General features: G+C 44.6%; 196 protein-coding genes, 12 tRNA genes and 3 rRNA genes (1 of these 211 only partly in view). 27 read left to right on the top strand and 184 right to left on the bottom strand.

Annotation, left to right across the window (positions count from 1 at the left end):
- The 3 genes from K401_RS0113850 to K401_RS0113840 all read right to left on the bottom strand — a co-directional run.
- Window positions 1-132, bottom strand: the 5' end (the start) of a protein-coding gene (locus K401_RS0113850; RefSeq protein ID WP_024293500.1) for a tripartite tricarboxylate transporter TctB family protein. 348 nt of this gene lie to the left of the window's left edge; the window shows 132 of its 480 coding nt (coding positions 1-132); it begins with the start codon at window positions 130-132; its stop codon lies beyond the left edge, outside the window.
- Window positions 133-209: 77 nt separating this feature from the next.
- Window positions 210-1328 carry a tripartite tricarboxylate transporter substrate binding protein gene (locus K401_RS0113845; protein ID WP_084492886.1) on the bottom strand — a complete coding sequence of 373 codons (1119 nt, stop codon included), beginning with the start codon at window positions 1326-1328 and terminating at the stop codon, window positions 210-212.
- Window positions 1329-1438: 110 nt separating this feature from the next.
- The gene (locus K401_RS0113840) at window positions 1439-2473 is read right to left on the bottom strand and encodes a LacI family DNA-binding transcriptional regulator (RefSeq protein ID WP_024293498.1); all 1035 of its coding nucleotides are present in this window, start codon (window positions 2471-2473) and stop codon (window positions 1439-1441) included.
- A gap of 307 nt (window positions 2474-2780) precedes the next feature.
- On the opposite strand from K401_RS0113840, the gene K401_RS0113835 reads away from it, so the two are divergent.
- Both K401_RS0113835 and K401_RS0113830 read left to right on the top strand, forming a co-directional pair.
- Window positions 2781-3854 carry a Gfo/Idh/MocA family protein gene (locus K401_RS0113835; RefSeq protein ID WP_024293497.1) on the top strand — a complete coding sequence of 358 codons (1074 nt, stop codon included), beginning with the start codon at window positions 2781-2783 and terminating at the stop codon, window positions 3852-3854.
- A gap of 390 nt (window positions 3855-4244) precedes the next feature.
- The gene (locus K401_RS0113830; protein ID WP_024293496.1) at window positions 4245-5663 is read left to right on the top strand and encodes a PspC-like choline-binding domain-containing protein; all 1419 of its coding nucleotides are present in this window, start codon (window positions 4245-4247) and stop codon (window positions 5661-5663) included.
- Window positions 5664-5725: 62 nt separating this feature from the next.
- Here the strand turns inward: K401_RS0113830 and K401_RS0113825 are convergent, their stop codons facing one another.
- The 7 genes from K401_RS0113825 to K401_RS0113795 form a co-directional block, all read right to left on the bottom strand.
- On the bottom strand, window positions 5726-7057 hold the full coding sequence (locus K401_RS0113825; protein ID WP_024293495.1) for an efflux RND transporter periplasmic adaptor subunit: 1332 nt from the start codon (window positions 7055-7057) through the stop codon (window positions 5726-5728).
- A gap of 4 nt (window positions 7058-7061) precedes the next feature.
- A complete protein-coding gene (locus K401_RS0113820) occupies window positions 7062-9407 on the bottom strand; it encodes an ABC transporter permease (protein WP_024293494.1) in 2346 nt (781 codons plus the stop codon).
- Window positions 9407-10111, bottom strand: coding sequence for an ABC transporter ATP-binding protein (locus K401_RS0113815; RefSeq protein ID WP_024293493.1), 705 nt, complete (start codon window positions 10109-10111; stop codon window positions 9407-9409). Before K401_RS0113815 ends, K401_RS0113820 begins: the two co-directional genes overlap by 1 nt.
- Before the next feature lie 241 nt (window positions 10112-10352).
- Window positions 10353-12626: a xanthine dehydrogenase family protein molybdopterin-binding subunit gene (locus tag K401_RS0113810; RefSeq protein ID WP_024293492.1), complete on the bottom strand. Its 2274-nt coding sequence runs from the start codon at window positions 12624-12626 to the stop codon at window positions 10353-10355.
- A 1-nt stretch (window position 12627) separates the two neighbouring features.
- A complete protein-coding gene (locus tag K401_RS0113805) occupies window positions 12628-13095 on the bottom strand; it encodes a (2Fe-2S)-binding protein (protein ID WP_024293491.1) in 468 nt (155 codons plus the stop codon).
- Complete coding sequence (locus tag K401_RS0113800; protein WP_024293490.1) at window positions 13096-13872, bottom strand: FAD binding domain-containing protein; 777 nt, start codon at window positions 13870-13872, stop codon at window positions 13096-13098. It abuts the gene before it with no gap.
- 192 nt (window positions 13873-14064) lie between these two features.
- Window positions 14065-15192 carry an SDR family oxidoreductase gene (locus K401_RS0113795; protein WP_242842309.1) on the bottom strand — a complete coding sequence of 376 codons (1128 nt, stop codon included), beginning with the start codon at window positions 15190-15192 and terminating at the stop codon, window positions 14065-14067.
- A 289-nt stretch (window positions 15193-15481) separates the two neighbouring features.
- Between K401_RS0113795 and K401_RS32435 the strand changes: the two genes are divergently transcribed.
- Window positions 15482-15652, top strand: coding sequence for a DUF1540 domain-containing protein (locus K401_RS32435; RefSeq protein ID WP_084492884.1), 171 nt, complete (start codon window positions 15482-15484; stop codon window positions 15650-15652).
- Window positions 15653-15743: 91 nt separating this feature from the next.
- Here the strand turns inward: K401_RS32435 and K401_RS0113785 are convergent, their stop codons facing one another.
- The 7 genes from K401_RS0113785 to K401_RS0113755 form a co-directional block, all read right to left on the bottom strand.
- Window positions 15744-16529 (bottom strand): OmpA/MotB family protein, encoded by a 786-nt coding sequence (locus tag K401_RS0113785; protein WP_024293488.1) that lies wholly within the window; start codon window positions 16527-16529, stop codon window positions 15744-15746.
- 10 nt (window positions 16530-16539) lie between these two features.
- The gene (motA, locus tag K401_RS0113780) at window positions 16540-17325 is read right to left on the bottom strand and encodes a flagellar motor stator protein MotA (RefSeq protein ID WP_024293487.1); all 786 of its coding nucleotides are present in this window, start codon (window positions 17323-17325) and stop codon (window positions 16540-16542) included.
- Window positions 17326-17561: 236 nt separating this feature from the next.
- The gene (gene glyA / locus K401_RS0113775) at window positions 17562-18809 is read right to left on the bottom strand and encodes a serine hydroxymethyltransferase (protein ID WP_024293486.1); all 1248 of its coding nucleotides are present in this window, start codon (window positions 18807-18809) and stop codon (window positions 17562-17564) included.
- A 168-nt stretch (window positions 18810-18977) separates the two neighbouring features.
- Window positions 18978-20696 (bottom strand): single-stranded-DNA-specific exonuclease RecJ, encoded by a 1719-nt coding sequence (gene recJ / locus K401_RS0113770; RefSeq protein ID WP_024293485.1) that lies wholly within the window; start codon window positions 20694-20696, stop codon window positions 18978-18980.
- Window positions 20656-21726 (bottom strand): MCP four helix bundle domain-containing protein, encoded by a 1071-nt coding sequence (locus K401_RS0113765; RefSeq protein WP_024293484.1) that lies wholly within the window; start codon window positions 21724-21726, stop codon window positions 20656-20658. The genes recJ and K401_RS0113765 overlap by 41 nt, the downstream gene beginning before the upstream one ends.
- Window positions 21698-22483: a M48 family metallopeptidase gene (locus K401_RS0113760; protein WP_330363154.1), complete on the bottom strand. Its 786-nt coding sequence runs from the start codon at window positions 22481-22483 to the stop codon at window positions 21698-21700. The genes K401_RS0113765 and K401_RS0113760 overlap by 29 nt, the downstream gene beginning before the upstream one ends.
- A gap of 163 nt (window positions 22484-22646) precedes the next feature.
- Window positions 22647-23270, bottom strand: coding sequence for a Crp/Fnr family transcriptional regulator (locus K401_RS0113755; RefSeq protein ID WP_024293482.1), 624 nt, complete (start codon window positions 23268-23270; stop codon window positions 22647-22649).
- A gap of 77 nt (window positions 23271-23347) precedes the next feature.
- On the opposite strand from K401_RS0113755, the gene K401_RS0113750 reads away from it, so the two are divergent.
- Window positions 23348-23986, top strand: coding sequence for a YczE/YyaS/YitT family protein (locus K401_RS0113750; RefSeq protein WP_024293481.1), 639 nt, complete (start codon window positions 23348-23350; stop codon window positions 23984-23986).
- A gap of 4 nt (window positions 23987-23990) precedes the next feature.
- Window positions 23991-24662 carry a YjjG family noncanonical pyrimidine nucleotidase gene (locus tag K401_RS0113745; protein WP_024293480.1) on the top strand — a complete coding sequence of 224 codons (672 nt, stop codon included), beginning with the start codon at window positions 23991-23993 and terminating at the stop codon, window positions 24660-24662.
- Window positions 24663-24718: 56 nt separating this feature from the next.
- On the opposite strand, the gene K401_RS0113740 is transcribed toward K401_RS0113745, so the two are convergent.
- The 17 genes from K401_RS0113740 to K401_RS0113660 form a co-directional block, all read right to left on the bottom strand.
- Window positions 24719-25495, bottom strand: a complete 777-nt coding sequence (locus K401_RS0113740; protein WP_024293479.1) for a response regulator transcription factor — start codon at window positions 25493-25495, stop codon at window positions 24719-24721.
- Window positions 25495-27189 (bottom strand): sensor histidine kinase, encoded by a 1695-nt coding sequence (locus tag K401_RS0113735; protein WP_024293478.1) that lies wholly within the window; start codon window positions 27187-27189, stop codon window positions 25495-25497. The genes K401_RS0113740 and K401_RS0113735 overlap by 1 nt, the downstream gene beginning before the upstream one ends.
- Window positions 27190-27203: 14 nt before the next feature.
- On the bottom strand, window positions 27204-28232 hold the full coding sequence (locus K401_RS0113730; RefSeq protein ID WP_024293477.1) for an extracellular solute-binding protein: 1029 nt from the start codon (window positions 28230-28232) through the stop codon (window positions 27204-27206).
- 50 nt (window positions 28233-28282) lie between these two features.
- Window positions 28283-29359, bottom strand: a complete 1077-nt coding sequence (locus K401_RS0113725) for an ABC transporter ATP-binding protein (RefSeq protein ID WP_024293476.1) — start codon at window positions 29357-29359, stop codon at window positions 28283-28285.
- A 97-nt stretch (window positions 29360-29456) separates the two neighbouring features.
- Window positions 29457-31169 (bottom strand): ABC transporter permease, encoded by a 1713-nt coding sequence (locus K401_RS0113720; RefSeq protein ID WP_024293475.1) that lies wholly within the window; start codon window positions 31167-31169, stop codon window positions 29457-29459.
- Window positions 31170-31304: 135 nt separating this feature from the next.
- On the bottom strand, window positions 31305-32495 hold the full coding sequence (locus K401_RS0113715) for an ABC transporter substrate-binding protein (RefSeq protein ID WP_024293474.1): 1191 nt from the start codon (window positions 32493-32495) through the stop codon (window positions 31305-31307).
- A 136-nt stretch (window positions 32496-32631) separates the two neighbouring features.
- Complete coding sequence (locus tag K401_RS0113710) at window positions 32632-33477, bottom strand: serine hydrolase (protein WP_024293473.1); 846 nt, start codon at window positions 33475-33477, stop codon at window positions 32632-32634.
- Between the two features lie 18 nt (window positions 33478-33495).
- The gene (locus K401_RS0113705) at window positions 33496-34431 is read right to left on the bottom strand and encodes a C40 family peptidase (RefSeq protein ID WP_051464036.1); all 936 of its coding nucleotides are present in this window, start codon (window positions 34429-34431) and stop codon (window positions 33496-33498) included.
- 448 nt (window positions 34432-34879) lie between these two features.
- Window positions 34880-36949, bottom strand: coding sequence for a methyl-accepting chemotaxis protein (locus tag K401_RS31870; RefSeq protein ID WP_024293471.1), 2070 nt, complete (start codon window positions 36947-36949; stop codon window positions 34880-34882).
- A 254-nt stretch (window positions 36950-37203) separates the two neighbouring features.
- Entirely contained in the window at window positions 37204-38136 is a 933-nt protein-coding gene (locus K401_RS0113695; protein WP_024293470.1) for an ATP-binding cassette domain-containing protein, read from the bottom strand.
- Entirely contained in the window at window positions 38136-39188 is a 1053-nt protein-coding gene (locus K401_RS0113690; RefSeq protein WP_024293469.1) for an ABC transporter ATP-binding protein, read from the bottom strand. The genes K401_RS0113695 and K401_RS0113690 overlap by 1 nt, the downstream gene beginning before the upstream one ends.
- A gap of 11 nt (window positions 39189-39199) precedes the next feature.
- A complete protein-coding gene (locus tag K401_RS0113685; RefSeq protein ID WP_024293468.1) occupies window positions 39200-40186 on the bottom strand; it encodes an ABC transporter permease in 987 nt (328 codons plus the stop codon).
- A complete protein-coding gene (locus K401_RS0113680) occupies window positions 40183-41124 on the bottom strand; it encodes an ABC transporter permease (RefSeq protein WP_024293467.1) in 942 nt (313 codons plus the stop codon). The genes K401_RS0113685 and K401_RS0113680 overlap by 4 nt, the downstream gene beginning before the upstream one ends.
- 162 nt (window positions 41125-41286) lie before the next feature.
- Window positions 41287-43218, bottom strand: coding sequence for a peptide ABC transporter substrate-binding protein (locus K401_RS0113675; protein WP_024293466.1), 1932 nt, complete (start codon window positions 43216-43218; stop codon window positions 41287-41289).
- Window positions 43219-43293: 75 nt separating this feature from the next.
- The gene (locus tag K401_RS0113670; protein WP_024293465.1) at window positions 43294-44379 is read right to left on the bottom strand and encodes a dipeptide epimerase; all 1086 of its coding nucleotides are present in this window, start codon (window positions 44377-44379) and stop codon (window positions 43294-43296) included.
- A gap of 18 nt (window positions 44380-44397) precedes the next feature.
- Window positions 44398-45177, bottom strand: coding sequence for a serine hydrolase (locus K401_RS0113665; RefSeq protein WP_024293464.1), 780 nt, complete (start codon window positions 45175-45177; stop codon window positions 44398-44400).
- 246 nt (window positions 45178-45423) lie between these two features.
- Window positions 45424-45497 (bottom strand) — tRNA-Arg (locus K401_RS0113660).
- Between the two features lie 215 nt (window positions 45498-45712).
- Between K401_RS0113660 and K401_RS0113650 the strand changes: the two genes are divergently transcribed.
- Both K401_RS0113650 and K401_RS32895 read left to right on the top strand, forming a co-directional pair.
- The gene (locus K401_RS0113650; RefSeq protein ID WP_024293463.1) at window positions 45713-45949 is read left to right on the top strand and encodes a hypothetical protein; all 237 of its coding nucleotides are present in this window, start codon (window positions 45713-45715) and stop codon (window positions 45947-45949) included.
- A 29-nt stretch (window positions 45950-45978) separates the two neighbouring features.
- Window positions 45979-46152, top strand: coding sequence for a hypothetical protein (locus K401_RS32895; RefSeq protein ID WP_156945280.1), 174 nt, complete (start codon window positions 45979-45981; stop codon window positions 46150-46152).
- A 138-nt stretch (window positions 46153-46290) separates the two neighbouring features.
- Here K401_RS32895 and K401_RS0113640 read toward each other — a convergent pair.
- The 15 genes from K401_RS0113640 to K401_RS0113565 all read right to left on the bottom strand — a co-directional run bounded on the left by K401_RS0113640 (window position 46291) and on the right by K401_RS0113565 (window position 53411).
- A tRNA-Arg gene (locus K401_RS0113640) sits at window positions 46291-46364 on the bottom strand.
- Window positions 46365-46393: 29 nt separating this feature from the next.
- Window positions 46394-46479 (bottom strand) — tRNA-Leu (locus K401_RS0113635).
- Between the two features lie 116 nt (window positions 46480-46595).
- Window positions 46596-46668: transfer RNA gene (locus tag K401_RS0113630), tRNA-Val, on the bottom strand.
- 70 nt (window positions 46669-46738) lie between these two features.
- Window positions 46739-46812, bottom strand: a tRNA-Asp gene (locus K401_RS0113625).
- Window positions 46813-46835: 23 nt separating this feature from the next.
- A tRNA-Ile gene (locus K401_RS0113620) sits at window positions 46836-46909 on the bottom strand.
- 38 nt (window positions 46910-46947) lie between these two features.
- Window positions 46948-47020 (bottom strand) — tRNA-Thr (locus K401_RS0113615).
- A gap of 6 nt (window positions 47021-47026) precedes the next feature.
- A tRNA-Glu gene (locus tag K401_RS0113610) sits at window positions 47027-47098 on the bottom strand.
- Window positions 47099-47102: 4 nt separating this feature from the next.
- Window positions 47103-47175, bottom strand: a tRNA-Asn gene (locus K401_RS0113605).
- An 83-nt stretch (window positions 47176-47258) separates the two neighbouring features.
- Window positions 47259-50151: ribosomal RNA gene (locus K401_RS0113600) — 23S ribosomal RNA — on the bottom strand.
- 375 nt (window positions 50152-50526) lie between these two features.
- Window positions 50527-50599: transfer RNA gene (locus K401_RS0113595), tRNA-Ala, on the bottom strand.
- Window positions 50600-50606: 7 nt separating this feature from the next.
- A 5S ribosomal RNA gene (gene rrf / locus K401_RS0113590) occupies window positions 50607-50724 on the bottom strand.
- A gap of 100 nt (window positions 50725-50824) precedes the next feature.
- A 16S ribosomal RNA gene (locus tag K401_RS0113585) occupies window positions 50825-52356 on the bottom strand.
- The 16S, 23S and 5S rRNA genes sit together here with 11 tRNA genes alongside, the layout of an rRNA operon.
- A gap of 380 nt (window positions 52357-52736) precedes the next feature.
- A tRNA-Ser gene (locus tag K401_RS0113575) sits at window positions 52737-52825 on the bottom strand.
- Between the two features lie 45 nt (window positions 52826-52870).
- Window positions 52871-52956 (bottom strand) — tRNA-Ser (locus tag K401_RS0113570).
- A 188-nt stretch (window positions 52957-53144) separates the two neighbouring features.
- Window positions 53145-53411, bottom strand: coding sequence for a hypothetical protein (locus K401_RS0113565; RefSeq protein ID WP_024293462.1), 267 nt, complete (start codon window positions 53409-53411; stop codon window positions 53145-53147).
- A 282-nt stretch (window positions 53412-53693) separates the two neighbouring features.
- Here K401_RS0113565 and K401_RS0113555 point away from each other — a divergent pair, with 282 nt between their 5' ends.
- Window positions 53694-54020, top strand: a complete 327-nt coding sequence (locus tag K401_RS0113555) for a helix-turn-helix domain-containing protein (protein WP_024293461.1) — start codon at window positions 53694-53696, stop codon at window positions 54018-54020.
- Between the two features lie 28 nt (window positions 54021-54048).
- Here the strand turns inward: K401_RS0113555 and ispD are convergent, their stop codons facing one another.
- The 9 genes from ispD to K401_RS0113510 form a co-directional block, all read right to left on the bottom strand.
- On the bottom strand, window positions 54049-54804 hold the full coding sequence (gene ispD / locus K401_RS0113550; RefSeq protein ID WP_034620225.1) for a 2-C-methyl-D-erythritol 4-phosphate cytidylyltransferase: 756 nt from the start codon (window positions 54802-54804) through the stop codon (window positions 54049-54051).
- Window positions 54805-54824: 20 nt separating this feature from the next.
- On the bottom strand, window positions 54825-55862 hold the full coding sequence (tsaD, locus tag K401_RS0113545) for a tRNA (adenosine(37)-N6)-threonylcarbamoyltransferase complex transferase subunit TsaD (protein WP_024293459.1): 1038 nt from the start codon (window positions 55860-55862) through the stop codon (window positions 54825-54827).
- A 10-nt stretch (window positions 55863-55872) separates the two neighbouring features.
- Entirely contained in the window at window positions 55873-56784 is a 912-nt protein-coding gene (locus tag K401_RS0113540) for a ribonuclease Z (RefSeq protein ID WP_024293458.1), read from the bottom strand.
- 216 nt (window positions 56785-57000) lie between these two features.
- Window positions 57001-57243 carry a hypothetical protein gene (locus K401_RS0113535; protein ID WP_024293457.1) on the bottom strand — a complete coding sequence of 81 codons (243 nt, stop codon included), beginning with the start codon at window positions 57241-57243 and terminating at the stop codon, window positions 57001-57003.
- Between the two features lie 143 nt (window positions 57244-57386).
- Window positions 57387-57821: a ribosomal protein S18-alanine N-acetyltransferase gene (rimI, locus tag K401_RS0113530; protein WP_024293456.1), complete on the bottom strand. Its 435-nt coding sequence runs from the start codon at window positions 57819-57821 to the stop codon at window positions 57387-57389.
- Between the two features lie 51 nt (window positions 57822-57872).
- Window positions 57873-58562, bottom strand: a complete 690-nt coding sequence (gene tsaB / locus K401_RS0113525) for a tRNA (adenosine(37)-N6)-threonylcarbamoyltransferase complex dimerization subunit type 1 TsaB (RefSeq protein WP_024293455.1) — start codon at window positions 58560-58562, stop codon at window positions 57873-57875.
- The gene (tsaE, locus tag K401_RS0113520) at window positions 58563-58988 is read right to left on the bottom strand and encodes a tRNA (adenosine(37)-N6)-threonylcarbamoyltransferase complex ATPase subunit type 1 TsaE (protein WP_024293454.1); all 426 of its coding nucleotides are present in this window, start codon (window positions 58986-58988) and stop codon (window positions 58563-58565) included.
- A 3-nt stretch (window positions 58989-58991) separates the two neighbouring features.
- Entirely contained in the window at window positions 58992-59498 is a 507-nt protein-coding gene (locus K401_RS0113515; protein ID WP_024293453.1) for a YcxB family protein, read from the bottom strand.
- A gap of 79 nt (window positions 59499-59577) precedes the next feature.
- Window positions 59578-61719, bottom strand: coding sequence for a Tex family protein (locus tag K401_RS0113510; RefSeq protein ID WP_024293452.1), 2142 nt, complete (start codon window positions 61717-61719; stop codon window positions 59578-59580).
- A 329-nt stretch (window positions 61720-62048) separates the two neighbouring features.
- Here K401_RS0113510 and K401_RS0113505 point away from each other — a divergent pair, with 329 nt between their 5' ends.
- A complete protein-coding gene (locus K401_RS0113505) occupies window positions 62049-62444 on the top strand; it encodes a hypothetical protein (protein WP_024293451.1) in 396 nt (131 codons plus the stop codon).
- A gap of 3 nt (window positions 62445-62447) precedes the next feature.
- Here the strand turns inward: K401_RS0113505 and K401_RS0113500 are convergent, their stop codons facing one another.
- From K401_RS0113500 to secA, 6 genes are all read right to left on the bottom strand, one after another.
- Window positions 62448-62795, bottom strand: coding sequence for a DUF2752 domain-containing protein (locus K401_RS0113500; RefSeq protein ID WP_027352452.1), 348 nt, complete (start codon window positions 62793-62795; stop codon window positions 62448-62450).
- A gap of 12 nt (window positions 62796-62807) precedes the next feature.
- A complete protein-coding gene (locus K401_RS0113495; protein ID WP_024293449.1) occupies window positions 62808-64016 on the bottom strand; it encodes an aspartate kinase in 1209 nt (402 codons plus the stop codon).
- 190 nt (window positions 64017-64206) lie between these two features.
- Window positions 64207-65433, bottom strand: coding sequence for a homoserine dehydrogenase (locus K401_RS0113490; protein WP_024293448.1), 1227 nt, complete (start codon window positions 65431-65433; stop codon window positions 64207-64209).
- Window positions 65434-65439: 6 nt separating this feature from the next.
- Complete coding sequence (locus K401_RS0113485) at window positions 65440-65883, bottom strand: ACT domain-containing protein (RefSeq protein WP_013271339.1); 444 nt, start codon at window positions 65881-65883, stop codon at window positions 65440-65442.
- 140 nt (window positions 65884-66023) lie between these two features.
- Window positions 66024-67158, bottom strand: a protein-coding gene (gene prfB / locus K401_RS0113480; RefSeq protein WP_156945279.1) for a peptide chain release factor 2 whose coding sequence is annotated in 2 segments (ribosomal slippage) — window positions 66024-67082 and window positions 67084-67158 — 1134 coding nt in all. Because the reading frame shifts where the segments join, the coding sequence is not laid out codon by codon here.
- 89 nt (window positions 67159-67247) lie between these two features.
- Window positions 67248-69818, bottom strand: coding sequence for a preprotein translocase subunit SecA (gene secA / locus K401_RS0113475; protein WP_024293446.1), 2571 nt, complete (start codon window positions 69816-69818; stop codon window positions 67248-67250).
- Window positions 69819-70432: 614 nt separating this feature from the next.
- Between secA and hpf the strand changes: the two genes are divergently transcribed.
- Window positions 70433-70960 (top strand): ribosome hibernation-promoting factor, HPF/YfiA family, encoded by a 528-nt coding sequence (gene hpf / locus K401_RS0113470; protein ID WP_024293445.1) that lies wholly within the window; start codon window positions 70433-70435, stop codon window positions 70958-70960.
- 50 nt (window positions 70961-71010) lie between these two features.
- Here the strand turns inward: hpf and trxB are convergent, their stop codons facing one another.
- The gene (gene trxB / locus K401_RS0113465; RefSeq protein ID WP_024293444.1) at window positions 71011-71928 is read right to left on the bottom strand and encodes a thioredoxin-disulfide reductase; all 918 of its coding nucleotides are present in this window, start codon (window positions 71926-71928) and stop codon (window positions 71011-71013) included.
- A gap of 197 nt (window positions 71929-72125) precedes the next feature.
- Here trxB and ymfI point away from each other — a divergent pair, with 197 nt between their 5' ends.
- Window positions 72126-72857, top strand: a complete 732-nt coding sequence (gene ymfI / locus K401_RS0113460) for an elongation factor P 5-aminopentanone reductase (protein ID WP_024293443.1) — start codon at window positions 72126-72128, stop codon at window positions 72855-72857.
- Window positions 72858-73043: 186 nt separating this feature from the next.
- Here ymfI and K401_RS0113455 read toward each other — a convergent pair whose 3' ends face one another.
- The 11 genes from K401_RS0113455 to scfA all read right to left on the bottom strand — a co-directional run bounded on the left by K401_RS0113455 (window position 73044) and on the right by scfA (window position 84070).
- Window positions 73044-73745: a D-lyxose/D-mannose family sugar isomerase gene (locus K401_RS0113455; protein WP_024293442.1), complete on the bottom strand. Its 702-nt coding sequence runs from the start codon at window positions 73743-73745 to the stop codon at window positions 73044-73046.
- Between the two features lie 50 nt (window positions 73746-73795).
- On the bottom strand, window positions 73796-74635 hold the full coding sequence (locus K401_RS0113450) for a MurR/RpiR family transcriptional regulator (RefSeq protein ID WP_330363152.1): 840 nt from the start codon (window positions 74633-74635) through the stop codon (window positions 73796-73798).
- A gap of 56 nt (window positions 74636-74691) precedes the next feature.
- Window positions 74692-76008 (bottom strand): ADP-dependent glucokinase/phosphofructokinase, encoded by a 1317-nt coding sequence (locus tag K401_RS0113445; RefSeq protein ID WP_024293440.1) that lies wholly within the window; start codon window positions 76006-76008, stop codon window positions 74692-74694.
- A gap of 111 nt (window positions 76009-76119) precedes the next feature.
- On the bottom strand, window positions 76120-76977 hold the full coding sequence (locus tag K401_RS0113440) for a ketose-bisphosphate aldolase (RefSeq protein ID WP_024293439.1): 858 nt from the start codon (window positions 76975-76977) through the stop codon (window positions 76120-76122).
- A gap of 55 nt (window positions 76978-77032) precedes the next feature.
- Window positions 77033-77869 (bottom strand): carbohydrate ABC transporter permease, encoded by an 837-nt coding sequence (locus tag K401_RS0113435; protein WP_024293438.1) that lies wholly within the window; start codon window positions 77867-77869, stop codon window positions 77033-77035.
- Window positions 77870-77871: 2 nt separating this feature from the next.
- Window positions 77872-78807 carry a carbohydrate ABC transporter permease gene (locus K401_RS0113430; RefSeq protein WP_330363151.1) on the bottom strand — a complete coding sequence of 312 codons (936 nt, stop codon included), beginning with the start codon at window positions 78805-78807 and terminating at the stop codon, window positions 77872-77874.
- Between the two features lie 53 nt (window positions 78808-78860).
- Complete coding sequence (locus K401_RS0113425) at window positions 78861-80207, bottom strand: ABC transporter substrate-binding protein (RefSeq protein WP_024293436.1); 1347 nt, start codon at window positions 80205-80207, stop codon at window positions 78861-78863.
- A 600-nt stretch (window positions 80208-80807) separates the two neighbouring features.
- Entirely contained in the window at window positions 80808-81104 is a 297-nt protein-coding gene (yajC, locus tag K401_RS0113415) for a preprotein translocase subunit YajC (RefSeq protein WP_084492882.1), read from the bottom strand.
- 49 nt (window positions 81105-81153) lie between these two features.
- Window positions 81154-82293, bottom strand: coding sequence for a tRNA guanosine(34) transglycosylase Tgt (tgt, locus tag K401_RS0113410; RefSeq protein ID WP_024293434.1), 1140 nt, complete (start codon window positions 82291-82293; stop codon window positions 81154-81156).
- Between the two features lie 54 nt (window positions 82294-82347).
- Entirely contained in the window at window positions 82348-83742 is a 1395-nt protein-coding gene (gene scfB / locus K401_RS0113405; protein ID WP_024293433.1) for a thioether cross-link-forming SCIFF peptide maturase, read from the bottom strand.
- A 181-nt stretch (window positions 83743-83923) separates the two neighbouring features.
- On the bottom strand, window positions 83924-84070 hold the full coding sequence (gene scfA / locus K401_RS31265; protein ID WP_034620226.1) for a six-cysteine ranthipeptide SCIFF: 147 nt from the start codon (window positions 84068-84070) through the stop codon (window positions 83924-83926).
- A gap of 181 nt (window positions 84071-84251) precedes the next feature.
- Between scfA and K401_RS0113395 the strand changes: the two genes are divergently transcribed.
- The gene (locus K401_RS0113395; RefSeq protein ID WP_024293432.1) at window positions 84252-84611 is read left to right on the top strand and encodes a TIGR04086 family membrane protein; all 360 of its coding nucleotides are present in this window, start codon (window positions 84252-84254) and stop codon (window positions 84609-84611) included.
- Window positions 84612-84726: 115 nt separating this feature from the next.
- Here the strand turns inward: K401_RS0113395 and K401_RS0113385 are convergent, their stop codons facing one another.
- The 19 genes from K401_RS0113385 to K401_RS0113300 all read right to left on the bottom strand — a co-directional run bounded on the left by K401_RS0113385 (window position 84727) and on the right by K401_RS0113300 (window position 106356).
- A complete protein-coding gene (locus tag K401_RS0113385) occupies window positions 84727-86010 on the bottom strand; it encodes an HlyC/CorC family transporter (RefSeq protein ID WP_334291462.1) in 1284 nt (427 codons plus the stop codon).
- Window positions 86011-86064: 54 nt separating this feature from the next.
- Window positions 86065-86532, bottom strand: coding sequence for a signal peptidase II (locus tag K401_RS0113380; RefSeq protein ID WP_024293430.1), 468 nt, complete (start codon window positions 86530-86532; stop codon window positions 86065-86067).
- A 75-nt stretch (window positions 86533-86607) separates the two neighbouring features.
- Window positions 86608-88011 (bottom strand): ATP-dependent Clp protease ATP-binding subunit ClpX, encoded by a 1404-nt coding sequence (clpX, locus tag K401_RS0113375; RefSeq protein WP_437123448.1) that lies wholly within the window; start codon window positions 88009-88011, stop codon window positions 86608-86610.
- Window positions 88012-88306: 295 nt separating this feature from the next.
- Window positions 88307-88732, bottom strand: coding sequence for a flavodoxin (locus tag K401_RS0113370; protein WP_024293428.1), 426 nt, complete (start codon window positions 88730-88732; stop codon window positions 88307-88309).
- Window positions 88733-88771: 39 nt separating this feature from the next.
- The gene (locus tag K401_RS0113365) at window positions 88772-89323 is read right to left on the bottom strand and encodes a DUF3793 family protein (protein ID WP_024293427.1); all 552 of its coding nucleotides are present in this window, start codon (window positions 89321-89323) and stop codon (window positions 88772-88774) included.
- Between the two features lie 11 nt (window positions 89324-89334).
- A complete protein-coding gene (locus tag K401_RS0113360) occupies window positions 89335-89616 on the bottom strand; it encodes a DUF2325 domain-containing protein (RefSeq protein WP_024293426.1) in 282 nt (93 codons plus the stop codon).
- Window positions 89617-89798: 182 nt separating this feature from the next.
- On the bottom strand, window positions 89799-90782 hold the full coding sequence (locus K401_RS0113350) for a helix-turn-helix domain-containing protein (protein WP_024293425.1): 984 nt from the start codon (window positions 90780-90782) through the stop codon (window positions 89799-89801).
- 367 nt (window positions 90783-91149) lie between these two features.
- Window positions 91150-92619, bottom strand: coding sequence for a S1C family serine protease (locus K401_RS0113345; protein ID WP_024293424.1), 1470 nt, complete (start codon window positions 92617-92619; stop codon window positions 91150-91152).
- A 181-nt stretch (window positions 92620-92800) separates the two neighbouring features.
- A complete protein-coding gene (locus K401_RS31865; protein ID WP_166435273.1) occupies window positions 92801-94486 on the bottom strand; it encodes an LCP family glycopolymer transferase in 1686 nt (561 codons plus the stop codon).
- Window positions 94483-94884 (bottom strand): hypothetical protein, encoded by a 402-nt coding sequence (locus K401_RS33205; RefSeq protein WP_166435272.1) that lies wholly within the window; start codon window positions 94882-94884, stop codon window positions 94483-94485. The genes K401_RS31865 and K401_RS33205 overlap by 4 nt, the downstream gene beginning before the upstream one ends.
- A 202-nt stretch (window positions 94885-95086) precedes the next feature.
- Window positions 95087-96505, bottom strand: coding sequence for an undecaprenyl-phosphate glucose phosphotransferase (locus K401_RS0113335; protein WP_024293422.1), 1419 nt, complete (start codon window positions 96503-96505; stop codon window positions 95087-95089).
- Window positions 96506-96603: 98 nt separating this feature from the next.
- The gene (locus K401_RS0113330) at window positions 96604-97593 is read right to left on the bottom strand and encodes a glycosyltransferase family 2 protein (RefSeq protein ID WP_024293421.1); all 990 of its coding nucleotides are present in this window, start codon (window positions 97591-97593) and stop codon (window positions 96604-96606) included.
- A gap of 1 nt (window position 97594) precedes the next feature.
- Window positions 97595-99787: a glycosyltransferase family 2 protein gene (locus K401_RS0113325; RefSeq protein WP_024293420.1), complete on the bottom strand. Its 2193-nt coding sequence runs from the start codon at window positions 99785-99787 to the stop codon at window positions 97595-97597.
- Complete coding sequence (locus K401_RS0113320; RefSeq protein ID WP_024293419.1) at window positions 99784-100791, bottom strand: glycosyltransferase family 2 protein; 1008 nt, start codon at window positions 100789-100791, stop codon at window positions 99784-99786. Before K401_RS0113320 ends, K401_RS0113325 begins: the two co-directional genes overlap by 4 nt.
- 4 nt (window positions 100792-100795) lie before the next feature.
- Window positions 100796-101863, bottom strand: coding sequence for a zinc-binding dehydrogenase (locus K401_RS0113315; RefSeq protein WP_024293418.1), 1068 nt, complete (start codon window positions 101861-101863; stop codon window positions 100796-100798).
- Window positions 101864-101872: 9 nt separating this feature from the next.
- Window positions 101873-103066: a class I SAM-dependent methyltransferase gene (locus tag K401_RS0113310; RefSeq protein WP_024293417.1), complete on the bottom strand. Its 1194-nt coding sequence runs from the start codon at window positions 103064-103066 to the stop codon at window positions 101873-101875.
- Between the two features lie 129 nt (window positions 103067-103195).
- On the bottom strand, window positions 103196-104134 hold the full coding sequence (locus K401_RS0113305) for an NAD-dependent epimerase/dehydratase family protein (RefSeq protein ID WP_024293416.1): 939 nt from the start codon (window positions 104132-104134) through the stop codon (window positions 103196-103198).
- A gap of 24 nt (window positions 104135-104158) precedes the next feature.
- Window positions 104159-104362: a DUF6783 domain-containing protein gene (locus tag K401_RS34060; protein WP_084493106.1), complete on the bottom strand. Its 204-nt coding sequence runs from the start codon at window positions 104360-104362 to the stop codon at window positions 104159-104161.
- 59 nt (window positions 104363-104421) lie between these two features.
- Window positions 104422-106356 (bottom strand): thiamine pyrophosphate-binding protein, encoded by a 1935-nt coding sequence (locus K401_RS0113300; protein ID WP_024293415.1) that lies wholly within the window; start codon window positions 106354-106356, stop codon window positions 104422-104424.
- A gap of 897 nt (window positions 106357-107253) precedes the next feature.
- On the opposite strand from K401_RS0113300, the gene K401_RS0113290 reads away from it, so the two are divergent.
- Both K401_RS0113290 and K401_RS0113285 read left to right on the top strand, forming a co-directional pair.
- Window positions 107254-108594, top strand: a complete 1341-nt coding sequence (locus K401_RS0113290; RefSeq protein ID WP_024293413.1) for a PspC-like choline-binding domain-containing protein — start codon at window positions 107254-107256, stop codon at window positions 108592-108594.
- A gap of 237 nt (window positions 108595-108831) precedes the next feature.
- Complete coding sequence (locus K401_RS0113285) at window positions 108832-109239, top strand: hypothetical protein (protein WP_024293412.1); 408 nt, start codon at window positions 108832-108834, stop codon at window positions 109237-109239.
- Window positions 109240-109285: 46 nt separating this feature from the next.
- Here K401_RS0113285 and K401_RS33200 read toward each other — a convergent pair whose 3' ends face one another.
- The 31 genes from K401_RS33200 to K401_RS0113120 all read right to left on the bottom strand — a co-directional run bounded on the left by K401_RS33200 (window position 109286) and on the right by K401_RS0113120 (window position 144739).
- Complete coding sequence (locus K401_RS33200; protein WP_166435271.1) at window positions 109286-109435, bottom strand: hypothetical protein; 150 nt, start codon at window positions 109433-109435, stop codon at window positions 109286-109288.
- A gap of 1344 nt (window positions 109436-110779) precedes the next feature.
- Window positions 110780-111352 (bottom strand): nitroreductase family protein, encoded by a 573-nt coding sequence (locus K401_RS0113270; RefSeq protein WP_024293410.1) that lies wholly within the window; start codon window positions 111350-111352, stop codon window positions 110780-110782.
- A 32-nt stretch (window positions 111353-111384) separates the two neighbouring features.
- Complete coding sequence (locus K401_RS0113265; protein ID WP_334291567.1) at window positions 111385-112242, bottom strand: pirin family protein; 858 nt, start codon at window positions 112240-112242, stop codon at window positions 111385-111387.
- Window positions 112217-112651: a MarR family winged helix-turn-helix transcriptional regulator gene (locus K401_RS0113260; protein WP_024293408.1), complete on the bottom strand. Its 435-nt coding sequence runs from the start codon at window positions 112649-112651 to the stop codon at window positions 112217-112219. Before K401_RS0113260 ends, K401_RS0113265 begins: the two co-directional genes overlap by 26 nt.
- Before the next feature lie 377 nt (window positions 112652-113028).
- The gene (locus tag K401_RS0113255) at window positions 113029-113286 is read right to left on the bottom strand and encodes a hypothetical protein (RefSeq protein WP_024293407.1); all 258 of its coding nucleotides are present in this window, start codon (window positions 113284-113286) and stop codon (window positions 113029-113031) included.
- Window positions 113287-113528: 242 nt separating this feature from the next.
- On the bottom strand, window positions 113529-114935 hold the full coding sequence (locus tag K401_RS0113250) for a GumC domain-containing protein (RefSeq protein ID WP_024293406.1): 1407 nt from the start codon (window positions 114933-114935) through the stop codon (window positions 113529-113531).
- Window positions 114936-114995: 60 nt separating this feature from the next.
- The gene (locus K401_RS0113245) at window positions 114996-116393 is read right to left on the bottom strand and encodes a sugar transferase (protein WP_278246390.1); all 1398 of its coding nucleotides are present in this window, start codon (window positions 116391-116393) and stop codon (window positions 114996-114998) included.
- Window positions 116394-117101: 708 nt separating this feature from the next.
- On the bottom strand, window positions 117102-118568 hold the full coding sequence (locus K401_RS0113235) for a lipopolysaccharide biosynthesis protein (RefSeq protein WP_024293403.1): 1467 nt from the start codon (window positions 118566-118568) through the stop codon (window positions 117102-117104).
- Entirely contained in the window at window positions 118550-119134 is a 585-nt protein-coding gene (locus K401_RS0113230) for an acyltransferase (RefSeq protein WP_024293402.1), read from the bottom strand. The genes K401_RS0113235 and K401_RS0113230 overlap by 19 nt, the downstream gene beginning before the upstream one ends.
- Before the next feature lie 3 nt (window positions 119135-119137).
- Window positions 119138-120070 (bottom strand): WaaS/CpsH family glycosyltransferase, encoded by a 933-nt coding sequence (locus K401_RS0113225; protein WP_024293401.1) that lies wholly within the window; start codon window positions 120068-120070, stop codon window positions 119138-119140.
- Window positions 120071-120095: 25 nt separating this feature from the next.
- The gene (locus K401_RS0113220) at window positions 120096-121286 is read right to left on the bottom strand and encodes a hypothetical protein (protein WP_024293400.1); all 1191 of its coding nucleotides are present in this window, start codon (window positions 121284-121286) and stop codon (window positions 120096-120098) included.
- Window positions 121283-121810, bottom strand: a complete 528-nt coding sequence (locus K401_RS0113215; RefSeq protein WP_051464034.1) for an acyltransferase — start codon at window positions 121808-121810, stop codon at window positions 121283-121285. Before K401_RS0113215 ends, K401_RS0113220 begins: the two co-directional genes overlap by 4 nt.
- An 80-nt stretch (window positions 121811-121890) precedes the next feature.
- Window positions 121891-122718 carry an NAD-dependent epimerase/dehydratase family protein gene (locus K401_RS0113210; protein ID WP_024293398.1) on the bottom strand — a complete coding sequence of 276 codons (828 nt, stop codon included), beginning with the start codon at window positions 122716-122718 and terminating at the stop codon, window positions 121891-121893.
- A gap of 29 nt (window positions 122719-122747) precedes the next feature.
- A complete protein-coding gene (locus K401_RS0113205; protein WP_024293397.1) occupies window positions 122748-123836 on the bottom strand; it encodes a glycosyltransferase in 1089 nt (362 codons plus the stop codon).
- Window positions 123837-123873: 37 nt separating this feature from the next.
- Window positions 123874-124950 carry a glycosyltransferase gene (locus K401_RS0113200; RefSeq protein WP_029700771.1) on the bottom strand — a complete coding sequence of 359 codons (1077 nt, stop codon included), beginning with the start codon at window positions 124948-124950 and terminating at the stop codon, window positions 123874-123876.
- 57 nt (window positions 124951-125007) lie between these two features.
- Window positions 125008-126243: a nucleotide sugar dehydrogenase gene (locus tag K401_RS0113195; RefSeq protein WP_024293396.1), complete on the bottom strand. Its 1236-nt coding sequence runs from the start codon at window positions 126241-126243 to the stop codon at window positions 125008-125010.
- A gap of 18 nt (window positions 126244-126261) precedes the next feature.
- Window positions 126262-127293 carry an NAD-dependent epimerase/dehydratase family protein gene (locus K401_RS0113190; RefSeq protein WP_207641472.1) on the bottom strand — a complete coding sequence of 344 codons (1032 nt, stop codon included), beginning with the start codon at window positions 127291-127293 and terminating at the stop codon, window positions 126262-126264.
- A 179-nt stretch (window positions 127294-127472) separates the two neighbouring features.
- On the bottom strand, window positions 127473-128654 hold the full coding sequence (locus K401_RS0113185) for a hypothetical protein (protein ID WP_024293394.1): 1182 nt from the start codon (window positions 128652-128654) through the stop codon (window positions 127473-127475).
- A gap of 18 nt (window positions 128655-128672) precedes the next feature.
- Complete coding sequence (locus K401_RS0113180) at window positions 128673-129977, bottom strand: hypothetical protein (RefSeq protein ID WP_024293393.1); 1305 nt, start codon at window positions 129975-129977, stop codon at window positions 128673-128675.
- A 26-nt stretch (window positions 129978-130003) separates the two neighbouring features.
- A complete protein-coding gene (locus tag K401_RS0113175) occupies window positions 130004-131482 on the bottom strand; it encodes a flippase (protein WP_024293392.1) in 1479 nt (492 codons plus the stop codon).
- A 3-nt stretch (window positions 131483-131485) separates the two neighbouring features.
- Entirely contained in the window at window positions 131486-132409 is a 924-nt protein-coding gene (locus tag K401_RS0113170; protein ID WP_024293391.1) for a glycosyltransferase, read from the bottom strand.
- A gap of 15 nt (window positions 132410-132424) precedes the next feature.
- On the bottom strand, window positions 132425-133333 hold the full coding sequence (locus K401_RS0113165; RefSeq protein ID WP_024293390.1) for a glycosyltransferase family 2 protein: 909 nt from the start codon (window positions 133331-133333) through the stop codon (window positions 132425-132427).
- A 10-nt stretch (window positions 133334-133343) separates the two neighbouring features.
- A complete protein-coding gene (locus tag K401_RS0113160) occupies window positions 133344-134525 on the bottom strand; it encodes a glycosyltransferase family 4 protein (protein WP_024293389.1) in 1182 nt (393 codons plus the stop codon).
- Window positions 134522-135664 carry a glycosyltransferase family protein gene (locus K401_RS0113155; RefSeq protein WP_024293388.1) on the bottom strand — a complete coding sequence of 381 codons (1143 nt, stop codon included), beginning with the start codon at window positions 135662-135664 and terminating at the stop codon, window positions 134522-134524. Before K401_RS0113155 ends, K401_RS0113160 begins: the two co-directional genes overlap by 4 nt.
- A 20-nt stretch (window positions 135665-135684) precedes the next feature.
- Window positions 135685-137091: a sugar transferase gene (locus K401_RS0113150; protein WP_024293387.1), complete on the bottom strand. Its 1407-nt coding sequence runs from the start codon at window positions 137089-137091 to the stop codon at window positions 135685-135687.
- Between the two features lie 9 nt (window positions 137092-137100).
- Complete coding sequence (locus tag K401_RS0113145; protein WP_024293386.1) at window positions 137101-138687, bottom strand: O-antigen ligase family protein; 1587 nt, start codon at window positions 138685-138687, stop codon at window positions 137101-137103.
- 1032 nt (window positions 138688-139719) lie between these two features.
- Window positions 139720-140043, bottom strand: a complete 324-nt coding sequence (locus K401_RS32425) for an IS66 family transposase (protein ID WP_278246389.1) — start codon at window positions 140041-140043, stop codon at window positions 139720-139722.
- A 601-nt stretch (window positions 140044-140644) separates the two neighbouring features.
- Window positions 140645-140836: a hypothetical protein gene (locus K401_RS31855; RefSeq protein WP_024293384.1), complete on the bottom strand. Its 192-nt coding sequence runs from the start codon at window positions 140834-140836 to the stop codon at window positions 140645-140647.
- 280 nt (window positions 140837-141116) lie between these two features.
- Window positions 141117-141374 (bottom strand): IS66 family insertion sequence element accessory protein TnpB, encoded by a 258-nt coding sequence (tnpB, locus tag K401_RS34215; RefSeq protein ID WP_084492878.1) that lies wholly within the window; start codon window positions 141372-141374, stop codon window positions 141117-141119.
- Window positions 141367-141693, bottom strand: coding sequence for a hypothetical protein (locus tag K401_RS31240; RefSeq protein ID WP_024293383.1), 327 nt, complete (start codon window positions 141691-141693; stop codon window positions 141367-141369). Before K401_RS31240 ends, tnpB begins: the two co-directional genes overlap by 8 nt.
- A 1384-nt stretch (window positions 141694-143077) precedes the next feature.
- Window positions 143078-144739, bottom strand: coding sequence for a PspC-like choline-binding domain-containing protein (locus tag K401_RS0113120; protein ID WP_024293382.1), 1662 nt, complete (start codon window positions 144737-144739; stop codon window positions 143078-143080).
- Between the two features lie 751 nt (window positions 144740-145490).
- Between K401_RS0113120 and K401_RS0113110 the strand changes: the two genes are divergently transcribed.
- From K401_RS0113110 to K401_RS0113100, 3 genes are all read left to right on the top strand, one after another.
- On the top strand, window positions 145491-147317 hold the full coding sequence (locus tag K401_RS0113110; RefSeq protein ID WP_024293381.1) for a phosphotransferase: 1827 nt from the start codon (window positions 145491-145493) through the stop codon (window positions 147315-147317).
- Window positions 147318-147831: 514 nt separating this feature from the next.
- Window positions 147832-148932: a PspC-like choline-binding domain-containing protein gene (locus K401_RS0113105; protein WP_024293380.1), complete on the top strand. Its 1101-nt coding sequence runs from the start codon at window positions 147832-147834 to the stop codon at window positions 148930-148932.
- Between the two features lie 226 nt (window positions 148933-149158).
- Window positions 149159-150952 carry a GH25 family lysozyme gene (locus K401_RS0113100; RefSeq protein WP_024293379.1) on the top strand — a complete coding sequence of 598 codons (1794 nt, stop codon included), beginning with the start codon at window positions 149159-149161 and terminating at the stop codon, window positions 150950-150952.
- Between the two features lie 437 nt (window positions 150953-151389).
- Here K401_RS0113100 and K401_RS0113095 read toward each other — a convergent pair whose 3' ends face one another.
- The 17 genes from K401_RS0113095 to chvE all read right to left on the bottom strand — a co-directional run bounded on the left by K401_RS0113095 (window position 151390) and on the right by chvE (window position 173597).
- Window positions 151390-152328 carry a glycosyltransferase family 2 protein gene (locus K401_RS0113095; RefSeq protein ID WP_024293378.1) on the bottom strand — a complete coding sequence of 313 codons (939 nt, stop codon included), beginning with the start codon at window positions 152326-152328 and terminating at the stop codon, window positions 151390-151392.
- Between the two features lie 112 nt (window positions 152329-152440).
- Window positions 152441-154711 (bottom strand): glycosyltransferase family 39 protein, encoded by a 2271-nt coding sequence (locus K401_RS0113090; RefSeq protein ID WP_024293377.1) that lies wholly within the window; start codon window positions 154709-154711, stop codon window positions 152441-152443.
- 100 nt (window positions 154712-154811) lie between these two features.
- Window positions 154812-156203 (bottom strand): hypothetical protein, encoded by a 1392-nt coding sequence (locus K401_RS0113085; protein WP_024293376.1) that lies wholly within the window; start codon window positions 156201-156203, stop codon window positions 154812-154814.
- 17 nt (window positions 156204-156220) lie between these two features.
- Window positions 156221-158044 carry a putative glycosyltransferase family protein gene (locus tag K401_RS0113080; protein WP_024293375.1) on the bottom strand — a complete coding sequence of 608 codons (1824 nt, stop codon included), beginning with the start codon at window positions 158042-158044 and terminating at the stop codon, window positions 156221-156223.
- Window positions 158045-158113: 69 nt separating this feature from the next.
- Complete coding sequence (locus tag K401_RS0113075; RefSeq protein WP_024293374.1) at window positions 158114-158749, bottom strand: D-sedoheptulose-7-phosphate isomerase; 636 nt, start codon at window positions 158747-158749, stop codon at window positions 158114-158116.
- Window positions 158737-159333 carry a D-glycero-alpha-D-manno-heptose-1,7-bisphosphate 7-phosphatase gene (locus K401_RS0113070; RefSeq protein WP_024293373.1) on the bottom strand — a complete coding sequence of 199 codons (597 nt, stop codon included), beginning with the start codon at window positions 159331-159333 and terminating at the stop codon, window positions 158737-158739. The genes K401_RS0113075 and K401_RS0113070 overlap by 13 nt, the downstream gene beginning before the upstream one ends.
- A 36-nt stretch (window positions 159334-159369) precedes the next feature.
- Window positions 159370-160440, bottom strand: coding sequence for a GHMP family kinase ATP-binding protein (locus K401_RS0113065; RefSeq protein ID WP_024293372.1), 1071 nt, complete (start codon window positions 160438-160440; stop codon window positions 159370-159372).
- Window positions 160434-161189 carry a nucleotidyltransferase family protein gene (locus K401_RS0113060; protein WP_024293371.1) on the bottom strand — a complete coding sequence of 252 codons (756 nt, stop codon included), beginning with the start codon at window positions 161187-161189 and terminating at the stop codon, window positions 160434-160436. Before K401_RS0113060 ends, K401_RS0113065 begins: the two co-directional genes overlap by 7 nt.
- A gap of 227 nt (window positions 161190-161416) precedes the next feature.
- The gene (locus K401_RS0113055) at window positions 161417-162508 is read right to left on the bottom strand and encodes an acyltransferase family protein (protein WP_024293370.1); all 1092 of its coding nucleotides are present in this window, start codon (window positions 162506-162508) and stop codon (window positions 161417-161419) included.
- Window positions 162509-162663: 155 nt separating this feature from the next.
- Window positions 162664-165777, bottom strand: coding sequence for a glycosyltransferase (locus tag K401_RS0113050; protein WP_024293369.1), 3114 nt, complete (start codon window positions 165775-165777; stop codon window positions 162664-162666).
- Window positions 165764-166543: a class I SAM-dependent methyltransferase gene (locus K401_RS0113045; RefSeq protein WP_024293368.1), complete on the bottom strand. Its 780-nt coding sequence runs from the start codon at window positions 166541-166543 to the stop codon at window positions 165764-165766. The genes K401_RS0113050 and K401_RS0113045 overlap by 14 nt, the downstream gene beginning before the upstream one ends.
- Window positions 166544-166556: 13 nt before the next feature.
- Window positions 166557-167903 carry an ABC transporter ATP-binding protein gene (locus tag K401_RS0113040; protein WP_024293367.1) on the bottom strand — a complete coding sequence of 449 codons (1347 nt, stop codon included), beginning with the start codon at window positions 167901-167903 and terminating at the stop codon, window positions 166557-166559.
- 33 nt (window positions 167904-167936) lie between these two features.
- Window positions 167937-168749, bottom strand: coding sequence for an ABC transporter permease (locus tag K401_RS0113035; protein ID WP_024293366.1), 813 nt, complete (start codon window positions 168747-168749; stop codon window positions 167937-167939).
- Window positions 168750-168764: 15 nt separating this feature from the next.
- Window positions 168765-169319, bottom strand: a complete 555-nt coding sequence (gene rfbC / locus K401_RS0113030; RefSeq protein ID WP_024293365.1) for a dTDP-4-dehydrorhamnose 3,5-epimerase — start codon at window positions 169317-169319, stop codon at window positions 168765-168767.
- A 244-nt stretch (window positions 169320-169563) separates the two neighbouring features.
- Window positions 169564-170739 (bottom strand): multiple monosaccharide ABC transporter permease, encoded by a 1176-nt coding sequence (gene mmsB / locus K401_RS0113025; protein WP_024293364.1) that lies wholly within the window; start codon window positions 170737-170739, stop codon window positions 169564-169566.
- A gap of 39 nt (window positions 170740-170778) precedes the next feature.
- Window positions 170779-172353, bottom strand: coding sequence for a multiple monosaccharide ABC transporter ATP-binding protein (gene mmsA, locus K401_RS0113020; RefSeq protein ID WP_024293363.1), 1575 nt, complete (start codon window positions 172351-172353; stop codon window positions 170779-170781).
- Window positions 172354-172433: 80 nt separating this feature from the next.
- Window positions 172434-173597 carry a multiple monosaccharide ABC transporter substrate-binding protein gene (gene chvE, locus K401_RS0113015; RefSeq protein ID WP_024293362.1) on the bottom strand — a complete coding sequence of 388 codons (1164 nt, stop codon included), beginning with the start codon at window positions 173595-173597 and terminating at the stop codon, window positions 172434-172436.
- 327 nt (window positions 173598-173924) lie between these two features.
- On the opposite strand from chvE, the gene K401_RS0113005 reads away from it, so the two are divergent.
- A complete protein-coding gene (locus K401_RS0113005) occupies window positions 173925-174812 on the top strand; it encodes a LysR family transcriptional regulator (protein WP_024293361.1) in 888 nt (295 codons plus the stop codon).
- Between the two features lie 80 nt (window positions 174813-174892).
- Here K401_RS0113005 and K401_RS34055 read toward each other — a convergent pair whose 3' ends face one another.
- The 7 genes from K401_RS34055 to K401_RS0112970 form a co-directional block, all read right to left on the bottom strand.
- Window positions 174893-174997, bottom strand: coding sequence for a MetS family NSS transporter small subunit (locus K401_RS34055; protein WP_156882246.1), 105 nt, complete (start codon window positions 174995-174997; stop codon window positions 174893-174895).
- A 38-nt stretch (window positions 174998-175035) separates the two neighbouring features.
- Window positions 175036-176538 (bottom strand): sodium-dependent transporter, encoded by a 1503-nt coding sequence (locus tag K401_RS0112995; RefSeq protein WP_024293360.1) that lies wholly within the window; start codon window positions 176536-176538, stop codon window positions 175036-175038.
- Between the two features lie 30 nt (window positions 176539-176568).
- Window positions 176569-177960: a tryptophanase gene (locus K401_RS0112990; protein WP_024293359.1), complete on the bottom strand. Its 1392-nt coding sequence runs from the start codon at window positions 177958-177960 to the stop codon at window positions 176569-176571.
- Between the two features lie 222 nt (window positions 177961-178182).
- Complete coding sequence (locus K401_RS0112985; protein ID WP_438830323.1) at window positions 178183-179199, bottom strand: substrate-binding domain-containing protein; 1017 nt, start codon at window positions 179197-179199, stop codon at window positions 178183-178185.
- Window positions 179200-179241: 42 nt separating this feature from the next.
- A complete protein-coding gene (locus K401_RS0112980) occupies window positions 179242-180828 on the bottom strand; it encodes a helix-turn-helix domain-containing protein (RefSeq protein ID WP_024293357.1) in 1587 nt (528 codons plus the stop codon).
- Window positions 180806-182317 carry a sensor histidine kinase gene (locus tag K401_RS0112975; RefSeq protein ID WP_024293356.1) on the bottom strand — a complete coding sequence of 504 codons (1512 nt, stop codon included), beginning with the start codon at window positions 182315-182317 and terminating at the stop codon, window positions 180806-180808. Before K401_RS0112975 ends, K401_RS0112980 begins: the two co-directional genes overlap by 23 nt.
- Window positions 182318-182331: 14 nt before the next feature.
- Window positions 182332-183351, bottom strand: a complete 1020-nt coding sequence (locus K401_RS0112970) for a sugar ABC transporter substrate-binding protein (RefSeq protein ID WP_024293355.1) — start codon at window positions 183349-183351, stop codon at window positions 182332-182334.
- Window positions 183352-183568: 217 nt separating this feature from the next.
- Here K401_RS0112970 and K401_RS0112965 point away from each other — a divergent pair, with 217 nt between their 5' ends.
- Complete coding sequence (locus tag K401_RS0112965; protein WP_024293354.1) at window positions 183569-184543, top strand: serine hydrolase domain-containing protein; 975 nt, start codon at window positions 183569-183571, stop codon at window positions 184541-184543.
- Window positions 184544-184663: 120 nt separating this feature from the next.
- Here the strand turns inward: K401_RS0112965 and K401_RS0112960 are convergent, their stop codons facing one another.
- The 6 genes from K401_RS0112960 to K401_RS0112935 form a co-directional block, all read right to left on the bottom strand.
- Complete coding sequence (locus K401_RS0112960) at window positions 184664-185620, bottom strand: glycosyltransferase family A protein (protein WP_024293353.1); 957 nt, start codon at window positions 185618-185620, stop codon at window positions 184664-184666.
- A 26-nt stretch (window positions 185621-185646) separates the two neighbouring features.
- Window positions 185647-187254 (bottom strand): DUF2142 domain-containing protein, encoded by a 1608-nt coding sequence (locus tag K401_RS0112955; RefSeq protein ID WP_024293352.1) that lies wholly within the window; start codon window positions 187252-187254, stop codon window positions 185647-185649.
- On the bottom strand, window positions 187232-187603 hold the full coding sequence (locus tag K401_RS0112950; protein ID WP_024293351.1) for a DUF2304 domain-containing protein: 372 nt from the start codon (window positions 187601-187603) through the stop codon (window positions 187232-187234). The genes K401_RS0112955 and K401_RS0112950 overlap by 23 nt, the downstream gene beginning before the upstream one ends.
- A gap of 17 nt (window positions 187604-187620) precedes the next feature.
- The gene (locus K401_RS0112945) at window positions 187621-188316 is read right to left on the bottom strand and encodes a glycosyltransferase family 2 protein (protein ID WP_024293350.1); all 696 of its coding nucleotides are present in this window, start codon (window positions 188314-188316) and stop codon (window positions 187621-187623) included.
- Window positions 188316-189596, bottom strand: a complete 1281-nt coding sequence (locus tag K401_RS31235) for a lipopolysaccharide biosynthesis protein (RefSeq protein ID WP_024293349.1) — start codon at window positions 189594-189596, stop codon at window positions 188316-188318. Before K401_RS31235 ends, K401_RS0112945 begins: the two co-directional genes overlap by 1 nt.
- A 181-nt stretch (window positions 189597-189777) precedes the next feature.
- Window positions 189778-191220 carry a lipopolysaccharide biosynthesis protein gene (locus tag K401_RS0112935; protein ID WP_024293348.1) on the bottom strand — a complete coding sequence of 481 codons (1443 nt, stop codon included), beginning with the start codon at window positions 191218-191220 and terminating at the stop codon, window positions 189778-189780.
- A gap of 155 nt (window positions 191221-191375) precedes the next feature.
- Here K401_RS0112935 and K401_RS0112930 point away from each other — a divergent pair, with 155 nt between their 5' ends.
- Window positions 191376-192827, top strand: coding sequence for a L,D-transpeptidase (locus tag K401_RS0112930; RefSeq protein ID WP_024293347.1), 1452 nt, complete (start codon window positions 191376-191378; stop codon window positions 192825-192827).
- A gap of 76 nt (window positions 192828-192903) precedes the next feature.
- On the opposite strand, the gene K401_RS0112925 is transcribed toward K401_RS0112930, so the two are convergent.
- The 17 genes from K401_RS0112925 to glf all read right to left on the bottom strand — a co-directional run bounded on the left by K401_RS0112925 (window position 192904) and on the right by glf (window position 209819).
- Window positions 192904-193890: a glycosyltransferase family 2 protein gene (locus tag K401_RS0112925; RefSeq protein WP_024293346.1), complete on the bottom strand. Its 987-nt coding sequence runs from the start codon at window positions 193888-193890 to the stop codon at window positions 192904-192906.
- Window positions 193887-194873: an ATP-grasp domain-containing protein gene (locus tag K401_RS0112920; RefSeq protein WP_024293345.1), complete on the bottom strand. Its 987-nt coding sequence runs from the start codon at window positions 194871-194873 to the stop codon at window positions 193887-193889. Before K401_RS0112920 ends, K401_RS0112925 begins: the two co-directional genes overlap by 4 nt.
- Before the next feature lie 103 nt (window positions 194874-194976).
- Window positions 194977-196596: a glycosyltransferase family protein gene (locus K401_RS0112915; protein WP_024293344.1), complete on the bottom strand. Its 1620-nt coding sequence runs from the start codon at window positions 196594-196596 to the stop codon at window positions 194977-194979.
- A gap of 13 nt (window positions 196597-196609) precedes the next feature.
- Entirely contained in the window at window positions 196610-197584 is a 975-nt protein-coding gene (locus tag K401_RS0112910) for a 1-aminocyclopropane-1-carboxylate deaminase/D-cysteine desulfhydrase (RefSeq protein WP_024293343.1), read from the bottom strand.
- A 21-nt stretch (window positions 197585-197605) separates the two neighbouring features.
- Window positions 197606-198712 (bottom strand): DegT/DnrJ/EryC1/StrS family aminotransferase, encoded by a 1107-nt coding sequence (locus tag K401_RS0112905; protein ID WP_024293342.1) that lies wholly within the window; start codon window positions 198710-198712, stop codon window positions 197606-197608.
- A 103-nt stretch (window positions 198713-198815) separates the two neighbouring features.
- Window positions 198816-199736: a glycosyltransferase family 2 protein gene (locus tag K401_RS0112900; protein WP_024293341.1), complete on the bottom strand. Its 921-nt coding sequence runs from the start codon at window positions 199734-199736 to the stop codon at window positions 198816-198818.
- A gap of 42 nt (window positions 199737-199778) precedes the next feature.
- Window positions 199779-200726: a glycosyltransferase family 2 protein gene (locus K401_RS0112895; protein WP_024293340.1), complete on the bottom strand. Its 948-nt coding sequence runs from the start codon at window positions 200724-200726 to the stop codon at window positions 199779-199781.
- A gap of 12 nt (window positions 200727-200738) precedes the next feature.
- Window positions 200739-201767: a glycosyltransferase family 8 protein gene (locus tag K401_RS0112890; RefSeq protein WP_242842307.1), complete on the bottom strand. Its 1029-nt coding sequence runs from the start codon at window positions 201765-201767 to the stop codon at window positions 200739-200741.
- Window positions 201768-201796: 29 nt separating this feature from the next.
- Window positions 201797-203719 carry a BglG family transcription antiterminator gene (locus K401_RS0112885; RefSeq protein ID WP_024293338.1) on the bottom strand — a complete coding sequence of 641 codons (1923 nt, stop codon included), beginning with the start codon at window positions 203717-203719 and terminating at the stop codon, window positions 201797-201799.
- A gap of 147 nt (window positions 203720-203866) precedes the next feature.
- Window positions 203867-204589, bottom strand: coding sequence for a phosphoenolpyruvate-utilizing N-terminal domain-containing protein (locus K401_RS0112880; protein WP_024293337.1), 723 nt, complete (start codon window positions 204587-204589; stop codon window positions 203867-203869).
- A gap of 20 nt (window positions 204590-204609) precedes the next feature.
- The gene (locus K401_RS0112875; protein ID WP_024293336.1) at window positions 204610-204867 is read right to left on the bottom strand and encodes an HPr family phosphocarrier protein; all 258 of its coding nucleotides are present in this window, start codon (window positions 204865-204867) and stop codon (window positions 204610-204612) included.
- Window positions 204868-204895: 28 nt separating this feature from the next.
- Window positions 204896-205987, bottom strand: a complete 1092-nt coding sequence (locus K401_RS0112870; protein WP_024293335.1) for a DUF871 domain-containing protein — start codon at window positions 205985-205987, stop codon at window positions 204896-204898.
- Window positions 205988-205999: 12 nt separating this feature from the next.
- Complete coding sequence (locus tag K401_RS0112865; protein WP_330362262.1) at window positions 206000-206524, bottom strand: GrdB-related putative oxidoreductase; 525 nt, start codon at window positions 206522-206524, stop codon at window positions 206000-206002.
- Between the two features lie 9 nt (window positions 206525-206533).
- Window positions 206534-207892 (bottom strand): PTS sugar transporter subunit IIC, encoded by a 1359-nt coding sequence (locus K401_RS0112860; protein ID WP_034620232.1) that lies wholly within the window; start codon window positions 207890-207892, stop codon window positions 206534-206536.
- Between the two features lie 41 nt (window positions 207893-207933).
- Window positions 207934-208257 carry a PTS sugar transporter subunit IIB gene (locus K401_RS0112855; RefSeq protein WP_024293332.1) on the bottom strand — a complete coding sequence of 108 codons (324 nt, stop codon included), beginning with the start codon at window positions 208255-208257 and terminating at the stop codon, window positions 207934-207936.
- On the bottom strand, window positions 208254-208586 hold the full coding sequence (locus tag K401_RS0112850) for a PTS sugar transporter subunit IIA (RefSeq protein ID WP_024293331.1): 333 nt from the start codon (window positions 208584-208586) through the stop codon (window positions 208254-208256). The genes K401_RS0112855 and K401_RS0112850 overlap by 4 nt, the downstream gene beginning before the upstream one ends.
- A gap of 132 nt (window positions 208587-208718) precedes the next feature.
- Window positions 208719-209819 (bottom strand): UDP-galactopyranose mutase, encoded by a 1101-nt coding sequence (gene glf / locus K401_RS0112845; RefSeq protein ID WP_024293330.1) that lies wholly within the window; start codon window positions 209817-209819, stop codon window positions 208719-208721.
- A 192-nt stretch (window positions 209820-210011) separates the two neighbouring features.
- On the opposite strand from glf, the gene K401_RS0112840 reads away from it, so the two are divergent.
- From K401_RS0112840 to K401_RS0112825, 4 genes are all read left to right on the top strand, one after another.
- Entirely contained in the window at window positions 210012-210764 is a 753-nt protein-coding gene (locus K401_RS0112840; RefSeq protein WP_024293329.1) for a LytR/AlgR family response regulator transcription factor, read from the top strand.
- A 2-nt stretch (window positions 210765-210766) separates the two neighbouring features.
- Window positions 210767-212077 carry an ATP-binding protein gene (locus tag K401_RS0112835; RefSeq protein ID WP_024293328.1) on the top strand — a complete coding sequence of 437 codons (1311 nt, stop codon included), beginning with the start codon at window positions 210767-210769 and terminating at the stop codon, window positions 212075-212077.
- A 150-nt stretch (window positions 212078-212227) separates the two neighbouring features.
- Window positions 212228-212380 (top strand): cyclic lactone autoinducer peptide, encoded by a 153-nt coding sequence (locus tag K401_RS31230; protein WP_242837819.1) that lies wholly within the window; start codon window positions 212228-212230, stop codon window positions 212378-212380.
- Window positions 212381-212408: 28 nt separating this feature from the next.
- On the top strand, window positions 212409-212969 hold the full coding sequence (locus K401_RS0112825) for an accessory gene regulator ArgB-like protein (protein WP_024293327.1): 561 nt from the start codon (window positions 212409-212411) through the stop codon (window positions 212967-212969).
- Window positions 212970-213340: 371 nt separating this feature from the next.
- Here the strand turns inward: K401_RS0112825 and K401_RS0112820 are convergent, their stop codons facing one another.
- The 5 genes from K401_RS0112820 to K401_RS0112800 all read right to left on the bottom strand — a co-directional run bounded on the left by K401_RS0112820 (window position 213341) and on the right by K401_RS0112800 (window position 219115).
- Window positions 213341-214375 carry an ABC transporter permease gene (locus K401_RS0112820; RefSeq protein WP_024293326.1) on the bottom strand — a complete coding sequence of 345 codons (1035 nt, stop codon included), beginning with the start codon at window positions 214373-214375 and terminating at the stop codon, window positions 213341-213343.
- A gap of 4 nt (window positions 214376-214379) precedes the next feature.
- Window positions 214380-215879, bottom strand: a complete 1500-nt coding sequence (locus tag K401_RS0112815; RefSeq protein WP_024293325.1) for a sugar ABC transporter ATP-binding protein — start codon at window positions 215877-215879, stop codon at window positions 214380-214382.
- Window positions 215880-215956: 77 nt separating this feature from the next.
- A complete protein-coding gene (locus tag K401_RS0112810) occupies window positions 215957-217093 on the bottom strand; it encodes a substrate-binding domain-containing protein (RefSeq protein ID WP_024293324.1) in 1137 nt (378 codons plus the stop codon).
- A 59-nt stretch (window positions 217094-217152) separates the two neighbouring features.
- Complete coding sequence (locus K401_RS0112805; RefSeq protein WP_024293323.1) at window positions 217153-218067, bottom strand: sugar phosphate isomerase/epimerase family protein; 915 nt, start codon at window positions 218065-218067, stop codon at window positions 217153-217155.
- A gap of 1 nt (window position 218068) precedes the next feature.
- Window positions 218069-219115: a Gfo/Idh/MocA family protein gene (locus tag K401_RS0112800; RefSeq protein ID WP_024293322.1), complete on the bottom strand. Its 1047-nt coding sequence runs from the start codon at window positions 219113-219115 to the stop codon at window positions 218069-218071.
- Window positions 219116-219397: 282 nt separating this feature from the next.
- On the opposite strand from K401_RS0112800, the gene K401_RS0112790 reads away from it, so the two are divergent.
- Window positions 219398-220405: a LacI family DNA-binding transcriptional regulator gene (locus K401_RS0112790; protein WP_024293321.1), complete on the top strand. Its 1008-nt coding sequence runs from the start codon at window positions 219398-219400 to the stop codon at window positions 220403-220405.
- Window positions 220406-220469: 64 nt separating this feature from the next.
- On the opposite strand, the gene leuA is transcribed toward K401_RS0112790, so the two are convergent.
- From leuA to srtB, 5 genes are all read right to left on the bottom strand, one after another.
- The gene (gene leuA, locus K401_RS0112785) at window positions 220470-222137 is read right to left on the bottom strand and encodes a 2-isopropylmalate synthase (RefSeq protein ID WP_024293320.1); all 1668 of its coding nucleotides are present in this window, start codon (window positions 222135-222137) and stop codon (window positions 220470-220472) included.
- Between the two features lie 322 nt (window positions 222138-222459).
- On the bottom strand, window positions 222460-223617 hold the full coding sequence (locus K401_RS0112780; protein ID WP_024293319.1) for a toxic anion resistance protein: 1158 nt from the start codon (window positions 223615-223617) through the stop codon (window positions 222460-222462).
- Window positions 223610-224902, bottom strand: coding sequence for a 5-bromo-4-chloroindolyl phosphate hydrolysis family protein (locus K401_RS0112775; RefSeq protein ID WP_024293318.1), 1293 nt, complete (start codon window positions 224900-224902; stop codon window positions 223610-223612). Before K401_RS0112775 ends, K401_RS0112780 begins: the two co-directional genes overlap by 8 nt.
- Before the next feature lie 159 nt (window positions 224903-225061).
- On the bottom strand, window positions 225062-226417 hold the full coding sequence (glmM, locus tag K401_RS0112770) for a phosphoglucosamine mutase (RefSeq protein WP_024293317.1): 1356 nt from the start codon (window positions 226415-226417) through the stop codon (window positions 225062-225064).
- Window positions 226418-226685: 268 nt separating this feature from the next.
- On the bottom strand, window positions 226686-227441 hold the full coding sequence (srtB, locus tag K401_RS0112765) for a class B sortase (protein ID WP_024293316.1): 756 nt from the start codon (window positions 227439-227441) through the stop codon (window positions 226686-226688).
- A gap of 144 nt (window positions 227442-227585) precedes the next feature.
- Between srtB and K401_RS0112760 the strand changes: the two genes are divergently transcribed.
- Window positions 227586-228785 carry an AfsR/SARP family transcriptional regulator gene (locus K401_RS0112760; protein ID WP_084492873.1) on the top strand — a complete coding sequence of 400 codons (1200 nt, stop codon included), beginning with the start codon at window positions 227586-227588 and terminating at the stop codon, window positions 228783-228785.
- A gap of 52 nt (window positions 228786-228837) precedes the next feature.
- Complete coding sequence (locus tag K401_RS0112755) at window positions 228838-229311, top strand: methylglyoxal synthase (protein ID WP_024293314.1); 474 nt, start codon at window positions 228838-228840, stop codon at window positions 229309-229311.
- Between the two features lie 78 nt (window positions 229312-229389).
- Here K401_RS0112755 and K401_RS0112750 read toward each other — a convergent pair whose 3' ends face one another.
- Complete coding sequence (locus K401_RS0112750; protein WP_024293313.1) at window positions 229390-229920, bottom strand: HD domain-containing protein; 531 nt, start codon at window positions 229918-229920, stop codon at window positions 229390-229392.
- Window positions 229921-230686 lie beyond the last annotated feature (766 nt).

Raw genomic sequence — 230686 nt, 5'->3', positions numbered from 1 at the left:
GAAAAATGCTGGCGAATAATACATTTTCTCGCCTGCATCCAGATACATACGAATACTGTCTATGATGACATAAATCGATAATAGTCCTGTCACCACCGCACTAAAAAAATCAATATATTTTTTATCTCCCATCTATTTACCCTATCCTTCCGTAAAAAGGGCCGGTGAATCATGATTACTTTCACCGGCTCAGTCCAGCCGTCTGATGCTTATGGTCTTGGAATACCTACCGTATCTGGAGAAATTTTAGCACTGCCGATGTCATATAAAGTCCAGCATACAATGGACGCCAGTTTATCAAGATATTCAGAAGTATCAACCACATCATATCCAAATACGATCATCCCCTTATCATCTGCCAGCTTCTTAAATGATTCAGACTCAACAGCATTCTTATAAGCACTATCCAGTGCTTCGATCACATCTTCTGGTGTTTCCTCTGGTACCATGATGCCAAAAGACTCTCCAAGCGGAAGAATTTCCTCCATTTCCGGTGCCACAGACTTAATGGACGGAATGGTGATTTTTCCGGAAGGACCATCAATCACCAGATCCTCATCGCTCAAACAAGCCAGGCCAATCAGGTCTCCGGAACGGATCATATCAATCATTTCCATAGAAAGCTGTGCCGTAAAATCTACTTCTCCAGACAATGCAGCGATAATTGCCGGGTTACCGCCTTCATAAGGTATGTGAGTGAACTCAGCACCGACTCCCTGTGCAAATACGGATGCTCCGATATGTCCGCCAGTTCCCACGCCAGCGCTGCTGGCAGTGATTTTACCTGGGTTTTCCTTCATAGCCGCAATGAGATCTTCAATGGTCTTATAAGGAGAATCTTTTTTAACGGCAATTACGTTGGGAGAAAATGCAGCATCCCATACTACCCATTTCTTATAGCTTGTGTCCACCAGTCCCATAACCTGAGAATTGGTAAATGCCATCATACCATGACCCAAGACCTTATATCCATCCTTAGGCGAATCATAGACATCCTGCATTCCAACCGAGCCGCTGGCGCCAGGCATGTTGGTTACTGTCATACGTTTACCAAGGTCGCCGCTCATTTCCTCCACCAGAGCACGAACAGTCAGATCGGTACCGCCACCTGGATTCCACGGGACAATAACCGTGATATCTTTTGTCGGATAGTCACTTTTGGATTTGGCTTGTTCGGTTTCACCGGTCTCCTGGTCAGCCGCTGTTGACTGGTTCTCGGCCAGTGCCGCAGTTGTTGCTTTTCCCCCGCCGCTGCAACCGGTAAGACCAGCTGCAAAAGTCAGTGCCACTCCCAGTAAAATCAAAGTTCTTTTGTTCTTTCTCATCATACTTCCTCCTGATTTATATAATATGGTTTTATTTGTTAAGTAAACGTTTACATGTTAGGTAAACGTTTACTTAATGCCGATACTATACGGGAGTTTTTCTCCCGTTAATACTAATTCAGCTGACTTACAGTTCCTCCTTCATACAAATCCGATTCCACAATTTGTCTGATATATTCTCCTGGCATAGTCTTTCCCTCCAGTTGATCAAGTAGGATTCTTGCAGCCACCTCACCCATCCTGGTTCCAGCCTGGGCAATCCTTGTAATCTCTTCCATCCGCGCCCATGCCGGATTTCCTACCATGGCAACAGAAATTTCTTCCGGTATCTTCACCTTCTGCTTTCGAAGATAAGTAATTCCATCTTCCGCAAGTAAATACTGACCATATATAACAGCAGTGACCTGGCTGTTTTCCAATAGCTCTTTGGTCAGTCTCATTCCGGTTCCTTCTTTCAGATCGCCCTTCTTTACCAATGTCTGGTCAAAGGAAACTCCAGCCTGTCTCAGCGCTTCTTTATATCCGCTCACCCGTTCGTAAACGTTTGTAATGGCCGTATCCCAATAAATCATGCCAATATGTCGGTGTCCCTTTTGTATCAAATGCTCCGTAATCCGGAAACCGACTTCAAAGTTATCGCTGCTTACATAATGATATTGCTCCGTTTTTGCCAACGGACGCTCTATTGCTACAAAAGGAAGGTTATTATCCATCAAGATGGACATATTTTTTCCCCCTTCCACAGTAGGAATCACCAGATATCCATCTGCCCGGATTGTCAGCATACGTTCTAAAACTTCTTTTTCATGCTTTGGATCATCAAAGGTATTGCAGGTTGACAATACATAACCATACTGATTCGCAATTTTCTCTATTGCAATAAACATACTCATAAAAAATGGATTCTCATACTGGGGTGTCAGTACCGCCAGGATTCCCCTTTGCTTTCCTTTCAAGCTGCTGGCCAGCCCGCTCTTAACATAATTCAAATCCGCCGCCGCGTTTAAGACCCGTTCTCTCAGTTCATCACTGATGTACCGGTCTTTCGAATCATTGAGCACATATGAAACGGTGGCAATGGAGGTTCCCGCCATTTCTGCAACATCCCGTATAGTAACATAACGGGAATTAGTCTTTTTTCTATTCATGCTTCTCTTCTTTCACTATGTAGATATCTGCTTATTATTATAAGTAAACGTTTACTTATCGAATAAAATCCAAAGCAATTAGATTGTAAATTAAATTGTATTATTTGTCAATATATTATTTGTATTTTTTTATTATCTATATGGTTTTAACAAATTTCCTTTTTTTATTTTGTATAAAATTCTATACTTGTATTTATTTTATATTTTCATCTATAACTTTTGTTTATATTTCCCTATATTTCCCTTGTTTCCCCCTCAATCTAAACTTATAATAGAAATCAAAGTAAAAAACAGGAGGAATTTTCTAATGCAAAAAAGTGATGGCATGAACTATGCCCCTCAAGGAAAAACAAAACCCGTTGTTAAACCAGGTGAATTTATGTTTGCGGTTACCGCCTTAAAACATGGACATATCTATGGAATGACCAACGGTCTTGTAGAGGCTGGAGCGACTCTGAAATATGTGTATGACGACGACCCCAAGCTCTTAGAAGATTATTGCCGTACATATCCCCAGGCTATTCGGGCAGAGAGCCTGGATCAGATCCTTACGGACCCGGACATCCAGTTGGTAGCCGCTGCTGCAATTCCCTGCGACCGGGCTTCTTTAGGTTTTAAGGTAATGGAGGCCGGCAAGGATTATTTTACCGACAAATCTCCTTTTACCACACTGGAGCAGATTGATTTAGCCAGAAGCAAGGTAAAATCCACGGGTCAGAAATACATGGTATATTTCAGCGAACGCCTTCATGTGGAAAGCGCCGTATATGCCGGCCAATTAATCAAAGACGGGGTCATAGGCGATATCCTGCAGGTTATGGGTATGGGCCCTCACCGCTTAAATGCACCGTCCCGTCCACAATGGTTTTTCCAGAAGGAGAAATACGGCGGAATTCTCTGCGACATCGGCAGTCATCAGATTGAACAATATCTGTATTTCAGCGGTTCCACCGATGCACAAGTAGTACGCAGCCAGGTGGCTAACCATAACCATCCGGAATATCCGGAATTTGAGGATTTTGGCGAAGTCATGTTAGTAGGCAGCAACGGTTCCAGCAACTACTTCCGGGTAGACTGGTTTACCCCTGACGGACTGGGCTCCTGGGGCGACGGAAGACTTTTTATACTGGGAACCAAAGGGTACATTGAACTTCGTAAATATATCAATGTGGGAGTTGACAACCGTTCCGATCATGTATTCTACGTTACCGGAGAAAAAGAACATTATGTAAATGTCAGCGGGAAAGTAGGCTACCCCTTCTTTGGCGAACTGATCCTGGACTGTATAAACCGGACAGAAATTGCCATGACACAGGAACATGCTTTTAAAGCCGCAGAATTGTGTATTAAGGCTCAGATGGCCGCAGAAAAAATAAGATAAGAAGTGGTGGGTGGGGACCCTCTCCTGCTCCTTCAGTTTTTTTCACTTTCTGGAAATTAGTAGTATCCAGTATTCTTTAATATCCCTCTTCTCTTCCGTCCTCTGCTGTTATCGCAGCAAATGTGGAAACCGGAATAGAAAGTACAATTTAAGCATACAAAAATAAATTAGCATATATGTAATTTCAAACCTAAAATGGTGGCAGCAGCTGGAACCTCTTCCAAAATACGGCAAGATTACGGTTTTCTTAACTTGTCCCTGGTTTCTTACGCATTCTTACGCCTTCTTTACATCCCTTGACCTTGGACTTACTCCATGGTTTAAAGTCATTCCATCAGCAGAAAAGCTGAGAAAGCAACAAAAAGGGGTTCTTATGAAAGGAGAACAAACATGAGAAAACAGAAACTTAAATGGCTGATTCCCTGCGCTGCAGCGCTTTTTACAATAGGTGCATCCATGACCTCCTTTGCAGCTCAGGGCTGGGCTCAGGAAAACGACACCTGGGTATACTTGGACTCCAACGGAGATATAACAACCGAATCCTGGCGCAAGTCCGGTGACAGCTGGTTCTATTTAAATGAAGACGGCGAAATGGCTACCAGCAGCTTAATCGAATCCGATGACAATTACTATTTTGTAAATTCATCAGGAGCCATGGTTACAAATGAATGGCGTGAAGTTCCTTCCGACCAGGATGAAGAGGATGAACCAGATACTTACTGGTACTACTTTGGCAGCAACGGAAAGGCCTATAAGGCTCCTACCTCCGGCAAAACCACCTTTAAATCCATAAAGACCGCCAACGGAGAATCTCATAACTATTCCTTTGATTCAGAAGGAAGAATGTTGTTTGGCTGGGTTAATGATGAATCCACACGCCAGACCGGTGACGATGCATGGAAGGACGGTATCTATTACTTAGGAGATTCCTCTGACGGCGCTCAGGCAAACGGCTGGAAATCCATCGAAGTAGAAGATTCAGAAAATGAGAAAGACAATTTCAACGGAGCCTACTGGTTCTATTTCGGCACCAACGGCAAGAAGATAAAGGATACAACAAAAACCATCAACGGTCAGAAATACCGCTTCAATGAAAACGGAGCCGCTGAATCAGAATGGTATGAAATTGCCTCTGCTTCCACTTCAAGTTCCGCTAACCAGTATTATAATCTCCCAGAACAGTGCTGGCTTGCAAAAGGCTGGTTCAAGACCGTTCCCGGAGAAGATATTGATGCAGAAGCTTATGATGACGGCACAGAATACTGGTTCTACGCTTCCAGCAACGGACAGCTTACAACCAGCCAGATCAAGAGCATCAATGGCTTAAGCTACGCCTTCAACGAAAAGGGCGAAATGCTTCAGGGGCTTTATAAACTGACCTTTGAATCAGGCAAAACCATCGAGTCTTACAGCGAGATCGAAACAGAAAGCGATTTCCCTGCTGCAGACGACGCAGCAGAGGTTTACTATTTCGGCACATCTCCAAAGGAAGGCGCCATGGCAACCGGCAAGACTACCATTGATATTGACGGCGAGAAATACACCTATAACTTCCGCAAGGCCGGAAGCAATAAGGGAGCCGGCTACAATTCCATCACCGATGACAGCATCTACGTACAGGGCAGACTGATCAAGGCTGACAAAGATGAAAAATATAAAGTAGTGGAATACAATGACAAAGAGTACTTAGTCGGTACAAGCGGAAAGCTTGCTAAGGGCAAGACAAACATTCAGGATGGCGACGGCAAATACTACAAGACCAACAGCGACGGAACCATCAAAGAATCAGGATACGAAAAGATAAAATAAAGTAAAAAACATAAGAAAAGGGAGGCAGCAGCGGATATTCCGCGCTGCCTCCTTTTTATCCTTTATGAACCTGCATACACCTTTGCCCCTTCATAGATTTCTTCTGAATCTACATGGTCAATGACCTTCTCTCCCTCTGTCAGCCCTTCTTTTATAACAGCCTGGGATGCAGTCCTGTATTCGATCTCAACGGGATGCTTCTCCGCCCTTCCATTTTTGATCACAAATACATACTTCTGATCATCCAGTTCAAAGACAGCACTTGAAGGGATCACCAGCTTATCGTCCCCCTGATACAGGGTAAAGCGGATGTTGGCGCCATAGCCTTCCTTTCCTTCCAGGTCCGGATTCTCATCCATGTCGACCTTCACATGCACCCTGTATTCATCCATTCCCAGGGCAGAGGTCCCTTTAGCAGCATAGTCATAGACCTGGCTTATGGTCCCTCCGTACATTTGATCCTGATTTCTAAGCTGCAGAATCACCGTCACTTTATCTCCCGGAGTAAGATAAGGTGCAATGCTGGTAAGCACGTCAGACTCTGCCTGGACCTTTCCCCTCCCGCTTATGGTAGCGGCAGTTTCCCCTGCCTGTATGTAGGACATATCCTTGACAGGAAGGGAGGTGACTATTCCATCCCTGTCCGCAGCTACCACACATTTTTTCAACCGGTCTTCCAGCTGTTCCATGGTAGTTTCCTGGGATTTGATCTGGGCCTTTAACTGCTCTTCCACACTTTCATAAAACCTTCCGTTAATGGTGGTTTCGTCAATTCCCCCTGCCTTTAAGCTCTCTAAAAACCGGCGGCTTTCCTCATAGCGGCTCTTCGCCTGCTCCCATGCCAGAGAAGCGTACTCATAGGAAGCCCGGTCCTTTTCCCACTCGATTTTAGAAATACTCCCTGCAGAATACAGGGACTGGGATGCGTCAAAAACGGTTTTTGCCGCCTGGTAATCCGCTTCTTTTGCCGATACCTCCGCTCTTATGGAATCCAAATATTCCTGAGGCGATGACGTCATCACCTGCCCGATCCGGCTCTGCTCCAGCTTGGCCTTATAGCCTGCCAGAGCGCTTTCACAAAGAGACTTTTCATGCAATAAATCCTTATCATCAACGGTAAACAGGATATCTCCTGCCTTCACCCCGTCATTTTCCCTGACCATAACCTCTTTTACAGGTCCTGCCACCTCTGAAACCAGGCGGTATTCCCCTCCTGCCGTAATGGTTCCTTCCTCAGTATACCGGTCCTCTACGGTTTCATAGGAGGCCGCTGCGGTTTCCACCGGGGCTCCTTTTAAGCTTTTCACTGCAGCCCTTCCTATGATCAGCACAAGGACAACTCCTGCAGCCAGAAAGCATATTTTCTTTTTCCTGCCATCCAATCGGATCTTCATAAGCCTACTCCCTTTCCTTTAATATATCCGTGAGCTTTATCCTTCTTACAAACCGCGTCTGGGCCAGCAAAGAAGCCCCTGCCATTGCAAGGCAGGTGAGAAACGCTATCCCATAACAGGATGGCCGTATAGCCAGATCAATGGTATAGGAATCGGATATGACCAGATGCTCCAAAAGGTATTTTACTCCAATGCTTCCAAATATTCCTAAAACAATTCCAAGAATGAAGTAAACCACCTGTTCAAACAGGAGGATCCTTCCGATCTCCCTATCCGTTCCTCCCATGATAATAAACGTTCCAAGCTCTGAGATCCGTTCCCTGATATTGATCATGGAAATATTATAAATGAGGATTCCTCCTGCCGCCACTGCCATAAGGGAAAACATCTGAACCATTGCCATCATGCTGCCCATAATGTCCCGGTAGCTGTCAATGATGCGGCTGGTATCCACCATCCAGGTCACCCGGCTGGTTTTTAAAAGCTCTTCCCGGACCTCGTTAAGCCTTCCCTTTTCCACCTTTAAAAGAACGGTTCCCGCCATTGGAACAGAACCAAAAAAGCGGTAAAAGCCTTTTGAAGACATATAGCAGCCGCCTCCCAGACTCTCCTGTATGACAGCCTTTACGGGAACCTTCACCCCTTCCGCAGTCAGGCCGGGAACAGTCACTTCCATTAGGTCCCCTTCCTCCAGGTGAAGCTTTTTTGCGATCCTGCTGTTTATGAGGATCCCATCCTCCGGCGGCTCATAAAACCGGCCGTAGAGATCCATGATCCTCCACATGTCAGACTCAGGGTTCAAGCCATAGACCATGGCAAACTCCGACAGATTTTCATGCTTTAATTCCACTGCCTTCTGGAGAACTGCCTCGCTTTTTCTCACTCCCCTTATCCCCTCCCCTGCCAATTCTCCCCTGATAGGAGATACAAAACGGTCCAGGGAAATCTGTATATCATAGGTCTGCACTTTGCTGAACTGATCGAAATACATCTGATCCGCTACCCCTTTAAAGGAGAAAAGCACAGAAGACATGGAAAAAGGGAATGCAATGGCCAAAATAATCAGAAAGCCTCGAAAAGGGTTCCTCACCACAGAGCGAAGTCCCATTTTCTCCATGGCTCCAAGCCTGGAGGATAAAAAGCCGGGAAGTTTCAAATTCCCTGCAGCAGCAGGAGCCTTTGCCCTCATGGCCTGGGCCGGAGTGATCTTTAAGATTCCCATGACCCCTAAATAAACCGCCAGGAGCCCGGTCCCCACGGCAATTCCCATGCCGCTGATCCTTGTATTCATGTAGCTGTGATAAACCGTGTCCGGCAAGTTAAAAAAGTCCACATACATAAGAAACATAAACCGGCCAAAGGGAACCGCCAGAATGCTTCCAACCAAAGCGCCTAAAACGCCGACCTCGGCCCCCTGGTAAAGGTAGGCCAAAATCAATTCACCGTCTCTCATCCCAAAGGATTTCATGGTGCCTATGAGGCTTTGATCCTTGTCTATCATCTTTTTTAACACCACATAAAGCATGAACACGGAAATGGACATAAACAGAAAGGGAAGCGCCGTTCCCATGGAATACAGCTCATTGATTTCGCCCTTTACCATATTATAGCTGGCCTGGTTTTCCCGGGAGGAAAGGGATATCAGGCCATACCCGGAAAGGCGGTCCATGAGCTGATAGCGCACATCTTCATAGGTATATCCTTTTGCCAGACGGAATCCCAGCTCATTCATGGAATCCTTTTTCCCGGTCAATTCCTCCATCCTGCTTTTTTCCACGCAGGCAATGTCATAGATCTCCCCATCGGGTACCATGGCACCTCCCGGAGGAATGGCATATATGTATTCCGGGCCGTAACAGGTTCCTGCCAATTCAAACTTTACGCTCTTTCCATTGATCATGAGGGTGAGAGGCGTCCCGTTTTCGTAACCATATATTCCGGCCATCCGGTTTCCCAGATAAATACTGTCCTTTCCTGTCCCCATCCCTTTTACCATCAGCTTATTTAAAGGATCAATAGGATCGTAAGACAGCAGATGCACGGTCACGATCTCTGTCTGGGAAGGGGCAAACAGCCTTGCATCAACAGCCATTTTTCCAGAAGCCTCTTCGATCCCTGGAATCTCCTTTAACCGTTCTAAGTCCACCTCCGATATTCCTGAAACTTCGGCGAACACGTCCGCTATGGCGCTGCTGTCATAATAACGCTGTACCTGGTCCCCTAAGTTTCTTAAGGTGTCCATCATGGCAACATAGACAAATATGCCGATGGCAATGATGAAAACGGCCCCCAGAAAGGAACCTGGATTCTGTCTGGCACACCGGACCACATTCTTGCGGAAGCTTTTCACTACCAGACCACCTCCTCAGGCTTTAAGGGCGTTTCATTGACACGGATCCTTTCCAGGCACCCATCCTTAAAATAAAACACCCGGTCTGCGATCCCTGCAATGTTCTCATTATGGGTGATCAGAACCACCGTCTTTTCATACTGTCTGTTAAAATCCGACAGCAGCTTTAAAATCTGGCTTCCAGTGCCGCTGTCCAAGGCACCCGTAGGTTCATCGCAAAGAAGGATATCAGGATTCTTGCACAAGGCCCTGGCAATGGCCACCCTTTGCTGCTGTCCTCCCGACAGCCTGCTTGGAAAATGACCTGCTCTGTCCAAAAGCCCCACCTGTTCAAGCAGTATCTCCGGGTCCAGAGGATCTTTGGAAAGCTCCGCTGCCAGCTGTACATTCTCTAAAGCAGTCAGTCCTGGCATCAGATTATAAAACTGAAAGATAAATCCGGCATGAGCCCGGCGATAAGCGGTAAGGCTCTTTAAATCTCCCCAGGAGAGTGGTGTGCCGTCATAATAGACGGTCCCGTTGGTAACTGTTTCAATTCCTCCCAATATATTTAAAAGGGTACTTTTCCCGGACCCGCTTGGCCCCAGGATCACAATAAATTCCCCCCGGAGAATCTCAAAAGATACATTCCTTAAGGCCTGCACCTTGACTTCACCCGCATCATAATCCTTGCAGACTTCTTCTGCCCGTATCAAAACTTCCATAAGTCCTTCCCTCCCTTCTTTTCCCCCATCATACACCCATGTTATTATCAATGCAATTCTCCGTCAATATCATCCGGCGATTATTTTTATCAACAATTATAATTATTTTAAAATATACAAAAATTTCATGAAAATCATACAAAAAAACAAAGAGGAAACGCCCGCCTCAAACCTGCGCAGCTTCCTCTTTGTCTCTTTTCCTCGTCCTCAGGCAGATATCCGAACCCTGTTCCGACGTTACTTAACCCTTCAGCCCCCAGTATACCTTTTCTGCCGTAACAGGCAGCTCCCTGATCCTCACCCCTACCGCATTAGCCACCGCATCCGCAATGGCGGGAGAAGGAGTATTGATCACGATCTCGCCGATGGATTTGGCACCAAAAGGCCCTGTAGGTTCATAGCTGCTTTCAAATTCCACCCGGATATTCCCCACATCCTGCCTTGTGGGAAGCTTGTACTGCATAAAGGAATTCTCCAGCATCTGTCCCTTGGAGGAATAAGTGACCTCCTCATACATGGCCATGCCAATTCCCTGGGCAATGCCGCCTTCGGTCTGGATCCTGGCCAGATTTGGATTAATGGTGGTCCCGCAGTCCACTACTGCCACATAATCCAGAAGCTCTACCTCTCCGGTCTCCTTATCAACTTCCACCTCAGCCATTCCCACCATAAAAGGAGGCGGCGACACAGGAGAACTGTGGCTGGCCCCGGCAGAGAGCATATCCTCATTAAAGCACATGACCTTATTTCCAATATCCTTTAAGGATATTTCCAGCTCTCCCTCCTGCTGGTACACCCTCTTTCCGTCAAAGTCCAGGGTATCCTCCGGGCAGCCAAGGTATTCTGCTCCCTTTTTTATAATTTTTCCCCGCATTTCGTGGCTGGCCTTTACCACGGCCATTCCGGTTAAATACATGGTGCTGGAAGCATAGGAACCGGAATCATAGGGGGAAACATCCGTATCTGTTCCATGGACCACGATCTCATCTAAATTACATTCCAGGCAATCCGCCGCTACCTGGGCGAGGGTGGTGTCACAGCCTGTTCCCATGTCGGAAGCACCGATCATAAGGGTATAAAAACCGTCATCATTGAGGCGCAGCTCCACAGAAGCCACATCAACGCCGGAAATGGCGGATCCCTGCATGGACATGGCAACGCCAACGCCCCGCACCTTTCCATTTCCCATGTCAACCCCTGGGTACTTTTCATCCCAGCGGATCATGTCCTTGGCTCTGGCCATACACCGGTCCAGGGCACAGCTTCTTAGAGTTTCACCATAATAGGCTGGCATGATATCCCCTTCCCTTACCATGTTCTGTTCCCTTAATTTTACGGAATCCATGCCCATTTTCTTTGCCAGCTCATTGACCGCCGATTCCACAGCAAAGATTCCCTGGGTTGCGCCATATCCCCGGTAAGCCCCGGAAGACATGCGGTTGGTGTAAACCACATCATATGCAAACCGGAATGCTTTGGCAGTCCCGTAAAGAGGTATGGTCTTATGGCCGGACAAGCCTACCGTAGTTGGGCCGTGTTCCCCAAAAGCTCCTGTATTTGACAGGGTATGCACATCAATGGCCTGAATGATCCCCGTCTTATCCGCTCCCACCCTCACATGGACTTCCATCTCATGTCGGGGAGACGCGGCGATCTGGGACTCATACCGGCTATAGATCATCTTGGCCGGCCTGCCGGTCTTCATGGTCACAATTGCCGGATACACCTCTGCCACCACTGTCTGCTTTGCTCCGAAGCCGCCGCCGATCCGGGGCTTGATCACACGGATCCGGGATTTTGGAACATCCAGGGCATGGGCAAGGATCCTTCTCACATGAAAGGTGATTTGCGTGGAAGACACCATATTTAAACGCCCGTAGGCATCCAGATAGCAGTAAGCCCGGAAGGTTTCCATCATGGCCTGCTGGTTTGCCTTCGTATGATAAACCTGCTCCACCACATAATCACACTGCTTTAAAACCTCATCCACATCTCCGTGCTCTTCCATTCCAGAGGCACACAAATTTCTCCTATTGTCCGCACCTACCGGACAAAGGCTCTTCCAGTCTTCCTCAGGATGAACCAGCACCCGGCTGTCCTTTGCCTGTTTAAAATCCAGCACAGGCTCCAGGATTTCATACTCCACCTTAAGAAGACGCAGGGCATGGTCCACCGCATCTTCCGTTTCACCGGCAACGATGGCCGCTGCGTCTCCCACAAAACGCATCCTCTGATCCAGGATCAGCCTGTCATAGGGGCTCGGCTCCGGGTAGGACTGGCCTGCCATGGTAAAACGCTTCTGAGGTACATCCTGATAGGTGAGAATGCAGGCGATTCCGGCCACCTTTTCCGCCCTTTCCTTGTGGATCTCCTTAATGAGCGCATGGGCATGAGGGCTTCTGAGCACCTTTACAAAAAGACAGTCCCCGGGAGCCAGGTCATCGGTATACACAGGCTTTCCTGTCACCAGGGCCATAGCATCCTTTTTTTGTACAGAAGTATTGACCGTACGCATTTTATAATTCATCCCTTTTCTCCCCTCTGCTCAAATAGTTCTTTACGGCCCGAAGCTGCCCCATATAACCGCTGCACCGGCATAAGTTTCCGGCCAGGTACTCTTTTATTCCCTCATCGTCAAGGGCTTTTTCTTCCTTTTCCATTGCAAGCACATTCATAATAAGTCCTGGGCTGCAAAATCCGCACTGCTCCGCTCCTTCCGCAGCCAGATAGGTCCCAAACTCCTTTGCTTCCTGTTCCGCACCTTCCAAAGTCACCACTTCACAGCCATTTGCCCTGGCAGCTAAAAAGGAACAGGAAAGTCTTGACTTTCCATTGACCATCACCGTACAAAGACCGCAATTTTCCGTTTCGCAGCCGCACTTTACGCTGTAGCAGCCCTTCCTTCTAAGAAGCTGGAATAAGGTGGTGTCATCTGTGATTTCCTCATAGGTCAGTTTTCCGTTCAGTGTGAATTCTATCTCCATTTATTCTTCCTCCTGGTCCAGCCCTTGGAAAAGCCTTCTGATATATATTTCAGCCAAATGCTTCCGGTACTCCCCGCTCCCTCTCATGTTTGTACCATAGGAAAAGCCCTCTGATGCCCGTTTTGCAAGCTCCTCCTTAGGACATTCCTGGCTTCCGTCAAGCACTACCAGCTCAGCTTTTCCAGGCCTGGCACCTACGGAAACATAAAGCTTCCCATCTTTTCTGGACGCGCAGCAGGCGATTACAGGAAAATCCGTCTTTGCCATACGCTGGGAAGCATAAGCCGCCTTTCTTCCATCCTTTTTAATATGGATACGGACCAGAATATCCCGGTCGCTTTTTTTCCTGCAGAACTCCTCTAAGGGGAGAATTCCTCCCTTGTACAGTTCCACATAAGTGTCAAGGGCCAGCAGGCAGGTGGTAATATCGGAAAATCCAAACCGGCCGAACACGCTTCCTCCCACAGTAGCCCCGTTGCGGAACTGAACACCCACAATAGAACGGGTGCATTCCTTGAAAACGCCGGAAAAGCACGTGTCCAGCCCTTCATGGGTCTCCAGCTGGCGCAGGGTGCACATGGCACCTATGGAAAACTCATCTTCCGTCTCCTCAATCCCATCAAGCCCAAGGCCCGATAAATCCACCAGCGTCATCTTCACCCGGCTCTGCACTTTCAGCCACATCATGCCTCCGCCTATGACACTGCTCTTCTTCTGATTCAGGGCAAAAGCCTCTTCCAGGCTTTCCGCTTTTACATAATTTTTAAATCGAATCATTGGAACTGTCCTCCTGACTCCCAAGCTTTCCTTCTTTATCTGCTAACCGGTTTCCCCTTATCTATCAGTAAGATGCCATTTTATTTATTAGCAATAATAATAAATATAACATCATATATTAGAAAACCGGAAAGAGTATATCATACTCCTTCCGGTTTTGACAATGGTTTTATAGGTTTTTTATTAAATTCGTCATAATCCGACAATGGATTCTCCGATCAAAGCCTGGACATATTCAGGGCTGGAGCAAAGACATCTTGAAAACCCTTCCGCGGTTTCAGAAAAGTCAATTCCAAGGGCCTTAAGCTTTCCTAAGTCCATGGTCAAATTCCTGGGATTATCCGGATCCCCTGCTTTCTCCGGGATCACAAGCTCTCCTCTGTTTTCGCTTTTGTCTAGCATCTGAAAGACCTTGCGTCCTATTTCATAGGTGGAAAGGGAGCTTTCACTGCCAAAATTATAGATTCCGCCGGGCAGGTCCATGGCCGGCTCCATGTTTTTTACTACCTCCTGTACCCAGGTAATGCCGCGGTAGTCGTAAACCGAAAGCCTTATTGGATGGTTTTGCACCATGGACCGCAGCAAGTTGGTCAAAAGATTGGAGCTGCTTTTAAGGCCCCTGACCGGAAAATCATACATCCAGGAAAGGCGGAGGCAGATTGCCTCAGGCAGAATCTCCAGGATCTCATCCTCTGCCTGTTTTTTCTGGGCCCCATAAACATTGATGAGAGGGACCTCATCACTTTCCTTATTCGGCCCCTTTTTCCTGCTTCCCCCGTAAATCTGGTCCGAACTCATAAAAAGCAGCCTGCTGCCATTGTCACGGCTCCCCATGGCCATGTTCACCGCTCCCTTCCGGTTTACCGCCTCAGAAAGCGCCGGCTGCTCCTCGCATACCCTGGTGTTGGATATAGCAGCGCAATGGATCACAACATCAGGATTTTTTTCTTTTATGTATTCCCTCACAGCCTTTTGGTCCGTAATGTCTAAGCTTCCGTGGCCGACCCGGATCACATCATAATTCCTTTCATAATATGCGGCCAGCCTCCCGCCTAGAAAACCTTCCACTCCTGTAACCATTACTTTTTTCTTCATCCGTTTCCCTCCCTTTTTAAACAGTATATCACATCCTTTCCCCAACTCCAATAATCTGTATAACCTCTTACAGGCAGTAAATCCCCATGCATAGTACAAGATTCCATATATATAGAAAGAATCCGGCTTTAAGAAAATATCCATGATCAGCTCGATCAGGCTCTCTGCAATTACGCCGCCCAATGCATTGCCAATGGCTTCAACAAATGCAACCTGTTCCGCCAAAAGCTTTGCCCAAGGGGAACAGCCACTTTTAACGGATATCTGCCGTCTAGTTGGTAAATAAGATTATACTGCTCTGAATTGTCCATATACCGTACCCCCGCAGTTGGTTAACAGCAGAATTTTGTGCTGTTTTGACAAAAGAAAAATATTACAAAATACTTTTTGGTCAACAAAAACTTTTAGCTTAACGAAAATGTAACGCCCTATTTTTTAAGAAAATATTGCCATAATAATTAAGCTGATTCCGTCCACAATAATAGATGTAATAAACAATCAAGGAGGGTTAACCATGTTAGTAGACGGAAAAAATGAATGTATCCAATGCTCCATCGATAACTGCGCTTACCATGCAAAAAGCGTAGATTATTGCACCCTGGAGAGAATCAAAGTAGGAACACATGAGAAGAATCCTACCAAGAAAGAGTGCACTGACTGCGAATCCTTTAAGAACGAGGCATAAGCCGCCAAACTCTAATTTCCTCCTAAAAAATACTGCGCAGCATAAAAGCCGCGCAGTATTTTTTATTATATTTAACATTGAAACACAGCCATTATTTCACAAGCTGTTCTTCCAGGTTATTGTATTTCGCACTTAAGACAATAATATCAATCCGTCTGTTTTGGGCTCTCCCTTCCGCTGTTGAATTGTCGGCCACAGGTTTAAATTCGCCATAACCCACAGCAATAAGCTTATCCGGTGAAAAATTGCATTTATTAATAAAAAGCTTTACAACACTGACAGCTCTTGCCGTGGATAATTCCCAGTTGGAGGGATAGGTACTGCGTCTGATGGGAACGTTGTCGGTATGGCCCTCAATACGTATGTAATTATCAATGGTATTTAAAAGTCCTGCCACCTCAACCAAAGTATCCTCACTTTGTTTTTTAATTTCCGCACTTCCTGAGTCAAAGAATATGGCATTATTCAGTCTGATGACAAGTCCCCGCATATCGATCATGGTTGATACCGATTGATCCATGCCATTGCCGTGGAGTTTTGTATCAAGTTCTGTCTTTAGGTTTTCCAGCTTTTTAAGTTCATACTCTCCCATAAAGCTCTCCAGCTCACTTTGGGTCTCAATATTTAACGGACCGCCTGACTGGGCGCCATCGCCGCTGGAGGCATCTTGCGCGGCTGATTTGGAAACATAATCTTTATTCATCATGGTTCCGGCAAATTGCTGGGAAATCTCCTGTGCTTTTGCAGCATCTATCTTACTGACAGCAAAAAGTACGATAAAAACTGCCAGCAGCAGGGTCATCAAATCTGAATATGGCAGCAGCCATGCCTCCCCGGCTTCTTCTTCCTGATGTACATGCTCTCTCTTTTTTGCCATATGTATCACCCTATTCCTTTTTATCCTGTTCCGTTATTTTTTTCTGCTTAGATTTCGGAAGAGCGGCAAGTAACTTTTCCCTTAGAATAAAGGGAGAATCGCCGTGCTGCATGGATAATACACCTTTTATGATAATTTCTTTCGCCATTATTTCCTGCTGGCTTTTCACTTTCAGCTTTTTGGCGAATGGATTCCATAGAACGTAGCCGGTAAAGATACCAAGAATCGTTGCGATAAACGCCGCAGCAATTGCCTCAGCCATCCGTTCCGTATCATTGATGGAGGACATGGCAGCGATCAAACCAAATACCGCGCCCAAAACACCCAGGGTAGGAGCGTATGTACCGGCTGATGAGAAAATACTTGCATTGATCTCATGCCGCTTTTCCATTGCAGCAATTTCAGTTTCTAAAATATCCTCGATCAGGTCTTCACCGGAACCATCCACAAGCAGACGGATGCCTTTTTTTAAAAAGGGGTCCTGAAGTTCTTCTGCTCTGGCTTCCAGGGATAAAAGCCCTTCTGAACGGGCTTGCTTTGACAATTCATACATTAATTCAATCATTTCGGCTTCAGAGGTTCCTTTTTGTTTTGTAAAAAGGATTTTAAACAGCGATCCGATGGATTTAATATTTTCTCCGGGAAATGAGTTTAAAATTGTAGCAATAGTCCCGACAATAATAACAAAAAATGCTGCCGGGTTTATGAGAACAGTAAACTCAATGTGTTTAAAAATCATAGCGCCGACAACGGCAGCAACACCAACTATAACGCCTAGGATGGTCGTTAATTCCATAGTTTCTCCTTTGTATATCTAAGTTATTAGTGATCCATGAGGCTGAACTCAGCAACTCCCATACACCCAGCCCGTTATAGTATAATATATTTGTTACCGCTCCAGTATTAAATAATTGTTAAAAATATGAAAAAGCTGCCAGGAAAGAATTTATATGGGATATGGCACATGATAACTCATTTCATGCACAGTATCTGATATAAATTCTCTCACGACAGCTTCTTTTTTATCTTTTCCTATTCATACAGGGGATATTTTTCACAGATCTTTGTAACTTCACTTCTAATGTAATCGGCTTTGCTTTCAAAATCCGTGGCAGCCAGCCAGATACACTCTGCGATCTTTTCCATGTCCTCTTCCTTTAACCCTCTGGATGTAACAGCCGGAGTTCCCACGCGGACACCGGAAGTCACAAACGGGCTTCTGGGATCATTTGGCACCGCATTTTTGTTTAAGGTGATATATACTTCATCACAGCGGTTCTGCAGTTCCTTTCCGGTTACCTCCAGCCCTCTTAAATCAATCAGCATCAGATGATTATCCGTACCGCCTGTCAGGATGTTGAATCCCTGTCTGATCAGGGCGGCAGCCAGAGCCTTTGCATTTTTCACCACCTGCTCCTGATAGGTCTTAAACTCAGGCTTTAATGCCTCGCCAAAGCAAACGGCCTTGCCGGCGATCACATGCTCCAAAGGACCTCCCTGTGTACCTGGGAAAATGGCCTTATTAAAGTTAAATTTGTCCGCTGCTTCCTGATTTGCCAGAATCATTCCGCCTCTGGGTCCGCGAAGAGTCTTGTGAGTGGTGGTTGTCACTACATCTGCATAAGGGATGGGGCTTGGATGGATTCCTGCCGCAACCAGGCCTGCAATGTGAGCCATATCCACCATAAGATAAGCCCCTGCCTTGTCGGCAGCCTCCCGGAATCTCTTGAAATCAATGGTCCTGCCATATGCACTGGCTCCTGCCACGATCAGTTTCGGCTTATGCAAAAGCGCAAGCCTTTCCATCTCATCATAATCAAGAATACCCTCATCATTGACGCCGTAAGGAACTATGTTAAAATACAAACCGGAAAAGTTAACGGGACTTCCATGGGTCAGATGACCGCCATGGTTTAAATTCATGCCCATAACCGTATCTCCTGGCTTAAGCATGGCAAGAAAGACCGCCATATTGGCCTGAGCCCCGGAATGAGGCTGAACGTTGGCATAATCACAGCCAAATATCTGCTTCGCACGCTCGATGGCAATGGTCTCAACGATGTCCACATCCTCGCAGCCGCCGTAATAACGCTTTCCCGGATATCCTTCCGCATACTTGTTGGTGAGCACAGTTCCCATTGCCATCATGACCGGCTCTGAAACTATGTTTTCCGATGCAATCAATTCCAGATTCCTTCTCTGCCGTGCGCATTCCTTTTCAATGGCTTCACCCACTTCTTTGTCATAGCCGGTGATAAACTTCATTACCTGATTTACCATGTGCATACCCTCACTTTTCCTTTTGAATATTACCAACTTCCATTTTGGTAGATTATAAGCCATTCTTCCTAACAATGTCAAGGCTTTCTCTTCTTCCTCTTTGGTCTTCAGCATTTGTCTATAACCGGTAAACTGGGGCCGATTCCATTTATCCTGCCCCTTTCCCTGTCATACACACCTTGAAATCTTATAATTTTTTATCACAATCTGCAGCGACTTATTTCCATTGTATTCATTTACGGAAGGATAATATATCACATCCAGGATCCGGCTGTTTCCCAGCTCTTCCATAAAGGAATCTCCGTCGCCAAACAGCAGGGCATCCACTGGCGTGCCCTGGTCCGTTGCAAGAGAAAACTTCACTGCATTCCTGTTTTTTCCCAAAACACGTACGCTTCGGATATGAAGTCCCTTCTGTGCGAACAAAGGCTTTTCATTGCCCTGGCCGAATGGCTCCAAAAGCTCCAGTTCCTGGATCAATGGCTCATTTATGTATTCCAGGGGCATAGGAACATCGATCCACACCTTTCGTATGAAATCCTCGGACGTAAGCCTTGCCTGTTCGTTTAAGCGTCTCCGGAATTCATCCACATGTTCCTTAAGAAGGGATAAGCCTGCTGCCATGGGATGGCCTCCGAACTTTAACAGCAGCTCCTTCACATTTACCAGAGCTTCAAACATGTGGTAGGTTTCAATGGAGCGGCCGGAGCCTTTGACGCTTTCCTCCCCATCTGTTAATACAAAGGCAGGCTTTTGAAAATGTTCCCGCAGCCGCCCGGCAATGATCCCTGCCAGCGATTCATGGCAGTCCGGCAAGTATACCACCAAAACCTTATCTTCGCTGTAAAGGGATTCCACCTGCTCCACCGCCTGGCTGGTCCCCTGCTTTGTCATGTCCTTTCGCCTGTCATTCAGTTCCTTTAATTCCAGTGCCATCTGATCTGCTTCCTCTTCATTTTGACAAAGAAGCAGGGATAAGGCCAGTTTTGCAGTCTGAAGGCGGCCTCCGGCATTTAAGCAGGGACCGATCACAAATCCGATCTGGTAGGCGGTTATATCATCCTTATCCAGATCATTCCTTTCAATGAGCTTTAACAGTCCCAGGCTCTTTGTCTGCCCCATCCGTTTCAGCCCTTCCTTTACAATGATCCGGTTCTCATCCTGAAGCTTCATCACATCACCTACGGTTGCAATGGCTGCAAATTCCACCATCTCAAGCCATTTCTCCATTGGCACGTGAAATTCCTCATAAAGAGCCTGAACCAGCTTATAAGCCACCATTCCTCCGCAGATATCAGGATATGGATAGGAGCAGTCCTCCTGCTTTGGGTTCACCACCGCATCTGCCGGAGGCAGGACTTCCCTGCCATCCTCCTTCATGATATCATGGTGGTCCGTAATGAGAACCGTAAGGCCCAGCTCCTTTGCAAGCCTGATCTGCGCCACTGCGGCGATCCCGTTGTCACAGGTGAGGATGGTATCTATGCCATCCTCTGCCGCAGCCCGGATAATGGATTCATTGATCCCATATCCATCCTTTAACCGGTCCGGGATCTCATAGTCCACCACAGCCCCTACCTGGCACAGGGCCTTGTATAAAAGGTAGGTGGAGCAGACGCCGTCAATGTCATAATCCCCTACGATCCTGACCGGCTTTTGCTGCCTTGTCTTTTCTCTTAGGATTGCCACGGTTTTATCCATATCCTTTAAAAGATGAGGACTGTATAAATCCTTTATTCCTCCGTTTAAATACTTTTCCACCGCCTCCCGGCCAATCACATCCCGGTTTCTTATCACTCTCGCAGTTACCGGCGAAATGTGGTGGCATTTTGCCATTTCATCAAAATCAGCCCTTTTTGTCTGTAGCATCCATTTCTCTTCTGCCATGTTTCGTTATCTCCCTGCAAACGGCTCTTCCGGACAGTTCATTCTTATCATTTTCTTCTGTGCCGGCCGATCCGCCTCTTTCCTTTCGTTTTTTCGCCGCATCCAGCCGGCTCATCAAGCTGGTAATAGAATAGAGAATAGGGGCAAAATCCCCGCGGTACGCATGCTCGCATGTGGATTTCACCTCAAAATTCTCGCTTCCGATCTCCCTGAATAAATATTTCTCATCATCAATGATGTATTTAAGCCGCTTAATCAACTGGTTGACGGAATCGGTCAGAATTCCGATCTCATCTTCGGAACGGTAGGAAAGGTACACCTCCAAGTCTCCATTGGCAACTCTCCTGGTACCTTCCACAAGGGCCTTGACAGGCTTGTCAATGGCAATAATTATATAGATCACCAAAAGGGAAATAACCCCGCCGATCAGGCAGATGGTTATGATCTTTATTTTTGCAAGCTGGTCATAGAGCCTGTCACCTTGAATGCTGGCCGCCTCAGCCCCCTCCCGGTTAAATTCCGCCACCTTTAAAAGTCCGTTGCTGGCATCGTCAAATAACTGTCCGGACTCTCCCATGATCATATCAAAGGCTTCCTGGGTGTGATTTTCACGGCTTTTCACAAGCAGATTATCACTGTACTCCAAATACTTCTTCCATTCTCCTTCCGCCTCTTCCATCAGCTTCCGGTCCGATTCATTGGCAATATAATTCTCATAATCTTGAAACCCCTGGGCAATCTCTTCCCGGATCTGGTCCATTTCCCCTTCCAGGCGGTCCATATCCTTGTTATCCACGGTGATGACATGGTTATATTCTTTAATACGGTAGTCTGATGTCCTGGTGTTAAGCTCCTCGGCAATGATGATGGCAGGGACCCAGGACTGTGAGATTTCCGTGCTGGCCTCATTGATCCTTCTTGCCGTTATCACGGATTCCGTTCCCATGAAAATCAATCCCATAATGCTGATCCCTCCTAAAAACAGGAGCTTTGTTTTAATATTAATATTTCTGATAGATTTCAGCTTCATAGCGCTTTAATTCTCTCCTCCTCAACCGGTAATCCGGTAATTCTCTCTCCACAACCTGCCAAAATGCAGGGGAATGATTCATATGAACACGGTGAGCAAGCTCATGGACCACCACATAATCTGCCAGCTCTTCCGGAAGAAGCACAAGCCTCCAGTTAAAGTTTAAATTTCCTTTGGCACTGCAGCTTCCCCACCGGGTCGCCTGATCCCGGATGGCGATCCTTCCATAGTCCACCTTCATAATTGCAGACCATCTGGCTGTCCTTTCCCCCAGATACTCTCTGGCTTCCTGCCTGTACCAAAGCTTCACAGCCTCTTTAACGGCTGTTTCCTGGTCCTCCCCTGAATATGGTCCCATGGGCCCGGAGACCACCAGGCTTTCCTTTGTATCCTGTATATAAAACGTCTTTCTTTTATAATCAGGCCGCACATGAAGAATCCTGCTGCTTCCGTGAAAAAGCACGAAGGCACCTTCCGCCCAATGAAAGGCCTCCCTTCGCTCCGACGCTTTCCGAACCTTTGCCACCTGCGCAAAAACCCATTCCCTGTTCTTCTGTACCAGCTCATGACCTGCCTTAAAGGGCAGGCGCCCTGGAAGCCTTACGAAAACCTCTCCTGTTTTCGTGACCTGCAGGGCCAGGGTACGCCTGTCCGATTTTATGATCCCGTAAGAGCACGTGGTTCCATCGTCAAAGGAGAGCATGCCCGTTTCCTTTCTGCTTTCATGATTGCCCGCTTCCATCGATCTGATTCCCAACCTTTTCTCTTCATCTTCTCTCTGTCATATACTTAAACCCGTAACCCCAATTATAGCGAATAAATACAAAAGAAACAATACATATCTTAACGGCCGGAAACATAAAATAAGAGAACCCGGCAGGTTCCCTTATGACTGTCTCTCTTACTAACCCTCTTCTTCCTCATGGGGAACCGTGGGATATCTCTTTCAATCTTTCATAATCCATGATCCGGTACCCCTTATCTTTTTTAAGGATCCCGTCATCACAAAGCTTCTTTATGACAAACAGTATATGGCGGTAGCTGATGTTCATATACTCGGAAACATCCGTGTGGGGTATGGTGTATTTCCCATTTTGCTGATACTCGAGAATAAAGGAAGCCAGCCTTTTTTCCAGGGAATAATTTAAGTATTCACTCATCCGGCAGCTCCTGATCATCAGCTTATTGGAAATATAGGAGGCAAAATAAAATGATATTTCCGCCTCTTTTTTGCAGACTTTCTTTAACTGATCCAGCTCAAATTCCAGGCAGACCACATCGTCCATCACCTTATTTTCCTTGATATAATCCTCGCTGCAGAATAAGGAAAGCTCTCCCAGCCAGTCGCCCTTCCCTGCAAAATCGAGAATCGACCGGCGTCCGTTCTCATGGTCAATATAGATTTTCACCATTCCGGAAAGGATCAGGTAGCAGCGAGTGATCTTGTCATCCACATGAAAAATATTCTTTCCCGCCGGATAATGCCGTTCCTCTCCGGCCGCGGCCAGACTGTCCGGTATTTCATACATATTGTATTTTTTCATTTTTTTTATTCTCCATATGATAATTCTCATAGTCGGCTGCCTGCTTTTTATGGTATCATATTCCCGAGGTGAAAACAATGAGCAGAAAAAAACGAAACGATTTAATCGGAACCATCCTATCCTTTGTATTCTTTGGCTTTGGAATATCCCTGCAGCTGAAGGCAGCCATCGGGCAAAGCGTCTTAAACGCACTGGCAGTGACATTATCCTATACCATCCAGATGAAGGTGGGCACCATACTCAATGGGATCAATTCCTTGTTCTTCATTTCCTATTTACTTTTAAGGCGTTCACGTTTAAACTATAAAGACACTATACAGATTATTGCCACCATTGCAAACGGCTATATCATCAACCTGTTTTTATATCACTTGCTTTCCATTTTTACCGTGGAAAGCTATATTTACCGGGTCATCCTTTATTTGACCGGACTTGTAATCGCTTCCATCAGCCTGGGAGCCATCCTGGCAATCGGAATCGTGAAATTCCCGCTGGAAAGCCTGTGTCTTGTGATCAGCGAATCATATAAAAAGAATTTTGCCGCTGTCCGCATGAGCTTTGATGTGATATTTTTGATCGTCACCCTATGCCTGACCCTGTTATCACGCGCCCCGCTGCAAATAAGGGAAGGAACTGTTATCAGCGTTTTTCTCTTATCCACCCTGCTTGGGATCTGCTATGAATTTTTCAAGAAACATTTAACTGTGGAGGACTAAACATATGTATCAGATTTTTTTACTGGATATTGACAATACCCTGCTGGATTTTGATGCCGCTGAAGAACAGAGCTTTAAAAAGGTGATCAAATCCTATGATTTGGAATATAAAGACGAAATGCTTCCCCAATATAAAAAGATGAACAGGCATTTATGGGATTTGCTGGAACAGGAAAAGATAGGCAGAGAAGAACTTCTCAATACCCGTTTTTCCCAATTCTTCCGCTTTTACGACTTAGAAATCAGCGGAGAGGAAGCAGAAGGGCGCTACCGAAGGCATCTTGGAAACAGCTCTGATTTAATTCCAGGCGCCACGGAAACCCTGACACGGTTAAAGCAGATGGGGAAACAACTGTATTCCGCATCAAACGGAGTTTACTCCACTCAGATACAAAGGCTTGAGCAGGCAGGCCTTCTCCATCTTTTCGACGGAATGTTCATATCGGAAAAAGCTGGGTATGAAAAGCCATCCCTTCATTTTTTCGAATATTGTTTTGAGAATATCCCACAGCTGGAGAAAGACAAGACCATTATGGTTGGAGACAGCATATCCTCTGATATTCAGGGTGCTGTAAACGCCGGCATTGATTCCTGTCTCTTCTGCCGTTCCGGCCGGCCCCTGCAGTCCGAAGCAACCCATACCATTCAAGATCTTTCAGAATTGATAAGCATTTAACTTACCTTTATTCAAAAAGCCCGGCAGCAAAAACTGCCGGACTTTCTGTCATTTTCTCAAATCCCCTTCATGAACTTTGTGGGGGATTTCAAAGTGTATTTTTTAAATACCGCACAAAAATGCTTGTAATCTGTAAACCCTGTTGCATCGGATACCTCACCGATCCGGTATTGCCCGGTATTTAACAGGTTAATGGCCTGGGAAATCCGGTATTTATTTAAAAAGTCCAGAAATGTCTGTCCGGTCACCTCTTTGAATTTCCGGCTTAAATAGCTGGCACTGACTCCAAGCTTATCTGATATGGATTCCACGCTCAGCTTGTCCCAATATCCTGATTTGATCTCTTCAATGGCCCTGGAAACATACTTGTTTTCTGAAGGGTCCAGCTGCATATAGTATTCCAGGTTCATGATCCCTGCCTCTGATTCCGCCTGCTCCATCACATATTCCACCTGACGGCTGTTTGCTATTTCCTCTCCCAGCCTTTTCATAAGGGCCGCAAGCTTCTCCTCATCCACGGGCTTTAGCAAATATTCGCTGACCCTGGCTGCAATGGCCCTTCTTGCATAGTCAAACTCCGCATAGCTGGTAAGAAGAACGCTTTTAAATTTCACGCTCTTGGAAGCCTCCTTTATCATCTCGATCCCGTCCATATAAGGCATGCAGATATCTGCAATGACCACATCCGGTTTCTGCTCCAGTATCTTTAAAAGCCCCTCCTGGCCATTGGCCGCCTCAGCCACCACAACACAGTCCATCCCCATCCAATCTGTGGTGTAAATCAGCCCTTTGCGGATAATATCCTCATCTTCCGCTATCATCACCCGTAACATTATGATTCCTCCCTTTGTGCGGGAAGGGTCACCACCAGCGTTGTGCCCAGCCCTTCCGCACTGCGTATCTCCACTCCGTATGGTCTTCCGTAAAGGATCCTGCACCGTCTGTGTATATTATAAAGCCCGGAATGCCTTCTGTTGTTTTCCTCCTGCTCCAAAAGAGCCTGGATCTCACTTAAAACCCCCGGAGTCATCCCGATCCCGTCATCCCGGCAGATCATGATCAGCCGGTCTTCATGAATATAGGCCTTAAGCTCCACCTTTAAATTTTCCTGGTTGCCGAACCCGTATTTTGCGGAATTTTCGATCATGGGCTGCAGCACCAGCCTGGGGATCCGGCAGGTCAGCGCCTCCGCTTCCACGTCAACCACATAGGAAAACCTCCGGTTAAACCGGTATTTTAAAATCATGAGATAATTCTCCAGGTGTTCTAAATCTTCTTCCAGAGTCACCTCCGTCCTGCTGCCGTCTAAGCTGTAGCGCAGAAGATTTGATAGGCTGAACACCATTTTCCCGGCTGTCTCCGGCTGGATCAGGCACATATACCGGATATTTTCCAGGGTATTAAACAGAAAATGAGGGTTAAACTGGGATTCCAGCTGCTTGTTCTGGGCCGCAGCCACCAGCTCCGTCATCCTCCGGTTATTTTCCATCTGCAGCTTTAAGCTGGCAATGGTTTCCCGGTAAGCATCGGCTATGATCTTGAATTCATTTTCACTTTCTATTTCAAGAGAGGTGTCTAAATTTCCCTCTCTTGCCATCTCCATGACATGAAGAAGGCGGTAAAAATCCCTGGTTTCCCGTTCTGTCACCTTTTTCGTGCTGATCAGCACCCATATGGTCATCAGCACAAGAGCCGTTATAATGAGGGCACTGCTAAGTCCCAGGGAGAACACGATATTCTGGATATCTGTCACCGAATAGACTAAAAACATGCTGTTATAAGACGGGTGGACGGATACGAGAAACATCTTCTTTTCATAGGTCAGATACTTTTCCGCCGTTTTAAGGACCTTTAAAACCTGGTTGCTGCTGCTCACCAGATTATAATTGCTGCTTAAATAAACCCAGCCAAACCGGTCCGCAATGATGGTCTGGCTGTCCGACCGGTCCAGCACCGGCTTAAACTGGCTGCTGTTAATGGTAAAAACCAGATATCCCGTCTTTTTATCCCCCTGCATCATTGCCATACCCATGGCAATATCCCGGTCAGAGCCCTTCCAGGCCTCCATCAAACGCACCCTGGTTTCCCCTGGTTCCTCATCCATTGCCCCGAACATTCCCCAGTGCACGCCTTCCCTGCCTGATAAATATTCCGGGACATCCGTTCTGGTGGATAAAAGCACTCTCTTTTCTCCGTCAAAAACATACAGCTCCGCCTTATATCCCAGCTGGTCAAACAGCCGGTAAAACTCCTCAAATACCAGCCTTTGCCCGGCGGCCCCTGAGCTGACATTAAAAAGCAAGTCAGAATCCGACAGAGCCTTAAGCTTCTCTTCGTATCCGGCAAGGACTTTCTCAAGTTCCTCCGCCACCAAAGCATTGTGTGACTCATTCCCGCTTTTTTTCCCGTAGAGAAGGACCGCAAGAAAAACCAGCGTACAGATCAGGGTAAAGCCCACCGCCGGAATGATGGCATATCCCAGGATCAGGCGGCGCAGCTCCTCTTTGAAATATCGTCCCTTTTTCATGCTCCCTCCCTATTCTAATCCAGGGTTCCTAAAAAGATTTCCGAAAAACGGTTCAGCCATTCCTTTTTGCTCTCCTTTACCACAGCTTCCTCGTCATAAATGATATGGATCGCCTGCTTATCCAGAAGATACTCCGGTTCATTCACATCCGTTCTTACAGAACGCCTTCCAAGGCTTTCAGAGATGACCGTCTGGGCATCCTTTCCCGTCACAAAATCCACAAACTGCTTTGCCTCGGTCAAGTGGCCGGACCCCTTGATGATGCATACCACATCAGGCTTTGATATAACACCTTCCTTCATATACACCACCTTGACCGGATATCCGGAGCCAATGTAATGGGCAGCCCCCTCTTCAAAAGAAAGACCCACCGTATACCGTCCCTCGGCCACCCCCTGATATACCTCTGAAGAGCTTTGAAGAAGCTTTCCGCCAAGGTTTCTGCAAAAGGCCTCCACATAATCCCAGCCTGCCTCCGGATCTCCGTCTCCCATAGCATAAAGCATGTTGATCAGATGCTCAAAGGCAGAGGATGAGGTGGAAGGGCCGCACATGGCGATCTTTCCGAAAAGCTCCGGCTTAAGAAGGTCCTCATATCCCTCAATGGAAATATCCCCGGCCAGATTGGTATTGACCATGAGAATGCTGGGAACATCCGTAAACCGTGTTAAGTTCCCTTCCTTGTTTCTGTAGTCTTCCTGGATCATGGGTTCATTTTTGCTGATATAAGGCTCAAACAACTCACTTTTTGCCATGGTAGTAGACAGGGAGCCTCCCCAGAAAATATCGCACTTAGGTTCCTTCCTGTCCTCCACCATCTTTAACAGTTCTCCTGTCCCTCCCGTGCATACCTCCACCTTAATCCCGGTCTGTTCTTCAAATTCCGATACAATGGGATTAATGAATTCCAGGGGATGAGGGCAGTATACTACCATTTCCCCATCCCCCTGAAACTCTGTGGGCACTGTCCCGGAGCCGCGGTCGCAGCCTGCCAGAAAACCAATGCACAGAAGGGCTGCGGCACATTTGATCCAGCTTTTCATAATCCCGGCTTCCTGCCCTTCAAACTTATTATTATCATTCTAACACAGTACTACAGGATGTAAACACCCTTTGGATCAAAATCCAGACAAGCCTTTTCTCCCACCTCATAAATCCTTCTGTTGACCGGATTATAGTCCGTGATCTGGATCTCCATATCACCTACCATCACCTGATAATACTGATAGGAACCCATAAAGGTAGACAAGGTGACCAGACCCTCTAAAAGCCCCTGCTCCGCCAGAATCGCCCCCTCCGGCCGGATCACCAAGGTTGCCTCATCCCCTGGATGGGCCTTGGCAAAGTTGTTTACCTGGAACTCCCTGCCCGCCACGGATATCATGGCCTTTTCGCCTTCTTCCGACAGGACCTTTGCCTTCAGGAAATTAGCTTCTCCAATAAAATCAGCCACAAATCTGGAGGCCGGATGATAATAGATCTCCCTGGGGCTTCCGATCTGCTCCACCTTGCCCTTGCTCATGATGATGATTTTATCGGATATACTCATGGCCTCAGACTGGTCGTGGGTCACATAAATGGCCGTAATGCCGACCTTTTGCTGGATCTTGCGGATCTCAGTCCTCATGGTCACCCTCAGCTTGGCATCTAAGTTGCTCAAAGGCTCGTCAAAGAGCAGGACTCCCGGCTCAATGACCAGGGCTCTGGCTAAGGCCACCCTCTGCTGCTGGCCGCCGGAGAGCTGATTCGTCATACGGGATTCCATCCCTTCCATTTCCACCAGCTTTAATATGTTCATGACCCGTTCCCTGATCTCTTCCTTTGGAACCTTCCGGATCTTCAGCCCATAGGCCACGTTGTCAAATACATTGTAATGAGGCAGAAGAGCATAGCTTTGGAACACCATGGCAGTATCTCTTTTATTGGGGGTCAAGTGGTTGATCGCCTCTTCTCCCAGATATATTTCTCCTTCATCAGGGCTTTCAAAACCTGCGATCATGCGGAGAGTGGTTGTTTTTCCGCAGCCGGATGGCCCCAAAAGGGTGACAAAGCTTCCCGGCTCAATGTCCAGGGTAGTATCCTTTACCGCATAAAACTCCTTGCCTGTCTTTGGATCCATATATATCTTTGATATGCGCTCCAGCCGAACGCCTTTTTTCTGTTTATCCATTTTATCTTCCTCCTGTTTCCTTTCTTCCGCCCACGTTCTATGGGCAGAGTCCGCCCCGCTCTATCGGGCGTAAAGGTATACCCGCAAGGTCTTCAGCTTATTCCTGGACTTCCTTCACAGCTCTGCTGACGCCAAAGAGCTTCATCAGAGCGTTCATGATGAGAACCGCGCCATAGGTAATGAGGATCAATACGGTGGCATAAGCACAGGCTACGCCGTAATTCCCCTTTTCCGCCTGCTCATTGATCTGGCAGGTGATCAGCAAGAATTCAGGCGTTACCAGCAGAATGATCGCAGAAATTGCGGTGATGCTGCGCACAAACGCCGTTACCAGACCGCTGAAAAAAGAATCCTTTATAAGAGGAAGGGTCACGGACATGAATACCTTGGCAGAATTGGCCCCCATGTCATAAGCGGATTCCTCTATGGATTTGTCGATCTGCCGCAGGGCGGATATCCCGCTTCTGGTTCCCGTAGGAAGGCTTCGGACGATGAATACGATGATCAGAATAAGCCCTGTCCCGTAAAGACCGCTCATGATTCCAGATCGGAACAGCCCGTTTGCATATCCCCGGATATAACCGATACCAAGAACTGTTCCGGGAACAGCCATGGCCAGCATGGAAACAAACTCAATAAATCCCTTCGCCTTAAACCGCTTCTTGACAACAAGATAGGAAATGACCATGGAAAGAAACGCAGTAAGGGGGGCGGCGATCAGGGACAGCACAAAGGAGTCCTTAAACGCCTTTAGTCCGCTTGTCTTAAACATGTATTGAAACCACTTAGGGCTTAAGCTGTAATCCCTTCCCCACAGAGTAAACATGGCGCCAAAAGGAACCATGATGTACATCAGCAGCACAAAGGCCGCAACCAGGCCGCAGAATATGGTCAGTGGAACGGTCACGCTCTTATCCTCTATGAGCATCCTCATGCGGGAAGCCTTTCCTGTCAAAGTAGCTGCCGTCTTCTTTTCCAGATAATATTTCTGGATCAGGAACAGCACCACTGTCAGGGACAGCAAAACCACTGACATGGCCGCTGCACCTGTGGAGTCATAAGCTCCCGTCACCTGTAAATAAATGGTGGTGGCCAGGGTATCATAGGACCCGCCTATGAGCATGGGATTTGCAAAATCCGCCACAGACTCGATAAAGGTCACCAGAAAGGCATTTCCAAGTCCGGGAAGGAGAAGCGGAAACGTAACACTGGAAAACACCTTCCATCTGGTCGCCCCCATATCCCTGGTGGCCTCTTCCAAAGAAGGATCGATGTTTTTCAAAAGTCCCTTTAACATTAAATAGCATACGGGAAAAAAGGTCAGAGTCTGAACAATGGCAATTCCTTTAAGCCCATAGACATTGGAATCATATATTTGAAGCAGGGAACGGCTGATTAAGCCGCTTCTGCCAAAAAGCATGATCATGGACAGAGATAATACAAAAGGCGGGGACACCACCGGAAGCATGGAAACAAGCCCGAAAAGCTTTTCTAAAATCCTGGTTTTCAGCTTCACATACACCTCAACATAAGCAAACAGAAGTCCGATTGCCGTAGAAGTGATTCCGGTGATAAATCCCAGAACAAGGGTATTTTTAAAAGCATTCTTAAACCGGTCCAGGTTCAGAACTCTTTTAAACACGTCAAGAGTGACGGAGCCCTCCGCATAAAAGCTGTCTACCAACAGCATAAGCAGAGGATATAGTATAAACAGTGCTAAAAAAACAAGCAGAACTGCGATCATGCTCACCAAAACCGGGTCTGAAAAAAACTTTTTGCGCTCCAGACGGGCGCTCTGCAAGCTGGCCATATAAAATCCTCCTTTCGTCATTCCAGGCAGGAGTCCTGTTCCCATCATGTAAAAAATGCTGCGTAATGGTCTATTACGCATTACGCAGCATGTTAATCCATACAGCCGGACGTTTACTTCCTGCCCTCTGTCTCCTTACTGTGTCAGGAAACGGCCGGCATCCGCCTTGTCAGCAGAGCTTCCCAGGGCTTCAAAGAAATCTTCCACATATTTTGCACTGTTTTCCTTTGCATCTTCAAAATCATAATCAATGGTATTGTTCATATCCAGACCAAACTGTTCAGCCTCTTTAGGCTGTGTGGCATTTTTTAAAACCAGGAACTGATAAGCTCCGTTTTCCTTGGCAAGGTCCACACACTCCGGTGACAGGGCATATTCGATCCACAGCTTTGCTGCATTGGGATGGGTGGCGCCGTTAAAGATGGCGGTGGCTCCTACCTCAAAGGATGTTCCATCCTCAGGAACAATCAGCTGAATGTTGTCATATCCCTGAAGGATCTGATAAATTCCGTCATGAAGGAAACCGATTCCAATGACACATTCTCCAGGTCCAACCATCTTGGACGGGCCGGAGCCTGATTTTGTATACTGGGCAATGTTCTTGTCCAGCTTTTTAAAGTATTCCATTGCTTCGTCATGGCCCTTCATCTGGATCATGGTATTGATCACCAGCTTTGCCGTGCCTGCAGTGTTGGGGTTAGACAGCATGATCAGTCCCTTATACTCCTCTTTCGTCAGATCATCCCAGGTCTTCGGAGCTTCCAGGCCAAGCCTCTCTAACTCTTCCGTATTCACCATAAAGCCCAGGATTCCCTTATAAATACCATACCAGCAATTAGTAGGATCCTTATACTGGTCTCCGATGAGGTTCTTGGCATTCACCGCATCATAAGGCGTTAACAGCCCTGCTGCAACCGCCTCATTATAGGGGTCTGTAGTTCCGCCGAACCATACGTCTGCAGAAGGCTTTCCGGCTTCCTCAGATACCTTGGTATAAACCTCTGAGGTAGAAAGTCTCTGGAACTTTGTCTTAATGCCATAAGTCTTTTCAAAGTACTGGCAAACTGCAGCCAGATGTTCCTCTTCACAGGAGCCGTATACGGTCAACTCCCCTTCAGCCTTTGCCGCCTCAATCAAAGCAGATAAGTCCTCGTCTCCCCCTGACTCCTTCTTCTCTTCTCCTGCGGCCGCAGTTGTCTCTGCAGCTGTTGTCTGCGCCTCCTTTGCAGTCTCTGCCTTTGTCTCTGCCGCCTCCTGCTTGGAGCCGCATGCAGTCAGACTGAGCGCTGCTGTAAGCGCCAGCAAAAATACCGTTCTTTTTTTCATAATAGATATCCCTCCGTTCTTTTTCTGTGATCTAATCATAGCAGAAAAACACCAGAGCAAATACCGAAAAACCAGTAATAATGTCGTGATTTTTGAACTTATCCATGCCTTTTTTAGTAAAAATACACACGTCCGTTTATCTTAAAAATCTCCCCTCCAGGGCCAGAAACTGATCCAGGATCATCCGGCTAACCCTTGCACCGAACACAGTGGCCGGATGGGCCGGATAATACATGGCATCAGAAAATTCCTTATGGAACATAACGATGGCATAAGGCCCGTAAGGAGTAAACACAAGACCTCCGTCATTCCTGCAGGCGTCCATGCTTCCGCTTTTAGAGGCTACGGTGATTAGGATATCATCTGTGTTGTCGCTGTCCATGTAAAAGGGAGGAAAGTCTTTGGTGATCATACTGTTATAATGCTGCTTCTTAAAGATTTCCAGCATCTTCTCATCCGCTGTCCGGCTGATAAGCTCCCCCTTTGCCAGGCGGGTAAAAATGCCGGCGTAATCCCTTGGCGTGCTGGTCCCCAGCCTGTCGTACCTTTCAAAATGAATGGGGTTGTAGAGCACCGTGTCCCTGCATCCCAGGGCTTTGATGCAACGGTTAATGGTATCCAGCCCCAGATAGTCAATAATCATATTGGTTGCAATATTATCGCTTACAATGATCATAAAAGTGGCTGCATCCTTTACCCGAAGCCTTGCTCCCGGCTCCAGAGCGGTAAGCACGCCGCTTCCCTCCACCACATGCTCCTCCTTGTATTCGATCATATCCTCAAGGCTTTTATTTCCCTTTTCCACCTCATCAAACAAACATGCCAGGATATAAGTCTTTATGGCGCTTGCTGTTTCAAATGCTTCATCTGGGTGAACGGCAATCACGTTTCCGTGGAAATCATCTAAATAGATTCCCATTTTCCCGTCATAGCTCATGACCTCCGCTTCGATTCTTTTCTCTAATGTAAGTCTGGAATCCATGTTATCCGACCCTTTCTCTTAATTGATTAATGAGGAATCCGCAAGGCAGGCCCTCCCGCCGAAGATACTCCCCGACGCATACCAGCTTTCCGCCAGATCCGCCCGGTAGTCCTCTGCCTTTGGATTTAAGCTGTTGATCACCACGCCGCCGCTGCCGATTCTTCCAGTGGAATGGATGTAGGCTCCATTCCCCATGTACATGGCAATATGTCCAGGAAAATACATAAGATCTCCGGCAAGCATCTCATCCTTTGGAATCTCATGAACCGGAAATCCCGGCTCTATCCTGGCATCCCGGTAGGTCAGTATCCCGTTTAACAGATAGCTCTCCGAGGTCAGCCCGGAGCAGTCAATACCTGCGGTGGACCTCCCTCCCCAGCGGTACTGGGTCCCCAGATACTGCTTTGCCGTCTCCACCACCGCCTTGCGGAAGGCCGCCTCATCCACAATTTCCTTCTGTGGAAGCTCCCCCGTCCACAATCCTGACTGGGAAAATTCCTTTGGCCGTAAATACTGGTTCCTCATATAACCCACACGTCCGTCCAAAAGCTCTACCCTAGCCCAGCCCTCCACTTCCGAATCAAAAGAAAGCACCTTTAAAAGAGAGCCTTTAAAAAGGCTTAAAAGCCGTACCCCCTGGACCTTGGGAAGGAAAACGATATCCGCGTAAACCCCGTCTGTGACCATAAGGTTTCCCTCTTCCCAGCCCTTCAGTTCATCAAGGCTCACCGTTTCAATCTCCTCTTTCCTGATAAAACCGGAATAATTGTAAAAGGTCCGCACCGGATAAAATCCCTCCACCTCTTCCCCGGTGATCGTAACCCCCATCCCATACAGCCCTTCATCTGAAATAGCCGACACCGTTTCTCCAAGGCTGTTCTCCTTTATTTCTTCCGGCCCTTCCCAAATGGCGGCAACCGGTATTTTTACAATCCCGTAAGATTCCATCATCATCCTATCATCTCCTCCTGTCCTTCCTGTTACAGTTCTTCCGGCACTTCATGAACCGCTGCGTTGCACACCGGACAATTCCCCATTTCCATGGGAATGTAGGCCGCATTTCACTCATAAAACGGACCGTCCATCTGCCTATAGCAGAAATGTCCAACAATATAACATGTCACAGCCGTAAAGAAACCGGTCACACCCTTTACTATATTGATATGTACCGCATTTTTCATTATTATATGGTCAGAAATGCGGAATGTCAATGATACCAGAAAATATGGGAGATCGAAAACTTTGCATCCCATAGGAAAAATAGAATCCCGTTTTCACAGAACGTAATTTCTGTAAAACAAAAAATACACCCCTCCCCGCAGCGCACAGCCTTAATTCCTTAAGCTGCCGCCTCAGGGAGGGATGTATCACAATTATCTCAAAACTCCATCAATGATCAGGATTATTGATAGTATTTCCGAGAGCCTCCATCCTCTTCCTTTAACCGGAACCGGTTCACAAGGTCTTCCAGCAGGCTGGACTGGCTGGAAAGCTCTTCGCTGGCGGCCGCAGACTCTTCCGCTGTAGCAGCATTGGTCTGTACTACTGAGGAGATTTGATCGATCCCCAGTGCGATCTGCTGCATTGCCTCTGACTGCTGCACGGAAGCGTTTGAAATACTTTCCAAATGACCGGCCACCTCTTCCACATGGCCTGCAATATTAGACAAGGATTCTGCAGTCTGTCCAACAAGACCGGTCCCCCGCGTGACGGAACGTATGGAGCCTTCAATCAGCCCGGCAGTATTATGAGTCGCATCTGCCGTTTTTTGAGCCAGATTCCGCACTTCATCAGCGACAACGGCAAACCCCTTGCCGGCGCTCCCGGCTCTGGCCGCCTCCACTGCCGCATTCAGCGCAAGTATGTTTGTCTGGAACGCAATGTCATCAATGATCTTTAAGATGCTGTTGATCTCATTTGTCTTAGAATTGATCTCCTCCATTGCGCGGATCATTTCCTGCATCTGCCTGTTTCCATCCAAAACACTGGAAACCGCCGCCTTGGAAAGCTCATTGGCTCTGTGAGCCATTTCCGCATTGGATCCGATATGATTGGTTATATCGTTTATGGTGGAGGACAGCTCTTCAACCGATGCTGCCTGCTCCGTGGCCCCCTGGCTCAAAGCCTGGGCCCCTGAAGCCACCTGACCGGAACCAGACGCAATCTGATCCGATGACATCTTAATCTGGGCCAATGTCTCCGTAAGAGTCCGGGAAATATTTAAAAGAGCCGTTTTTATGGTGCTGAACTCTCCTATATAATCCGATTCCAGTTCAAATGCCATATTTCCCTGGGCGATCTGGTTTAAGACGGAAGAAATCTCCTCAATATATTTTTTGTATTCCTTAAGGGTCACGCCGATCTTCCGAAACGCCTCCACCAGCTGGCCCACTTCTCCGTCAGCCTTGATCTGAATATCCACATGAAAGTTTCCTTCAGAAATCTCCTGTGCGGATTTGGTTACGGCTTTAATGGGTTTGGCAATGCTGTTGCTGATCAGGACTCCTGCAGCCAGTACGATTATAAATACAACAGCTAAAGTAAAATACATGATCCTTTCCATCTGATACACGGTTTTAAACAGAGCTGCCTCAGATACTATGGAAATATAATTCCAGCTGGTCTTATCAGAGCGGACGCTTTTTATAAAATACGGCCTGCCCCCTATGTCGATCTTCTGAAAGTCAGCATTTTCGCTGACTGCTTTAAGAAATTCTTCCCCATACGTCTCAGAAAGTTTTTTAAAGTTATTCTCCGTATTGCTGGGATCAGCCAGAATAGTACCGTCGCCGGTGACCAGCATATAATAGCCATTTGAATCCTTTGTAGCCATCTCAAACAGCTTTGTAAGAGCATTTAAACTCATGTCCATAGCCATAACACCTATGACGTTTCCCTGAGAGTCGGTAATCGCCTGGGACGCACCTACGATCACAATATCGTCCGTTGCAAAATAATAGGGTTCCCCCAGAACAGGAGCGCCGGGAGCCGCCTTTGCATTGGGATACCATGGGCGGATGCGCGGATCAAAGGCAGAGTCTAAATCCGAGTCCGGATACTGTATGTAACCGCCGCTTTCCGTGCCCATATAAATATACTGATAATCCGGATGGCTTTTTCCGAATTCCGAAAAGCTTTTGAATATTTCCCTCTCCACCGGTCCGTTTTGCCCCGGTGTCATTTTTATAGAGGAGGTGATATCGGTGTAGCTGGTAATGGTTTGGTCCGCTGTCTGAAGCAGTTCCCCTTCGGCAAAATAGCGGACATTATTAAGCATATCATTAAACACGGCATCCACATTATCGTTTACCAAAGACAGCTGCTTGTTTACGGAGGTTTTCTGCTCTGACAGGGATGTGCTTTTTAAGCTTCTTAAAAGCAGTAAACTAAAGCCCAGGAGCGGGACAATTGCAAAAAAGACCAGAAGAAAACTCAGCTTAAACCACAGTGTCTTAAAAGGATTTACCTTCATATAACTCCCCCTTCTTTTGTATATCTTGAATTCTCCTAATCATAGCAAATATCAACCTGAAAATCAATTGATTACACCGTGGTTCCCGGATAATATAATTTTATTTTCTCATGACCCTATATTAAAATTCATTATATTCTCTCCTAAAACAAAGAATCTTCTTTGCAGACTCTCCCGCCGGAGCGCCGTTGCTTTTACGCAAAGAAATCCGGAAGAAACTCCCAAATGAGACGTTCTTCCGGATACTGCCTTATTTAATCTCTGTACAATTTTTTATATTCTTCCGCTTCCTTCCGGTTTGCCAGCACAAAATGCTCCGGCCTTATCTCCTTCCAGGAAGGCTTTTCCCATGAATAATCGTGAAGCATAGGATCATAAACCAGAAGCTTCTTCTCCTTCTCATGCTTCGGATCAGGCATGGGAATTGCAGAAAGCAAAGCTCTGGTGTAGGGATGGAGGGGATGAGTGATCAATTCCTCAGTTTCCGCCATCTCCACGATCTCTCCTTTCCGGATTACCGCAATCCGGTCCGTAATGAAACGCATAACAGACAAATCATGGGCAATGAACAAATAAGTAATCTGGCGCTTTTTCTGCATATCCGCAAGAAGGTTCAAAACCTGGGCCCGGACTGACACATCCAGGGCTGAAATAGGCTCATCAGCGATAACAAACTCCGGATTCATAATGAGGGACCTTGCGATTCCGATTCTCTGCCTTTGACCTCCCGAAAATTCGTGAGGAAAACGGCTTGAGAACTCCGGCAGCAGACCGACATCCAAAAGAGCCTGATCCACCCGTTTTTTCCTCTCGCTCTCATCCAATCCCTTTTCTAAGTTCATCAGCCCCTCGCTGATGATGTAATCCACCTTGGCCCTTTCATTTAAAGAAGCCTGAGGGTCCTGAAAGATCATCTGTATTTCCCTGATCACCTGACGGTCCAGTTCAGCCGGGATTTTCCCGTTTATTTTATGGCCTTTGTAAAGAATCTCCCCGCCTGAGCTGGGAACAATCCTCATAATGGCCCGGCCAATGGTGGTCTTTCCTGAGCCTGACTCTCCCACCAGCCCAAAGGTTTCTCCCTTGTATATCTTAAAATTGACCTTTTTTACCGCTTCATACTTTTTTCTGCGCTCTCCAAAGGTCACATCCAAATCCTTTACATCTAATAATACTTCCCGTTCCATCAGATCAGACCTCCATTCCTGATTTTAGCCACCACTTCAGGCGGGTCCAGCTTAGGCGCCCTCGGGTCCAGCAGCCAGGTCTTGGCCTTATGGGTAGGCGATACTTCAAAATAAGGGGGCTGCTTTACAAAATCAATCTTAAGGGCTTTGGGATTTCTGGGCGCAAATGCATCTCCCTTTACCTCTGTATAGAGATTGGGCGGAGTGCCCGGAATGGAAAAGAGATCTGTTCCCTTTACTCCCACCTGAGGCAAAGAAGAAAGCAGAGCCCAGGTATAGGGATGCCTTGGATCATAAAAAATATCCTCGCATGTACCGATCTCCACAATATCACCGGCATACATAACAGCCACCCGGTCCGCAATATTAGCCACCACTCCCAGATCATGGGTGATCAAAATAACAGACAATTTATACTTATGGCGCAGTTCCTTAAGCAAATCCAAAATCTGAGCCTGAATGGTAACATCCAGAGCCGTAGTAGGCTCATCGCAAATGAGAATCTGAGGATTGCAGGCAATGGCGATGGCGATTACCACCCTCTGCCTCATTCCCCCCGAAAATTCATGAGGATACTGGGAAAAACGCCTTTCCGGGTCCTGAATTCCTACGTCCGTCAGATATTTAAGGGTACGCTTCTTAGCCTCCGCCCGATTCACCTTCTGGTGAATGAGCACGGCCTCCATAATCTGTACCCCAATGGTCTTTAAAGGATTCAAACTGGTCATAGGATCCTGCATGATCATGGCAATCTCATGCCCCCGGATATTAAGCCAGTCCCTTTCCCTCTTCACATTAGTGAGGGTTATTTCCTTCCCGTCATCAGACCCGTAATAAACGGCATTTCCTCCATCCACACGCCCGTTTTTCTCCAAAAGCCCCATAAAGGACTTGGTAAACACAGACTTTCCGCTTCCCGATTCCCCCACAATAGCCAGAATTTCTCCCTTATATAAATCCAGGGATATTCCGCGAATAGCGTGAAGGGTTTTCCCCCTCAGCTCAAACTTAATATCCAGGTCCTTTACTTCTAAAATCTTCTCTTGATTCATTCTGGTCCTCCTTAAACGTGGTTCTTGGGATCAGCAGCATCGGAGAAAGCGTTGCCGATGATATAAAAGGAAATGGTGACAAATGAAAGGATGATGGTAGGATAAACCAGCTGATACCGCAGAGCCGGGCTGGTGATCAATGCCCTTCCCTCATTGATCAGATTTCCAAGGCTGGGGATATTGACCGGAAGTCCCAGACCGATATAGGTAATAAACACCTCATTTCCAATGGCAGCAGGAATGGTAAGAGCCATTCTCAGCATAATAACCGACACCAGATATGGCAGCAGGTTCTTAATAATAATCCGGCTCACCGGAGTTCCCAGGCAACGGCTGGCAACATTATAATCCCTGTCCCTGATAATGAGAATCTGGTTCCGGATAAACCGGGCCATCTGAATCCAGCCGGTAAGACACATGGCAAACACCAGAGTCTTAATGCTGGGCTTTAAAATATAAGAAATCAGAATCAGGACAATCGTATTTGGAATATTGTCAATGATGTTGTAAACTTCTGTTAAAATAAAGTCTGCTTTCCTCACATAACCCCAGATCACGCCTACGGTGATGCCGATAACAGCCTCTGCAAGAGCCACTGACAAGCCGATCATCAGAGAGGTTCTTGTCCCCGCCCAGATTCTGGCCCACAAGTCCTGTCCGATGGAGTTGGTTCCCAAAATGAATTCCTCTCCCGGAGGCACATTTCGAAACTGCATTCCCGACGCATCATTGATGATTTTATTAGGATCGTACTGCCCCGGTAAATAGGGCTGGATAAAAGTAAACGCCAGAAGAAGCGCTAAAAGTATCAAAAGGATAAAGGCTCCCCGGTTTTTCAGAAAGGCATGAAGAGTGCTGTTCCAGTAAGAATAATTGCTGTACCCCGTCTTCTCCACTTCCATCTCATTGAATTCCTGAAAAGAGAATAACTCTGCCTCCTCCACGGTCTCCATAAATTCTGCTTCCTTTGAGTGGCGGTATGAAAACTGCTTCATCATCTGTCACCTTCCTTCTTTCCCAGACTGATTCTGGGGTCCAACAGCACCATAAGTAAATCTCCAAACAAAAGTCCCAGAACGCCTACACAGGCATAGAGCAGAACAATTCCCTGAACCATGGTATTATCATGCTTTTTAATTACAGTAACCAGCAGACCTCCCATTCCCGGAATGCTGTAAAGAGACTCAATATAAATAGAACCGATCACCGTATTTAAAAATGCCGTGGGAATATACTGAGCCAAAGGCACAAAGGCATTACGGAAAATATGCTTAAACATCACACTTCCCTCAGACATTCCCTTTGCCTTAGCTAATTTCACATAATCCTTATTGCTTTCATCCACCATATACCGTCTCAGCCACATGCCGTAAAAAGCGATGTTTCCAAGAGACATGGAAATTACCGGAAGCACCCAGTATTTAGGGTCATTGATCTGAAACAGCAGTCCCACATTAAGCAGCTTAGTTCCATAAAGCTGGATATACAAAAAATAAACCGCCGCCGGCACCGCCTGGATGCAGACAATAAAAAGGGTTCCGATCCGGTCAAACCACCGGTATTTATACCTGGCCATCAAAGCGCCCATAGGAAGTCCCGCCAGAAGAGACACCACCATGGACCAGGACCCCAATTTAATGGAAACAGGAATCTTATCAGCCAAAACCTGTGACACAGGAACATTGGCCCTGTAAATTCTGGACATGCCTAAATCTCCCCGAAGAATATCCTTGAAAAAGCGAAGAACTTGAACCGGAAGAGGGTCAGTCAGCCCCATTTCCTTTAAGCCAACCTGTATTTGCTTTTCTGTCATTTTATCGAAATTCTGGAAATACCCTTCAATGGGCATCAGACGAAGCAGACAAAAGACCACAGTCAGAATAATGACCAGTGTAAGAAGTGAACGGGCGATTCTTTTTCCTAAGTACTTTATCATCAGTTTTTCGGCTCCTTTTATATAATTTTCTTAATCAAGTATTGTTCTTCCTCATAGTAAAAATACTCTCTGAAAAAGACGTACTGCGCACATCTCTTTCAGACGGCATTTTTCCGCCGGACCGGGAAATTTTACGCCTGGTCCGGCGGTCATTTTTACAGTTTATTTTTCATTTGCTTCCTGGTTGGCTTTAAACTCATCCATGGAAATGTAATGATCATTGATGGTCTGTCCCTTATAGCGAAGGTTAGATACACCAAATGGTGCATACTGACCGTCAAATACATTCAGGGTGTCTGCAACATATCTGCTGACAGTAATACTGAAAGGAATAACAAGAGCATGGTTAATAAGACTTGCCTCTGCCTTGGCAAAAGCCTCATAACGGGAATTAATATCTGTCTTAAGGCTCTTAGCTTCCTCTACCAGAGTAAAATATTCCGAAGCTGCCTCTGCGGAAGGAGTTCCCTCTTCAATGGCCTTTGCAATATTTCCATACTTATATCCCAGATCATATCCTTCTTCCCCTTTTTTCTGGTAGAATGGGTCTGTCCAGGTTTCCGGGTCTGCATAATCAGCACCCCAGTTGCACTTCATAAATGCAAACTTGCCGTTGCGGCGTACTTCTGTTAAGAATCCGTCTGCAGGACCTGCCTCAACAATAATGTCAATGTAATCTGATCCGAGAAGTGCTTCCATCTGCTGTTCTACGATCTGGCACTCTTTATCCCAGTTAAGCTCAGAAGGATTATAAGGCATCAGAACCTTTACAGGGAATGTTGTTCCTTCTGCCTCCAGCTCTGTCTTTGCCAAATCCCGGTATTCCTTTGCCTTTGTCTCGTCAAAGGTCTGTCCCAGAGATGCCATATCACCTACTGTCGTAAAATCTTCACCATCTGCATTAAAGGTAAAGTTAGCCGGTGTAATGGAATTGATAGCAAAATCTTCAGGCGCATTGGCGTCTGTAATTGCAATTGGGTTTACCTTATTCAACGCTGCAAATAAGGACTTACGGAAGTTTTCATTATTTACAGCCTTTTTCCAGTTATCCGGCTCATACTGAGCGTCAAACTGAGGATTAAAGTTAAAACTGTAGAAGTAAGAATAGCTGGTTCTCGGTCTTTCCCGGCTGATTAAGTTCTTGGTATCCTCACCATTTAACCAGTCATCCAGAATATCTGCAGGAATCTCTGCATAATCCACTTCTCCCCGCTTTACCATCTCAGGCCCAATGGTATTATACTCTGCATTGTAGACTCTGTGGATCTCGTCTATGTATACCATATCCGCATCATAATTCAGAGGATTCTTTTTCATGATCTGTCTTTCCTGCGGAGAAAACTCTGCCAGATAATATGCACCATTATAATACATCTTATCAGCACCGGTTCCGAACTCCTTGCCAAGCTCCTCAAGCTGCGGGCCATAAGCAGGCATATATACCACATAGGCAAGAGAAGAAAGGAAGTATGGAACCTCTTCTTCCAAAGTATAGACCAGTGTATGTTCATCAACTGCCTTCACACCTACTTCAGAGAAATCAATAGGCTCCCACACATTGCCGTCCTCGTCAGCACCGCCATTGTAAACAAGACCGTTATAATACTTTTCCGCATTAGCAATAACACCGAAAAGGTTCTGTACATTTGCACTTTCATACTCAGGAGTCAGCTCATATTTCATAGCATCCACAAAATCCTGGGCAGTCACGCCAGCTGCCTCAGCACCTGTATGATCAACCCATTTAGCTTCCCTCAGAGTAAAGGTCCAGGTCAGAGCAGCTTCATCATGCTCCCATTCGGTAGCAAGCCCCGGCTTAATCTGTCCCTTGTTGTCATATTCAATCAGGGTGTCGATGGTATTTGCAGGCAGCCAGTGATCATTCTGTGATGAGGTAACCAGGTAATTCACTGTGGTAGCCTCAGATCCATACAGTCTGGTATAAACTGTAGGAGCTGCGCTTCCTCCACCTGCCTCAGTTTCCTTTCCTGCGCCCTGGGAACTGCCTCCCGTCTTTCCTCCGCATCCGCTTAAAGCCACGGAAGCAGTAAGAACAGCACATAGCATAGAAGCGATTAATCTTCTCTTCTTCATAAATACTCCTCCATTTTCCTAATATTCTAAACCCATGGGGATTAGTATCGCTCTTAAAACCGGCAAAAATTAAAATCAGTCAATAAACACGGGAACTCTGGTAATACCCATTCCAGCCTCTTCCCCCATAAGAATCCTGGGACCCTCAAAAACCGGACCTCCTGTATAGGGATCTTCCTTACACAGAGATGGACCATCCAAATCTGCCCTGGTAATAATTCCCTTTCCTGCCGCCAAATGGGCCGCAGCACTGACTGCAATCTTGCTCTCCAACATACATCCAATCATGCACTCCACGCCAAAGCTCTCCGCAATGGCACAGATCTTTAAGGCTTCATAAATGCCCCCTGTCTTCATAAGCTTAATATTAATCAGATCCGCTGCTCTTTCCCGGATAATCTGTATGGCATCCTCAGGAGAAAAAACGCTCTCATCTGCCAGGATGGGAGTATATACCTGACTGGTCACAAATTTCATTCCCTCAAAGTCATGGGCATTTACCGGCTGCTCCACCAGATCCATGTCAATTCCCATATCCTCCAGCGTTCTGATGATCCTGACCGCTTCCTTTGGGGACCAGCCTTGGTTGGCATCAATGCGCAGCTTGATATCCGGTCCCACCGCCTGGCGAATGGCCTTGATCCGCTCCACATCCTTCCGGCTCTCTTTCCCTACCTTAATTTTCAGGATGCGAAAACCTTGGGAAGTTGCCCTTAAGCTGTCACTGACCATTTCCTCAACATCATTGACGCTGATGGTTAAATCTGTTTCAATCTCCCTCTGTCCGCCTCCTAAAACCTTGTACAAAGGTTTCTTACAGGACTTTGCAAAAAGGTCGTAAACAGCCATATCCACAGCTGCCTTTGCAGAACTGTTCTTTAATATGCAGCCATGAAGCTTTCTCATGATCCAGTCCAGATTCTCGATCTCCATGCCAATAAGGGCCGGAGCCATAAATTCCTCGATAGCAGTGATGATAGAACCCTGAGTATCCCCTGTGATCACCGCAGTAGGAGGCGCCTCACCAAACCCTGTCTGACCGTCATCCGTTGTGATCCTCACCACAATATCATTTACGCTGTCAACCGTCCTAAGGGCTGTCTTAAACGGTGTCACAAGAGGAATGCTGACCCTTGCTGTCTCTATCTTTACAATCTTCATTTACTTTCCCTCTGTTTCCTAAATTCCTTTATTGGTCTCCTTGTACAAATCCAGAGATACCTCAGCCATGACCCTCTCAAAAGCCGGAGTATCCGTCTCATTTCCGCAGAAGCAGACCAAAAAAGGTTCCTTTCCATAAACAATTCCTACATCATGAGTAATGCCCGTATCTTCTCCTGTCTTGTGAGCGATCTCCGGACTTTCCGAAAGAGCCTGCAGATAAAAGGGAATCTTGCTGCAAAGCTGCTGATTCTTCAAAATGGATATCATTGTTTTACTGGACTGCCGGTCTATCAGTACCCCGTTATACATCATTTTTAAAAGCCTGCCTGTTTCATGGGCAGTTATGTAATTCTGGATCCCCCGGCCTGACCTTTCCATATCATACATTTTTCTCTGAAGAAGAGTCTGCCGGAACCCAAGTCCTCTGATTATTTCATTGATCTCCTCCATTCCAAGGATATCAATCAGAACATTTGTCGCCGTATTGTCGCTGAAAATGATCATTAAAGTGACCAGATCCATTCCCGTCACCAGAATTCCATCATGAAGATAGGTAAGGGCACCACAGGAAGGAACCCGGTCCTCCTTTTTCACGGAAAACATTTCATCCATGGAAAAAGTTCCCCTTTTTTCCTTTTCAAATGCGGCCGCCATGACAAACAGCTTGATAACGCTGGCCGCCATCATCGGCTCCTGTTGGTGATAGGAAAATCCATCTCCTGTCTCCAAATTCTCATATAAAAAACTGATTTTCCCAGGAAGCCTTTCCAGCTTCTCTATTATTTCATCCTTCATAAATATGAATAAACTCCCTGCCGGCCAAAGTTAACAGCCTTATATAAAAAAAGAGGCACTGCACCTATTGTCTACAGCTACCTCATCGCACCTGATTCTAACGCCCTAAAAGCCCTAACTTTAGTATAATAAATTCTGAGAAAAAATCAAGCTATAATTTTTACAAATACAATCTTCCCGTGAATTTTCCGAAACAGATATAAAAAAAGAACAGTTTTTTCTATTATAATAAAACTGTTCTTCTCATGCGCCGGACAAGATTCGAACTCGCGGCCTTCTGGTCCGTAGCCAGACGCTCTATCCAGCTGAGCTACCGGCGCATTTTTTAGTACATGGTTAATATACACCCATTTATTCAATTTGTAAAGTAGTGAATTCATTCGAAAAGGGATATGAGAAATATAATGGAAGTCTTAAAGAAAACTGTTTTCTATGTAAAAACAGCAAAATTGAAATCACAGCTGAATTATAATAATGTTACCCTTGGGCATAATATGAATAATATATATCAGGGGCAAAACAAGGAGGGGAATTTATGAGGAGCTATTTGTCTATTGGAATTTTTTTTGCAGGAATAATTTTAGCTGTATACATCGGATATTGGACCTTATTCATCAAACCTATTATGGTCTGTGTTTCGGCAGCAGACGCAGGGGTGCTGACCGCCGCGATGACGACGATGACAATCATTAAATGTGCCTTATCATGGTTGGTCGCGGGAGTGATCTTCGGATTGGGGTATATTGCTGCCATGATTGTAAGTCACAGGTAATCCGGGACGCTGTATTGGAGGTAGAAAAAATGTTGAACCAAGAAGTACAAGCATGGATAGATTTGGGGTTTTCACATGAAGAAGCAATTACTATGACAAATGTGATAAATGCCGGAAATGATGATGTTGAAATAACAGATGATGACTCAATTACTTCTTTTACCGATTCATCTAAGAAGAATATGTCGCAAAATGATATATGATGCCAATACACGGGGCATTATAATGCAAATGCGACCCTGATACAATCCTCTGAATCAATGCACAACAAAAACAAAAAAGGCACCCTTCACAGGATGTCTTAAACTATGAAAACCCTTATAAAATAAGGGTTTTCTGTACGTGCGTGAGAAGATTCGAACTCCCGACACCTTGGTCCGTAGCCAAGTGCTCTATCCAGCTGAGCTACACACACATATTCACTTGTTTGCCTTATCAGGCAAATGCCGGCGACCGGAATCGAACCGGTACGGGAGGTAAGTCCCGCAGGATTTTAAGTCCTGTGCGTCTGCCAGTTCCGCCACGCCGGCATTCTCATGATTTGCGCGGGCAACGAGCCAAGCCAACATGCTTGCATGTTCAGTTGACGGCTGCCGCGATAACGAGGGAAATTCGCAAAACGTATTTCGTCTCGTTCTCATGGAAATGGGACCTATAGGGCTCGAACCTATGACCCTCTGCTTGTAAGGCAGATGCTCTCCCAGCTGAGCTAAGATCCCATATGCAATGTAGTAAGTATTATACAACTTACCTGCTGGTTTGTAAAGCCTGTACTTTTTTTGTACAGAACGACCCGGATGGGATTCGAACCCACGACCTCCGCCGTGACAGGGCGGCGCTCTAACCAGCTGAGCCACCGGGCCAGATTAATTTAGTTCAGTGTTAGTGGACCTTCGGGGACTCGAACCCAGGACCGACCGGTTATGAGCCGGTTGCTCTAACCAACTGAGCTAAAGGTCCTAAACATTATAATCTGCAAATATATTAAATTGTCTAAAAGCCGATGATCGGACTCGAACCGATAACCTGCTGATTACAAATCAGCTGCTCTGCCAATTGAGCCACATCGGCATTAAATGACCCCAACGAGATTCGAACTCGTGTTACCGCCGTGAAAGGGCGATGTCTTAACCGCTTGACCATGGGGCCAAAGCTCCCCGAGTAGGACTTGAACCTACGACCCAACGGTTAACAGCCGTTTGCTCTACCGACTGAGCTATCGAGGATTACTGAGGCATATACCCTCAAAACCACACATTGTTACATATCTATCTTCATCCGTTCTTCTTTTCCTCTTACCTAAACCAACCTGGTTAAGCCCTCGACCTATTAGTGACAGTCAGCTGCACATGTTGCCATGCTTCCACCTCTGCCCTATCTACCTCGTCGTCTTCAAGGGGTCTTACTCTTGCGATGGGATATCTCATCTTGAGGGGGGCTTCACGCTTAGATGCCTTCAGCGTTTATCCCTTCCCGACTTGGCTACTCTGCCATGGTGTTGATCACCAACAGATACACCAGAGGTCAGTCCATCCCGGTCCTCTCGTACTAAGGACAGCTCCTCTCAAATATCCTACGCCCACGCCGGATAGGGACCGAACTGTCTCACGACGTTCTGAACCCAGCTCGCGTACCGCTTTAATGGGCGAACAGCCCAACCCTTGGGACCTACTACAGCCCCAGGATGCGATGAGCCGACATCGAGGTGCCAAACCACTCCGTCGATGTGAACTCTTGGGAGTGATAAGCCTGTTATCCCCAGGGTAGCTTTTATCCGTTGAGCGATGGCAATCCCACTTTATACCACCGGATCACTAAGTCCTAGTTTCCTACCTGCTCCACCCGTCGGTGTCGCAGTCAAGCTCCCTTATGCCTTTGCACTCTTCGAATGGTTTCCGTCCATTCTGAGGGAACCTTTGAGCGCCTCCGATACCCTTTCGGAGGCGACCGCCCCAGTCAAACTCCCCGCCTGACATTGTCCCCCAGCCAGGTCATGGCTGCAGGTTAGAAACCCAATACCGCAAGGGTGGTATCCCAACATCGGCTCCGATAAGACTGGCGTCCTATCTTCACTGCCTCCCACCTATCCTGTACATGCAGTACCGAATCCCAGTATCAAGCTGGAGTAAAGCTCCATGGGGTCTTTCCGTCCTGGCGCAGGTAACCAGCATCTTCACTGGTACTTCAATTTCACCGGGTGCATTGTCGAGACAGCGCTCAAATCATTACGCCTTTCGTGCGGGTCGGAACTTACCCGACAAGGAATTTCGCTACCTTAGGACCGTTATAGTTACGGCCGCCGTTTACTGGGGCTTAAATTCAGAGCTTCGCGTTGCCGCTAACCCCTCCTCGTAACCTTCCAGCACCGGGCAGGCGTCAGCCCATATACCTCACCTTTCGGTTTTGCATAGACCTGTGTTTTTGCTAAACAGTTGCTTGAGCCTATTCTCTGCGGCCTGGTTTCCCAGGCACCCCTTATCCCGAAGTTACGGGGTCATTTTGCCGAGTTCCTTAACAATGCTTCTCCCGCCGGCCTTAGGATTCTCTCCTCATCCACCTGTGTCGGTTTACGGTACGGGCACATATCACACAATAGCGGCTTTTCTTGACAGCCCCTACGAAGACTTCCCTACTTGTGTTCGGTACGCGTCACACCTTCCTGTTGCTGAGCGGATTTTCCATCTCAGCCAGTAAAATGCTTGCCCCGGTCTTTTCATTCCCGGGTTCTTCCTCGGTTCTGTGTCCCCACAGTTCTGATGATATGCGGTACAGGAATTTCAACCTGTTGTCCATCGACTACGTCTTTCGACCTCGCCTTAGGCCCCGACTTACCCAGAGCAGATCAGCTTTACTCTGGAAACCTTAGATATTCGGCCTGGAGGATTCTCACCTCCATCTCGCTACTCATTCCGGCATTCTCTCTTCTTAACACTCCACATCTCCTTACGGTAATGCTTCTGTGCGTTAAGAATGCTCCTCTACCAATGTGTATGAATACACATTCCACAGCTTCGGTGTCGTGTTTTAGCCCCGGACATTTTCGGCGCAGGACCTCTCGACTAGTGAGCTATTACGCACTCTTTGAATGTGTGGCTGCTTCTAAGCCAACATCCTAGTTGTCTCTGAAATCCCACATCCTTTTCCACTTAACACGCACTTTGGGACCTTAGCTGGTGGTCTGGGCTCTTTCCCTTTTGACTGCCCAACTTATCTCGTGCAGTCTGACTCCCGTACATCATCTGGCCGGCATTCGGAGTTTGATATTCTTTGGTAAGCTTTGACGCCCCCTAGGAAATTCAGTGCTCTACCTCCGGCAGACTAATACGAGGCTAGCCCTAAAGCTATTTCGAGGAGAACCAGCTATCTCCGGGTTCGATTGGAATTTCTCCCCTACCCACACCTCATCGCCACCCTTTTCAACGGATGTGCGTTCGGTCCTCCATTTCCTTTTACGGAAACTTCAACCTGGACATGGGTAGATCACCCGGTTTCGGGTCTACCTTTACTGACTCATTCGCCCTATTAAGACTTGGTTTCCCTTCGGCTCCGCACCTTAAGTGCTTAACCTTGCCAGTAACGGTAACTCGCCGGACCGTTCTACAAAAAGTACGCGGTTCCACTTAAAATGTGGTTCCACAGCTTGTAAACACAGGGTTTCAGGTTCTCTTTCACTCCCCTCCCGGGGTCCTTTTCACCTTTCCTTCACAGTACTATGCGCTATCGGTCACTAAGTAGTATTTAGCCTTGGGGGGTGGTCCCCCCGAATTCCCACAAGGTTTCTCGTGTCTCGTGGTACTTTGGATCCTGCTCGCTGACTATTGCTTTCCCATACAAGGCTTTCACTTTCTATGGCCGATCTTTCCAGGACCGTTCTGGTAACAAATCGTCTCACTTATTGCAGTCCGTAACCCCGGTATGCACGCATACCGGTTTAGGCTCTTTCCATTTCGCTCGCCGCTACTTTGGAAATCGAGTTTTCTTTCTTTTCCTCCGGGTACTTAGATGTTTCAGTTCCCCGGGTTCCCGACGTATGGCTATGGATTCACCATACGACAACTGAGGTTTGCTCAGCTGGGTTTCCCCATTCAGATATCTCCGGATCAAAGGATATTTGCTCCTCCCCGAAGCTTTTCGCAGCTTATCACGTCTTTCATCGGCTCTTAGTGCCAAGGCATCCACCCTGCGCTCTTATTAGCTTAACCAATTCGATGTTCACCTGCGGGTGCGGGTGACTCATCTAAGATACATAGCGTTGTATCTCTGGTCTTAGGTTTGTTATTTCACCGTACGTTACGGTTACTTTAACGAGTTTTGTTTGGTTACATCTTACGATGTAACACCTCGGATGTCTTGATTTTGTTTTTATACTTTGACATATAAAAACTAATCTAGATATATTTCAATATGTGGTTTTCAAGGTACATGCGCGATGCAATCAGAAGCGTGCACAATCATATGGAAAACTGTGTTGAACACTTGTGTTCATAAGCAGTTTTTTATGTGATTGTATAGGCGTGGAACGCCGTGACTGAGAAAAGCGTCAGCTTTTCGAAGTGCACCTTCGTAACTACATCAAATGGAGATGGAGAGATTCGAACTCTTGACCCCCTGCTTGCAAGGCAGGTGCTCTCCCAACTGAGCTACACCCCCATAAATAATCTGGCACCCACCTGCTCTCCCATGCCGTCTCCAGCATAGTACCATCGGCCGCTTAAGTCTTAACCATCGTGTTCGGGATGGGAACGGGTGTCTCCCCTAAGCGCATCGGCACCAGAAATTTTACGTCTTTCTTAGTGTTTCCTTATTATTCTTTTTTACTTCTTTTGAAAACCAAAGACTCAACAGTATATAAAACCCTTACTTCTTCTTCCTTAGAAAGGAGGTGATCCAGCCGCACCTTCCGATACGGCTACCTTGTTACGACTTCACCCCAGTTATCAGTCCCGCCTTCGGCAGCTCCCTCCTTGCGGTTGGGTCACTGACTTCGGGCGTTACCAACTCCCATGGTGTGACGGGCGGTGTGTACAAGACCCGGGAACGTATTCACCGCGGCATTCTGATCCGCGATTACTAGCGATTCCAGCTTCATGTAGTCGAGTTGCAGACTACAATCCGAACTGAGACGTTATTTTTGGGGTTTGCTCCAGATCACTCCTTTGCTTCCCTTTGTTTACGCCATTGTAGCACGTGTGTAGCCCAAATCATAAGGGGCATGATGATTTGACGTCATCCCCACCTTCCTCCAGGTTATCCCTGGCAGTCTCCCCAGAGTGCCCAACTTGACTTGCTGGCTACTAAGGATAAGGGTTGCGCTCGTTGCGGGACTTAACCCAACATCTCACGACACGAGCTGACGACAACCATGCACCACCTGTCTGGAATGCCCCGAAGGGAAGGCCCCGTTACGGACCGGTCATTCCGATGTCAAGACTTGGTAAGGTTCTTCGCGTTGCTTCGAATTAAACCACATGCTCCACCGCTTGTGCGGGTCCCCGTCAATTCCTTTGAGTTTCATTCTTGCGAACGTACTCCCCAGGTGGAATACTTATTGCGTTAGCGGCGGCACCGAAGAGCTTTGCTCCCCAACACCTAGTATTCATCGTTTACGGCGTGGACTACCAGGGTATCTAATCCTGTTTGCTCCCCACGCTTTCGAGCCTCAACGTCAGTTACAGTCCAGTAAGCCGCCTTCGCCACTGGTGTTCCTCCTAATATCTACGCATTTCACCGCTACACTAGGAATTCCACTTACCTCTCCTGCACTCTAGCAACACAGTTTCCAAAGCAGTCCCGGGGTTGAGCCCCGGGCTTTCACTCCAGACTTGCATCGCCGTCTACGCTCCCTTTACACCCAGTAAATCCGGATAACGCTTGCCCCCTACGTATTACCGCGGCTGCTGGCACGTAGTTAGCCGGGGCTTCTTAGTCAGGTACCGTCATTTTCTTCCCTGCTGATAGAGCTTTACATGCCGAAACACTTCTTCACTCACGCGGCGTCGCTGGATCAGGGTTTCCCCCATTGTCCAATATTCCCCACTGCTGCCTCCCGTAGGAGTTTGGGCCGTGTCTCAGTCCCAATGTGGCCGGTCACCCTCTCAGGTCGGCTACTGATCGTCGGCTTGGTGGGCCGTTACCTCACCAACTACCTAATCAGACGCGGGTCCATCTCATACCACCGGAGTTTTTCACACCGTACCATGCGGCACTGTGTGCTTATGCGGTATTAGCAGTCGTTTCCAACTGTTATCCCCCTGTATGAGGCAGGTTACCCACGCGTTACTCACCCGTCCGCCGCTCAGTCAGTTTAAAATTCATCCGAAAACTTCATTTAAACCGCTTCGCTCGACTTGCATGTGTTAAGCACGCCGCCAGCGTTCATCCTGAGCCAGGATCGAACTCTCAAATTTAAGCAGATAGTCTTTGAAAGCGGTCGGTGATTTGCACAAAAGCCCGTTGGAAGTTTACTTCCATAAGGGATTTGGGGGAAATCAACGAACATTTGCGAAGCAAATGGTAGCGAATGAAGCAAAGCTTCATGAGCGTACCGCTTAGACCTGCCATTCGGTTCAATCCGGGGTCAAAATCAACTAACTAGCTAATTTTTTTCCCGTTTTACTTGTTGTTTGGTTCGTATACAATTACTTGTATTCGTTCTGAATTTTCTCATTCAAAGCCATCAAACAATGGCTTGTTTTATTAGAATTTTCAGGGTTTTACATACTGTTCAATCTTCTGTTTTCAAAGTGCTGTTTGCATCTGCCGGAAACTTTCATTCCCCAGATGCTGACGCAGAAGGAGGGATTTGAACCCTCGCGCCGCTACTAACGGCCTACTCCCTTTCCAGGGGAGCCCCTTCAGCCGCTTGGGTACTTCTGCAATTAGCTGATTTTTCTATGTTATTAGCGGCTAAAAACCTGCCAACGGAGAGGGTGGGATTCGAACCCACGCGCCCTTGCGGACAAACGGTTTTCAAGACCGCCTCGTTATGACCACTTCGATACCTCTCCAAATGTGCTTTTATATTCTAATAGAAGTCCATGCTTTTGTCAAGCACTTTTTTCTATTTTTCCAAATCTCTTGGAGGCCGATACTGCTTGTTTTGCTGCACTTATCAGCTGCAACTTGGATAGTTTATCATTGTTTGTATATTCTGTCAACACATTTTTACATTTTTTTCAAATTATATTTTAAAGCCCTATAAATGCTTTAAAAGCCATTGTTTTGCTTCCTCAGCTGTTTTAAAATCTTCTTCTGTCCCAGTCATATAACAGGCCGCATCTTCCCATACTTTTACCGGATAATCCGATGCCGGTATTGCAGAAACAACAAAGCGGCAGCATCTTTTTGAAATACAGTTTCTTAAATCTGACAGGTACATGCAGCCCGACTCTGCTGCTATCCGGTCCAAAAGCCCAGCCTTGGCGTTTTTGTCCTTCCCTATCCTGTTTGCTTCAGTTTTCATCTACTGTACCTTCTTTCATCTTTCCCGCCCATGCTTTTGGGCAGAGTCCGCCCCGCTTTACCGGGCGTAAAGGTATACCCGCAGGATGCTTCCTCTGATGCAGCCTCGACAAGATCTGACAGCCACCCAGCCCGCATGGCGGACTTTTCTGTATAATCATACATTAAATACTTTATATAACTAATAATATTGTAATGAATGCAACATGTCAAGTGATGGATTGCATTATTTACTACATATATTTCATTTAATGCAATACTATGGAATCAGGAGGAGCTACCTATGTATATAGATTTCAATTTTTCAAAACGTCTTTCCGAGCTTAGAGCCCAAAAAGGCGTATCTGCACGCGATATGAGTCTGTCTCTTGGGCAGAATCCCACATATATCAATAAAATAGAAAATGGACTAGCTCTTCCGTCCATGATGGGATTCTTTTATATATGCGAGTATCTGGACATTGAACCAGCCGAATTTTTCTCCCATGGCATCAGCAGCCCGGCAAAAGTAAGAGAGCTGATGGAGGATGCCCAGCATTTAAACAGAGAGCAGCTTGAGCACCTTCATTTAATCGTAAAGGATCTTTTGAAATCAGGAGGAAAAAAATAAAAAGGAAGCTGCGCTTACAGCATTCCTTTTATTTTTCCCAATGATTTCTTTTTATCAGCACCCCGGCAATTTCCATGTCTTCCGGTGTTGTAATCTTTATGTTGGCATAATCGCCCCGAATTAATTTCACCTTTTCCTGTGTCATGGTTTCCACCACCATGGCATCATCCGTTACTACCTCTTGATATTCTTCCGATGACATAAGCTTTTCATAAGCTTGAAGCACCAGCCCATATTCAAAGGCCTGAGGAGTTTGAATCAGCCATAAACGGTTTCTGTCCGGTGTCACGGAAGCAAATTCATTTTCATCGGAAACTTTAATGGTATCCTTAACGGGCATTCCGACCGCACAGGCTCTGTACATTCTGGCTCCATTGGAAGCTGCCTCTATGACCTCTTCGGTGACGCAGGGTCTGGCTCCGTCATGGATCAGCACATAGTCACAGTTTTTAACTGCTTTAAGGCCCTGGTATACGGAATGATACCGTTCCTTTCCCCCCTCTGTAACCGCAGTCACCTTTCTGAAACCGTATTTCTCTATGATCTCCTCCCGGCAATACCCGGCTTCTCCGGGTCCGGTCACCAGGATGATTTCATCTATCGAACTGCTTTCAAAAGCATGAAGTGCGTAATACAGCAGAGGTTTCCCAAAGAGTTCCAAGTACTGCTTATGCACCTGGCTTCCCATGCGTGTTCCTTTTCCTGCCGCCAATATGACTGCTGCTGTTCTTCCCCTGCTTTCTATCCGATTGCTTTCTCTTTCCTGTCCATGCTTTTTAGACATAAAGGCATCCTCCCGGCATATTACCTCTCCCCCAGTTTCAAGTTGGGGACCGCGTTTAAATCCCAACCGGCTCTCGCTCCATTGATATACTCATAATAAGCTGCAGTGCCGATCATGGCCGCATTATCGGTGCAGTAAACGGGTGACGGATAGTATAGGGAAATTCCGGCTTTTTTACAGGCAAGGTTCATCCCTTCCCGCAGGGCAGAGTTAGAAGCCACGCCTCCGGCTATGGCAACCTTTTTAAATCCATATTCTTTTGCCGCATCTGCCGTATGACTCACCAGTACGTCTACAACCGCATTCTGGAAGGAGGCAGCCAAATCAGCCACATTGATTTCTTCTCCCATCATGTTGGCGTGGTTGATGTAGTTTAATACAGCTGACTTCAAACCGCTGAAGCTGAAGTCATAAATGCTTCCCTCCACCTTTGCACGGGGGAATTTAATGGCATGGGGATTTCCTTCCCTGGCTGCCAGATCAATTTTCGGACCTCCCGGATATCCAAGGCCAACCGCTCTTGCCACCTTGTCAAAGGCCTCTCCTGCCGCATCATCCCTGGTACGGCCCAGAATTTCAAATTCTCCGTAATCCTTTACAACCACAAGATGGGTATGGCCGCCGGATACGATCAGGCATAAAAACGGCGGCTCCAGGTCCGGATGCTCAATAAAGTTGGCTGATACATGTCCTTCTATATGATGCACTCCCACCAGCGGTTTACCTGCAGCATAAGCAATGGCCTTTGCCTCAGCAACGCCTACAAGGAGAGCTCCCACCAGGCCCGGACCGTAAGTGACGCCTATGGCGTCCATATCCTCCAGGCGCAGCCCTGCTTCTAAAAGAGCTGCTTCTATGACCTGATTCATTTTTTCAATATGCTTTCTGGATGCGATTTCCGGCACAACGCCTCCGTATAAAGTATGAAGGGCGATTTGGGAAGAGATCACATTGGAAAGGACCTCTCTTCCGTTTTTTACTACAGCTGCCGCCGTCTCATCACAGGAACTTTCAATTGCAAGTATATAGACATCTTCCTCTGTATGGTTCTTTTTCATTGCCTCTCCCTCACTCCTCATCAAATTCCAGCTCTAAGGTCCAGGCATCCTTTGCCGCTTTGGCGCGGGGAAAGATTTCCCGGACTTTCTCCATATATTCCTCTGGCCTGGTAAGGGAGGGGCTGTAATGGGTCAGCCACATCTGCCTGGGCTGGGCTTCCTTTGCCAGCCTGGCAGCTTCATAAAAGGTCATATGCTTATATTCTCTTGCTTTCGTTTCCTTTCCGTCCTCACCGTACATGCCCTCGCAGATAAAAAGATCCGCCTCCTTTGCATATTCCGCAATCACAGGAACCGGTCTTGTATCCGTACAATAGGTGACCTTAAGCCCCCGTCTTTCCGGCCCTAAGACCATGTCAGGAGTTAAAGACCTGTCTCCGTCTACAATGGTTTCTCCTTTTTGCAGGCGGCTCCAGAATTTCTGGGGTATTCCGGCGGCATTGGCCCGGTCCACATCAAACCGGCCCTTCCTGGGGATGGAAATGGAGTAACCATAACAAACCACGTTATGGTTCACCCGGTAAGCATCGATCACATAAGGCCCGATTTTTACCTGCTCCCTGTTTTCGGAAAGCTCGATAAATTTCAAATCAAAGGGCAGCTCCGGCGCAATGGTCCGCAGGGCTCCCACCACACGCTCCAGGCCCTTTGGCCCGATAAGTGTCAGGGGTTCTGTCCTTTCCGCATTTCCCATGGTCAGGAGAAGCCCCGGAAGACCGCTGATATGATCGGCGTGATAATGGGTAAAGCAAATGATGTCAATGGGCTTCGGGCTCCAGCCCTTTTCCTTTAGCGCTATCTGGGTTCCTTCTCCGCAATCGATGAGAAGATCACTGCCTTCACATCTGGCCATCATGGCTGTCAGCCATCGGTACGGCAACGGCATCATTCCTCCGGTTCCCAGCAAACATATATCCAACATAAAATTTCCTCTCTTCTGCCCATGCTTTCCGGGCATCGAGGTATACCAAAAGGATGTTTCCTCTCTTCTGCCCATGCTTTCCTGGCAGGGCCCGTCCCGCTTTATGGGGCGTCGAGGTCTATCCGAAGGGTGTTTCCTCGCTTTGGTTTCGATCAATGAATGACGGTCAAAAAACCGCCTCATAAAATCATATCACAAAGCAGAGGCAATTAGCAACTATAAATATTCCAGCTGTTCTTCTACCTCCACTGGAATCTTGAATTCCTGGATGATGGCATCGTAACAGTCCTCACACAGATCAAAATGATGGATCTCCCCATCTTTCTCGGAGAAAAAGTCCCAGGTATGATTGATATTGATTACCCCCTCCCTGGAAACACCTTCTGACACGATAATTTTTTTGCCACAGCAGTTGCACACAACTGTTTCAAGCTGACCACCGTTTTTGTACTTTCTCATCTTCCTCTCACCTTTCCTTTTTCGCACTTACCAGTTAAGCCCTGTTTCCGCTTTGCATAATCTGAAAATAGGAAAAAGGGCATCCTTACTGGATACCCCTACATTATAAACGGAGTTTCCCCCTATTTTTAGTGGTAAATGTTTCATATCCGGCGGTTCCACATGATGACTGCATTTTCCTCAGGATCACGGTAATAATTTTTCCGGATGGTCTCCTCTTTAAAACCATAGGATCTATAAAGGTTTCTGGCTTTTTTATTGCTTTCACGGACCTCTAAAGACAAGGATTTTGCTTCCTTTTCTCTGGAATATTCCACCAGCTGGTCCATAAGTTTCTTAGATAATCCCCTCCCCCTGTATTCAGGAAGAACGGCGATCCGAAGCAGTTCCCCTTCCCCGGCAATGATCCGGAAGACGCAGTACCCAAGCAGGTCCCCCCCCTCTTCCTGTACCAGCCAGGTATCAAGGCTGCTTTCCAAACCTTCCTTGATGGATTCCAAGGACCATGGATCGGAAAAACAGATCCGTTCTATTTCATAGACTCCAAACACATCCTCCGGCCGCATTTCATGAACCATGGGCTTCTCCTCCTTTCATGGAAGTTCAATTCACCTTATGGCTTAGAACGGCTATGCCTCCCGCTCCCGTTCTGCCTGGGGCTTTCTTAAATAAACAGGGGCGTGTTCTTCCGCCGTAAGGGTCTTCCCCTCCTCGTAATACTTACAACCCAAGGCCGCCACTGCCGCTGCCCGCTGCCGGTTTAAATGAGCCGGAGCAAACAGGAAGGGAACTGTCATCTTTTCTTGTATTTGTTTTTTGTATACAGGGACGCCGTCTCCTAAGAACATCACTTTCTGTCCGGCTGCATTTAATTCTTCCACCAGTTCTTCAATGTCCATGGCGCATTGTTCCTTTATTATGGAAAAACCGTTCCGGTTATCATAAATGCCGGTATATACCTGATTCCTTCTGGCATCCATAATGGGGCAGACCCTGTAGGCACTGCCGTATAGGTTATAGGCCATGGCATCTACGGTGGGCACGGAAATCAGAGGCTTCTTTAAAGCAAGGCCAAGTCCCTTTCCCGTGGCAGAACCGATCCGCAGGCCGGTAAAGGAACCCGGCCCCCCGGAAACTGCGATTCCATCAATGGTCTCTAAATCCAGTTCCACCATTTTTACAATTTCATCCAGCATGGGAAGAAGGGTCTGGGAATGGGTCCTCTTAAAATTCACTGTATATTCCGCAGTTGTTACCTCGTCCTCCACAATGGCAACGGAAGCCACTAAAGACGAGCTTTCAATTCCAAGTATCCTCATTTACATTCCCTCCACGGTTATTTTCCTGTAATCAAAGCCTTTTTCCATGTCCTTTTCTATGGTTACGGTTATTACATGGTCAGGAAGAAGCTCCTTAATCAGGTTGGACCATTCAATAAGGCTCACTCCTTCTCCATAAAGGCAATCCTCATAACCGATCTCATCCATCTCGCTGACATCACCGATGCGGTATACGTCAAAATGGTAAAAAGGCAGACGTCCCTCCTCATACTGATTGACAATGGTAAACGTAGGGCTGTTTACCGGCTCCTCAATCCCAAGTCCTGATGCGAACCCCTGGGTAAATACGGTTTTTCCCACTCCCAAATCCCCATTTAAGCAGTACACAGAGGAAGGCCTGGCTTCCTCTCCCATTTTTTTTCCCAGTTCATAGGTTTCTTCTGGCTTCCAGCTTTCTATTACCATCATTTATATCCTCTTTCGCCTTTCAGGAGGCAGTTTTTCTTTAATAAGACTACGGATCTCCGTCTTTTTCTCTCCCAAAACGGAATCAGGCAGCAGATAGGCATGGACTCTGTCCATATACAGGATCATCATATCTCCTGCACGGTCCACCTTTCCTATGTTCTCCCAGGCAATGGGAAGGCTTTCCTCTCCCTGGGAAACCAGAATTCCTTCCTCATCAAAGGTAAGGAGCATGGAATTCTGGATCCTGGGGTTCTTTGCCTGCCTGGCTGCCTTTAGATAAAGAATGCCCGGCTGCCAGACCGTAAACATCAGGGCGCAGACGATCAGCAGCACCCGGTACGGGGTAGAATTGGAACTCCATGTGGTGATAAGTAGGAAAACAGCAGCAGCGCTGAAAATAATATTAAAAAGCCCCTGCAGCCCCTGATAGGAATGATACATAGAAAACTTCCACAGATCCTTTGCAGTCAATTTTACTTCTATCTCAATCGGATGTTTCTCTTCCACTCTTTTCTCCTTCCTGTGCTTTGGCACAGCAATTCCTGACATAATCTTTTTAATGAAGGCAGGGGAATTCAGTTTCCATTTATAGCTTCATGGTCAGTGCGATCCTCTTTTTCTGTGCGTCCACACTTATGACCTTGACCTCAACAATGTCCCCCACACTGACAGCTTCTAAGGGATGTTTGATAAATTTATCCGACATCTGGGAAATGTGGACAAGGCCATCCTGATGTACGCCGATATCCACGAAAGCGCCGAAATCAATGACATTTCTCACGGTTCCCTTTAAAACCATGCCTGGTTTTAAATCCTTCATCTCCATGACATCGGTGCGGAGAATGGGTGCCGGCATCTGGTCCCTGGGGTCTCTTGCCGGTTTTTCCAGTTCCTTTACAATATCCCGCAGGGTAATCTCACCGATTTCCAGCTGAGCTGCCAGAGACTTATAATCCAGGATTTTTTTGCCGATTCCGCTTAAGCCTCCCCGGGCCAGTTCTTTCAGATCATAGTCCAGCTTTTCCAACAGCTTTTTTGCTGCCTCATAAGTCTCAGGATGTACGCTGGTTCCGTCCAAAGGATTCTTTCCTCCCTGGATCCTCATAAAGCCGGCACACTGTTCGTAGGCCTTTGGCCCCAGCTTCGGAACTTTACGAAGCTGGCTCCTGCTGGCAAATGCTCCGTTTTCTTCCCGGTAAACCACGATGTTCTTTGCAATGGGTTTTGAAATGCCGGATATATATTCCAGCAGGGAAGCGGAAGCCGTATTTAGGTCCACGCCCACTTTGTTCACGCAGTCTTCCACAACGCCCTGAAGGGCCTCGCTTAAATGCTTTTGATTCATGTCATGCTGGTACTGGCCAACTCCAATGGATTTCGGATCGATTTTAACCAGCTCTGCTAAGGGATCCTGCAGTCTTCTTGCAATGGAGGCTGCACTCCTCTGGCCAACGTCAAAATTAGGAAATTCCTCTGTGGCAAGCTTGCTGGCGGAATATACAGAAGCCCCTGCCTCGTTTACGATGATATACTGAACCGGTTCCGGTGTTTCCTTTAGCAAATCCACGATCACTGCCTCCGATTCCCTGGATGCGGTTCCATTCCCAACGGAAATCAGGGAAACGTGGTATTTTTTGATCAGCTTCTTTAAAACGGCCTTTGCTTCCTCCACCTTGTTCTGAGGAGCCGTGGGATAGATGACCACGGTATCAAGGACTTTTCCGGTCTCATCCACAACAGCCAGCTTGCAGCCGGTCCGAAATGCCGGATCCCAGCCCAGGACTACCCGCCCGGCAATGGGGGGCTGCATCAAAAGCTGTTCTAAGTTCTTACCGAACACCCGGATCGCTCCATCCTCTGCCTGCTCCGTCAAAGAGCTTCTCACCTCCCGCTCAATGGCAGGGGCGATCAGACGGTCATAGCTGTCCACGATCACCTCTTTTAAGACAGGAGTGGTGTATGGGTTGTCTCTTACAATTACCTGCTTTTCCAGAAAACGAAGAATCTGTTCCACGGGAGCGAGTATTTTTACCGTGAGAATCTTCTCTTTTTCTCCACGGTTTAATGCCAGTATCCTGTGGCCTGCGGATTTTTTAATGGTTTCCTCGTAGTTATAATACATTTCATATACGGATTCCGCTTCTTCATCCTTTGCCGTTCCCTGAAGACTTCCCTGGTTCATGGTAGCATTCCTGATGTAGGTGCGGTATTCCGCATTGTCGGAAATCCGTTCTGCCAGGATGTCCTTTGCTCCGCTTATAGCCTCTTCCGGGGAAGAAACGCCTTTTTCTTCGGAAAGGTACTGGTCCGCGGCCTCTGTTAAGGGAGTCTTAATCATCTGAAGCATGATCAGATCCGCAAGAGGCTCCAGCCCCTTTTCCTTTGCAATGGTGGCCCTTGTCCTTCTTTTAGGTTTATAGGGACGGTATAAATCCTCTACAGCAACCAGGGTCTGGGCTTCCAATATCTTTTTTTCCAGCTCAGGAGTCAGCTTCTCCTGCTCCCTGATGGAGGAAAGGACCTGCTCCTTCCGCTCTTCTAAATTCCGCAGATAGCGGAGCCGCTCATCTAAGTTTCGCAGAACCTCATCATTTAAGGAGCCCGTAACCTCCTTCCGGTATCTTGCGATAAACGGGATGGTGTTCCCTTCATCAATGAGCTTAACTGCTGCTTCCACCTGTCCGCGGGTAATGGAAAGTTCTTCTTGTAATGCCTTTATTATATCCATGGCGATCCCCTTGTTTTTCAAAATTTATATACTGGTGACACAAAAAGATATGTCTGCATACCCTTCAACCTTTCCATTCTGATGAATCAAGGGATCCGAGTGCATATCCGGCTGATGCCCGGTGAAGCAGGGCACGCTGTTCAAACGGGAGCTGAAAGACATTTTCTTCCAGTCTTCATTCAACTTACTATTATAATTCATCAACCGGTCTAATGCAAGACCTGTCTGGACACGGGGGACTTTTCATGCTACAATCATACAATAGTATAACTTATCGAAAGTGCTTTTGCTTCCGATAATATGGTATATGAAAACGAGGTAAATCACGAATGGAAGAAAATCATAACAGCAACAACGGTATGCTGCCCCAGATCCGTCCCACAGGTTCTTTTCTGGCCTTCTGGTCCGTTCTTCTGGGCGGTATTGGACTGGCCAGCGACTGCATCCCCTTATTCAGCATCTGGAGTCTGCCGGCCGGTCTTTTTCTCGGCCTGATGGGCATCGCATGCGCAGTGCTTTCCAGACAGGGAAAACCCTTTACCCAGCAGGCCCAGCTCGGTCTGATCCTGTCTGTTATTTCCACAGTCTGCGGACTTATGATGGCATTGTTCATTATTTTTGTATATGATACCATGGACACCAACACACCTTTGGGCCACTACTTCAGACAGGTTTTTGAAACTGCCTCCCAGGCCCTTACAGCCACCTCTCCTTCTGGAGAATAGGGACTACCTCAAAAGAGGAAGCAGGTCCACACCTTTAAAGACCAGCATATAATTCTTGAAAATCCAATTGGCCGCCACGATCGCGGCCCCTGCCAGGATAAATATCCTGTCTGCTTTTCTTATATCCACGGAAGACTTTTGCCTTTTAACGGCAGCCCTTAGGATCATTTCCAAAAACAGTACAAAAACAGCATAAAGGACCAACGGATGATACTGAAAACTCATCCGTAAGTCCCCCTTTAACAATGACCGGATGGCCCGGGTCCCGCCGCAGCCCGGGCAATAAAGTCCGGTCAGGGTTTGAAACAGGCAGGGAAGCCCCAGGCCAAATAATTTTTTTAACCAGTTCATTTTTTGCAGCCTCTAATCCGCCAGATCAAAGGCATCATGGACCGTCCTCATAGCACGGTTTACATCTGCTTCATCGATCAAAACTGTTATCCTGATCTCAGAGGTGGCGATCATCTTAATGTTTACGTTAGCGCTTGATAGGGCCTCGAACATCTTTGCAGCCACTCCCGGATTGCCTGTCATACCTGCACCGATGATGGAAATCTTGGCTACGCCTTCCTCGCTTGTCACATCCTGAGCGGTAATGGATTCCTTATTTTCCCTTAAAAGATCCATGGTTTCCTTTAAATCGGTCTTTGCTACCGTAAAGGAAATGTCTTTTCGCTCTTCCCGCCCAATGGACTGAATGATGATGTCCACGTTAATATTGTTCTTTGCCAGGAGATTAAAGATCTTAAAAGCAATTCCAGGCGTATTTTTGACCCCGATTACTGAAATACGGGCTACATTCTTATCTGCGGCCACGCCGCTAACCAGCATTCTTTCCAATTTTGTTTCCTCCTTGACAACTGTACCTTCTGCTCTGGTCAGGCTTGACAGAACAACCAACTGAACTCCATAGCGCTTTGCCATCTCCACAGACCGGTTATGAAGCACCTTTGCTCCCAGGGAAGCAAATTCCAGCATTTCATCATAAGAAACCTCCGGAAGCTTTCTGGCATTTGGAACAATGTGGGGGTCTGCTGTGTATACACCATCCACATCAGTATAGATCTCACATGAGTCCGCATGGAGGGCAGCGGCCAGGGCTACTGCAGTCGTATCGGAGCCCCCTCTGCCAAGTGTTGTTAAGTCATCGTATTTATTGATTCCCTGAAAGCCTGTGATGATCACGATCTTTCTGGCCTCCAGCTCATGCCGTATGCGTTCCGTATCGATCCTCTTTAATTTTGCCATCCCATAAGCAGAGGTGGTGTGCATGGCCACCTGGGACGCATTTAAAGAAACGGCCGGAACCCCCAAAGAATTCATTGCCATAGCCATAAGTGCCACGCTGACCTGTTCTCCTGTGGCTAAGAGCATATCCATTTCCCTCTTTGGAGGGTTTGGATTCATCTCATAGGCTTTTGCAATGAGACCATCCGTAGTCTTTCCCATAGCGGACAGGACCACTACTACCTGATTGCCTTTTTCATATTCCTCAATGCAGCGCTTTGCCACATTAAAAATTCTTTCCTTGTCTGCGACGGAGCTACCGCCAAATTTTTTCACTACTAACATTGATGCCTCCTGGCGAAAAGTCAAGCGGATATTCCCATCCGCTTTGCTGTATGCTCATAAACTGTTACACCTTGTAAAGCGGAGATTCCAGCTCCGCTTCACGCCTTATCAGCGGGGCATTCAGCCCCCCGCTGATACAAGCAAGCCACCATGCCCGCTGTTTCGTTCTCCACAAACCGGAAGCAGGGGATTACTTGTTTGCATTCAATTCTGCGCGGATGCGCTGCCTGATCCCTGACAGCTTTTTCGCTTTTTCTTCATATTCTTCTTCAGTCATGACTTCAGTAAGGACCGCAAATTCATCCATATGGTCCAGTTCCACCACTTCCACCTTTCCGAATACTTCCTCCACTTCTTTCATGCGCTTTTCAGCGATCCCCTTGATTCTTACAAAATAGCGGAAGGAGAAGCTGTCTATGGCTGAAATGGCAAGGCTTTCCCTGTCCCAGCCCATTTCCACATGACGGCCATTGTCTTTCAGGGCTTCAATAATATCCGCGGCCACAGCGCTGGCTGTGGGAAGCTTTCCTGCTCCGCTTCCGTAGAACATGGAAGTGCCTAACATATTTCCTTTTACAAGAATGCCGTTATATACGTCATTTACCGAATATAAGGGGTGATCCTTTCCGATCATGACCGGGGCTACAAATGCATGGGCAATCCCTTCCCGGATTCTGCTTGAACCAAACAGCTTCACAGAGGTTCCCATTGCATCGGCATAGCGGAAATCCACATCCGTTATTTTTGTAATCCCTTCTGTATAAATATGCTCGTAATTGACCTCGTGTCCCGTTGCCACGGCTGTCAGAATGGCAATCTTTCGACAGGTGTCGTGTCCTTCCACATCGGCTTCCGGGTTTCTTTCCGCATAACCAAGCTCCTGAGCCTTTCTTAAGGCCGCTTCAAAGGTCTCTCCCGCTTTGTCCATTTTTGTCAATATATAGTTTGTGGTTCCATTTAAAATTCCGGTGATCTCTTCAATCTCCTCCCCGGCAAGGGAGGTGTAAAGAGGGCGTATGATGGGAATGCCTCCGCCTACGCTGGCCTCGAAAAAGAAGTTCACGTTATGTTCTCTGGCAATCTCTAAAAGCTCGGTGCCGTATGCAGCCACCAGGGCCTTGTTGGAGGTTGCCACATGTTTTCCTGCCTCTAAGCTTGCCTTTACAAAGGGATAAGCGGGATTTAATCCTCCCATAGTCTCGATCACCATGGACACTTCAGAATCCTTCTCAATGACGGAAAAGTCATGAACAATTCTTTTTTCCATTGGATCCCCCGGGAATTCCCTTAAATCCAGAACATACTTCACTTCTACCTTGTCGCCGACCCTTTTGGCAATCATCTCCCTGTTTCTTTCCAAAACCTCTGCCACGCCTGATCCAATGGTACCATAGCCCATAATTGCAATATTTTTCATATCTCTCTACTCCCTGGCTAAAATTTTAACGTAGTGGACCCCATTTTTTTCTTCCATATCCTCCACCATTTTTGAAACATTGCCGGTTGTCTCAAGGACTTCCACGCTTAATGTCAAGGTGGCCACCCCATTGACCGGAATGCTCTGGTGTATGGTAAGGATATTGGCTCGGTACACAGCTACCACATGAAGCAGGTCGGACAGTAAGCCCGGTTCATCATCCATCTGCATCACAAGAGTAATGGTTTTTCCCTTTGTATTATCATAAAAAGGAAAGATATCATCCTTATACTTATAAAAAGAGCTGCGGCTGATCCCCACCCGGTCAGTCGCCTCCTGAACAGTGATGACGCGCTCCGATTCCAACAGCTTTTTTGCCTCAACTACTTTCAGCAATACTTCAGGTACAGCCTTCTGCTTTACCACAAAATATTTACTTTTTTCTTCCATAATAAAAATATCTTCCCTTCTGTGTCCGCAACCGAAATACATCTGTGCTCATAGGGAAGATATTATCATATTTATGCAGGGTATGCAACTATTTTTCTATTTATTTTCTTTGGTTCTTAAAAAAATACAGGGAAAGACTTCTATTCCTCACTGCTGTCTCCGGCCTTTGCTCCTGTGCTCAGCCAGCGTAAATAGGCGTACATGAACTGATCCAGGGAACCGTCCAGAACGCTTCCAACATTGCCTGTTTCCGCATTGGTCCTGTGATCCTTGACCATGGTATAAGGCTGAAGGACATAGGAACGGATCTGGTTCCCCCAGCCGATCTCCGTCATATCCCCACGGATACCGGAGAGTTTCTCCGCATTTTCCTGCTGCTTTAACAGATAAAGCTTTGCCTTTAACATCTGCATGGCTTTATCCTTGTTCTGGAACTGGGAACGCTCATTCTGACACTGGACCACAATTCCAGTAGGAAGGTGGGTGATGCGGATTGCTGAGGAGGTCTTGTTGATATGCTGCCCGCCTGCACCGCTGGAACGGTAGGTATCAATGCGAAGGTCCTCGTCGTTGATCTCCACATCAAGGTCCTCTTCAATATCCGGCATAACATCACAGGATACAAAGGAGGTCTGGCGTTTGCCTGCAGCATTAAACGGAGAGATGCGCACCAGACGGTGAACGCCTTTTTCCGACTTTAAATACCCATAGGCATTGGTCCCGTTGATCTGCACTGTGACGGACTTGATGCCCGCTTCTTCCCCGTCAAGGTAATCCAGGACCTCCAAAGAAAAGCCTTTCTTCTCTGCCCAGCGGCAGAACATGCGGTACAGCATGCCGCACCAGTCACAGGACTCGGTTCCGCCTGCGCCTGCGTTAAGCCTTAATATGGCGTTGTCACTGTCATACTCTCCGGACAAAAGGGTGTTGATGCGCATGGATTCCAGTTTTTCCTTGAATTCCCTTAACATCTCTTCCACTTCCGGAATCACGGAAGGATCATTCTCCTCATTACCCATTTCGATCATCACGCCGATGTCTTCAAACTTCGTCTCTAAATCCTTATAACTCTGGACCGTATCCTTTAAATTCTTTGCAAATTGTACGATCTTGGCCGACTTTTCAGGATCCTCCCAAAAGCCCGGCTCTTCCATGGACTTATCCAGCTCATCGATCCTCTTTAACTTATTATCTAAGTCAAAGTGAATCCCTCACTTCCACTAATGGTTTTTCAAAGGTTGATAATTCGTATTTGTACTGGTCTAACTCTACCACTGTGTCACCTGCTTTCTGTTTTTAATTTATAAATACAAAATTGGAGTCCGGCCCTTAAAAGGGATGCGAACTCCAATTTTATAAAAATACTATACTAATTTACGTCCGCAGCACTGCTTATATTTCTTACCAGAACCGCATGGACACGGATCATTGGGGTAAACCTTGGCCTCCACCTTTTTCACCGGCGCTTTTGCAGCACTGTCGTCCTTATTGGTTCCTGTCACCTTGGCAGCCGGTTCTCTTTCCACCTTCTGCTCCACGCGGATGTGGAACAGGATCCTTACGGTATCCTCCCTGATTGCCGCCGTCATTTCATCAAACATCTGATATCCGCTCATCTTGTATTCCACCAGCGGATCTCTCTGTCCGTAAGCCTGCAGGCCGATGCCCTGACGCAGCTGGTCCATGTCATCAATATGGGACATCCATTTATTATCAATCACCTTTAAGAGAATCACCCGCTCGATTTCACGGATCTGTTCTCCCTCCGGGAACTCAGCTTCCTTTGATTCATAAAGCTTAATGGCTTCTTCCTTCAGCATGTGCTTCAGCTCATTCTTCCTGATCTTCTTATCCTCAGGAAGAGTGACCGGATTTAAAGGAATGATGGGAAGGAGAAGGGTGTTAAGCTCGTTTAAATCCCAATCTTCCGGTGCCTGGTCCTCACTGATGGAAAGGTCCACCGCATTTTCTACGATGTCGGTCACCATCTTTAAGACAACATCCCGCATATTGTCTCCGTCCAGAACCTTTCTTCTCTCCGCATAAATCACTTCACGCTGTTCGTTCATGACCTCGTCGTATTTGAGAAGGTTCTCACGGATGCCGTAGTTGTTTGTCTCGATCTTCATCTGAGCCTTTTCAATGGCGTTTGAAAGCATCTTGTGCTCGATCTGCTCTCCTTCCGGTACACCAAGGGCATTGAACATACCTACCAGTCGTTCGGAACCAAACAGACGCATTAAGTCATCTTCAAGGGAAATATAAAATCTGGATTCACCCGGATCTCCCTGACGTCCGGAACGGCCGCGCAGCTGGTTATCAATACGGCGTGACTCATGACGCTCAGTACCGATGATCTTTAAACCGCCTGCTGCCTTTGACTCATCGTCAAGCTTAATATCCGTACCACGGCCGGCCATGTTGGTTGCAATGGTCACGGCCTTGTGCACACCTGCATCAGCCACGATCTCAGCTTCCAGCTCATGATATTTTGCATTCAGCACCTTATGGGGAATGCCCCGGCGCCGTAACATGTTGCTTAACATTTCAGAGGTCTCAATGGTAATGGTACCTACCAGGACAGGCTGTCCCTTCTCATAAGCCATTTCCACCTCATTACAAACGGCTTCAAATTTTTCTTTCTTTGTTTTATAAACCGCATCCTCCTGATCCAAACGGGCTACAGGACGGTTGGTTGGAATGGAAATGGCATCCATTCCGTAGGTGTTGCGGAATTCTTTTTCCTCTGTAAGAGCGGTACCGGTCATACCGGCCTTTTTGTTGTACTTATTAAAGAAGTTCTGGAAGGTGATGGTTGCAAGAGTTTTGCTCTCTCTGCGAACATTCACGTGTTCCTTTGCTTCGATGGCCTGATGGAGTCCGTCGGAATAACGTCTTCCGGGCATAATACGTCCCGTAAATTCATCAACGATCAGGACCTCGTCATCCTTTACCACATAATCCTTATCCCGGAACATGAGATAATTGGCGCGAAGGGCCAGAATGATGTTATGCTGGATCTCTAGGTTCTGGGGATCGGATAAGTTCTCAATATGGAAGAACTGCTCTACCTTTTCCACACCCTGTTCGGTCAGGTTCACGACCTTGTCCTTTTCATCCACAACGAAGTCGCCGGTTTCCGTGATCTCTTCTCCCATGATGGCTGCCATCTTGGAAAACTCGCCGGAGGCTTCTCCCCTCTCAAGCTGACGGGCCAGAATGTCGCAGACCTCATACAGCTTTGTGGATTTTCCGCTCTGTCCGGAAATAATAAGAGGCGTTCTAGCCTCATCAATCAATACCGAGTCCACCTCATCAATAATACAAAAGTCTAAATTTCTTAAAACCATCTGTTCCTTATAGATGGCCATGTTATCTCTCAGATAATCGAAACCAAGTTCATTGTTGGTCACATAGGTAATGTCACATTCATATGCGGTACGTCTTTCATCAGAATTCATGGAGTTAAGCACCACACCAACGGTCAAGCCCAGAAATTCATGGACTCTTCCCATCCACTCCGCATCTCGTTTTGCCAGGTAATCGTTGACTGTTACGATCTGCACTCCGTCACCAGCTAAAGCATTTAAGTAAGCAGGGCAGGTGGATACCAGAGTCTTACCTTCACCAGTCTTCATTTCAGCAATACGTCCCTGGTGAAGAACGATTCCTCCGATCAGCTGTACACGGAAATGTTCCATATTAAGAACTCTTCGTGCGGCCTCCCTTACCGTTGCAAAAGCTTCCGGTAAAATGTCGTCAAGAGTTTCGCCCGCAGCAAGCCTTTCTTTAAAAAGCTTTGTATTGTTTCTCAGTTCTTCATCCGTAAGTGCTACCATGGTTGGACGAAGAGATTCTATTTTATCCACAATGGGCTCTATTATTTTTAATTCTCTTTCACTATGAGTTCCAAATATTTTTTGAACGAGGTTCATGATTCATTCTCCTAATCTTTTAACGATCTACACGATACAATCTCGTATATTGTAGCACTAACTCCTCTTTAATTCAACGAATTCATAAAAAATTAACATTCTGGTAATAATCCGGCTCTATTATTCCCAGGTCTTTCCTTTTTTCCCCAGCAAACAACGGCAAAACTGGAAAAAATTATGTCGATCTGACAGATTGCACAAAAAACTTGTTCGATTCTCCGGTTTTCCACATTATCCACATCCCATTGTGTATTTTTCCCCCAGTTTTATCCCCACGATGAAATCCCATAATTAGGGAGAAAAACAGTTATACACCAAGTTATCCACATTATCCACATTTTTTCTCCACATATTCCCATATTTCCCATCCTACCATCAGACGTTCCGCTTTTTGTATATATGTCATAAACTTTCCTTTTTCGACGAAAAGTTCCCTTTTTCCCTTGACTTTTTTACAAGTGCATCTATAGTTTTTCAATAAACTTGGAAAAATATAAGTAGATACATTTTACAATAAATTATCGATTATTATCTTATAATTTTACAATGTAATTGAACTGTTCTAAATAATGTGCTATACTATAACCATCTCAAGAAAAAGGAGCTGATGACTTATGCGTTTTACAATTACAGGGAGAAATATTGAGGTTACACCGGGATTACGCGAGGCAGTCGAGGACAAGCTTGGAAAGCTGGACCGTTTCTTCGCTCCTGCGACAGAAGCAACAGTAAGACTCAGCGTGCAGAAAGAAATGCAGAAAATCGAAGTGACTATTCCAGTGAAAGGACATATAATCAGAGCTGAAGAATCCAGTACAGACATGTACGTTTCCATTGATCTCGTGGAAGAGATCCTGGAACGCCAGTTGAAAAAATATAAGAATAAATTGATCGACAAAAAGCTGAATGCTCCTTCCTTTTCCAAAGCCTTTTTAGAAGAAGAGACCCTGACCGACGATCATGTGGAAATCGTTAAGTCAAAGAAGTTCGCAGTAAAGCCCATGGATCCGGAAGAGGCTTGTATCCAGATGGAACTTCTTGGCCACAACTTCTACGTATTCTTAAATGCGGATACAGAAGAAGTCAATGTGGTTTATAAGAGAAAAGGCGGCTCCTACGGCCTTATTGAACCAGAATTCTAAAACATGAAAAAAAGCAGCCAGGACATTTGTCCGGCTGCTTTTTTGTTTGCTTAAATCCTGGTTAAATACCGCTCCACGCTGGTGATTGCATTTGCGCCGTCGGATACTGCTGTGGAAACCTGGCGAAGCTGCTTGGTACGCACATCTCCGGCTGCGAAAATTCCTGGAACATTGGTTTCACAGTCTTCCTCTGCCTTGATATAACCATGGTCCATTTCCACCAGGTTATTAAAGGCTTCGCTTTGAGGATTGATTCCCACCGCAATGAACACTCCGTCAACCGCAAGCTTTTTCATTTCCTCGGTTTTGGCATTCTTTATGGTCAGGGATTCCACCTGGTCTCCGCCTTCGATCTCCTCTACCACGGTATCCCAGATGATTTCCACATTTTTCTGATTAAACAGCTGGGTCTGCAGGGTCTTTGCTCCCCTCAGCTTATTCCTCCTATGAATTAAGTATACCTTTTTGCACATTCTGGCCAGGAAAATCGCATCCTCAATGGCAACATCACCGCCGCCTACCACGGCTGCCACCTTATTGCGGAAAAATGCGCCGTCACAGGTAGCACAGTAGGAAACTCCCATACCGGTAAGCTCCTCTTCTCCGATCACACTCAGCTTCCGGTGCTGTGCTCCCGTAGCAATGATGACCGTTTTTGTTGCGTAGGTCTTCTCTTCTCCTACCACGGTAAATTCTCCGTCGCCTGCTTCGATCCGAAGCACTTCATCTGTAGAAAATTCCGCTCCCAGCTTTTCTGCATGTTCCCGGAATTTCATGCCAAGATCATAGCCGTTGATTCCCGGCAGCCCCGGGTAATTATCCACTTCATAGGTATTAAGGACCTGCCCGCCGCTGGCGATCTCCTTTTCGATCACTACCATTTTAAGTTCAGCCCTTTTACCATAAACCGCGGCCGAAAGCCCTGCGGGCCCGGACCCGATGATCACGACATCATAAATCTCATTCATATTTATCTACCTGCTTTCTATATTCTATCTGATATTAAGTTTTCTTCCTTCATTATATCTCACCAGCCCTTAAGTATGCAATGCCTGGTTCGTAACAAAATCACAAAATTATAAACCCCCTCTGTCCGGCCACGTTGCATTCTGTCTGATGATTTGATAAAATAAGGGTATCATAAACTGACAGAAAGGGTGATTTTATGGCTAGAAAAACAGTACTCATAACCGGAGCTTCCCGGGGGATCGGAAAAGCCGTTGCAGTTAAGTTTGCAAAAAAAGGATATAACGTGGTCATCAACTGCCTCCACAGCGAGGACCGCCTTTTGCAGGTAAAAAAGGAGCTGGAAGCCTATCAGGTATCTTGTCTTTCCTGCATAGGGGACATGGGGGACACGGACCAGTGCCAGGCACTCTTTGAACAGGTGCGCAGGCAGTTCGGAACACTGGATGTCCTAGTCAACAACGCAGGCATTTCCTACATCGGCCTTTTACAGGATATGAGCACGGATGCCTGGGACCGGATTATCCGCACCAACTTAACCTCAGTATTCAACTGCTGCAAGCTGGCCATTCCCGGAATGGTGGAAAAAAAGCAAGGAAAGATCATTAATATCTCTTCTGTATGGGGAATATCCGGCGCCTCCTGTGAAGTCGCTTACTCAGCCACAAAAGGCGGCATCAACGCCTTTACAAAGGCCTTGGCCAAGGAACTGGCTCCAAGCAATATCCAGGTCAACGCCGTTGCCTGCGGTGCCATTGATACGGAAATGAACCAGTTTCTCGAAGAGGATGAATTAATCGCTCTCATCGATGAGATCCCTGCCGGACGTCTGGGAAAAGCGGAGGAAGTAGCCGACCTGGTTTACCACCTGGGCTATAAAAACTCCTATCTGACCGGGCAGGTCATCGGCCTTGACGGAGGCTGGATTTAAAAAACAACACCCCTTAATAAATCATATGTTGAAAACCCCATGGTGTATACTGACTCCGGAAGACAGGCCGGAGGGGGGATTCGGAGCGAAGTATTTTTGATTTATAGAAGGTGATTCATCAAGAAGTCCTTATCAGTATTCAGGCACTGATAAGGACTTCTAATATATTCATGATTCTCTTATGGATCATTTCTTCTTGCACAATTGCCCTGCTTCCGGATATTCATTGCAAAGCAGCCGGTACGGCGGCTCATCTTCTTCTATTTCCGGAAACCTTCCTACTGCAGCATCCGCAAACCGGTTGTCGTTGTCATCATCATTGCACATGGAGACCTCTCCCAGCAGTACGCTTCCGCCTCTATCCGGTACCGCAAAATCGTGGTACATGCAGGGAGTAATGGTTATGCTTTCTCCCGGAGATAATTTTACCTTTGTTCCGGCAGATACGATGCTTAACTTCCCATCCATGCGGACAGTCACATCCGTATCCAGAATCCTTCCATCTTCTGAACCGTTATACACAGTGATATATACATCATTCCCGCCTCTGTTAATTATATCTTCCATCTTACTCCAGTGAAAATGCATGGCAACTGTTTGCCCTTCATAGAGCATCAGCAGTTTCTCTGCATAGGTTTTTTTATATTGATCCATGTTTAAATTGCCATTGCGGATGGTGAGCAGGGAAAAACCGACCTGGCTGAATTTTCCCAGACCAAAGTCCGTAATATCCCAGCCCAGCTTATTATCCCTGATTTCATCATATTCATATCCCTTATCTGACCATTCCCTTGCAGTCCATTTTGCAAAAGGGGGAATTTCAAATTTATGCTCCCTGATAAGCTGTTCCATATCTTTTATTACCGTATTAATTTCTGACCGTTTCATCAGACCGCTCCTTTCCTGTGCAGCGCCAGACTCTCCCGGGTCAAAGCGGGTCAATACTTATATTCAGATAAAATGACCTCAGGCTTATCTGCGTCCGTTTCCTCAATTTTTTTCCAGTTTGTCAGCAATTCCAGCAATGCGTCGATTAATGCCGTTTCTTTTAAGTGAGCGTAATTTTTATAATAATCAAAGGATTCCTTTCTTCCATTTGAGATCAATACGTAATCAGCTAACTCCGATACCGGTGACTGCCTGTATCCGGTAATGGCCATTATCTTAAGGCCTTTTTCCCTGGCTAATTCCATACCTTGTATAATCTGTCTGGAACTTCCCGATTGGGAAATTGCTATAATAATATCATCTTTATCAGCAAGATTTACATGATTCAAAAAATATTCCGGCGAGATGCCATAGGTGCATTTCACTCCCAGTCTTCCTAATCTGAAACCCATATAAAGTGCCAGAGGCATTGTATTTCCTACTGCTAAAACATGAGCCTGCTTGCATTCCTTTATCAAATTCACACAGGACCGCATATCTTCTTCATCAATGCATTCTGCTATGGCTGTTAATGAATTCACATACTTTTGGAAAATTTTCATGACAGGATTGGGTGTGTTCTGCAGCTCTTCAATTTCTTCTCCCTCATCTCTTCCCACATCCTTTGCCAGCATCAGCCGGAACTGATAATATCCTTTATATCCCAGATGATGGCACATGCGCACAACCGTTGCATCACTCACGCCGCTGGCCTTTGCCAATTCAGAAACATTTGCATCCACCGCTTCCTGTGGATGTTCCAAAACAAAATCCGCTACTTTCTTCTCCGCTGAGAATATCTTTCCATAATTATCCTTGATCACTTCCAATACGGGTTTATCTAACATCATGTCCCTCCCTTCATACCTTATTATATTGCCGTAAATCCCGCCCTTTTTCAAGCTTTTTATTCAAAACACATCTGTACGCCGGCAACAAAGGAATCCCCTAATCCAATGGTATACTTTGGTTTGTCAATGTATTTCGACGGTACCAAAACCACCTCCCAGGAAAAATGCTCTTTTGCTGCCAATTCCCTGTTTCTCATTCCTTTTTCACTTAGCGGCAGCTTTATGACTTCACTGATCTGTTCTTTTGTTCCATACCACCCATTGACCGCCTTTGCAGTGGCCAGCATATTGCCCAGCATCAATCCTTTTTCAATATCCCCTCTTAATGCTTCGCCAAGATACATGGAATAATCCTTGGTATGTACAATGATTCCTTTTTTTACAGAAAACCGTTCTTTGATATAGGCTGCTCCCTTAATACAGGAATGTATATCATGGATTTCTATGGGAAAATCATACATGGTGAGGGTGTACTCTAATTCTTCTTCATTTAAACTCAAAATATCAACATATGGATAAAGCATCTCCAGGCACAGCTTCCGGATTTCCCTATTATGATAATGTGCATCTTCAAAATATACGATGCCAGCCTCATTGTTTGCCTTATATTTTTTGATATGTTCCTTTACATAAGCCAGCCTTTGTTCTAAGATATCTTTATCCTGAATGGCGTTAAAGCTGGAAAGGACATTGCTCTTAATATTTGCGGCATGAGTTTCTATGTAGGTGAAGTAGGAAGCCGAGAAAGGAAGCGTTTCATTGACCGTGATTTTGGTTATGATCAGTCTGTTTGAGGTTGGAATTGTGATCTTCTGGCTGCCAAGGCAAATCACATCTCCTTTTTTAAACTGAATGATATAATGTATTTCCTGCTCTGCCGTTTGTGTGATCTGATCTGTATGGATTAATTCTCCTTCGTTGGAAACCGTATAAATATATGGTGAATTTAAAATATCACATACCTCTTTGGAATCATCCGTCAAATGAATGATGGAAGGACATGTGACTGCTGCCAAAGCCATGGCCCCCTGGGTCGCGGTTCCGCCCATGCCTTTTTTTACTTCAAACGTATCCCTGATCATGCCGAAATCCGAGATATCAACTTCTCCGCCGATTCCATTGGTGCAGAAATACACAATGGTTTCCAAAAACCCCTTCATATCAGCGATCTCTTCAGCCGCCTTCATTCCGGCTAAATCCCCATTGGGAAGATATTTATTTAAAAGCTGATTGAATACTTCTATCTGAAAATCACACAATACATCCAGATTACTGGTGTAACCAAGTGCTGTGAAAGCATTATTTTCAATTCTGCTTCTGATCAGCGGTTCCATTTGTTCATACGTTTCAATATATTTTTCCTCTGTCTTCATTCTATCCGCCCGCCCTCTCATGCTATATATACCATTTCCCATAAAAAAGATCTGCCCCATAAAATAAAAACAATCGCTTTCCATTTTACAGGGCCATGATATGATCTTTGATTAGTAAAGTGCAGCCTTTCCGTCCGCCTTAAAAAGCCGGATCTTGTGATATGCCACTTCCTTCATGGCTTCTATGCAAGGCGGTTCAATCATATTTGGTTCCCGGAGGCTGCCGTCTTTTAAAACCTCTCTCATTTTAATATAATATGCCGCTTTAATATCGCTGGAAATATTGATTTTATTCACACCTAACGTTACTGATTCCCCGATCTCTTTATCCGGATTATTGGATCCTCCATGGAGTACCAGGGGAATGGATACTTTGGATTTGATCTCTTTTAATAAATCCAGCTTTAATTCCGGCTTCATTCCGGCAGGGTATAATCCGTGGCAGGTTCCGATTGCGATTGCCAGTGTGTCAACCCCTGTTTCCTCTACAAATTTAGCAGCATCATCCGGCTTTGTATAAATGATAACCTGATTTTCTGTTTCTGAGGAATCGGTGGTTCCGATTGTGCCCAGTTCACCCTCTACCGATACATCTGCCCCATGTGCCGCTTCACAAACCTTTTGGCAAACAGCAATATTTTCTTCAAAAGGCAGGCTGGAGCCGTCTATCATAACAGAGGTATATCCTGCCTGAATGGCAACCATGATCTGCTCAAAGGAGGCGCCATGATCCAGATGGATGCATACCGGTATCTTTGTTTTATAAGCCCTCTGCCTGATTGCCTGAATGACATCTGTTCCAATATGACTCAATTCATCCGGATGGATCGAAATAATAACCGGCGCATGTTCCTCTTCTGAGGCCTCCATAATTCCATTGAACATCGCATAGGAGCTGATGTTAAATGCAGGAACAGCAAAATTGTTTTCATTTGCAGCCGCTAGCAGTTCTTTCATGTTTAATAGCATAGTTTTTTCCTCCAACTTTTTTTATTAGATTTCCGTTTCCGGATAATCATACGTATTAATTTTTTACAGCTCCTGCTGTCATGCCGGCAATAAAGTACCGCTGGAAAAACAAAAAAAGAATCAATACAGGCAAGGAGCCCAATACGCTCATGGACATCATTTGATTCCACTCATACGCATGCTGTCCCATGAGTAAGCTGATGCCCACCGGTACCGTCCGCATTTCATTTGTTTTGGTCAATGCCAATGCAAACAAATATTCATTCCATGCCTGCATGAAGGTATACATTCCCACGGAAACCAGGCCGGGAACTGATACCGGAACCAGCACTGTCCAAAGAGCCACAAACCTGGAACCGCCGTCAATCATTACCGCTTCATCTAAATCCTTTGGCAGAGTATTCATGTATCCCGTAATCATCAGAATGGCATAGGGCAATGTAAACAGCATATACGTAAGGATCAGTGCTCCATATGTGTTATATAATTTCAAGCTGACAATCAGGCTTAAATATGGGATCAGAAGGGTGATGGGAGGTACTGCCTGCACGCTGACGATAAGGGTATTGATAACGCTTTTTCCCGGAAAATTAAAACGGCTGAAACTGTAAGATGCAAGTATCCCAATGATCAGGGTCAAAATTACCACAAGCATTGCAATGCAATAGCTGTTGATAAAAAATCTCACCTTTTCAGGATTGTGAAAAATTGAACTATATGCTTTCAAACTGAAATTCGCTGATATCCATGTGGGCGGCCATGCAAATATTTCCCCATTTGGCTTAAAGGAGCTGAGGAGCATCCATAATATGGGAAACCCCGAAAACAGTGCTCCGGCTGCCAGAAGGAGCATAATCAATAGTTTTATGTACCACTTTTTCTTTCCTACCATAATCAGTCCCTCTCTCTCTGATGCCGCACATAAAAAACTGCTATGACGGAACAAACAACCAGTAAGATCACTGCTGATGCAGAGGCCTGGGAATATTGATATTTACTGAATCCCCTTTTATAAATAAAAGTACTTATCATTTCTGTGGCATTGATCGGTCCCCCGCCTGTGGTCATCCAGATCAGGGCAAACTGCTGTATCGTCCACACAAAATCCAGCATTAACAAGCTGATAATAATGGGCCTTAACTGGGGAATGGTAATGCGGAAAAACTGCTGTACTGCATTTGCCCCGTCAATGGCGGATGCCTCATAAAGATCCGTGGGTATTCCCTGAAGTCCTGCCAGGATGCTGACCATATAAAATGGATATCCGGCCCATATATTGATCAGCGTTACAGAAAACAATGCGAAATTCCGGGAACCCAGCCATTCTATATGGGAAGATGTGAGATTGGTGATTTGCAGTAAGTAGTTAATAATCCCATTGGGATTCATCATCATTTTCCATAAGATGGCGATAACCGATGCCGTAAACATCCAGGGCAATACATAAATCACCCGGAAAAATGCTTTCAAATTAATTCCTATATACCTTGTATTAAGAAGTATGGCAAACAGCATTCCTAAAAACATATGCACAATTACACTGACACCCACAAAAAACAAGGTATTTTTCACTGCAACAAAAAATGATTTGTCTGACAGGATCATGCCATAGTTCTTTAGCCCAACAAATACAGGATCTTTTTTGACAATAACATTATCAAAAAAAGAGTACCGGACCACCATGCAGATGGGGATAATCAGCAATAAAAGCATCAGCACAATTGTTGGAAGGAGATAAAGGTAAGGTTCACGCTTCTTTTTCATTGCCTGTGACATCTTACCGCTGCTTTCCTTTTTCGTTGTTTCTCTTTCCTTAGCCAACTCACTCATTCCCTCCTTTTTAACATCAGGCTGCACTATTTATAATGCAGCCTGACCGGTCGTTATTGGAATGCTCCCTGCCAAATCTCCTGTGTTGCGGACAGCATATCAGCAGTTGATGCCGTATCGCCGTCAATGTATAACTGTAATTGCTCATCAAACTGTCTCATTAATTCTTCTGATGTGGGAAGCCCGGTAAATTCATTGATTGCGTAGCACTGCTGGTATAATTCATATGCTTTTACAAATAACTCATCAGCTTTGGAATAGTCTGGTTTGGCATTTACATTTCCAGGGAAGGCATTTGCATACACTGCAAGCCTGGCATTTACTTCAGGGCTCATCAAGTATTCCACAAACTTCATGGCTTCTGCTTTCTGTTCGCAGTTTTCTGCAATGCCAATACCCCAGTTGGCCACATCCATGCCGCTCTTTCCTGTGTAACCTTCTTTTACCGGAACAGGCATGAATTCAAACTTTAAATCAGGCGCTTCTTTTTTGATCGTTGTCAAATGGGCAAGTGAATCCGTCATAAATGCAACGCGGCCATTTGTAAACTCTTCCACCATATCTGCTTCTTTCATGGAATAAGCCCCCGGTGCAACCACACCTGCATCAAATAATCCTTTTACAAAATCTACGGTATCTGACATAAGCGGGTTATCTGTCAAAGCCGGTTTCCCATCCTTTAGCATGGTTCCGCCTGAAGCCCATAACCAGCTCATGAAATTGTTCTGAATTCCGCTGGGGGATTCTGTTGACAAGGGGATGGCCCAGCCCGCAACTCCTTTATTTGCTGCTGAAACTTTTTTACAGGCTTCCGTAAATTCCCCCCATGTCTTGGGGACTTCTGAAATGCCCGCTGACTCCAACAGCGTTTTATTGACATACATGGGATATGCAAAGTTGACTACCGGGATCATATATGTATTTCCGTCTACTTTAATCTGATCAGATAATTGTCCGTCATCATAACCATCTGCTGACATCAGCTCAGTCATATTTGTAATGGAACCCTGTTTTGCAAAATCATAAACCCACGATCCGTCAAGACCTACTACATCTGCCATGGTTCCTGCCGCCGCGCCGGCTGCAATCTGTGTCTTGGTATCTGCATAAGGATTGCTTAATAATTCGATCTTTACCCCTGACTGTTCTGTGAATCCGTCGCAGATCTCCTTAAGGACACCATCCGGTAATTCTACCCCCCACCATTGCTGAAATTCCAGTGTGACCTCTCCTCCGCCTGTTTCGCTTCCTGCTGACGTCCCTTGTGCAGTTGTCGTTTGCTGCGCCTTTTCTGTCTGTACAGATTCTGTTGTCTGGCCGCCGCATCCGATCAGACTAACCGTCATACCTGCTGCCAGCATGGCAGCCAGACTTTTTTCCATAAACATGCTCATTTTCATCTATGTAGCCCTCCAATACATGATTCGTATTCATTGCTGAATACGGTTTGTGTTTACATCTCGAATTGTAAATGAATTTTTATTTCATGTCAATATATTAATGTAATAATATTTCTTTTCGGAATTATTGCTAATTATTACTGTAAAATATGGTTTTACACTTATATTTTTTGTAATAATTATACATAATTACTTGTTAAATTTTTGCCAAATATGTTTTCAAGAAATTTCCTTTCACCACAGTCAAAAAATGTACCCTGCTAACTGATAGGGAAAGCCGGAGAGCTTTCGTATGATGAGCAGAAAGTACGCTTTGCAGACTCTCCTGCCGGAGGGTTTTTATCGTATAGGACGAACTTTCCTCGATAAAAAAAGCCGCCACTTCTGTGACGGTTTAAAAACAACGTAATATATTCTTAAATGATTGACAGCGTTTTTTCCCAGCATTCAAGGTACTGCAGTATACCGGATTCAATATCAGGCACCGCCAATGATTACCGGGACCGGATATTTACCGGCTGGCATGTCCCTGCTTTGCCGGATGGCCCCATTAAAAAAGTACCCGGAAAAAGTAAGCCTCTTTCCGGGTACCCTGATTTTTTAAGCCTGTGGTTTTTCCACCTGAACGATAGCAGTCTTCTGCATGGGAATCCTGCAGTTCTTATTGTTGCCGAACTCTACAATAACCGTATCATCGGTCATATCAATGATGACACCATAAAAACCGCTTGAGGTCAACACGCTGTCTCCGATTGCAATGTTTGCAAACATCTCCTGCTGTTTCTTTTTCTCCCTTTTCTGTGGTCTGATTGCGATAAAGTACATGAAGCCAAAGATCACTGCGATGTAGATCACCCAGAAACCAATGCCCATAGTACCGCCTGTTGCTGATAACATAACCATTTCCTCCTTATATAACGATCCGCCGCCTGCTTGTCCACCATTTTTAAGAAGTCTGGCCTGCCATCATGCGGCCCAGCTTCTCTTCCTTGTATGCCCCATAACAGTGGTTTTCGATTGCGTCGCGGATCTCTTCCATCATTGTATTATAAAAATACAAATTATGCAAGACACATAATCTCATGCCAAGCATTTCTTTTGCCTTTAAAAGATGCCTGATATAGGCTCTGCTGTAGGAACGGCAGGCCGGACACCCGCAGCCTTCTTCAATGGGCTTATGATCCAGTTGGTATTTGATATTGTATAAATTCATTTTTCCATGATTGGTGTACACATGACCATGACGGCCGTTTCTTGACGGATATACACAATCAAAGAAATCAACTCCTCTGTCCACGGATTCCAAAATGTTGGCAGGGGTTCCTACCCCCATCAGATAGGTGGGTTTATTTTCCGGAAGATAAGGAACTGTTTCATCTAAGATCCGGTACATCTCGTCATGGCTTTCTCCCACGGCCAGGCCGCCTAATGCATAGCCGTCCAAATCCATGGCAGATATGGTCTTGGCATGGGCGATCCGGATGTCTTCAAAGGTTCCGCCCTGATTGATGCCAAACAATAACTGATCCCTGTTTAAGGTATCAGGCAGGGAATTGAGCCTTGCCATCTCGGTCCGGCACCGTTCCAGCCATCTGGTAGTACGGTCCACGCTGTTTTGCATATATTCCCTGGTGGCCGGATGAGGCGGACATTCGTCAAAGGCCATGGCTATGGTAGAGGCCAGATTGGACTGGATCTGCATGCTCTCTTCCGGTCCCATGAATATCTTGTGTCCGTCAATATGGGACTGGAAGTAAACGCCTTCTTCTTTGATTTTCCTTAGGCCGGTGAGGGAAAACACCTGAAAGCCGCCGGAGTCTGTGAGAATGGGACGGTCCCAATTCATGAACCGGTGAAGTCCGCCAAATTCCCTGATTAATTTATCGCCGGTACGAACATGAAGGTGGTAAGTGTTTGACAGCTCTACCTGGGTTTTGATCTCACGAAGGTCATCCGTGGAAACAGCACCCTTAATGGCTCCCACCGTGCCCACATTCATGAACACCGGGGTCTGGATCGTTCCGTGAACAGTGGTTACTGCCCCCCGCTTCGCACGTCCATCCCTTGCAATGATCTTATAATTCATTTAAGCTTCCTTTTCCTTGATTTCTTTGAACGATCAGCAGTTACTTTTGTATTCTCATTCTTCCGCTAAAGCAGCCTTGATCATAATGGCGCATTCGATCCGCTTTTTCTGCATTTCGCAGCCGATTTCATAAACATCCGTCAACTTTCCATGAAAGTTATTGGAATTGGCCGCACAGCCTCCGCTGCAGTAAAACCTTGCAAAACAGTCCCGGCATTTATCCTTTGCATAAACATTGCAAAGCTTAAATTCATCCCGGATCTCTAAATTTGTCACGCCTGTATCCACATTTCCCAGAAGGAATTCCTCCTCACCCACAAACTGATGGCATGGATAAAAATCTCCCCAGGGAGTTACTGCCAGATACTCAGTTCCTGAACCGCAGCCGGACAAACGCTTTGCCACACAGGGCCCCTGATTTAAATCAATATTAAAATGGAAGAAATTAAATCCTTTGCCTTCCTTCTCCCTGTTAATGTATTCCACGGCAAGTTTATCATACTCCTCAAGGATCCGTGGAAGATCTTCCTCCCTGATGGCATAGTCCTCTTCCGCCTGAGCTACCACCGGCTCAATGGACATGCTTGAAAAACCAAGATCAGCAAATTCCAGGACATCCTTTGCAAAATCCATATTATTGCGGGTAAAGGTGCCCCTGATGTAATAATCCCTGGTTCCTCTCAGCTGTGCGAACTTCTGGAATTTGGGAACGATTAAGTCATAGCTGCCTTTTCCGTTGCGGAAGGGGCGCATATTGTCATTGACCTCTTTACGCCCGTCAAGGCTTAGGACCACGTTGCTCATTTCCCGGTTGCAGAATTCCATGATCTCATCGTTCAGCAAAACGCCGTTGGTGGTCATGGTAAAACGGAAGTTCTTATTATATTCTTTCTCTTTTTCCCGTCCGTATTCAACAAGCTGCTTTACTACTCCCCAGTTCATCAGCGGCTCTCCGCCGAAAAAGTCCACTTCTAAGTTTCTCCGGTTGCCGGAATTGGCAATGAGAAAGTCCAGGGCTTTTTTCCCAACTTCAAAGGACATCAGTGCCCTGCGGCCATGGTATTCTCCCTCTTCCGCAAAACAATATTTGCAGGCTAAGTTGCAGTCATGGGCAATATGTAAGCAAAGAGCCTTTACCACTGTACTACGTTTTTTAAAATCAACCACGTAATCGTGATATACATCCTTTGTAAACAGCTCTCCCCTGTCGATCAGATACTGGATCTCCTCCAGAGCTTCCCCCACTTCTGTTTCTCCGTATTTTCCAGCAAGGCTGCTTTGCAGTTCTTCCCCCACCTCTCTTGGCAGAGCCTGGGGCTTTTCCATCTCCGGCACCATGCCTGCTGCAATTTCTACGGCCTCATACATGACCGGATCCACAGAGTGAACGGAACCGCTGTTGACATCCATAATAATATGGAAGCCGTTGTTAATATATTGATGAATCACTTGTATTCTCCTTAATTGAAAAAATTTGTCCTATAATTGGTTTTAAGCAGACAAGCGAAGGAACCCCTACCGTCATCACGACCGTAGGGGCATCTGCTTATCTGCCTTATGGCTGTTCTATACAGTTATTTCCATCCACATTCTGCATTCATATGTAAACGCAGGACGACACAGCTGTTCACTAACGGTTGCGGTTCTCGCAGCTCTGGTTTCCTACTGTACAGGATGTCTTGCAGGCTGACTGGCAGGAAGTCTGGCACTCGCCGCAGCCGCCTTTCTTCATGGATTCTTTTAATGTACTGGAATTTAATGTTTTCACGTGTTTCATATACTTACACCTCCTGTATTCACCTAATTCTTTGAGATTATACCACATGTTTTAAGCGAGCGCAAGATGAATCGCCCCAGGGAGAACGTGCCGTATCAATTTTATTGTCAGGACATCCAAGAATATCCGCCATACCCCTAGAATATACTGAATCATAAGACAAGATATAAGGAGTAGTCAAATGGAAAAATCAAAGCTTCAGGTCACACTAAGAAACCTTCTTATCACCTACATACTGACCGGAATCCTGCTGGTGGTCCTGGCCTTAGCACTTTATAAATTCCGGCTGAAAGAAGGACAGATACGCCTGGGTGTCAATGCGGTTTATATTATCGCCTGTCTCTTTGGCGGAATCTTAATGGGCAAGAGCATACGGCACCGAAGATTTTTCTGGGGTCTTTTGCTGGGGCTTCTGTATTTCCTGGTGCTGTTAGCCGTATCCTTCTTCTTAAACAAAGGATTAAACGGTTCCATGAACCAGCTCCTCACCACCATGGCAATCTGCGCAGTCAGCGGAACCGCGGGGGGAATGCTCAGTTGACGGATGGGGGCCCTGGGAAAAACAGGAAGGAGAGAAAAAGCGGTCAGCTTTTCTCTCCTTTTTGCTTTTCTTCCCCTTTGGCAAGGACCCTTCAGACCGCCTGCCAGGGAAATATCTAGTGAGGCAAATACATCCGCACCTTATCGATCCTGTTTTTGTCCAGCTCGTCCACAACAAGGCGGATTCCGCTGCAGACAACCTCCTCTCCCTGTTCCGGGAGCCGGTCAAGCAGTCCGATGATCAGGCCTCCGATGGAATCATAATCCTCGGACTCCAGTTCAAGGTTCAGCCGGTCGTTTAAATCATCAAGCTTCATGGAGCCTTCTACCAGATATTCAAATGGCGCTACCTCCACCAGTTCATTCTCTTCATCCTCGTCATACTCATCCCTGATCTCTCCCACGATTTCTTCCAGTAAATCCTCCAGGGTTATCATTCCTGCCGTTGCCCCGTATTCATCCAGAACAATGACCACGTTATTACAGGTCTGGCGCATCTCCAACATAAGTTCTGCAGTCTTTTTATACTCGTATGTATAGAGAGGCTCCCTTAAAAAATCCCGGACGTGAAAGTCATCAGTCCTGTCCACAAGGAGTAAATCCTTCATATTAATGATCCCGATCACATTGTCACTGGTTTCCTCATATACCGGAATCCTGGTGTACATTTCCTGCCGGAAAATTTCGATCAGCTCATCATAAGCTGCATTTACATCCACCAGGGTCATGTCAATGCGGGGGATCATAATATCCCGCGCCACAGAATCCCCAAAATCAAATACATTGTTAATTATTTTTCTTTCTTCTGACTCAATCACGCCTTCCTCGTGGCTCACATCTACAATGGTCCGCAGTTCATCCTCTGTGATCGCATCCTGCTTTCGGTTGGGATTCACATGGATAAAGCGTAAAAAGCCTGAAGAAAGTATCTGAATGACATAAATGACCGGAGTCATGACAATCATAAAACCATAGATTATTTTCGCATATTTTAAAGATATTGTTTCGGAATATAAGGTAGAAATGGTTTTCGGGGATATTTCACCGAATACCAGAATGACCAAGGTAAGGATACCGGTTCCAATGCCGATGGCCTTACTGCCCCAAACGCTCATGACCAGAGTGGTGGACATGGAAGAAGCCGTTAAGTTTACCACATTGTTACCGACCAGAATCGCGCTGAGCATCTTACCCTGGTTCTCTAAAATCTTAATCAGCGTAGCAGCATTCTTATTGCCTGCTTCCGCTAAATTCCGGACTCTGATTTTGTTCACCGTAGTAAGGGCAGTCTCAGCTGATGAGAAAAATGCTGACAATCCAACTAAAAAAATTAACGTAAGCAACTGTATATAGTCACTCGAATCCAAAAAGATCAACTCCTGTTTTTTATATTTTATCATTGATTCTACAATACAAAAGCGGCTGTGTCAAGAAGACAGCCGCTTTTTTCTGCTTTACCGCTCTTTAAAAGCCTTTATTATTTCTATAATAAGCATAATTCCGGCTCCCAGGAAGATAAACATATCCCCCAGATTGAATACCACCTTTTTAAGCCTGCCGCACTGAATGCTGAAATAATCCACCACATAATGGCGGACAAATCTGTCATACAGATTGCTGACGGCGCCTCCCAAGGCAACAGACAGGGCTAATTTTTCCCAAACGCTGCCTTTTTTCTGAAGAAGACATGCCAGCATTCCGCCAATAAAGGACGCCACTGCCAGGGGAATCATCTGTACCAGGGGCTGGTGATCCTTAAAACAGCCGAAAGAAAAACCGGCATTATGATTTTTATGGAGCATAATCTTTCCGCCGCTTCCCTCCAGTTCCTTGGGAAAGCCGGTTTCTTCCTGATCCTCGATGGCACCTTTTATGAGAAGATCCAGGGAAGCCAGTAATACGATGATACCGATAAATACCATGACCCACACTCCTTCCGTCCTTATTATCTCCACTCTTTTGTATTTTTTATCCCTTGCCCAGCAATTCCCGGCTCATCAGCATCTCATCTGGATAAGAGGACCGCCGATTTTATCTAAGTAAGCTCTTGTTATGACTACGGATCCGATGTTGGGATCCTTGGGAACCTCATACATGATATCAAGCATAAAATTTTCTATGATGGCCCTTAAAGCTCTTGCTCCGGTCTTTTTCTTAAGGGCTTCTTCTGCGATCCATTCCAATGCCTCATCTTCAAATACCAGATTCACTTCATCAAGCTCCAAAAGCTTTTTATACTGCTTTAAAATGGCGTTTTTCGGCTCCTTTAAAACCCGGATCAGCAGCTCCTTATCTAAGGATTCCAGAGTCACTGTAATGGGCAGACGGCCTAAAAATTCGGGTATCATGCCGAATTTGCGCAAATCCTCATTGGTCACATGGGACAGGATATTAGGATCCTTCTCATACCTGTCCTTTAATTCTGCTGAAAAACCAATGGATGATTTCTCCTTAAGCCTCTCCTTTATAATATCCTCCAGGTCCGGGAACGCCCCTCCGCAAATGAAGAGGATGTTCTCGGTGCTGACTGCTGTCATTGGGGTGAGGGCATTTTTCTGGTTGGAGCCCACCGGTACCTCTACCCGGCTTCCCTCTAAAAGCTTTAAAAGCTCCTGCTGGACAGACTCTCCGCTTACGTCCCTGCTGCTGGTACTCTTCTTTTTCGCGATCTTATCGATCTCGTCAATAAAAATAATCCCCCGCTCCGCCTTTTCCACATCGTTGTCAGCCGCAGCCAGCAGCTTGGAAACAACGCTCTCTATGTCATCGCCTATGTATCCGGCCTCTGTAAGAGAGGTGGCATCGGCGATGGCCAGGGGTACATCAAGAAGTCTGGCAAGAGTCTTTACCAGGTAGGTCTTTCCGCTTCCCGTAGGACCGATCATTAAAATGTTGGATTTTTCAATCTGCACAGTTCCATCTTCATCCTTCTTCCCGGAATCCGTTAAATAAACTCTTTTGTAATGATTGTAAACTGCCACGGAAATTACCTTTTTGGCCTGTTCCTGGCCAATGACGTATTCATCAAGCTTCCGCCTGATGACATGAGGCGCCGGGATGTCTTTTAGTTTCAGTTCCTGCCCCGGCTCCTTTTCGGCTCTTTTTTTCACTCTCTGCTTATTGGGGATCTCAAGATCTTTTGGGTTTAAGCTGCCAAGATCATTGAAATTCAAATTCATATAAGGCATATTCTGAATCTTTGTTATATCAAATCCGCCCTGGGCTACGGAATCAAATGCCTTTTGCATACAATCATGGCACAGATTCATGCCTCCGGGCATAGAAACCATTGGCCCTGTCACATTCTCCGGCCTGCGGCAGACATAACAGATTTTTTCATACTCATCGTCATCTTTTTTCTTTTTGCCGGCATCAGAGCTGCCGACAACTGTATCTTCCATCTTTTCCTCCGGAAAATCCTTCTCGTTCAAGCTGTAATCTCCTTCTATCTGTAATTATGCACGGATACCAGATTATTATAAAGCATTTAATAGTCTCTTACAAGTGCGGACCGGCAGTTTAGACTTTTTTAATGAGTCCGGCTGACATCCGGCCTGACATCTTAAAACCATTATAACCAATTGGAACACGAAAATATAGCGCGGAATATTTATGGAAAAATATTCCGCGCTATTATGTCATTTTTAAATTTGCCGGGACTTAAAACAAACCGCCTGTCCTCCGGCAGCTGCCTTTCTATTCCGCCAGAGCCGCGCCGAGGGCTTTGCAGGCTGCTACAGCCTCATCATCAGGCGCTTCATTACAGATCACGCTGTCACAGGCAAGCTCCAAACCAGCGCCTTTGCAAGTCTCTTCCCATGTACGCATCCATTCGCCGTCACCCCAGCCATAGGAACCAAACAGCGCGATCTTTTTTCCGCCAAGCTTTGACTGACAGGCAGAAAACATAGGTTCAAATTCATCTTCCTCCAAAACTTCTCCTCCCATGGCAGGACAGCCAAAAGCTATCGCATCCAGGGAATCAATCATGGAAACGTCAAAATCAGAGGGTGTGAATATGGCTGCATCTCCGCCCTTTTCCTTTGCTCCCTCCAGGACAGCTGCTGCCATTGCCTCGGTATTTCCGGTTCCGCTCCAATAAACTACTGCAATTTTACTCATGCTACATAACCAACCTTTCCTGATAATCAATCTTTTATATCAAACGGCTACGGTGAGCCGTTCAACAGCGATTCCTTTTGACCATTGGGCAAAATAAACTTCCGTGCATTTTTTATAACGATGAAAGGTTTGTTTTGCCTTTTCCTCGTCACCGTAAACCTTCCAGCATCCAATGCATTTACAGTGACAGGCTTTGTTTTCGATGAAGCCTTGAACATCCTCCGGGGGATAGCCCAGGAACAAACCGATTTCGTGAGGAAACCCGGGGCAGGTGCGCAGCTTGTTTGCCAGCTGAACCACACAGCGCTCTGGATTTTCAAAAGAATATCCGTATTGCTTCAGCAGAGACGACGCATATCCATCTGCCAGATCCCGCCTTAAACAGCTTGGACGATAAAGATAGATCAAGGCCCTTTGTTTGAAATAACGCAGAGGCAGAACCCGGATCCCCTTTGGCGCAAGGGCACGGTTTAGCCTTCTTACTTCATTTCGTATTTCCTCCTTTGACCGGTAAGAGCAGGAAAACAGATTTCCGGTTTTTATCCCGGCCAATGTTGGAGCGCAGTGCCTGATCAGCATTTCGTCTGACATTTCTTTTCCTCCTATACTGCATGTTCTCTCAGTATGTTCTTTAACGCTGACATTGAGCTGGAATGGGAACGGGCAATTATGGTATCCAGTCCCTTTGTTTCGCTCAAAGCACAACGCACCATTTTATGTGACATGGTACTGGTAAAAAGCACCAGCAAATCCGGTCTTCCGATTTTATTTTTCAGCCCGCCTTTTATCTCTGTAAAGACTTTTGCGCAGCAGCTGTACTCCTGACATAGCTCTTTGTACTGACGTACCATGCATTCATTTCCTCCAACGATTACTACGCTCATGCGATTACCTCCATTCCTTTAGTTAGTTTTAGCTAACTATACGTTAAAATGTATGCGCCCCAAGGCGCTGTCAATGATTGTTTTTTTATTTTACACAAAAAGGATGGCCCCCTCCACTCCAAAAGGAACAAAGAAGGCTCCAAATGGACACATTGTCCAAAAAGGCGGTCCCTTTCCGTCATTTATGTATCCTCCTGAGGCTGTTCTTCCTCATTCCTTGTATTTCTGTATTCATTAGGCGTCATACCCATAACATTGCGGAACGCGCCGGCAAATTTGCTGCCGTTGTCATAGCCGCACATCCCTGCAATCTCCAGCACAGAACGTTCTGTCTGGCGCAGCATTAAAGCAGCTGCCTGCATTTTCTGCTCTCTGATGTAGGAATAAACGGAAACGCCGAAGACCCCTTTAAAGCTGTTCTTAAGAGCTGTCTGAGAAACATGGAAAATATCCGCCAGCTCAGAAATCGTCACCCGGCTGTCCATGTGTTCCGCCAGATACTCACACACGCTCTTTGTAAGGCCAACCTGGGTTTTTGTGAAGCAGCGCTTTTCAATCTGATCCTCACTTAAATCCATGCCGCTTAAAAACAGCAGAAGTTCCAGAATCTTGACTTTGAAATAGCCTTTTCTTATGCTGTCAGGTACGGCATACAGCTCTGAAAAAATGTGTTCCAGGCAGGGTTTTGACCGGGCGACAAAGCATTTACCGCCTCTGCAGAACTTTTCCATCAGGACACAGGGCCGCACATTCACATCATCCAGAAAGCATGACATACACGCAGGCGCTCTGTCAATGTCAATGACAATTGCGATCCCGTGATAGTGGTTCAAAGGGAAATAGGAGCCGTGACCGGCGGCACCTGTTTTACTGACTGCAAGATCGCCCTGGGTCAGGTAAAAAAACTCTTCCCGGTACCCGCACTCTATGCGCCCTTCCCGGCAGTGATTGATCTCCATTACATTTCCAAAAACTCCATAGTCAATGGAACACCTTCCTATATGTACATCGTTGTAAATCAGCTGGATTCCAGGGAACACCTGATAACTGGTCATCACCATAGCTCCGCTTCCATCAACAATGCGGTAAATAACGCAGTCGCTTGACCGGGAAACAATCTGTACCTCTTCGCCGTATATTTCTTTTTCCTGCTGTGTCGCGTTCATTATTTCACATTCTGAAAATGCTCCCATTGCTTAATTATTACCTTCCATTTTGTTTTCTGTCTACCATAAATACGGATTATGAAAAACTGCTAACTTTTTCAATGATATATTTCCTGTTCATGCCCGCAAGTACAAATGGCATCATGGTTCAGCCTTCCTCACATTCTGTGCTCTATGGGCAAAACAGAGCCAACTGATCAAAACATGGAGTTAGCTTACACTAACCCATATTACAATACCTGGATCATTTCTGTTTGTCAAGAGCTTTTTCAAAAAACAATCATCTTCCTATCTAGACCACAACTGCTGCTCCCCCTTTAAAAAAGGCCTCTCCAGGCTCGATGAGGAGCCTAAAGAGACCTTTTTCTTAACCCTGCTGCGGAACCTCAGACGGTCTTTTGCCAAGGGTAATATCTACATTTCTCTCCACATACTGCCCGTTTTCAAGAGACTGGACAGTAAGAGTCACGGTGGTTCCTCCTTCGTAATATTTAAGCATGTTGGTCAGGTCGTCATAAGTCTTAATGCCCTGGCCGTCAAACTTGGTAATGATATCCTTTTCCCGCAGTTCAGACTTGGAAGCTGCTCCGCCTTCTACGATCTTATAGATAAACACGCCCTGAGGCATACCAAGCTGCTGGCTTGTGGTCCCATCAATATTCTTGCACTGGATTCCTAAATATCCCTGGTTTTCATCGGCCACCTGGGTTCTGGTCTTTCTGGTCATCAGGGTGTCAATGATATCCTGGGCCTTGGAAATAGGAATGGCATAGCCCATACCTTCTACTTCTGTAGAAGAATATTTGGCTGAATTGATGCCGATCACCTCGCCCCGCATATTTAACAGAGCGCCGCCGCTGTTGCCGGGGTTAATAGCAGCATCAGTCTGGAGAAGATCGCGGCTTGTGCCATCCTCAGTCTGTACGGACCGGTCAAGAGCGCTGACATAACCAACGGTAACGGACTGTCCATAACCAAGAGCATTTCCTATGGCAACAACTCCCTGACCTACCTTCAGGCTATCGGAATTTCCAAGGGAAGCAATGGCAATCTTTGATAATGTGTCGGAAGATATGCCATTTAAAGGAACTGCAATCACTGCTAAGTCACTGTCCGCATCCGTTCCCTTAATGGAAGCATCTACGGCCTCTTCATCAATAAAGGTGACCTTTAATTCCTCCGCGCCCTGCACCACATGGTTATTGGTGACGATCAGCAGTTCATCATCGTTTTTTCCTACAATGATGCCGGAGCCGCTGCCTACCCCTTCCCTCTGCATAGGGCCGAACCAGGTCTGGCTTTCATAAATCACCTTGCTGGTAATGGCAACTACCGATGGCATGGCTTTGTCAACAATGGTGGAAACATCGTTGGCAGCGGTAATACTGGAGGTATTGGCAGCCTGGACTCCTGCCGGATCAGTAGTAGATGGAATGGTTTCCACCTGGCTGATTTCTACGGAATTTTTATTTCCGTAAGCTCCGGCCGCCCAGTTAATTCCCACCATGGTGCTTCCGGCAACCACACCAAAGACAAGAGCGCCTCCTACAATGCCGGCCGCCTTCTTTGCAAAGCTGCCTTTCTTCCTTGGCTTCCCTTCTTCCTGGTACACATTTTGTTCTGCTGCCCTGTGATACTGGTACTCCTGGTAATGAGGAATACTCTGCTGTGCGCTATAGGAACTGCGGTCCTGGATCTGATTGCCGCTTTCAGAATCCTGGGAGCTGGGTTTTTCCGGATCCGGATCCCTCATAATAAAATTTGTGGTAACTGCTTCTTCTTTATGCTCTTCAGGATTCACACGGCCTGTATCTTTGTTATCATATTCGTCATACATAAGATCTATCTCCTTTCATGTATACTTTTTATCTCTTTTGATAATCTGAGTTTATCAATGAAATGTGACCATTTTGTGATAAAATTATATTGAATATGTGAAAAGAAAAAAATCCCCGCATCAGCCGCCTTTTTTATCATCAGGGCCCTGTCTGCGGGGTATTTCTTTATCATTTATTCAATTAATTGCCGGTGGGCGGTGCAGAAACCACAGGAACCTCTGAAGCCGGATTGGTGGCTTCATTAGAAGGCTGGGAGGACGTCGTCTCTCCCGGACCGCCTGGCCCTGCCGAGGTGGTCTGAGGCGCCGTTGTCTCTTCTGCTGCCGTTGTCTGGCCGGTTCCGGGCCCATGAGAGTCTGTAGTTGTCTCCGGCGCACTGGTTGTCGGAGAAGGCTTTGTTTCTCCCGGCTTCGTTGCTCCGGTAGTTGATTCTGAAGGTCTTGTCTCTCCTGGTTTGGTTTCCTTTGTCTCTCCTGTACTGCCATCTGAGGAATCCGTAGGCTTTACAGGTTTTCCGTTTTCATCTGTAGCTCCAGTAGACCCGTCCTGGGAGGAGGATTCCTCTGCCCCGGTGGTCTTCTCAGGCTTTGTGGCTTCTGTGGTCTTCTTTGAATCATCTTCATCGTCCTTAGAAGAGTTGCCCTTGCCGGATCCCTGTTTATACATGCCGGAATCGGCGGCTATTTTAGCGCTTATTTTCTTGACCATATCTGATGGCTCATAGTTTTCCTTATCAAAAAGAAGACTGTGAAGCTCAGAAACATTTGATTCCAGAGTCTGAGGGATGACGCAGTCCCCTCTTTTTCCTACGGTCATATCACCGCGGGTAAAGGGAAAACCTCCTGTTTTGCCGATATGATATTTGCCTATATCCAACAGCAGCTCCGTAAAGTCGCTAAAGGTAAGGTTTGATCCGATCTGATCCACCTCCATCAATAAGATTCTGTTAAGCAGCCCTAAGTCTGCCTTTTTTGCCTTTTCAAAGGTTTTTTGAATCACAAGACGCTGACGTTCTGTTCTTGCATAGTCGGTATCCATTTTTCTCAGTCTGGCATAGGCTACAGCCTGCACCCCGTCCAGGTGATTCATTCCCGCAGATTTTAAATGGACTGACGGCACTCCTGTTTTCTCCACAGTTTCCGTGATAAAGGAGTTGATATAACGGAATTCCGCTTTGGTAATTTCAATGTCCACCCCGTCCAGCATATTGATCCCGTCAGCAACCGATTTCCAGTTAAAGGTAACGTATTCGCTGATATCCAGATCCAGATTCTTATTTAAGGCAGCCAAAGCCTGAGCTGCTCCTCCGGTGGCATAGGCAGAGTTTATTTTATTATAGGCATTTCCCTCTCCCGTATTTAAATATGTATCACGGAACACGGATACCAGCCTGATTTCTCCAGTATCTCTGTTAATATTGCAGACCATGATAACATCGGCATTGGTTCCCTTGTTTACATTGCCATCCCGGCTGTCAACGCCGAATATGGCAATGGTACGGTAACCTGTCATATGCTTCTTCTGTTCCGGAGACATGATCTCATTGCGCACCTGTTTCTCATTAAAATCATCCGGTCTTTGAATGGATCCCATGAGTCTGGCAACGTAAGCATAGGCGAAAATGCCTGCCAGAGTAAAGATTTCCAGGACCGCCATCACAATGATGCGGCGAATTTTTTTCTTCTTTTCAGCCTGGGCTGCAGACCGGCTGGCGGCCACACTCTTCTCCTGTCCCGGCACTCTCTGCTGCTGCTTGGCAACTCCGTCCCCTATGACAATCTGGCCTTTTGACGGGCCCTGGCCGTTTATGGAGATGGACCGGCTTACTGCTGCTTCCCTGGCACTCCCTGAAGCGGACCTGCTCACGGCTCCCTCCCGTACATTTCCTGATGCAGTACGGTTTCCTGCTGCTCCCTGGCCGCTTCCTGAATCAGTCCGGCCTCCGGCCATTCCCTGGCTATTTCCTGAAGCACCGCGGTTTCCTGCTGCTCCCTGACTGTTTCCTGACGCAGTGCGGCTACCCGCTGTTCCCTGGCTGTTTCCTGACGCAGTGCGGCTACCCGCTGTTCCCTGACTGTTTCCAGAGCCAGCACGGTTTCCCGCTGTTCCCTGACTTTTACTTGGACCGGCTCCCGATGAGGTTTGACCCTTAAAAGCTGTCTGGCCGGTTCCGGATGCAGTATTGGGTCGTTCGGCACTCCTGGCCCTTTCCCCGGTCCTGCTTTGCCTTCCGGCCGTATCACCAGCCTTTTTGGTGAAATCATTCCGGACTTCCGCCTGATTTGTTCTGCTGTATTTTCTTTCCTGATAATCCTCGTAATCATCATCCAGGTAGTAATCTTCGTCAGACGGATCTGGTTTTGAATCGAAACCGCGCTTTCCTTTTCTAATATCCTCGCGGCTTACTTCATCGTCAAATTCATTTCTCATTTATTTAACCTCATCCTAACTATGTCGTATCCAATATCAGTACGCATTTTTATTGATAAACCCTTTGAATATGGTAAGGAATAAGATCTTAAAATCAAATCCCAGGGTCCAGTTTTCGATGTAATACAAATCGTGCTCGATCCTTTTTGTAATGGAAGTATCGCCCCGGTATCCGTTCACCTGGGCCCAGCCGGTGATTCCGGGACGCACCTGGTGCTTGATCATATAACGGGGGATCTCCTCTTTAAATTTTTCAACAAAGAGAGGCCGTTCCGGCCTTGGCCCCACCAGACTCATATCTCCCCGAAGGACATTGAAAAACTGGGGCATTTCATCAATGCTCGTCTTCCGGATAAAACGTCCCACTGGTGTCACACGGGAATCGTGAGGAGTCGTCCATTTTATTTTTTCTTCGGATGGCGCCTGCACCACCATGGAACGGAATTTATACATATGAAACGACCTGTTGTGAAGGCCAACCCTCTCCTGCTTGTAAATAAGCGGCCCCGGAGCAGTGAGCTTAATGAGAACCGCTGTGACCAGCATGACAGGGGAAAATAAAATCAGAGCAACCGAGGCTCCAAAAATGTCCACCATCCGTTTTACCAGGGCATTCACAGTATCCGTAAGAGGCACCCGGCGGATGTTGACTACCGGCAGGCCCTGTAAGTCCTCAATAAAGGGCCTTGTTGGAATCATGTTATTATAATCCGGTATAAACTTGGTATGGACGCCTGATTTTTCACAGGAAGCTACGATTTCTTCCAAATTCGCATATTCGCTGATACTTAAGGTAATGGCGATTTCATCAAGAGAATTTAATGCAAGGATCTCATCTAAGTCATGAACCTTGCCAATGACATTGATCCCCCTGTATCCTGATCCCCATTCCTTTGTGTCATCAAGGATCCCCTTGACCTGATAGCCCCATTCAGGATTCACCCGGACCCTGTCTATAAAACCTTCTGCCGCACGGCTGTAACCGATCAGAAGGATGTGCTTCTGATTGTAGCCCTTGGAACGCATGGAGCGGAGCATGGAACGGAGCAGATTCCGCACAACGGTTTCCAGAACAATGTTGACGGCGCAGAAATAAAATACCATCCTGGTGGAAAACTCACGGAAATAGGGATTCTTCTTTGCCAGAAATAAGGCCAGGGAAAAAAGCAGAACTCCCAAAAGATTGGCCTTGCAGATATTGGCAAACTCATACCGCCTCTCCTGGACTCTTTTCGGCGCATACAAATGGAAGATGCCGTAAAGCAGTAAATAGGTGGGCAATATGATAAGAAGCGCCGCAAAATAGTACTGCGGTCCCAAAACCTGCTTATAAGGGCTGAACAACCGGTTTCCCAGCAAAAGAAGCAGCCATGCCAATACATAAGACGTAACAATGACCAGTCCATCCAGCACTACGTGAAACCCGTTTAATTTTTTCTGATTATCCTTAATCATAGCAGCAAAACCTTCCATTCGTGCATCGCACCATACTTCTCCACCATAATTCCCGTATATTATACATGATATGTCAATATGATGCCATTAAAATATTCTTAAAAAGACCTGAAAATTTTTAACTTTCTTCGTAAAAATTCCCATATATAGAGGAAGGTGCCAAAAATCAGCTCGCCTTCGATCCGAAAGTAATTTCCAAGGTGCTCCATCCGAAACCGCACCTTCTTAGTGTTTTTTGCCGTCCTTAAGCCCTCTTTCAGCCCCTCCACATAGTCGGAGGCAAAACCGATCTTCCGGAAAAACATGTATTTCACACAGATTCCCGCTAAGATAGGAAGCAGATTCACCAAAAGCTGCAAAACCGGCATATTCTTATAATTTAAATAAATAATGTTCCTGGCAGCCAGACGGACCTTAAAGGAATTATACTTGGATCCGCTGGTTCCGCTGCCCACATGATAGACCACAGCTGTTGGACAATAGAGGTTTATATATCCATGGATCTTTGCCCGGTATCCCACATCAGTATCTTCCAGATAAGCGAAATGAGCTTCGTCAAATCCGCCTATTTCCTCAAACGCTTTCCGCCTGTAAATGGCGGCTCCTGCGCAGGCCGAAAACACGCTGCGGACCTTTTGATAGCCCTTGCTGCTCTGTCCCACGCCCCTTTGATAGACCCAGCCCAATATGCTGTACATATCTCCGGCATCATCCATAAGCTCTTTATGGTAAAGCTGAATCATCTTGCTGCTGACGGAAAATATGTTCGGTGACCGGTCCATGGCATGTACCAGCTCCTTCACATAATCAGGCTCCGGCTCCGTATCATTGTTTAACAAAATGACATAAGGTGTTTTGGTATGGCGGATTCCCACGTTCACAGCCCCGGAAAAACCCGTATTTTCCTCCAGGAAAATGGAGGAGATGTTTTTCTCCTTCAGCCATTCCACGCTTCCGTCTGTGGAACCGTTATCCACCACAAGAAGCTCAAAGTTCTTATCACTCTGAGCTTCCAGGGCCTTAAAACAGGGTTCCATAAATTTTAATCCATTATAATTAGGAATAACAACCGTTACTTTTTTCTCCATCTCACACCTCAAGCTTATAGGGTTCCCCAATTTTTTCCTTCCGCAGGTCCCGCAGGGCAAAATTGGATTTGCGCAGGGTTAAGTTAGGGTTGTAATAAGGATCCCCATCCTTTAGGATATCCGGCCATTTCTGAGAAAACTTTTTGATCTCCTGGTTAAAACGTTCTACCTTCTCCGGCGTGTCCTCAAGCCCTCTTGATTTTGACTCATAATGATAAAACAAGGCATAAGGGGCATAAACCACCAGTTTCCTTAAGGCGCGAATCTTCATGCAGTAATCAATATCGTTAAAGGCAACAGCAAGGTCCTCGGAAAAACCTCCTGCTTTCTCAAACAGAGACCTTTTGCTCATCATACAGGCAGCCGTTACGGCGCTGTAATCACGGGCGCACATAGCCTGGTTAAAATAGCTGCTTTCCGCCTTGTGAAGTCCGATAAAGGTGTGCCCGGCAATGCCGCCGAAGCCCACCACCACACCGGCATGCTGAATGGTGTCATCGGAATAAAGAAGCCTGGCACCAGCAATGCCCACATCCTCCCTCTGGCAGAAGCCTAACATCTCATGGATGCTTTCCGGATTGATCATTTCCGTATCATTATTTAAAAACAAAAGATATTCACCCTTTGCATGGGTAACACCAAAGTTATTGATGGCAGAGTAATTAAACTCCCTCTCCCACTTAACCACATGGATAAAATCAAATTCCTTTTGGATCCTGTCATAATAAGCAAAGGTTTCCGGATCAATGCTGTTGTTCTCCACAACAATGAATTCCAGGTTCTGATAGGTGGACTTCTCTATGATGGAGCGCACACATAATTCCAGGTCAGCGCTGTGATCCTTGTTGGGGATAATGATGGATACCAATGGCTCTCCAGTAATTTTAAACCTGGTATGATAAATTCCGTAATCAATGCCCTTTTCCACAGACAGAGCCGGGGTGCCCACCCGGTCATAATGGGCCTTAATGGCCCTTGCTCCTGCCTCAAAGGCATATAATTTGCTCTCCGGATTGCTAGAGGTGGAATTCTGGTGGCAGCGCCAGTGATACAGGGCCTTGGGGATATGGTAAATCCTTCTGGCCTTTTCCGTGCAGCGGAAGATGAAATCATAATCCTGGGCGCCGTCATATTCCTCCCGAAAGCCTCCTACCTCCATGAGCAGCTCATGGTTTACCACAAATAAATGGCAGATATAATTGACGCTTGTTAAAAGATCAAGGTTAAAATCCGGCTTAAAATGGGGTTCAAATAATTCTCCTCCGTCAATGTCAAGCTTGTCCTCGTCTGTATAAACCACATCGATTTCCGGATCAGAATTGATCGCCCTTACACATTCAAACAAAGCGTCAGGTGCTAAGGTGTCGTCATGGTCAGCCAGAACGATAAAATCTCCTTTGGCCATTTCGATGGCCGCATTGGTATTTCCTGCGATCCCCTTATTCTCTCCCAGGATCACATACCGAATCCGTTCATCCTTTATGGCATAGCGCTTCAATACCCGTTCCACGCCCTCCCCCTTTGGGCTTCCGTCTGCAATGCACACCTCCCAGTTCCCATAGGTCTGGGCCAGCAGGGAGTCCAGCATGGCTGCCAGATAGCGCTCCGGAGTCTTATAAGCGGGTATTACCACAGACATTTTGGGCATATAATCAAAAAATGACTTTCTCTGGGCTTCCAGTTCCTCATCCGTGGTTTTCGTAAGGGCATACCATTCCGGATAATCATAATCGCTGTCAATTCCCTGAAGCTTATGTCTGGATTTTAGTACAAAAGCCTTAAAGCCGTTTTCCTTCCAGAAGTCCACAGCAGACCGAAAGGTCTGTACATTCATCATACTTTTCAGCTTTGCACTTTTTTTATGGGCGGAGCTGTTCTGTCTTTCAATGATTTCGGCGTTTAACTTCACTCTGGCAGTTTTCCCGTCACACCGGATCACCAGGGTCCTGTCCTCATTCTTTTCCCGGATATAGGGGATCCGGATATCAAACCCTAAATCCCTGTCCAGCGTTTTCTTAAAGTATATCTGGCACACATCATCTCTGCGTACTGGAACATACTTAAATTTCACAGGCTTTTCCTGTCCGTCCAAAACCTCAAACTCTGCTTCAGACTGAAGGCTCTTTCCAATGACCCAGCCGTTTAATACGATTGAATTTTCACGGATTCTTGCTACATCTATCTTATATTTCATTTCTGATCCCCATCCTCAATGGATGCCGCCATTAAAAGCATCCCTTCTTCTGAACTGTTTTCCGCTTTTTGGGAAAAATTGATTCTCTCTTCCTCAATGACCAGAGGCCGCTTCATGACACGGGCATTGATGGATAAAACGTATTCTCCCACAAGGCCTATAAAAAAGATCTGTACGGAGCCAAGAAAACACATGCCAATCAGGAGGGGCGCCATGCCGGCCGGGAAACGGTCCCAGTACACCAGCTTCATCACCAGATAAATAAGGGCTACCATCATGCTGGCAAAAGAACAGATACTTCCGAATATAGTGGCAAGGCGCAGCCCTACCTTAGTATAAGAAGTAACGCTTAACATGGCAGCATCATAGAGACGGTAAAAATTGTTGCTCGTCTTCCCTGCCCGTCTTTTGGGCTGTTCATAGGGGATTTCCCTGCGCTTAAAACCAAGCTCCGCCACAATCCCCCGAAGGAAGGGTGTCGGATCGTCCAGCTCCTTAAGAACCTTAATAAATTGTTCATCATATAAACCAAAACCGGTAAAATGCTCGATCTGCTCCACATCGGAAAGTTTTTTAATCGTTTTATAATAGCAGGTTCTCAAGGCATACATAAGCTTATTCTCTTTGCTGGATTTCTTGATCCCAATGACGATTTTATAACCCTTTTCCCATTCCTTTACATACCTTGGGATCATTTCCACCGGGTCCTGGAAATCCGCAGCCATGAGAATGGTACAGTCACCCATTGACTGGAGCATGCCGTAATAAGGGGAATTGAACTGTCCGAAATTCTTGGCGTTAAAAATCCCTTTTACCTTCTTATCCTGAGAACACATACTTCGGATGATCTCCCTGGTGCGGTCCTTTGAATCATTATCAATAAAAATCAGCTCATAGCTGTAATTTGGCAAATCACTTTTAAATATACGGTCAATCGCCTGGTACATGGAATTCACGTTCTCTTCTTCATTATAACAGGGGATGACGATGCTAATTGTTTTCATATGTTCACTTCCAATCTATCCGAACCATCACTTTAATTAAATCTTCCGGCTTTTCTTTCATAAGCTGTAAGGCGGTCTCCACCTGATCCAGGCCGTAAAGACGGTGAGTCACCAGCTTTTCCGGATTGATCCTTCCGTACTGGACCATTTTTAAGAGGCGTTCCATTCTCACTCTGCCGCCCTTTGCAAGCTCTGTGTGTATGGTCTTTCCTGCCATGCCCCGCCCTCCGGAAAACTTGGGAAAGGGCAGGTTTCCGGTACCGCCATAATAATTCACATTGGAAATGGTTCCGATCCCATACCTGGCCATATCTACCGCCTGGGCAAAGACTTCATCCCCGCCTCCGCAGATAATGACACTGTCAGCCCCTAAACCGGCTGTCCGTTCCATGACCTGATCCGTCACATTTCCATCCTTATAGCTTAAGACCTCTGTGGCCCCGAATTCCCTGGCAAGCTTTACACAAATGGGCCTGCTGCCAACTGCAAGAATCCTCGCAGCCCCCAGGTGGCGCGCTCCTTCCACCGCCATCAGCCCAATAGGGCCGATTCCCAGGACCACTACCGTATCTCCGATTTTTATATCCGCAGATTCCGCTCCGGTAAAACCGGTAGTAACCACATCCACGCACATAAGGGCCTGCTCCAGGGTGATCCCCTCAGGGATTTTCGCCAAAGTGGTATCAGCATCCGGAATCAGGAATTTCTCTGCAAAAACTCCCGGTGCCGTTCTTCCCAGCTGATGGCCGGAAAATGGAGCAGACGCGTGTTTAAAATTCCCCTCCTGAACACCTAAGGCTCTCCAGTCCGGGGTGATTGCAGGAACCACTACCACATCTCCTGCCGCAAAATCGCAGACCAGTTCCCCGGTTTCTAAGACCTCTGCCACACATTCATGTCCCAGGATCAGGTTGGGAGCCTTCCGGGACCCTCCGCCATATACCGTATGGACATCGGAGGAACAGGGGGTTACCGCCATTGGGCGGAGAATAGCCCCATAAGGAGTTACGGCCGGTTCCGGTGCATCATGCCAGCCGACCTTGCCAGGTTCGATCAAAACAAAAGCTTTCATAGGTTTTTCTTATATCCTTTCCAAATGATTGGATTTTAACGCCAGAATCTCCACATTCCGGCCAAATTTTTCCTGTATGATTCCCGCGATCTCATCCGTATAGCCTGGGGCCACGATCAAAATGGCATCTGCCGGGTCCGTATGATAATGATCCGGGGCTACGATGGGAAGGTGGGAGGCAGGGGCGTACTTTCCCTGCTTAAAGGGAGCGGAATCAATGATGTATCCGGCAAACCGGCCCACAGCCGTTGTAGAAGCCAGTGTAAACCCCTGATGGCTGGCTCCCCATATGGCCAGTTTTTTCCCACGGTCATTCAGATCTTCTGTCAGTTCTCCCATCTCCCTGCCAATGGTATCCAGACTTTCTTTCAGGCCTGATACGTCCACGGCTGACCGCTGGCTGTCAGATACCGGCTGACCGTCCGCCTTCTTTCTTTTTCTCACAATAACAGAAAGGGTATCCCGGTTCACCATTTCTTCCTCTAACACTTGAAAACCGGCCGTTTCCACCGTAAACCTAAGGGTATCAAAGGTATAATAGGCTAAATGGTCCCGGATCAATTCGTAATACCCGTCATGTTCCAGAATATATTCCAGGCTTGGTACCGTAATTAGGCCCACGCCCTCCTCTGATAAGTTGTCCGCAATGCATCGGAGCATTCCCACCGGATCCGGCTGGTGTTCCAGAAAATTAAAGGACAAAAACCCGTCATAGGGGCCGCTTGCGCTGCCGTCATCGGGTGCAAGGACTTCTCCCTTTTCTGCAAACTGTTTCCAGACCGCAAGGCCCCTTTCCCTGGCAAGCCGGACCAGGCTTTCCCTGTTTTCGATCCCATAAGCCTTTACAGGAAACTCTGATAACACAGAAAGGAATTCCCCCTGGCCGCATCCGACCTCGATCAGCTTCTTCCCTTCCAGATGGTATGCTTCAATAAAATGCCGGTACTGGCTTCTTCTTAAATTCACCATTGTGGTGGTAAATCCGCCGGACCGGATCACATCCTTGTAGTATGCCACAGGCTCACAGTCAAACTGAACCAGACCGCAGGTTTCGCACTGATGAAGAGAAAGGGAAATCCCATGCTCTTCCTTCATTTCTTCCTGCCCGGGGATATCCTGAGCCGAAGCGGGCATACCCCCAAGGGTCATCAAAGGTTTCCCCTCAAGAGGATTGCCGCACACAATACAAATCTTATCTCTCATACCACAAAAATTCCTCCATGTCAATATTTTTACATCCCAGGGGTTCAGGGGCATATGTCTGTATATCCGGTTGATCCCAGATGAAATAAGGGATACTGTTCATAAACAGAAGGTTGAAACAGGCTTTTTTCAGCCTTCAGTCTTATACGTCCGCCGGATCCCCTCCCGGAAACTCACAAGAGGCTGCCACCCTGTGGTCCTTTCCAGCTTTTTAATGTCAGGGATAAGATTTGCCGGTCCCTCTGCATTAGGTGCCCTTCTGCCGTAGCTGTAGCTACCGTGAAAGCCCAAAACCTCATACATGATCCGGATATATTCCCTTAAAGGACGGTTTTCCCCTTCCGGCCCAGCCACATTATAAATTCCGGAAACTGATTCTTTCTCCTGTTCCATTAAAAGTATCAGCGCCCGGATGCAATCATCAAGATATAAAAAATTCCATATTTGCGTACACTCCCCCAGGGAAATATACTCTCCTCTGCCAAATGCCTTAAGACAGCTTTCCACCAGGGACCATGGGTGATCCCCCGGCCCGTATACGCTGAATATCCTGGAATGAATGTATTCCATATCTGAAACGCCGTTTTTCCTCCAGTTCTCCGTCTGCTCCGCCGCTCTTTTAAAAAACTCCAGCTTGGCCCTGCCGTATTCGGATACTGGTCTGCACTCTGTTTCCTCTGTCATGGCCTCTTTATGAATTCCGTATTCCGCCTGGGAACCGCTGAATAGAAAGCGTTTGCAGCCAAGGCGTCTGGCTCCTTCCAAAGCCTTTAAGGAATCCTCCACGTTCTTTTGCTGCACTTCCGGCTTCATCCGGTTCTCACTTCCTGAGCCATCCCAGCCAAAATGATAAAATGCCTGGCATGGCTTAAGGATCACCTGATCAAGCTCATGAAGCTCCTCCAAATTCCTCTCAATCCGTATAAGGCCCTGGCGTTTTGCCCCAAGGCTTCCCATATTCTTTGAACCGGGCCGGACAACCGCATATACCTGGTTTTTCTCTTTTAAAAGCCGGTCAACCAATGCTCTTCCAAGAAAACTGGTGGCCCCTGTTACAACAACGTTCAACGTTTTTCCTCCCCTTGCTGTTTTTTATTTCTGCAGGATAGGGCATGTTTGAAAAGTGCTTGTTCCAAGCTTTACGTTCCGCTTTGTGGGAGATTTGCTCCAGATGAAGGCGACGCAGTAGGCTGCGCCAACTGAATCTGGGGTAAATATACCGCAAAGTGGGGCGTGCAGATTGGGGCAATGATTTTTCAAACACGCCCTAGGACCCAGGCGCAGGAATGCCTCCATTCCTGCGTCCAGCCAATGCTGCAAACGTTCACATGCTCCGCGGCATGCTGCAGGGTGTATCACTCCCTGATCCGGGAAATAATCATATTCCGGTCCATCTCCTCATCGGAAAGGAAGGGAGACAGATCCTCTAAAGGCGGCGAAATAAGAGTTCCGTCAGGAAGGCGCTTTGCAGAAGACTTGGGTTCAAAATTCTGATCCATGCTTACGAAAACCTCACAGATGACAGGCCCTTCTGTCGCCAGTGCCGTCTCAATGGCATTTTCCAGCTGGCTGTTATGATGGGCGCACACATAAGGGTATCCATAAGCGGCAGAAAGCTTTTCCATATCCGGAAAGCTTAAATCATGGCTGTCCACTCCGATTCCCACCAAAGGCTCTCCGAAGAAATTCTTCTGGGTCTGGCGAATGGAATGGTAACCTCCGTTATTGATCAGGAAAGTCTTCACCGGCATGCGATGATGTATAATGGTCTGAAGTTCCTGTAAGTTCATCTGGATGCTGCCGTCACCTGTTACCAGGATGATATCCTCTCCCGGCGCTGCCACGCAGGCTCCAATGGCCGCAGGCAGATCATAGCCCATGGAAGCCACCGCTGAATTGGACAGGAATCGCTGTCCCTTCTTAATCAAGTAGGCATGTCCTCCCACAACACAGGCAGAACCGTTTCCCACCACGGTGATCCTGTTTTCAGGAATGCGCTTGCTCAGCTCATTGATCAGAGCGTAAACATTTGCTCCTTCATCCTCTCCGCCGGTGTAATGCTTTGGGAGCACGACCGGATAGGTTTCCTTCCATCTCCTGCAGGTTTCATTCCAGGTCATGGAATCAAGGCCCTTTCCGCCGGAAAACAGGGGCTGGTCAGGGGTTGCCTTGTATTCTGAATCCAGAAGCTCCTCCAAGGCTGTCAGAAGGTCCTTTACATGAGCGTGGACCGGCATATCCGCGTGAACGGAGGGCTTTTTTAACTCCTCAGGGTCAATGTCATTGACGATCACATAGGCCTCTCTGGCCCATGTGGTATAATTGTACCCTACCTGGCGGATACTTAAGCGGCTTCCGAGGGAAAGGACCAGGTCGCTGTTTTGAATAGCAAAATTTCCTGCACGGTCTCCCATTCCGCCGCCCCGTCCTGTGTAAAGAGGATGGTCTTCCTCAATGCAGTCCTGGCTGTTCCAGCCGGTGACCACGGGTATTCCCAGCTTGTCCACTACCCTCAGGAACACTTCATGGGCCTGTCCGATATTGATCCCGTTTCCTGCATTGATTACCGGACGGGTGGAGGATTTTATTTTTTCTAAAATGGCTCTGGCAGTATCTGCGGATACCTTTTTCGGAAGGACCTGGCGCTTTTCTCCGCATCCGGCCTCATCCTCTTTTATCTTTGCTTCGCTTTTACCGGCCCAGCCGTCTCCGCCCTGCTCATAGTCTTCTGCTGAAAATCCAACCAGATCGTCCGTCTCAATATAGGCTCCCTGGACATTTAACGGAATGTCCAGCCAGGAGGGGCCTGGGCGGCCGGAATAGGCCAGGTAAATGGCTTTTTCCAGAGTGTAGCGGATCCTCATGGGATCAATCACCATCTCGCTGTATTTTGTCATACAGTCAACGGCCTTTATTATGTCAAACTCCTGGTCTCCCATGGCTCTGATCCCAACTCCTGACCACCTGGCAGTGGTGTCATAACGCACCTGACCGGATAAAATCAACATAGGAATGGAATCCAGAAAGCCTCCCAGAACTCCTGTAATAGCGTTGGTCCCGCCAGGACCTGTGGTCACGCAGACAGCTGCAATGTGCCCCTCTATTCTGGCATAAGCCTCTGCTGCAATGGCGCAGGCCTGCTCGTGATGGTTATATAAACAGTGCAGGCCTTCCTGATGCCCCAAAGCATCGTTTAAATGCATGGCTCCTCCGCCTGTAACGGTAAACACCTGTGTAATCCCGGAATCCACCAGCTTCTGGGAGATATAGTTGGATACTTTCATTCTCATGGATCGTCTCTCCTTTCCTCTTTCTTTCCATATTTACTGACATGGAGATATGCCTGTATGGTATTTTGAGGAATGTTTTTTTATTGTCCGCTGGGCAGCTTGCGAATCCTGCGGCTTCTGGTCCGCTGGGCAGATACGTATCATACGGCTTCTGGTCCGCTGGGCAGATACGCATCTTGCGGTTTCTGGTTCGTACTGCTGCTACGGGTCCTGCGGCTTCTGGTCCACACTGCTGCCTGCGGATCCTGCGGCTTCTGGTCCGTAGTGCTGCCTGCGGATCCTTCGGCTTCTGGTCCACACTGCTGCTACGGATCCTGCGGCTTCTGGTTCGCGATGCTGCTACGGATCCTGCGGTTTCTGGTCCACACTGCTGCCTGCGGATCCTGCGGCTTCTGGTCCGCACTGCTGCCTGCGGATCCTTCGGCTTCTGGTCCGTAGTGCTGCTACATATCCTGCAACTTCTGGTCCGCAGTGCAGCCTGCAAATCCTTCGGCTTCGCAGGCTCACAGGCATTCGCCTTATGAATCAGAACTCGAAAAAATTTTCTTACGTGCAAGCACGACGTAAATTTTTTTGAGTTCTGATTCGCACTGCTCATTGCTTTTGTGAAGATTATACCACACCCCCCCTTATTTTCCTATTAAAGTTTTCTTACTTTATAAATTCGAAAAGCTTCCATTTTTCGTCAGAAATTCCTTGTTACGGAAGATTTCTGCCGGGTTTATGGGGGAACCCCTGGGTTTTCTCTTGTTTTTTCTTGTTATGCTATCTCCTTCCATATCTGCCAGCAAACCACACTATTAAAGTACCTTCAAGGTACGTTATAATCGCAGAGTAATGCAACTATGGATTTTCGGCCACGATAAAACTTATTGCAAAAAAGGAGAGAACATATTTATGAAAAAGCATTTAAAATTGATGGCTGTATTATCCGCTGCCGGTGTATTAACCGTAGCAGCTCCAGAGCTGGGCTTAATCAGTACAGCAGCAACCGCTTACGCAAAAGTAATCGGCTGGGTTGAGGAAAACGGAAGCTGGAAATTTTATGACGATAATGATAGTTACGTAACCGATGCCTGGAAAAAGCGCGGCGAAGACTGGTTCTACTTAAACGAGGATGGCGAAGTCGCCACTAATGCACAGATCGATGAATATTATGTAGACGAAAGTGGAAAAAGAGTTTCTGACAAATGGATTTCCATGGAAAACGAAGAATTCTGGGACTCTGCTGATGCCCCTGAATTTTTATGGCATTACTATGGGAGAAACGGTAAGGAAATTATTTCCAAGTGGCAGAAAATCAACGATAATCAGTACTACTTCAATGACCAGGGTGAGATGATGACCGGAAAAGTCGATATTGAAGGAAGTACTTATTATTTGGGTGAAGTAGGTGACGGTGTCATGAAAACAGGCTGGATCGAGCTTGAGAATGATTCTGATGATCTTGACGAAACCCATTCCTGGTACTATTTTGATAAGACCGGCCGTATGATAGACAATCAGGTCGACAAAAAGATTGATGGTAACTACTATACCTTTGTAGACGGAATCATGCAGACCGGTTGGTACAAGCTTCCGGATACCGCAACTGCTTCCGAAGCAACCGTTGATATCCAGACCGCAGCCGGATACCAGTACTATGATCTGGAAAGCGGAGCACGGGTTGAGGGTTGGAAGCAAATCGAAGGTATTGAAGGACTCAGCGAAGAAGGCGAGATCTATACCTTCTATTTCAAGAATGGCGCTCCTTATTCCGCAACAACAGGTCTTGAATTATTTACCATTGATTCCAAAAAATATGCATTCAATACTAAGGGAGAAATGCAGACCGGACTGGAAGTCGTTAACTTAGAAAACGGCGGAATTGCCAACTTCTACTTTGGAACAGACGGCGCAATGGCTACCGGAAAGCAGACAATTTACAACGAGGATCTGGATGAAGATCAGGTATGGTTCTTCCAGACAGAAGGAACAAACAAAGGCCAGGGAGTTCACGGTGTCCGTGACAACGTCCTGTATGAATATGGCTTAAGAAAAGAAGCTGATGCCGATTTAAAGGTTGCTCCTATTTCCTTTGAAGGCAAGCAGTACCTTGTAAATGCCAGCGGTTCCCTCCAGAAAGCAACCTCCTCTTCCAAGTCAGCTACAAATCCAGAGCTTGGAGCAGGATATAAAGATTATAAGGATTCCAATGACAAAGTATGGATTGTCGATGTAAACGGCATTATCCAGTAAAATTACAACAAATAAAGTACAAAAGATTCATCCGTTCAAACAAAAAGAGGTCCTCACGTTCATGCGTGAGGACTTCTTTTATGCATTCTGCACCAATTATTCGATATTTTTTGTATAGCTTCTATAAACTTACATTTTTTTTATATATTTTGTACCTTTTTGCGTTATATTTTGAATTATTTTACGTTATATATTATAGAGGTGGGTTGTCTTTAATCTAAAAAAAGGAGGAGACCGATGAGAGAACTGTCCGTGTACTATTATCCTAAATGCGGTTACTATGGATACTATCAGCTTCAGCGGAACGCAGTTTGCCCCAAGTGCAGGGAGGATATGGTAACATTATCCATCAGTTATCAGGATTTTATGGATCTCTCCTGTGAAGCAAGGGACGAATTGCTCTCCGCCCACATTATTGCAGCATCTTCTCCCTATGTCCGGCGCCTACTGGCGCCACACAAGGTCAATAACAACAGGGAGATTATCGCCCGCATGGGGGATCGCATTACCGAATTAGAAATAGAAAATGAAAAGCTGAATAAAACTATTGAATGGATGCACCAGACAATCTGGGAGCTGATGCGCAAGACCAAAGGACTTGATCCCGGCAGCAACGAAAGTTCCAAAACCGGAATTGACCCCTGACAGGGATACTGCCGGGAGTGCCCCCGCACTTCCCGGCCATTCCTGGTCAGGCCACTCCATCAGCGCTTATGTAACGACCGATCAGTCTGTTTAGCGTCTGATTTAACCTTTTAATCACTTTATGGAGTTTTTCATTCTCTTCCATAAGCCTCTCATTCTCCATCTCTATAATCCTTAGCCTCTCAGCGTCTGTCATATAGAAAACCCTCCTTTTTTCTGCTTTTCTTGTAATCACTATAAGCCGTTTCTAACTGTTTGAAAAGCAAAACAAATCGCAATATTCGACATTATTTTGTCATTCGTTAATAATTTGGCCATATTTTTTTCTAAAAAGAGACTAAAATACTACATCTATTTATTTTATTGGAATAGGGTACAATATGTGCGATTGTATATTGTCGATAAAATTGAGAGGAAAATTAGCGTTTTTGGAAAATTTTTGAGAAGAAGTGGGAATAATATATCACATTTTTTATTGCTTAGGAGAGGAAGATTTGTGGGAAAGGTTGATGATTGGGGCTATATTAAGTAAGATATTGTGATTATTAGCGGAAATCCTTATGGGAATTATTTGCTTGATAAATGATTAAATTTTATGCTTATATTGCTATGTTGTGATCTCTGCATTGTAATCTCTATGTTCATATTACCAGGCTTATTGAGTAAATATTATCTATTATATATTATAAACTTTTGCTAGATCGTTGCAGTGGATATTGCAATTTTATGCTGTCAACGGATCCGTGAGTATCATTTGTATGTATTAATCAAATCTAATGATTTGAAATGGTTTATTATTTGTGTGATATTTTAACGAATACTAAGTTTAATAATAAATTACATTAAAAATATAATTCATCAATTAATTATTAAAAATTTTGATTAGAGTCTTGTTAGCAGATCAAGGATTCCCGGTGGCGTCATATAGTTAATTCCACATAACTCATTGCCATGTGATAAATATTTTACATATCCTGCGTATGTAAGAAGTATATCTATTCTAATCATATTCTTCCTTTGTTTTTGATATTGATTGCCATATTTACCGCCATGCCGCAGATAAAGTCATCTATTCAAACAGAAGTACAATCGAAAAAGGGTTATCCGTCTTTCCCCCACTGCAACTTCCTTCTAGGCCTTTTGGCGGAATATTTTTATTCTCTGGATATTTTTATTTCTTGATCTCTCAGCCGCTTTCTGTCCCTTGGACTTAGGGATTGCCGAATCAGTATGCAAGATATTCATTGTTATGGGTATCAGTATGGTAAATACGGCGGCAGGGATCATTATTAGTAAAGAATAAAGCGTCTTCTTTACAGGCTTCCGCGCCGGAGCGCGGCTGCTTTTGCAACCGTATTTCCTTAACGCAGGGTGCGCAGATTTCATCCCGGGTAAGCCCCAGGGTGAGGATCGAACCCGAGGGTATCCCCCCGGAGGGCTTTTATATCATAGGATGCACTTTCTTATGATATAAAAAGAACAAGCGTAAGGTCGGACCTTACGCTTGCTTTTTTCAAATCATAGATAGAGTTTGATTAATTTATCTTTCGATCCGGACTCGCCTGGAAATATCTTCCTTCTCTTTAGGATCCGGTTCTTCTCCAATACCACCGAAAGGCATTTGAGCAATCAGTAAATAGCTCTCTGGCAAATCAAACAATTCATGCACCTTTTGGTCAATAACCGGGTTATAATGCTGTAAGGAGGCACCGATCCCTAATTCCCTCAGCCCACTCCAAATGCTGATCTGGAGCATTGCACTGGATTGCACCGCCCATACCGGAAAGTTGTCCGCATATAGTGGAAATTGCTCCTGTAGCCCTTTTACCACCTCTTGATCGTAGAAATAAAGGATCGTTCCTGCTCCGGCTTTAAAGCTGTCGATTTTTTCTCTTGGAACCTGCCCGCCAAAAACATCGTAGATAGAGTCCCATAATAACTCCTGTTTCTCTTCCAAAACCACCACAATCCGGGAGCTTTTCATATTAAATGCATCAGGTACCAGTTCTGTTAACTTCTCAGTCTGCCGGATAACTTGACTAATCTCAACGGGGAGTTCCTTATTTATATTATAATAGCTTCTTCGCTTTTCTAAAGATTGAATAATACTCATTTTGATACCTCCTGGTTTTATTAAAAACACTTTTATTTATTATCATATGACATTTCTTTTTGTAAAAAGGTTCCTTGTTCTAAATCTGCAAAAGCCTTTTGCAATTCAGCTTTTGTGTTCATCACAATGGGTCCTCCCCAGGCTATAGCCTCTCCCAAAGGCTTGGAACTTACAAACAATATCTGGGCATTTTCTTCGGTGCTTTTTATCTCCACTCTGTTGCCGGAAGTAAGCTTTGCTGCTGTCTTCTCTTTCACCCGTTCACCTCCGATAAAAACCTCTCCTGACAGAGTAAAAATCATAACCGATCGGTCTGGCTCCGTATCTATAAAAACAGAAGCGTTGGGATCGAGATGGATATCGTAATAGTCCAGAGGAAGATATTTACTCATGTATCCTTTTTTGTCTTTGTATTGCCCGGCAAGAAGTCTCAATTTCCCATTCTCAAGGTCAATCTCTTCAATCTCTTCATTTTTGATGCTGTGATAGGCTGGGGAAGTCATTTTATCCTTTGAAGGCAAGTTCAGCCATAACTGCACTCCAAGCATTCGTTCCGATGACGGCAGCTTCTCTTCATGCAGGATTCCGGAACCTGCCGTCATCCACTGAACTTCTCCGTCTGAAATGGAATCTTCATTTCCCAGACTGTCCCTGTGGACCATCTGCCCGCGGTATACATAACTGATGGTTTCAATGCCTCTATGAGGGTGCATTGGAAATCCGGCTGTGTAGTCGTCAGGATTTATGCTGTCAAAGGAATCCAACATCAATATGGGGTCGTATTCCTCCGTTGTTTCATGTCCTAATACCCTGACTAGCTTCACTCCTGCACCATCCTGAGTTCTGAAACCTCTGATCTGTCTTTTAACCTTTCTCTCCACTGATCTCATCTCCAAACTTTTTTAATAAGTTAGCCAGCTGTTCCTTTTCTTCATCAGTCCAATAGGACATTAACTCAATGATTCTGGCTTCGTTTCTTGGGTAAACCTGGCCAATCAGCTCCTGTCCCTGCGCAGTAATATGCAGAATGCACCGTCTCTTATCCTTGGTATCTGTTTTTCTTATAAGATAACCTCTTTTTTCAAGATTATTTATAATTAATGGCATAGTACCGCCGGAGCTTAGTATTTTTTCCTGGACCTGGCCAACGGTCATATCACCTTTGTGATACAAAGCTTCCAATACAGCAAATTGGCCCAGGGTAAGTTGGTACTCTGAAAAAATTTTGGTTGACTGGCGGTCAATATAGTTTATGGCCCGATGGAGGCCAATTAGGATTTTTAATTCTGTTTTTGCCATTGCTCCTCCTATATTATCTCTATGTAGTTATATATTACTCTGTGTAGAGGTAAAATGCAAGAGGGTTTTTTTATTTATTTGAGGTTTTTGATAGAAATGCTATGTAAATCTGTGTATTGACTACCGACATTTTTCTGCTTTTGAAAAAGTCAGACTTCGTTGTTATTCAAGCTGCAAAATAGCCGCATTGCGTCTGACTAAGGCATCTGATCTTCAATTGGGCGCATATAAACAGAATACACAGTTTCGGCGTAGTAACACCGGTTTAGGAGGCCTCTGCTTAAAACTGTATGCGTTAACGTAATATGAGGCAATGTACCATTTATCCCCCAATTATCGGCTACCAGACTTTAGTATCCTGCTTTTGACCATAGTTTTCATATCTTCTTCATACCTTTTTCCGTCAAAATCTGGATTGCCTCGTTAACCCGAACTGTATCTTCTGAATCAATTGGGTACGATGGGCTTTTCCTTCCTGCAACCTTTCCTCCATAAACCATCTGAACCTTTATTACAGAATGGAACACCCCATCCCACTCTTCGTCTCCTAATGAAACCTTATACTGTGTTCCTATCGGGTGCGGCTTTGACGCATCCACAAGAATTGACTGTCTTGGATAAAAAACACGTGCCATATGGAACAACTCCCCCTCACTCAAAATGTTTTAACAGTTTATGATCTAATAACTGATTTTAGCTTTTCGTCTCAATCTATAAATTACTATAGTAACCTATAGATTTTGTGATATTTTCTGCCCGTTATTAACGGGCAGACCATTTTTACTACTTGAAAAATCGAAAAAACTTCATTGCCAATCAGAATCAGGCTAGTTGAATCCATTCAAATTTTAGGTTACAGTTTTTTACGCCTTTAACTTTAAGCGTCTACGCAACTTTTACTGGAATCCAGCATAATATATCCCACTATATTTTTTTTCAAATTTAAGACGGTTTCAACTTCCCTCTCTATCTCCTTATGCCTTGATTCTTTCCGGGTTTCTACCAGAATGATCTCATCGTATTCCGGAATTCTTTGTAATGTCAGTACATTTCTGGTCATATCTGCGCCAAACTCCAGTTTAAGCTCAGGAAGCCTCTTCTGAAGTTTTATCACTAAGCTTTCTAAAACTTCCTTTTCCACGGTTCCCGTAAGGAATATTGACTTGTCTTCAAGAATAAAATTATGAATATTTACAGCAATCATATCGCAGACTAATTCATCAGGTATATTCTCTTTTCCTTCCAAGCTATCCAACAATTCATCAATACGAGAAAAAGACTTTTTATCTCTTTTCTCCGTAAATCCACCTAAAAACTTCAAGCCAAAGCGATCCTTTAAATCGTTGTCCGTACTTAATTTACCGTTCATTACAAAGATAACGCTTATTCCAAAAGCGGTCAAAAATGCTCCCGCAATCCAACCCAGTATTCCGTATTTTACTCCTGCTTTTAATATTGAGATTTTAGATAACGCAACAGGTTTTGTCGGCTCTACTAACTCGTCCAGAGCCTCCTCAGCTTCTTTTAAGCTATTATTTGTATCTGTTAAATTTTTCACCTTCTGCTGTTGGTAATCCGTCAAAGACTGGTCTGTAACCACACCCACATCCTGGTTCATTAATGATATGCTATGCTGCCCTAATTTTTCCTGCACCTCAGACTGTTCAGATTCTATGCTATCTATAATTTCATTCAGTATCTCCTCAGCACCTATTTCATCCGGATAAGTAATGCTCACATTAAACATGTTGCTGTCGTAATCCACAGTAACCTTAATCAACTCTTTTAGATATATTAAATCAATTCCCTTTTGCTCAGCTAAACCTGCTAAAAATCCTCCCTGCTGAATCGCAGAGGCATATGCTTTAACGACTCCGTCCGCATAGTCCACTGTCAGCACCGTAAGTCCCATTTCCTGTGATGGCTCCAGCATTCTGACAAAAACATCCACCGATGCCGTCCCTTTATTATAAGGGTCTATCTTTAGAAGAATGGAATTTTCCTTATACTTCTCCTGATAGGTAATGCTTGCAGTAAGATTGGCAATGTCTCTCTCATATCCTTTTTTTGACTGTTCGTACTTGTCCAAATCATTTTTATACTGCTCTTTTAGGTCTGATACAAACTCCTCGTTTCCCTGATTCATCAGTTCTTTTCCGCCCTTATATCCTCCGAGCAGAATTGCAAGTGCGAACGCAGTCAGCATAATGGGCCGCCACTTTCTAAGAACAGTAAACAGCAAATCTTTTAAATTAATCTCCTGCTCATAAGCATTGTTATTCATCTGTCTTCTCCTTTAAGCTATAATTATTCCTTTTGCCATACAGTAGGAGTAAAGCAAACATTATCTGGATCCCTTTCCTGTCAAAACCACCCAGACTGTTAAAATCAAAATTTTGATATCCTTTAAAATGGACCAATTATCAATATATTGCATATCTAATTTTACAACTTCATCAAAATCCTTGATATCACTGCGTCCACTGATCTGCCATAATCCGGTAAGCCCCGGGGTCATGCTCAAACGGCATTTATGTTTTGCTTCATACCGTTCAAACTCGTCCACCGTCGGGGGCCTGGTGCCTACTAAGCTCATATCTCCCCGTAAAACATTCCAAAACTGAGGCAGCTCATCAATACTGGTATTTCGCAGGAACTTTCCGATTTTTGTTATTCTTGGGTCATCCTCCATTTTGAACATGAGGCCTTTTACTTCGTTTTTTTGCATTAGTTCTTTTTTTCTCTGCTCTGCATCCTGATACATGGAGCGGAATTTATAAAAAGTAAACTTTCTTCCGTTTTTTCCAACCCGTGTCTGGCCAAAGAAAACAGGCCCCGGGGAATTCAGCTTAATAGCCGGGGCCACGAAGATCGTTGCTATGGCAAGCAGCAGCATTCCAACCAGGCTTCCGGCTATGTCAAGCATCCTTTTAGCCACTACCTGCCTCGCCGAAAAAATATTTCTGGCAAAAGTTACTACTGCATACTTTCCAACACGGTTCAATACCTTTTTACCACTTGACGGGATATTAAAAATGTCAATATTAAGATCTACTATGACCCCCATGTTCTCAAGCTCTGATACCCACTCTTTCAAAGTTGTTTCATGTATAATATTGCTGTCATTTATGAAAACTTCATCTACATTATTATGGACTACGTAATCAAGAAGAGTGTCCTGATCCGCCACGACCGGCAAACCACAGACAGCTTCTCCAATCTCTGATCGATCAGTCAAAACAATTCCAATCACGATACGATTCCATTCATTATATCCGATCAGGTTTTCTACTATTGTTTCAATTTGTCCGGAGGTTGTCACAATTAACAGGCGGCTGCTGTATTTACTGGTTTTATAGATTTTAATCATAAACTGCTTAAATACCACTCTGAGGATACAAGTAAAAATGATATTTATTACAATAAAATATCCAAAAACCAAACGGGATAAGTCGCTGCTCCTGTGTATAAGGAATAAGATGACAACCCATAATATGGAAAATAAGGTTTGGTTACGGATTACTGCCACGAATTCTTCAAAAGTTCCTCTTCTAAAAAAATGGCGATTGTTATCTGTAAGAAAATTCATCATTCCGTACAACAGGCTTATAAGGGTAATTTGCCATAATTGATCGATATGATTATATCTTCCATATAGCATTCCATACCTCAAGCCAAATGCTATACCACTGCTGATCCAGATGACAAAAATATCTATGATAAGAATCAGGAAATTTTCCATTGCTTTTCTCTTTTGATACATATTCTATGCTCCTATATAATAACCCTGTTTTATTAATTATTAGATATATATGTAAATTTATCTAATAGCTCAAAGTAACTTAATTAGTTCATACAAATTAGTCATTTTTTTGATGCCTATAATATATATTAACATATACCTTATTTATAAACAATTACAATTTTCATAAGCTTTATTAATTCAAAAATAAATTCCTTTCGTATTTCCTGTATACCAAAATATTTTCTTAAAGCAATGTCTTTTTTCAGCTGGTAAATTTCCTAAATATGAAGATTCTGATTTGAGTTTTTCCAAATTTTCATCTGCTGGTTTTATGACCTTTGCAGGTGTACCAATAGCCACAGAATTGTCTGGATATCTTTTGTTACAATGCTCCTGCACCCAATACTACATCATTTCCTATAGTTAACTCCAGAAAGAATGAGTACGTCGTTTCCATCATTGCCGATTTTAATCGGTCTACTCACCTCTAAGTCGGGTATTGCTTTTGATAAATGCTCACTCCCCCAGACTACCTCACCATATATTTTCAAATTTCCTGTAATATTCACACCATTTTTTTTGCATATCCAACAGGATTACTATGACAGATAATTCTTTCGTAAAATGATTGATACAAGCGCCTCAGTCCAGTACAACACTTCATTTACAATCCTCCCGTACCTATATCCTCTCTGTCGTTTTTCATTAATTACCCTTCAATTTACTCAGTACCCGTACAATACTCTTTTTAGACGCAAATATTACTATAGCTAAAACAAGAATAACAAGATACCTTATCAATGTAGAACGATACAGTACATTAAAAGCAACACACAGCATAACAACAATTGTTGATATGAATGCAATCATTTTCATATCATACAACTTTTTATCATGTATGTGCACCATCACAATCCCCTGTGATATTGCCAGAACAACAAATGCGGCTAAGGTTGTATAAGACGCAGCTATATAACCATACATTGGAATAAAAACAGCATTTAAGCTTATATTAATAGCTGCTGCGACAACCGTTGAACACATAATTCCAACTGACTTTTTATGAAACAATACCACGTTTGAAAAAATATTATATACACAAGTCAGGAAGATTCCGGCAGATAATGGAGGTATGATATAAATAGCTTCATAATATTCTTCCGTAGTCAGTATCCTTACAAGTTCTGGTGCAACTGCCGTAAGTCCAATACAGACAATGGCATACAGAAATATCATAATATAAGTTAACTTAGTAATATCACGTGTATCTTCTTCACCGCCATGTTCAAGTTTTTCATATAAATACGGTACAAACGCACTATTTATGGAGTTCCAGACTATCAGTGACAAAGTACTGATAGAATAAATTGTTCCATAGATTCCTACATCACCTTTTCCGCAATAAAGTGAAATCATGGAACGATCTGACACATCAAGAATATTCTTTGCCAAGGTATGCACCATCAATGGTGCACTCAACTTGATTCCAAAATTCCAGAATTCTTTATTAAACATTACCTTTCCAGTTCGAAAAATCTTGAAATAGCAAAAAAGCGCAAATATTCCGGTAATGGTATATGTTGCAAAAATTCTGATATTACCCAAATCATATGGTTCATCTTGAAGGATCAATACCAGAACGACCGCAACGATCGACGCAGATAAATTGGAAGCCAACGTGACTAACGCCATTTTTTTCGTATTATATTCATACCTTTGTCTCAGCATCCACATATCCAGAGCAGGCGAAAAAAACAAATATATGAACATAAAAATCATCAGTGTGGTAGGTAACATAAACAGCTGGTTAAGGTAACTATGAAAGAGTACATAGATAACCAGACACATACTCGAAATAATAGACGTAAGTGTAAGAACTGATGACTGATAAGCTTCGCGTCTATCACTATATTCATTCATAGCAATATAAATGGATCCCGATACCAGAGATAACGAAGTAATTGGAGTAAGCACCGTCAACCATGATATCCATGTCGTTACCGTTCCCATCTCTTCAGTAGTCAGAAGCCTCGTAAAGACAGGAACCGTTATGATACCAATCCCCTTATTGACTAAACTGACAAGAATATATACAACGGAAGCTTTTAACACTTTTGAGCCACTATTATTTCCCATTAAAATACCTGCCAACTTTAATTTATTGAAATCCATTTTCCCAAATTCCTGTCATAACGTTTTACAATTTTTGCCGGATTTCCAACAGCCATACAATATTCCGGTATGTCTTTAACAGCAACACTACCCGCACCCAAAATTGAGTTTTTTCCAATCCGAACTCCTGGCAATACATATGCCCCTTGACCAATCCAGACACCATCCTCAATAGATACCCTGGAAAGTGTTAAAAGATTGTCCAGATAGGAACCCTCTGTATTCAAAATACCATGATTATAATCACAAATAAAAACATTTGACGCAACCAATACATCATTGCCGATAAAGACACTGTTGCAACTTTGAATGGTAAGGTTCCTGGTTGCGCTAAAATTGTTGCCAATGGTAATAGTTCCTTTAAGATTTTGCTTCAATTTCCCAAATGAATACTCATTCCAGCACAGCAAATAACTATTCTCACCAATCCTGCAATTATCTCCTAAAACAAGGTTAGCAGGTTCTTTATATTTAACAGATTTGTTGATGCCTGGATTCTTTTTCCTTATCCCATATATAATCCATAAATCATTCCACTTATCATGAACCTTTTTTATAAAACCCATTCCCTATCCTCTCTCATCAGAAAATGATTTAACCCAATCCACAAAATTATATTTACGGATTATTTCTTCGTTTATTTTTTCAAACGGAGTATTAATAAAGGAAGTCAGATTATCTAAACTGTCTACTCCAATCACAAAAATATTATTACTATTATAAAAATCATAGTTCATGATATCTTTATTATTTGTTATTAATTTCTTTTCAAAACATATAGTTTCCATTGTTCTAATCGTCAACCCGATTTGTCCGTCTTGAACAATATCCAATACCGCTTTTGAAGATAACATCAGATTTCTGTATACCCTATAATCTAAATATCCTTTTTTCAACTCAAACGGAACCGTTTCTGTATTATTATTATTATCCAAGACGTAAAAATAATTTTTTACGTCAGCAGCTTTTAATTGGTTATAGATTTCTGTTAACATGTTTACTCTATTTTTTAAATATCCCACAAATATTACATCGTATTCAAATTTTACTGCTTTTTCTTTAAATGCATTGAAATCATAAATCATCGGCGAAAATGTAAAACCATACTTTTCGCAATCGCTCTTATCAAAAGAGCAGACATGGGTAAAGGTTGATACTTTCTTCAGTTTCTTCACAATGCTTATGTCTTTAAAAGTTGGGTTCCATAAGTAAATATGTATATTCACATTAGAATTAAACTGTCTTATTATCTTTACAATGGATAAGGAAAAGGCCTGATCAAATATAATACATTCATCACATTCCTTAAGTCTTAATTTCCAGTTACCGAGAAAAAGCAAATATATCCTCCACAAACCAAATCTTTTTAACATTCTTTGAAAAGTGCGGATCACTTTATTTGTCTCTGCTACAAATGGTTCTTCTTCGATGTAAATATCATCATCATGTATATCACTAAAAAAATAATATTTTTTTTCCGGTACGATCACGAATTTCTTCATGCACGGCACTTCCTTTTCAACGGCATTATAAATACGATTGGTTAATAATGGCATTGGTATATTCCCTCTCTTTGCGCAAATACCCATAATAAGCCACAAAAAACAACATGATCATAAAGAAACGCATACACATTGTAAATTGATAGCCTATTTCAAATAGTAAAAAACACACAAATAAAAAAGTTCCCCTGCCCTTATCCTTAATATTCATTTTAATGAAACGGTATAACCCAAAATAGAATAATCCAACCAGCAAAATTCCGCCTCTAATAAAATGAATATATTGTCCGCCGTCTGTAAGCCACAAACCATTGATATCACAAATACCCATCGGGATTATGTTAGTGAATGTGTAATAAAGTGTGTCCGTTAAATTTCCGGTAGAACCATATCTGCCTAAAATCCCATTCTCTCTGGAACCTAATATCTGCATTAAAGTATTAATATTTACAGCGATCCCACAAAGTCCCACAACAATTAATGAAAGCGATAATATGACGTTCTTCTTTGTGGTTCTTCTTATCCATTTTACATAATAATACATTGCGATCAAACCTGCACACAATACGGCAGAAACGCTCTTGCACAGGATTATAATTAAAAATATTCCTGCCATAAGAACATAATTTAATATACTCATTTTTACCTGTGCTCGGTAATCTATTAACCACCAAAGCATAAAATATATATATGCAGCTATGGAGTGTGTTCCAAAAAAAGTAACAGTTTTATGACCACTCCACATAACCATATAAATATGTGGATAATGAACGATATAGTTTGTCTTCAACAGCCGTTCTATAAGACCATTTCCCAAGATAGTCAAAATACCAACGGCAATTAGCAAAGAACAAATCATCACAAATAGATAATCTAATATTTCACTTCTACTTAATTTATCAATTTTTATATTAATAAGCACACAAAAAGGAATATAATTAAGTAGATATCCATACGAGATTCTGGCTATGCTGCGATTAAGTTGGAAATACAGTATAGTCGATATGAATAATATTAATACAATACATGACGATATAAGTAGCTGCTTTCTATTTAAACGCCCTTCATAAAATAGAACTAATAATAAAACAACCAGATTTAAAAGATAACAATTACGTACCATCTCATCATTAAGTGTATTCCATTGATTTGATACAGGCATTAGCCAGACTATCATCATGATAATCGGCAGGAAAATACGACTTATCTTATTCATAATCTACTCTCATCACTATTCTTTCTGACATGAATCACTTCAATGACTTGTGCCCCTTCATCTTTTCTTACCAGGGAATTATCCGGGATCTTATCCTTAATGATACATCCCGCAGATATAGTACAATTATTACCAATTTCAGCACCTTTTAAAATGATGACATTGCTGCAAATCCAACAGTTATTGCCTATCACAACTTTTCCAATACTATATGGCTGCTCATTTATTTTCTCTTCAGCATAAAATATGTGATTATGATCATATATTTTTACTCCTTCACCAAAAAGGCAATCGTTCCCTATGGTGATTTCCCCATGCGCATTGATAGAGCAATAATTATTAAAGAAGGTTCTCCTGCCCACCCTGACAATCGCATCATCAGAAATATTAATTATCATACCTTTTCGAAACGAAACCTGTTTCTGAAGTTCCAAATACGGTCCATATTCCAATGCCCACCACGCCTTTTTTGACAAAGATACAATTTTAAAATTTAATCGTTTTATACAACTAAAGAACTTCATTATTTTCTTCCTCTCATAGCGGATGAAGCATTTACTCTCACCACTTTTAAAATTGTCTCAACTTAATGAATGTCCAAAAATCATTGATTTTTAAGTATTTCGTTGATTTTACTATTATCACCCCAGACGGCCTTAGAGTCATATGGACGATCAGGGAATTCTCCATACTTTAGCCGAATATTATATCCACTTTCTTTAATAAAGCGTTCTACTCTATCAGCTAATTTTTCCGGCTTTCCAGAACAAATATTAATAATTCCATTTACTTTATCCTGACCTGTCGCTGCCGCAACCTGGTTACAGAATTCAGTGTAATCAATAAAATCAAATTGGTTTTGACCCATTGTAAATGGAAACTCCGTTTTTCCTTCTTCATTTGCCGCTGTTACTTTAGAAAAAATAGAGCTTCCAAATTTCGAATTTCCTACTATATAATAACCGCGAAACCACTGCGCAGATACATTTTGCTGTTTAGCGAGCATAAAAGTCAGGCTGCGAAGTGCATTTTTACTGATTCCATATGGCGTCGTCGGATTGCATGGAGTGTCTGCCTTAATGCTTCCCTCAAAGAAACCTATTTCATGCATACTGCCCATTACAGCAACACGCTTTACACCTGTCTCCATCATGTTTTTCAAAAATTCATAATGCTTTGGCAACTCTTCAATATGTGTATTCGAATAATGAACAAATCCATCTCTCCAGGCCAAATGTAAAAGTACCTCTGGTCTACCAAAATACTCATACGGATTATTCAGTTCAAACAAATTACACTCTTTTCTCTCTGCACGTTCATCAATATTTTGAACTTTAAAGTCTGCCGCGACCACGCTATTATCACTGTCCAGAATACTTTTTACAATCCCCTGTCCAAGGTATCCGTTTGCCCCTGTTACCAATATCTTCATAAGATCTCCTCAACATCACAATTTTGTGCTTATTTTTTCAATGCGTTCATAAAATACTCATGGCTTTCCTTCGCAATGCTGCCCCATGAATATTTTTTGGCCAGCTCAACTGCATAAGTACCTTTCACTTGTAACAAGTCAAGATTTTTAGCAACGTTCTTAAGAACATTCGCTATATCTTCAACCGTATCTGACGCTCCCCAGCCAGCATTATATAATTCCACATCTTCTTTTAAATTACTTCCCTGCGTCACAACACATGGTAATCCATATGACAAGGCTTCCAAAACAGACATTGGCATACCTTCAAATCGCGAAGTATGGATAAAGAAATCCGAATCAAGTAATTTTTTTTTCTTTTCATCGTCAAAAACCGGACCATTTACGTGGACTAAATGTTCCACTTTATTTTCTTTCACAAGTTCAATAATATCCTGGCTGGATCCAGTTCGTTCATCTGGACCATACAATTCAAATATCAAATGGTGTTCTTCTAACACTTTTTTTTCTTTTTCTATCGCCTTAATAAGCAGATCAAGTCCTTTTTGCCATATGCTGTATCTTCCAATAAATGTGCCTGTATAGTCAGTTTTATTTCTAAAAGAAACTGTCTGCTCCGGGATATCTATCCCGTTTGGTATAATAAAATAATTACCTTTAAAATATTCAACACTATCCACTTGCTCCTGTGGTGTTAAAAATTGGACCGAAAGTGCTTTTTTTGCAAAATCCGAAAACATAATAATGCTTGCAAGCATCTTCTTAAGCTTCTTATTCTGAAGATATTTTCCAGTCATCTGACATCTCGGGATAATAATATAAGGAATTTTATTCTTTACCGCATCTCTTCCAACCTTACAGCATTCAATTTTAAAAAATTCCTCAAATACAATTAAATCCGGCTTATTAAATGGTTCAGGAAGACCTGACAGCCTAAAGCGTTTTAACGGAATATAATGGTATAAATTTTCGTCAAACCTATTGACCGTAGAAATTTCAGTTAAATTCACCCAATACACATTATCTATTTTCGCCTGTGCTTGAACTTGTTTTGGGACACTATATAAAGGTCCAGAATATTTCCCTCCCTCAAGTGCCGAAACATATAATATATTCATTTGACCAATCTCCTCATATTGATATTGTGAATATCTTTTAGCTTTTCTCGTATATTTTTCTATAGCCTTGCGCCATTACAGCAGTATTATATTTTTCTAATATGTCTTGATATGCCAATTTAATCATTTCTCCCTTATTACTGTCTAATGCCGATTTGATGCCTGCAACAAACTCATCCATGGAATTACACACAAATCCATTCTTTCCATTCTGTATCACATCCCTGTTTCCAATCACATTATTCACCACACAAATTTTTTTCATATACATTGCTTCAAGAAGACTCATCGGCAAGCCTTCCCATAATGAAGTAAGGAGAAACACATCAGCATTCATTGAAATCTTAAGAGCATCCTGCCTTATGACCCAACCAGTAATTTCAATGTTAGACGAAACTAACTGTTCTCTGAGTTCCCCATCACCAATCCATATGAATTTTATTTCTGGTAGAGCCTCCGCTATTTGATTAAATAACTTTGGATTTTTTTGATGGCAAATACGCCCCAATGTGAACACTGTAAAAGGGTGATTTTTGTCAATTATCATTCCTTCTGTTAATTGATTTAATTCTATGAGGTTTATGCCATTATTTACATAAGCCGCAGTCTTTGTAAGCTTCAAGGATTCCTGATGCTCACCCTCACTGCAACTAATAGTAGTACAACTTCTCTTCGCACACACCGCTTCCACAGTTTTAAAAATAACTCTTTTTCCAGATCTGTAGTTTTCCATTAAAAAACTATATCCATGCGGAGTGTAAAACAAAGGCACGTTTTTTCCATTAAAAGCAAATCTTCCTATTGCTCCGGCTTTACTGCTATGGAGGTGTATGATGTCTGGCCGCACTTCCCTTTCAATCTTCCTGATTTCAAAAAAAGCTTTAATATCCTTTATCGGATCAATAGCGCGGTCAAAATTTTTAACCTGAATTAAATTTATTCTATTATCAAAATAATCTCTATAACCTGCTGGAGTTTGCGGTCTTAGAGCATAAGCAATGTACATATCATAATAATTAACCAACTCATTTGCCAGATCTACAATATATGTAAACACGCCTCCACCCATGGCCTCGACTATATACAATATTTTCTTTTTTCCCTGATTTGCCACTTTGATTGTTCTCTCCTAACTCATATATCAAACATGTCAGCCTGACTACACGTTCCGTCAATCTCTTCTAAAAACATCACGTGTATAAACTTTTTCTTCCACATCATCCAGACAGCTGTCATATCTATTGGCAATAATTGCATAACTCATTCTCTTAAACTTCTCTAAATCATTAACTACCTTACTTCCGAAAAAAGTTTCGCCACTTTCGAGAGTTGGTTCGTAAATGATCACGGTGGCTCCCTTTGCCTTGATACGCTTCATAATCCCCTGAATAGAACTATGACGGAAGTTATCGGAATTACTCTTCATGGTTAGTCTGTACACACCAACTACCACTTCCTTTTCTTTCGCCCTACTCCAGACATCATTTGCTTCATATGTACCAGCGATTTCCAATACTCTATCTGCAATAAAATCTTTTCTTGTTCTATTGCTTTCCACTATTGCAGACATCATACTCTGAGGAACAGCCCCATAGTTCGCCAATAATTGTTTGGTATCCTTTGGCAGACAGTATCCACCATACCCAAAGGACGGATTGTTATAATGAGAGCCAATACGGGGATCTAAACACACGCCATTGATGATCTGCCGTGTATCTAAACCTTTCATTTCAGCATATGTATCCAGTTCATTGAAATAACTTATTCTCAATGCAAGGTAAGTATTGGCAAATAATTTAACTGCCTCCGCCTCCGTAAATCCCATGAACAGTGTGTCAATATTTTCCTTAATTGCACCTTCTTGTAATAATCCCGCAAAAATCTCCGCCTTATCTCTCATTGCCTCATCACAACCAACAATAATACGAGAAGGATATAAGTTATCATAAAGAGCCTTTGACTCCCTTAAAAATTCCGGACTAAACATGATCTTATCTGTTCCCATTTTTCTTCTTACACTTTCTGTATATCCAACTGGGATAGTCGACTTAATAACCATAGTTGCTTCCGGGTTATATTTCATAACTAACTTAATAACAGCTTCCACCACGCTTGTATCAAAGAAGTTCTTCTTACTGTCATAATTAGTCGGTGCCGCAATCACAACAAATTCAGCATTCTTATAAGCTGATTTCGAATCCAGAGTTGCCCTTAAATCCAATTGCTTCTGTTCCAGATATTTTTCAATATATTCATCCTGAACAGGACTCTTTCTATTGTTAATAAGCTCAACCCTCTCCGGAATTATATCCACAGCTGTCACATGGTGATGCTGTGCGAGCAAAGTCGCAATAGACAGTCCAACATATCCAGTACCAGCTACGGCAATGTTATATCTCTTTTCCATAATGTATTATCTCCTCAATTACATATAAAACTCTTTGTACCACTCAGCAAACTTACGCAGCCCGTCACGCAGTGATGTAGACGGTTTGAATCCAAAGTCTCGTTCCAGCGCGCTTGTATCCGCATACGTCACTGGTACATCTCCCGGCTGCATAGCTACCAGTTCCTTATGAGCCTCAAAGTCATAATCTTCTGGTAACACACCGGCTCTAATCAGTTCCTCCTGTAATATCATCACAAAATCCAACAGACTCTCTGGATGGTTACTTCCAATGTTGTAAATATTGTATGGAGGAAGTGGCAATCCATCTTCCCCAGCAACCTTATCCGGGGCTTTCTGCATTACCTTTATAACACCCTCTACAATATCATCTACATATGTAAAATCTCGCATGCAGTTCCCATAATTAAAAATTTGGATTGTCTGTCCAGCAAGTAATTTATCAGTGAATCCAAAATATGCCATATCCGGGCGTCCGGCCGGTCCATATACCGTAAAAAATCTAAGCCCTGTCGAAGGAATGTTATAAAGCTTTGAATATGCATGCGCCATTAATTCATTTGATTTTTTTGTTGCCGCATATAAACTGACCGGATTATCCACCTTATCCTCCGTAGAGTAAGGGACTTTTTTATTTGAGCCATAAACAGATGAACTTGAAGCATATACTAAATGCTCAACTGGATAATTTCTACATCCTTCTAAAATATTGTAAAAACCAACTAAATTAGATTCCATATAGGCATCTGGATTTGTTATAGAATACCTTACACCTGCCTGCGCAGCAAGATTTACAACAATCTGAGGTTTAAACTTTTCAAATATTGACGTAATAACGGATTTATCCGCAAGATTGCCTTTAACAAACATGAAACAGCTATGATCTAATAAGCTTTTTAGCCTTGCTTCCTTTAACCGCACATCATAATAATCGTTCATACTATCAAGCCCGATAATGTGAACACCTTCAACACTGGAGAGCAGTTTTTCAGCCAAATTGGAACCAATAAAACCTGCGACACCAGTTACCAATACCGTCTTATTTTTCAAATCAATTTTCTGCATATTAATTGCCTCTTTTTATACTTTAGAATATTTTCAACAAATATATTTATATTATACAGACTCATTTTTACAAATAACTCATAATTGTTAGATTTCACAAACTATTTATGCTCTTATAAAATTTTAACACGATCAAGATAAAATCGCAACTGCTTAAGATTATATTAAGAAAATTGAGTATTTCTTCTCATACCGCAAGCTAACAATACATATGCAAACGGATTATAAGCCACATCCAAAATATGATGTGCAATTACACAATTCAGCGAGATTATAACAACTGCAAAAAGAAAATATATATCGTCTTTATGTTTATAGCAGCAATATATATAAATTATTAATAATGCAATAGTAAATATTAAACCAAATCTAAGAAGTAGATGAATATAAGAATTATCAATAAAAAAATAATCAGCCGGTAATTGAGCAGTTCCACCCGCACCAATCATATCAACTGGCTGGCCCCATAACCGGATTGAATACATATCCAAACCGGTTTTCCCTAGCTGTATTCTGGATGATATTATCTTGTCAATAAAGACCAACACTTTATTTTCTTCTTGATAAGACACTGTAGCAACAAAGGAAACCAGAGTAAATAAAGGCATACTCACCAAACCAAATTCTTTCCAAAAACACTTCCATTTCGTTAACACCCCATTTTTATCATAGGGAAATCTATGCAGCCACTGATTAATGCCAAAAATAATCACAATTAAAAGCATGCTTATACAATCCAAACGTGTTCTACAAAAATAATAGACCACACCTGTTATGATTATAATACCCGCAAAATGATAAGTTTTCAACCGCTCTGCCTTCAAATAGCAGAACACCAGAATCATATAAAAAATATGTGAAGCAAAATCCGTTACATAAACACTTCCAAATGCAATACGTACTCCTCTGCCATCAGATTTATAGATAAGATTCTCAATCACCCCCAAGAGAGCTGCACATAATGCCAAAACCATTATTGAACCTGCAATAACCAGATAGACTTTTAAAATTTTTTCAAATGAAATATCTTTACAACCTGTTAGAAGCAAAACCCCAAAAAAAGGATTCAGATATCCACTATTTAAATATATCAGAATTGTGCATCCAAATCCAATTATCAAACCAATATACTCCCCGGCAGAGTATGTGTCATAAAAAAGTATTTTCAATCCAACAAAAAATATGGTCAGAAGTAAACACACCTGACTAAAACCTGTATTAAGAGGAAGCATGGTTGTTTCCCACATTCCCCGACTAAGATAAATAATGAATCCTGCAAAAAAAAGCCCTTCTTTTGAACAGATTGTATTGACATATTGTTTTAAACCTGTTATTTTATGCTTCATTATAAACTCCTGACCACCTTATTCTACAACTACATATCCCAGAATCTTTACTCCAAACTTTTCACACACCCCAATCTGTTCACTTATCTGCGAATAAGAAGTCTTACCCGCCTGTACAATCATAATACTATATTTCGCATTAATCATATTCCTTAATTCTCCAGCATCATCATTCACACATCCCCCAGTATCAACCGACAAATCTAGCTGACTAATCCTGTCTTTATAGTCTCCAACCACCTTTTTTGCCAATTCATCTTCGCTTAACGCATTAATGAATATTCCTGACATCTGATATTGCTCTGACCAAAGTTGTATATCTAAGGCGGTCCGGTCTAAGGATGGAAGATACCCCTTTGCAGAACTATAAGTGGCGATAACCGGCAGATTAGCACTAAGCAGGTCCTCCTTCGATTTCAAAGAATTGCCCAGAATATATTTAATTGAATAAAAGCACCATAAGATCAGTATTCCAAAAACTGCACCTGTCACTGCAAATTTCATTCCTTCTTTGAATGGATTAACCGGAGCTATTGCATTAATTTTTGTTTCATTTTTCTCAATGTATGAACTTTTACCATTTACCTGAGAAATTCTTTTATTCTCCAAATCAACCTTGTTGTTCAAAAAATTCTTCAAATTATTCGTATTACTATTTTGTGTATTCGCAACATTCACATCAGCCTTCGTAAAACTCGATGAGCTTATTTCTTGAATCGTAAATGCTCCCTGGGTCTTAGCTATTACAGGTGTCTGTTCATCAATAAGCTTTTCAATCGACTCCAAAAGCTTTTTAGCCTGATCTTCGTCTTGATGATAAACCGTAATATTCAAAATATTGCTTCCTGTTGAACACATTATTATTTCTTTCAAATATCTGGCATCTACATCACCGTACTCTTCTGATAAACCACTTAACAGGCCCCCTTCATTTATAAAATAAGTAAATGAGTTCAGGACATTGCCCGTACCACCAGTATTGGATATGGCAAATTGAGCAGAAGCTGCATAAATATTCTGGTAATCTAATTTCATATAGATCGAGTGATCTACATATTCCTGTAATTGGTCAATTTGCTTTTGAACCAGTTCCAGGCTTTGGTCCAGCTCCGATATGGTATTATCATAATCAGCAATTGTATTCTGATAATCCTGAACCTTCTTTTCCTGCTCTTCAGAAAGCTGCGCACCGTCTGCTCCCTTTTGATAGCCTACAGCTGCAAACACCAAAGCAGACAACAGCACAAAAGCAAGCAACAGCTTTTTTCTTTTCATGATTTCTCCATATATATTTCTGAGATAGATGGATTTGATTTGCTTCAAAATAAACCTCCTTCATTAGCTCCAGTTTAGCCGGGAAAATTTGATTTTCTATTTACAGCCTTCTGCATTATTCTTACAAAGCCTCTCTTCATTTCAAGAATCAGTGGTTCCTTAAAAGCGATCAGTACCAGTATATAACACCCAAAAAACAAAACAGAAGAAATAATTAATTTAAAAAAGTCAATGAATGGAAATGACTTGACCCACAAGGAAACGGCACTCCCTAAAGTAAGCGCAATTAAAACCGGTATATACTTCAGCTTTTTATACATCTCTGCCACAACCTTTTTTAGTGCCGTATATTGTACAATCCATACCACAACTTCCGCTGCCAGAGTACCTATTGCCGCGCCACATGAGGCCATTCGTGGAATTAGGATGAAATTAATTGCCAGATTGACGCATGCGCCCGCAATTTCTGAATAAAGTACAATTTTCTCCTTCCCCATTGGTATTAACATTTGTATCCCCATAATATTCGTTAGTCCAATTAACAATAATGTTGGCATAATAATCTGCATCGGTAATATAGAAGCTTCAAATTCCTTTCCTGACAGAAATAAAATCCCTTCTTTTGCAAAATATATAAAATAAGTCATGACAGGCATAGCAACAAGTATGACAAAATGTACAGCCTTTCTAGCTAAACGTATAAACTCTGCATTCATCCCTTGTTCCACGTAATAAGAAGCTCTGGGAAGCATAACCGCACCTAATGATGTAATAACACTGACTAAAATTGTTTTTATTTTTATTGCTGCATTATAGTATCCTACTTCAATATTACCATTCAAAAAGCCCAGCATAACTACGTCTAAATTTGTGTATATTGTCGCCGCACAAGACATGGCAAAGAAAATACACACCGGCTTTATGTGTTGTTTCATATGGTAGTGTCCTACCGGCTTCACTGTAACGTATTTATGTGCATGTATAAAATTTAAAACGTTAGACGCTGAGCCCGCAAATATTGAAATAGCAGCATAAATTTCATAATCACTTTGCTGATGGATTAACAAGAATGTAGCAACTAATGCAATAAACTTAAAGATAATTGACCTGACTGTTATATAAGCATACTGTTCCAGACCTTTATAGAGCCATTCTACACCTATGGCATTAAATATTATGGTTAAGCTGGTTATAATAAATAACGTCTTCTCTTCTCTGAACTGGGGAACCAGGTACAAAGAGCATGCAAATATAAAATACACCCAAAGGCTCATTATTAAATTTATGATAAACAATTCGTGTACGGTTCGAGACAATTCTTCCTTATTATTTCTCACTTTAGCACAAGCTCTTATACCATAAGTGGGGATACCCAGTTGAGAAAGCATTGAAAAATATGCGACAACTGATGCAACAAAGGATACTTTGCCATTTCCTTCGGGGAGCAGAATTCTGGATACATATGGAAACGTAATCAGCGGAAATATAATTGATGACACAGTAAGCAATGAATTCATTATAAAATTAAACTTTAATGATCTTTCCTTTTGCATTTATCATATTTCCTCATTCTTCCATCCAGGTTTATATACTGGATCAATGCCAAATTTCCCTTTTATAGCATCTGAAAAGGCCTTTTTCAATATTATAATTTCCACTACTCTTTTTTTCATTATCGAAAAGAAAACTATTTTTACCATTACTCTCAACGCAAAATACGCAAAGCACTGCCTCGGCATATGTCTCCGATACATATCAGTCATATTTCGGAAGCCATAATACGTTTTCCAGGTCACCCCGTGTTCACCTCTGCCAACATCATGATGAATCCGGATGTCAGGAACACATATAATTCTCCCCGCCTTACTTAATCGAAGGCTGTGCTCCGTATCATCCCACCAGATGAAATATTCCTTTAAGGTAACACCAACTTTCTTCATCTTATTACGGTTGATGATCGTTCCTACATATGAAAATGCATTTATTTCAAATTCTTCCTTTGCATACTCTTCTTCAGGTACCGGCTGCTCAAAAATGCGAAATCCTCTGCTGGTATAATTTTTCCTGTGATTTGTATCAATCGTTCCATTATTTATTACTTGCCCGCAAATCGCAGATATTTCATCCAAGTGCTCTTCTTTCTCTTCTAGATAGCCATGAGCATTTTCCAGCGCATTGATTTCCGGCATTGCATCGTCATCCGATACCCATACCCATTCCGCAGACATGGACAGGCTTTTCTTAAGTCCTTCATGAAATCCTCCGCTTCCGCCGATATTTTCTACCAGATTCAGCACTATTTTTTCAAAGCCTTCCTTTTTTCTTTGCCACGACTCCAAAAACGCTGCCGTCTGATCAGTGCTGGCATTATTGACAATCATCACATATAACGGGCTTTTCGTCTGTTTGGAAAACAGGTCCAGTGTTTCCATCAATTTTTCTATTCGATTATACGTTACAATAACAACGCCAATGTCCATAGTCACCTCATAAAATCATAGCTTTCTGTTTGTTTTATACATCTTCCCATTCAAAAAATCGTATATTCCCCATGCAATATACCTTATTTTCATGCCATATCTAATGCAATAATAACAGTACATCACGAGAGTGTGAATATAGGGAATTATTTTACTGCTGCCCTTATAGTATTTCTTAATAAAAAAATACTTATTTCTTACCATATAATATTGAGTGGTACCCGACATTTTCTCAGTTTTAGATGTACTGCTGCTCACCTTATGGTAAATAACAGCTTTCGGCACATAAAAAAGCCTTATCCCTTTCTGCTGCAGACGTTGACAGTAATCAGTATCCTCTTCATATAGAAAGTAACTTTCGTCAAGTAATCCTATATCACGTACCACTGGAGCCGGGATACACATGCAACAACCGCTTATGAACGAAACCTCCACCGGCTGATCCTGGATCGGCTTCCACAGGGTTCCCATTCCCGCCTGTGATACTTTAGCAGTCCTTAAATCGTAATATCCGCCTGCATACCACACTTTTTCTTTATCGTCTGCATAAAGAATGGTACTGGTCCGTACTGAGCCCTCAGGAATATCCGCCGCTTCCATCATTAAATCTTTCAGAAAATCTGGTTCCACCAGTGTATCATTGTTAAGAAGAAGGATATACTCAACTCCCAATTCCAAAGCCAGATGGATGCCAGCATTGTTTCCGGCAGAAAAGCCTCTGTTTTCAGTCAGCTCCAATAGTTCAAAATCATTTTTCTTTTTTTTATCACGCAATGAACTTAAGGAATAATCTGAGCTTCCATTATCAACTACAATAATTTTGTAATTGCTGTACGTCATTTCTTTCAGACTGGCGATACATTCTATAGTATCTGCGGCGCCATTATAGTTCACTAATACGATTCCAACGAATGCCTCTTTCATCGTTCACTCTTCATTCTTTCTCATATAAGCATTTTAAAATTTTTTCGCTTTTTACCCAGCTGAAATTCCTTTTTACATATTCCCGACTTAAACGGGATAGCTCCAGACATTTTTTCTCATCCTTAACCAGCTTCAACACTTTGTCAATATACTCTTCATCCGTCTCTGCCAGTGAAATTACCTCGCCGTCTTCATCGATGCCTTCCGCTCCTACCCTTCCCGTAACGACCGGAACTCCGAGAGCCAGACTCCTTAATACCTTTACCTTAATTCCTGCTCCTAAAGTTAATGGAAATACAGCCACCTGTGCTTTCCGCATATATTCATCCACATCTTCAACAAATCCTGTTATATGAATAAATTCATTTTGCTCTTTTTTTAATGCCTCTGACGGCTGATTACCTATAATATAAATATTTAATTCAGGGATTATTTTTTTTAGTATATACCCAATTCTTATGAGTCTTTGCGCCGCCAAATAATTTTCTTCCCTGCCCATCTGGCCCAAAAAGCAGATATTTGCATACTCCACATCCCTTTTTTTTTCTGATGGCTTTGAATGAACATCCTCGATTCCATAATAGGGATTAAGTACACGTATTTTTTCGATGCGGTATAAATCTTTTAACAGTCTGCAATCTTTTTCATTAAATGTAAGTACCTCATCCGCACTTCTGCAGTAGCGTCCCTCCCACAATCTTACTTTCTTGTATTCCCATTCATAGTACAGGCGCTTGAGGCCTCTGCTGCCCTCTTTTTTTCTCACATATGACTGGACCGTAATATCATGCGCTATTAAATGAACCTTTACCAGGGGAAATATCTTCTTTATCAGCCCTATATACTGACCCATGGATGAATATTCAGCATGAACCGCCTCAATATGATACCTTTTTATATAGTAAATCAGTTTTGCTGCAAATCGAAAAGAGGTTCTTGCTGCAAAATAAGCCGGTAAAAATGGCTCCAACATTACATGTAATGCCCGATTCCATTTATGAATGATAACATACCAGCAGTGTTCTCTTTTCTCTGAAGCAGCCAATATTTTATCGTAATTAGAAGCAACAAATGTCAGAATATATACGTTATGATTCTTTTCAAGGCTTTCAATTTCTTTCCCCATACATACCCCGCCGGCATGATTCGTCTCCAGAGAAGGGTAATAGGGCGAGATGTGCAGTATATTCATCCTGATCTCTCCTGTATTCTCTCAACTATTTCCAGGCACTTTTCCATGGAATTCATATAAGCATCTTTTGAAAAATTCTGCAGATAACACTGACGGACTGTCTCTTTAGATTCTTTTCCTATCACATTTTCCGCAATTTTCTGTGCGGCCGTATCTATATTTTCATAATTACAATTATACCCTATACCATTATCTTCAACCAGCTGCCAGGTATCACCCTTAATATTATTAATCAGACTCAATCCCGCATATAAGTAATCCACAGACTTCATTGTAATACCTACACAAACGGAATTCTTCATGATATTCAACCCGTAATCACAATCCGCCATTACTTTCATCTTTTCTGACTCTTCATATATAGGACCGTAAAAGGCCGTATCAATCCCAGATGAATCCAACGCATTCGTTAATTCTTCTCTGCTTTCTCCATCGCCAATGATACTGAGCTTAACTGTTTTGTGCTTTTGTATACACACCAGCAGCTTTACCATAAAATCAATATCAATAATATGATTAATTGATCCCAAATAGCAGATATGAACTTTTTCGTCATACTCTCTCGCATGCAAATCAACCATCTCTTCCGTTTCCCGTGGCCAGTATACATTTAATACAGGCATCTGAATAAGATGATCTTTCAATACTTCTTGATATAATGTACATTCTGTTATAATTAAATCTGCATATTTTAAATTGTCGTTTCTTAGTTTCATCCATATACTGAATGGCCATATCTTTTTTGCATAGTTAAAAGGAAGAGATTCAGGCCACAAATCAAGAATATCAATAATTAGCCCTTTATGATACTTTCTCTTAAGTAATGCCATATATTTTGCCAGCGAATTCGCCGGTACCAGCACATAAATAATATCAAAATCTATATGTTTTAAATAGGCATAAACTTTTTTTGAGAAATCGTAATGAGAATACAGCCTTTTCAAAGATAGATTTTGTTTATAAGGAATCGTATCTATAAATACGGTGTTATTAATCGGCAGACGACCTTTTCTTTTTTCTCTATGAATGAAATCCGATAAAATCAAACAAACCTGATACCCCTGGCTTGCAAAAAAATCCGAGACCATTTGCACACGAGGTTCGTAGCTGGAGGAATTGGTAATAATTGCAATCTTCATAGCTTCTCTTTTCTGACCATTTATTCCTGGCTTTCATTGCTTTTTGCTGAAATAACTGTATCATTCGTTTCACTGATAATCTTAGTAGCGGCCTCTGCCGAAAAGCCTTCCGTACTTTCCTTCATGAATAGAATCTTGATTGTCTTAAAGATGATTTCTATATCCTGTAAAAATGAATAGTTTTGAATGTACATCAAATCCAACTTGAGCTTATCGTATGCTGACGTATTATACTTGCCATACACCTGCGCAAATCCAGTCAGCCCACCCTTTACCTTCATTCGGTATCTAAACTCCGGTATCTCCTCTGTATAAAGTATTACATGCTCAATACGCTCCGGCCTGGGTCCTACAAGGCTCATATCGCCCTTGATGACATTAAAGAGCTGCGGCAGTTCATCAATGCGGTATTTACGGATAAATGCGCCTACAGGCGTAATCCTGGGGTCACTGTCCGTGGCCGGAATTGAGATCCCCTCTTTTTCTGCATCTACAATCATACTCCTGAATTTACAGATAGAAAAAACCTTTCCATCCTTTGTACAACGGTCCTGAAAGAATAGCACCGGACCTTTATCATATAATTTTATTGCCAAAGCAGTTATCAGCATTATAGGCGAAAGTAAGACAGCCGCAGAAACAGATAATATTAAATCCACTATTCTTTTGATAAAACGCTGTTCAAATGTCAGTCCGTCATTTCTCGCTAAAATTAACGGCGTATCAAAAAAATGCAGGCTTTCCGCGCTCCGGATTATAATATCAGATATCTTGGGCGTAGCGTATACCCTTATGGATTCTCCATAGCAAAACTTGAGAATAGAATTGCGGATATGAGATGGAATATCACATATGACAACGCCTTCATATTCTTTTATTTTCTTCCGAATCACTTTTTCTCCTACGGAAATATGCAAAGACTCACCGATGGCAAACCGGTCTGTCCTGTCATTTATTTTGTCCATAAATACGGATATCGGGCGCTCTCCGTATACCAACAACACTTTTCTGGGTGGATACAAGGTCCGGTATAACTTAATTGCAAGAAAGCTCCAGACTGCAATAACAAAAAAATCCGCGACCGTCATCCAAAATAATGGAATGATCGATTGAAAATGCTTTGTTAGTAATACTATGGGAATATACATAAGTCCATTGGTGCAGATCGAGGCCAGGGTCTGGGCATACACTGCTTCATATGTTTTCATATAACCAAGCTTTAACGCCCCATACATATTACTGAATACAAAAAGGGCAAAGGCATATACAGTTGCTATAAAATAATGCCCTAAGCGCACATATGGCCATTCCATCTTAGGATTATAAAAATTAACCCACACATAGGCAAATAACAGCATTTCTATCGCTATCAGAACCATGCCGGCAGCAAAACGAACCAACCTTTTGTACTGTTCATAATTACTCATCTTATTCCTCTAATCTTCTGACACAACATTTCTGCTTCCTGCTACCCCAACCGCTATTAATACGATAAATACTGGTGTCGTTATTGGTATACTAATGTTTACAACTGCTTGCACTGCATAGCAAATCATTGCAAACAGTATAGCCATCACATATGAATCTTTTATTGCATTTTTAACCATCTGAATTCCTGCACCGACTAAAATCAATACATAAGATGCCAGGCCGAAAGGTCCCATTGTAATAAAATATTGTAAATATTCATTATGAGCACTATCAAAATATTCGTTATACTTTGCTAACGATTCGGCATATCTCCCTGACGATAAAATCATAACCCCAAAGGTGTCCGGACCATAGCCAAATATCTTATGGATTAAAGGCTGCTTTCCATAACATTCAAGACCAATTTTCCATATATAACCTCTATGGGTACCCCACTCATCATTAAAAACCAAATAATCTCCCAGTGCCCCATAGCGTTCTCCGTGCCCTGCAATATTGGCGTCATATAAGACATACAGCCCACATAAAAATAATGCTGCCAGGAAAATGGCCCAGGAAACTTGCAGCTTTATTCCGTATTCACCATTACTCTTTCGGGTAAAATCATACAAATAAATGATGCAACAGATAATAGTAGCTGCAACCACAATATACTCTAATTTACTGTAACCAGAAAGTTTTTCTAAAATGCCGCTCATTTGCAGCACATGATTTGGCATTACTTTATTTACAAAGTCTACCACATAAATAACATATAAAAATGTAGTCAGAGTAAGAATGTATCTCTTCACGCCAATTCTATTTTTAAACAACCATATTGGTAAAAAAGCAAATAAGGCTCCAATAGCTAAGTAAGCATTATCACTAAGGCCCATAATAATTGCAAAAAACGAAATTATCATACAAGCAAAATACCAAATTGTCTTAGATAACGACTTCGCACTTACAAATAAAACTGTTGATATTCCCATGACCATAGCGACATATGCAGTATATGTATTTATATTACCAATTGTAGATGCAAACATATTATATTGATTACTAGCTATGTTTTTCTTAAATCCAAATATATCAAGCATAAAATAATCTGTAATACCAAACAAACATACAAGCATTGAAGCAAATAAAAACAGTTCAACTAACCATTTGCTATAACGAACTCCTTTGCTAATCATAAAATACACCAGACCATAGATTAACAAAAGAAACAGTCCTGAACATCTGCCCTCATTTCCCCATAACGACTCATATTTATAATCGGATTGCAAAGTTGAGATAGTAGCAATTATACAAAAAAAAATCATTCCTTTATCTGTCAAGTTAAAGCGACTAAAATAGGTAATCTTTATTAACTTCCTAATGTTACCATCACGAATTATCATACACGTAATTAATAGTAGTAAAATAACGGCCATTGAAATCACAGTTATATAAAAGAATTTGTATTTTACTACTAAAATATCAAAATAATAGTCATGATAATATAAAGGGAATATTGTTAATAACAAGACTGTAAATATAGCAATTGCATTACCAATCAATTTTATTTCACTATTTAAGGCCACACCATTATCGATATTATTTTCTGACATTACTCCATCTCCACTTTTTATTGTTTATAATTAGTATATCAACCTTCTAACAGTATATCATCTACTATAAGATAACGCAACTTCATGAATATGGAAAAAGGCAGTCTTATTCTTACACTTTCTTTAAACATCTTATAGCTTTCCTACTTTTTCTTTAATATTCTTTTATAGCTTCAATCATCAAACTATCTACTCCGGAACTAACCCAACTACTCTTAACCAGTCGTGTTTAGGTGTATACACCTAAATATTAATATCTCGTAAATCTTAAGATTGATATTTATACGTTTCGCAACAAATAGAGTATATAATGGTCTCGTCACAAAGCTAAACCATCTTTTTTACAGTTATATATCCGCCTAGTTTGAGGAACTTTACGATAAAAATCTTATTACAACTAAGGTATATATAAGGGTCATCTTCCCGTTATTAGTCTCACCCAACCTTCGGTATGGAACCTCATTATGCAGAATTACTTTACGACATCTGCAAACGGAACTCGAAAGCAAGTAACAAAAAGAGGACAAAATCTGGACTGGTAATATCAAGAATCTTAGTATTACAGAATTTGTGAAATGCTTCAGAGCATTCCAGTTCTGAAAGAAAAGAAATTCTCTACACCTACAAATACGATATCTATAGCAAGGAGGGTCGCATCATCGAGTTAAAAGCATTAAAGAAGGTTTCCATATGAATCCAAAATTTAAATGGCCCAGATACTCCATTTTGTATCATAAGAAAGACACGGGTGAGGCTGAAGCTTATTTGACACCCTAAATAGAACATGATATATTCAGCATTGTCTACCGGACCAAGGCCATTGTTCAGAAATACCTTCAGATATTTTTACTGGTTCAATCAATAAGTAAAACTTTTTCCTGTCTCTGATTTTGGCGACACTTGATTTTGATTGGCTCTTATCCACTCAAATAGACCTCAACCAGTGCTTTTGTTACTAAACTGACACTGACTGACCAGCTCCTCCGGGGACAGGCCTGCAAATGCCTCTTCCAGTTTAAAGATTGCTTCAATCTACTCCAGCGTCTGATAAGCAAACGTGTCCTTTGCTTTTTCTTTGCTTAGTGACTTGACGGTATCAGCAAAACGACGGCGGGTGCGAGACCAACAGCCTGCGATCTCTAAATTCTCCCGTTCGTTTTCCAGGGTGTGGTATACCTGATACCCATCTGTCACACAGGTCCCCTTATACCCTTTGAGGAATTCCCTCGGTTGACCGGCGTTTCGGGTCTTTTGATACTCGTACAGAACACTGGGCAGTGAGTCATATAGTTTCCCCGACCAATACACCCACATATAACTCTTGGAGCCAGCCTTTCTTCCACCTTTATTGACCAGGGCGGGGGCTCATCTGCCTGAATGACCGGGCAGCTGCATATTTCCCTATGAATACGGTCATAAAACAAAGACAGGTAACGTTCTGCACACTGAATGGTCCAGTTTGCCACAGCGTGCCCCCTTGGGTATGTTCTGCCGGGATAGATGGACCTCATTGCGGGCAAATTCCTGCATTAATTGGTACAGAGGAATGGCATTCACGTATTTCGAGTTCATGATGGCAGTTTCTAAAGACGGAGCCACGACGCTGTTCCGGAGAAGGTCATGAGGGCGTTTTTCCTTTACCATGGTCTCATTGTCCTTTCCGACATAAACTGCTACATGGTGTTCCAGTACTTTAAAAGTTTTTGGGTGAAAATCCAGACGCTTATAAACTTCATCCGACAGTCATTTCCAACCGTCTTTGCAGAAGATCTGCTCCAGCTGTTCTTCACTCAGCTCATGCAGAACCTCCACGGTCTCAATGCCTTTTGAATCTTTCTCTCGTTTTCCCTTCTGTTTACGGCGTTTATAGGTTCAGGGAGAAATTCCCTCTATCTCCGGTCCACAGTCGTCACCTGATCGGCAATGACCCCCGCCTCATTAAAACAATCGTTCATGCTTAACTGCCATCGATTTTCAGCCTATCACTGGAACGTCCGAAACGTTTCTGGTTCGCAAGGGAAAGCTGTTCAATCAGAAGCTCCACGTTCCGGTTCAGCTGGCCCATCTGCTCCTGCATGGATAAAAAGAGCTGCACAAGCACCTCTTTACTGCATTGATTCAGTTGTACTTCTGTAAATGTGTTGGCCATGTCCGTCCACTCCTGATTATGATGGCTTTATTATACTATACAAAGTAGAAAAAGCGAATCTAAGAATCAGAAGGTATCAAGGAAAGGAGAAAAGTCAAGGCATCCTCTTGTTGATAAACGGCTTTCTTAAAAGAAAGTACGTTTTTCGTCCCCAAACTTTTTCTCTGTTTTGCGCAAACTCATAAAGGTCTCTTTCGCTAAATCCCCTTGATCCTCTGCGCCGTTTAATAGACAGCCCCTACATCAGCCAGGTGTACTGTTCTGGAGTAATAGCAAGGACTTACTGCTCATTGCGGGGCCACTGGAAGCGGCCGGCCTCCAGCCTCTTATAAAGAAGTAAAAATCCATCCTGTTCCCATAAGAGTCCTTTGATCCGGTCAGTTCTGCGTCCGCAAAAAAGGAACAGAATGCCCGTCTGAAATGGATCGAGGAGGAACTGTTTTTTAACCTGGGCGGAAAGACCGTCAATTTCCCAGCGCAGATCCGTATAACCGCAAGCAAGGAATACCTTGTAACCTCCACCAGCATCATTAAGCATGTTGCACGAGCTGGATCAGTTTTTCCAGCAGCTCTACTGAAATCAAGTTCCTTACTTCGATGGAATAGTCACAAAGCACAGCACAGCATCCAGTCCATTTGAGTTTCCCGCAGATGATACGGTGGGAGGCTTGGCAATGACTGGGGCAGGCCTGGCGGACACGGCGTAGCCGATAATAGTAGTTGGCTTTTGTGATACCATGATCATGGCACCAGGCAGCTACAGATACATCTTTCAGGCGCATCTGGTATTCATGGATATCGGCATCCCATTGCTGAATGCGGTATACCTCAGTAATCATACTGGTTGTGGAATTCATTGGGATCCTCCTGACCAGTATTAAAAGGTCAGGACTCAACTTTTAATACCAAGTAATAATAATTGAGTTCATTATCTCAAAATGGTCAGGAAGGATAGTGTCAATTTTGAATAATATAGTTCTTTTATTAAACTTCAGATTCTTTCCTTCAATAAAAAACTCCAAATACTGAGAATAAAATATTCATCAGAATTTGAAGTTTATGATTACTTTCCTGCGATAACACATCTATAGACCTTGCACCCCCAAAACTTATTAAAAGCCAGAATATAGGTGTGACAATAGGAAGTTGATATTTACAATGGCCTGAATACTATACATATAATGCCATAATATATGGTGACTATCTTTGCAATAAAGACATCTCCTTACATTTTCAAATATAAAAACTAAATAAGATATCAAACCCGCAAGTCCAACCGTGATTAAAATATGATGATATTCATTATATGCACTTTCACATAATTGATTATAGAGATTATTTGCAGTTTTTTGATTTACTAAAATACCAAAGGTTTCAGGCCCTAATCCCACAATTAATGTGTTACAACTGAATAATTAAAAAGATGGAAATACCATTTCTGTGTTATATTCTAATTGCCAAACCAAAGCAGAAACAAAAGAAGGTATCTCCACATGGCTAGTATAACGCAAGATATGAGATTTCGTCCATCACTCCTTAACTATGCAAAAAAACATGGAGTCTCTAAGGATTCCATCAAGTACAAGACCAATCGACAGTATATCTCCCCCTGGAATCAGCGCTTTGACGCTCCATTGAGTCCCTCAGAGAGCACTCCAGGCAACCACTTCATCATCCCAACCAACATTCCCTTGAGGAAATCAAGTTGATTCTGGATATACGTAAGCACAATCCTCATGCTAGCCTAGTTGTTTTCTGGGTGAAACTTATGCAGTGGGGATATTCATGCTCAATTCCTGGCTTATATTGATTCCTCAAAAAACAGGGCAGTGGCTATTAAGCCTCCTAACCTGCCCGATTTAAATACATTCAGACCGACAATGGCTCGGAATTTACGACTCTCAGGAAGAAACCGACCCTGTTTCAGGTTCATATAGAACAGCATACCATAACTTATAAGCTGATCCCGTCATTTACACCCGGTATAATGGCAAGGTTGAATGAAGCCACCGCAAGGACAATGAGCGTCTCAATGCCACCCATACATTTTATAGCTTTCAAGATTTTGCTAAGAAACTAAAGCTATACAACAATAGGAGCTATACTGCATTCCTATACCCCAACTATTGGCAAAGAACCTATAACACATATTCAAGATTCAAAAAGGAGTTGCACACTGGCTGAACGAATTCAGCAGTGTGCAACTCCTTAAATTAATCACTAATTTGCAATAAGATACAATTAGTCTTCTACGAATACGTAATTAATCTTCTCACCAGTCTGGTTGTAGCAACGATCATTACCATCTTTAGCCTTAGATTTGCTCTTCTGTACGCTACCGCTGGTATTTACTAACTTGTAGCTGATCTTAGCAGCAGCTGCTGCATCATTATCAACTTCATAATATTCAGTCCAATCTTTTCCACTTGGAACTCCTGGTGTCGTTACATAGTCCTCATCAACGAAATCATCTGTTGTCAAGATTGAATATTTAGGTGTGGCCTCTGACTCATCAATCTTTATAACTGCATATTTATCATCTTTCGCTGCACTTAAAAGCATTCCTGATAAGTAATATTTGCTGTTATCAACACCAGTCTTACCAGCGCCCTTATAGCTACCAGATTTATTGAACAAGAAGTTGAAAGACTCGCCATCGATGGAAACAGTCTGCTTGTTGGTCTTCATAGAGCCATCATCGCCTGAACCAAAGTAATAGCAGTAATATTCTTCACTTAACAGTTTATTAGCACTTTCCTTAAAGTTATCTTCTGTATCAAACTTTGCATCGCTGCGGGTATCATCAGCTAAAAGTGATTCAATCTTAGTTGTGCTTCCATCTTCAAATTTGATAAATTTCAGACCATCTTTCATTCTACCATAGGTATCGAATGCATATTTCTTACCATTGATAGTCTTGATCTCAGAAGCCACTAACTTACCGTCTTTATCAGAATAGTACCAAGCATCTTCATCATCATCATACTTGCCTTCATACAGATTCTCATCCGGTACAACTTTGAACCAGCCCTTGGTTACTCTAGCACCATCTTCTGGTGTACCATAATATCTCCAGTTTCTGGTGTAATCAGCAGTACCCTGGCTAGCTGTTGCAGTTGTTGGTGTAGCATCATAAACTATCCATTCTGCATTCATACGGCCATATTCATCAAAGCTGTATTTTTTGCCGTTGATGGTCTTGCCCTTCTCGTCAGTCAGCTTCTTGCCATTACTCTTGAAGTAGAACCAACGTGTCTGATTCTCATCATCAAAAACATTGCTGCTGGACTGACCCGCTGAATCTGTCTCATAGTTATTATCTACGATATCAAGATAAACCCAGCCAACCGTCTGTGCACCGTCGTTCTCGTCTCCGCAATAGTAATCGCCTTCCTGCCAAGCTTCGTCGCCAGTCTTTCTCTCGCCATCTGTACCAATCCAACCGAATAACATCTTTCCTTCATCATTAAAGAGATATTTCTTTCCGTTGATAGTCTTGAAAGTAGCGTTGCTGCTGCTGCTGGAACTCTTATAAGCTTTACCGTTGGATCCAAAATAGTACCAGTTATTTACTGGTTCATCTTCGTCATCTCCATCGTAATCTTCGTTCTCAACAGAAACCCACTTATTGGTTGACATAGCACCGTTCTCATCTACATAGTAGTAGTTGTCGTTGTATTCAACGACAGCATCGGTAGCCATTTCGCCATCTTCGTTTAAGTAGAACCAGTTATCTCCTGATTTCTCCCACTTTTCTGTCTCTAAGTCGCCGTTCTTGTCATAGTACACCCATGTACCGTTTTCTTCCTGCCAGCCTGTTGCTGCGAAAGAGGACATGGAAGCGCCTAATGCAAGCAGTGCTGCTGTAGATAAAACAGCAACTAATTTGGTCTGCTTTCTCATAATTAATGCACTCTCCTTTTTTCTTTTTGAAATACTTTTTCGAAATTCCTAATTGCATTACGAGGTAATTATACTTCCTATAATGGAAATTATCAATACCTTTTTTACTTTTTTTGCATTTTTTGCAAAAAGAAAAAAATATTTACATTTCCTCCAGAAGCTATCAATTCCTCCATCACATGGAATAGTATAATACATTTTTTAGGAAAATGCTATAACATTTCTCTGTTCATTTTCTTACATAATCATTACGAAAATTATTTTTTGTAACAAAATTGTATTTTTATAAGTACAATCCTGTTTTTAAAGGCTTATTCTGAGATATTCCCTTTCATAAAATACTATTAAGAACGGAGTCCAGCCGTTAGATGCAAAGCTTTTTCCAGACAGTAACCGGCCACTTCCTTTTCTATATAACAGCCCCTATACCCAACAAAGTCAAACTATATATCAGATTAAACCATATCATCATAATACCTCATCAAAGACCTGTTCCCAGGTCACACCTACAGTCTATTAGCAAATTAAATTATCAAAATCTATCATCACACTCTCCTGTCACAATCCTCTTTCGAACCTTTCTATCACAGTCTTCTTTCACAATCACATAATAATCTTCCATCTATAATCCCCTATTGCAATTTACCATTCCAATGGTATAATGTTCATATATTTACAATAATCGCTACATTTGAACATTCTACATTAACACCCTTATACAAACTATAACCTATACGGAGGTCAATCAACTATGGATCGTAACGTCATCATCTGCCGTTCCATTCTGGAAAACCCGGCAGTTACGCAGAGAGATTTATCAAAAGAGCTTAGCGTTTCCCTTGGAACCGTTAATAACCTGATAAAAGAATGCATTGAGAAAAATTACATTGAGATTGGAAGCGGAAGCGACGCCTATGAGCTGCTGCCAGCAGGACAGGCCCTGCTAAATGAAAATAAAGTGGACGGCGCACTCATCATTGCTGCCGGTTTTGGCTCCCGCTTTGTTCCCTTAACCTTTGAAACTCCCAAAGGACTGCTGGAGGTATTCGGAGAACGCATGATTGAACGTCAGATCCGCCAGCTGCACGAAGCAGGAATCAGGAACATTACCATTGTAGTGGGCTATTTAAAAGAGAAATTCGAATACCTTATAGACAAATATCAGGTTAAGCTTCTATATAATCCTGAATATTCCCATAAAAACACCCTGACCACCATTTACCATGCCCGAGAGATCCTTCGGGGTAAAAATATGTATGTTCTCTCTTCTGATAACTGGATGCGCCATAACATGTATCATGCCTATGAAACCGGCGCCTGGTATTCCGCATCCTTTATGGAAGGTGAAACCTCAGAATGGTGCCTTGATTATAATAAGAAGGGACGCATTTTAAATGTATCCATCGGCGGGCAGGACAAATGGGTAATGTATGGCCCGGTCTTTTTCTCCAAATCCTTTTCAGAACAGTTCTTAACCGTGTTGGAAAATTATTACAATCTTCCTGGAACAGAGCAGTTTTACTGGGAAAATGTCTACATGGAAATGCTGTCAGGAGAAGCTGCCAAAAGACTTCCTCATATTCCGGAAACAAGACAGGACATTGACCTGTTTATCAACCGAAGACCGGCTGACGAGGTATATGAATTCGAAAACCTGGAAGAACTTCGCCGTTTCGATTTGAAATATCAGCGCCATTCCGATAATGAAGCCATGGAATTAGTATCAGCCGTATTTCAGGTGCCTGAGTCTGAAATCACAGAAATACGCTGCTTAAAGTCAGGCATGACAAACAAATCCTTTCTTTTTAAAATAAAGGACCGCCATTATATCTGCCGCATCCCTGGACCCGGAACAGAACTCCTTATTAACCGTCAGCAGGAGAAAGCCGTTTATGATGCCCTGAACGGACTGGATATCTCGGAAAAGGTCATTTACTTTAATGGAGAAACAGGATATAAAATTGCGGAATTTTATGAAGGTGCCCACAATGCGGATCCTTCCAACAGGGAAGAAATAAAACGCTGCATGGCAGTTGTCCGGAAGTTCCACAAATCCGGGCTTAAGGTAGACCACTCCTTTGACATTCGTGAGCGGATCGATTTCTATGAAAAGCTTTGTAAAGCCCATGGGGACATCCTGTTTGACGATTACGCCATTGTCCGTAAACAGATGACAGAGCTTTTAAACCAGCTGGACAGCCTGGGGCATGAGAAGGTCCTTTCCCATATTGATACGGTGGTGGACAACTTTTTAATGCTTCCAAACGGCAATATACGATTAATTGACTGGGAATATTCCGGGATGTGCGATCCCCTGGTGGATATCAGTATGTGTGCGATTTATTCCTATTATGACGAAGAACAGGCGGATGACCTCATAAAGATCTACCTGGAACGGGAGCCTTCTGATGAAGAGCGTTTCACCATTTACGCCTATATGGCCCTGGGCGGTTTCCTGTGGAGCCTTTGGGCGGTATACAAAGCAGCCTTAGGTGAGGAATTTGGCGAATACACCATAATCATGTACCGATATGCAAAAAACTACTATAAAAAGTGCTCTGAAATCTCCAAAATATGATATTTTTGGAAATTGTCCGCAAATCGTAATAAAATGTTTATGTATTCCTGTCGGTACTATGCTATAATGTACACGAATGCAATGAGCAGTGCGAAATAAGGCAGGGAAAGATTTTCGTTGTGCTTGCACATAAGAAAATCTTTTCATGGCTTATTTCATAGGGCGAATGCCCGTGAGCGAGTAAAACCTGCGGTTTTACTCGCTGCACTGCGGACTTATGAAATAAGGCAAGGGAAGATTTTGTTATTCCTACATATAATAGAATCCTTCCATGACCTATTTCACAGGGCAAATGCCCGTGAGCTCGTAAAACTGCAGGTTTTGCAAGCCACACTACGGATCCGCGAAATTAGACAAAGAAAGATTTTTCTTATTCCTAGACTTAAGATAATCCTTCTGCGACTTATATCACAAGGCGAATGCCCATGAGCTCGTAAACCTGCGGTTTTACTCGCTGCACTGCGGACCCAAGAAATAAGAAAAATAAAATGGCTAGAACAGGAGGATAGACGGTGTGCGATACAGAAAAAATTTAACAGCTCTGCTGATAGCAGGGCTTGTAGGAACCGCTGCTCTGATACCGGCTGGTACAGCCTGGGGGGCCACCGGCTGGGTTGCAGACGGTTCCCAGTGGAAATATGTTGATGAGGATGGTTCCATTCATAAAGGCTGGGTAAAGACATCCGACGGAACCTTTTATTTTCTTGACCTCTCCACAGGCTATATGGCTACCGGGTGGAAACAGATCAACGGAAACTGGTACTATTTTCATTCCAACGGTGCCATGGCTACCAAATGGATACAAGACGGCGGAAAATATTATTACCTCATGGATGACACAGGCGTCCTTGTAAAGGGCTGGTTAAAAATAGGCAATGACTACTACTACATGAAGGGCGACGGTTCCATGTCCATCGGATGGCGTGAAATGGACGGCGGCTGGTATTATTTTAAAGAAAACGGTAAATGTACCATTGGTTGGGGACAGATTGGAAACGACTGGTTTTATTTCGGCTCTGACGGCAAGATGGTCACCGGTTGGAAACAGATTGACAATGCCTACTATTATCTCAATGTGGATTCCAAATCCGTATTAGGCAAGATGATGACCGGCTGGCTCAGTGACGGAACCAACAAATATTACATGGATGCAAGCAGCGGAAAAATGGCCCATGGCTGGAAGCAAATTGACGGTTCCTGGTATTATTTTAACGATTCCGGGCATATGATGACCGGCTGGGTACAGCTTTCCGGCGTTTACTATTATCTTGATCCTTCTACAGGCAAGATGGCGGCCAACACCACCCTTACCATTGATGGCAAGAGCTATACCTTTGGTTCCAGCGGAGCTTATCAGGAAAACGCTTCCGGTTCACCTTCCGGAACTTCCGGAGGAAGCACTCCCGGAGGTACATCAACTGATACGACCACTGCTCCCGGCGGAACCACTTCAAACACATCGGACTCCAGCGGACCAGGAGGATCCTCTTCTGACGGCAACACCTTAAGCGGAGCACCGGGAAGCTCCTCAAACGATACTCCCGGCGGTTCAACCACTCCTTCAGGCAGCAACGGGTATCAGCTGTCGCCAGGGCTTACGTCAGGCCCCGGTTGATCTCATATGACTTAGTATCTGTGTGGGTATCTGCACCTCGGCGCGGATACCCCTTTATTTATGTGCGCAAAGAGTCAGGCCGGGAAACCATCTGGTCCTGCCGCAAAAACCAAGGAAAGTTTCAAAGCAGGCAAGCTTCACCTTATTTATAGGCCTGTATTTTTCCTTCCAAAAGCATAAAAGCGCACGGTAATTTATAGTACTCGAATGATAAGGAGGTATCACATTGAGACACAAAAAAATTGGCATACGTTTTGCCGCAGCAGCATTATGCGCCTTTATGGGAATGTCTGCTGGATTTGGTCCGGCCATGGATTCCTGGGCAGCGGGCTATGAAAAGGTCAACGGCTATTATCAGCTGGCAGACGGCACGGTGATTGAACAGGTAATTGCCAGAGGAATCGATGTTTCCAGATGGCAGGGAAATGTGAATTGGGCAGCTGTAGCGGCAGATGATGTCAGCTTTGTCATGCTGGGAACCAGATCCAAGGGTGTTGTAGATCCCAATTTCCACACCAACGTACAGGGTGCATCCGCGGCAGGTCTTAAAGTTGGCGCCTACATCTATTCTCTGGCTACTACTCCGGAGATGGCCAGAGCGGAAGCAGATTTTGTCCTCAGCCTGGTAAAGGATTATCCCATTTCCTTTCCTATCGCTTTTGATGCAGAGGACAGCGCCACCCTTGGCACCCTGCCTCCGGCACAGGTGAGCGAAGTGATCAACGCATTCTGCCAGCGTATCGCAGATGCCGGGTATTACCCCATCGTTTATGCCAATGATTACTGGTTATCAAATAAGATAGACTTATCCAATATGCATTATGACATATGGGTTGCCAGGTATGAGGCCAAGCATGTTTATGCCAACCCTATCATGTGGCAGGTCACCAGCACCGGTTCCATTGACGGCATTACCGGAAACGTTGACATTGACTTCCTCTATAAGGACTTAACTCCAAAGCTTCCAGGAAATATGTGGAGAACCATTGGAGGAAAAACATATTACTACCAGAATTATTCTATTCAGAAAAACGCATGGATCAACGATGGTTCCGGCTGGTTCTACTTAAACGAAGAAGGGCTGACCGCCAGCGGATGGTTTGATAAGGACGGATTACGTTATTATCTGGATGAAACCACGGGACGTATGAGCACCGGATGGAAGCTGCTTTCTGACAAATGGTATTTCTTTAATCAAAGCGGTTCCATGAATACCGGATGGCTTTCTGACAACGGAGCGCGTTATTATCTGGATTCCACTGGTGCAATGGCAACAGGCTGGCAGGAATTAAACGGTCAGTACTATTACCTGGATCCTTCTTCCGGACAAATGGCTGTGGGCTGGAAGGACTTAAACGGCAAACGGTATTTCTTACAGGAAAGCGGCGTAATGGCTACCGGCTGGCTGGATAACAATGGTTCCCGGTATTATTTAAATAACGATGGCTCTATGGCAACAGGCTGGCATACCGATGGCTCCACCAAGTATTATCTTGCAGAAAACGGTGCAGTATCTACGGGATGGCAATTGATTGATAACAGCTGGTATTTCTTTAACCAGGGCGGTACCATGACCACAGGCTGGGTCAATCCTGACGGAAACTGGTATTATATTGGGAATGACGGAAAGATGCAGTCCGGCTGGCTTGAGGATCGGGGAGCCAAGTACTATTTAAGCGCTTCTTCCGGTAAGATGACCATAGGCTGGAGACAGATTGATGGATCCTGGTATTACTTTGGCGCAAGCGGTGCCATGACAGCCGGCATGACTGAAGTCAACGGCCAGCAGTATTACTTAAATCCGGCTGATGGAAAGATGGCGGCCTCTAGTACATTTGTACTGGATGGTGTTTCCTATACCGCTGATGCCAACGGCGTATGCACGGTAACGCCTCAGGCAGCCTCTGAGCAGCCGGCAGGAGAAGGCACGGCGGAAAGTCAGCCTGCTCAAACAGAAACCGCACCTGCGGAATCCGCTGCCGACCAGACGAAGGAAATCGGACCTGGAATACATAATTAAATGGCAGATGAAACGCTGTAGATCGTGGATCTGCACTGTAATGTGATAGTCTATTCCATACACAAAGATAGCTCTGAAAGCAGAAAAATGCGCTTTGAAAAACGGCTTTTCAGCCTGATTCAAAGCGCATTTCTGATTCAAGATTATTTCTTTAAAGTCACTCATATATACTTTTCTTGTAAGTTCTCTTATACCAGGTCCCTTATGGAAAGGCTATATACAAACTCTTATTAAAAACTGCTTACAAAAAGTCCCCTGCAAAGTCTTCTATACTGAGTTCCTTATACAACATTCTCTTAATATAAAGTTCTTTTATACAAAACCCTCATATATAAAATTCCGTTCAAAGAATTTTTATCCAAAGCTTCATATACAAAATTTCATATATAAACCCTTATCAACCCCTCTGATACAATCTCTCTTTCCCTCCGCAACTATCACTGCTCAGAAAAGTTCTTCGTCTCCCCAACAATATAAATAGGCCTGTCCTTTAACTCTGCAAACAGGATCGCAATATAATTCCCGATGATCCCAACAATCAGAAACAGCACCGCGAACATAAAGCAGATCAGCACAATGGTAGTGGCATACCCGTTAGGAGTCCCAACTCTTGCCCAGCTCCATATGGTATAGATCATCATAACGATTCCCAGAAGGCCTGCTCCGCAACCGGCATAAATCCCAAGCTTTAAAGGCAGATTGGAAAAGCACATAATCGTATTTAAAGAAAATACCATAAGCTTTTTAATACTATATTTGCTCTCTCCCGCCACCCTGACTCCGGCCTCATATTCAATGGTAGTCTTATTAAAACCGATGTTCTGCACATATCCCCGCAGAAAGCGGACTTTTTCCCTGTAATTATCCTTAAGCACTTGAGAAGCCCGTTTGGATATGGCAAAGAAGTCAGAAGCATTTGGTTCAAACTTCACATCGGAAAGCGCATTGATCAAATGATAAAAGGAGGAGGAGGCAAAGTTCTTGAACCAGCCTGCGGATTCATTTTTTGTCCGGACCATGTTGATGACATCATAGCCGCTTTCAAATTTGCTGACGATCTCCGGCAAATACTCAGGAGGATGCTGTAAATCTGCATCCATGCAGACGATTCCATCTCCGCTGCTGTAATCAAGCCCGGCAATCATGGCCGCCTCGTGGCCAAAGTTTCTGGAAAAGCTGATTACCTTCACCTTTTTATCCAGTCCGGATAAACGGTCAAGGATCTTCATGGTGCCATCCTGGCTTCCGTCATTGACAAAAATCAGTTCATAGTCCCAGTCAAGTTTATTTAAAATTCTGGCCGTTTCCTCATAGAACTGGTTGAGAGCCAGTTCCTCATTGTAGCACGATACCACGACCGATAATGTTTTTCTCATGTTTGCCTCCTAATGAATCAAGGGGATATGCCGACATATCCAGTTGATTCCCAAGCTCAGGACTGAAAGAAGGTTTTCTTTCACCCTAGAGCTCTTCCTGTTATGTTACAGTTTATCCATGCTGTTGTTCTTCATTTGTTTCCTTTTTTATATAACATTGTTCAAATTCTGTCAATGCCTGGGCTGATTTTTCGCTGTAATCTCCGTTCACATCCACCATTGCCAAAAGGTTTCCATTATCATAGCATACCGGTATCAGCTTTCCACCTTCAATTAAGTCCCTGACCAGTGTATAGGAACGGTTTTCTTCTCCAGTATAGCCCGCCTGGACATAAACATAGTCTGTTTTTGCATAATCCATGAATTCCACGAAATAATCCATTTTCTTGACTAAAACCACATTTCCCCATACCCCTGTAATATCATCATAGGACTGAACATTGCAAGGGAATACCAGCACATCCGGATGGTCTCCAACAGCAATGAGCCTGGTTTCCGGATCAGCGGCAAGAATATCCCATATTGCACCGTTTCCCTTTGAAGCCATGTCCTGCCTGGCGGCTTCCCGATGGTCGTAATAGCCTTTATGGGATAGTGACACAGGTGTAAAACCAAGGCTCCAGTTCCAGCTGGTCATGGAGGTAACGAATACGGAAAATAATAGCACCCAGACTCCGACTCCCATGCCTCCCCGCCACAAGGTCTTTTCCCTGGCTTCTGACGCAGCTTTCAGGACAGCAACCGCAGTAAGTACGTAAAGCAGCATGAAATAGTTCCCATCTACCTGAGTCAGCATGGCAAAGCTGATAAGATTAACAATCAAAAACGGCACATAGATCACTTTCAAAAAGGCGGACAGCTGGCAATTCTTCCCTCTATCCACATTTTTACCGTAAAAACGGCTTGCAATCCACAATAAGAGAAGAAAATACAGCAGAAATCCACCCCAGGCCAGGACCACGTGGTCCATATCCTCTCCTACAGGACAAAAGAAAAATCCATTCAACCGGTTTGCCAGCCGGACTGCTTTTTCTCCAAGGGACATTCCTGCACCGTAATTGGGGATAGAATTGATCATAAACGGATATTTCATATGAAACCCTATCTTTGTGAGAAGGGAGGAGAAAACGGATGTAAGGGGAAGCCCTGTCAGCAGAAACGTTCTCGCCCAGATTCCTCCTAATGCCAGGATTGCACCCGCCATAACTGCCGCTGCTCCGCTGTTCTTCGCTTCTGCCCCAAAGCTGGGAAGTAAAAGCTTTCCCATCAGGTACAAAAATCCCATTCCAAAAACAGCGGTGGAAAAGATCAGGGCCGTTGGTTTTAAGGTAAGGCTGAGAAAAAAGGCCGCCATCCCATAACCCAGATAACGCCAGGACTTTTGCCCTGCTTTTATATATCTGAGAAGATAATACACCATGATTTCCTGGACGAGCAGGGTGATGATGTCACTTTTGGCCGTAACCGCCATATTCATAATACCTGGAACTCCCGACAAAAGGGCAGCTAAAAAGACCGCCTGTTCCCGTTTTAAATAAAAGCGGCCGATTTTATAGCCCAGAAAAAGGACTCCCAAAGACAGCCACAAATTGATCGAAGTCACAAAACTGTAGGATGGAAGCTGGGACAAAGGCAGGGTCAAAACCTCAAAACCTTTGGAATAGGTGTAGACGATCCCTATGGTTCCCAGATTTTCATAAATCCCATGGCCATTATCCAGGATATAGCGGGATCTGACTCCGTACCACAAGCTGTCATAATCCACGGCAATGTTAAGTCTCCCTGCCTGAAGGCACACCATGGTCAGAAGAAAAGCCAGAAGGAAAATTTCTTTTCCGCTAAAAGCCGGAGCATTTCCCTTTCTTCCGCCTCCCAGACAGGATCTTCCTAAAAGCAAAAGGACCCCGGCACTGATAAAAACAAACACGGTCAGATGACGGATGGAGCCAATGCCGATGGCAGACATAATGCAAAAGACAACTATGAGAGAGGATGCACCTGTGAGAAAATCAGAAGCCAATCCATCTTCCCTTGGAAGCTTACACAGGAACACACGGAGAAAACGGCCAAAGAACAAAATATAGGCCAGATAAAGGCCTGTGACCAGTACCGGAACAAAGGCCATATGGGCCCACAAAAAGACGGCCGTGATAAATACCGCCGCTATAAGCTTTTGACTGTTTTTGGGAAACAAAAAGCCTGATAAACAGAAGGCAGCAAACAGCGCCGCCGTCTCTGCCACCATGGTCTTGTATTCCCTCTGGTTCATGATCCACTGAAAAACTTCCTGGTCTAAGATCTGGTTCAAAGAATACAGGATCCCTGCCGCTGAAAGAAGCATAAACACCAGGACCCCATATCCATGCTTTTTTGATCTCCCCATAAAAACCCCCGACTGTCATTTTTTATATCCATGAATCAAACGGATTTACGTACTGTTTCTGCATATCCAGTTGATCCGCAAGGGTGGATTAAAGGCTGCTTTACTTTCCATCATCCTGTTTAAAATCATTCCGGAATATGCTGTATCCGTTTTCCTTTAAAATCGTAAGCGCGCTCCGGACCTTGGCCCCGCTGTCTGCCCTGCTGGGCCTGTATTCAAAACCTTCCCTCAGTTCATCGTCTGTAGCAGTTTCAAAGTTTAAAGCTAACTGCGCCTTTGTTTCAAAGCTTCCCCTTCGGTGAGGTGCCTTTTTTATCTCTACATAGGTGGTGTAGCAGTTTCCTGCCAGAAACAGTACACAGGCAGCACAGGCAACGATTCGAAGGGAGGTCTGGCCTTTCCTCTTCCTTTGCTTTGATAATAGGGCAAAGGTCAGCAGGATTCCAAGGATCCCGGACTGGAACTGGAGAGCATATCTGGAGCTTAACCCGTAATTTTCCTGGAGGAATATCCACCTGGACAAGACAATGAGCACGTGGTTTAAACCTCCTGACACGATGAGGATAAGAGGAAGGACCGTCTTTTCATACAAACGGTACCGAAGGTTCAGCCACAGAGCAAACAGATACAGCAGGATCACCAGAAAACCAAGAATCAAAAACGGAGTATTGGTTCGAAAGATTTTCTCAGCCTGTTCCCCTTCTATTACCATGGAGGAAAAAGATTTTATGAAAAAACGGACAAAAAAACCGGGCGTATCCCTTAACTGGACAAGCAGAGGCACCGTAGCCGGAGCCGCATGATCTTCCACCGCATAGGCATTGCTCCATAAATACAGGAGAAGGGGAATCAGAGCGCAAAGACCATATCCCCCCCAACCCCTTCCTGAATCCTCTTTTTTCAACAGGTACATGAGGCCGCAGGCTAAAATGACTGTCACCGAATAGATGGCACAGTAAGGGCCTGCCACCAGCAGGGTCGTGAAAAACGGAAGGAGAATCAGCCTTACCCTGTCATATTTTTTCTCCTGGCCGCTCCATACACGGTCCATAACCTCATAATGATAATAAAAGCAGGCAAAGGATAAGAAATGAGTCCAGCCGCTTCCATTGGTCAGCATTTCCCACTTGTTGAGACTGAAAAGCACTGCCATCAAAACCCCGAACCAGGCCAAAGAAACCTTCCTGCGGCTGCAGTAGCTTCCCAGGGCCAGGCCGGAAAGCCCCAGGGCCAAAACGCCCAGTACCCGGTCAAACATGATGTTATAGCCGAACATAGAGATGTTAAGGATCCTTCCCAGATAATTGACAGGGATCCTGGTCAGGATATCCGGCACAAAGAATTTGGCCGGATTCCATACGTCAGGCAGATAACTGTTTACAAGGCGGACGTAATCGGAATAAATTCCGTCACAGGTTGCCGTAAAAATATACCAGAGGCCAAAAACGGTTCCCAAAAGGGGGAACAGACCATACAAATGCTTTCCCTTCATGTATTTCACCTCTGCATTTAATTTGCCGTTACAGAAGCAACGATGGAAAGATGCTTCTCTCCTCTTTGCTCCGCTGCATTTTCATAGAAAAAGTTGCTTTCAAAATCTAACTCCGTGACCTGAAAGGAGGTTGCGTCAATTTCGGCCGTCACCGTGTTGGATTGAATAGGAATGGCATGTTTTTCTGTCCCGTTCACTGTCACCAGAACCTGCTCAAGGCCGGTGATAACGCCGGGATAATAGAATTTAAGACCAATCTTTCCTTCTTTCCCCGCCATGATCCGTATTTTGGCACTTTCATCCAGCCAGCCATCCTCATAACAGCCATAAACCGGCTCAAATTTTATGTTCCGCACAAAGTCGGTAACATCCTGAAACGCGTTATGGGCCGGATCTTCTCTCAGGATCAGCATGTTTGGAGTCACCAGTCCGATATCGTGAATGGAACTAATGAAAGAAACCTCGGTCCCTTCTGCCAGCCTGTCCTTGTCAAAGGTTTTAAAAAATGTCCTGGCGGTAAAATCGCTCATCTCATAGGAATTGCCGATGATATAGATTTTTTTTCCGAATATGTTTTCCTTGTATTTCCCGTAAGTTTCATCCGCAAGAGAATTATACCGAAGCTGAGAGGGCCAGTAGTAAAGGTTCTCGTATTTCCCACGGTAAAAGCTTTCAACCGGAACCATGAGAACACCGTAAAAAAGGAACAGACCGCAGTATAAAAGGGGCTTGGAGAGCTTTGTTTTGGCTTCCCCTTTCGGCACCACCACACCGCACATGTAAGCGGCAAACAGCCACGCTGCGGTCATGGAAACGTAGATCCACCGGGTCTCCACCCGGATGGTGACGCTGGAGGAGCCGATGCACAGTGCAATAAACAGAAGAAACAGGCAGATCACAGGAAGGCGTTTTTTTAGCTGCTCCCGTTCCCGTATGACGGTTACAAGGAAAACCACGGTCATCACAACAAGAAGGATATCCGCAAATATCACCAGGACATGAAGCCAGTAAGGCGATTTCCCCCAGCTTAAGCCGTTTAAATGGTCAGGACCCGCATTGATCCCGAATAGGTAGAACACCTGGCTAACGGCATACCGGAAGGTATCAGAAATGTGGAAGGTATCCGCCACATCCGTTCCCCCGGTCCCTGCCGGAGAAATGCTCCCAATGGTCAGGAAACGGATAGCCTGAACGGCCAGGAACGCCCCGGTAATGCTCAGCCAGGGCTTTTTCTGTTTTTCCTTTTTCATGAGAAACGCTGCATAAAACAGGGGTAAAAGCACCATGTAGCGTTCATGGATGAAGCAGATGGAAAAATACATTACGGTTGCAGCAGGCACAAACCATTTTCTTTCCTTTTCCTCGGATATATAACGGTAGAGACAATAGAAAATTCCCAGGGCAGTCCATAAAGCCATGCTTTCCATCAGGCCGTATACCTGACTGATCTGGTAATAAGACATCCGGGAAAGCAGGTATAAGATCCCGCAGAAAAATCCCATCAGCCACCTGCCTGACAAACGTCTCCCAAACCGGTAGACCGTGTAGGCGATACAGCCGTTTAAAAGGATATTAAAGGGTACAAACCAGCTGATATGGCTTCCCGAGACCATCAGTTCCAGCCAGGCTGCCAGATAGTAAACGAAACGGAACCGGGTGCTTCCCAGGGGGAATACGAATTCACGGAAGGACTGCTCTCCGTAGCAGGACCAAAGGTATAAATCATCCATATAAAGCCCTTTTATCTCAATTCCCCTGTTTATGAAAAATGCAAAGCCCAGCAAAAGTGCAGCTGCAATGATTTCATCCTTCCACCCGGCTATCCATTGTCTGTCTTTCATCTTTCGCCCCTTTCTTATTTCAATCCCCACACCTCTGCACGGGAGATGTGATCATAGTTACAGAACAGCTTAAAAGAACCGCTCCTCTAACATCAGGCAGAGGGCATGATAAATGGGAAGATGGAGCTCCTGTATTTTAAATGTCTCCATTTCCGGAGCAACGATGGTCACATCCGCTGACCTTTTTAAAAGTCCTCCGTCTTTTCCCGCAAGACCGATGGTCTTCATGCCAATTGCCTTTGCTGCTGTCACGGCATACATCACATTTTTCGCATTGCCGGAGGTGGATATGCCTAAAAGCACATCTCCCTTCCTTCCATATCCGTAAGTCTGCTGGGCGTAGATCAGTTCTCCGTCCACATCGTTTAGAAATGCCGTAGAAAGGCTTGGATGACCGGTCAGGGCTATGGCCGGAAGGCCTCCCTGAAGCTTTTCTCCCAATTCTTTTCCAAACTCTGGATCTGCCTCTAACAGCTTCCCTGCAAAATCCTCTGAAACGGGACGGCGTTTTACAAAGCCCTTCATCAATTCTCCTACGATATGCTCTGCATCTGCACAGCTTCCGCCATTTCCGGCAATCAGAAGCTTTCCGCCGTTTTCATAACATGTTTCCAGAATCTCATAAGCTTCCCTGATCTGAGGCTTTATGCCGGCCAGTACAGGATAACGTTCAATGAGTTCGTCTAAATAGTTCATTGGTTCCATGTTTCACACACTCCTTCTCTGTTGAGTATCCAGTCCACAGCTTCTTTCATGGTGGGTGCGTAAAAATCAAAAGAATTCTTTTTTTCTTCCTGAGTCAGGCCGCCGTATAATTCTTTTCCGTACCCGGTACCCACCAAAACCGTGCCCACTCCATACCTTTTTCCGGCTTCCGTATCCAGAAGCTTGTCCCCGATCATATAGGAATGGGACTTGTCCACCGGAAAGCTTGCCTCTGCCATCTCAAACATTCCTGTTTCCGGCTTACGGCAATGGCATTCCCGGCCGTATTCTCCGATCCCGTAAACCGGATGATGGGGGCAGTAATAAAAACGGTCTATAAAGGCTCCTTCCTTTGACAGAAGGCTGTTTAAGTACTCATGGAGGGATTTTACATCTTCTTCTTTGTAATAGCCCCTTGCCACTCCGGCCTGGTTGGTGACCACCACAAGCTTAAAGCCCTGCACTCTAAGCCGTCTTAGAGCCTTCGGCACTCCGGGAAGGATCACCAGATCTTCAGGCCGGTGTAAATATTCCACCTCTTCATTGATGGTACCGTCCCGGTCTAAAAATATGATTCTGTCCATGGTCTTTCCCTCCTTTTTGCTGCCCTTTTTCCATGCCTATAATGGAAAATGATATTCGCCTCCAGGTATGGCGACCTTAATTTCCTCATAATTCCACCGTTTTTCATCGTTGATCCAGGCCTGGGCGCCCCGCAGTTCAAAGTTCCAGTCCGTAAGCTGTCCCCCGGCCGCTTCCATGCGCGCCGCCACCTTATGGCGGACATTATAGGGGCAATATACCAGAAGGAATCCGCCGCCACCGGCTCCCAAAAGCTTTCCTCCCAGGGCTCCGGCCTTTAGTGCCTCCTCATAAAGCTCGTCAATGTGAGGGGTGGAGATCTTGCTGCTCATGCGCTTCTTGCTCTTCCAGCCATAGTCTAAAAGCTTTCCAAAGCTGTAAAGATTTCCTTTCAGCAGTTCATCCTTCATGGCATAGGCAAGGGCCTTTACCTCGCACATGGCATCAAAAGGATCTTTTTTTTCATAGTTCTTTACCTGATCTTTTATGATGTTGGCAGAGATATGGATGTTTCCTGTATAGCAAAGGAGCAGATTGTACTGCAGTTCATGTATGACCTCTTTTTTTATGCGGAGAGGATTGACTACCACGTTATTGCGGCCGTGGAACTCAATGAAATTAAAGCCTCCAAAAGTTGCGGCGTACTGGTCCTGGTATCCTCCGTCGATCTTTAAATCTTCCCTCTCCACTTTGTAGGCTAAGTCTGCCATGGCATAACTGTCCATCTCCACGCCTTTCCATTTGGCCATGGCCGTCAAAAGAGCTACCATAACGGTGGAGGAAGTTCCAAGGCCTGATCCCGGAGGGGCATCGCACTGTAAGTACACCTCACAGCCCTGTTTGATATCCATTGCCTTTAAGGCTGCTGTTACCAGATCCAGACGCCCGTCATATACATAATTTTCTTTGGTATTGTACTTCACCGTCATGTCAAAGTCCAGGGAATGGACGATGATCTGGTCATCATCCCTTGGCACGATGGAGCAGTATGCGTATTTATTAATGGTGCTGCCGATAATTGCCCCTCCCTGCTCCACGCAGAAGGGAGCCACATCGGTTCCTCCTCCTCCAAAGCTCACCCGCAGGGGAGCACGTCCTCTGATTACCATAAGCTCACCTCTCTTTTCCCCTCTCCGCCCGTGTTCTCCGGGCATAAACCTGTAAGGTGCTTCCTCACATCTTCTGCAAACCGGTAATAATCCTCAGGAATGCCGATATCAATGAAATATCCGTCGCTTACAAAGCCGCCCAGCTTTTTGCCCTCTGAAAGCCATTTGGGAATCATGTCCTGCTCCAGGGACACCTTTCCCTGGGGTATCTCATCAAGAAGTTCCCGCTTAAGATAATAAATGCCTCCGTTTATGGTACCCCGGCGCTTTTCGTCAGTCTTCTCATTAAAGGTCTTAAGCCAGCCGTCTTCCAGAACAGCCTGTCCGTAGCGGGACACATCAGGCACTTCCCGCAGCACCAGAGCCATGTCAAGGCCGCGCTCCTTGCCAAGGGATGTAAGTCTGCTGTAATCGATTCGGTAAAAGGTATCTGCATTCAATACGAGAAACTGGTCTTCTGTTACCTTAGCACCGGCATTTTTAATGGCACCGGCAGTTCCTAAAAGCTCTTCTTCATAGGCATATGAAACATGGATTCCCCATTTGGACCCATCCTTAAAATATTCTTCTACCATGGAACCTTTGTAGCCTACGGCAAAAATGATTGACTTGACTCCATTTCTGATCAGTTCCGCCACTACATATTCCATAAAAGGCTTGTCTCCGATCAGCGCCATTGGCTTTGGCCTGTCACTCACCACGGAACGAAGTCTGGTGCCAAGGCCTCCTGCCAGTAAAATTGCCTGCATATCTGTATCCTCCTGATATTTCTGCTAACGGTATTATATCATAAGTTTGCAGTGCAGCTCGTAAAACCTGCGGTTTTACTTGCTCACGGGCATTCGCCCTATGAAATAAGTCATGAAAAAGTTTTCTTATGTGCAAGCACAACGAAAGCTTTTCCCTGCCTTATTTCGCACTGCTCAGTGCTTTCCTGGATAGTATAACATATATCTCCCACAGTGATCCATAAAGATCATTTCTGTGGCTTCCCTGCCCAGGTCTGAAACACGCGTCCCAGGCCATGAATGGCTTTCCTGGATCCTATGGCGAAAAGCACCGGAAGAATTACTCCCAAAATGAGGTAGACCGCATGAAGCTCCGGATAGGAATGGGGGAAGCCTCCCTGATTTTCTGCAGGCTCCAGTATGATCTGGGCATAAATCCGGTCACAGAGCTTAAACACCAGGAAATGAAGAGCCATGATATCAAAGGAATATTTTCCAAGCAGGGCCGCAGTCTTCCCGGCCATAGGAATCTTTTGCAGGCATTTTGCCCCATAGCAGCAAAGATAAATGCCGGCTGCGGAAATGATATAGAAATTGATCCCTTCTGGTATCTGATTGGCGGACAGCTCCACACTTTCTTCGGTAAACATGAGGAAATAATAGAAAAGTCCTGCGCAAGCGGCCGCTCCATACCATGTCACATATTTTTCAACGGAAATCTTCCAGGTCCGCAGGGCATATCCGCCATAGTAGATGGGAATTACCAGGAAGGCGGTCTGAAGGTGGTAGTTTAAGAATATCTCCCGCCGGCTCAGTGCTGCGCCAAAGAGCCCTGCCCCGATGCATAGAACCGCAGCCGCCCATGCCCGTAGGGAAGCAGGCAGATAATTCCGGCAAAACCAGTGGATGGCTGAAAAGCCTGTTCCGGACGCCAGCATGAGAGGCACAAACCACATGGCTCCTGACGGGCCTTCCGGACAGCGAAGGAACAGGGTATTTCCCATTGCAATGAGCATTTCCCTTTTGCCGTAATAGGCATCAGACGGAAAAAGCAGGTACCAGGAAAGGAGGTTATGTAATAAAACGAACATGCTTCCATAGCAGAAATAAGGCACCCACATGTTCTTTAGCCGCCGTGAAAAAAATTCAAAGGGGGCATCCCCATAACGCTCTTCATTGTACAGATATCCTGAAACGAAAAAGAATATGGCCAGATGGTAATAATACACCGTACGGATGGCGATCCCCAGGTTCTGGGAATGGCCGAACACAATGGATACGATCCCGATCCCTTTTAAAATGTCCCAGAGCAGAAGCCGGTCTCTCTTTTTCTCTTCCATGCGATCCTCTTCCTTTCCTGTCGCCTTCTCCTTTGCCCTTTTATCCCGATTCAAATAAATCAAAGCGCACCTACTGCGAGGCGCGGGTCACGCTCTGGGTGACACCATACATTTACGCGCCTCTGCAATCCAATGGAGACGTTAAGCCTTTCCATCTAAAAATCTTCTCCCACCACGTTCCAGGCAGCCTCTATGCTGTGATACTTTCGGATGTAATTCTGAGTTTCCAGACACATCTGCCTGCACCGTTTTGTGTCCTGATACAGGGAAACCACTTCCTCTGCAAAGGCCTTCGGTTCATCTCTCACCACCATAACCTGGTCCGCTTCCGGGATTCCCTCTGCTCCAATGGAGGTTGTGACCACGGGAGCGCCGTTATATAAAGCTTCAATGACCTTTCCCTTGACCCCTGCGCCGTAACGCAGAGGCACCACTACCACCCGGCAGCTTAAATAAAGCCTTTCCAGTTCGTCCTCTGATACAAATCCCTTGACAATGATCCCGTTGCCCGGCTGTTCCAAAGCCTTGATCTCATCCGTTACTCTGGAACCTACGATATAGAAATTCATGGAAAGCTGTTCCCGGATCAGCGGGAATATTTCCTGTGCAAACCATAAAACTGCATCTGCGTTAGGCGGATGAGCAAATCCACCCACAAACAAAAGTCCTTCCCTTTTTTCAAAATCATCGGGAATGTGGTTTAAAAACTTTTCATAGACATAGGCCACAATGGCTTTCACATGGATGGATGGCTCGATCTCATGAATGGCCTCCCGCTCCACATAAGACGGATAATAGGATACCGCAGTCTTTTTCATAAGGCGAAGCTCCACAGACTTCCAGTACTCGGAAGCTTCCCTCTTCTTGGGATCTCCGGTCAGCTCATACTCCCTGCCTTCTCTTAAGAAATGCAGATCATGTCCATAATAAATCATCTTAATGTTTGTCTTATCTTTAATAAAATCCACATATTTTGCAGCGATATGGGGACGGTTTAAATAAGCAACCTTTATATCATTTCCATGTTCCTTCAGCCATTCCCAGATCTTTACCTGGTATTCCTTACCGTAGAGAATCTCGATCCCCAACTGCTGCAAAGCGGTGGAATAAGGCTCTTCATGAAGGAAATTATCTCCAAGGAACTTCACCACATAACCCTTTTCCAGGAACATCTTTAAATACTGGAAGGTGGTCTTGGAACCGGCATCCCTGTCATAGGTGGGAACATAATGGTCCACGACCAGTATGATGTCCTTACCCTGGCTTCTCTCCCTGGCCCGGAAAACGTCGGGATTTCCATCGTTTTCACTTTGCTGTTTCAGTTCTTCCGTCCATTTTTCCTTTAGCTTTAAGCCGTTTTCCACCTGATACCGCTTAAGTCCAGAGCCATTGACATCCGTTCCGTTGGAAATGCCCTCAAAATGAATGACCTTGGAAAAGGGCTGATAAACCACCCGCAGACCGGCCCTGCGCACCTCAAAGGCAAGGTCAGAATCCTCACAGTATGCAGGGGCATAACGGTCGTCAAATCCTCCGATCCGTTTCCACAGCTCATTGGAAAGAAGGATGGCGGCCCCGGATATATAGTCCACATCTTTTACATAGTTGTATTCCGGCTTTTCCGGATCGTCGAGACGTCCGTAATTCCAGCCGGATCCGTCGCGGAAAATGATGCCTCCGGCTTCCTGCAGTCTTCCGTCAGGGTAGACCAGCTTGGAGCCAACCATGCCGATGGCAGGATCAGATTCAATCAAATTCACCAGACTGCTTAGCCAGCCTTCTGTTACCTGGGTGTCATTGTTTAAGAACATGACATATTTTCCCCTGGCAGCCTTGGCGGCCTGATTGCAGTTTCTTAAGAATCCCTGGTTTGTTTCATTGCGGCATATGACCACATTTTCCGTAAATTTTGAAAGCTCAGCTGTTGCATCTGAAGAAACATCGTCCGCTATGATAACCTCATACACCACATCCTTTGTATGTTCCAGAATGGACACCAGACAGGCATAGGTATAATGGATCTGGTTGTATACGGGAATGATGATGGACACCATTGGATGGCCCTCTTTTATGAAACGAAGCTTTCCATGGACCCGGTAGGCCTCTCCGATCTTCATATCCCCTTCAATCAGGTTCCGCCCCTCTTCTGTTGTATAAAGGCGGAAGGATTTTAAGGGATGGAACACCGTATCCTTGGCGTAAATCAGCAGTTTCCGTTTTTGGGTCCCTTGAGGAAACTTATCGTTAAAGATTCTTCCCAGCTTTCTTCTGACACGGTAGGTCAATGCCTGATGTCTCTGGAGGGTGGCGATCATTTCACTCATATTGCTGCAATCTGCCCGCAGCGCCTGGATGATAGCTTCCTGGTTTCCCACATGATTGTCAGTCAGGCGTTTCTCCTCCTGCTGCCTGGTGATGAGCACATCCTTTTCCCGGATCTCCATATCCAACTGGGTAATGTGCTCCTTTGTCTCGTCGATCACCCTGGATACTTCATACATGTCTTCAGGCAGGGCATGGGTTTCATGCATGTAGTTGACCAGGTAGATCTGCTGGTTCTCTCCGTGAACATAGTCCTGGAAGCACCGTTCCATCTCCTCATAGGTGCCCAGGCGCTCTGCCTCCACGCCGAACTCCTCCATAAAGGCTTCCATGGAGCCATAAGACAAAATGCTTTTATACTGTTCATAAAAGTAATAAAGGACCCGGAACTTTATAAAGGTGACCGGGACCGGGAAGGAAAATACCCATTCATAGTCCAGGCAGTAAGGGCCATCCTCCGTGATCATGATGTTCTCAAACAGACAGTCAATGTTGGAGGTTTTAAACGCCCAGTCCTTTTTAAAGCGTTCATCAGCTTCAGTCAGCTTCCCAAAGACCTCTTCAAATTCAGGCGTAATTGTAAAGGGAATGATGCAGTTTTCCTTTGCCCCCATGATGAGGGAAATCCCATCTTCCATTTGTGGCACGGAAACCTTTCCATCCTGGATCTCTTTTCCCAGAAGCTCGGAAAGGGTCTGGCCTTTCAGGAAATCGAAACGGGCAGTCCTTCCATCGGAACTTATGGAAACCCCGGCAACCTTTAACCTTTGGTTTTGCTCTGTAAGGCTTTTATATTTTACCCCAAGGGACTTTATATGGGCAACGCCCTCAGGCTTTAAAGCCGTCTTTTCCACATAAGGACAGCCATCCTGCTCCACCAGGCTGGTACGTATCTGGAACGCTTCCCTGCGGGTCCTGTTGTATTTTACAAAATTAATTTTCTTCATGGCTGCTCCAAATGGTTAAAAATGAATTGGCAAATGTCTCAAACTGCTTTCCCTCACACACCTCGTCATACATCTTTCCTAAATCAAACCTTAAATACTTGGGATAATCGTAAGCCAGGATGGCATGGGTTAAATCTCCTTTGCCCGGCAGATATCCATCGGAATATAAGGTGATAGGCAGGCGGTAATCAGGCATTGGATAGTAAACTTCCACCTTTCCCTGTCTGGTCTCTTCTCCACGCAAAAGCTCTAAAAGTTCTTCCCTGGAAAGCCGGTCCTGATCAGGGACAGCACCTGCCTGATATTTAAGGCCAAGACGGTTGCATATGGAAAGGATCAGCTTTCCTTCCGGCTTTAAAAGGGATTTGGCCTTACTTATGTGTTTGTCATAGGGCTGTCTTAAGGAACCGACCATTACCACATAATCAAAGCCTTCCTCTTCAAAGGAGTCTAAATCCCCGGTTATATACCGGATGTTTTCCTGTGCCTCATTGCGCAAACGGTTGACCGATAAATTGTGACTGTCAGGGTCAAGGACGGTCACCTGCCTGACCCGCCTGCTGTATAAGCCGGTCAGGGCCCCGTAGTCAGACCCCACCTGAAGGAGAGAACCCGCCTCATCAAATTCATACCATTCCAACAGGTTCTCACGAATCTCGGATAACGCGTACAAGTAGTCCAGATTGGGGTTTTCCTGGAGCAGCTTTTTCGTATCTCCATGGTATTTAATAAACAGTTTTTTCAGTTCAGGGCTGATATCATTCATGGACGTTTCCTCCTCACTCTCCTGCCCGGTAAAGCTTTAAGCTTACTTCCGGTTCCATATCATAAATACCTACCGTATTTTTATTGGAAATGACCGTAATATTTGCGATGTCATACAGACGGTGATAAACCACATGTTCTCCGTTTTCAAATCCGGTGCAGCTCATGGAAAGGAGATACTCTCCTCCCTGAAGGGTCATTTTCTGGTTAAATTCCACCTCATATTCATCGCCATTTTCCACGGCCTGCACATCGGAGGCCTCGTACATGGTGTTGGTGCCGGTCAAATCGGCTCCCCGTTTATCCTTGATGGTATAGGTAAAGATGGGCGTCTCGATTTTCGTATGAAAATGAATCCGCTCCTTTATGGTAAAGCGTTCCCCTTTCAGCAGAAGGTTAGTCACATTCCCTCTTTCGTCCAGAAGTCCGAAATCCACGATCTCCGCCCGTTTATCGCCGTATTCCGTGCGGCTGGGGTTGATGGTGAGCTTTTCCTTCATAAACCCTTCCTGGCGGGAACTTTGGGACTGCATCTGAACTGAGGCCTGTTCTCCGGAAAAGTCATTTAATATGCCTTTTCTTATTTCTTCTAAATCTTCCCCAAGGTCATCCATTTGATTGGCCAGGATCTTTTTATAAAGATCCACCATCTTTCCAGGCTCTCCCTCGGCGATAAAATTTCCTTTATTTAAAACAACGACGCGGTCACAATATTTGATGATCGCTCCCATATCATGGGTAACCATCAAAATAGTGGTTCCGTTCTGACGGATTTCTTCCATACGGCGGTAGCATTTGGCCTGAAAAAATACGTCTCCCACGGACAATGCTTCGTCCACAATGAGAATCTCAGGCTCCACGTTGATAGCCAGGGCAAATGCCAGGCGGACAAACATACCGCTTGAATAAGTCTTCACGGGCTGATAGACAAAATCTCCGATGTCCGCAAAATCCAGGATGTCCCGAAGCTTTCCATCCATTTCTTTCTTGGAAAATCCCATCATGGTGCCGTTCATGTAGATGTTTTCGATTCCCGTATAATCCATGTTAAAACCGGCTCCCAGCTCCAAAAGTGCGGAAATCACCCCGTTGACCTCCAGGGTGCCTGAGGATGGTGTTAAGACTCCTGTAATGATTTTTAAAATGGTGGATTTCCCTGATCCGTTGGTTCCGATGATTCCTACGGTCTGTCCCTTTTCTACCTCAAAAGAAATGCCGTTTAAGGCGTAGAAATCACGGTGGTAATTTTTATGGGTCACGCTTAAAGCCTCTTTTAACCGGTCAACAGGCTTGTCGTATAATTTATAGATCTTTGTTACATTATTAACAGATATTGCTTTGTTGTTCCATTCTACGGACATTGAATCCTCCATGTTACATTAAATTATCCCTTCTCACAGCACATCGGAAAAGTGCGGGCGCAGCTTTTTAAATACTTTCAGTCCCAAAAGCATCAGGACAATGGTCACTGACCAGAAATAAAGTCCCAGGGTCGGCCGTTCTGTCAGCCAGTTTCCGGTCAGCATGCTGTCCCGGTACCCGGCCACAATATAATAGAAAGGATTCAGCTTAAGCAGAACCGGCAGCCAGGAGGGAATCGAGGAAAACATTTCCGGCGCCCACATGATGGGCACCATCCACATCCCAAACTGCAGGAAAATGCCTATGATCTGTGCCATATCCTTGAAAAACACGTGAATGGCGCTGGTAAAATACGCAATAGCCAGAGACAGCATGGAGCTTGCAAAGGAATAGTACAGGATCTGGATCCAGCTGGCCTTTGGAAAAAAGCCATAGCAGAAAAATACCACGATCATGATGATTGCAAAAATGCCATGTACCATCAGGCAGGAAATCATCTTGATGACCGGAAGGATCTCCACCCGGAACACCACCTTTTTCACCAGATAATTATATTCCTGAAGACAGCCAGTTCCCATGTTCAGCACCTCGCTGAAATAAAACCAGGGCACAATGCCCGGAATCAGCCAAAGCACGTAGGGGTATTCCGGAACAGGGGGCACGCTCTTAAAGCCCATCTGAAATACAAAAAAGTATACTAAAACCGTTGCCATGGGCTGTAAAAACATCCATGCGATCCCGAAATAGGAGCCTACAAACCGTTTTTTAAAATCTGCCTTTGACAGATCCAGGATGAGCTTCCTCTTTGCAATAATTTCTTTTATTAAGGAAACCAGATATTTCATGGTTTTCTCCTCTCGCTAAAATTTAAAGGTATCCCGGATTCCGCCCCACTTCTGATCCTTTTCAGAGATGATCAGCTCCATGCCTTCCTCTACCGGCCAGTCAATGCCGATCTCCGGATCGCTCCATAAAATTCCGCCCTCATCACCGGGATGATAAAAATCAGTGCATTTGTATGCGAATTCCGCTTCATCAGACAAAACTAAAAATCCATGGGCAAAGCCTTCCGGAATGTAAAACTGCTTTTTGTTCTCCGCAGACAACTCCACGCCAAACCATTTTCCATAGGTTTCGGAAGCGGAACGCAGATCCACTGCCACGTCAAATACCCTTCCTCTCACTACCCGCACCAGCTTTCCCTGTGGAAACTGCTTCTGGAAATGAAGGCCCCGCAGTACGCCCTTTACGGACATGGACTGGTTGTCCTGTACGAAAACCATGTCAAGCCCTGCCTCCTGAAAGTCTTTCTGGTTATAGGTTTCCATGAAATATCCTCTGGAATCGTGAAATACCGCAGGCTCAATGACAAAAAGTCCTTTGATTCCGCATGTTGTTACTTTTATCTTTCCCATAATTTATGCTCCTTTACCTATCAAAACATTCTTTTACTTGTAGCATTCTACCACAAGTTGGGCCAGATTTCTATATATAGGGGGATTTTTATTTAAATAAACCGTTCCTTTGCGGACAAATTATGAGAAAAGAAAATGCGGAAAATGTCTTTTATTGCAGATAAAAAATGCTGTCTCTCATACGAATGTATAAGAAAACAGCATTTTAGAATGTCACTTCCACGGAAAAATAATCCTTACCAACTTACTGCTTCACAATAAACGACTTTCTCTTACTCACCACATCAAATATAACTGCCGCCATAAGAACCGCTCCTTTTACCACCTTCTGCAGGTTCTGGTCAACACCCATGATGCTCATCCCTAAGTTCAGCACGCCCATAAGAGTCGCGCCTACAATAACTCCAGGCACAGTTCCTGTACCGCCGTATGCGGAAGCGCCTCCGATAAAGCAGGCACCGATGGCATCCATTTCGTAGCTGTTTCCTGCCGTAGGATTGGCAGAATTTAACCGGGCAACGGTCACCATACCTGCCACTGCTGCCAGGAGACCCATATTCAAATAAGCGAGAAAATACACTTTATTGGTGTCAATGCCGGACAGCCTGGTTGCCTTCTCATTTCCGCCCACAGCGTAAAAATACCGTCCTGTGGTTGTTTTGGAAGAAATATAACTGTAGATCCCAATGATCGCCGTCACCCAGATAAGGGCGTTTGGAATCCCTTTATATCTGGCCAGCTTATACATAAAGAACAAAACCACAAAGCTGATAAGAGCCATTTTGACAGCCAGGCCTCCAAGGGGATCCACCCGGTATCCTTTTTGAAGCTTTCTTCTCCTGTTTAAAAGCTCCAGAACCACAAAAACAAGACAGGCAATGATGCCCACCAGAAAACAGGTCAGGTTAAAGCCCTGAATACCAAAGATATCCGGGACATAGGTGTTAAACAGGTTTAAAAATGGTTCCGGAATAGGGGACAAGGTCATTCCCTGTAAAACCACATTGGATAACCCCCGGAACATGAGCATACCGGCCAAGGTTACGATAAAAGGAGGGATCCGCACGTATGCGATCCAGAAGCCCTGCCATGCGCCCACCAGTACGCCCATAATCAGCATTGCAAGCAAGGTCAGATAAGGGTTAATCCCCATGGTGATCATCATGCTTCCGCCTATGGCCCCTACAAAACAAACCACAGAGCCTACGGACAAGTCAATGTTGCCTCCTGTGAGGATGCAAAAAAGCATACCAGTGGCCAGGATAAATACATAGGCATTCTGGGCAATTAAATTGTTCACATTCTGGGGCAGAAGCATCTTTCCTCCGGTGTTGACCGTGAAAAGAATGACTACAACAGCCAGAACGATCACCATCGTATATTTTTTTAATCCCTCAGATAATTTCATCTTATTCTCCATCTTCTACACACCTTTCTTCTAGCTTTGCCCGTATTGCCTCTAATTTGCCCCCGCTTCAGGGCATAAAGGGATGCCCTCAGGGTGTTTATCTGACTTTAAGATACAGGCCATGATCTTTTCCTGAGTCGCCTCGGCCGCGCTGACCTCTCCCACCATTCGGCCTTCATTCATGATATAAATCCGGTCGGACATTCCAAGCACTTCCGGAAGCTCTGATGATATCATGATGATTGATTTGCCTTCCGAGGCCAGACGGTTGATGATGCAGTATATCTCGTATTTTGCGCCTACGTCGATCCCTCTGGTAGGTTCATCTAAAATCAGGATATCAGGTTCCGCGAACATCCATTTTGACAGAAGGACTTTCTGCTGGTTTCCGCCGCTTAAATTTCCCACGTTCTGTTCCACTGTGGGGCATTTGGTTTTCAGCTTATCCCGGTAATCCTCTGCCACCTCAAATTCTTTATCCTTATCAATAATGGTATGGCGGCTGACGGCCTGCATATTGGCAAGGGTCGTGTTGATCTTAATGGGAGTCCCCAGAATCAGGCCGTTGCCCTTCCGGTCCTCAGTGACATAAGCGAGCTTGTGACGGATCGCATCCCGGACAGAATTTAATGATGTCTCTTTTCCGTGAATGCGGATTGTTCCGGAAATATTGACCCCATAGCTTTTTCCGAAAATGCTCATGGCAAGTTCTGTTCTTCCGGCACCCATCAGACCGCAGATTCCTACCACCTCTCCTTTTCTCACATGAAAGGAGACATCGCTTACCACCTTCCGGTCAGAATACAAAGGATGACAGGCACTCCAGTGCTCTACCTCCATGGCCTTTTCACCGATTTCCACGTCACACCGCCTGGGAAAACGGTCCACCAGCTCCCGTCCCACCATGCCTTTGATGATCCGGTCTTCGGTAATGGCATCCTTTTTCCTGTCCAGAGTTTCTATGGTCGAGCCGTCGCGGATGACTGTGATCTTATCCGCCACATAGGCAATTTCATTCAGTTTATGAGAAATAATGATAGAAGTTAATCCCTCTGATTTAAATTTCAGCAAAAGCTCCAGAAGGGACTTGGAATCATCTTCATTCAATGATGCGGTAGGCTCATCCAGGATCAAAAGCCTGGCATTCTTTGCAAGAGCCTTTGCGATTTCCACCAGCTGCTGCTTGCCTACGCTGATATCCTTGATCAGTGTCTGGGAAGATTCCATAAGCCCAACGGTTTTTAAATACCGGTCCGCCTCCCCGTAAGTTTCATTCCAGTTGATTGCGTACCTTTTCCCCTTTTCATTTCCCAGATACATGTTTTCAGCAATCGTCATGTAGGGGACAAGGGCCAGCTCCTGATGAATGATGACGATTCCCTTTTGTTCACTGTCACTGATATGGTTAAATTTGCAGATTTCTCCGCCGTAAATAATATCTCCCTCATAGGTGCCATAGGGATAAATGCCGCTGAGCACGTTCATCAGAGTAGATTTACCGGCTCCATTTTCCCCAACCAGGGCATGGATTTCCCCTTCCTCTACCTGAAGGTTTACATTATCCAGAGCCTTGACGCCTGGAAATGTCTTGGTTATGTTCTTCATTTCCAAAAGTATTTTTGCCAAGAATATCCCTCCCTTGCCGTCATTTCTTAAGGACGGCCTCCACACCTGTAAGAAGCCGTCCTCATAAGAAAATCATTTAATTACTTTAACTGGTCCTCCGTGTAGTAACCGGAAGTAATCAACATATCCTTGTAGTTGTCAACCGTTACCACTACCGGATCGCATAAATAGGTGGGAATGATCCCGGTTCCGTTATCATAGGATTTCGTATCGTTGATCTCCGCTTCTCCGCCCTGCATAACAGAATCCACCATCTTTACTACCTGGGACGCAAGGGTACGGGTATCCTTAAAAATGCTCATGGCCTGTTTTCCCTGGAGCATGTTCTTTACATTGGCAATATCACAATCCTGTCCTGTGATGATGGGATATTTTCCGGTATAGGAAGAAGCAAGGGCGTTCTCCACTCCCAGGGCAGTGGAATCGTTGGAGCAGAGGACTGCGTCCAATACGGTTCCGTCAGAATAGTTGCCTGCAATAATGGTATCCATACGGTTCTGGGCTTTCTCAGAATCCCAGTTAGCAGTGGCTACCTGCTCAAAAGCAGTCTGACCGGATTTTACCACCAGCTTGCCGCTGTCAATATACTTTTTAAGGACATCCATTGCCCCGCCAAAGAAGAAATTGCAGTTGTTGTCAGCCGGGTCTCCGGTAAACAGCTCAATGTTCTTAGGCTCCGCAGCGGTCTCAAGGCCCAGAGCCTCTACCAGATATTCACCCTGCTTTTGTCCGACTTTATAGTTGTCAAAGGTTGCATAATAAGTAACAGCATCAGAGTTCATGATCAGACGGTCATAGGAAATGACCGGAATGCCCATGGCCTTGGCCTGGCTTAAGGGTTCTCCCAATGAGCTTCCGTCAATGGAAGCCACCACAAGGATCTGGCAGCCGTTGGAAATCATATTCTCTACCTGGGATACCTGAGTCTGGACATCATTGCTGGCATACTGTAAATCCACCTTATATCCGGCGGCTTCCAGTTCCTTTTTCATATTGGATCCATCCTGGTTCCACCGCTGTAAGTCCTTGGTGGGCATTGCAACTCCGACTAAGGTTCCGCTCCCCCCCGTTGCTTTGGTTTCCTCTGCCTTGGTCTCAGCCGCTTTTTCGGCTTCTGTGGTGGCTGCTGCAGTCGTCTGGGTCTCTTTGCTCTCAGGTGCAGAGCCTGTGGAGCTGGCACATCCGGAAAGCATTCCTGCCGTCAGGGCAAAAGCCATTGCAGCCGCTAAAAATTTTCGTTTCATGGTATCTCTTCCTCCTCCAATATTTGTTTTACTGACAAAGTCATCTTATCACGGATAGAACAGGACTTGTTTGTGAACAATTAGCACGTATTGATTCAAATAAAAAAGGCCCTGAATGCACAGGACTTTTTCGCAGCAAAAAAATGCTACTGCTGTGATTGTTGATGAGAATGAGGCTGCCAAAACATTTGATTTCAGCAGAGACGATTCCAAGACTTCCGGTTGCAATTTTTCAGGCATCTTGTTAGAATAATCTTGGTAATCGTTTCATTTATAATTGATCTCAGCCTGGCAAGTTATCTCTCATTGAAAAAATATGGTGGTTAAATGGAAATCAGAAAATTGGCTTATTTTGTTTCAGTTGTAAAACATAAGAATTTTACAAAGGCTGCCCAGGAACACCACATGGTGCAAACAGCCATGAGCCGCCAGATTGCGGCCATAGAAGAAGAAGTTGGAGTCGTCTTGCTTAAGCGCAACAACAGAACTGTTTTGCTTACACCTGCAGGAGAAGTTTTTTATCGCAAAGCTTTAAAGGTGATAGAACTGTACAGTGATATGATTTCTCAAACACAAAAGACGGCTAAACTGCATCCCAAAGTATTAGAAATTGGCTTTGGCCATTATGAACATATTTTAATAGCACAGGTAGTTTCTGAGTTTAAGGCCCTTTATCCGGATATTGATGTTTTGGTTGCAAAGTACAACTATAACGATCTTATAACATACCTGCAAGCCGGAAAATTAGATATCGTCTTTACTCTTCCTTTCAGTCCTGCTTTTGTTTCACAGGATGAGACCGTGGTAAAGCCGGTTTTTCCTTCTACTATGTATATCATTGTAAATAAAAAGCATCCTCTTGCTCAGTTTGATATCATATCAGCCGATTCACTGAATGAATATACATTAATTACCTTAAGCGAGGATTCAGGCCCCTGCTCTCTGGAGACCTTAAAACAATTTACAATGACGGCCGGCTTTAACATCAAAGACAGCATGAATGCCAACAGCCTGGAATCGCAGATATTAATGGTGGAATCAGGACTGGGTGTGGCATTCTTGCCAAGTATTTGTATCAAGCATTTGACACCGAATGTAAAGGCCATTAATTTAAAGGATTTTGACCCCGGTAATTTTGTTGCCATGTACCAGAAATCCAATGAAAATCCTTTTATAAAAATCTTTCTTCAATTAGCTTCTTTAAAAGACAATTAATGAATGGATAAAGAGAAAGGGATATTGCCTGACTAACTTAGGTTAGTTCTGCAATATCCCTTTTGATTTTACTGCCTTATTTATTCTTCCGTTTTTTTAGTGAGGGCTATGCCTACGCATAGAAACAGTCCACCCCATACAACAGAACAACCGACAAGCATCATAGCCAATGCAAATGGATTCATAGTAATTTCCCCCTTGTTGATGGAATCAGATCTTAAAGTCATTCAATATCAGTTTGCCATGGACGTTTAAAGAATACAATGGCAACACCGATCATAAGTACAACCGTTCCCCAGCCGAACACAATATTTGATATCAGTGTTACAGAATCCATACCAAACATCTTCATGATACCGGATACAAAATTTGTAATAACAGTAATTCCCAATAAGATGGGGGTAAAGTATTTTAATAAGTAATCCCACCATTTACCGATCTTAAAGTCAGAATATTCGTTTGCATCTTCTCTGAGTTTCTCTGTACCGTAAATGTAACTGACTGCAACTACTTCCACCAGGCCAAGAGTAGCGATCACATAGTTTGCCACGTAAGAATCCACCAGATCCAGAATATAGTTAAATCCGCAGTATGTGGCAAAGGTGGCACTTCCGATAAAACCGGCGATGGAAATGATGTTGGTCAATTTTTTACGCGAAATCTTAAATTTATCCAGGGCTGAAGTATTGAATGCCTCAAGCATAGAAATGCTGGAGGAGATTCCTGCAATAAATAAACAAAAGAAAAACAAAAATCCTAAAATACCCTGAACCACAATATTAGATGACATGGTTGAAATTGCTATAGGAAATGCAATAAAAGCAACTCCGGCCCCGGTTCCGAAGGAGTCGAAAGAAACGCCTTGTTTATTGACCAAAAAACCCAGGGTTGAAAATACGGTGATTCCTGCAATAATATCAAAAGAGCTGTTTGACAGTACGGTGATAAAAGAGTTGTTTACGATATCCTGTTTTTCTCCCAGATAAGAACCGTAAGCAATCATAACACCAACTGCAAGTGTGGTGGAGAAAAATACCTGTGCATATGCTGCAACCCATATGCTGGGATTTAAAATTTTAGAAAAGTCCGGTGTAAACAATGCATTCAATCCAATATATGACCCCTCCAGCCTCATGGAGTTAATCATAAAAATGATCATCAAAATCATAAGAAGAGGCGTGAATATCTTTGAGGCCTTTTCAATTCCTCCGGAAATCCCCTTCCGGACAATGGCCCAGTTGCAAAACCATACTACCACCACTGCGCCCAGCATATAAAGGCTGATTCCGCTTCCAAAGTCGAAAGCATTCTGGGCCTGCCCGGTAATAACACCTAACAGCGGGCCCGGGTTGCTCATCCAGTTTACGATACCAAAGGCATGACCGATACAGTAGATCATAAAGACCACGGATATGGATATGATGGTGCTGTAGAACATCATGACCACGATGGGCACCATAACCTGTACCCAGCCAATAATCTCTAATTTCTTCTTTAGTCTGGCAAATGCCTTTGTTGAACCGCCTCGTATTCTCCGGCCATAGGTGTATTCCATGATCATTAATGGAACGGCACATGTAATAATTGCTACAAAGTATGGAAGAAAAAATGCTCCACCACCATTTTTATAAGCTTGAAACGGAAACCTCCATAAATTACCTAATCCAACTGCAGCCCCAATTGCTGCAAATAAAAAACCTGTTCTGCTGTTCCATTGATCTCGCATAGTAAATACCCCCTAATGTCGGATATATTCTTAATATTCGATGGGTTCCAAAGATGCCTGGAAGTGGCGTAAAATCGGCGGCTCCCAGGTGATGCGGTATCCGCGTTTGATTTCAGATGCTCTTTCCTTGATTGCGATCAATGCATCAGCCATGATGTCAATATGGGCCTGTGTATAAACACGGCGGGGAATCGCAAAGCGTGTGAATTCAAACTCGGAATGAAGCTGTTCACCGGTATCCGGGTCGTTACCCAGCATAAAGGAACCGATGTCACAGGTACGGATTCCAGCCTCTTTGTAAAGCTCTATTGCAAGCACCTGCGCAGGGAATTCATTATATGGAATATGAGGGAAAAATGCTGCTGCATCCACAAAGACCCCATGACCGCCCACCGGTGACTGGTAAGCGATTCCTGCCTCGTCTAATTTACCTGCCAGGTATTCCATCTGACCAATGCGGTATCTTAAGAAGTTTTCGTCAATACCCTCATAAAGACCAATTGCCAGAGCTTCAAGATCCCGTCCGGAAAGTCCTCCATAAGTAAAAAATCCTTCGTATGAAATACAGTTGGCTTTTACTTTTAAAATTATTGGAGAATTGCCATCCTTTATTCCGATCAGACCGCCGATATTTACAATTGTATCCTTTTTGGCAGACATTGTAAACATGTCACCATAGCTGAAGATTTTGTTGACAATTTCTTTTATGGACATATTCTTGCATTCTTCTTCCCGCTGCTTTATGAAAAAAGCATTTTCAGCATATCTGGCGGCATCAATGTTAAGAGGAATATCATACTTTTTACAAATTTCTGATACCTCTCTCATGTTTGCCATGGATACGGGCTGACCGCCTGCCGAATTGTTGGTAATGGTCATTACAACAAGACCAACATTTTCAGCACCCAGTTCATTGATTAGTTTTTCTAATTTCACAACATCCATGTTGCCTTTAAACGGAGCTCTTATAGACGGATTTTTTGCTTCTTCCACCACGCAGTCAATGGCTCTTGCCCCTGCCAGCTCTACATGAGCTCTTGTTGTATCAAAGAACATATTGGAAATAGCAAATTTACCTTTGGAAAGGAAAATCGGAAAAAGCACCTTTTCGCCGGCACGGCCCTGGTGAACCGGTTGTATAAAATCATAACCAAATATATCTTTACCGGCATCAATTAATTTATAGTAGCTGGATGAACCGGCATATGCTTCATCGCCTTTCATGACTCCTGCCCATTGGCCGTCACTCATAGCATTGGTTCCGCTGTCGGTTAAAAGATCAATATAGACATCTTCTCCCCTCAGACTAAACAAATTATACTTAGCCTCCTTGATTTTTTCCAAACGTTCCTCTTGATTTAACATTTTAATTCGTTCTACCATTTTGATTCTGAACGGTTCTGGAATATACTTTACAGCCATCTTTGTTTCTCTCCTTTTGCTTTTTATGTGTATTTTTAATATGTTTTTATTTTAATACATTAAAAATCATTTGTAAAATGACTAAAAAAGGTGGCATCACAACAAATTTATTATGATATATATCCAAAAAGCGCATGACGGGTTACGATTTGATAAAAAAGAGTTAATCTCACAATATAAAAAAGCCCTGATTGCTCAGGACTTTTTCGCTGCAAAAACATGCTACTGCTGCTTTACATTTAAGTACACATCTTCTTTTCCATGGAATCCTCCCTGAATGATGACGGAATCCATATTCTCCCTGGTGACCGCCACCGGCCTCAGTTCCAGGCTTGGAACATCGTAGGTTCCATCGTTAATAGTAGTCTTAATTCCTTCCAACGGCTCCCCTTTTCCCAGCTTCAACGCGTATTCCGCGGCTATTCTGGCTTCTTCCTCCACAGATTTAAAGGCTGTCATATTCTGGGTCCCTTCCACGATCCTCTGACAGGCCATTAAATCCCCATCCTGGCCCACAAGACAGACTCTTCCTGCCAGCCTGTCTTCCGACAAAGCCCGGAAAACCTGGGTAGCCAGATCGTCGTTTCCACACATGATCCCCTTTACATCCGGGTATTGTTCCAAAGCTTCCTTGGCATAATCAAAGGCATGCTCCGCTAGCCAGCCTTCACAGTTGCTTTTATAGACCACCTCCAGGTTTTTTCCCTTTATTACCGATTCAAAGCCTTCCCGGACCATTGCCACATTATGATCCGTTTCAGGCCCCTGGATCATGAAAATCCTGCCTCCCTCAGGGATGTTTTCCACCAGGCTTTCTGCCATCAGCGTTCCCACCTCCCGGTTGTCAAAGGATATGTACATATCGCAGTCCGCATTCCTGACCAGCCGGTCATAGCTCATGGTTTTGATTCCCGCATCCTTTGCCTTTTTCATCACATCGGACAATGCTTCACAGTCTCCTGCCACCACCACAATCACATCCATCTGCTTTTTTATGAAGTATTTGATCTGCTCAATCTGTTCGTTCACATCCCCGTTGGCATTTTGTACATTGACTTCTGCTCCCAGCTCCTTAGCCGTGGATACAAAAACATCCCGGTCCCTGATCCACCGCTCGATCACAAAGGAATCAAAGCTCAGCCCAATCTGCAGGGGGCTCTCCCCGGCCTTTGTCAAAGCCTGGGTCTCTGTCTCTGCCTTAGCATTTGTGCATCCTGCCGTCAGAGCACAGCAGAGCATCACCACCAGTAACAATCTCCCTCGACCCATTTTCATAACACTTTACCTCTCCCTGTATTCGCTTGGCGTCATTCCCTCATACTTTTTAAATATCCGGCTGAAATAATTGGGATCACTGTAGCCGGACATGATGCATACCTCCTTGATGCTGTATCTGGAATCCTCCAGAAGACGCCTGGCATTTTTAATCCTGGTTCTGGTTACATATTCTATGAAATTCTCTCCCACCTCCTGTTTAAACAATTTACTGAAATAATAAGGACTTATGTCAACCATTCTGGAAACATCGTCAAGAGATATATCCTTGGCATAATTCTCATCAATATAGCCCTTGACCCTGGAAACTACATTTTCATATTCTCTTTCCCTGGAAGTGCTGATATTATCACACACCTCCCTGGTCTTATCTAAAAACCACCGTTTCAGAGCTTCTCCGTCGGCAGCCTCCTTTAACTCCTCTAAATAATTCTCCCGGTAGCGGAAGCCATAGCGGACATTGCCTGCCTCAAAGGCCCGCCTTTCAAGCCTCATGACCAGCTCCAATATCTTGATTTCAATGTTAGACCGCACATTTCCGTCGTGAGCCAGCATCCAGTCAAAGAATTCGCCGGCGCAGGACAATGCCCCTTCCCGGTCCGCCTTGATTCCTCTTTGAAGGTACTGGTTTTCCAGCTCTAAGGGATATTCCCCGTCATAATCAGACACTGCAGGAATATCCGTGATATGCACCACATGGCTGTCGCTTTCCCGCAGGGATCTTAATGCCTCTTTATAGGAGTCCCTGATTCCTTCCAGAGGCTTTACGGAGCCGATTCCGCCCCTGCACTTAATGTCAGTGGCGCTTTCCAGCTTATGGATCATGTTCCGGGTTCTTGTAATGATTTCCACCCGTTCCTCATACCGCATCTTTTCCTGTTCAAAGGAAAGAAACAGTGCCAGCCGGTTTCCCATAGCAGGTCCTATGACGCAGTCAAAATAATCCTTTACGATTTCCCTGACCATGGAATAAAGCTTGTTCACCCGGACGCTGACCCCAATGGCGTTGGTCATGGTTCCCCCTTCAATGCTGTCCCCGAATTCCAGAACGATCATGAATCCATAAGGCTTTTTTATGTCCAGCATTTCAATATATCCGCTTTTGGAAAGCTCCGAGTCCTCCTGAAGCACATTGTAAATGAACCCGCTTTCGATCATGGGGATCACGATCTCAAGCTTTTCCCTGATCCTTAAATCATCGCTAAGCTTCTGTCTGGCCTCCTCCACCTGGTGCATGGCCTTTACACACACATCCAGGATCTTCTTTTTATTGACCGGCTTCATGATGAACTCCATGACACCTAAGTTCACCGCCTCCTGGGCATAAGAAAATTTATCATAGGCTGTTATAATGATGAATACAACGGAAGGATTGAATTTGCGCACCTCCCTGATGGCCTGAATCCCGTTTAACCCCGGCATCTGGATGTCCACAAATGCAATATCCGGCCGGAAGGAACCAGCCTGCTCAATGACTGCCCTGCCTGTTTTAACGCAGGCAATCTCACAATCGCTGCCAAAATTAGACTTTATGATATGGCTGATGGACTCCAGCATGATTCCCTCGTCATCAGCTACCAGTATACGAAACATGTACCTCTCCCCCTCTTTTTGGAATCCTTAGGATCACAGTGGTTCCTTTATCTTTTCCATCACTGAATATGTGGAAAATATGGTCATCATTATAATAAAGCTCCAGCCGGGAGATCACGTTGTGGATGCCGATCCCCGTAGAACCCGCCGCCTCCGTGATCTGGACTCCGCCACGGATCCTGTCAAGCTCTTCCTCTTCCATCCCGATCCCATTGTCCCTGATGCAGATCTCTATTTCCTCTCCATGATCCTCTACGGTCAGATGGATCTCGCCCTTTCCTTCCATATTCCGGATTCCGTGGTTCACCGCATTTTCCACCAGAGGCTGCAAAATCATGCTAGGAATGGGAAAGTCCATGGTTTCCTCATGGATCAGGGAATGATACCGGATATCTCCTGCAAAACGCACATTGAGGATATAAACATAATTCTCTACCGCCTCCACCTCTTCACGGATGGTGGCATCCCTTGAACCTTTTTTTACATTATAGCGGAAGAAATCCGCCATTTTCTCCATAAACACGGAGGTTTTTTCCGCATCCTCCATCATGGCAAGCTGGACTCCCGCATTTAAGGAATTAAAGAGGAAATGAGGATTGATCTGGGACTGGAGATATTTTAGCTGGGCCTCCTTTAAATGGTTTTCCATCAAAAACTCCCGCTCCTTCATCTCCTGTTCCTTTTCTGCACTCTCTTTAATTTTATTCACATACTCGTCCAAACTGTCCACCATTTGGTTAAATGTCCCGGTCACGATTCCCAGCTCATCTCCTGTGCCCAAGGATGGCACCTTTACGTGGAAGTTTCCCTGTCCCACCAGCTTAGCCGTATGAGCCAGGTTGGTGAGCGGGGTAACAATATCCTTTGTCATCATCATCATAACTGTCAGGCTTATGACCATGACAATCATTAAAATTACGGAGCTTATGACCTCTAAATACTGCAGGGCAGCCTGGAGGGTCTGGTAGCTGGCGGAATTATTTTTAAACTGACGGCTGTTTAAGACCGAAATGTCATGGTTGATGAACTGATAAAGCTTTAGGGCGGATTCATAAGAGCTTTTGTATTTTTCCACATTCTGCCCCCGCTTAGCCTGGACGGTCTCATCCGTGACGGCCAGATAGCTGTCCGACATGTTGCGGATATTTTTCTCCAGTATCTGGATCTGATTATCGGTCACGGCAACATTAAGCCCTTCCAGCAGCTTCCTGTAATCCTGTTCTGCCCGGTAATAATCGGTCAGGGACTCTGAATCCTTGACCTGCAGATATTTGTACATGTAATTCTGCACATCGGTGAAAACGTCTGACAGCTCATTTAAGTTCACGTTGCTTATGTATACGGAATTCATACGCTCCACCATCTGGTTGATCTGGGCGTAAATAAATAAATTGCTGGCAAAAAGCGTAACCGCCGTCACTGCAATTTCCAAAAACAGCTTTCGGGCAATGGGCAGGTTCTCCCATAGGTGTTTCCATTTATTTTTCATAATTACTCCACTGATTACTTACTCATGAAATCCGGCGCATTTTCCTTTGTTACAAACTGTAAGTCCACGCTGTAAAAGGAATTGGTCCTTCCGTCATGTATGGACTCGGTAAGGGCCTGGACGCTGTATTTCCCCATCTGGCTGGTATCAATGCAAAGAGTCATGGCCATGGTCCCTTTTCTGACCGCCTCTAAGGCTGCCCTTGACTTATAATAGCCGATGACCTGGGTTTTTCCTACGCTGTTATAATCTATGACCGCCTGGTACACAGCCTCCGTATCCACCTCATCCATGCACACAATGATGTCCGGCGGCCCCTGGGGATTCTGGAATAAATTGCGCACAATTTCCTCTGCTTCAAATGCCCGTCCGGATGGGATCTTGCTTTCTTCCACCTTGATCCGTCCCCCGCTCTCCCTTGACGTGATCATCCGGTTGTTGATCTGGTTAAAGATCTGGGACTGGTTGCTGTCAATGGAATTGTCATGAAGGAGCACCATTACCCTGGCCTTCTGAGAGTCAGGAGGCAAAATCTTTAATATCTGATTCCCGTATTCCTGTCCCAGCTCATAGGAATTGATCCCAACGTAGCTTTTCCGGTCCGTGGAAGGCGCATCGTTTAGTATGGTTACCACAGGGATCCCTTTTGCTGCCGCTTCATTGATCCGTTCCTCCAGATTTTCTTCTCCCGTAAATTCCAGCAGGATCCCATCCACTTTTGCAGCTATGCTCATATCCATGAAATCCACGGCAGTATATTGGGACGACTGGTTCCTCCCCTTAAGCTCCACATAAGCGTCGTGTAAGGCTGCTTCCTGACGTACGCTTTGATACACGTCATTCCAGAACTGGGAATCTAAGTTGTTGATGATCATGACATAGTGATACCGGTAGTTCCTGGTATTTTCCGCATGCTCCACCCCGATCTTTTTTAACACATACCCATAAAAGGAGGAGGTCAAAAGTGTAAGGAACACGATACCGGACAATCCTCCAAGCACCAGCAGAAGCAGGCTTTTCTTTCTGTTATCCATGGTTTTCCCCTTTTTCAAATAGCACTGAATTCATTATACTAAATCATAGAGAAAAAATAAATGGAAAACAGTCTGGATTTTACTGGACCAGAAAGAAAGGCTGCTGCAGATATTTGTTATTTTTTTAACTTTTTTTAAAATAGGTCTTGCAAATCATTTTTAATTAACCTATCCTTTGTTTTAAGGATATCCTTTATAACTTAAAGGAGGAAATAATATGAATCAAGAAAAATTGAAAGAGCTTGAAAAGACGATAAGCAGTGACTATGTCAATATCACGGGCATTCTTGTACAAAAAAACGGCATAAAATTATATGAAAACTACTTTCACGGATATACCTCCGATAACGCCACTCATGTGTATTCAGTGACAAAGAGCGTTTTTTCCGTTTTGATTGGTATTGCCATTGATAAAGGCCATATCAAAAGTGCGGACCAGAAGGTGCTTGACTTTTTCCCGGATTACACTGTTAAAACAGACGAAAAAACAATACAATGCATTACACTGAAACATTTACTTACCATGACGGCCTCATATAAATATAAATCTGAGCCATACGAGGAGTTCTTCGCAAGCGACAACTGGATAAGGGCTGCCCTCGATTTATTGGGAGGCGAGGGACCATCGGGAGAATTTATGTATTCTCCCATCATTGGTACACATATCTTGTCGGGCATTCTCGTAAATGCGACGGGCCAGCCGGTTCTTGATTTCGCTTCGGAACATTTATTTTCGCCGCTGGGAATTCATGTTACGCACAATGTGGTGCTGCGTAACAAAGAAGAGCATATCGCCGTTATGAATGACAGAAACATCAGTGGCTGGGTTGTTGACCCCCAAGGGATAAACACGGCAAGCTGGGGCCTTTTCCTGACGCCTGGGGATATGGCAAAAATAGGCCAATTGTATCTAGATGGCGGAATATGGGAAAACAAACGGATCATATCAGAGGAATGGATAAAAGTAAGCACAATGACGCACATCAGGCTGGACCGGATGTCTTATGGTTACCTGTGGTGGATCATAGATGATTCAGGGCATATCTATGCAGCCTTGGGAGACGGAGGAAACGTGATTTATATCAATACAAAGAAAAAAACAGTTGTTTCTATTGCTTCTCTTTTTATGCCAGAGGCTAAGGACAGGATCGGGCTTATTAAAAAGTATATTGAGCCAATATTTGAGGATTGAGAATGGCAGATCCGCAGTTACCCCATGATAACCGAAATGCGAAGCATAAGACGTAATTACACCATAGCAAAATAACCATATAATATTTAATAGGCTCAAAGTATATTTTGAGCCTATCTTTTATCTTTCTTTTTTCCAATATTCCCTGTTCATGGTAACGCTTAAAACCAGCCCTTTTGGCAGGCTGCGATACCGCTTTCCCAAAAGGTATCCCATGTATTTAAAGCCGCTCTTTACGATCACTCCGGGAACAAGCCAGGGCTTTCCCTCCTTTATAAGCCATGCAGAAGTCTTTTTCACAAGACGGATCCCCTCGCCTTCCGAACGAATCCCCTCAAATACCTCCGGGTGGTCCGCCTGGGATACCGCCAGATCGAAATTCCTTTTAAACTGATCAATGCAGCCATAATTATGGGAATGGTACACCTTTGCATCGGCTGCATAGGCAACCGCCTGCCTCCGGCGCCTTACCGCATTTCCCGCATAAATCATGTCCTCATTAAAGATAGTTCTTTTGATAAATCCTCCTGCTTTAAAAAATTCAGTCCTGTCATAGGCGCAGCAGACGTTGGAAGCAAAAAAGGTCTTGATCCCCAGCTGCTTTAAGTCTTCACCGGTCTTTACCCGGCTTTCCTCCGGATAGTTAAAGGAACGGGTATACTGCTCTGCCAGGGCGCAGTCAGGGTTAGGAAGCTGTCTTCCATAGGCCATTACTACCTTTTCACCGCCTTCTCCCGTCTGGTCAAGGCTCTTTACCAATTCTTTGATTAAATCCTTATCAGCCGGAACTGCGTCATCGGTCATAAACACCATAATATCCGCCTGGGAATAACCGGCTCCCCGGTTCCTTGTCCCGCCATGGTCAAACTCTTCTTTTGTCACATGATGTACTTCTAAGTTGGGGACCCAGCTATATTCTTTTTCCTTCCAATAGGATTGTTCCGTGTTCATGATGATGATCTTCCGGATAGGATAGGACTGCTCTCCCAGGCGCTTTAAAAGACGGTTTAAGGTCTCATCCGGCTTATACACCGGAATAATCACATCAACGGTTTTCTCTTGCCTTTTTTCTTCCATTGTAATCTCCTCTGCCTTCCCGTAAGTTAATAGCGCAGACACGCCGTGGAACAGATGCGTATCAGGGCATAGATGCTTACAAAGCATTCCAGGTACCATGCACTTTTTCTTAAATCCAGGCTTGTGACCAGGTGTTTATCAAATAAGACCAGCAGCACAAGAGGCAGCAGGGGGATAAAATACCTTCCCTGGACTCCCGTTATATAGGTAAGCTCCCTTGGCGTCCAGCCTAACAGCATGGAAGCAAGAACCAGGCAGGCACTTAAAAACACCAGAAAAATCATCCAAAGCTTCTGTCCCCCGGTCATGGGAGCCTCCTCCCCCTCCCGCCTTATCACACTGACTATCAGCACATACCAAAGGATGGAAAGGCAGAAAGGCGGCACCGTAAGGTTCGGGTCTAAATTGCCCAGAAATCCTCCAAGCATAGTGGTCAGATAATAATCAAACTGGGTCACCAGAGTCTCATAATAGACCTGGAAGATGCAATAGGGGCTGTCCCACACATCCTGCAGCGTATACCCTGCCGCTTCGCTCCAGCCCACATAGCTTTCGGTGGAGGTCGCCCACGCGGAAAGAACCATGCGGTTTACCAGATACACCGCCAGAATGACAGCCCCTATGACGCTGATGACTGAGATCCAGTAATGCTTTTCAGACTTAAACTTGGAAGCGGGGATAAAAAGACAGATTCCCGCCACCGGAAGATAAACGATCTTTCCAGGCTCCAGAAGGATCAGCAAAAGGGCCAGTATAACCGTATCTTTTACGGTCACTTTCTCTTTTTCAAAGGCCAGAAAAAAGCACCATGCCAGAAACACCATGGACAGGCCGATAAACGCCGTATCATAGGAAAAGGACGCCGCAAGATGAAGCGTCATGGGAAGACATGACACTGCCATGAGAAGTTCTTTTTTAAAGGGCATGATCCGGACGGACAGGGCTGCCATAGCTGCAAAAGCCAGAAGATTAAACAGTCTGCCAAGATATACCAGTGGGATGTATCCCAGGCGGAGCAGCCTGGCAAGGCTTATCCCAATGGCCTGGGGAAGGTAAACCACCGGTGTGGTGTTCACCGGTATTTCATAACGGACCGTCATTCCCTGGCTGTTGTCTAGGGAAAATAATTCCGTAAGGACCAGATTGTAGGTAGTCCTCCCCACTTCGGTATAAAGCCCGGTCACGTCGTCTCCGCTACGAACCAGAACATTGGCCCCGCGGCCGATCCTCTCTTTCTCTTCCTCCGTCGCATGGGCAAGAAAGGCATCATCAGCCACTGCAGCTTTTCCCATAAGCTGGCTGGAAAGCCGGTAAGCGCTGACAAAATGGGCCGACTCATCAGGAGTGGAAAAAGGAGTCAGAACCAGCATGTAAAACAGACCCAAAACCACAACCGTTCCTGGAAATAAAAGGAAAGGCTGAGTCTTAAGTATCCACAAAGCTGCTCCCAGACACGCCAGAAATCCACAGCCAAACACAATTAACCACCAGTAAAAGCGGCGGACCGCTTCAAATTCCGGGGAAGGGATCCTCACAATAGTTTCCATATAGGTTTTAATGAAAAGAAAGGCGAGAAGGAGAATGGTTCCCCCCGTAAGCCATAATCCCTTTTTATTCAGAATGAGCTTCACCATATCCTTCCTCCTTCTCCCTGGCCTCTTCCCTGTCCAGAGCGAGCATCTGGATCAGCTCCGTCACTCTCCGCTCCAGCTGGGATATTTTGATGGACTGGAAAAAAACCTTTACCAGCAGGATGAAGATCATAAAAGTAAAGATAAAATTGGCAGTGGAATAAGTTCCCACCATCCGGGATATGAAATCAGCCAGCCGTGGAAATAAACTGAACACCACCAAAAGCAGGGCAAACATCACCCAGAAGATGGAATCCTCTATCTTCATCTTAGAATGGCGTATTCTTCTAAGCACATAAAATGTGAGCAATATGGAAACGCATATCAGCACGCTGCGAAGCAAAACCGTCATGTTACGTTCTCCCTTCTTTATCTCCTGTCCCTAATACGGAAGCTTTGCACCAGCAATATGGAAAACAGCATTTTCCCCATATACCGGGCCGCATTAATCGGGTTCAAATAGCTCTCTCCCAGAATCCGTTCGTCCATGACCACCGGAATTTCCGCCACCTTTGCGCCCTGCCTGATCAAATAGGAAATAGTATCAGGTTCCGGGCCGTAATTCAAGCCGTCGGCAAATTCCTTGATCATCTTCCTGCTGAACATGCGCATCCCTGAAGTGGGGTCACTGACCTTTACCCCTGTGGTGAACCAGATGGAGCCGCTTAATAGTCTGCTTCCAAACATCCGCATGGAATGGGGCTTTTTCTCCGTCACATACCTGGAACCGATCACAATGTCATAGCCTTCATCCATCTTCTCTCTCATGGGCTGAATGTATTCCGGCCGGTGCTGCCCGTCTCCGTCAAACTGAATGGCATACCGGTATCCCCGCCGGTGGGCGTATTTAAGCCCGGTCTGAAAGGCTCCGGCAAGTCCTAAATTCATAGGCAGGTCAATGATCTTCCAGCCATGCTTTCTGCAGATATCAGCTGTGTGATCGGTGGAACCGTCATTGATGATCACGTAATCAAACATGGGATAGTTCTCAATGACTTCCCCCACCACGCGCTCAATATTTAACGCTTCATTGTATGCAGGTATCACTACCAGTACCTTATCCATCATTTCTTTTGTTCCAGCCTCCCATTTTCCTCTGTACCGCCCGAAGAGCGTTCCTCTGTAATTAATATATGGACCGCCTGTCCCATAAAGCAAAGCATGAGAAGCAGCATTTCCAGCATGTAGGAGAAGGCCCCTCCGTTGATCCCGCCCTTTCCCACAAACCAGAAGGAGAGAAAGAAAGAAAGGATGCAAACCGGTACATATCCGAAAAAGATCCGCTTCTGCCTTTTCATGATCACAAGCACATAATAAAACAGATTCATAACCGCAAAGAATCCGCCTCCCAGCACAATGAACAGAAGTCCTGACCGATAGGGCTTAAGCTCCACATTGGAAATGGCACCCAGCACAGGCACTCCGATCGCCCAGGCTCCTGCAAGGGCAATTACCGTAAGAAAAGCTATGATACCGGAAAGCTTTTTTAAACCGGACTTAAATTCCTCAAAGTTTCTTTCCTCCCACTGGTAAGACATCCTTGTTAAAAAAGGACGGATTACAAAATTGGCCGCCAGGTTGATGACCGAGGTAGGCATAAAAATAGCCACAAAAACGGCATTGTCCGTGGAAGTCATCTGGGCATCCACAGCATATTTTGCCATGGCAAAAATGAGTCCGTCTAAAAAAACGGATAAAAACAGCAAAAATCCATCCTGCAAAAGCTTCCACTGTCTGCCGGGTGTCCTGGTAAACACAATTCCCGGAACCCGCTCTGCCGCCTTTTTATCGAACAGCAGGATCCCTGCTCCCTGGGACAGAACCGCAACCACACAGGAGAACAAAAGCTCCCTTGTAACAGCAAGGGTACCAAGAAAACAGCAAACAGACAGCAGAGTGCGGAAGGCCATGGCCTGTCCCGTAAGATAGAGCCGCCCATTTCTCTGGAATTCCGATTCATACACATCGGCAAACCCATCAAGGACCTTATACAGTACCATCAAAAATACCACCAGCGCCTTTTGGGCCGTGTAACCCGCCGAAGGAGACAGGATATTGAAGATAATATAGCACGTTCCGAAAAGAACCGCCGTAAGGCAGGTAACGAAACGGGCCAGACGGTATTCGGAAAAGGTATAGCTTTGGCTTGTATCCGTACTCTGTAACGGCCTCATGCCGAAATAGGCCACCAGAAACATCTGCTGCCCAAAGGTACTGAAAGCAAAGCCAAAGATCCCTCCCTGTTCCGTTCCTACCAGGTGATTGACAAGGGCCGTTAAGATCATGCTGGAACCTGCATAAACCAGGCTCCCGATCATATTCCAGGCCACATTTTTTCGTTCCATTTATTTTCCCCTGTTTTCCTCTTATTACCCGCGCTTTTTGGGCATCAAGGTATGCCCGTAGGGTATTTCCTCTTATTGCCCACGCTCTTTGGGCATCAAGGTATGCCCGTAGGGTATTTCCCCATAATATTCCTTTATTCTACAATATCCAGCCGGAAAAGTAAACTTAAAACCACCCCGCCTACTGCTTTATGATTCCTGAAATACGGCACAGGTACAAGAAGGCCTCAAGCCGGAACAGCCAGGAAAGCCCTGCATAGACAGCAACTCCCACAAGAATCTGGACAATAAGGGTTAAAAGAGTTCCTTCTATTACATACTGTATCCCATATGAACATAAACACATCACCGCTGATAAGAGAAGGGAGGGAAGCACATCCTTCCACTGTTCTAAAAAGCTGTAGTTTAAAAGCTTTTTATTGGGGTAGGCATTAATAAAGGTACAGATGAAATCAGTCACTGCTTTCAAGGCCACCATGGTGTAGATCCCAAAGGGGATGCTCACCAGAAGCGCAACCACGCTCACCGCCTTCTTTATTATTTCCAGTTTCAGGAATATCTCACTTTTTCCCAGGGCATTGATAGCCTGTAAATTGGCCACATGAAGGGGCCAGGTGGCATAGGCAACACACAGCATCCGGAGCATGGGAACGCAGGGAAGATACTGGTCCGTCAAAAGCAGCTTTACCATAGCCTCTGCCACGGCGATCAAACCGGCCATCATGGGAAATACCAGGTAGGAACTGGTGACGATGGACCTTCTCACCATGCGTTTCACCCTTTCCCTGTCTTCCTGGCAGGCCGAAAAAGCCGGAAGCATGACCGACTGGATAGCAGCTCCAAGATTATTGGCAATCAGGGCAGGAAACTGGTTTCCTCTGGAGTATTGCCCCATCATGGCGGAATTATATATTTTTCCGATCACAAGCCCGTAAACATTGTTAAATATTGTATCAATAAGTCCGGAGCAAAGTATTTTCCAGCCATAGGAAAACAATTCTCCTGCCTTTTTAACAGAAAACAGAAGCCTTGGCCTCCATTTCACTAAAAATGACAGCATGACCATTAAGAAAAAGCTGTAAAAAAACTGCTGCATGACAAGAGCCCACAGCCCCAGTTTATTGGCCGCCAGAAAGACTCCGATCACGCCGGAGCAAAGGGCCGCAAACAGGCTTGCAAGACAAAGCTTCCGAAACTCCATGTTCCTGGCAACCACGGCAGACTGTACGGAGGTAACGGCACCAAAAAACAAGGTCACGGAAAGGACCTTAAGCACCGGCCCAAAAACAGGCTGTCCGTAAAAGGAAGCGATGGCCGGAGCCGAGAAAAAGAGAATCACATATAAGACAAAAGCAATGGCAGCGCTGATATAAAATGCAGAAGAATAATCAGCCTCATCCACCTTTTGTTTCTGGATCAGGGAGGTATTAAAACCACTCTGGACAAACACATTTCCGATGGTAATGAATATCATGATGAGCATGACTTCTCCGGACTCTGCCGGCGTCAGCATCCTTGCAAGCAAAACCGATACAAGGAACTGAATCCCCTGTGTACCCCCGTTTTCCATCACTTTCCAGAACAGTCCGGAAAGGACCTTTTTTTTCATATTTTCCTGGTACATACTGGCTTTTCTCCTTGCTTTACCAATTGACATTTCCGCCTTATTGTACTATATTCCCCAATAATTGTAAATCGTCTATAGCATTTTGGAATTAATTGTGTTAGAGTATAAACGAATATACTTTCTATTTTAAAGAATTCAGGAGGTTTTTATTTATGCGTAAACTGACACGCAGACTGACGGTACTCTGCCTGACGGCTGCTCTTGTTTCAGGACAGGCTTCCCTTGCATGGGCAGAAGAAGCATATGGACCGGGATTTAAAAATGGTGTCCCTATCAGTCAGAGTGACGGCCAGTCTGAAACACAGAGCCAGACGAGCAACCAGACTCAGGGAAGCACAGCTACAGAAGAAGCGGAAACCGCTTTGGCAAATGCCGGCATAGACATTGGAAAAGAAGGGGAAGGCAGCGGGGAAGACGGTGTGGTGGACGAAGCAACCAGGGCCGCCCAGGAAGCGCTAAAAGCAAATTTCCCCCGACTTCAGACTACGGTTATGATCGGTGACAGCAACTGGTCACAGCCATTTGTAAATGATGCATGGATCACAAATGACGGACAGGGGTTCCACGGATTGTCCACCTTTCTTACTAACATTGTAGGAAACGTGCATTACCGGACCTATACCTCCAGCACCGGATGGTCTCCATGGGTTTTAAACGGGCAGCAGACTACCAACTATGCCAATGACATTAACATAGAAGCAGTGCAGATGCGGTTCTCCGGTTATGTAAATAACCAGTTTGATCTTTATTATACCGCACAGCTGGAAGACGGAACCACCATGGACTGGGCTAAAAACGGAACCACCACAGGGACCATGGGCACCGGACATTACATAACAGGGCTTAGAATGGCCTTTTACGCCAAGAACTCCCAATTCCCCTATGCAACGGAAAAACCTGTAATTTCCGCAGTTGCTGACGGTATGCGGCAGATTGACGGCGGGCTCCGGTACTTTAACGGAGACGGAACCTCCTTTACCGGATGGGCATGGGCAGGCAATGAACGTTACTATTTCCAGGATTCCTATCCTGTGACAGGTTGGCAGTATATTGACGGCTACAAATATTATTTCGATGAATCCGGAAAAATGCTCTCTGACTTAGAGCCGATCATTGGAGCAAAGGGGCCGTATCTTATCAGCATCAATAAGACAATGAACTGCATGACCATTTTTGTCAAAGACGGAGACAACGGCTTTATTATTCCGTTAAAATCCTTTTTGACCTCTACCGGACCGGACACTCCTCTTGGGACGTACCAGACTCCGGAAAAGCACCGCTGGAGAGATATGAACCACGGAATCTTTACCCAGTACGCAACCCGTATCTGGAAAGGCTTCCTGATCCACTCCATTCTATACAGCAGTCCTAACAACATGACGCTGGATCCGACGACTTATAATTATATGAGCATCGCCCAGTCCGCCGGATGCGTTCGTCTCCTCTCCGGTGATGCTAAGTGGGTATACGACCACTGTCCTATTGGAACCACGGTTACGATTTACGAATCACCGGTTCCGGGACCTTACGAGAGACCGGCTATTGAACAAATCATACCCGAAACCCAGACCTGGGATCCTACCGATCCTAATGTTGCACGGTAATTGGGTTCGTAAAACCTTACAGTTAAACCATGGGCAGGAACCGCTTGTAACGGATCCTGCCCATGGTTTTGTTTTCCTACACTTTTTTTCCAAGAAACAGCTTTCTTAACAGCCTGTAAGTTCCTGGGGCACGGTTCTCAGCCTGGATAAAGAACCTGGTTCTCGGTGTCAGCTCTTTGTAATACTTACGGTACTCCGGATTCATGATCTCTTTAAACTGTCTGGTATTGACCATGGTATGATAATAAGTCCGCTTTGCCGCGCTTTCTGCAGCTTCCCTTAAACGTCCTTCCGTGGCAGCGTCAAATTCCTCATACACCGTTTTCATCCGCTCCCAGTAAATCTTCTGCTTTCTGGCGTAATCCCCGCTTTTTCCCTCCGTAGTCCAGGAACCTGCCACCCCTACCCGGTAAGCGCTCATGGCCTCATCCATGTAATAACCGTAACCTTGTGCAGCTGCCATCATCTGCAGAGGTGTGTCTCCCACAGGACAATCCACATAATAATCCGGAAGCTCCTTTACCAGACGGGAAGGAAAGGCCATGGAAGACATGGCGTAACCGGAAGGCTTATCCACGATCTCCTCCGGCGTAATCACCCGGTTTCCCCGGTAAGGACGCATCTGACCTTCCGTCAAAGCCCTTCCCACCAGATGGATCTTTGCACTGTGTATGCAAAGGGTACAGTCCGGATGAGCCTCTAAGTAATCCACCTGCTTTTGCATCTTATCCGGGGAAGTCCAGTAATCATCTCCGTCACACATGAAAATATATTTGCCTCTTACCCGCGGAAAATTAAAGGCACCGCTGATATTGTCGATCCCCTGGGAATACTGGTTCTCCTTCTGTATGAGCGGTTTCACCTTATCCGGATATTTTTCTCCGTATTCTCTCAGAATATCTCCCGTCTCATCGGTGGATGCATCGTCATGGACCAGAATTTCATATTCAAAGTTTGTTTTCTGCATCAGAAAACTATCCAAGGCCTGCCTGATATATGCTCCATGATTAAAGGTCAGGCAGCTTATGCTGGCCATAATTTTCGAACGGTCAACGCCACTCATTCCTCTCCGCCCTTTCCTTCATTTACTTTTGTAATATATTCCTCATATTTTCTTGCAATATACATTCCTGTAATTCCCCTGAAAGGTTCTATGGCCTCTCCAGTAAAGCATCTTAAATGATTGATGACACAGTCATATCCCGCCATACAGGAAAACTCCACGCCTCCGGAAAAACGGGGATTGCATTCCAGCATGTGATACGATCCATCTTCCCCCTGTATGAATTCAAAATTCACACATCCATTGATATTAAGGGCATGGGCGATCTCCCTGCTCATTGCTTCAAGACGGGGATCCGAAAATACAAGAACCGAGGTTCCCGCTCCGTTAGGGGTCCGCAAAAGCTCCTTCCGGCAGACAGCCCAGCACTCTTCTGTTTCCGCCTGCCTCACCACATCCACGGTAATAATGCTTCCCTGGTAAAAAGGCTGTACGATCAGCCCTTCAGAATTTGCGCTTTCCAAAAATCCCTTCATCTCTTCAAGGGAACGAATATAGCGAAGCCCCTGACTGCTTCTTCCGTTAAAGGGTTTGACAACCGCCGGGTAGGTAAGTCCCTCCAAATCCGCTTCCCAAAGCTCCGAAGTGGGAATCGGATTTCCAAGGCCTTTTTCTGCAAGAAAATGATACAGCCTCCTTTTATCCCTGCATATAAGAAGGGTTTCCTCCGATGACAGGCACAAGGTCACCGAGGCCTTTGAAAGCTCTTCCCGGCGGCGGTTCCATACATCAGCCTCCACATCCGTAAGAACGATCAGCATCTCAACCCCTTCTTCTCTGCACACCTTTAAGATGGAGTCCACATACCTATTCTCATCAGTCGCAAGGGGAACCTGGTAAAAAGATGCCACACTTCCTGAATCCGCGATCCATTCTCCCGGATAAATATCACAGCCAACCACCCGGATACCGCCTTTTTTTAAATTCTTAATGACAATATCTGCCGAAAATGACCCGATCGCGGTCACCAGTGCTGTATTCATAATTTCCTCTTTCCTGCCCATGATATTTGGGCATAAAGGTATACCTGTAAGGTGTTTCCTCTTTCCTGCCCATGGTATTTGGGCATAAAGGTATAGGTATCTTCTAGTATTCCAGCAGATAGGTCACGGAAAGCTCCTGGGCAAACACACATTTCACCGAGATAAGCCCTGTTTTTTCACAAATTTCCCGCACCACTTCTTCTGCATCATAGCCGCTGCCCCAGAAAGCGTTGTTATCCACGGTAACAAGCATTCCCCGGCTCACATCCCTTCCTTCCAGGATCTGATCCGCATCTGCAAGGCCCTCCTTGCTTGTCACATAAAACTCCCTGTAACAGGAAAGTGTCCTTAAGTCCTGGGTCAGAGCCGCCATCCGGTAATTGGTCACGTACAGGCAGGAAAGATCTCCATATCGTTTTGCTTCCTCAAGCCTTACCGGCTCATCCCTGTATAAATACTGTACAAAGCCGTTACGGTAAGAGGACAGGGACAGGCACAAAAACAGGACCGAAAGCAGGGCCATCACCAATCTCATGGCAGGCTGAAAAGCTTTTGTCATTCGCCACAAAAGCCAGATCCCGGCAAGGACCAGCAATGGGTAAAGGCTGCAAATATAACGGGGAGACGGAACCACTGCCACGGAAGCGATGGTCAAAACAGCTGCAGGACAGGAAAGCAAAAAGAGCCAGCCTCCCATTCCTTTGGGCTTATCCATGACCGCCCCTTCCTTCCTCCTTCCCAGGAAAAAGGCGGCAGCCACAGCTCCTGCTGCCAATATCAGGATCACAGGAACAGCCTTGTAAATGCCGGAGAGAAAATCCGAATTGATTCCATAGGCATAAGATTTTAAATTTGTGATCAGGGTATCCAGATTGCCGATGTTCTTTTTCGTTTCCTGGGCCACTATTTCATCGTCCCTGGTGAGCTGGGTAATGCAGGCAGGAAAAAGGACAACCGCCGTACCCACAGCTCCAAAAAGGACGGCTGCATAGAGAAATGCCTCCTTAAAGGCCCTCTTCCAAAGCTTCCACAGGAAATAAACTGCGGAGAGGTAAAAGGCAAAAATCACAAAATAATATTGAGTAAGCAGCCCGCAGATTGTCACAAGGAAAATCAGAATCAGATCTCTCCAACTTTGTCCTTCCTCCTCCATCCTTTCGTGCAGATATCCGCTTAGTACAGTAAAAAGGGTCATTGCCATATACATGCGGATGTAGACGGTATAGCTGACGGCACCTGCAGAAAATCCCCAGATAACCACAGGAACAAGACCAAGCCAGGAACTTTTCATAAGCCTGTTTCCAAGGAGCCACAGGAAAATCCCGCTTAAAAGAAAGCACACCAGGTTGATCCCTATGCCAAACCACTTGGAATACATTCCCGGAAAAAAGGAACAGACCGTGTGGAGGAGGAGGTAAAACACAGGCGGATGCACATCCTGACTCTGATTATAAATGACAGAGCCGTATGCAAACCCCTCTCCCTTTTGTACGGTCATGTAATCATTTATGACCGTTTTGTCTGCCCACCGGTCAAAGATCTCATCCCCATAGGAAGTGATAAAGGGCTTATAATAGCCGTTAGACAGTCCGAAAGAATAAATTTCGTCAATAAAATATCCCTGCTTCTGGCTTCCGAACCAGATCATAACGCCTGACTGAAGTATAAGAATGAAAATCAAAGCCAGCAAAGCCCTTCTCTTTTCCTCTTTCCGCTGATTCATATCTTCCTCCTGCCTACAGTCCGGTTAAGGGGGAATTGGCAATCCGATCTGCTGCCTGCCCGCCAATCCGTGCTGCGTTCAGATAATCAAAATACAGAGGGGTCCCGCCTGTATGGATAAAAAGAACGTTCTCCGGTTCGTGAGACCTTGTTTTTAAATACTTTAACATGCCGGAAAAAGCTTTTCCTGTATAGGTCGGGTCCAAGGGGATGCCGAAGCGTTCCATCATCAAGCGGATCACGGATTCAATGTCCTTGTCATAAAGGCCATAGCCTCCGCACACGTACCCATCCTCAAAATGTACGTCTTCCGGGCCGGCCCCTGCAAACCGGGCCACCTCGCTTTTTCCCCGGCCTGACGGGCGGGCAACGGAAATTCCCGTGATATCTGCATGTCCTCCATACTGATTCTGCCCTGCAACAAGGCCTCCCTGTGTCATCCCGGTTCCGCTGGCTAAAAAGATCCGGTCAAAAACGATCCCCTGTTCTTCCTGATACTCCAGCAGTTCCCCATAGACTTTCCTGTAGGCTCTGGCAGCCGCTTCCTCATTTCCCATTCCATAGCGGTCTCCGAAGACATAATAAGGCCGGTATCCCATGGATTTCAGCTCTGCCATAAGCTCATCCACACCTTCTGCCACGTTATCTTTATGGCAGAAACGGATGTGAGCACCAAATTCCTCCACCATCCTGCTGTTAAAGGTCCCTTCTTCCACCACATCTTCCTTGGCAGTGAGTACGTAGCATGGAATCTCATATCTGCTGCATAAATTGGCCAGGGCACGGCACATATTGGAGCGGCTGCTCCCATAGGCCACCAGACAGTCACAGTCTTTTTCCTTCATATCCTGGTAAAATTCCCAGGCGATCCGCACCTTATTGCCGCCAAAGGAAAACCCTATGAGATCATCCCGCTTTATAAAAATCCTGTCGCCTGTATCTGGAAGCCTGATCTCCTGTACAGGAGTCTTAAGCATTACATCGTTCATTGACCCTTCCTTTCTCTCTTCCTATCTGGCCTCTAAAATAATGCCGCAGATACGGTCCACCTGATCCAGGGGAAGCCCTGCGTACAAAGGCAGAGTCAGAACGCTGTCCGCCGCCTTTTTTGCAACCGGGAGGGATATTCCTGAAAATTGCTCCCGATAGCATTCAAAGTCTGTGATCAGAGGATAAAAATATTTTCTGGCAAAGATATGATGAGAAGCCAGCAGCTCATATACCTCATTCCTTGTCAGAGAAAAGCCGTCAAATGCAACGGGAAAATACGCATAATTCTGGCGGATGCCTTCTTTCGGCTCCATCACCCGGATCCCGGGAATGCCTGTGAAATGCTTCCGGTACCGTTCTGTCACCATCCTGCGCTTTTCAATGTTGTCATTTACATGACGAAGATTGCAGATACCCATGGCCGCCTGGAATTCATTCATTTTCGCGTTGCCGCCAATGTACTCCACGGTCTCCTTGCCGGTGATGCCGAAGTTTTTCAAATAATTAAACAAAATTTCCAGAGACGGATCCTGGAAGGTCACAGCCCCGCCTTCAATGGTATTATACACCTTTGTGGCATGAAAGCTGAACATGGAAGCGTCTCCATAGGTCCCGATTCCCCTTCCGTTCACCTCCACGCCAAAAGCATGGGCGGCATCATAAATTACCTTCAAATTATGTTTTTTTGCGATTTTCTCAATTTTATCTATATCACATACATTTCCATAAACATGAACCGGCAAAATGGCAGCAGTCTTGTCCGTAATCAGTTCTTCGATCTTATCCGCATCAATGGTATAGTCCTCTTCCCGGATATCGCAGAATACCGGGGTTAAGTTATTTCTCACAATGGCATGGGTGGTGGAAGCAAAAGAAAACGGAGTGGTAATCACTTCGCCAGATAAATTCATGGCCTGAAGAGCCATCTCAAGAGCCATATGCCCGTTGACGAACAAAAGCAGCTTCTGTACCTTTAAGTACTCCTTTAACTGCTCCATCAATTTTTCATGGAATTCCCCCATATTCGTCATCCAGGCGGTTTCCCAGATCGGGCGTATCTCTTCTATAAACTCTTCATAGGAAGGCATGGACGCCCTCGTCACGAATATATCCTCTTCATTGTCCATGCTTTCTGGGCACAGCGCCCCCCGCTTTATCGGGTGTAGGGGCATGCCTGCAAGATGTTCCTTCTCTTCTGGTAACATAAGCCAAATATCCTCCATTTTCCGGTCAGATGGAAAACATCTGGCCCAGCGTCCTCATTGGGGTGCTTTTCATTAGTTTGTATTTCCAAATGATATAAACCTTTTCCGCCCGGTTTTTCCCGTAAAGTCCGATAAAATGCTCCAACGTCTCCCTGTTCTCCCGGGACATCTCATTTTCGTAGAGCTTTAAAAACTGCTGCGCCTGAACAAGCATTCTCCTGTAGTTTTCCCGGACAGTGTCCTGATTCCTGATCCGCTCCGCATACTGCTCCTTACCGCTTTTCGACCCCACCTGATTGTCCCCGTGCTGCCGGTAAAGGACCAGAGGCCGGTCAATATAGGATATCCTTCCAAAACAGCTTGCCAGAAGCCCTAACCACCAGTCATGCATGACGCACTCCTCCGGAATATCATTCAGCAGCCGCAGAAGCGCTTTATTCACCATAACCGTATTTCCGGTGATGTTGTTCTCCACCAGATAATGGCTGAACCGGTTGTCATGGACCGCAATTTTCTGGTATTCTGCCATGGATTTATGGAGTACCTTACCTTCCTTATCGGTAACTGACAGATCCCCATGGACCAGCAGCGGGACCTTTTTTCCCCATTCCGCTTCCAGCCTCTTCATTTCTCTTAAAGTAACTTCCGCCTTATCCGAAAGCCACACATCATCCTGGTCACAAAGCATAACATACTCATCGGTCGCTGATTTTAACAGGCGGAAGAAATTATTCTGAGCGCTGCCGGACCTTTCACCGTTCCTAAGGCTTTTCACCCTGCCCGGATACCTTTCCTCATATTCCTGGATAACGGCTGGAGTTCCATCGGCAGAAAGGTCATCGGAAATCATTACAGTCAGATCAGAAATCGTTTGGTTTAAAATGGAATCCAGCTGATCCCGTATATATTTTTCTCCGTTATAGGATGCCAAAAGCACCGACACCATATGATTTCCTCCTTTCCTCTTTTTGACCCACAAATACAAAACCTACCAGGACAATCCCAGAATTTTCGTTAAAAACCAGATTTCACCCATGAGTAAACCCAGAAAAGCCTTTACCAGGCATTCCTGAAACCGGTTAATTTCCAGATACTTTTTATAATAATGAAGCTTGCTCTTATGAAGAATCGCCTGTTTTCTTAAAATAGATTTCACACTTTTATCAATGGACACGGAATGAAGATGCACATAAGACTGATTCAAAAGAAGCACCGTCCCATACCCTTTTTTCTTCAGCTGAAATCCCAGAATCTTTTCTTCATAATATAGAAAAACTTCCTCATCATAAAGGCCGCATTCCATCAGGGCATGAATATCCGCCATAAAAAGAGAGCCAAGGACCGCATCCACGTAAACGTAATGCTCTTTCTCTTTTTCCTGACCGGCTTTTTTTGCATCCTGGTATTCCCCCGGGCTGTTCCCGCCCTGCGGCTTATTTAAATCCGCCTTTAATTCCGGCCGCTCATTAAGCCAGTGGGCGAAAAGCCGTCTGGTAATAAGCCCTGTATCCAGAAGGTCTCCCACCAGACCGTTGATCCGCCAGCTTGACAGGGCAATAGCTCCTGTCCCATCCCTGGTTACTGCCGCAGCAATTCCCAGCCTGCTTATTTTCAAAAAAGAGTCCTTCATGGCCCGGATGCATCCCTCAGAAACCTTAACATCAGGGTTTGCAATGAGCACATGGGTAGCATGAAGCGTTTCGGATGCATACCGGATTCCCAGATTATTGCCGTATCCATACCCCCCGTTCCTTTCGGATAGGATAAAATGGACCTTTCCGCCTGCAATTGCTTTAAGCTTTGAAGGGGAATCATCGGTGGAACAGTTGTCCACGACCACAACAGAATCCAGAATTTCGTAACTCACTATGGAATTTACCAGGCCTATGGTGGTTTCCGCGTCATTATAATTGAGAATGATACAGCTAATGTTCATATCCGCTCCTCATTAAGAACCCTTTCTGGAATTGATCACCTGCATCCCAAACCTGGCGCTCACAAAGTCCCTTACAGGGGGACATACAAGGGTGGCGTAATCCATCAGATGATAGGCAGCCATATAAAGGCGGCTTCCCTTTTCCTTAGGCGCCCCGGCCCATGGGGTGAGGGAGAGATAATGATCATAAGCCCTGCGGTAATGGTTTAAATTCCCCTCTTTCCAGGGCCTTTCATCCCCCATAAAATGCAGGATGGCGGGGTGCTTTTTTGCCTCTTTAAAGCTTTTTGACCTAAGCTTCCCATAAACAGGAGACAGTCTTACCAAATGGCTGTACCGGTAATAGCGGTAATTGGTGAAAAAGTTATACCTGGGAGATAAGGGCTTTATCCGCCCTTTCAACGCTCCGTTAATGGTATCCTGGTCTCCAGCAAACAGCTTTCCGCCCTTGGAACAATAAAAATCCAGAAGCAGCTTCTGGGCATTCTCTTTTCTCCAGCGCATCATATCAATGAGAAGGACTCCGGAATTATAATAAGGCTCCGATGGTAACAGACCGATCTCTTCCTTAATAGAAGGATAAATGGTAGGCTCCATCACCGCACCTAAAAGGAAGGTTTTCAAATCCGTTTCCCACAACCTTTTTAATGAGGAAAGCACCACAGTATCACAATCCAGATACAGCACCCGGTCTGTTTCCTCAGGGAGAACTTCTCCAATGAACAGCCGGGCCATAATGCTTAAATCAAAGCCTCCCGTATCCACTTCATAGGAAAAGCGCTCCTTTAAATTTCCAAGCTCTATGACCGCCAGCTCCCGCCTGAATTCATCCGTCACCTTCTTAAGCTGATCTTTTGTCTCCCCGGACAGGTTCATGGACAAAACGTATACATGGATGTCCTCCATGTCCCTGTTGTGATCCAGAAGGGAGTAAAGGGATACGGCCAGATGTCTGGCATAATTGTCATTTGAAGCATATACAACGTTCATAAAGTCCTCCGGTCTCATTCCATTTCCGTTGTATTGTACTATATCCTGCATAAAAAGTAAACCGCCTGGGGTTCATTGTATCATTCGTTTATCTTCTCCATAAATGCCTCATAGCTTTCAGATTTCATCAGACAGGATATTTTCTGATAATCATTTGCAGTACTTCCCAGCCATTCGAAAAAAGTACTCAGATTATGTCTCCCATTCTTACTAATCGCGGGCATCAGAACCAGCTTGACAGAATAATCTCCCCACTTAATTGGTTTTTCAAGTATCCCCACCGCGATTTTCGATTCCCGGCTCTGCAAAAAAATGGGATGGGGCACAGCGAAGGAATACACAAAAGATGTGGGAGACATCTGCTCTCTTTTTATAACTTCTTCCTGAAACGTTTCATCCACCACTCCGGCCTGTACCAGTTTCTGACTCAGAAAACCAATCACCTCCAGCGGAGTCTTGAAATCCAGGCCCGTAAAGAACAACCGTTTTTCTATGATACAGGCAACACCTCTGGTAAAATCTTCCTGATACTTCTTCTCATCCAGATAATTCAAAGCCTGAAATATCTTTCCTTCATCCTCTATCCTCACAAAAATAGAAATCTGTACAGTAAGGATATTTAAGTCATGCTGAAGTGGAAGAGTCGTCAGAATCAGATCTGGCTTTGCATTGAGTACCTTTTTCCTTTCAAAAAAATTGTGACAGTCTACAATGTAAATCCGTTCCCGGAATACTTTTTCAATCTTATCAACACACAAACTGGACAAAGCCTGGTTTATAGGATAAATCATCAGTACCCGGTATTTCTTCCTGATCTCCCTCTTCTCTAAAGAGGCACCGATATACTGTGCAAGATAACTGATATCATCTTCATCAATCTTTATCTTTTTCTTCTCCTGTATTACTTTACCGGCACAGATTGCCATTTCAAAGATTTTAGGATATTTCCCTTTGATCTCACCTGTATAAAAATCAGAAACATCTATTTTCTTTCGTTTTCTGACAATCATCTGCAATACAAGTGCTCCAAGTCTCACCTTCAGTTCTTCATCATCGCATAAATTCGTATTAAAATTTCTTTTTATCTCCTGTAAAATATCTTCAGCAAGCAAACTCAGGTCCGGATCCGGATTGCCGATCCTGTCCTGATCCTCCAGAATCATATCTTCCCTTTTTACCGCAATCAGCGATGCCAGATATATAATTTCTCCCTCGTATTTCCCAATAATAAACTGACGCTCCATTTCACGAAAGAAATCTTCCGCCATCCGGTATTCCAATGGAAACCTCTTTTTCATGTCTTTCCAGCCTTCTACCTCCTCTTTGCTGACGTATTTTCCACGAATCATCCTCTTCAGACTTGTTGCTACGCTTATGAGTAATTTGGGAATTTCTTCTTTTCTTATTCTATATTTATACTTTTCCCATAACATACTAAGCTTCTCCGATATTATGGAAACAGGAATTCCATCAAACTCCTTACTCAGGCTGTCAAGATTCAGAATATTATTTTTACGCTTGTCAATGATCAAATCCCTGTAAAATATTCTTTTCTCCTGTTCCGTTCCTTCCAGGCTGACACAATTTTTTTTACGCAGTATTTTTATGGATTCATATGTATCAGTCAGCTTTTTCAGTTCCCGCAACTCCTTTTCCAATGTATTCTGACTGATGCATAATTCCTCTGACAACTGAAAAAGGCTGATTTTATCCGAGCAGAAGAATAATTTTTTTATCACAAAAAGACACCGCTGTTCTGTAGTCTGGGGAATCCTTATTTCTTCACTTCCCTTATACTCTTCCAGTGCACGAAAGCAAAATCGGTATCCGAATTTAATATTTGACTCTATTACCGCCGTTTTTCTGCTGCTGTTGATCCGTTCAATATCATAACGTATGGTTCTGTCAGAAACATTAAGAATCGCTGATAATTCCTGTCCGGTTTTCCACTTTTTCTCACTTCTTAGCAAAGAAATGATCTTTTCCTGTCTGTCGTTCAACATAACCCCACTCCCCATCATGGCACCCTGTTTAAAACCAACCAAAGCCGTCTGCTTCCAAACACTTGAAAACAAACGACTTTTTTAACGACGTTGTTAAATATCTTTTCTGGTTTTTCTGTTCTCCTGTTCCAGCTGAAAGTATTCCCCCTATTTATATACTTCGAATTGTCCAGCCTCTTCATCCGGATCAATCACAAATGTGCCATGATCCCCATCCACACATGCCGGTTCCTGGTCCCTGATATCAGCCAGATCGAAATCCAGTCCTAAAACTGCTGGTATCTTCAGCATTCTGATCAGAATTGCAGTATGGGAATTCCGGCTTCCTCGTTTTGCTGCAAATGCCAGAACCATATCTCTATTTAATCTCATTGTCTGGCTTGGAGTCAAGTCTTCTGCGACAATAATAGACGGTTCCTCTAACTGCACATCATTTTCCCTGTTAGTCAGTACTTCTATAAGTTGTCTGGATATATCCACAATATCAATTGCCCGCTCCTTCATATAATCATCCGGCATCTGGCGGAACTCTTCTGAGGCAACTGCTTCAGCAGACCGGACTGCTTTTACTGCACTTTCTTTCTCCCCCTCTATGCATTGATAGATCTGTTCCAGGTACTCTCTGTCTTTCAGTATCATCCGGTGCATTGCAAAAATTTCCGCATTTTCTTCACCGGCTATTTGCAATACATTTTTATATAAAAGCTCCAGCCTCTGGTCCACCATGCAAACTGCATCCTCAATCCGCTTTCTCTCCTGTGCTGTATCAGTAATTTTATGTAGATCATCAGGAATATATATTCTTTGCAGCTTCTTGATCTTACCAACCGCAATCCCCCCTGATGTAGCATTACCATAATACTTTTTCATTCTATCACTCCCTGACCTCATTACAGACTTTCACAAAAAAATGTTTCAATTTCTTTCTCTGCAAATTCTTCGTCTGGTCCGTCTATCTCAACAGTAATTGTATCGCCTTTTTTTACACCCAACTGCATCAGGGCAAGAAGATGATCTGCTTGTGCAGACTTGTCTCCTTTTATGATGGCAGCCTCTATATTATATTTTTCAAGGATCTTCACCAGGTTACTGACAGGTCTTGCATGAAGCCCCAGCTGATCCTTTATAGTATAATTGAATTTTTTCATCGTTCCTCCCAACTCCGGTTTCTGTGTACTATTCCTTAATAAATCCAAATAAATATTCCGGTTCCAGCAAATCTAACAGCATTCTTTCTTCATCTTTTACTTTGCCAACGTAATTCCAATAAGGCTGTAAGGGTATTTCTTTTTTAATGATCTGCATCTCACCTCTGTAATGAGACAAACGGTCATTGACTATCACTATGTCACCTGGCTTTAGCACAGTCTTGGTACATTTTCTTTCCGGTATTCCCACATTCCTGAAATCCTTTCTTCCCATACTGCTGCGGATGAAAATATCGGAAGCATCAACCCGGTCGAAGTGGGAATAGGAGTATAAGATTCTCTCCTCTTCCGGCAGAATATCTTCTTCCGTTTCTATGCGTAACGTGATCCTGCTTGTATCAATCCGGGACAGTGCCCGTAATTCCTCTTCAGCCGCAAATGCATTTCCGATCAATATGTCATCGATTTTTCCGGTTGCCAGTAAATGTCTGGCCTGCAGGTCAATGGGCAGGCCTCTGTGAATTTCACAGGTTACCAGCCCTTCATAGACAGGCCAAGGGCCAAAGGTGCCCCGGTTATTACTGGATACAAACGCAGAAACGGGCATTCCTGAATTTTTATACTGATTGGTAAACTTCATGAACCGTTCCCAGCCCAGACCGGTATACTTCTGCGGATAAAAATTATGGCATGTGACCATATTATGTATATCAGCGCCGCGCTCCAGCATCAGATCCAGGCTTATGTTGGAGCTGGCATTGAACTCAATAGCGATTCCATAAGGGTTGTGCGTCAGGGCAATATCCTCACGGTCGCTGAAATGCCCATCCAGACGGATGATCTTTACCCCCATATCTGCAAATATCTTTAAATCATCAGGCTTTGCGTTCAAATAGGTAAATACTTCCGGGTTGGTATCCACACCAACCGTAAATCCCAATTCAGCTGCCTTCCTGATCCAGCTTCCGAAATGATCCACAATAGTCTGTGGAGGTTCTTCTACTGACAGAAGGCAGGTAAATATTCTTGTAAAACCGTATTTTGCCGCCAACTCTATGTAATCCATGTCCTTTTCAGGTGTAGAATGTTCCGGATAAACGGATATACCAAATCTATGCATGTGTATTCCTTTCTAATAAACATAATCTTTGTACTGGTCCTTTGGTACTGACTTCTCTGCTAATATTTTTGCCATACTGCACATGTTTTTCAGGCTTTTATTCAGTTCTGTTTCTCCCTTTTTGGGGCATTTCACAATATTCACCTTTTCTTTAAATGCAGCAATTACCTCTTCGTTCTCCTTTGCCATGGAAGCAAAAGCCGGCACTGATGTCCGGTCATTGATCCCGTAAGCCAATTCCGCACACATCTTTGCATAATCCTTATAATCAAATGCAGGTCCGCAAAGAACCACATCCGGTTTGATCATTTCGATCTTATTGCATATTTTGCGGCTGATCTCCTGGCCGTTTTCAAAATAGGTTCCTGTTCCGCAGAAAAAGCAGGCTATAACCTTCTCGTCATATTCCTTTAGAAATCGCTCCATCATGATACTTGGCCCTATGGGCACGTTTTTAGCTCCAAGTGGGATCATAGTATCTGTTTTTGTACCAAGTCCGGCTTGGATCTGATCATAAATCATAACTATCTTAATCATAACATACTCCTAATCATCAAAGGACAGTTCATCCAGTGATATTTCTTCTCCATCGGCTTTACTGCCTGATTCTTCCATGATATAATTCTTATCCATTGATTTTACAAAAGGCATATAAATCATTGCTCCTAATGCGATCAGTACTGTCTGGAGAAGAGCTCCCTGCCACCCGGAAGACAGAAATCCCGAAATGATAGGCGGTGTGGTCCATGGCATTACAACCCCGTTGCAGATCGGTACGATGCCCATGCTCATGCAGAAATAGGTGACGATAATATTGAACATGGGAACAATTACAAATGGAACCGCAATCACCGGGTTCAAAACCACTGGTAAACCAAAAATAATTGGTTCATTAATGCCAAATATGGCCGGTATAATGGACAGTTTTCCTAACTCCTTGATTCTTTTTGATTTGCAGAAAAAGAACATGATAATCAGCATGGATAGAGTGGAACCACCGCCTCCATAGGTTGCAAATAAATCCTGGAACTGAACATTGATAATGTGCGGAAGCTCCTGTCCGGCCTGCAAAGCACTTAGATTTTCCGCAGATAAAGCGTATAAAATGGGACGGAATACAGAATCTGTGATGTTTGTTCCGTGTATACCGAAAAGCCATAGAATGTGGGCAAAAAAGTAGACTCCCAGCATGGCCCCCAATGAATCCCCAACCTGTTGCAGCGGCATCTGAAGAATATTAAAAATAAAATCAAATGCATTGTTCCAGGGTGTAAATGAAAAAATAATATGAATAACCAAAAATGCTGCTGCTACAATCGCGGCAGGTAAAAGAGCTGCAAATGACTGTCCCACTGTTGGAGGCACTCCTTTTGGCATACGGATGACCCAGCCTTTTTTTTCGATCCGTTTATATATCTTTACCGAGAATATAGCACATAATATTCCCACAAAAATACCTTTTGACCCAACCCAGTTTAGGGGAATGCTTGCAACCTCATAGACTTTTTCCGATCCTTCCGGAATGAAAGAGGTGGTCAGAGGCATCAGCATAAACCAGCCCATCAGTGCAACTGCCGCACCGAATATTTTGTTTGTCTCCTCATACTTTGCATAATTATATCCGATACCCATAACAACAAAAACAGCCATCAAAGAGAATGTGGCGTCTGTTACTACCGATAAGACTGATGATATAGATTCTCCGCTGATATAGGTATTTTTCAGCAAATCGATCCATGGCTGAATCGGAAAGTTTGCAATCAGCATAAAGAATGAACCCACAACCAGCAGAGGCATACTGATCAAAAATCCATCTCTTATGGACAGCAGATATTTGTTCTTACTTATAACCTGGGCAACGGGCATTAACCTGGATTCTAATTTTTCCATTAATTTGTTATTCATATTTTCCCTCTCCTTATCTTGTTTTGATGATCCTTCCTGTTCTATGAAATTCCCCTTTTAATTAATTTAACTGCATATTTTAATACAGCTTCCCCATTCATCATTCCGTAATCCTTTGCATCAATTACGCCGACTGGTGTATTCCTTTTTTCATAAATATTTTTGGTGTCAGAATACAGAAATTTCACCTGCGGCCCCAGCAGGATACAGTCTGGATGCAGTTTTTCATAAATCTCTTCCATTTTTGCGATTGAAAAAGCCTTCACTTCTACCGGTATCTTGTGTTCATCCGCGACCTCCTGCATATTTCCTGCCAGCATACTGGTAGACATTCCCGCACTGCAAAACAGATAAATCCGCTTCATTTCCCCACCTCTTTTTCCAGTTCTGATAATTTTCCATAGACACTTTTAAATTCCATAAACAAGGTCTTATATAATTCTGCCGCCATCAGCTGATCCTCTGCGTGCATCACAAGAACCATAGAATTTATGGATTCCGCCGCATCCTTCAGCGCCAGCAATTCGGTATGCGCATCATGCCCCTGCACATAGCTTTTTTCTCCTTCTTTCACCAGCTCTGTTGCCCGGGAAATGTCCCCGTTCTTAATCTGGCTGATCGCTTCGATAAAGTCAGACTTTGCAACCCCCGCCGCTGAAATGATCTGAAAGCATTTTAATTCCAGTTCCTGCATCTTCCTTACCCTTTCTGTTTTAATGATAAAAGTATAACTTTTATATAGCCCTTATGCTTACCCATTGTTTTCCCCTCACTAGGAAAAAAAAGACTGCTGTTTTCCGGTTCAGCAGTCTTTCTTGCAAAATTTTTACATTAATTCAGTTTTTACCTTATCCATGGCTGACTCAATCACCTTGTCCATATCATAATATTTATACTCTCCCAGACGGCCGCCAAAAATTACACGCGGCTCTTTATCAGCCAGAGCAGCATACTTTTTATATAATATCTGGTTCCTTTCATCATTAACAGGATAATACGGTTCCATGCCTTCCAGCCACGTTTCCGAGTACTCCCGCGTGATCACAGTCTTTGGCTGGGTTCCAAACTCAAAATGCTTGTGTTCAATGATCCTGGTATAAGGTGTTTCCCTGTCTGTATAATTGACCACAGCCACTCCCTGGTAATTGTCCGTATCTACCACCTGGGTTTCAAAACGCAGGCTACGGTACTCCAGCTTTCCGAACTGATATCCATAATAAGCATCAATGGTTCCCGTATAAATCACCCGTTCTCCCAGCCCGTCATAATATTCTTTATTTTCCAGATAATCCACACCCATTTCCACGTCGCAGCCCTCAAACAGCTTTTCAATGATCACATTGTATCCGCCTATGGGAATTCCCTGGTATAAGTCATTGAAATAATTGTTGTCATAGGTAAATCGAACGGGAAGGCGTTTGATGATAAAGGCAGGGAGGTCCTTGCAGTCTCTGCCCCACTGTTTTTCTGTATAGCCTTTCACCAGTTTTTCATAAATATCCCTGCCCACAAGACTGATGGCCTGCTCCTCCAGGTTCTGGGGTTCTCCGGTTATGGAAGCTTTCTGCTCTTCGATCTTTGCCTTTGCCTCTGCAGGGGTGGATATTCCCCACATCTTGCTGAAGGTGTTCATATTAAAGGGCATGTTGTACATTTCACCCATGTAATTTGCCACCGGGCTGTTGGTATAACGGTTGAACTCTGCCAGTTCATTGACAAACTGCCAGACCTTCTTATTGCTGGTATGGAAAATATGGGCTCCGTAACGGTGTACATGGATTCCTTCTGTTTCCTCGCAGTAAATGTTGCCGCCCATGTGGTCCCTTTTCTCTACCACAAGGCACTTTTTTCCTTTTTGCCTTGCCAGGTATGCGAAAACGCCGGAATAGAGGCCGCTGCCTACCAATACATAATCATATTTTTTCATGGTTTCTTTCTCCTGTCTCGGTTATAAACTGTCTACATTATACTAAAATCACCTGGAAAAGTAAATGTATGTGCTTATTTACTTCATCAGGATCAATATATAAGAGGTTTATTTGCCAATTCTAGGTTATTGGAGGTAGAATATCATTATACTTGCTAAATTAAAAGGATAATGCTTTAGGAGGTTGAAGGTATGTTTAAAGTAGCAATTTGTGATGATGAATTGAATGAAGCTGCGGTAATTAAAGAACTTGTGGAAGAATTTATGAAAGATCATGGAATTCTTTACAGCATTCAAGTATTTCTTTCCGGAGAGGAACTGATAACCTCCTCTATAAACTTTGATTTTGTTTTTCTGGATATATCTATGGGAGGAATGAATGGGATCGAAGCAGGAATGAAACTATACCAAAGAAACAGAAAAATCAGGATCATTTATATTACAGGTTATAATGGATACTGCAATGATGCAATTAACCGTGCACATGCATTTGCCTATTTACCCAAACCTGTTGAAAAGGAGCAGTTAATAAATCATATCAGTGAACTGGTACAAGTTATAGGATTGGACAGAGGAAATGATATAGAAATTGTGTTGTCTAATGCTACAGAAATAAGTAAGAGTGGAAAAAAAGAATACCCGGCAATTAAAGTAACTGTTTCAAAAATCCTTTATTTTGAATATGTAAAAACTGCACGTAAAATCAGAGTAAAAACAACAAAAAAAACGTACGAGTATTTTGGGACGATAGCAGATGTGGAGCAAAGGATGGAAATATACGGATTTGGCACCTGCTACCGTGGGGTGATTGTAAACTTTGAACATGTGTCTAAGGTAAAAGGGGATATGGTCTATTTGAATACGGGAGAAATATTACCATTATCACAAAAGCGCGTAATTGCCTTTAAAGAGCAGCTAAATGATTATGTTCACAGGAGTATTTAATAATGGAAAATAACATATTGTTTTTATTTGGAATCATAATATCATGTCTGGTTACAACTATAGTAATATTTCAATTTATAGGCAGCAGGCATAAAAAAGTATTTCAAAATAAACCGTTCTACTTTTTGGTTCAAATATCCGTCAGTATATTTTTAATGGCCATCAATTTGTTGCAGCAGCCATTGGTTAATATGCTTAGTTGGGTTGTCTTATATGGCTTAGTAAGTTATTTCTTATATTTTGATGATTTTGATAAACCGATACGAAGGGTTTTGGAAGCGGAAATAATGGTTTTGGTATTTGCAGTGTGCGAAGCTGTAGGAGTAACTTTACTTGAATTTATATTCTGGAAAATGCATATGCCTCTTTTGGAGCCAGAGGTGAAAAATTTTCTTAATATGACATTTTCAATGATTGTACTTTTGTTTATGTATTATATATTTATTTCTCCTATATGGGGGAAAAACGAGAAAGTCAAATTCACCAAAACTCAATATATACTTCATTTTATAATTACTATTTACAGTTTTATGAACATGGTTGTAATAGGCGTTTCATATGGAAAAATCAAGGGCGAGAGTATGAGTTTTATTTTGCTGATCAACTTGGGATTTATAATATTTGCAGATATGTATTTTTTATATTTTATACGATTTATGGAGGATAATTATCAGCTAAAGGTAAAATTGGAATTATTGGAACAGCAGGCGACTATGCAGTATAAATATTATTTACACCAGGAAAAGAATCATCAGGAATCTCTTCGTATACTTCATGATGTCAACAAGCATATAGCGGTAATGGAAGGGTTGTATCATGGAGATGATAAAGAAGGTACAATTAATTATATTAAAGAGATCAATACCATCTTAAAACCTTTACTCCCAAAGCAGCTTACCAATAATGGTATTTTAAATATCCTCTTAAATGAAAAAATACAAAATGCAGGAAAGCTACATATAGATTTACAATATGAAATAGGCAATGTTGATTTAAGCTTTATGAATCCTATGGATATTACTACAATCTTTGGTAATTTACTGGATAATGCCATAGAAGCTTGTGAACAAGTAAACGGCTCTCCATGGATAAGGCTGAAAATCAGTCCTTACTACGAAATGATTGCAATCAAGGTTGAAAACACTTCAAATAATATAGTCAGATGGAGCGAAGGCAGGCCGGTATCTCAAAAGGGAGCAAATCACGGAATCGGATTAAGCAATGTTGAGCGTGCAGTAGTAAAGTACGATGGTTCTATGAATCTTAGCAGTGAAAATGGAATATTTCAGTGCAATGTACTGATAAATATGTAGTTACATCCGGATTGAGCCCGGATTGACCGTTTACAGATGAAGTGCCTACCTCGTGCAAAAAAACTGTCTTTCGTGTTTTAAACATTGAAAGCAGGCAGCATTTGGCTATAATAAAATTATAGTTTTTAAAAAAAGGAAAGGAAGATAAAAATGATGAAAAACTTAAAAGAAACAGCATTAACTTTACTTTCAAAGGCAGCATTATCAACGTCCAAAAAGGAGGCAAATTCAGCTTGTATTTGTATAGGGTATCAACCCAAGATGCCTGAGAGCGTCACAAAATTCAAAAAAACAATTAATTAAATTTCATATTCAATAAATTGATGAAATAATGAAAAAAATAGTTGGCTACATATCAAAAAGCATGGTCAAAGATGGTATTATTTCAGAATCGGAACAGGATATCTATGATTTTGGTATAGAATGTTTGCTTCTAAAAATGATACATTATATTTCTTATATAACCATTGCAGTCATGATGCAGCAAGTTTTTGACTTATTTGTTATGGCATGTACATTTATTCCAATACGGGAAAATGCAGGCGGTTATCACGCCAAGACGAGAACGGGCTGCTACATGGTATCATGTTTTACGGTTTTTTCCAGCCTGCTGTTTTACAGACAAAATATGAGTGATCAGATCTATATTATAAGCTGGCTGCTGGCTTCTATCATTATCTATCTCTATGCTCCTATAGATAATGAGGGGAAAATCATGAACCATTCAGAGGTACAATATTATAAAAAAAAGTCCAGAATGGTTGTCGTAGTTCTTGGAGCATTAATAGGGGGAGTTTGGGCATTTAATAAAGTATATATCAGCAAAATGCTGATTTGCGGACTTACCGCTTCGGCAATTGCAATCATAGTAGAAAAACAAAGAAAAAAATGACAAAGCGGACTTGTGTCAATAACATAGACACAAGTCCACTTTATAGGGATAGATTTAATTGTGAGAAGTTTATCCTCATTTTCCCCCACCGCTAAATATAACCATTCTTCTGAGTTTTTTTGCGTATAAATGTCTAGAAAAAAGTCCTTGAGATAAATTTTTATGAAAGTAAAACCATCCCCCTTATACATAACTCACTGGGAAAATCGAATTCTCCTTTCAATATCCCGGTTATCTGATGGAACGTCCGGGCAGAATTAACGGATGAAAAAAGGGAATTTGTTGATGATTCCAACTTCCCCACTGGTCTCATCAACAAACTCCTTTCCTTTGCTCTTATCTTATCGTCGTCAATACTATTTATAAGGCTGTTAATTATGCCTCGTCATCCTCTCCTTGATCCTCGGCCCTATAATCTGAACTACGATCACCAGAATCAGAATGATCCCTTTAATGGCATCATTAATTAAGGAATCCATCTTCAGTGCAACGATGATCTTATCAATGATGGTATAGGACATGGCTCCAAAAAGGATTCCCAGGCATTTGCCTTTCCCTCCTGACATGCTGATTCCGCCTAATACCACTGCTGCAATGGCATACATTTCATAGCTGTTTCCCGTTGTGGCCGGGTCAGAGGAGGCATTCATGGCCACCCACAAAAAGGAGGCAAGCCCTGTCAAAATTCCTCCAAGCACAAATACAGACACTTTCATCAGGCTCACATTGATCCCTGCCATCAGAGCGCCCTTTGCATTGCTGCCAACAGCATAGACCTTTTTTCCATACTTGGTGCTGGTAGTTATGTAAACAAATAGTGCCGTGATCAAAATCAGGATCAGCCCCACAATGGGAACCGTAAAAACCTTTCCGTTTCCCAGGCCGTAAAAGGGCTGGTAGGAAGACAACTCCTTGATCATCCGGTACACGCTGCTGCCTCCGCCTGCCAGAGCTTTGTCAATATGCTGACAGATATATTGGGCAAAGGAACGGAATATCAGCATGGTAGCTAAAGTGACGATAAAGGCCGGCATTTTAACGTAGCCCACCAACAAGCCATTGATCAGACCGCAGACCGCACCGAATAAAAGCGCAAACACCAATGTGGCCAGAATACTATCCGTAATATTAAACAGGATCACCGACAGCCCGCTGTTTAAGGCCAGCATGGAACCTACGGACAAATCGATTTCCCCTGTCATGCAGACCAGGCCCATTCCCAGGCCGATGATCCCCACCACTGCCGAATGACGGAAAATATTCATGGTCCCGCTCCAGGTCAGCCCGTTGCTGGTTAAAGCATACACCGCAAAAATCAGCACAAACACGATAATAAAGCTGAATTCCCCGCACCATCTGGATACAACGCCCAGGGACATTCCGCTTTTCTTTTCTCCTGCCTTCATCTCTTCATCCTCCTATTTCCTGGTTCACGGCATTTGTGGAATACAGCATGACCGTTGTCTCATTGATTTCCTCGTGTTCCAGAATTTTGATGATCCTGCCGTTATAAAAAACTGCGCAGCAATCAGCTACCTTCTGGATCTCCGGTATTTCCAGGGTATTGATGAGAATCGTCTTTCCCTCTTTTGCCATTTCCAGTATCAGCCTGTAAATCTCTGCCTTGGCCCCCACATCGATTCCCTGGGTAGGATTATCAAACAGCAGAATATCAGCATCAGTATTCAGCCACCTGGCAATAAACACCTTCTGCTGGTTTCCCCCGCTTAAGGATATGATAGAATTCCGGCTGCTTCCGGCCTTGATATTTAACAGGGCCTTATACTTTTCAAACCGCTCTTCTTCCCTCTGTTTTCGTATGTGAGGCCTGGCCGCTGACAAGGTGTGTTCCGCCAGATACATGTTTTCCAGCAGGTTCATATCAGGAATGACGGAATTTTCTTTCCTGTTGGAAGCCAGCATGGCAATTTTAGACTTCATGGCTTTGTGGATAGAATGGGAAGGCACCCGTTTGCCTCTGATCCTCATCTCCCCTGATACAGACCTTGTGACTCCGAACATGCACTGCATCAACTCACTGCTTCCGGAGCCCTGGAGTCCGGTCAGCCCGATGATCTGGCCTTTTTTGATCTGCAAAGACACCTGTTCAAATCCTGGCCCTGAGAACTCATTAAGCTCCAGCACCACTTCTCCAGGGTTTCGCTTCTCATAGACTTCCCCGGCAGAATAAGTCTCTCCTACCATCAGTCCGGTCACCGCTTCCGGAGTCGTATCCCCTATGGCTCCTTCTCCTATGAACTCCCCGTTTCGGAATACAGTATACCGGTCAGCCAGTTCAAAGATCTCAGGCATCTTATGGGAAATAAAAATAAAAGAAGTTCCCGCCTTTTTCAAGTGATTGACAATGGTGAACAAATGCTTTACTTCTTCATTGTTTAAAGATGTGGTAGGTTCGTCTAAAATCAGCAGCTTGGCATTGAAGAACAAAGCCTTCGCGATCTCCAGCATTTGTTTCTGACTGGTCTTTAAATCAGCCACCAGTTCTCCGGGATTTATGTCAACTCCCAGTTCATGAAACAGCTCTTTTGTTTCCTCCATCATCTTCTGTTTGTTCAGCTTTCCCAGCCTGTTCTTGTACTCTTTTCCAAGAAAAATATTTTCATATACTTTTAAATCATTAAATAAATTCAATTCCTGATGGACAAAGGCAATTCCCAGTTCCTCCGACTGTCTGATGGTGATGGTATGGATCTCTTTTCCGTCAAATGCAATGGTTCCGCTGTCTTTGGGAAACACCCCTGTCAGCACATTCATCAGGGTGGATTTCCCTGCCCCGTTTTCTCCCAACAGCGCATGGACCTCCCCCTGTTCCACCTTTAAGCGGACTCCTTTTAATACCTGGATTCCGTTAAATGTTTTACAGATCCCATTCATTTCCAATAAGCTCATATCTCAACCTCCGGTTTTATAAAAGGGGCCGTTCCTTAAGCGATGAACGGCCCCTTTTGCCCCTCAGACCATTAATTCTAAAAGGATGGGTACTCAGTTACATTATCTGATGTTACGTTTTCACAGGCGATCACGTGATCCTGGGTGACCTGCTTTCCGTCCAGATAATCTACCATGTCTTCAATGGCTGTCTGGATCATGGACGGGCTGTAAGTAACGGACATGATGCCGCCGCATTTTGAAGCGATATCCTGATAGGATTTTCCCCGAAGCACTTCATACAGTTCGTCAAGGCCTCCGCAGCCGGTAATGACCGGTTTGCCGGAAAGGAAGGTTTCCTTGGTAGCCTCATCAATTCCGCCCCCGGAAAGTGCCTCTAAGATTCCCATAGCCAGCTCGTCATCCTCTGCATAGAACCATTTGATCTCAGCGTTTTTGCTGTCTCCCAAAAGAGATTCAAAGGAGGTTTTCGTGTCTGAACGGCTCCAGTTCATGGCGCCGGAAAATGTAATGGATTTTAAATCATCCTGTGTCCATTTCTTATCGTCTGCAATGGTCTCTCCGCCGAATTCCAGTTCCCCTGTCAGATATTTAGTAAAGCCTTCATCTCTTAAGGTGGTCACGGAAGAGGTGTCGCCTTCATACACATAAATGGCTTCTCCCGGTGTAAGTCCCAGGGAAACGAAATATGCCGCTGCACCTGCTCCAATACCGGAATTGTCGCCTTTTACATTGGATACAGCCTTAGCAGCCACGCCGTCAATGATCCGGTCAAAGGCCACATAAGGGATTCCTGCGTCAATCACGCCCTGAATGGCGGACTGCACCGTATCGTCGATGGGCTGGATGACCATTGCAATATTTTTTTCTCCCTTGGAAACGATATCCTCAATGTTGCGGATCTGTTCCGCCGCATTGGCAGAGGTGATCAGCTCAGCTGTGTAGGTGCCTTTCCCATTTACCTCTTCGATTTTCTCTTTGGCAAAAGTAGCCACCGAACCGGTCCAGCCGTGATCCTCAGGAACGGTAAGAACATAAATATGGGCGCCTTCCTTAAGAGCTTCCGTTTCTTTTGCAGTCTCTGCTGAAGTTGTCTCTGCTGTTGTCTCTACTTTTGCCGCTGCCGTTGTGGTGTCTGCCGGTTTTACCTGGGAACATGCAGTTCCTGCCACCGCCACCAATGCCGCCAAAATAAATGCTGCTGCTTTTTTCATATTACTGATTCCTCCTTTTACATTTTCCTTCTCTATTAAAGCAATTTTACTACCTCAACCTAAATGATAAACTGGTCCATATATTTCTTAGACAGCTTTAAGCTGTCCAGGATCTTTTCTCTTGAGCCCTCAAACGCCTGATCTTCCACTTCAATGCAGGTAAACCCGTCATACCCGATATCCGTCAATGCGCTGACATATTTTCCCCAGTCCACATCGCCAAGACCAGGAAGCTTGGGTGACATATAGGCCAGAGGATATGCCATGGTACCTACTTTTTTCAGCTTATCTTCATACAGTTTAATGTCCTTATAATGAACGTGGAAGATTTTCTTCTGAAACTGGTAAAGAGGCTGGATGTAATCTATCATCTGCCAGATAAAATGAGAGGGGTCATAATTAATCCCAAGGTTTTCATTTGGCAGGATCTCAAAAATCTTTTCCCAGATCGCAGGCGTTGTCATCAGATTCTGCCCGCCTGGCCACTGCTCTCTGCCAAACAGCATGGGGCAGTTTTCAATGGCGATTCTTACCCCCTTTTCCTCTGCATGGGCAAGGATGGGCGGCCATAATTCTTTCACCAGATCTAAGTTCTCCTCCACGGTCTTTGTCTGGTCTCTGCCGATAAAGGTGGTCACAAGTCCGACTCCCAGCACAGCGCTGGCATCAATGACTTTCTTTAGATGGGAAATATTAGCCTGCCTCTTTTCCTCATCCCCTTCCATTACATTGGGATAAAAGGCAAGGGCGGAAATCTCTACATTCCGTTCTTTGCAGTAGTTCCCTATGTATGCCGCCTTTTCCTCTGTCAGAGAATCCACGTCAATGTGGCTGACGCCCGCATACCTGCGTTCCGCCTTTCCCCTGGGCCAGCAGGCCACTTCCACACACTGGAACCCCATGTCTGCCGCCGTATCGATCATTTCCTCAAAGTTCCATTCAGCCAGAATCGCGCTGACAAATCCCAGTTTCATTCTATCTCTCCCCCTTTTCCCTGATCACAATCCTTCGTTTCTCCCTGCTGGACTCCTGGCAGGCAAACACGGCTTCCATGGCGTTTAGCACATCGGCCCCGCTGACCGGCACTTCTGTCCCCGCTTCCAGGGCATCCACAAATGCATCAATGATTCCGGATTTGGTCTGATTGTCATTGGTCTGCATCTTATCGATGTCGAATAAAATTTGTTCCCCATTTTTTAAAACAACGGAAATGGAATGGTCAGGATCCTCATAGATCTTCATGATCCCCTTGGTTCCGTAAAGAACCGTGGAATTATCTTCCCTGCCGTAATAGGTCCAGCTGGCAGTCATGGTTCCTATGGCGCCATGCTCCATTTCATAGATGCAGATGGCGTTGTCATCTACGCCGATCAGCTCTCCTGCCCCGTTTCTCTTATCCAGTGTAAGCATCCGGGCTGTCACAGCCGCTACCTTCTGCCCCAGCAGGAACTGGATTAAGTCCGTCTTATGGACTCCTAAATCAGCCATGGCTCCCATGGCTGCCCTCTCTTTATCAAAAAACCAGCTGTTGGCGCCGCCGTCTATGCTCCATGTTTCCGGCCCTCCGTGACCGAATGTGGTCTTAAATGTCAGGACATTTCCGATCAGCCCCTCTGAAAGAAGCTCCTTTGCCCTTGCATGTGCCCTGGCAAACCTTTGATTCTGCCCGATCATCAGCTGCCGGTTGTTCTCCGCAGCAGCGTGCACCATTGCCCTGCACTCCTCCAGGCTTACTGCCATGGGCTTTTCACACAGCACATGCTTACCTGACCGAAGAGCTTTGACGGAAATCTCAGCATGAGTGTGATTGGCCGTGCAAACGCTCACCGCATCAATTCCCCGGTCCGCCAGCAGGGCATCTGCGGAATCATATACCTTTCCTCCATGAACTGCAGCCAGCTCCTTTGCCCTCTCCTCATTGAAATCATAATAGCCAACGATCTGGGCTCCGGGATGTTCCGCATATTCAGGGATATGTCTCGTCTGTGCGATCCTGCCGCACCCAATGATTCCTACCTTCATAGCTTCCTCTCTTTTCCTCTTCCGATTGGTTTTCATATGGCTTTCATTTCTTTCATTTTTTCAAGGTGATTTTAACATTTTCACAGTCTTTTTTCAAGTTTTTGGGCGTTATTAATAGTTTTTCCATGTTATCCCCATATTTTATTGTGATAATATAAACAATCTGCACAATCATGCCCCTGCTTTTCTGAAAAGTTTTCAAAGTTATGAAAACTTTTTATTTACAACAGGACTTACTCATGATATAAACAAAGTAAATAACGTACTGAGGGAGAACGGGGAATGAAACAGGAGAAAATTACAATTGAAGAAATTGCCAGACAGGCAGGAGTTTCACCGGCCACTGTCTCCCGCGTGTTAAACCACAGGGAGCAGGTAAAGGCCGATACCGCCAAACGGGTGGAAAGCGCCATGGCCGCCCTTGGTTATGCATTTGAATCCACGGCTCCGCCGTCCATCGAAGAACAGCCGCTGATCGTTTTGAATATTCCAGGAATTGAAAATGTGTTCTACCAGGAGGTCATAAAGGGGGCGAGAGTTTCGGCAAAAGCCCATGGCTGCCACTTGCTCATCAATGAATCCCCTCTGGACCGAGGCTCCATCCGCACCTTCTGTAACCTGCTCCACCGGGTCAACGCCGCCGGTTCTATTCTTTTAAACCGGGCATCGGAAGAACAGCTGAAACAGATACGCGCCATCACCCCTTTGGTGCAGTGCTGCGAATACAACGAGGATGCCTCCGGATATCCCTATGTCAGCATTGACGACTTCTCTGCAGCAGAAACTGCCACCGGATATTTATGCAACTGCGGCTGCAATAAGATCGCCCTGATCAACGGACCCTTAAGCTTTAAATATGCAGTACAACGGCAGGAAGGATATTTAAGTGCCTTAAAAAAGGCGGAAATTTCCGTGCCGCAAAACTGGATCATACAGCTTCCTGAGATCAACTACCAGATGGCCTATGCCGCCATCTGCCGCCTGCTAAACAGTGAGCCAAGGCCCAATGCCTTTTTTGTGGCCTCCGACATTTTTGCAGCCGCCGTCATCAGGGCCGCAAAACGGTTTAAGCTCAATGTGCCCAGGGATATTATGGTGGTTGGCTTTGACAACATAGAGTTTTCCACAATGACCTGCCCTTCCATCACAACCGTCAACCAGCCCCGCTTACAGCTTGGGTATACTGCCTGTGAAATGCTGCTGGAAATGATGGAAAATCCCTCCAGCTCCCCCAAATCCCTGATCCTGGATGCAGAGCTGGTGATCAGGGAATCCACAGCAAAAATCTGATATGGTTTTCACCCAAAATGCCAAAACAGGGCCAGCCTTTTTATAAAGGCTGGCCCTGATATTTTTATGAATAGAATAACCGGTTGACCGCGCTGAAGATGCCGCGGATGGATGCTCTTGTGATGTTGGAACTGATTCCCACACCATAAGTAGCCTTTCCTGTCTTCACATCCAACAGGTGGATATAGGAAGCTGCCTGTGCTCCGGAACCGGAAGCAAGAGCATGCTCGTAGTAATCCAGAACCCGGATCTCGATGCCAAGTTCTTTTTCCAGGCCCTTCTGCACCGCATCGATGGGTCCGTTTCCTACTCCCTCGAAGATCTTCTCTACGCCGTGATCCGTATAGCGGACTTTGGCAAGGGTTGAGAATTCCACCTCGTCCTCCGCCTCAGTAATCTGGCATTTGCGGAAGTGGATCGGTTCTTTCTTCTCCGTGTAGTGGTTTCTGAACTCATCAAGGATCTGTTCGGGAGCTACCTCACCCTGTCTCTCGGAAATGGCCTGAATCACGTCTGCAAACTCCTTGTGCATTCCCTTTGGAAGCTTGAAACCGTAGAAGGTATCCATGACAAAGGCTACGCCGCCCTTGCCGGACTGGCTGTTGATCCGCACAATAGGCTCATACTGCCTGCCGATATCTGACGGATCGATGGGCAGGTAAGGAACCTCCCAATAGGAATTGTTCCTGTCCCGCATGGCCTTCATGCCCTTGTTGATGGCATCCTGATGAGAACCGGAAAAAGCGGTAAAAACAAGCTTTCCTGCATATGGATGTCTTGGCTCCACCTCCATCTTGGTGCAGCGCTCATATACGTCAACGATCTCACGGATATTTTCAATGTGAAGCTCCGGATTGATCCCCTGAGAGAACATATTGTATGCCACCGTTAAAATGTCCACATTACCGGTCCGCTCACCGTTTCCTAACAGTGTGCCTTCCACCCGGTCGGCTCCTGCCAGCAGGGCAAGTTCTGTGGCCGCAATGCCGGTTCCCCGGTCATTGTGGGGGTGAACACTTAAAATAATGCTGTCCCGGTTCTTGAAATGGGCATTCATCCATTCAATCTGATCTGCATAAACGTTGGGAGTCGTCATCTCCACGGTTGAAGGAAGATTAAAGATGATCTTTTTATCCGGTGATGCACCCCAGGTTTCCTGAACGGCTGTACAAACATCCAGAGCAAAATCCAGCTCTGTTCCCGTAAAGCTTTCCGGAGAATATTCAAGGGTTACTTCTCCGTCAAAGCCCTGCATATACTGCTTCACCCATTCCGTACCGTTTACAGCGATCTCCTTGATCTCGTCTCTTCCCTTATTGAAAACCACATCCCTTTGCAGGGTCGAAGTAGAATTGTAAATATGCACAATTGACTTCTTAACTCCCTGAAGGGCTTCAAAAGTCCTTTTGATCAAATGCTCCCTGCACTGGACCAGAACCTGGATGACCACGTCATCAGGTATCAGCTTTCGTTCCACAAGCTGCCTTAAGAAATCATATTCAATCTGGGATGCTGCCGGAAAACCAACCTCAATCTCCTTAAAGCCCAGTCTTATGAGCAGGTCAAACATCTCGATCTTCTCTTCCACGACCATTGGCTCTGTAAGGGCCTGGTTCCCATCTCTTAAATCAACGCTGCACCAGATCGGCGCTTTCTTAATCTCATTGCACGGCCATTGTCTCTCCGGATAACTGACTACCGGTACTCTTTTATATCTTTGATAATTCAACATGTTTTATCTCCTCCATCATCATTTAATCATCTGTCCTGTCCGGCGGACTGCCGGGATTCATTACTGAAACAGGACAAATATCCTTGTTCTGTCTCATAAAAAATCATCACAGGCTTTGGAGTCGGTAAATCACGCTGTATTTCTTGACAATGAACAACGTGGCTTTTATAGGTCTAACCCCATCTTTCATCATTCCTTTGCATTAAAATCACCTACCATGCTCTGATAGTGTGTCACGGTGAAGTGTTATGTTATTATAGCACGACTAAAAAAGACTTACAACAGGAAAATTAACTTTCTGCTGCAAGTCTTTATAAGCGGTTTATCTGCTCAACTCCAGAAGCTTGGATTTTAACTCGCCTTCCATCCGGCTTAACTCTGCCTCTGCTTCCCGGCGTTTTGTCCTGCCATCTGCCTGGATCCGTACCACTTCATCAAGGGTTGTTATCAGGGATTCATTTGTTTTCTTAAGGGTCTCCATGTCCACGATTCCCCGCTCTGATTCCTTTGCCGTCTGAATGGTGGCGGTCTTTAATACCTCCGCATTCTTCTTTAAAAGCTCGTTGGTCATATCCGTCACTTCCCGCTGGGCCTTTGCAGCCTGTTCGGAATGGTTGATCCCAATGGCAAGAACCATCTGGCTCTTCCAGAGAGGAATGGTGTTCACCAGAGTGGACTGTATCTTTTCCGTCATCAAAGTGTCATTGTTCTGGACCAGACGGATCTGGGGAGCCATCTGAATGGATATCATTCGGGTCAGCTCCAGATCATGAAGCTTTTTTTCAAAACGGTTCAGCATGGAAGATAAGTCATTGGCCGCCTGGGCGTCCTCCGGAAGCCCGCTTTTGGCCGCCCGGTCTAAAAGTGCCGGAAGCTCTTCCTGCTGCACCTTGGCAAGTTTTCTTTTTCCCGCCAGGATATACATGGTAAGCTCTTTAAAATACGTGGTATTTAAATCATACATTTTATCCAGAAGGGCAATGTCCTTTAACAGCTGGATCTGATGATTCTGAAGGACCTTGCAGATCTGGTTTACATTGGTCTCCGCCTTTGCATACCTGGCTTTTATGCCCTCTACCCTGTTTACGCTTTTTTTGAAAAAGCCGAAAAGCCCCTTTTCTTCCTCTTCCACCTCAAAGCTCTTAAGCTCCACAACCACCTCTGACAGCATCTGGCCTACTTCGCCCAGATCCTTTGACTTTACATTATCAAGGGCTGCTTCGGAAAAATCAGCGATCTTTTTCTGTGCGCCTGCACCATACTGAAGAATCAGATTGGAATCCTTTAGATCAATCTTTTCCGAAAAATCGGCTACTTGTCTTTCTTCTTCCGGTGTTAAGTCCACACCAGGCACTTCTTCCACCGCTTTAAGAGCGCTGGGCCTTTGCACCAGCTGGTTTTCTTCCGTTCCGCTGACTTCAAGAGGAGCCAGCGTCAGCCCCGGCGCTTCCTTTAACATCTCTTCAATATCTTTACTCATTCTTCGTTCCTCCTGTAAAATCGCTTTCCGCCCAGCCATCTTTTTTTAACATGGTCTGGATTACAGACGCATCTGTGGCAACATCCAAGGCGGCATCCTGGTAAAGATCATCAAGCAGCCGCTCAAAGGCCTGGTTTATGGTATCAAGTGTTCTCTCTATCTCCGCCTTAGCGGAAGAAATATTTGCGCCCTGGGATCCCACGCTGTCAAAATCACGGTATGCATTTACCAGTTTTACCGTTGTGGGAAGGTAATACTCCATAAAACGTTCCATCTCCTGAATCCGCCTTGGATGCCTGGAAACGGATTCAAAGATCCTGCGGATCACCTGTTCCAGATTGGAAATTTTCTGAGAAATCACCTCTCCCGGAATGGCGTCATTGGCTTCCCTTAATATCCTTAAATAATTCTGGCCGTCGGCCATCATCTGTTTCATTTCATCGGAAGGAGTCCCTTCATTTGCCTTTTCACTGGCCTCCACAAGCTCTCTTTCCTTAAGGGCTTTCTGACATTCCAGATACTGTCTGTAGGTGTTGTCACTTAAAATCAGACAGGTTTTCTGCTCATCTAAATACGCCTGCTTAAAAATGCCCAGCTTGATCATCTTTTGAACGTCTTTTAATACGAAATCACGTGATCTTCCGATGCTTCCCGCCAGCTCCTCAATGCTGCAGTACATCCGCTTTCCTGACTGCTTTGCATAGATCCTGGCTCTCTTTAGCCGGTCCCTGATTGATATGCCTGCACGGAGCATGAAGCCGGAGGCGCCTCCTAACAGGAGCAGGAACAGGGTAGAACCTGCCACAGCCCAGATGACCGGTTTTACCACCAGCGCCACGATCCAGACGATCAAAAGAAACAGCAATATCAGGCCAATGCCAATGCTGCCAAACACCGTATACAAAATCCCTGCCACACGGCCTGTCTGATTTAACTGCACCAGTTCTCCCTGGTCATCACCGTTTCTTCTCCGGACATCCCGGCTGGTCTGAAACGCTTTGTATCCCGGCCCGCTTTCCCGTTCTCCTTCTTGAACCGGTTCTTCCTTCCATTGGGTTTTCCGGTATCGTTCCGTTCTTACCCTTCTTTGGCTGGAAAAACCTTCCGGCGGAGGATTCTTACCAAAATCCGCCCCCTTTACCAGCTGGCTCCTGGCTTCCTCCAGGGCAGAATTAACCGTATCTGATATGGTTCTGTTCAGCTGGTTAAAATCCATGGAATCAATGGCCTTTTGCACCGAATCCCTGATCTGGTCTCCTAAATTTGAAAATTCTCTATTATCCATATTCCCTGATCTCCCAAAAACATTTTGCTGCGTCAGACTTTTATCATATCACGAAATGTTCTGATTTACAATTACGCATACTTTCAAAAAAATAGAAAGCAGCCAAAACCGGAAGCATCTTCCGGCTTTTGGATCACTTTCTATTCTCTTAACAATCTTCTAGGAAAGCAGATGGCCTTTCTCTTTCATTATCTCTATCACCTGGTTCACATATTTCTCACAGGTATGGATATCAGCAGCTTCCACCATGACCCGCACAACAGGCTCGGTACCGGACTGGCGAAGCAGGATCCTTCCGCTGTCTCCCAGGCTTTCTGCAACCTTTTCCACTTCAGCCTTAACCGCCTCATCCTCCTGGGCAGCAGTTTTATCGTGGACGCGGACGTTTTTTAGCACCTGAGGAAAAATCTCAAGCTCGGAAACCAGTTTCCCAAGGCTCTCCTTCTTTTCCAGAATGACTTCCATCACCTTTAAGGAGGTCAGGATGCCGTCTCCCGTGGTAGCATGCTTGCTGAAAATAATGTGGCCGGACTGTTCCCCGCCCAAACAGTTTCCGTATGTCACCATGTTTTCATACACATATTTATCGCCTACTGCAGTTTTCTCATATTCAATGCCTTCCCGCTCAAATGCCTTGTATAAGCCGAAGTTGGACATAATGGTGGTAACCACCTTGTTATTCTTAAGAGTGCCCTGCTCCTTCATATACTTACCGCAAATGTACATGATGGCATCTCCATCCACCAATTCTCCGTTTTCATCCACTGCAATGCACCGGTCCGCATCTCCGTCATAGGCGAAGCCAACGTCAGCCCCTACCTCTTTTACAAACTTCATAAGCTGTTCAATATGGGTGGAACCGCAGTTCGTATTGATGTTTAAGCCGTTTGGTTCATTGCTGATCACATGAGTCTCAGCTCCCAGGGCGTCAAACACGTTCTTGGCAATAGCAGATGCACTGCCGTTTGCGCAGTCTAAAGCCACCTTTTTGTTCTTAAAGGATCTGGTTGCTGTGGAAATCAGGTAGCCGATATACCGGTTTCTTCCTGCCGCAAAGTCCACAGTACGGCCGATCTTATCGCGCTTTGCCAAAGGCAGCTCTCCCATTTCCCCATCCAGATACTTTTCAATTTCAATGATAACGCTCTCTTCCAGCTTTTCGCCCTTTTCGTTGATCACTTTGATCCCGTTGTCATAATAGGGATTATGGCTGGCGGAAATCATGATTCCGCAGGAAAATCCTTCGGTGCGCACCACATAGGATACGCTTGGGGTAGTGGTAACGTGAAGTAAGTATGCATCGGCTCCTGATGCGGTAAGTCCCGCCACCAGGGAATATTCAAACATGTAGCTGCTGCGCCTTGTATCTTTTCCAATGACGATCCTGCACACTTCCTCAGGGTTCTTCTGCCCATAGTACCAGCCCAGAAAACGTCCTACCTTATAGGCATCCTCCACTGTCAGCTCCACATTTGCTTCTCCCCGGAATCCGTCCGTTCCAAAATATTTTCCCATTATAATATCTCCTTTTCACCAGTCTGCAAATCATGTAAAATAATATAATTTATCAGAAATCGTTTTTTAGATTTCTGATAAAAGGCAACGCTTTATCTGCCGTCCATCCGATCATGAAAACATTTTTGTTTTCATGATATAATTTATCAGAAATCGTTTTTTAGATTTCTGATAAAAGGCAATGCTTTATCTGCCGTCCATCCGATTATTGAAATATGAACTTCATTCCAATAATATGTACCATGTTCATGATCTTCTGATTTTTCTCTTAAGGCACTTCACAGGCGTATAGAATGGTTCTTGCATCATTGAACTCATAGCTGCAGGTCACAAATGACCATAGCTGTTTCACCGGCTCTTCCGGCTTTTGTAAAAACAGGCCTTCCTTTGTCATTTCCTCCACATATGCCTGAAAGCTCTCCTCTGTTTCAAATGCGGTTTTCCGGCGAATGGCAGAGGCATCCGTATAAAGAGCGGTGACAGGCCGTAAATGGTATTCTCTCTCAGGCGTATAAATAAAAATATCCTGATGTTCCTTAAAAAAAGCCTCATCTTTATATTTTATGATATCCTTAAACATGGTCCCGTTTTTCATGTGATGCCCGTATATTATGTTATGCCTGCCGGAAAAATCAGGTTCACTTTCAAAATCCAGGTAAATGGTTCCTGCCACGCTTTTCTTGCCTTCAAAGTCCGTATTTAAATAAGTTTCATTGTTATCCGTATGCACAATGGGGTAGTCAATTGCCGTGCCCTCAATTTTGATCCAGCCCACAATATCCGGATTGATCTTTTTCAGCTCCTCAAAATCAATGGGAGGAACATAAGCAGCGCTTGTTTCTGCTTCCGGGGCGCTGGCCTCTGTCTCAGGAGCCTTGGTCTCCCTTGCAAGCTCTGCAAGACTCTCATACTGCTGCTTGGCATGATTTCTCTTTTGAAAATCAGAATAGAGCATTCCAAGGCCCACAGCCAGAAAAATAAAGGCCAAAATGAGAACGCCAAAAGCCGATTTTTTATTTTTCATGCTTATTCCCGCTTTCTTTCCTGTTTTAAACCTTTATAAGTATACATTATTTTAGTAAAAATCTCAATCTTTTATAAGCAGTGCTAGACTTTTCCACTTTTTTTCTATATACTTATAAAAGAAAATGTTATTATGGAGACATTTATGAAAAATCAAGAAACTATCATTCATGTTAATATGCTGGGGGGATTTTCTGTATCCATGGGGGACAGGACAATCGTAGACCAGAATAATCAGGCAAAAAAGCCCTGGAGCCTTTTGGAATATCTTATTACCTTTCGGGGCCGGGATATTCCGGTAGAAGAACTTATTGATCTGTTTTGGAAAGATGAAGGCAGCAATAATCCGGCAGGAGCCTTAAAAACCTTAATGTTCCGTGTCCGCAAGCTTTTGGAACCATTGGAATATCCCACACAGGAGCTGGTCTTCCAGAACCGCAAGGCTTACGGCTGGACAAAAGATCTTATAACAGTCTGTGATACCGACCGTTTTGAAGACCTGTGTATTCAATCGGAAGCCGCCGACCTTTCCGGGGATGCCCGTTTAACCCTGTGCCTTGAGGCCTTTGCCCTGTACAAGGGAAACTTTCTTCCAAAGTCTGAGTGGGAATCCTGGGTCGTGCCCATTCATACCTATTATCACACTCTCTATCAAAAACTGATCCAAAAAACTTTGCTCCTTCTGGAGGAAAGAAAAGATTATCCTACCATCATCGATGTATGTCAGCAGGCTATTGCCATTGACCCCTACAGCGAGGATGCTCATTATTACCTGATCTACTCCCTGTACCAGAGCGGAAACCAGCTCATGGCTATGGAGCATTATCATCATGTGACCGACATGTTCTACAATGAATTTGCCATCACACCTTCTATCCGCTTTAAAGATTTATACAAGCTTATCAGCGACAAAAAGCATGGGATCACCATGGATTTAAGCACCATACAGGAGATCCTTTCAGAAGGCGGCATGGACAGCGGCGCTTTTTGCTGCGAACCTTCCGTATTTCGGGATATCTACCAGCTGGAGACAAGGGCCATCGAACGTACTGGTGATTCCATCTTCTTATGCCTTCTGACCATCAGCAACTTAAAGGGAGAGCTTTTAAAGCCTGCGGTCCAGACACGGGCAATGGATGAGCTTGGGGAATCCATCCGCAAATCCCTTCGCAGGGGGGATATTTTCAGCCGGTACAGCGTAAGCCAATACCTCATGCTCTTACCCACGGCGACCTATGAAAACGGGGAAATGGTTTTAAAGCGCATTATTCAGAACTTTAAGCGGGAATATTCAAGAAAAGACCTTTCCATTACGTATTCACTGCAGAGTATCATTCCACACTGAGCTTTATGGACCAGAGATACATATAGAAACAACTGTTTACAGGAGGTACAGAATGCTGACAGATGACTTTATCACACTTACTTTGGAGAAGAAAAAAAGCATCGCACTGATCGCTCATGACAACGAAAAGCGCGCGCTGATAGAATGGTGCCTGGAGCACAAGGCCGCTCTTGAAAAACATACCCTCTGCGGTACCGGAACAACAGCCCGCATGATCACGGATCAGACAGGCCTTCCGGTAAAAGGCTATAACAGCGGTCCTTTGGGAGGAGACCAGCAGGTCGGCGCAAAGATCGTGGAAGGAAGGATTGATCTGGTGATCTTCTTCTCCGACCCTCTTACCGCACAGCCTCATGATCCGGATGTGAAAGCGCTTTTACGTATTGCCCAGGTTTATGACATCCCCATCGCTAACAACAGGGCAACCGCTGATTTCATCATCACCTCACCCCTTATGGATGAGACTTATGAGCATCAGATCGTCAACTTCCACAAAAATATTGCGGACCGGGCGAAAACCCTGTAAAGGGCTTTCATACGGAATAACAAGAGGCAGGGCTTTTCCACATATAAGCCCTGCCCCTTTTTCTTATGTTTTTATATTCTATCCAAAAACCTTTTCACACAATTTTATGTATTCCTGATAAGCCGGAAACTCCTCAAGACCTGTGAGACGTGCTGCAACCCCCTTATAATACCAGGCGTGCTCCAACTTGTCTTTTTCGTTAAAACGCTGCCAAAGATCATCTCCCATTAAAAAATAATCTCTTGCCGTTGCCCGCAAATTGCTCAGCTTGTCCGCCAGAACAAGGATCTTGCTTTCTCTGGAAGCCTGTTCCAAGTGATAAAGAGTAGCGCATTTACGTTCCTTCCAGCACTTTGTTTTATCTTCCGTTTCTTCCATAACCAGTTCAGCCACCCGGGGTCCGAATTCTTCCTTAAGCTCCGCTTCCGTAACGCCCGAATCCTCCACCACATCATGAAGAAGGGCCGCGCAGATCATCTCTTCATCCGTAACCATCAAAGCAACGATAACTGCTGTCTCCAGGGGATGGACGATATAAGGGATCTTCGTCCCTTTCCGAAAGGTCCCTTCATGGGACTTGGTTGCAAATGCAACAGCTTTCTCGACCATACTGAATCTCCTTTTGTTCTTTTTCAGGCATATTTTTCCTATATATTATCACAAATTATTACGATTTAACAGAGCTTATTTTAAAGCCCTTTATAAAACTGTGGTTTTCTCCTTGGAATCAAGGTTTTAATGACTTTTAGCCTTACCAGCTGCTACCACTTAAACGCAATCTAAAAATAATATGATCTGCTATGTAAAAGCAGGTATTCGAGATTCCGGACACCTGCTTTTTGCTTCCACTACTCCAGATAATACCTTTTGACTTTCCGAACTAATGTTCGCGCAATTAAAGCGGAGGTGATAGCATGCAGGGAATATGCCGCCTTGGGCAAGACATTAATAGCTGTCCTCACTGTCAGGCAGATACAATAGGCTGTGCTGCCCATAATACAGTATGTTGCTTTCAGTGATCCTGAGGCAAGAAAAGAAGTAAGAACAGATTGTGTAAGAGAACCGCGATGGTATGAGAGATACTATCAGAAGAGGTAGGGTGTCTATATCCCTACCTCCTTTTGCGGCCCTGTGCAGTTATTCCTCCCAGATGATCCACTTGCCTTTTGCCATGGCCCGTTGTCATTTAGATATCCCAGTCTAACCCGGTCTTCCATGTGTATCTTGCCATATATCCGGCACCATCGAACCAGTGCCAGCCGGATTTCCTTTCTTGGCTGATATACAGTACTGGATCATATCAGATTAAATTATTAAAAAGTTTATACTTTGATTACCTCCATTTTATATTATTTTGCTATCATACTTGTAATAA

The organism is Lacrimispora indolis DSM 755 (assembly GCF_000526995.1).
GTDB lineage: Bacteria > Bacillota > Clostridia > Lachnospirales > Lachnospiraceae > Lacrimispora > Lacrimispora indolis.
This window is presented reverse-complemented; position numbering and strand designations above follow the sequence as displayed.

What these genes read in the sequence shown, in the direction of transcription:
- K401_RS0113845 (WP_084492886.1), bottom strand. Translation starts at nt 1,328, where the DNA reads ATGATGAGAAAGAACAAAAGAACTTTGATTTTACTGGGAGTGGCACTG.
- K401_RS0113840 (WP_024293498.1), bottom strand. Translation starts at nt 2,473, where the DNA reads ATGAATAGAAAAAAGACTAATTCCCGTTATGTTACTATACGGGATGTT.
- K401_RS0113835 (WP_024293497.1), top strand. Translation starts at nt 2,781, where the DNA reads ATGCAAAAAAGTGATGGCATGAACTATGCCCCTCAAGGAAAAACAAAA.
- K401_RS0113830 (WP_024293496.1), top strand. Translation starts at nt 4,245, where the DNA reads ATGAGAAAACAGAAACTTAAATGGCTGATTCCCTGCGCTGCAGCGCTT.
- K401_RS0113825 (WP_024293495.1), bottom strand. Translation starts at nt 7,057, where the DNA reads ATGAAGATCCGATTGGATGGCAGGAAAAAGAAAATATGCTTTCTGGCT.
- K401_RS0113815 (WP_024293493.1), bottom strand. Translation starts at nt 10,111, where the DNA reads ATGGAAGTTTTGATACGGGCAGAAGAAGTCTGCAAGGATTATGATGCG.
- K401_RS0113810 (WP_024293492.1), bottom strand. Translation starts at nt 12,626, where the DNA reads ATGCGTACGGTCAATACTTCTGTACAAAAAAAGGATGCTATGGCCCTG.
- K401_RS0113805 (WP_024293491.1), bottom strand. Translation starts at nt 13,095, where the DNA reads ATGGAGATAGAATTCACACTGAACGGAAAACTGACCTATGAGGAAATC.
- K401_RS0113800 (WP_024293490.1), bottom strand. Translation starts at nt 13,872, where the DNA reads ATGATTCGATTTAAAAATTATGTAAAAGCGGAAAGCCTGGAAGAGGCT.
- K401_RS32435 (WP_084492884.1), top strand. Translation starts at nt 15,482, where the DNA reads ATGTTAGTAGACGGAAAAAATGAATGTATCCAATGCTCCATCGATAAC.
- K401_RS0113785 (WP_024293488.1), bottom strand. Translation starts at nt 16,529, where the DNA reads ATGGCAAAAAAGAGAGAGCATGTACATCAGGAAGAAGAAGCCGGGGAG.
- motA (WP_024293487.1), bottom strand. Translation starts at nt 17,325, where the DNA reads ATGGAATTAACGACCATCCTAGGCGTTATAGTTGGTGTTGCTGCCGTT.
- glyA (WP_024293486.1), bottom strand. Translation starts at nt 18,809, where the DNA reads ATGGTAAATCAGGTAATGAAGTTTATCACCGGCTATGACAAAGAAGTG.
- recJ (WP_024293485.1), bottom strand. Translation starts at nt 20,696, where the DNA reads ATGGCAGAAGAGAAATGGATGCTACAGACAAAAAGGGCTGATTTTGAT.
- K401_RS0113765 (WP_024293484.1), bottom strand. Translation starts at nt 21,726, where the DNA reads ATGAAGCTGAAATCTATCAGAAATATTAATATTAAAACAAAGCTCCTG.
- K401_RS0113755 (WP_024293482.1), bottom strand. Translation starts at nt 23,270, where the DNA reads ATGAAAAAATACAATATGTATGAAATACCGGACAGTCTGGCCGCGGCC.
- K401_RS0113750 (WP_024293481.1), top strand. Translation starts at nt 23,348, where the DNA reads ATGAGCAGAAAAAAACGAAACGATTTAATCGGAACCATCCTATCCTTT.
- K401_RS0113745 (WP_024293480.1), top strand. Translation starts at nt 23,991, where the DNA reads ATGTATCAGATTTTTTTACTGGATATTGACAATACCCTGCTGGATTTT.
- K401_RS0113740 (WP_024293479.1), bottom strand. Translation starts at nt 25,495, where the DNA reads ATGTTACGGGTGATGATAGCGGAAGATGAGGATATTATCCGCAAAGGG.
- K401_RS0113735 (WP_024293478.1), bottom strand. Translation starts at nt 27,189, where the DNA reads ATGAAAAAGGGACGATATTTCAAAGAGGAGCTGCGCCGCCTGATCCTG.
- K401_RS0113730 (WP_024293477.1), bottom strand. Translation starts at nt 28,232, where the DNA reads ATGAAAAGCTGGATCAAATGTGCCGCAGCCCTTCTGTGCATTGGTTTT.
- K401_RS0113725 (WP_024293476.1), bottom strand. Translation starts at nt 29,359, where the DNA reads ATGGATAAACAGAAAAAAGGCGTTCGGCTGGAGCGCATATCAAAGATA.
- K401_RS0113720 (WP_024293475.1), bottom strand. Translation starts at nt 31,169, where the DNA reads ATGGCCAGCTTGCAGAGCGCCCGTCTGGAGCGCAAAAAGTTTTTTTCA.
- K401_RS0113715 (WP_024293474.1), bottom strand. Translation starts at nt 32,495, where the DNA reads ATGAAAAAAAGAACGGTATTTTTGCTGGCGCTTACAGCAGCGCTCAGT.
- K401_RS0113710 (WP_024293473.1), bottom strand. Translation starts at nt 33,477, where the DNA reads ATGGATTCCAGACTTACATTAGAGAAAAGAATCGAAGCGGAGGTCATG.
- K401_RS0113705 (WP_051464036.1), bottom strand. Translation starts at nt 34,431, where the DNA reads ATGATGATGGAATCTTACGGGATTGTAAAAATACCGGTTGCCGCCATT.
- K401_RS31870 (WP_024293471.1), bottom strand. Translation starts at nt 36,949, where the DNA reads ATGAAGGTAAATCCTTTTAAGACACTGTGGTTTAAGCTGAGTTTTCTT.
- K401_RS0113695 (WP_024293470.1), bottom strand. Translation starts at nt 38,136, where the DNA reads ATGGAACGGGAAGTATTATTAGATGTAAAGGATTTGGATGTGACCTTT.
- K401_RS0113690 (WP_024293469.1), bottom strand. Translation starts at nt 39,188, where the DNA reads ATGAATCAAGAGAAGATTTTAGAAGTAAAGGACCTGGATATTAAGTTT.
- K401_RS0113685 (WP_024293468.1), bottom strand. Translation starts at nt 40,186, where the DNA reads ATGATGAAGCAGTTTTCATACCGCCACTCAAAGGAAGCAGAATTTATG.
- K401_RS0113680 (WP_024293467.1), bottom strand. Translation starts at nt 41,124, where the DNA reads ATGATAAAGTACTTAGGAAAAAGAATCGCCCGTTCACTTCTTACACTG.
- K401_RS0113675 (WP_024293466.1), bottom strand. Translation starts at nt 43,218, where the DNA reads ATGAAGAAGAGAAGATTAATCGCTTCTATGCTATGTGCTGTTCTTACT.
- K401_RS0113670 (WP_024293465.1), bottom strand. Translation starts at nt 44,379, where the DNA reads ATGAAGATTGTAAAGATAGAGACAGCAAGGGTCAGCATTCCTCTTGTG.
- K401_RS0113665 (WP_024293464.1), bottom strand. Translation starts at nt 45,177, where the DNA reads ATGAAGGATGAAATAATAGAGAAGCTGGAAAGGCTTCCTGGGAAAATC.
- K401_RS0113650 (WP_024293463.1), top strand. Translation starts at nt 45,713, where the DNA reads ATGAGGAGCTATTTGTCTATTGGAATTTTTTTTGCAGGAATAATTTTA.
- K401_RS32895 (WP_156945280.1), top strand. Translation starts at nt 45,979, where the DNA reads ATGTTGAACCAAGAAGTACAAGCATGGATAGATTTGGGGTTTTCACAT.
- K401_RS0113565 (WP_024293462.1), bottom strand. Translation starts at nt 53,411, where the DNA reads ATGAAAACTGAAGCAAACAGGATAGGGAAGGACAAAAACGCCAAGGCT.
- K401_RS0113555 (WP_024293461.1), top strand. Translation starts at nt 53,694, where the DNA reads ATGTATATAGATTTCAATTTTTCAAAACGTCTTTCCGAGCTTAGAGCC.
- ispD (WP_034620225.1), bottom strand. Translation starts at nt 54,804, where the DNA reads ATGTCTAAAAAGCATGGACAGGAAAGAGAAAGCAATCGGATAGAAAGC.
- tsaD (WP_024293459.1), bottom strand. Translation starts at nt 55,862, where the DNA reads ATGAAAAAGAACCATACAGAGGAAGATGTCTATATACTTGCAATTGAA.
- K401_RS0113540 (WP_024293458.1), bottom strand. Translation starts at nt 56,784, where the DNA reads ATGTTGGATATATGTTTGCTGGGAACCGGAGGAATGATGCCGTTGCCG.
- K401_RS0113535 (WP_024293457.1), bottom strand. Translation starts at nt 57,243, where the DNA reads ATGAGAAAGTACAAAAACGGTGGTCAGCTTGAAACAGTTGTGTGCAAC.
- rimI (WP_024293456.1), bottom strand. Translation starts at nt 57,821, where the DNA reads ATGGTTCATGAAATGCGGCCGGAGGATGTGTTTGGAGTCTATGAAATA.
- tsaB (WP_024293455.1), bottom strand. Translation starts at nt 58,562, where the DNA reads ATGAGGATACTTGGAATTGAAAGCTCGTCTTTAGTGGCTTCCGTTGCC.
- tsaE (WP_024293454.1), bottom strand. Translation starts at nt 58,988, where the DNA reads ATGGTAATAGAAAGCTGGAAGCCAGAAGAAACCTATGAACTGGGAAAA.
- K401_RS0113510 (WP_024293452.1), bottom strand. Translation starts at nt 61,719, where the DNA reads ATGGATATAATAAAGGCATTACAAGAAGAACTTTCCATTACCCGCGGA.
- K401_RS0113505 (WP_024293451.1), top strand. Translation starts at nt 62,049, where the DNA reads ATGGAAGAAAATCATAACAGCAACAACGGTATGCTGCCCCAGATCCGT.
- K401_RS0113500 (WP_027352452.1), bottom strand. Translation starts at nt 62,795, where the DNA reads ATGAACTGGTTAAAAAAATTATTTGGCCTGGGGCTTCCCTGCCTGTTT.
- K401_RS0113495 (WP_024293449.1), bottom strand. Translation starts at nt 64,016, where the DNA reads ATGTTAGTAGTGAAAAAATTTGGCGGTAGCTCCGTCGCAGACAAGGAA.
- K401_RS0113490 (WP_024293448.1), bottom strand. Translation starts at nt 65,433, where the DNA reads ATGAAAAATATTGCAATTATGGGCTATGGTACCATTGGATCAGGCGTG.
- K401_RS0113485 (WP_013271339.1), bottom strand. Translation starts at nt 65,883, where the DNA reads ATGGAAGAAAAAAGTAAATATTTTGTGGTAAAGCAGAAGGCTGTACCT.
- secA (WP_024293446.1), bottom strand. Translation starts at nt 69,818, where the DNA reads ATGAACCTCGTTCAAAAAATATTTGGAACTCATAGTGAAAGAGAATTA.
- hpf (WP_024293445.1), top strand. Translation starts at nt 70,433, where the DNA reads ATGCGTTTTACAATTACAGGGAGAAATATTGAGGTTACACCGGGATTA.
- trxB (WP_024293444.1), bottom strand. Translation starts at nt 71,928, where the DNA reads ATGAATGAGATTTATGATGTCGTGATCATCGGGTCCGGGCCCGCAGGG.
- ymfI (WP_024293443.1), top strand. Translation starts at nt 72,126, where the DNA reads ATGGCTAGAAAAACAGTACTCATAACCGGAGCTTCCCGGGGGATCGGA.
- K401_RS0113455 (WP_024293442.1), bottom strand. Translation starts at nt 73,745, where the DNA reads ATGAAACGGTCAGAAATTAATACGGTAATAAAAGATATGGAACAGCTT.
- K401_RS0113450 (WP_330363152.1), bottom strand. Translation starts at nt 74,635, where the DNA reads ATGATGTTAGATAAACCCGTATTGGAAGTGATCAAGGATAATTATGGA.
- K401_RS0113445 (WP_024293440.1), bottom strand. Translation starts at nt 76,008, where the DNA reads ATGAAGACAGAGGAAAAATATATTGAAACGTATGAACAAATGGAACCG.
- K401_RS0113440 (WP_024293439.1), bottom strand. Translation starts at nt 76,977, where the DNA reads ATGCTATTAAACATGAAAGAACTGCTAGCGGCTGCAAATGAAAACAAT.
- K401_RS0113435 (WP_024293438.1), bottom strand. Translation starts at nt 77,869, where the DNA reads ATGGTAGGAAAGAAAAAGTGGTACATAAAACTATTGATTATGCTCCTT.
- K401_RS0113430 (WP_330363151.1), bottom strand. Translation starts at nt 78,807, where the DNA reads ATGAGTGAGTTGGCTAAGGAAAGAGAAACAACGAAAAAGGAAAGCAGC.
- K401_RS0113425 (WP_024293436.1), bottom strand. Translation starts at nt 80,207, where the DNA reads ATGAAAATGAGCATGTTTATGGAAAAAAGTCTGGCTGCCATGCTGGCA.
- yajC (WP_084492882.1), bottom strand. Translation starts at nt 81,104, where the DNA reads ATGTTATCAGCAACAGGCGGTACTATGGGCATTGGTTTCTGGGTGATC.
- tgt (WP_024293434.1), bottom strand. Translation starts at nt 82,293, where the DNA reads ATGAATTATAAGATCATTGCAAGGGATGGACGTGCGAAGCGGGGGGCA.
- scfA (WP_034620226.1), bottom strand. Translation starts at nt 84,070, where the DNA reads ATGAAACACGTGAAAACATTAAATTCCAGTACATTAAAAGAATCCATG.
- K401_RS0113395 (WP_024293432.1), top strand. Translation starts at nt 84,252, where the DNA reads ATGGAAAAATCAAAGCTTCAGGTCACACTAAGAAACCTTCTTATCACC.
- K401_RS0113385 (WP_334291462.1), bottom strand. Translation starts at nt 86,010, where the DNA reads ATGATAAAATATAAAAAACAGGAGTTGATCTTTTTGGATTCGAGTGAC.
- K401_RS0113380 (WP_024293430.1), bottom strand. Translation starts at nt 86,532, where the DNA reads ATGGTATTTATCGGTATCATCGTATTACTGGCTTCCCTGGATCTTCTC.
- clpX (WP_437123448.1), bottom strand. Translation starts at nt 88,011, where the DNA reads ATGGAAGATACAGTTGTCGGCAGCTCTGATGCCGGCAAAAAGAAAAAA.
- K401_RS0113370 (WP_024293428.1), bottom strand. Translation starts at nt 88,732, where the DNA reads ATGAGTAAAATTGCAGTAGTTTATTGGAGCGGAACCGGAAATACCGAG.
- K401_RS0113365 (WP_024293427.1), bottom strand. Translation starts at nt 89,323, where the DNA reads ATGTCAGACGAAATGCTGATCAGGCACTGCGCTCCAACATTGGCCGGG.
- K401_RS0113360 (WP_024293426.1), bottom strand. Translation starts at nt 89,616, where the DNA reads ATGAGCGTAGTAATCGTTGGAGGAAATGAATGCATGGTACGTCAGTAC.
- K401_RS0113350 (WP_024293425.1), bottom strand. Translation starts at nt 90,782, where the DNA reads ATGAACGCGACACAGCAGGAAAAAGAAATATACGGCGAAGAGGTACAG.
- K401_RS0113345 (WP_024293424.1), bottom strand. Translation starts at nt 92,619, where the DNA reads ATGTATGACGAATATGATAACAAAGATACAGGCCGTGTGAATCCTGAA.
- K401_RS33205 (WP_166435272.1), bottom strand. Translation starts at nt 94,884, where the DNA reads ATGATTTCACCAAAAAGGCTGGTGATACGGCCGGAAGGCAAAGCAGGA.
- K401_RS0113335 (WP_024293422.1), bottom strand. Translation starts at nt 96,505, where the DNA reads ATGATTAAGGATAATCAGAAAAAATTAAACGGGTTTCACGTAGTGCTG.
- K401_RS0113330 (WP_024293421.1), bottom strand. Translation starts at nt 97,593, where the DNA reads ATGGAGAAAAAAGTAACGGTTGTTATTCCTAATTATAATGGATTAAAA.
- K401_RS0113325 (WP_024293420.1), bottom strand. Translation starts at nt 99,787, where the DNA reads ATGAAATATAAGATAGATGTAGCAAGAATCCGTGAAAATTCAATCGTA.
- K401_RS0113320 (WP_024293419.1), bottom strand. Translation starts at nt 100,791, where the DNA reads ATGAAAACAATTAGCATCGTCATCCCCTGTTATAATGAAGAAGAGAAC.
- K401_RS0113315 (WP_024293418.1), bottom strand. Translation starts at nt 101,863, where the DNA reads ATGAAAGCTTTTGTTTTGATCGAACCTGGCAAGGTCGGCTGGCATGAT.
- K401_RS0113310 (WP_024293417.1), bottom strand. Translation starts at nt 103,066, where the DNA reads ATGAGAGATAAGATTTGTATTGTGTGCGGCAATCCTCTTGAGGGGAAA.
- K401_RS34060 (WP_084493106.1), bottom strand. Translation starts at nt 104,362, where the DNA reads ATGGAGGCATTCCTGCGCCTGGGTCCTAGGGCGTGTTTGAAAAATCAT.
- K401_RS0113300 (WP_024293415.1), bottom strand. Translation starts at nt 106,356, where the DNA reads ATGAGAATGAAAGTATCCAACTATATCTCCCAGAAGCTGGTGGATTCC.
- K401_RS0113290 (WP_024293413.1), top strand. Translation starts at nt 107,254, where the DNA reads ATGAAAAAGCATTTAAAATTGATGGCTGTATTATCCGCTGCCGGTGTA.
- K401_RS0113285 (WP_024293412.1), top strand. Translation starts at nt 108,832, where the DNA reads ATGAGAGAACTGTCCGTGTACTATTATCCTAAATGCGGTTACTATGGA.
- K401_RS33200 (WP_166435271.1), bottom strand. Translation starts at nt 109,435, where the DNA reads ATGACAGACGCTGAGAGGCTAAGGATTATAGAGATGGAGAATGAGAGG.
- K401_RS0113270 (WP_024293410.1), bottom strand. Translation starts at nt 111,352, where the DNA reads ATGAGTATTATTCAATCTTTAGAAAAGCGAAGAAGCTATTATAATATA.
- K401_RS0113265 (WP_334291567.1), bottom strand. Translation starts at nt 112,242, where the DNA reads ATGAGATCAGTGGAGAGAAAGGTTAAAAGACAGATCAGAGGTTTCAGA.
- K401_RS0113260 (WP_024293408.1), bottom strand. Translation starts at nt 112,651, where the DNA reads ATGGCAAAAACAGAATTAAAAATCCTAATTGGCCTCCATCGGGCCATA.
- K401_RS0113255 (WP_024293407.1), bottom strand. Translation starts at nt 113,286, where the DNA reads ATGGCACGTGTTTTTTATCCAAGACAGTCAATTCTTGTGGATGCGTCA.
- K401_RS0113250 (WP_024293406.1), bottom strand. Translation starts at nt 114,935, where the DNA reads ATGAATAACAATGCTTATGAGCAGGAGATTAATTTAAAAGATTTGCTG.
- K401_RS0113245 (WP_278246390.1), bottom strand. Translation starts at nt 116,393, where the DNA reads ATGGAAAATTTCCTGATTCTTATCATAGATATTTTTGTCATCTGGATC.
- K401_RS0113235 (WP_024293403.1), bottom strand. Translation starts at nt 118,568, where the DNA reads ATGGATTTCAATAAATTAAAGTTGGCAGGTATTTTAATGGGAAATAAT.
- K401_RS0113230 (WP_024293402.1), bottom strand. Translation starts at nt 119,134, where the DNA reads ATGGGTTTTATAAAAAAGGTTCATGATAAGTGGAATGATTTATGGATT.
- K401_RS0113225 (WP_024293401.1), bottom strand. Translation starts at nt 120,070, where the DNA reads ATGAAGAAATTCGTGATCGTACCGGAAAAAAAATATTATTTTTTTAGT.
- K401_RS0113220 (WP_024293400.1), bottom strand. Translation starts at nt 121,286, where the DNA reads ATGAATAAGATAAGTCGTATTTTCCTGCCGATTATCATGATGATAGTC.
- K401_RS0113215 (WP_051464034.1), bottom strand. Translation starts at nt 121,810, where the DNA reads ATGAAGTTCTTTAGTTGTATAAAACGATTAAATTTTAAAATTGTATCT.
- K401_RS0113210 (WP_024293398.1), bottom strand. Translation starts at nt 122,718, where the DNA reads ATGAAGATATTGGTAACAGGGGCAAACGGATACCTTGGACAGGGGATT.
- K401_RS0113205 (WP_024293397.1), bottom strand. Translation starts at nt 123,836, where the DNA reads ATGAATATATTATATGTTTCGGCACTTGAGGGAGGGAAATATTCTGGA.
- K401_RS0113195 (WP_024293396.1), bottom strand. Translation starts at nt 126,243, where the DNA reads ATGGAAAAGAGATATAACATTGCCGTAGCTGGTACTGGATATGTTGGA.
- K401_RS0113185 (WP_024293394.1), bottom strand. Translation starts at nt 128,654, where the DNA reads ATGAAGCATAAAATAACAGGTTTAAAACAATATGTCAATACAATCTGT.
- K401_RS0113175 (WP_024293392.1), bottom strand. Translation starts at nt 131,482, where the DNA reads ATGCAAAAGGAAAGATCATTAAAGTTTAATTTTATAATGAATTCATTG.
- K401_RS0113170 (WP_024293391.1), bottom strand. Translation starts at nt 132,409, where the DNA reads ATGGACATTGGCGTTGTTATTGTAACGTATAATCGAATAGAAAAATTG.
- K401_RS0113165 (WP_024293390.1), bottom strand. Translation starts at nt 133,333, where the DNA reads ATGAAAGAGGCATTCGTTGGAATCGTATTAGTGAACTATAATGGCGCC.
- K401_RS0113160 (WP_024293389.1), bottom strand. Translation starts at nt 134,525, where the DNA reads ATGAATATACTGCACATCTCGCCCTATTACCCTTCTCTGGAGACGAAT.
- K401_RS0113155 (WP_024293388.1), bottom strand. Translation starts at nt 135,664, where the DNA reads ATGAAGATTGCAATTATTACCAATTCCTCCAGCTACGAACCTCGTGTG.
- K401_RS0113150 (WP_024293387.1), bottom strand. Translation starts at nt 137,091, where the DNA reads ATGAGTAATTATGAACAGTACAAAAGGTTGGTTCGTTTTGCTGCCGGC.
- K401_RS0113145 (WP_024293386.1), bottom strand. Translation starts at nt 138,687, where the DNA reads ATGTCAGAAAATAATATCGATAATGGTGTGGCCTTAAATAGTGAAATA.
- K401_RS31855 (WP_024293384.1), bottom strand. Translation starts at nt 140,836, where the DNA reads ATGGCCAACACATTTACAGAAGTACAACTGAATCAATGCAGTAAAGAG.
- tnpB (WP_084492878.1), bottom strand. Translation starts at nt 141,374, where the DNA reads ATGCTTAATGATGCTGGTGGAGGTTACAAGGTATTCCTTGCTTGCGGT.
- K401_RS31240 (WP_024293383.1), bottom strand. Translation starts at nt 141,693, where the DNA reads ATGAATTCCACAACCAGTATGATTACTGAGGTATACCGCATTCAGCAA.
- K401_RS0113120 (WP_024293382.1), bottom strand. Translation starts at nt 144,739, where the DNA reads ATGAGAAAGCAGACCAAATTAGTTGCTGTTTTATCTACAGCAGCACTG.
- K401_RS0113110 (WP_024293381.1), top strand. Translation starts at nt 145,491, where the DNA reads ATGGATCGTAACGTCATCATCTGCCGTTCCATTCTGGAAAACCCGGCA.
- K401_RS0113095 (WP_024293378.1), bottom strand. Translation starts at nt 152,328, where the DNA reads ATGAGAAAAACATTATCGGTCGTGGTATCGTGCTACAATGAGGAACTG.
- K401_RS0113090 (WP_024293377.1), bottom strand. Translation starts at nt 154,711, where the DNA reads ATGGGGAGATCAAAAAAGCATGGATATGGGGTCCTGGTGTTTATGCTT.
- K401_RS0113085 (WP_024293376.1), bottom strand. Translation starts at nt 156,203, where the DNA reads ATGAAGGGAAAGCATTTGTATGGTCTGTTCCCCCTTTTGGGAACCGTT.
- K401_RS0113080 (WP_024293375.1), bottom strand. Translation starts at nt 158,044, where the DNA reads ATGAAAGACAGACAATGGATAGCCGGGTGGAAGGATGAAATCATTGCA.
- K401_RS0113075 (WP_024293374.1), bottom strand. Translation starts at nt 158,749, where the DNA reads ATGGAACCAATGAACTATTTAGACGAACTCATTGAACGTTATCCTGTA.
- K401_RS0113070 (WP_024293373.1), bottom strand. Translation starts at nt 159,333, where the DNA reads ATGGACAGAATCATATTTTTAGACCGGGACGGTACCATCAATGAAGAG.
- K401_RS0113065 (WP_024293372.1), bottom strand. Translation starts at nt 160,440, where the DNA reads ATGGTAATCAGAGGACGTGCTCCCCTGCGGGTGAGCTTTGGAGGAGGA.
- K401_RS0113060 (WP_024293371.1), bottom strand. Translation starts at nt 161,189, where the DNA reads ATGCAGGCAATTTTACTGGCAGGAGGCCTTGGCACCAGACTTCGTTCC.
- K401_RS0113055 (WP_024293370.1), bottom strand. Translation starts at nt 162,508, where the DNA reads ATGGAAGAGAAAAAGAGAGACCGGCTTCTGCTCTGGGACATTTTAAAA.
- K401_RS0113050 (WP_024293369.1), bottom strand. Translation starts at nt 165,777, where the DNA reads ATGAAGAAAATTAATTTTGTAAAATACAACAGGACCCGCAGGGAAGCG.
- K401_RS0113045 (WP_024293368.1), bottom strand. Translation starts at nt 166,543, where the DNA reads ATGAATGATATCAGCCCTGAACTGAAAAAACTGTTTATTAAATACCAT.
- K401_RS0113040 (WP_024293367.1), bottom strand. Translation starts at nt 167,903, where the DNA reads ATGTCCGTAGAATGGAACAACAAAGCAATATCTGTTAATAATGTAACA.
- K401_RS0113035 (WP_024293366.1), bottom strand. Translation starts at nt 168,749, where the DNA reads ATGAAATATCTGGTTTCCTTAATAAAAGAAATTATTGCAAAGAGGAAG.
- rfbC (WP_024293365.1), bottom strand. Translation starts at nt 169,319, where the DNA reads ATGGGAAAGATAAAAGTAACAACATGCGGAATCAAAGGACTTTTTGTC.
- mmsB (WP_024293364.1), bottom strand. Translation starts at nt 170,739, where the DNA reads ATGGAGAATAAGATGAAATTATCTGAGGGATTAAAAAAATATACGATG.
- chvE (WP_024293362.1), bottom strand. Translation starts at nt 173,597, where the DNA reads ATGAAACGAAAATTTTTAGCGGCTGCAATGGCTTTTGCCCTGACGGCA.
- K401_RS0113005 (WP_024293361.1), top strand. Translation starts at nt 173,925, where the DNA reads ATGGAAATCAGAAAATTGGCTTATTTTGTTTCAGTTGTAAAACATAAG.
- K401_RS34055 (WP_156882246.1), bottom strand. Translation starts at nt 174,997, where the DNA reads ATGAATCCATTTGCATTGGCTATGATGCTTGTCGGTTGTTCTGTTGTA.
- K401_RS0112995 (WP_024293360.1), bottom strand. Translation starts at nt 176,538, where the DNA reads ATGCGAGATCAATGGAACAGCAGAACAGGTTTTTTATTTGCAGCAATT.
- K401_RS0112990 (WP_024293359.1), bottom strand. Translation starts at nt 177,960, where the DNA reads ATGGCTGTAAAGTATATTCCAGAACCGTTCAGAATCAAAATGGTAGAA.
- K401_RS0112985 (WP_438830323.1), bottom strand. Translation starts at nt 179,199, where the DNA reads ATGCTCTGCTGTGCTCTGACGGCAGGATGCACAAATGCTAAGGCAGAG.
- K401_RS0112980 (WP_024293357.1), bottom strand. Translation starts at nt 180,828, where the DNA reads ATGTTTCGTATACTGGTAGCTGATGACGAGGGAATCATGCTGGAGTCC.
- K401_RS0112975 (WP_024293356.1), bottom strand. Translation starts at nt 182,317, where the DNA reads ATGAAAAATAAATGGAAACACCTATGGGAGAACCTGCCCATTGCCCGA.
- K401_RS0112970 (WP_024293355.1), bottom strand. Translation starts at nt 183,351, where the DNA reads ATGGATAACAGAAAGAAAAGCCTGCTTCTGCTGGTGCTTGGAGGATTG.
- K401_RS0112965 (WP_024293354.1), top strand. Translation starts at nt 183,569, where the DNA reads ATGAATCAAGAAAAATTGAAAGAGCTTGAAAAGACGATAAGCAGTGAC.
- K401_RS0112960 (WP_024293353.1), bottom strand. Translation starts at nt 185,620, where the DNA reads ATGGAAGAAAAAAGGCAAGAGAAAACCGTTGATGTGATTATTCCGGTG.
- K401_RS0112955 (WP_024293352.1), bottom strand. Translation starts at nt 187,254, where the DNA reads ATGGTGAAGCTCATTCTGAATAAAAAGGGATTATGGCTTACGGGGGGA.
- K401_RS0112950 (WP_024293351.1), bottom strand. Translation starts at nt 187,603, where the DNA reads ATGACGGTTTTGCTTCGCAGCGTGCTGATATGCGTTTCCATATTGCTC.
- K401_RS0112945 (WP_024293350.1), bottom strand. Translation starts at nt 188,316, where the DNA reads ATGGATAAGGTACTGGTAGTGATACCTGCATACAATGAAGCGTTAAAT.
- K401_RS31235 (WP_024293349.1), bottom strand. Translation starts at nt 189,596, where the DNA reads ATGGAACGAAAAAATGTGGCCTGGAATATGATCGGGAGCCTGGTTTAT.
- K401_RS0112935 (WP_024293348.1), bottom strand. Translation starts at nt 191,220, where the DNA reads ATGTACCAGGAAAATATGAAAAAAAAGGTCCTTTCCGGACTGTTCTGG.
- K401_RS0112930 (WP_024293347.1), top strand. Translation starts at nt 191,376, where the DNA reads ATGCGTAAACTGACACGCAGACTGACGGTACTCTGCCTGACGGCTGCT.
- K401_RS0112925 (WP_024293346.1), bottom strand. Translation starts at nt 193,890, where the DNA reads ATGAGTGGCGTTGACCGTTCGAAAATTATGGCCAGCATAAGCTGCCTG.
- K401_RS0112920 (WP_024293345.1), bottom strand. Translation starts at nt 194,873, where the DNA reads ATGAATACAGCACTGGTGACCGCGATCGGGTCATTTTCGGCAGATATT.
- K401_RS0112915 (WP_024293344.1), bottom strand. Translation starts at nt 196,596, where the DNA reads ATGAATCAGCGGAAAGAGGAAAAGAGAAGGGCTTTGCTGGCTTTGATT.
- K401_RS0112910 (WP_024293343.1), bottom strand. Translation starts at nt 197,584, where the DNA reads ATGAACGATGTAATGCTTAAGACTCCTGTACAGGAGATCAGGCTTCCA.
- K401_RS0112905 (WP_024293342.1), bottom strand. Translation starts at nt 198,712, where the DNA reads ATGGACAATGAAGAGGATATATTCGTGACGAGGGCGTCCATGCCTTCC.
- K401_RS0112900 (WP_024293341.1), bottom strand. Translation starts at nt 199,736, where the DNA reads ATGGTGTCGGTGCTTTTGGCATCCTATAACGGAGAAAAATATATACGG.
- K401_RS0112895 (WP_024293340.1), bottom strand. Translation starts at nt 200,726, where the DNA reads ATGAACATTAGCTGTATCATTCTCAATTATAATGACGCGGAAACCACC.
- K401_RS0112890 (WP_242842307.1), bottom strand. Translation starts at nt 201,767, where the DNA reads ATGCAGGATATAGTACAATACAACGGAAATGGAATGAGACCGGAGGAC.
- K401_RS0112885 (WP_024293338.1), bottom strand. Translation starts at nt 203,719, where the DNA reads ATGTTGAACGACAGACAGGAAAAGATCATTTCTTTGCTAAGAAGTGAG.
- K401_RS0112880 (WP_024293337.1), bottom strand. Translation starts at nt 204,589, where the DNA reads ATGAAAAAGTATTATGGTAATGCTACATCAGGGGGGATTGCGGTTGGT.
- K401_RS0112875 (WP_024293336.1), bottom strand. Translation starts at nt 204,867, where the DNA reads ATGAAAAAATTCAATTATACTATAAAGGATCAGCTGGGGCTTCATGCA.
- K401_RS0112870 (WP_024293335.1), bottom strand. Translation starts at nt 205,987, where the DNA reads ATGCATAGATTTGGTATATCCGTTTATCCGGAACATTCTACACCTGAA.
- K401_RS0112865 (WP_330362262.1), bottom strand. Translation starts at nt 206,524, where the DNA reads ATGATTAAGATAGTTATGATTTATGATCAGATCCAAGCCGGACTTGGT.
- K401_RS0112860 (WP_034620232.1), bottom strand. Translation starts at nt 207,892, where the DNA reads ATGAATAACAAATTAATGGAAAAATTAGAATCCAGGTTAATGCCCGTT.
- K401_RS0112855 (WP_024293332.1), bottom strand. Translation starts at nt 208,257, where the DNA reads ATGAAGCGGATTTATCTGTTTTGCAGTGCGGGAATGTCTACCAGTATG.
- K401_RS0112850 (WP_024293331.1), bottom strand. Translation starts at nt 208,586, where the DNA reads ATGCAGGAACTGGAATTAAAATGCTTTCAGATCATTTCAGCGGCGGGG.
- glf (WP_024293330.1), bottom strand. Translation starts at nt 209,819, where the DNA reads ATGAAAAAATATGATTATGTATTGGTAGGCAGCGGCCTCTATTCCGGC.
- K401_RS0112840 (WP_024293329.1), top strand. Translation starts at nt 210,012, where the DNA reads ATGTTTAAAGTAGCAATTTGTGATGATGAATTGAATGAAGCTGCGGTA.
- K401_RS0112835 (WP_024293328.1), top strand. Translation starts at nt 210,767, where the DNA reads ATGGAAAATAACATATTGTTTTTATTTGGAATCATAATATCATGTCTG.
- K401_RS31230 (WP_242837819.1), top strand. Translation starts at nt 212,228, where the DNA reads ATGATGAAAAACTTAAAAGAAACAGCATTAACTTTACTTTCAAAGGCA.
- K401_RS0112825 (WP_024293327.1), top strand. Translation starts at nt 212,409, where the DNA reads ATGAAAAAAATAGTTGGCTACATATCAAAAAGCATGGTCAAAGATGGT.
- K401_RS0112820 (WP_024293326.1), bottom strand. Translation starts at nt 214,375, where the DNA reads ATGAAGGCAGGAGAAAAGAAAAGCGGAATGTCCCTGGGCGTTGTATCC.
- K401_RS0112815 (WP_024293325.1), bottom strand. Translation starts at nt 215,879, where the DNA reads ATGAGCTTATTGGAAATGAATGGGATCTGTAAAACATTTAACGGAATC.
- K401_RS0112810 (WP_024293324.1), bottom strand. Translation starts at nt 217,093, where the DNA reads ATGAAAAAAGCAGCAGCATTTATTTTGGCGGCATTGGTGGCGGTGGCA.
- K401_RS0112805 (WP_024293323.1), bottom strand. Translation starts at nt 218,067, where the DNA reads ATGAAACTGGGATTTGTCAGCGCGATTCTGGCTGAATGGAACTTTGAG.
- K401_RS0112800 (WP_024293322.1), bottom strand. Translation starts at nt 219,115, where the DNA reads ATGAAGGTAGGAATCATTGGGTGCGGCAGGATCGCACAGACGAGACAT.
- K401_RS0112790 (WP_024293321.1), top strand. Translation starts at nt 219,398, where the DNA reads ATGAAACAGGAGAAAATTACAATTGAAGAAATTGCCAGACAGGCAGGA.
- leuA (WP_024293320.1), bottom strand. Translation starts at nt 222,137, where the DNA reads ATGTTGAATTATCAAAGATATAAAAGAGTACCGGTAGTCAGTTATCCG.
- K401_RS0112780 (WP_024293319.1), bottom strand. Translation starts at nt 223,617, where the DNA reads ATGAGTAAAGATATTGAAGAGATGTTAAAGGAAGCGCCGGGGCTGACG.
- K401_RS0112775 (WP_024293318.1), bottom strand. Translation starts at nt 224,902, where the DNA reads ATGGATAATAGAGAATTTTCAAATTTAGGAGACCAGATCAGGGATTCG.
- glmM (WP_024293317.1), bottom strand. Translation starts at nt 226,417, where the DNA reads ATGGGAAAATATTTTGGAACGGACGGATTCCGGGGAGAAGCAAATGTG.
- srtB (WP_024293316.1), bottom strand. Translation starts at nt 227,441, where the DNA reads ATGAAAAATAAAAAATCGGCTTTTGGCGTTCTCATTTTGGCCTTTATT.
- K401_RS0112760 (WP_084492873.1), top strand. Translation starts at nt 227,586, where the DNA reads ATGAAAAATCAAGAAACTATCATTCATGTTAATATGCTGGGGGGATTT.
- K401_RS0112755 (WP_024293314.1), top strand. Translation starts at nt 228,838, where the DNA reads ATGCTGACAGATGACTTTATCACACTTACTTTGGAGAAGAAAAAAAGC.
- K401_RS0112750 (WP_024293313.1), bottom strand. Translation starts at nt 229,920, where the DNA reads ATGGTCGAGAAAGCTGTTGCATTTGCAACCAAGTCCCATGAAGGGACC.